This window comes from Vibrio algarum, from assembly GCF_028204155.1.
Classification (GTDB): Bacteria; Pseudomonadota; Gammaproteobacteria; order Enterobacterales; family Vibrionaceae; genus Vibrio; species Vibrio algarum.
Genome location: NZ_JAQLOI010000001.1, coordinates 1,440,811 through 1,671,496, shown reverse-complemented (window position 1 = coordinate 1,671,496; position 230,686 = coordinate 1,440,811). Strand labels below are relative to the sequence as shown.

At 40.9% G+C, this 230,686-nt stretch carries 190 protein-coding genes, 5 tRNA genes, 1 other RNA gene, 8 pseudogenes and 1 riboswitch (1 of these 205 cut by a window edge); of the genes and pseudogenes, 96 read left to right on the top strand and 108 right to left on the bottom strand.

Annotated features, from left to right (window positions below; all coding sequences use genetic code 11):
• A protein-coding gene (gene topA / locus PGX00_RS07995) for a type I DNA topoisomerase (protein ID WP_272137990.1) crosses the window boundary here: on the bottom strand, positions 1 to 794 show its beginning. The gene continues 1,834 nt to the left of window position 1, outside the view; the window shows 794 of its 2,628 coding nt (coding positions 1–794); its start codon is at positions 792 to 794; the stop codon falls past the left edge of the window.
• Positions 795 to 1,126: 332 nt separating this feature from the next.
• Between topA and PGX00_RS07990 the strand changes: the two genes are divergently transcribed.
• The gene (locus PGX00_RS07990; protein ID WP_272137988.1) at positions 1,127 to 1,408 is read left to right on the top strand and encodes a DUF2498 family protein; all 282 of its coding nucleotides are present in this window, start codon (positions 1,127 to 1,129) and stop codon (positions 1,406 to 1,408) included.
• Between the two features lie 139 nt (positions 1,409 to 1,547).
• Here the strand turns inward: PGX00_RS07990 and aroA are convergent, their stop codons facing one another.
• Positions 1,548 to 2,828: a 3-phosphoshikimate 1-carboxyvinyltransferase gene (aroA, locus tag PGX00_RS07985; protein ID WP_272135081.1), complete on the bottom strand. Its 1,281-nt coding sequence runs from the start codon at positions 2,826 to 2,828 to the stop codon at positions 1,548 to 1,550.
• Between the two features lie 148 nt (positions 2,829 to 2,976).
• On the opposite strand from aroA, the gene aat reads away from it, so the two are divergent.
• From aat to infA, 3 genes are all read left to right on the top strand, one after another.
• Positions 2,977 to 3,699 carry a leucyl/phenylalanyl-tRNA--protein transferase gene (aat, locus tag PGX00_RS07980; RefSeq protein WP_272135080.1) on the top strand — a complete coding sequence of 241 codons (723 nt, stop codon included), beginning with the start codon at positions 2,977 to 2,979 and terminating at the stop codon, positions 3,697 to 3,699.
• Between the two features lie 14 nt (positions 3,700 to 3,713).
• Positions 3,714 to 4,412 (top strand): arginyltransferase, encoded by a 699-nt coding sequence (locus PGX00_RS07975; RefSeq protein ID WP_272135078.1) that lies wholly within the window; start codon positions 3,714 to 3,716, stop codon positions 4,410 to 4,412.
• A 78-nt stretch (positions 4,413 to 4,490) separates the two neighbouring features.
• Positions 4,491 to 4,709: a translation initiation factor IF-1 gene (infA, locus tag PGX00_RS07970; RefSeq protein ID WP_001040192.1), complete on the top strand. Its 219-nt coding sequence runs from the start codon at positions 4,491 to 4,493 to the stop codon at positions 4,707 to 4,709.
• Positions 4,710 to 4,778: 69 nt separating this feature from the next.
• Here infA and clpA read toward each other — a convergent pair whose 3' ends face one another.
• A complete protein-coding gene (gene clpA / locus PGX00_RS07965) occupies positions 4,779 to 7,049 on the bottom strand; it encodes an ATP-dependent Clp protease ATP-binding subunit ClpA (RefSeq protein ID WP_272134319.1) in 2,271 nt (756 codons plus the stop codon).
• Positions 7,050 to 7,096: 47 nt separating this feature from the next.
• Positions 7,097 to 7,417: an ATP-dependent Clp protease adapter ClpS gene (gene clpS / locus PGX00_RS07960; protein WP_272134317.1), complete on the bottom strand. Its 321-nt coding sequence runs from the start codon at positions 7,415 to 7,417 to the stop codon at positions 7,097 to 7,099.
• A 400-nt stretch (positions 7,418 to 7,817) separates the two neighbouring features.
• On the opposite strand from clpS, the gene cspD reads away from it, so the two are divergent.
• Positions 7,818 to 8,039 (top strand): cold shock domain-containing protein CspD, encoded by a 222-nt coding sequence (gene cspD, locus PGX00_RS07955; RefSeq protein WP_272134315.1) that lies wholly within the window; start codon positions 7,818 to 7,820, stop codon positions 8,037 to 8,039.
• A 74-nt stretch (positions 8,040 to 8,113) separates the two neighbouring features.
• On the opposite strand, the gene PGX00_RS07950 is transcribed toward cspD, so the two are convergent.
• The gene (locus PGX00_RS07950; protein WP_272134313.1) at positions 8,114 to 10,342 is read right to left on the bottom strand and encodes an NADP-dependent isocitrate dehydrogenase; all 2,229 of its coding nucleotides are present in this window, start codon (positions 10,340 to 10,342) and stop codon (positions 8,114 to 8,116) included.
• A gap of 297 nt (positions 10,343 to 10,639) precedes the next feature.
• Here PGX00_RS07950 and PGX00_RS07945 point away from each other — a divergent pair, with 297 nt between their 5' ends.
• Complete coding sequence (locus PGX00_RS07945; protein ID WP_272134311.1) at positions 10,640 to 11,317, top strand: pseudouridine synthase; 678 nt, start codon at positions 10,640 to 10,642, stop codon at positions 11,315 to 11,317.
• Positions 11,318 to 11,394: 77 nt separating this feature from the next.
• Here PGX00_RS07945 and PGX00_RS07940 read toward each other — a convergent pair whose 3' ends face one another.
• Positions 11,395 to 11,664, bottom strand: coding sequence for a hypothetical protein (locus PGX00_RS07940; RefSeq protein ID WP_272134309.1), 270 nt, complete (start codon positions 11,662 to 11,664; stop codon positions 11,395 to 11,397).
• 189 nt (positions 11,665 to 11,853) lie between these two features.
• Between PGX00_RS07940 and mnmA the strand changes: the two genes are divergently transcribed.
• The 4 genes from mnmA (at position 11,854) to PGX00_RS07920 (ending at position 15,606) form a co-directional block, all read left to right on the top strand.
• Entirely contained in the window at positions 11,854 to 12,963 is a 1,110-nt protein-coding gene (mnmA, locus tag PGX00_RS07935; protein WP_272134308.1) for a tRNA 2-thiouridine(34) synthase MnmA, read from the top strand.
• Between the two features lie 32 nt (positions 12,964 to 12,995).
• Positions 12,996 to 13,613 carry a high frequency lysogenization protein HflD gene (gene hflD / locus PGX00_RS07930; RefSeq protein WP_272134306.1) on the top strand — a complete coding sequence of 206 codons (618 nt, stop codon included), beginning with the start codon at positions 12,996 to 12,998 and terminating at the stop codon, positions 13,611 to 13,613.
• A gap of 36 nt (positions 13,614 to 13,649) precedes the next feature.
• On the top strand, positions 13,650 to 15,020 hold the full coding sequence (purB, locus tag PGX00_RS07925) for an adenylosuccinate lyase (protein WP_272134304.1): 1,371 nt from the start codon (positions 13,650 to 13,652) through the stop codon (positions 15,018 to 15,020).
• An 88-nt stretch (positions 15,021 to 15,108) separates the two neighbouring features.
• Positions 15,109 to 15,606 carry a GNAT family N-acetyltransferase gene (locus tag PGX00_RS07920; protein WP_272137986.1) on the top strand — a complete coding sequence of 166 codons (498 nt, stop codon included), beginning with the start codon at positions 15,109 to 15,111 and terminating at the stop codon, positions 15,604 to 15,606.
• 46 nt (positions 15,607 to 15,652) lie between these two features.
• Here the strand turns inward: PGX00_RS07920 and PGX00_RS07915 are convergent, their stop codons facing one another.
• The gene (locus PGX00_RS07915; RefSeq protein ID WP_272134302.1) at positions 15,653 to 17,770 is read right to left on the bottom strand and encodes a methyl-accepting chemotaxis protein; all 2,118 of its coding nucleotides are present in this window, start codon (positions 17,768 to 17,770) and stop codon (positions 15,653 to 15,655) included.
• A 163-nt stretch (positions 17,771 to 17,933) separates the two neighbouring features.
• On the bottom strand, positions 17,934 to 20,051 hold the full coding sequence (locus PGX00_RS07910) for a methyl-accepting chemotaxis protein (RefSeq protein ID WP_272134300.1): 2,118 nt from the start codon (positions 20,049 to 20,051) through the stop codon (positions 17,934 to 17,936).
• 316 nt (positions 20,052 to 20,367) lie between these two features.
• On the opposite strand from PGX00_RS07910, the gene xthA reads away from it, so the two are divergent.
• Entirely contained in the window at positions 20,368 to 21,174 is an 807-nt protein-coding gene (gene xthA, locus PGX00_RS07905; RefSeq protein WP_272134298.1) for an exodeoxyribonuclease III, read from the top strand.
• A gap of 68 nt (positions 21,175 to 21,242) precedes the next feature.
• Here xthA and PGX00_RS07900 read toward each other — a convergent pair whose 3' ends face one another.
• The 4 genes from PGX00_RS07900 to PGX00_RS07885 form a co-directional block, all read right to left on the bottom strand.
• A complete protein-coding gene (locus PGX00_RS07900) occupies positions 21,243 to 21,920 on the bottom strand; it encodes an ABC transporter permease (RefSeq protein ID WP_272134296.1) in 678 nt (225 codons plus the stop codon).
• Positions 21,921 to 21,925: 5 nt separating this feature from the next.
• Positions 21,926 to 22,666 carry an ABC transporter permease gene (locus tag PGX00_RS07895; RefSeq protein WP_272137985.1) on the bottom strand — a complete coding sequence of 247 codons (741 nt, stop codon included), beginning with the start codon at positions 22,664 to 22,666 and terminating at the stop codon, positions 21,926 to 21,928.
• A 159-nt stretch (positions 22,667 to 22,825) separates the two neighbouring features.
• On the bottom strand, positions 22,826 to 23,593 hold the full coding sequence (locus tag PGX00_RS07890) for an ABC transporter substrate-binding protein (protein ID WP_322107862.1): 768 nt from the start codon (positions 23,591 to 23,593) through the stop codon (positions 22,826 to 22,828).
• Positions 23,594 to 23,757: 164 nt separating this feature from the next.
• The gene (locus PGX00_RS07885; RefSeq protein ID WP_272134294.1) at positions 23,758 to 24,528 is read right to left on the bottom strand and encodes an ABC transporter ATP-binding protein; all 771 of its coding nucleotides are present in this window, start codon (positions 24,526 to 24,528) and stop codon (positions 23,758 to 23,760) included.
• Positions 24,529 to 25,342: 814 nt separating this feature from the next.
• Here PGX00_RS07885 and PGX00_RS07880 point away from each other — a divergent pair.
• From PGX00_RS07880 to PGX00_RS07870, 3 genes are all read left to right on the top strand, one after another.
• A complete protein-coding gene (locus PGX00_RS07880) occupies positions 25,343 to 26,884 on the top strand; it encodes a DUF3360 family protein (protein ID WP_272134292.1) in 1,542 nt (513 codons plus the stop codon).
• Positions 26,885 to 27,121: 237 nt separating this feature from the next.
• On the top strand, positions 27,122 to 29,398 hold the full coding sequence (gene pflB, locus PGX00_RS07875; RefSeq protein WP_272134290.1) for a formate C-acetyltransferase: 2,277 nt from the start codon (positions 27,122 to 27,124) through the stop codon (positions 29,396 to 29,398).
• Positions 29,399 to 29,575: 177 nt separating this feature from the next.
• Positions 29,576 to 30,517 carry a lipid A deacylase LpxR family protein gene (locus PGX00_RS07870; RefSeq protein ID WP_272134288.1) on the top strand — a complete coding sequence of 314 codons (942 nt, stop codon included), beginning with the start codon at positions 29,576 to 29,578 and terminating at the stop codon, positions 30,515 to 30,517.
• 113 nt (positions 30,518 to 30,630) lie between these two features.
• Here the strand turns inward: PGX00_RS07870 and PGX00_RS07865 are convergent, their stop codons facing one another.
• The gene (locus PGX00_RS07865) at positions 30,631 to 32,511 is read right to left on the bottom strand and encodes a methyl-accepting chemotaxis protein (protein ID WP_272134286.1); all 1,881 of its coding nucleotides are present in this window, start codon (positions 32,509 to 32,511) and stop codon (positions 30,631 to 30,633) included.
• Positions 32,512 to 32,752: 241 nt separating this feature from the next.
• Between PGX00_RS07865 and pflA the strand changes: the two genes are divergently transcribed.
• From pflA to PGX00_RS07840, 5 genes are all read left to right on the top strand, one after another.
• Positions 32,753 to 33,493: a pyruvate formate lyase 1-activating protein gene (gene pflA, locus PGX00_RS07860; protein ID WP_272134284.1), complete on the top strand. Its 741-nt coding sequence runs from the start codon at positions 32,753 to 32,755 to the stop codon at positions 33,491 to 33,493.
• 319 nt (positions 33,494 to 33,812) lie between these two features.
• On the top strand, positions 33,813 to 34,313 hold the full coding sequence (locus PGX00_RS07855; protein ID WP_272134282.1) for a YfbU family protein: 501 nt from the start codon (positions 33,813 to 33,815) through the stop codon (positions 34,311 to 34,313).
• 518 nt (positions 34,314 to 34,831) lie between these two features.
• Positions 34,832 to 36,766, top strand: coding sequence for a PrkA family serine protein kinase (locus tag PGX00_RS07850; RefSeq protein WP_272134280.1), 1,935 nt, complete (start codon positions 34,832 to 34,834; stop codon positions 36,764 to 36,766).
• Between the two features lie 127 nt (positions 36,767 to 36,893).
• Positions 36,894 to 38,165, top strand: coding sequence for a YeaH/YhbH family protein (locus PGX00_RS07845; protein ID WP_272134278.1), 1,272 nt, complete (start codon positions 36,894 to 36,896; stop codon positions 38,163 to 38,165).
• An 11-nt stretch (positions 38,166 to 38,176) separates the two neighbouring features.
• Positions 38,177 to 39,691, top strand: a complete 1,515-nt coding sequence (locus PGX00_RS07840) for a SpoVR family protein (RefSeq protein WP_272134276.1) — start codon at positions 38,177 to 38,179, stop codon at positions 39,689 to 39,691.
• Between the two features lie 70 nt (positions 39,692 to 39,761).
• Here PGX00_RS07840 and kdsB read toward each other — a convergent pair whose 3' ends face one another.
• From kdsB to PGX00_RS07810, 6 genes are read right to left on the bottom strand one after another with little or no spacing between them, the layout of a single operon-like run.
• Positions 39,762 to 40,517 carry a 3-deoxy-manno-octulosonate cytidylyltransferase gene (gene kdsB / locus PGX00_RS07835; protein ID WP_272134274.1) on the bottom strand — a complete coding sequence of 252 codons (756 nt, stop codon included), beginning with the start codon at positions 40,515 to 40,517 and terminating at the stop codon, positions 39,762 to 39,764.
• Positions 40,517 to 40,696: a Trm112 family protein gene (locus PGX00_RS07830; protein WP_272134272.1), complete on the bottom strand. Its 180-nt coding sequence runs from the start codon at positions 40,694 to 40,696 to the stop codon at positions 40,517 to 40,519. Before PGX00_RS07830 ends, kdsB begins: the two co-directional genes overlap by 1 nt.
• Entirely contained in the window at positions 40,677 to 41,684 is a 1,008-nt protein-coding gene (gene lpxK, locus PGX00_RS07825) for a tetraacyldisaccharide 4'-kinase (RefSeq protein WP_272134270.1), read from the bottom strand. The genes PGX00_RS07830 and lpxK overlap by 20 nt, the downstream gene beginning before the upstream one ends.
• Before the next feature lie 5 nt (positions 41,685 to 41,689).
• A complete protein-coding gene (gene msbA / locus PGX00_RS07820; RefSeq protein ID WP_272134268.1) occupies positions 41,690 to 43,441 on the bottom strand; it encodes a lipid A ABC transporter ATP-binding protein/permease MsbA in 1,752 nt (583 codons plus the stop codon).
• 32 nt (positions 43,442 to 43,473) lie between these two features.
• Positions 43,474 to 44,436 (bottom strand): DNA internalization-related competence protein ComEC/Rec2, encoded by a 963-nt coding sequence (locus PGX00_RS07815; protein WP_272134266.1) that lies wholly within the window; start codon positions 44,434 to 44,436, stop codon positions 43,474 to 43,476.
• A gap of 7 nt (positions 44,437 to 44,443) precedes the next feature.
• Positions 44,444 to 45,685, bottom strand: a complete 1,242-nt coding sequence (locus tag PGX00_RS07810; protein WP_272134264.1) for a ComEC/Rec2 family competence protein — start codon at positions 45,683 to 45,685, stop codon at positions 44,444 to 44,446.
• Between the two features lie 50 nt (positions 45,686 to 45,735).
• Here PGX00_RS07810 and PGX00_RS07805 point away from each other — a divergent pair, with 50 nt between their 5' ends.
• Positions 45,736 to 46,245: a DUF2062 domain-containing protein gene (locus tag PGX00_RS07805; protein ID WP_272137981.1), complete on the top strand. Its 510-nt coding sequence runs from the start codon at positions 45,736 to 45,738 to the stop codon at positions 46,243 to 46,245.
• Between the two features lie 457 nt (positions 46,246 to 46,702).
• Here PGX00_RS07805 and lolE read toward each other — a convergent pair whose 3' ends face one another.
• Together lolE and lolD are read right to left on the bottom strand one after the other, a co-directional pair.
• Entirely contained in the window at positions 46,703 to 47,950 is a 1,248-nt protein-coding gene (gene lolE, locus PGX00_RS07800) for a lipoprotein-releasing ABC transporter permease subunit LolE (protein WP_272134262.1), read from the bottom strand.
• 1 nt (position 47,951) lies between these two features.
• Positions 47,952 to 48,685, bottom strand: a pseudogene (gene lolD, locus PGX00_RS07795) (lipoprotein-releasing ABC transporter ATP-binding protein LolD).
• A gap of 315 nt (positions 48,686 to 49,000) precedes the next feature.
• On the opposite strand from lolD, the gene PGX00_RS07790 reads away from it, so the two are divergent.
• Both PGX00_RS07790 and PGX00_RS07785 read left to right on the top strand, forming a co-directional pair.
• Positions 49,001 to 49,933 (top strand): TAXI family TRAP transporter solute-binding subunit, encoded by a 933-nt coding sequence (locus tag PGX00_RS07790; RefSeq protein ID WP_272134260.1) that lies wholly within the window; start codon positions 49,001 to 49,003, stop codon positions 49,931 to 49,933.
• Between the two features lie 92 nt (positions 49,934 to 50,025).
• Positions 50,026 to 51,915: a TRAP transporter permease gene (locus PGX00_RS07785; RefSeq protein ID WP_272134258.1), complete on the top strand. Its 1,890-nt coding sequence runs from the start codon at positions 50,026 to 50,028 to the stop codon at positions 51,913 to 51,915.
• Positions 51,916 to 52,050: 135 nt separating this feature from the next.
• Here the strand turns inward: PGX00_RS07785 and lolC are convergent.
• Positions 52,051 to 53,258 (bottom strand): annotated as a pseudogene (gene lolC / locus PGX00_RS07780) (lipoprotein-releasing ABC transporter permease subunit LolC).
• Between the two features lie 178 nt (positions 53,259 to 53,436).
• Between lolC and PGX00_RS07775 the strand changes: the two are divergent.
• The 4 genes from PGX00_RS07775 to PGX00_RS07760 all read left to right on the top strand — a co-directional run bounded on the left by PGX00_RS07775 (position 53,437) and on the right by PGX00_RS07760 (position 58,906).
• Positions 53,437 to 54,006: a PilZ domain-containing protein gene (locus tag PGX00_RS07775; RefSeq protein WP_272134256.1), complete on the top strand. Its 570-nt coding sequence runs from the start codon at positions 53,437 to 53,439 to the stop codon at positions 54,004 to 54,006.
• Positions 54,007 to 54,009: 3 nt separating this feature from the next.
• On the top strand, positions 54,010 to 57,477 hold the full coding sequence (gene mfd / locus PGX00_RS07770; protein ID WP_272134254.1) for a transcription-repair coupling factor: 3,468 nt from the start codon (positions 54,010 to 54,012) through the stop codon (positions 57,475 to 57,477).
• Between the two features lie 66 nt (positions 57,478 to 57,543).
• The gene (locus tag PGX00_RS07765) at positions 57,544 to 58,305 is read left to right on the top strand and encodes a peptidoglycan binding protein CsiV (RefSeq protein ID WP_272134252.1); all 762 of its coding nucleotides are present in this window, start codon (positions 57,544 to 57,546) and stop codon (positions 58,303 to 58,305) included.
• 52 nt (positions 58,306 to 58,357) lie between these two features.
• The gene (locus PGX00_RS07760) at positions 58,358 to 58,906 is read left to right on the top strand and encodes a GNAT family N-acetyltransferase (RefSeq protein ID WP_272134250.1); all 549 of its coding nucleotides are present in this window, start codon (positions 58,358 to 58,360) and stop codon (positions 58,904 to 58,906) included.
• A 276-nt stretch (positions 58,907 to 59,182) separates the two neighbouring features.
• Here PGX00_RS07760 and PGX00_RS07755 read toward each other — a convergent pair whose 3' ends face one another.
• The 7 genes from PGX00_RS07755 to hinT all read right to left on the bottom strand — a co-directional run bounded on the left by PGX00_RS07755 (position 59,183) and on the right by hinT (position 65,154).
• On the bottom strand, positions 59,183 to 60,469 hold the full coding sequence (locus PGX00_RS07755; RefSeq protein ID WP_272134248.1) for an NAD(P)/FAD-dependent oxidoreductase: 1,287 nt from the start codon (positions 60,467 to 60,469) through the stop codon (positions 59,183 to 59,185).
• Between the two features lie 304 nt (positions 60,470 to 60,773).
• Entirely contained in the window at positions 60,774 to 61,313 is a 540-nt protein-coding gene (gene ycfP, locus PGX00_RS07750) for an alpha/beta hydrolase YcfP (protein ID WP_272134246.1), read from the bottom strand.
• Positions 61,314 to 61,501: 188 nt separating this feature from the next.
• Complete coding sequence (locus tag PGX00_RS07745; protein ID WP_272134244.1) at positions 61,502 to 62,347, bottom strand: phosphotransferase; 846 nt, start codon at positions 62,345 to 62,347, stop codon at positions 61,502 to 61,504.
• A 49-nt stretch (positions 62,348 to 62,396) separates the two neighbouring features.
• On the bottom strand, positions 62,397 to 62,987 hold the full coding sequence (gene lpoB, locus PGX00_RS07740; RefSeq protein ID WP_272134242.1) for a penicillin-binding protein activator LpoB: 591 nt from the start codon (positions 62,985 to 62,987) through the stop codon (positions 62,397 to 62,399).
• Positions 62,988 to 62,996: 9 nt separating this feature from the next.
• Complete coding sequence (locus PGX00_RS07735) at positions 62,997 to 63,386, bottom strand: YcfL family protein (protein WP_272134240.1); 390 nt, start codon at positions 63,384 to 63,386, stop codon at positions 62,997 to 62,999.
• Complete coding sequence (locus PGX00_RS07730) at positions 63,386 to 64,777, bottom strand: COG3014 family protein (protein ID WP_272134238.1); 1,392 nt, start codon at positions 64,775 to 64,777, stop codon at positions 63,386 to 63,388. The genes PGX00_RS07735 and PGX00_RS07730 overlap by 1 nt, the downstream gene beginning before the upstream one ends.
• Before the next feature lie 26 nt (positions 64,778 to 64,803).
• Entirely contained in the window at positions 64,804 to 65,154 is a 351-nt protein-coding gene (gene hinT, locus PGX00_RS07725; protein WP_272134236.1) for a purine nucleoside phosphoramidase, read from the bottom strand.
• A 248-nt stretch (positions 65,155 to 65,402) separates the two neighbouring features.
• Here hinT and PGX00_RS07720 point away from each other — a divergent pair, with 248 nt between their 5' ends.
• Positions 65,403 to 67,394, top strand: a complete 1,992-nt coding sequence (locus PGX00_RS07720; RefSeq protein WP_272134234.1) for a methyl-accepting chemotaxis protein — start codon at positions 65,403 to 65,405, stop codon at positions 67,392 to 67,394.
• Between the two features lie 170 nt (positions 67,395 to 67,564).
• The gene (locus PGX00_RS07715; RefSeq protein WP_272134232.1) at positions 67,565 to 68,725 is read left to right on the top strand and encodes a DUF1887 family protein; all 1,161 of its coding nucleotides are present in this window, start codon (positions 67,565 to 67,567) and stop codon (positions 68,723 to 68,725) included.
• Positions 68,726 to 68,833: 108 nt separating this feature from the next.
• Here the strand turns inward: PGX00_RS07715 and udp are convergent, their stop codons facing one another.
• The 8 genes and pseudogenes from udp to PGX00_RS07675 form a co-directional block, all read right to left on the bottom strand.
• Positions 68,834 to 69,592 carry a uridine phosphorylase gene (udp, locus tag PGX00_RS07710; RefSeq protein ID WP_272134230.1) on the bottom strand — a complete coding sequence of 253 codons (759 nt, stop codon included), beginning with the start codon at positions 69,590 to 69,592 and terminating at the stop codon, positions 68,834 to 68,836.
• A gap of 312 nt (positions 69,593 to 69,904) precedes the next feature.
• Complete coding sequence (locus tag PGX00_RS07705) at positions 69,905 to 72,184, bottom strand: zinc/cadmium/mercury/lead-transporting ATPase (RefSeq protein WP_272134228.1); 2,280 nt, start codon at positions 72,182 to 72,184, stop codon at positions 69,905 to 69,907.
• Between the two features lie 96 nt (positions 72,185 to 72,280).
• The gene (locus PGX00_RS07700) at positions 72,281 to 72,754 is read right to left on the bottom strand and encodes a response regulator (protein WP_272134226.1); all 474 of its coding nucleotides are present in this window, start codon (positions 72,752 to 72,754) and stop codon (positions 72,281 to 72,283) included.
• 1 nt (position 72,755) lies between these two features.
• A complete protein-coding gene (locus PGX00_RS07695) occupies positions 72,756 to 74,081 on the bottom strand; it encodes an ATP-binding protein (protein ID WP_272134224.1) in 1,326 nt (441 codons plus the stop codon).
• A 3-nt stretch (positions 74,082 to 74,084) separates the two neighbouring features.
• Positions 74,085 to 75,503 carry an SLC13 family permease gene (locus PGX00_RS07690; protein WP_272134222.1) on the bottom strand — a complete coding sequence of 473 codons (1,419 nt, stop codon included), beginning with the start codon at positions 75,501 to 75,503 and terminating at the stop codon, positions 74,085 to 74,087.
• A gap of 167 nt (positions 75,504 to 75,670) precedes the next feature.
• Positions 75,671 to 77,139, bottom strand: a pseudogene (locus PGX00_RS07685) (MATE family efflux transporter).
• A gap of 119 nt (positions 77,140 to 77,258) precedes the next feature.
• Complete coding sequence (locus PGX00_RS07680) at positions 77,259 to 77,675, bottom strand: CBS domain-containing protein (RefSeq protein ID WP_272134220.1); 417 nt, start codon at positions 77,673 to 77,675, stop codon at positions 77,259 to 77,261.
• Between the two features lie 254 nt (positions 77,676 to 77,929).
• Positions 77,930 to 79,798, bottom strand: coding sequence for a methyl-accepting chemotaxis protein (locus PGX00_RS07675; RefSeq protein ID WP_272134218.1), 1,869 nt, complete (start codon positions 79,796 to 79,798; stop codon positions 77,930 to 77,932).
• Between the two features lie 497 nt (positions 79,799 to 80,295).
• On the opposite strand from PGX00_RS07675, the gene PGX00_RS07670 reads away from it, so the two are divergent.
• Positions 80,296 to 81,312 carry a LacI family DNA-binding transcriptional regulator gene (locus tag PGX00_RS07670; RefSeq protein ID WP_272134216.1) on the top strand — a complete coding sequence of 339 codons (1,017 nt, stop codon included), beginning with the start codon at positions 80,296 to 80,298 and terminating at the stop codon, positions 81,310 to 81,312.
• Between the two features lie 155 nt (positions 81,313 to 81,467).
• On the opposite strand, the gene PGX00_RS07665 is transcribed toward PGX00_RS07670, so the two are convergent.
• The 7 genes from PGX00_RS07665 to PGX00_RS07635 all read right to left on the bottom strand — a co-directional run bounded on the left by PGX00_RS07665 (position 81,468) and on the right by PGX00_RS07635 (position 92,530).
• The gene (locus PGX00_RS07665) at positions 81,468 to 84,563 is read right to left on the bottom strand and encodes a GH116 family glycosyl hydrolase (protein ID WP_272134214.1); all 3,096 of its coding nucleotides are present in this window, start codon (positions 84,561 to 84,563) and stop codon (positions 81,468 to 81,470) included.
• Positions 84,564 to 84,650: 87 nt separating this feature from the next.
• On the bottom strand, positions 84,651 to 87,062 hold the full coding sequence (locus PGX00_RS07660) for a GH36-type glycosyl hydrolase domain-containing protein (protein ID WP_272134212.1): 2,412 nt from the start codon (positions 87,060 to 87,062) through the stop codon (positions 84,651 to 84,653).
• Positions 87,063 to 87,130: 68 nt separating this feature from the next.
• Positions 87,131 to 88,228, bottom strand: a complete 1,098-nt coding sequence (locus tag PGX00_RS07655) for an ABC transporter ATP-binding protein (RefSeq protein ID WP_272134210.1) — start codon at positions 88,226 to 88,228, stop codon at positions 87,131 to 87,133.
• 92 nt (positions 88,229 to 88,320) lie between these two features.
• A complete protein-coding gene (locus tag PGX00_RS07650; protein ID WP_272134208.1) occupies positions 88,321 to 89,187 on the bottom strand; it encodes a carbohydrate ABC transporter permease in 867 nt (288 codons plus the stop codon).
• A 1-nt stretch (position 89,188) separates the two neighbouring features.
• Entirely contained in the window at positions 89,189 to 90,193 is a 1,005-nt protein-coding gene (locus tag PGX00_RS07645) for a carbohydrate ABC transporter permease (protein WP_272134207.1), read from the bottom strand.
• Positions 90,194 to 90,260: 67 nt separating this feature from the next.
• Positions 90,261 to 91,508 carry an ABC transporter substrate-binding protein gene (locus PGX00_RS07640; protein WP_272134206.1) on the bottom strand — a complete coding sequence of 416 codons (1,248 nt, stop codon included), beginning with the start codon at positions 91,506 to 91,508 and terminating at the stop codon, positions 90,261 to 90,263.
• Positions 91,509 to 91,525: 17 nt separating this feature from the next.
• Positions 91,526 to 92,530 carry a LacI family DNA-binding transcriptional regulator gene (locus PGX00_RS07635; RefSeq protein ID WP_272134204.1) on the bottom strand — a complete coding sequence of 335 codons (1,005 nt, stop codon included), beginning with the start codon at positions 92,528 to 92,530 and terminating at the stop codon, positions 91,526 to 91,528.
• Positions 92,531 to 93,848: 1,318 nt separating this feature from the next.
• On the opposite strand from PGX00_RS07635, the gene PGX00_RS07630 reads away from it, so the two are divergent.
• The gene (locus PGX00_RS07630; protein WP_272134202.1) at positions 93,849 to 95,081 is read left to right on the top strand and encodes a carbohydrate porin; all 1,233 of its coding nucleotides are present in this window, start codon (positions 93,849 to 93,851) and stop codon (positions 95,079 to 95,081) included.
• Positions 95,082 to 95,320: 239 nt separating this feature from the next.
• On the opposite strand, the gene PGX00_RS07625 is transcribed toward PGX00_RS07630, so the two are convergent.
• The 6 genes from PGX00_RS07625 to PGX00_RS07600 all read right to left on the bottom strand — a co-directional run bounded on the left by PGX00_RS07625 (position 95,321) and on the right by PGX00_RS07600 (position 102,727).
• Complete coding sequence (locus PGX00_RS07625; protein WP_272134200.1) at positions 95,321 to 96,565, bottom strand: carbohydrate porin; 1,245 nt, start codon at positions 96,563 to 96,565, stop codon at positions 95,321 to 95,323.
• Between the two features lie 540 nt (positions 96,566 to 97,105).
• Positions 97,106 to 98,329 (bottom strand): ABC transporter substrate-binding protein, encoded by a 1,224-nt coding sequence (locus tag PGX00_RS07620; RefSeq protein ID WP_272134198.1) that lies wholly within the window; start codon positions 98,327 to 98,329, stop codon positions 97,106 to 97,108.
• Positions 98,330 to 98,479: 150 nt separating this feature from the next.
• Complete coding sequence (locus PGX00_RS07615; protein ID WP_272134196.1) at positions 98,480 to 99,328, bottom strand: ABC transporter ATP-binding protein; 849 nt, start codon at positions 99,326 to 99,328, stop codon at positions 98,480 to 98,482.
• A gap of 21 nt (positions 99,329 to 99,349) precedes the next feature.
• Positions 99,350 to 100,318 carry an ABC transporter permease gene (locus PGX00_RS07610; protein ID WP_272134194.1) on the bottom strand — a complete coding sequence of 323 codons (969 nt, stop codon included), beginning with the start codon at positions 100,316 to 100,318 and terminating at the stop codon, positions 99,350 to 99,352.
• Between the two features lie 101 nt (positions 100,319 to 100,419).
• The gene (locus PGX00_RS07605) at positions 100,420 to 101,730 is read right to left on the bottom strand and encodes a CmpA/NrtA family ABC transporter substrate-binding protein (RefSeq protein WP_272137980.1); all 1,311 of its coding nucleotides are present in this window, start codon (positions 101,728 to 101,730) and stop codon (positions 100,420 to 100,422) included.
• An 811-nt stretch (positions 101,731 to 102,541) separates the two neighbouring features.
• Positions 102,542 to 102,727, bottom strand: a complete 186-nt coding sequence (locus PGX00_RS07600) for a hypothetical protein (protein WP_272134192.1) — start codon at positions 102,725 to 102,727, stop codon at positions 102,542 to 102,544.
• Between the two features lie 167 nt (positions 102,728 to 102,894).
• Between PGX00_RS07600 and PGX00_RS07595 the strand changes: the two genes are divergently transcribed.
• The 3 genes from PGX00_RS07595 (at position 102,895) to PGX00_RS07585 (ending at position 106,062) form a co-directional block, all read left to right on the top strand.
• Positions 102,895 to 103,899, top strand: coding sequence for an adenosine deaminase (locus PGX00_RS07595; RefSeq protein WP_272137978.1), 1,005 nt, complete (start codon positions 102,895 to 102,897; stop codon positions 103,897 to 103,899).
• A gap of 92 nt (positions 103,900 to 103,991) precedes the next feature.
• Complete coding sequence (locus PGX00_RS07590) at positions 103,992 to 105,467, top strand: coniferyl aldehyde dehydrogenase (protein ID WP_272134190.1); 1,476 nt, start codon at positions 103,992 to 103,994, stop codon at positions 105,465 to 105,467.
• A 7-nt stretch (positions 105,468 to 105,474) separates the two neighbouring features.
• Positions 105,475 to 106,062, top strand: a complete 588-nt coding sequence (locus PGX00_RS07585) for a TetR/AcrR family transcriptional regulator (protein ID WP_272134188.1) — start codon at positions 105,475 to 105,477, stop codon at positions 106,060 to 106,062.
• Between the two features lie 2 nt (positions 106,063 to 106,064).
• Here PGX00_RS07585 and PGX00_RS07580 read toward each other — a convergent pair whose 3' ends face one another.
• The 4 genes from PGX00_RS07580 to PGX00_RS07565 all read right to left on the bottom strand — a co-directional run bounded on the left by PGX00_RS07580 (position 106,065) and on the right by PGX00_RS07565 (position 110,177).
• Positions 106,065 to 107,180 carry a DUF481 domain-containing protein gene (locus PGX00_RS07580; RefSeq protein ID WP_272134186.1) on the bottom strand — a complete coding sequence of 372 codons (1,116 nt, stop codon included), beginning with the start codon at positions 107,178 to 107,180 and terminating at the stop codon, positions 106,065 to 106,067.
• Between the two features lie 162 nt (positions 107,181 to 107,342).
• Complete coding sequence (locus tag PGX00_RS07575; protein WP_272134184.1) at positions 107,343 to 108,185, bottom strand: HD-GYP domain-containing protein; 843 nt, start codon at positions 108,183 to 108,185, stop codon at positions 107,343 to 107,345.
• A gap of 240 nt (positions 108,186 to 108,425) precedes the next feature.
• Positions 108,426 to 109,406 carry a glycosyl transferase family protein gene (locus PGX00_RS07570; protein ID WP_272134182.1) on the bottom strand — a complete coding sequence of 327 codons (981 nt, stop codon included), beginning with the start codon at positions 109,404 to 109,406 and terminating at the stop codon, positions 108,426 to 108,428.
• Positions 109,407 to 109,508: 102 nt separating this feature from the next.
• Positions 109,509 to 110,177: a pyridoxamine 5'-phosphate oxidase family protein gene (locus PGX00_RS07565; RefSeq protein ID WP_272134179.1), complete on the bottom strand. Its 669-nt coding sequence runs from the start codon at positions 110,175 to 110,177 to the stop codon at positions 109,509 to 109,511.
• 101 nt (positions 110,178 to 110,278) lie between these two features.
• Between PGX00_RS07565 and pdxR the strand changes: the two are divergent.
• Positions 110,279 to 111,741: pseudogene (gene pdxR, locus PGX00_RS07560) on the top strand (MocR-like pyridoxine biosynthesis transcription factor PdxR).
• A gap of 27 nt (positions 111,742 to 111,768) precedes the next feature.
• Here the strand turns inward: pdxR and PGX00_RS07555 are convergent.
• Positions 111,769 to 112,200 (bottom strand): c-type cytochrome, encoded by a 432-nt coding sequence (locus PGX00_RS07555; RefSeq protein ID WP_272134177.1) that lies wholly within the window; start codon positions 112,198 to 112,200, stop codon positions 111,769 to 111,771.
• A gap of 152 nt (positions 112,201 to 112,352) precedes the next feature.
• On the opposite strand from PGX00_RS07555, the gene PGX00_RS07550 reads away from it, so the two are divergent.
• Entirely contained in the window at positions 112,353 to 112,976 is a 624-nt protein-coding gene (locus tag PGX00_RS07550; protein WP_272134175.1) for a cytochrome b/b6 domain-containing protein, read from the top strand.
• Positions 112,977 to 113,070: 94 nt separating this feature from the next.
• Here the strand turns inward: PGX00_RS07550 and PGX00_RS07545 are convergent, their stop codons facing one another.
• Positions 113,071 to 114,123 carry an MBL fold metallo-hydrolase gene (locus PGX00_RS07545; protein WP_272134173.1) on the bottom strand — a complete coding sequence of 351 codons (1,053 nt, stop codon included), beginning with the start codon at positions 114,121 to 114,123 and terminating at the stop codon, positions 113,071 to 113,073.
• Positions 114,124 to 114,368: 245 nt separating this feature from the next.
• Between PGX00_RS07545 and PGX00_RS07540 the strand changes: the two genes are divergently transcribed.
• Positions 114,369 to 114,689, top strand: coding sequence for a TetR/AcrR family transcriptional regulator (locus PGX00_RS07540; RefSeq protein ID WP_272134171.1), 321 nt, complete (start codon positions 114,369 to 114,371; stop codon positions 114,687 to 114,689).
• Complete coding sequence (locus tag PGX00_RS07535; protein WP_272134169.1) at positions 114,644 to 114,880, top strand: TetR/AcrR family transcriptional regulator C-terminal domain-containing protein; 237 nt, start codon at positions 114,644 to 114,646, stop codon at positions 114,878 to 114,880. Before PGX00_RS07540 ends, PGX00_RS07535 begins: the two co-directional genes overlap by 46 nt.
• A gap of 47 nt (positions 114,881 to 114,927) precedes the next feature.
• On the opposite strand, the pseudogene yddG reads toward PGX00_RS07535, so the two are convergent.
• A pseudogene (gene yddG / locus PGX00_RS07530) lies at positions 114,928 to 115,808 on the bottom strand (aromatic amino acid DMT transporter YddG).
• Positions 115,809 to 116,109: 301 nt separating this feature from the next.
• Between yddG and PGX00_RS07525 the strand changes: the two are divergent.
• Positions 116,110 to 116,253: a hypothetical protein gene (locus PGX00_RS07525; RefSeq protein WP_272134167.1), complete on the top strand. Its 144-nt coding sequence runs from the start codon at positions 116,110 to 116,112 to the stop codon at positions 116,251 to 116,253.
• Positions 116,254 to 116,424: 171 nt separating this feature from the next.
• On the opposite strand, the gene PGX00_RS07520 is transcribed toward PGX00_RS07525, so the two are convergent.
• The 5 genes and pseudogenes from PGX00_RS07520 to PGX00_RS07500 all read right to left on the bottom strand — a co-directional run bounded on the left by PGX00_RS07520 (position 116,425) and on the right by PGX00_RS07500 (position 123,533).
• The gene (locus PGX00_RS07520; RefSeq protein WP_272134165.1) at positions 116,425 to 117,606 is read right to left on the bottom strand and encodes an NnrS family protein; all 1,182 of its coding nucleotides are present in this window, start codon (positions 117,604 to 117,606) and stop codon (positions 116,425 to 116,427) included.
• Between the two features lie 696 nt (positions 117,607 to 118,302).
• On the bottom strand, positions 118,303 to 120,672 hold the full coding sequence (gene nifJ / locus PGX00_RS07515) for a pyruvate:ferredoxin (flavodoxin) oxidoreductase (RefSeq protein ID WP_272134162.1): 2,370 nt from the start codon (positions 120,670 to 120,672) through the stop codon (positions 118,303 to 118,305).
• Positions 120,673 to 120,701: 29 nt separating this feature from the next.
• Positions 120,702 to 121,067, bottom strand: a complete 366-nt coding sequence (locus PGX00_RS07510) for a hypothetical protein (protein WP_272137976.1) — start codon at positions 121,065 to 121,067, stop codon at positions 120,702 to 120,704.
• 144 nt (positions 121,068 to 121,211) lie between these two features.
• Positions 121,212 to 121,785 (bottom strand): annotated as a pseudogene (locus PGX00_RS07505) (pyruvate:ferredoxin (flavodoxin) oxidoreductase); the annotation flags it as partial.
• A 110-nt stretch (positions 121,786 to 121,895) separates the two neighbouring features.
• Positions 121,896 to 123,533, bottom strand: a complete 1,638-nt coding sequence (locus PGX00_RS07500; protein ID WP_272134160.1) for an NAD(P)-binding protein — start codon at positions 123,531 to 123,533, stop codon at positions 121,896 to 121,898.
• A gap of 605 nt (positions 123,534 to 124,138) precedes the next feature.
• Here PGX00_RS07500 and PGX00_RS07495 point away from each other — a divergent pair.
• Together PGX00_RS07495 and PGX00_RS07490 are read left to right on the top strand one after the other, a co-directional pair.
• Positions 124,139 to 125,851: a sensor domain-containing protein gene (locus PGX00_RS07495; protein WP_272134158.1), complete on the top strand. Its 1,713-nt coding sequence runs from the start codon at positions 124,139 to 124,141 to the stop codon at positions 125,849 to 125,851.
• A 98-nt stretch (positions 125,852 to 125,949) separates the two neighbouring features.
• Positions 125,950 to 126,813: a DMT family transporter gene (locus PGX00_RS07490; protein ID WP_272134156.1), complete on the top strand. Its 864-nt coding sequence runs from the start codon at positions 125,950 to 125,952 to the stop codon at positions 126,811 to 126,813.
• 21 nt (positions 126,814 to 126,834) lie between these two features.
• Here PGX00_RS07490 and PGX00_RS07485 read toward each other — a convergent pair whose 3' ends face one another.
• Positions 126,835 to 127,074, bottom strand: coding sequence for a hypothetical protein (locus PGX00_RS07485; RefSeq protein WP_272134154.1), 240 nt, complete (start codon positions 127,072 to 127,074; stop codon positions 126,835 to 126,837).
• A gap of 110 nt (positions 127,075 to 127,184) precedes the next feature.
• Between PGX00_RS07485 and PGX00_RS07480 the strand changes: the two genes are divergently transcribed.
• The 6 genes from PGX00_RS07480 (at position 127,185) to msrB (ending at position 134,117) form a co-directional block, all read left to right on the top strand.
• Complete coding sequence (locus tag PGX00_RS07480) at positions 127,185 to 128,087, top strand: AraC family transcriptional regulator (RefSeq protein WP_272134152.1); 903 nt, start codon at positions 127,185 to 127,187, stop codon at positions 128,085 to 128,087.
• Between the two features lie 200 nt (positions 128,088 to 128,287).
• On the top strand, positions 128,288 to 128,677 hold the full coding sequence (locus PGX00_RS07475; protein WP_272134150.1) for an MAPEG family protein: 390 nt from the start codon (positions 128,288 to 128,290) through the stop codon (positions 128,675 to 128,677).
• Between the two features lie 343 nt (positions 128,678 to 129,020).
• Positions 129,021 to 130,550 carry a glycerol-3-phosphate dehydrogenase gene (gene glpD / locus PGX00_RS07470; RefSeq protein ID WP_272134148.1) on the top strand — a complete coding sequence of 510 codons (1,530 nt, stop codon included), beginning with the start codon at positions 129,021 to 129,023 and terminating at the stop codon, positions 130,548 to 130,550.
• A 221-nt stretch (positions 130,551 to 130,771) separates the two neighbouring features.
• Positions 130,772 to 131,866 carry a PfkB family carbohydrate kinase gene (locus PGX00_RS07465; protein WP_272134146.1) on the top strand — a complete coding sequence of 365 codons (1,095 nt, stop codon included), beginning with the start codon at positions 130,772 to 130,774 and terminating at the stop codon, positions 131,864 to 131,866.
• Positions 131,860 to 132,777 (top strand): pseudouridine-5'-phosphate glycosidase, encoded by a 918-nt coding sequence (locus tag PGX00_RS07460; RefSeq protein WP_272134143.1) that lies wholly within the window; start codon positions 131,860 to 131,862, stop codon positions 132,775 to 132,777. Before PGX00_RS07465 ends, PGX00_RS07460 begins: the two co-directional genes overlap by 7 nt.
• 260 nt (positions 132,778 to 133,037) lie before the next feature.
• Positions 133,038 to 134,117, top strand: coding sequence for a peptide-methionine (R)-S-oxide reductase MsrB (gene msrB / locus PGX00_RS07455; protein WP_407702386.1), 1,080 nt, complete (start codon positions 133,038 to 133,040; stop codon positions 134,115 to 134,117).
• A 76-nt stretch (positions 134,118 to 134,193) separates the two neighbouring features.
• Here msrB and sseA read toward each other — a convergent pair whose 3' ends face one another.
• On the bottom strand, positions 134,194 to 135,042 hold the full coding sequence (sseA, locus tag PGX00_RS07450) for a 3-mercaptopyruvate sulfurtransferase (protein ID WP_272134139.1): 849 nt from the start codon (positions 135,040 to 135,042) through the stop codon (positions 134,194 to 134,196).
• A 197-nt stretch (positions 135,043 to 135,239) separates the two neighbouring features.
• Here sseA and PGX00_RS07445 point away from each other — a divergent pair, with 197 nt between their 5' ends.
• Positions 135,240 to 135,680, top strand: a complete 441-nt coding sequence (locus PGX00_RS07445) for a hypothetical protein (RefSeq protein WP_272134137.1) — start codon at positions 135,240 to 135,242, stop codon at positions 135,678 to 135,680.
• A gap of 158 nt (positions 135,681 to 135,838) precedes the next feature.
• Here PGX00_RS07445 and PGX00_RS07440 read toward each other — a convergent pair whose 3' ends face one another.
• The 4 genes from PGX00_RS07440 to PGX00_RS07425 all read right to left on the bottom strand — a co-directional run bounded on the left by PGX00_RS07440 (position 135,839) and on the right by PGX00_RS07425 (position 140,827).
• The gene (locus PGX00_RS07440; RefSeq protein ID WP_272134136.1) at positions 135,839 to 137,398 is read right to left on the bottom strand and encodes an AbgT family transporter; all 1,560 of its coding nucleotides are present in this window, start codon (positions 137,396 to 137,398) and stop codon (positions 135,839 to 135,841) included.
• Positions 137,399 to 137,611: 213 nt separating this feature from the next.
• Complete coding sequence (locus tag PGX00_RS07435; RefSeq protein ID WP_272134134.1) at positions 137,612 to 138,586, bottom strand: glutathione S-transferase family protein; 975 nt, start codon at positions 138,584 to 138,586, stop codon at positions 137,612 to 137,614.
• 49 nt (positions 138,587 to 138,635) lie between these two features.
• Positions 138,636 to 139,331: a pirin family protein gene (locus tag PGX00_RS07430; protein WP_272134132.1), complete on the bottom strand. Its 696-nt coding sequence runs from the start codon at positions 139,329 to 139,331 to the stop codon at positions 138,636 to 138,638.
• A 200-nt stretch (positions 139,332 to 139,531) separates the two neighbouring features.
• Positions 139,532 to 140,827 (bottom strand): MipA/OmpV family protein, encoded by a 1,296-nt coding sequence (locus PGX00_RS07425; protein WP_322107871.1) that lies wholly within the window; start codon positions 140,825 to 140,827, stop codon positions 139,532 to 139,534.
• 259 nt (positions 140,828 to 141,086) lie between these two features.
• On the opposite strand from PGX00_RS07425, the gene PGX00_RS07420 reads away from it, so the two are divergent.
• Complete coding sequence (locus PGX00_RS07420; RefSeq protein ID WP_272134129.1) at positions 141,087 to 142,226, top strand: S1 family peptidase; 1,140 nt, start codon at positions 141,087 to 141,089, stop codon at positions 142,224 to 142,226.
• Here PGX00_RS07420 and PGX00_RS07415 read toward each other — a convergent pair.
• Both PGX00_RS07415 and PGX00_RS07410 read right to left on the bottom strand, forming a co-directional pair.
• Positions 142,179 to 143,171 (bottom strand): aldo/keto reductase, encoded by a 993-nt coding sequence (locus PGX00_RS07415; protein WP_272137975.1) that lies wholly within the window; start codon positions 143,169 to 143,171, stop codon positions 142,179 to 142,181. The genes PGX00_RS07420 and PGX00_RS07415 overlap by 48 nt on opposite strands.
• 155 nt (positions 143,172 to 143,326) lie before the next feature.
• On the bottom strand, positions 143,327 to 145,111 hold the full coding sequence (locus PGX00_RS07410) for a choline/carnitine O-acyltransferase (protein ID WP_272134126.1): 1,785 nt from the start codon (positions 145,109 to 145,111) through the stop codon (positions 143,327 to 143,329).
• A 416-nt stretch (positions 145,112 to 145,527) separates the two neighbouring features.
• Here PGX00_RS07410 and betB point away from each other — a divergent pair, with 416 nt between their 5' ends.
• The 4 genes and pseudogenes from betB to PGX00_RS07390 all read left to right on the top strand — a co-directional run bounded on the left by betB (position 145,528) and on the right by PGX00_RS07390 (position 151,482).
• Positions 145,528 to 146,994, top strand: a complete 1,467-nt coding sequence (gene betB, locus PGX00_RS07405) for a betaine-aldehyde dehydrogenase (protein ID WP_272134124.1) — start codon at positions 145,528 to 145,530, stop codon at positions 146,992 to 146,994.
• A gap of 9 nt (positions 146,995 to 147,003) precedes the next feature.
• Positions 147,004 to 148,679 (top strand): annotated as a pseudogene (gene betA, locus PGX00_RS07400) (choline dehydrogenase).
• Positions 148,680 to 148,959: 280 nt separating this feature from the next.
• Positions 148,960 to 150,177, top strand: coding sequence for a hypothetical protein (locus PGX00_RS07395; protein ID WP_272134120.1), 1,218 nt, complete (start codon positions 148,960 to 148,962; stop codon positions 150,175 to 150,177).
• Between the two features lie 279 nt (positions 150,178 to 150,456).
• Positions 150,457 to 151,482, top strand: a complete 1,026-nt coding sequence (locus tag PGX00_RS07390) for a hypothetical protein (protein WP_272134118.1) — start codon at positions 150,457 to 150,459, stop codon at positions 151,480 to 151,482.
• A gap of 148 nt (positions 151,483 to 151,630) precedes the next feature.
• On the opposite strand, the gene PGX00_RS07385 is transcribed toward PGX00_RS07390, so the two are convergent.
• The 3 genes from PGX00_RS07385 to PGX00_RS07375 form a co-directional block, all read right to left on the bottom strand.
• Positions 151,631 to 151,828, bottom strand: a complete 198-nt coding sequence (locus tag PGX00_RS07385) for a CPXCG motif-containing cysteine-rich protein (protein WP_272134115.1) — start codon at positions 151,826 to 151,828, stop codon at positions 151,631 to 151,633.
• Between the two features lie 253 nt (positions 151,829 to 152,081).
• Positions 152,082 to 152,351 (bottom strand): hypothetical protein, encoded by a 270-nt coding sequence (locus tag PGX00_RS07380; protein ID WP_272134113.1) that lies wholly within the window; start codon positions 152,349 to 152,351, stop codon positions 152,082 to 152,084.
• Positions 152,348 to 152,953: a dimethylarginine dimethylaminohydrolase family protein gene (locus PGX00_RS07375; RefSeq protein WP_272134110.1), complete on the bottom strand. Its 606-nt coding sequence runs from the start codon at positions 152,951 to 152,953 to the stop codon at positions 152,348 to 152,350. The genes PGX00_RS07380 and PGX00_RS07375 overlap by 4 nt, the downstream gene beginning before the upstream one ends.
• A gap of 109 nt (positions 152,954 to 153,062) precedes the next feature.
• Between PGX00_RS07375 and PGX00_RS07370 the strand changes: the two genes are divergently transcribed.
• From PGX00_RS07370 to PGX00_RS07340, 7 genes are all read left to right on the top strand, one after another.
• Positions 153,063 to 153,854 carry an ABC transporter ATP-binding protein gene (locus tag PGX00_RS07370; RefSeq protein ID WP_272134108.1) on the top strand — a complete coding sequence of 264 codons (792 nt, stop codon included), beginning with the start codon at positions 153,063 to 153,065 and terminating at the stop codon, positions 153,852 to 153,854.
• Positions 153,855 to 153,896: 42 nt separating this feature from the next.
• Entirely contained in the window at positions 153,897 to 154,145 is a 249-nt protein-coding gene (locus tag PGX00_RS07365) for a transporter substrate-binding domain-containing protein (RefSeq protein ID WP_272134106.1), read from the top strand.
• Entirely contained in the window at positions 154,106 to 154,678 is a 573-nt protein-coding gene (locus PGX00_RS07360) for a transporter substrate-binding domain-containing protein (protein ID WP_322107869.1), read from the top strand. Before PGX00_RS07365 ends, PGX00_RS07360 begins: the two co-directional genes overlap by 40 nt.
• A gap of 30 nt (positions 154,679 to 154,708) precedes the next feature.
• Positions 154,709 to 155,431, top strand: coding sequence for an ABC transporter permease (locus tag PGX00_RS07355; protein WP_272134104.1), 723 nt, complete (start codon positions 154,709 to 154,711; stop codon positions 155,429 to 155,431).
• On the top strand, positions 155,424 to 156,191 hold the full coding sequence (locus PGX00_RS07350; protein WP_272134102.1) for an ABC transporter permease subunit: 768 nt from the start codon (positions 155,424 to 155,426) through the stop codon (positions 156,189 to 156,191). The genes PGX00_RS07355 and PGX00_RS07350 overlap by 8 nt, the downstream gene beginning before the upstream one ends.
• A gap of 108 nt (positions 156,192 to 156,299) precedes the next feature.
• On the top strand, positions 156,300 to 156,947 hold the full coding sequence (locus PGX00_RS07345) for a TetR/AcrR family transcriptional regulator (RefSeq protein WP_272134100.1): 648 nt from the start codon (positions 156,300 to 156,302) through the stop codon (positions 156,945 to 156,947).
• 112 nt (positions 156,948 to 157,059) lie between these two features.
• The gene (locus tag PGX00_RS07340) at positions 157,060 to 158,310 is read left to right on the top strand and encodes a DEAD/DEAH box helicase (RefSeq protein WP_272134098.1); all 1,251 of its coding nucleotides are present in this window, start codon (positions 157,060 to 157,062) and stop codon (positions 158,308 to 158,310) included.
• 154 nt (positions 158,311 to 158,464) lie between these two features.
• Here the strand turns inward: PGX00_RS07340 and PGX00_RS07335 are convergent, their stop codons facing one another.
• Positions 158,465 to 159,922 carry a catalase gene (locus PGX00_RS07335; protein WP_272134096.1) on the bottom strand — a complete coding sequence of 486 codons (1,458 nt, stop codon included), beginning with the start codon at positions 159,920 to 159,922 and terminating at the stop codon, positions 158,465 to 158,467.
• Between the two features lie 326 nt (positions 159,923 to 160,248).
• Positions 160,249 to 161,553: an Lcl C-terminal domain-containing protein gene (locus tag PGX00_RS07330; protein ID WP_272134094.1), complete on the bottom strand. Its 1,305-nt coding sequence runs from the start codon at positions 161,551 to 161,553 to the stop codon at positions 160,249 to 160,251.
• A gap of 112 nt (positions 161,554 to 161,665) precedes the next feature.
• On the opposite strand from PGX00_RS07330, the gene PGX00_RS07325 reads away from it, so the two are divergent.
• From PGX00_RS07325 to PGX00_RS07315, 3 genes are all read left to right on the top strand, one after another.
• Entirely contained in the window at positions 161,666 to 162,910 is a 1,245-nt protein-coding gene (locus PGX00_RS07325; RefSeq protein WP_272134092.1) for a helix-turn-helix domain-containing protein, read from the top strand.
• 106 nt (positions 162,911 to 163,016) lie between these two features.
• On the top strand, positions 163,017 to 163,469 hold the full coding sequence (locus tag PGX00_RS07320; protein WP_272134090.1) for an AraC family transcriptional regulator: 453 nt from the start codon (positions 163,017 to 163,019) through the stop codon (positions 163,467 to 163,469).
• 89 nt (positions 163,470 to 163,558) lie between these two features.
• Entirely contained in the window at positions 163,559 to 164,497 is a 939-nt protein-coding gene (locus PGX00_RS07315) for an FG-GAP repeat domain-containing protein (RefSeq protein ID WP_272134088.1), read from the top strand.
• A 114-nt stretch (positions 164,498 to 164,611) separates the two neighbouring features.
• Here the strand turns inward: PGX00_RS07315 and PGX00_RS07310 are convergent, their stop codons facing one another.
• From PGX00_RS07310 to PGX00_RS07300, 4 genes are all read right to left on the bottom strand, one after another.
• A complete protein-coding gene (locus PGX00_RS07310) occupies positions 164,612 to 166,492 on the bottom strand; it encodes a methyl-accepting chemotaxis protein (RefSeq protein ID WP_272134086.1) in 1,881 nt (626 codons plus the stop codon).
• A 168-nt stretch (positions 166,493 to 166,660) separates the two neighbouring features.
• Positions 166,661 to 166,981 carry a DUF6538 domain-containing protein gene (locus PGX00_RS22765; RefSeq protein ID WP_322107861.1) on the bottom strand — a complete coding sequence of 107 codons (321 nt, stop codon included), beginning with the start codon at positions 166,979 to 166,981 and terminating at the stop codon, positions 166,661 to 166,663.
• An RNA gene (gene ffs, locus PGX00_RS07305) (signal recognition particle sRNA small type) lies at positions 166,967 to 167,063 on the bottom strand. Before ffs ends, PGX00_RS22765 begins: the two co-directional genes overlap by 15 nt.
• Before the next feature lie 153 nt (positions 167,064 to 167,216).
• A complete protein-coding gene (locus PGX00_RS07300) occupies positions 167,217 to 167,810 on the bottom strand; it encodes an HAD family hydrolase (RefSeq protein ID WP_272134083.1) in 594 nt (197 codons plus the stop codon).
• Positions 167,811 to 167,849: 39 nt separating this feature from the next.
• Between PGX00_RS07300 and PGX00_RS07295 the strand changes: the two genes are divergently transcribed.
• Complete coding sequence (locus PGX00_RS07295) at positions 167,850 to 168,152, top strand: DNA base-flipping protein (RefSeq protein ID WP_272134081.1); 303 nt, start codon at positions 167,850 to 167,852, stop codon at positions 168,150 to 168,152.
• Positions 168,153 to 168,184: 32 nt separating this feature from the next.
• Here the strand turns inward: PGX00_RS07295 and PGX00_RS07290 are convergent, their stop codons facing one another.
• A complete protein-coding gene (locus PGX00_RS07290; protein WP_272134079.1) occupies positions 168,185 to 168,616 on the bottom strand; it encodes a YbaY family lipoprotein in 432 nt (143 codons plus the stop codon).
• 101 nt (positions 168,617 to 168,717) lie between these two features.
• Between PGX00_RS07290 and tesB the strand changes: the two genes are divergently transcribed.
• Positions 168,718 to 169,578 carry an acyl-CoA thioesterase II gene (gene tesB, locus PGX00_RS07285; RefSeq protein ID WP_272134077.1) on the top strand — a complete coding sequence of 287 codons (861 nt, stop codon included), beginning with the start codon at positions 168,718 to 168,720 and terminating at the stop codon, positions 169,576 to 169,578.
• A gap of 231 nt (positions 169,579 to 169,809) precedes the next feature.
• Positions 169,810 to 171,114: an L-cysteine desulfidase family protein gene (locus PGX00_RS07280; protein WP_272134075.1), complete on the top strand. Its 1,305-nt coding sequence runs from the start codon at positions 169,810 to 169,812 to the stop codon at positions 171,112 to 171,114.
• Between the two features lie 56 nt (positions 171,115 to 171,170).
• Here PGX00_RS07280 and PGX00_RS07275 read toward each other — a convergent pair whose 3' ends face one another.
• The 3 genes from PGX00_RS07275 to PGX00_RS07265 form a co-directional block, all read right to left on the bottom strand.
• Positions 171,171 to 171,632, bottom strand: a complete 462-nt coding sequence (locus tag PGX00_RS07275) for an Lrp/AsnC family transcriptional regulator (protein WP_272134073.1) — start codon at positions 171,630 to 171,632, stop codon at positions 171,171 to 171,173.
• Between the two features lie 175 nt (positions 171,633 to 171,807).
• Complete coding sequence (gene vexH / locus PGX00_RS07270; RefSeq protein ID WP_272134071.1) at positions 171,808 to 174,921, bottom strand: vibriobactin export RND transporter permease subunit VexH; 3,114 nt, start codon at positions 174,919 to 174,921, stop codon at positions 171,808 to 171,810.
• Entirely contained in the window at positions 174,921 to 176,021 is a 1,101-nt protein-coding gene (locus PGX00_RS07265) for an efflux RND transporter periplasmic adaptor subunit (RefSeq protein WP_272134069.1), read from the bottom strand. Before PGX00_RS07265 ends, vexH begins: the two co-directional genes overlap by 1 nt.
• Before the next feature lie 352 nt (positions 176,022 to 176,373).
• Here PGX00_RS07265 and PGX00_RS07260 point away from each other — a divergent pair.
• From PGX00_RS07260 to PGX00_RS07250, 3 genes are all read left to right on the top strand, one after another.
• Positions 176,374 to 176,458 (top strand) — tRNA-Tyr (locus PGX00_RS07260).
• 101 nt (positions 176,459 to 176,559) lie between these two features.
• Positions 176,560 to 176,644 (top strand) — tRNA-Tyr (locus PGX00_RS07255).
• Positions 176,645 to 176,746: 102 nt separating this feature from the next.
• Positions 176,747 to 176,831: transfer RNA gene (locus tag PGX00_RS07250), tRNA-Tyr, on the top strand.
• 289 nt (positions 176,832 to 177,120) lie between these two features.
• On the opposite strand, the gene oppF is transcribed toward PGX00_RS07250, so the two are convergent.
• From oppF to moaA, 10 genes and pseudogenes are all read right to left on the bottom strand, one after another.
• Positions 177,121 to 178,110 carry a murein tripeptide/oligopeptide ABC transporter ATP binding protein OppF gene (gene oppF, locus PGX00_RS07245; RefSeq protein WP_272134066.1) on the bottom strand — a complete coding sequence of 330 codons (990 nt, stop codon included), beginning with the start codon at positions 178,108 to 178,110 and terminating at the stop codon, positions 177,121 to 177,123.
• Positions 178,111 to 178,118: 8 nt separating this feature from the next.
• The gene (gene oppD, locus PGX00_RS07240; RefSeq protein WP_272134064.1) at positions 178,119 to 179,090 is read right to left on the bottom strand and encodes an ABC transporter ATP-binding protein; all 972 of its coding nucleotides are present in this window, start codon (positions 179,088 to 179,090) and stop codon (positions 178,119 to 178,121) included.
• A gap of 30 nt (positions 179,091 to 179,120) precedes the next feature.
• The gene (gene oppC, locus PGX00_RS07235) at positions 179,121 to 180,023 is read right to left on the bottom strand and encodes an oligopeptide ABC transporter permease OppC (RefSeq protein WP_272134062.1); all 903 of its coding nucleotides are present in this window, start codon (positions 180,021 to 180,023) and stop codon (positions 179,121 to 179,123) included.
• Between the two features lie 15 nt (positions 180,024 to 180,038).
• Positions 180,039 to 180,959, bottom strand: coding sequence for an oligopeptide ABC transporter permease OppB (gene oppB, locus PGX00_RS07230; RefSeq protein WP_272134060.1), 921 nt, complete (start codon positions 180,957 to 180,959; stop codon positions 180,039 to 180,041).
• Between the two features lie 106 nt (positions 180,960 to 181,065).
• Entirely contained in the window at positions 181,066 to 182,694 is a 1,629-nt protein-coding gene (locus PGX00_RS07225; RefSeq protein WP_272134058.1) for an ABC transporter substrate-binding protein, read from the bottom strand.
• Positions 182,695 to 183,242: 548 nt separating this feature from the next.
• Positions 183,243 to 183,695, bottom strand: coding sequence for a molybdopterin synthase catalytic subunit MoaE (gene moaE, locus PGX00_RS07220; RefSeq protein ID WP_272137971.1), 453 nt, complete (start codon positions 183,693 to 183,695; stop codon positions 183,243 to 183,245).
• Positions 183,696 to 183,710: 15 nt separating this feature from the next.
• Positions 183,711 to 183,941, bottom strand: a pseudogene (gene moaD, locus PGX00_RS07215) (molybdopterin synthase sulfur carrier subunit); the annotation flags it as partial.
• Positions 183,941 to 184,417 (bottom strand): cyclic pyranopterin monophosphate synthase MoaC, encoded by a 477-nt coding sequence (gene moaC / locus PGX00_RS07210; protein WP_272134055.1) that lies wholly within the window; start codon positions 184,415 to 184,417, stop codon positions 183,941 to 183,943. The pseudogene moaD and the gene moaC, both read right to left, overlap by 1 nt.
• A gap of 6 nt (positions 184,418 to 184,423) precedes the next feature.
• Entirely contained in the window at positions 184,424 to 184,936 is a 513-nt protein-coding gene (gene moaB / locus PGX00_RS07205; RefSeq protein WP_272134053.1) for a molybdenum cofactor biosynthesis protein B, read from the bottom strand.
• Between the two features lie 23 nt (positions 184,937 to 184,959).
• Positions 184,960 to 185,949 carry a GTP 3',8-cyclase MoaA gene (gene moaA / locus PGX00_RS07200; protein WP_272134051.1) on the bottom strand — a complete coding sequence of 330 codons (990 nt, stop codon included), beginning with the start codon at positions 185,947 to 185,949 and terminating at the stop codon, positions 184,960 to 184,962.
• A riboswitch (molybdenum cofactor riboswitch) is annotated at positions 185,938 to 186,093 on the bottom strand. It overlaps the preceding gene by 12 nt.
• Positions 186,094 to 186,262: 169 nt before the next feature.
• Here moaA and yvcK point away from each other — a divergent pair.
• Positions 186,263 to 187,150 carry a uridine diphosphate-N-acetylglucosamine-binding protein YvcK gene (gene yvcK, locus PGX00_RS07195; RefSeq protein WP_272134049.1) on the top strand — a complete coding sequence of 296 codons (888 nt, stop codon included), beginning with the start codon at positions 186,263 to 186,265 and terminating at the stop codon, positions 187,148 to 187,150.
• Positions 187,151 to 187,168: 18 nt separating this feature from the next.
• Here the strand turns inward: yvcK and PGX00_RS07190 are convergent, their stop codons facing one another.
• From PGX00_RS07190 to uvrB, 3 genes are all read right to left on the bottom strand, one after another.
• Complete coding sequence (locus PGX00_RS07190; RefSeq protein ID WP_272134047.1) at positions 187,169 to 187,507, bottom strand: Hpt domain-containing protein; 339 nt, start codon at positions 187,505 to 187,507, stop codon at positions 187,169 to 187,171.
• Between the two features lie 85 nt (positions 187,508 to 187,592).
• Positions 187,593 to 188,972, bottom strand: a complete 1,380-nt coding sequence (gene luxO / locus PGX00_RS07185) for a quorum-sensing sigma-54 dependent transcriptional regulator LuxO (RefSeq protein WP_456119813.1) — start codon at positions 188,970 to 188,972, stop codon at positions 187,593 to 187,595.
• A gap of 336 nt (positions 188,973 to 189,308) precedes the next feature.
• Entirely contained in the window at positions 189,309 to 191,339 is a 2,031-nt protein-coding gene (gene uvrB, locus PGX00_RS07180; protein ID WP_272134042.1) for an excinuclease ABC subunit UvrB, read from the bottom strand.
• A gap of 636 nt (positions 191,340 to 191,975) precedes the next feature.
• Between uvrB and PGX00_RS07175 the strand changes: the two genes are divergently transcribed.
• From PGX00_RS07175 to gloA, 9 genes are all read left to right on the top strand, one after another.
• A tRNA-Asn gene (locus tag PGX00_RS07175) sits at positions 191,976 to 192,051 on the top strand.
• A gap of 221 nt (positions 192,052 to 192,272) precedes the next feature.
• Entirely contained in the window at positions 192,273 to 192,854 is a 582-nt protein-coding gene (rsxA, locus tag PGX00_RS07170; protein WP_272134040.1) for an electron transport complex subunit RsxA, read from the top strand.
• A complete protein-coding gene (gene rsxB / locus PGX00_RS07165; protein ID WP_272134038.1) occupies positions 192,854 to 193,429 on the top strand; it encodes an electron transport complex subunit RsxB in 576 nt (191 codons plus the stop codon). The genes rsxA and rsxB overlap by 1 nt, the downstream gene beginning before the upstream one ends.
• Positions 193,430 to 193,438: 9 nt before the next feature.
• Positions 193,439 to 195,895, top strand: coding sequence for an electron transport complex subunit RsxC (rsxC, locus tag PGX00_RS07160; RefSeq protein WP_272134035.1), 2,457 nt, complete (start codon positions 193,439 to 193,441; stop codon positions 195,893 to 195,895).
• Positions 195,895 to 196,941 (top strand): electron transport complex subunit RsxD, encoded by a 1,047-nt coding sequence (rsxD, locus tag PGX00_RS07155; RefSeq protein WP_272134033.1) that lies wholly within the window; start codon positions 195,895 to 195,897, stop codon positions 196,939 to 196,941. Before rsxC ends, rsxD begins: the two co-directional genes overlap by 1 nt.
• Before the next feature lie 8 nt (positions 196,942 to 196,949).
• The gene (rsxG, locus tag PGX00_RS07150; protein WP_272134031.1) at positions 196,950 to 197,585 is read left to right on the top strand and encodes an electron transport complex subunit RsxG; all 636 of its coding nucleotides are present in this window, start codon (positions 196,950 to 196,952) and stop codon (positions 197,583 to 197,585) included.
• Positions 197,578 to 198,267: an electron transport complex subunit E gene (locus PGX00_RS07145; RefSeq protein ID WP_272134029.1), complete on the top strand. Its 690-nt coding sequence runs from the start codon at positions 197,578 to 197,580 to the stop codon at positions 198,265 to 198,267. The genes rsxG and PGX00_RS07145 overlap by 8 nt, the downstream gene beginning before the upstream one ends.
• Positions 198,268 to 198,304: 37 nt before the next feature.
• Positions 198,305 to 198,940, top strand: coding sequence for an endonuclease III (gene nth / locus PGX00_RS07140; protein ID WP_272134027.1), 636 nt, complete (start codon positions 198,305 to 198,307; stop codon positions 198,938 to 198,940).
• A gap of 32 nt (positions 198,941 to 198,972) precedes the next feature.
• A complete protein-coding gene (gloA, locus tag PGX00_RS07135) occupies positions 198,973 to 199,389 on the top strand; it encodes a lactoylglutathione lyase (protein WP_272134026.1) in 417 nt (138 codons plus the stop codon).
• Between the two features lie 94 nt (positions 199,390 to 199,483).
• Here the strand turns inward: gloA and PGX00_RS07130 are convergent, their stop codons facing one another.
• The gene (locus PGX00_RS07130) at positions 199,484 to 200,077 is read right to left on the bottom strand and encodes a VOC family protein (protein WP_272134025.1); all 594 of its coding nucleotides are present in this window, start codon (positions 200,075 to 200,077) and stop codon (positions 199,484 to 199,486) included.
• Between the two features lie 217 nt (positions 200,078 to 200,294).
• On the opposite strand from PGX00_RS07130, the gene argS reads away from it, so the two are divergent.
• Positions 200,295 to 202,028: an arginine--tRNA ligase gene (gene argS, locus PGX00_RS07125; RefSeq protein ID WP_272134023.1), complete on the top strand. Its 1,734-nt coding sequence runs from the start codon at positions 200,295 to 200,297 to the stop codon at positions 202,026 to 202,028.
• Positions 202,029 to 202,271: 243 nt separating this feature from the next.
• Positions 202,272 to 202,700 carry an HIT domain-containing protein gene (locus PGX00_RS07120; RefSeq protein ID WP_272134021.1) on the top strand — a complete coding sequence of 143 codons (429 nt, stop codon included), beginning with the start codon at positions 202,272 to 202,274 and terminating at the stop codon, positions 202,698 to 202,700.
• 71 nt (positions 202,701 to 202,771) lie between these two features.
• Here PGX00_RS07120 and PGX00_RS07115 read toward each other — a convergent pair whose 3' ends face one another.
• From PGX00_RS07115 to PGX00_RS07100, 4 genes are all read right to left on the bottom strand, one after another.
• Positions 202,772 to 203,002 carry a FeoC-like transcriptional regulator gene (locus PGX00_RS07115; protein ID WP_272134019.1) on the bottom strand — a complete coding sequence of 77 codons (231 nt, stop codon included), beginning with the start codon at positions 203,000 to 203,002 and terminating at the stop codon, positions 202,772 to 202,774.
• On the bottom strand, positions 202,999 to 205,281 hold the full coding sequence (feoB, locus tag PGX00_RS07110; RefSeq protein WP_272134017.1) for a Fe(2+) transporter permease subunit FeoB: 2,283 nt from the start codon (positions 205,279 to 205,281) through the stop codon (positions 202,999 to 203,001). Before feoB ends, PGX00_RS07115 begins: the two co-directional genes overlap by 4 nt.
• Positions 205,281 to 205,508, bottom strand: a complete 228-nt coding sequence (locus PGX00_RS07105) for a FeoA family protein (protein ID WP_272134015.1) — start codon at positions 205,506 to 205,508, stop codon at positions 205,281 to 205,283. Before PGX00_RS07105 ends, feoB begins: the two co-directional genes overlap by 1 nt.
• 169 nt (positions 205,509 to 205,677) lie before the next feature.
• Positions 205,678 to 206,553: a zinc ABC transporter substrate-binding protein gene (locus PGX00_RS07100; protein ID WP_407702384.1), complete on the bottom strand. Its 876-nt coding sequence runs from the start codon at positions 206,551 to 206,553 to the stop codon at positions 205,678 to 205,680.
• A 91-nt stretch (positions 206,554 to 206,644) separates the two neighbouring features.
• Between PGX00_RS07100 and znuC the strand changes: the two genes are divergently transcribed.
• From znuC to PGX00_RS07080, 4 genes are all read left to right on the top strand, one after another.
• A complete protein-coding gene (gene znuC, locus PGX00_RS07095; RefSeq protein ID WP_272134011.1) occupies positions 206,645 to 207,424 on the top strand; it encodes a zinc ABC transporter ATP-binding protein ZnuC in 780 nt (259 codons plus the stop codon).
• Positions 207,417 to 208,202 carry a zinc ABC transporter permease subunit ZnuB gene (gene znuB / locus PGX00_RS07090; protein WP_272134009.1) on the top strand — a complete coding sequence of 262 codons (786 nt, stop codon included), beginning with the start codon at positions 207,417 to 207,419 and terminating at the stop codon, positions 208,200 to 208,202. The genes znuC and znuB overlap by 8 nt, the downstream gene beginning before the upstream one ends.
• Before the next feature lie 96 nt (positions 208,203 to 208,298).
• Entirely contained in the window at positions 208,299 to 208,814 is a 516-nt protein-coding gene (locus PGX00_RS07085; protein WP_272134006.1) for a VC2046/SO_2500 family protein, read from the top strand.
• Between the two features lie 209 nt (positions 208,815 to 209,023).
• Entirely contained in the window at positions 209,024 to 209,707 is a 684-nt protein-coding gene (locus PGX00_RS07080; protein WP_272134004.1) for an SDR family oxidoreductase, read from the top strand.
• Between the two features lie 191 nt (positions 209,708 to 209,898).
• On the opposite strand, the gene adhE is transcribed toward PGX00_RS07080, so the two are convergent.
• Complete coding sequence (adhE, locus tag PGX00_RS07075) at positions 209,899 to 212,583, bottom strand: bifunctional acetaldehyde-CoA/alcohol dehydrogenase (RefSeq protein WP_272134002.1); 2,685 nt, start codon at positions 212,581 to 212,583, stop codon at positions 209,899 to 209,901.
• A 629-nt stretch (positions 212,584 to 213,212) separates the two neighbouring features.
• On the opposite strand from adhE, the gene PGX00_RS07070 reads away from it, so the two are divergent.
• Positions 213,213 to 214,064 (top strand): ion transporter, encoded by an 852-nt coding sequence (locus PGX00_RS07070; RefSeq protein WP_272134000.1) that lies wholly within the window; start codon positions 213,213 to 213,215, stop codon positions 214,062 to 214,064.
• A 230-nt stretch (positions 214,065 to 214,294) separates the two neighbouring features.
• On the opposite strand, the gene asd is transcribed toward PGX00_RS07070, so the two are convergent.
• Together asd and yejK are read right to left on the bottom strand one after the other, a co-directional pair.
• Positions 214,295 to 215,407 (bottom strand): aspartate-semialdehyde dehydrogenase, encoded by a 1,113-nt coding sequence (gene asd, locus PGX00_RS07065; protein WP_272137969.1) that lies wholly within the window; start codon positions 215,405 to 215,407, stop codon positions 214,295 to 214,297.
• A 319-nt stretch (positions 215,408 to 215,726) separates the two neighbouring features.
• Positions 215,727 to 216,734 carry a nucleoid-associated protein YejK gene (yejK, locus tag PGX00_RS07060; protein WP_272133998.1) on the bottom strand — a complete coding sequence of 336 codons (1,008 nt, stop codon included), beginning with the start codon at positions 216,732 to 216,734 and terminating at the stop codon, positions 215,727 to 215,729.
• Positions 216,735 to 216,818: 84 nt separating this feature from the next.
• On the opposite strand from yejK, the gene PGX00_RS07055 reads away from it, so the two are divergent.
• From PGX00_RS07055 to PGX00_RS07040, 4 genes are all read left to right on the top strand, one after another.
• Positions 216,819 to 217,046, top strand: a complete 228-nt coding sequence (locus tag PGX00_RS07055; protein ID WP_272133996.1) for a YejL family protein — start codon at positions 216,819 to 216,821, stop codon at positions 217,044 to 217,046.
• Positions 217,047 to 217,066: 20 nt separating this feature from the next.
• Positions 217,067 to 218,866 carry a DUF3413 domain-containing protein gene (locus PGX00_RS07050; RefSeq protein ID WP_272133994.1) on the top strand — a complete coding sequence of 600 codons (1,800 nt, stop codon included), beginning with the start codon at positions 217,067 to 217,069 and terminating at the stop codon, positions 218,864 to 218,866.
• Between the two features lie 142 nt (positions 218,867 to 219,008).
• Positions 219,009 to 219,099 (top strand) — tRNA-Ser (locus tag PGX00_RS07045).
• A gap of 85 nt (positions 219,100 to 219,184) precedes the next feature.
• Positions 219,185 to 220,435 (top strand): tyrosine-type recombinase/integrase, encoded by a 1,251-nt coding sequence (locus PGX00_RS07040; protein ID WP_272133992.1) that lies wholly within the window; start codon positions 219,185 to 219,187, stop codon positions 220,433 to 220,435.
• Between the two features lie 87 nt (positions 220,436 to 220,522).
• Here the strand turns inward: PGX00_RS07040 and PGX00_RS07035 are convergent, their stop codons facing one another.
• Complete coding sequence (locus PGX00_RS07035; RefSeq protein ID WP_272133990.1) at positions 220,523 to 221,419, bottom strand: GGDEF domain-containing protein; 897 nt, start codon at positions 221,417 to 221,419, stop codon at positions 220,523 to 220,525.
• Between the two features lie 330 nt (positions 221,420 to 221,749).
• Between PGX00_RS07035 and PGX00_RS07030 the strand changes: the two genes are divergently transcribed.
• Positions 221,750 to 222,076 carry a site-specific integrase gene (locus PGX00_RS07030; protein WP_272133988.1) on the top strand — a complete coding sequence of 109 codons (327 nt, stop codon included), beginning with the start codon at positions 221,750 to 221,752 and terminating at the stop codon, positions 222,074 to 222,076.
• 285 nt (positions 222,077 to 222,361) lie between these two features.
• On the opposite strand, the gene PGX00_RS07025 is transcribed toward PGX00_RS07030, so the two are convergent.
• The gene (locus PGX00_RS07025) at positions 222,362 to 222,823 is read right to left on the bottom strand and encodes a DoxX family protein (RefSeq protein ID WP_272133986.1); all 462 of its coding nucleotides are present in this window, start codon (positions 222,821 to 222,823) and stop codon (positions 222,362 to 222,364) included.
• A 2-nt stretch (positions 222,824 to 222,825) separates the two neighbouring features.
• Positions 222,826 to 223,791 (bottom strand): hypothetical protein, encoded by a 966-nt coding sequence (locus tag PGX00_RS07020; protein ID WP_272133984.1) that lies wholly within the window; start codon positions 223,789 to 223,791, stop codon positions 222,826 to 222,828.
• Positions 223,792 to 224,032: 241 nt separating this feature from the next.
• On the opposite strand from PGX00_RS07020, the gene PGX00_RS07015 reads away from it, so the two are divergent.
• Both PGX00_RS07015 and PGX00_RS07010 read left to right on the top strand, forming a co-directional pair.
• Positions 224,033 to 224,488, top strand: a complete 456-nt coding sequence (locus tag PGX00_RS07015) for a YciI family protein (RefSeq protein WP_272133982.1) — start codon at positions 224,033 to 224,035, stop codon at positions 224,486 to 224,488.
• Between the two features lie 20 nt (positions 224,489 to 224,508).
• Complete coding sequence (locus PGX00_RS07010; protein WP_272133980.1) at positions 224,509 to 224,937, top strand: DoxX family protein; 429 nt, start codon at positions 224,509 to 224,511, stop codon at positions 224,935 to 224,937.
• A 19-nt stretch (positions 224,938 to 224,956) separates the two neighbouring features.
• Here PGX00_RS07010 and PGX00_RS07005 read toward each other — a convergent pair whose 3' ends face one another.
• A complete protein-coding gene (locus PGX00_RS07005; protein ID WP_272133978.1) occupies positions 224,957 to 225,928 on the bottom strand; it encodes a LysR family transcriptional regulator in 972 nt (323 codons plus the stop codon).
• A gap of 195 nt (positions 225,929 to 226,123) precedes the next feature.
• Between PGX00_RS07005 and PGX00_RS07000 the strand changes: the two genes are divergently transcribed.
• From PGX00_RS07000 to PGX00_RS06985, 4 genes are all read left to right on the top strand, one after another.
• On the top strand, positions 226,124 to 227,188 hold the full coding sequence (locus PGX00_RS07000) for an MBL fold metallo-hydrolase (RefSeq protein ID WP_272133976.1): 1,065 nt from the start codon (positions 226,124 to 226,126) through the stop codon (positions 227,186 to 227,188).
• A gap of 88 nt (positions 227,189 to 227,276) precedes the next feature.
• Positions 227,277 to 228,164, top strand: a complete 888-nt coding sequence (locus tag PGX00_RS06995) for an RHS repeat domain-containing protein (protein WP_272133974.1) — start codon at positions 227,277 to 227,279, stop codon at positions 228,162 to 228,164.
• Positions 228,165 to 228,698: 534 nt separating this feature from the next.
• Positions 228,699 to 229,157 carry an SRPBCC family protein gene (locus PGX00_RS06990; protein WP_272133972.1) on the top strand — a complete coding sequence of 153 codons (459 nt, stop codon included), beginning with the start codon at positions 228,699 to 228,701 and terminating at the stop codon, positions 229,155 to 229,157.
• A 761-nt stretch (positions 229,158 to 229,918) separates the two neighbouring features.
• Positions 229,919 to 230,311, top strand: a complete 393-nt coding sequence (locus tag PGX00_RS06985) for a hypothetical protein (protein WP_272133970.1) — start codon at positions 229,919 to 229,921, stop codon at positions 230,309 to 230,311.
• Positions 230,312 to 230,686 lie beyond the last annotated feature (375 nt).

The following is a 230,686-nucleotide window of genomic DNA, read 5'->3' as shown; positions in this document are numbered from 1 at the left end:
TTAACAGCCGACGTTGCCTGTGCTTCAGTCGTTGGCTTAAAGCTTGCACCATCTTTCTGTGCAACAACTAGGCGGAAGTCCGTTTTATCTGCAGTTTTTGTGTCTGCATGAATGTCCCAGAATTCTTCAGGGATAAAAGCGTTGATTTCACGCTCACGCTCTACCAAAAGTTTTACCGCAACAGATTGTACGCGGCCAGCAGAAAGCCCTCTCGCTACCTTTTTCCAAAGTAGTGGAGATACCATAAAGCCAACAACACGGTCCATAAAACGACGCGCTTGCTGAGCGTTAACCCCATCCATGCTTAACTCACCAGGAGTTTCAAACGCTTGCTGGATAGCATTCTTGGTAATTTCGTTAAAGACAACTCGTTTATATCGCTCTTCATCGCCACCGATGATCTCACGAAGGTGCCAAGCGATGGCTTCTCCTTCGCGGTCCAAATCGGTTGCGAGATAAACGGTATCTGCGTCTTTCGCGAGTTTTTGTAATTCAGCAACTACCTTTTCTTTACCAGGTAGTACTTGGTAGTTAGCTTCCCAGCCATTAAATGGGTCAATACCCATTTTCTTAATCAGTGATTTGCGCTCTTTTTCTTTCTTAATACGAGCCTTTTCTTCTGGGCTCATACCTTTCGTCGAAATCGCCGCCGCTTTTTGGCCACTACTTTGGCCTGCCGTAGGAAGGTCTCTTACATGACCAACACTAGACTTAACAATAAAGTCTTTTCCAAGGTATTTGTTGATTGTTTTTGCCTTGGCTGGTGACTCCACTATAACAAGTGATTTACCCATAATTGACTCTGACATCCTCAATCATTGCGATGGCAATTATTCAATTGATAGCGACAACTTTCACTATCAAGACCTTTACCAAAATTTAAGTTTCTTTTTTTACTATTGAGCGAGAGCGCCAGAAGATCAACAAATATTTTTCATTTTAATTCTGTCTGCTCGACTTATAGACAGTTATTCTGCCCTCTCAACTCGGAGACGCACATAGTAATCAGCTCTGAATTTATTACTCTTGCAAAGCTGAAGATTTATGTCTCAGCTCACAGTTTCTTTACGGTTTTAGCCAAACTATAAAAAATTTAAGCGTTGATTTTGAAAAATGAACGCATAAACTGTCGAAAAATCAATTTTTACTTGAGCAAAAATATCATGAGCGAAAAAAAATCATTTCAGAGTTTGACCTATTACTAATTGCCAACCAAATTATTCAAGACCACGACACCTATATAGATGGAATGCATGCTGATTCAGTGACAGAAAAGGACGAAGTTTTAATATTTAAAGGGCCTTATTTTCTCGACGACAACGGATTACCAACAGAAAACACAACAACCGTCTTCAATATGTTCAAGTACCTAGCATTAAGCCTATCTAAAGAGTTCACTCTCAAATAGAGTACATTCGTAAGAGTCGTACCTAACGCTTTACAGAAGGTTAGCTAGATTGCTTTTCTAGATAGAATTAAGAAACAGTAGAGATACAAACTACCTATTATGGAGTCTATTTATATCTACTGTTTCTTTCGTCACTGAACTACTGACTTAATCCTTTTAACTTATCAAAATAGTCTGGAAATGTTTTTGAGGTACAAGCAGGGTCATTAATCGTAACTGGTGTATCGCTTAACGCAACGAGTGAGAAACACATTGCCATTCTGTGATCATCATAGGTATCGATAGCAGCATGGTTAAGCTTCGCTGTAGGGGTGATAATAATATAATCCTCACCCTCTTCAACTTCCGCCCCAACTTTACGCAATTCCGTTGCCATAGCGGCTAAACGATCGGTCTCTTTTACACGCCAGTTATACACGTTTCGAATAGCCGTGGTACCTTTTGCAAAAAGGGCTGTGGTAGCAATAGTCATTGCAGCATCAGGAATATGATTAAAGTCCATATCTACCGCTTTTAGCTCACCCACTCTAGAGATAACATAGTCGTCTCCCCATTCGATTTCTGCACCCATTTTTTCAAGTGCATCAGCAAATTGAATGTCCCCTTGTATGCTGTTTTTACCGATACCAGTAACCTTTATCTCACCACCTTTTATTGCACCAGCAGCGAGAAAATAAGAAGCTGATGATGCATCACCTTCTACTAAAAACTCCCCAGGAGAGGTGTAATTTTGCCCTGCAGGAATAACAAATTGAGCATAATTATTGTTGATCACATCAACGCCAAATTGCTTCATTATGTGCAAAGTAATATCAATATACGGCTTAGAAACTAACTCACCTTCTATGTTGATAGTCACTTCGCCTTTTGCAAGAGGAGCGGACATTAGAAATGCAGTTAAAAACTGACTTGATATTGAGCCATCAATTGAAACACAGCCTTCATTCAATCCAGTGCCATTAATCTTCAATGGTGGATAATTCTCATTTTCTAAATATTCGATCTCAGCACCCGCATTACGAAGTGCTTTTACTAAATGTCCTATTGGTCGCTCTTTCATTCGAGGCTCACCCGTTAGCACATATTCTCCCTCTCCTAAGCATAGCGCCGCAGCTAAAGGTCTCATCGCCGTGCCTGCATTACCAAGAAAGAGTTCTAACGACTGACTGCTTTTAAATGGCCTTCCAAGACCTTTTACTTCACATACTGTTTTATCATCTGAAAGCGTGTACTGAACACCTAATAGCGTCAGAGCATTAAGCATATGACGAATATCGTCACTATCAAGTAAATTAGTAAGGCGCGTTGTCCCGCTAGCAAGAGCCGCTAGTAGTAGAGCTCTATTGGACACACTTTTAGAACCAGGTAGGTTTACTTCACCATTTACTTGATGAATAGGTTGTAGCGTAAGGGATTCCATTGAATTGATAGTCGATAAATTCTTCGTGTTTAGCAGACTAGCGAAATTTGTTTATGTTGGCTAGTGAAAATGAAGATTCATTCACTTATGATAGGTAAATAGGTAAAATCATTAAAACTAATTAGTAGTTGGATAGAAAAAAGACTCGATGACCATTTATTTGCCAGAATTAGACTCAGACTTGCTCTCATTTCCTTCACCGGAGGAAGCACGACAAGAGCCCGACGGATTGCTTGCTTTAGGTGGAGATTTAACCGTCAAACGATTAGTTGAAGCCTATAACCATGGGATCTTTCCTTGGTATGGTCCTGATGAACCGATTCTTTGGTGGAGTCCGGCAACGAGAGCCGTTATTGTCCCTGGTGATTTTACACCTTCCCGAAGCTTGAAAAAGTTTTATCGTCAATCTAACTATACTATCAGCATTAACGTTAACACCAAGAAAGTGATTGAACTATGCGGTTCTTCTAGAAGCGAAGACGAGATGTGGTTAAACCCTGAAATGCAATTCGCTTATTCTAAACTCGCCTCTGCAGGGCACTGTCACTCAGTCGAAGTATGGCAAGATCGAGAGCTGATAGGCGGACTATATGGCATTCAAGTTGGTAAGTTATTTTGCGGTGAATCCATGTTTAGTGTTAAGTCCAACGCATCTAAAATTGCATTATGGGCCTTTTGCGAGCATTTTCATTTATATGGTGGTGAATTAATTGACTGCCAAGTCCTTAACCCCCATACACGCTCGTTGGGTGCAATTGAAATTACCAGAACTGACTTTCTAAACCGACTTGAATCTTTAAAAGTGGCAGAACTCGACAGTAGTTGCTATCAACCGCAGTGGCTTAACATTCCACCTTCGAATAAGTTGTAAATGGAGATGAAGCGATGTCTGCTAATGCGCGTCAGATAAAAATTGGCCTTTCTGGTCAAAATCATTGTAGCTACTTGGAAGATAGAATGGAACGCGTTGCCGTTGCATTAGAAGAAGACCTTCACACTGAAACCGATTATGAAATGCTGTTAGCCAATGGCTTTAGACGCAGTGGCAATACTATTTACACCCCCTATTGTGAGAGCTGTAATGCCTGTCAGGCGATAAGAATTTCCATTCCTGATGTTATCCTAACCAAAAGTCAAAAGAGACTGAAAAACAAAGCTAGGACACTGACTTGGTGTATGAAATCTGAAATGGACGACAATTGGTTTGAAATTTACAGCCGATATATCGCAAAGCGGCACATCAATGGGAGTATGTACCCACCTAAAAAAGACACTTTTGCCCAGTTTGCTCAATGTGATTGGCTAAATACACAGTATCTGCACATATATGATGATAAGAATCTTATCGCTATCGCAGTTACAGATGATATGCATCATAGTTCAAGTGCGTTCTATACTTTTTTTGACCCTGATTACCCCTTATCCCTTGGTACTGTTGGCGTACTCATGCAAATAGAACATTGCATGCAAACCAATAAACAGTGGCTATATTTAGGTTATCAGATAGACGAATGCCCAGCGATGAACTATAAAGTACGATTTCATCGCCATCAAAAGCTAGTAAATCAACGATGGCAAGGGTAGAATACCGCCCAACTTTATATATATCCAATTAATGACCCTAGTGTCGTTAATAATCGCCTGATTTCTAAAGAGGATTAAATGGCTAAAGAAGACGTAATTGAAATGCAAGGCACTGTTCTTGATACTCTGCCTAACACCATGTTCCGTGTGGAGCTTGAAAACGGTCACGTTGTGACAGCTCATATCTCTGGTAAAATGCGTAAAAACTACATCCGCATTCTTACGGGTGATAAAGTAACTGTAGAGATGACTCCATACGACCTTTCAAAGGGACGTATTGTTTTCCGTGCTCGTTAATCACTAAACGATTACGTACCTATAAAAAAACGGAGCTAAATGCTCCGTTTTTTATTATCTCAATGTTGCTTAATGGACTGGTTCTTCCTGAGCATTGAAATAATGGAATTTCAATTCTCCCTCGACCAATTCAACTTTGACCGTACCGCCATTAACTAATGATCCAAACAGCAATTCATTAGCCAGTGGCTTCTTCAATTGGTCCTGAATAACACGTCCCATAGGACGAGCTCCCATCGTCTTGTCGTAACCTTTACTCGCTAACCAATGTCTAGCGTCTTCAGATACCTCTAAAGAGACACCTCGAGAATCCAGTTGCGCCTGTAGTTCTACGATGAACTTATCTACAACTTGATGGATAACATCTTCACTTAAGCTGTTAAACCAGATGATACTATCTAAACGGTTTCTAAACTCAGGCGTAAAGACTTTCTTGATTTCAGCCATTGCGTCGGTGGTGTTATCTTGCTGTATAAGTCCAATCGATTTTTTCTCAGTTTCTGAAACACCTGCATTGGTTGTCATGACTAAAATGACATTTCGGAAATCAGCTTTACGGCCATTATTATCCGTCAATGTGCCATTATCCATAACTTGTAGCAGCAAATTGAAAATATCTGGGTGCGCTTTTTCAATCTCATCAAGTAAAACTACAGCGTGGGGATGCTTAATAACAGCATCTGTTAGCAAGCCGCCTTGATCATAACCAACGTATCCTGGAGGTGCGCCAATCAAACGACTAACCGAATGACGTTCACCATATTCAGACATATCAAACCGAAGCAACTCGATACCAAGCAGTTTCGCTAATTGCAGCGTCACTTCTGTCTTACCAACGCCTGTAGGTCCGGCAAATAAGAACGACCCCACCGGTTTATTGTCGGCGCCTAAACCTGCACGAGTAAGCTTAATTGCTTCACTAAGTACACCAATTGCAGGATCTTGACCAAAAACCAGCATCTTCATTCGCTTCTCAAGTTCCTGAAGAGTATCTTTATCCGAAGATGAAACAGATTTCTCAGGAATTCGAGCCATTTTTGCGACCATCGCTTCAATATCTGCGACACTTACCGTCTTTTTGCGTCGACTTGCTGGAGTAAGTCTACTACGCGCGCCTGCTTCATCTATTACATCAATGGCTTTATCTGGCAAATGACGTTCATTAATATACTTCGCAGACAACTCAACCGCAGCTCTGAGCGCTTTATTGGTATATCGTACTTCGTGGTGTGCTTCATATTTTGGTTTTAAACCAATTAGAATCTTAGTGGTATCGTCTAATGACGGTTCTACCACATCAATCTTTTGAAAACGTCTAGAAAGCGCACGCTCTTTTTCGAAAATGTTACTGTATTCTTGGTAAGTTGTAGACCCGATACAGCGTAATTTGCCACTACTCAATAGCGGTTTAATCAAATTTGCCGCATCAACCTGACCACCAGATGCTGCACCAGCACCAATAATGGTATGTATCTCATCTATAAAGAGAATGGCTTCTTTTTCATTCTCTAACTGCTTCAAAATCGCTTTAAATCGCTTCTCAAAATCACCACGGTATTTTGTACCTGCTAATAATGAGCCGATATCAAGCGAATATATAATGCTGTCTTTGATCACATCCGGAACTTGACCTTCTACGATACGCCATGCAAGACCTTCGGCGATCGCTGTTTTACCTACACCCGCTTCCCCAACCAATAGTGGGTTATTTTTACGTCTACGGCACAATACTTGAACCGTTCGTTCTAATTCTTTTTCTCGGCCTATCAACGGATCAATATTGCCCTGTTTCGCTACATTATTTAGATTGGTCGCAAACGCTTCTAACCTTTCTTCTGCAGGAACCTCTTCTTCTTGCGGGCTACTACCGAAAACCTCAGGTCCAGCTTCATCATCTTGACTAGAGGACTTTGTAATACCATGAGAAATGTAATTGACAATGTCTAATCGGCTAACATCATGTTTCTTTAACAAGTACGCCGCATGAGACTCTTGTTCACTAAATATAGCGACAAGAACATTAGCACCGGATACTTCATTACGGCCGGAAGATTGAACATGAAAGACCGCCCTTTGTAATACACGTTGAAAACTGAGCGTAGGCTGCGTTTCTCTGCTTTCATCGTTTTCGGGGATAAGCGGTGTCGTTTGATCGATGAAGGTATCTAGCTCATTTTTTAACACGTCAATGTCAGCCTGACAGGCTTTGAGTGTGTCTCGCGCAGCGTTATTATCTAGCAGAGCGAGTAATAGGTGTTCAACGGTCATAAACTCGTGCCGTTTATCTCTGGCACGGGCAAAAGCGCCGTTTAGACTGGTTTCTAATTCTTTGTTAAGCATAAGTACCTCCGCAAAGAGCAACCAATGTCAGATAGTTAGCAATTAAACTAAGCTTTTTCCATCGTACATAAAAGCGGATGCTCGTTTTCCCTAGAATACACAGTGACCTGAGCCACTTTTGTCTCGGCAATTTCAGCAGAATAGGTGCCACAAATAGCCTTACCTTCGTAATGCACTTGCAACATTATCTGAGTTGCCTTCTCCAAATCCATGGAAAAGAACTTCGACAATATCTCTATAACAAAATCCATCGGTGTATAGTCATCATTATTTAAAATGACATGATACAGCGATGGCGCCTTGACCTTAGTTTCTTCTTTCTCCAGTAGGTCTGAATCTGGAGTAATCCATTCGTATTGTTTGCTCATTTCTACATCGAGTTGTTGAAAAGCGAAAAAAATAACCTTTCTTTAACTTAGAGACTAATTCACCATCGTTGTACCTGCAAATAAAACTTCATCATCTTTGACCTTTCTACGCCTGATCGAACAAAACCTAATCAACTTAGTGTCTTTATGTTAACTACGTATAAGTTTGCACAAGAGATCACAAAGTTAGAATTTTGTTAATCTCAAAATTGAGTTGTTACTGATTTTTTGGTTTTTTGTGGGGATTTAGTATTGACTGTCAACCATGATTGGCTAAATTGTGTGCTGTGGTGATAATAAATTAGGCAGCGTCGTAATTTTTACTCACTGCAATTTACGCATTCTGTGCGTAATTCACATGAAACAACTTCAGTTACAAAATGCATGAGGGATGTATAGCATGGCTACAGGTACAGTTAAGTGGTTCAACAACGCCAAAGGATTTGGATTTATCTGCCCAGAAGGTGAGCAAGGTGACATATTTGCGCATTATTCGACAATTAAAATGGATGGCTATCGTACATTGAAAGCCGGACAGCAGGTATCTTACGAAGTTGAAGACGGACCTAAAGGTTCCCACGCTAGTTCAGTTGTTCCCGTTGAAGGTCAACAAGCAAAATAATTAAAAGCTGCCTTAGATGTAGTAGAGAAAATAAAAAAACCCGCGTAAGCGGGTTTTTTATTTTCGAGATTTTATTACAAACTATCTATCACTTGGTTCAATGTTGCACTAGGGCGCATCAACGCAGATGCTAAGGTTTCTTCAGGTGCATAATAACCACCTAGTTCACCCTTCACACCTTGAGCTTTATTTAACTCGTCGACAATAAGCTCTTCATTAGATATCAACTGCTCAGCAACTGGACCAAACTCTTTTGCAAGTTCTGCGTCACCAGATTGAGTTGTCAGGGCTTCTGCCCAATATGCTGCTAAATAGTAATGACTACCTCTATTATCAAGCTCACCGACTTTGCGAGAAGGCGATTTGTTCGTATCTAAAAATTTACCTGTCGCAATATCTAACGTATCCGCTAACACTTTCGCTTTAGCATTACCCGTTACTACGCTCAAATGTTCCAATGAAGCAGCAAGTGCTAAGAACTCACCTAACGAGTCCCAGCGTAGATGATTTTCTTTTTCGACTTGTTGGACATGCTTGGGTGCAGAACCACCCGCACCTGTTTCGAATAACCCACCTCCATTCATTAAAGGAACGATAGAGAGCATCTTCGCGGAAGTACCGAGTTCTAAAATTGGGAACAAGTCGGTTAGGTAATCACGAAGAACATTACCTGTTACCGAAATTGTATCCAGCCCATCTTTGATACGAACCAAAGAGAATTCTGTCGCTTCAACTGGTGATAAAATCTTAATCTCTAAGCCAGATGTATCGTAATCAGGCAGATACTGGTTCACTTTCTTAATTAGCTGAGCATCGTGAGCACGAGTTTCGTCTAACCAAAACACAGCGGGAACACCAGTCGCGCGAGCACGAGTTACGGCTAACTTAACCCAGTCTTGGATAGGAGCATCTTTTACTTGGCACATACGGAAGATATCGCCTTCTTCTACCGTTTGAGTCATTAAAACAACGCCAGCAGAATCAACGACATTTACTGTACCAGCCTCTTGAATAACGAATGTCTTATCGTGAGAACCATACTCTTCCGCCTTTTGCGCCATCAAGCCAACATTCGGCACACTGCCCATCGTGGTTGGGTCAAAAGCACCATTTTCTTTACAAAAGTCGATTACTGTTTGATAAACGCCTGCATAACAGCGGTCCGGAATCATGGCTTTGGTATCTTTCAACTTGCCATCTGGACCCCACATTTGACCTGATGAACGAATCATAGCAGGCATTGAAGCATCAACAATTACATCACTTGGTACATGTAAATTAGTGATTCCGCGATCTGAATCTACCATTGCTAAAGCTGGTTGAGTTTGGTAAACGCTTTGTAGCGCTGCTTCGATTTCTTCTTTTTGGTCTTTAGGCAAGTCTTGTATTTTGGCGTAAACATCACCAATACCGTTGTTGACGTCGACACCTAACTCGTCAAACAATTGACCGAATTTTTCAAAAACAGCTTTATAATAAACCTTAACTGCATAACCAAAAATAACTGGGTCAGAGACTTTCATCATCGTCGCTTTCATATGCAACGATAGCAAAACATCTTCTTCTTTTGCTTTTGCTGTTTCTGCTTCAAAAAACGCAATAAGCGCTTTTTTGTTCATGACAGAAGCATCAATAATTTCTTTTTCTTTAAGCGCAACCTTGTCTTTCAGTACAACGGTATCTCCGTTCACCTTAACAAGCTGGATACTCACGTCAGTTGCAGCATCAACAGTAACTGAAGTTTCGCTACCAAAAAAATCACTTTCCGACATGCTAGCAACGTGTGATTTAGAATCAGCAGACCAAGCACCCATTGAGTGTGGGTTTTTCTTTGCGTAATTTTTGACTGAGGTTGGTGCCCTTCTGTCCGAGTTACCTTCACGCAACACTGGGTTTACGGCACTGCCTTTGATTTTATCGTAGATCGCCTTTACTGCTTTTTCTTCGTCTGTCTTGGCTTCTTCCGGATAATTCGGTAATGCATATCCTTTTGCCTGAAGCTCTTTAACTACCGCTTGTAGTTGTGGTACTGAAGCTGAAATATTAGGTAATTTGATGATGTTTGCTTCGGGGGTTGTCGCTAAATCACCTAATTCAGCTAACGCATCACCGATGCGTTGGTCTTCTTGTAAATACTCCGGGAAGTTCGCTATTACACGTCCCGCAAGCGAAATATCACGAGTATCAACGTCAATACCAGAAGATGCGGTAAATGCTCGAATAATTGGCAGCAATGAGTGCGTTGCCAAAGCCGGAGCTTCATCTGTAATGGTATAAATGATGGTCGGTTTTTCTGTAGGCATGAAATTTCCCTATAATTTTGCAGGCAGATTGGATGAGAGGTAAGCCTGAATTTAATTAACACAGTTAACTATAAAAACATCCTGAAGATCTCACTGTGCTTGTTTGCTCTTATCAGTCAAGATTCATTGACTTGACCGTTCCTTAAGCAGTTACATCGTTATAATTAAACAATTAACGTGAGTTAGTTTATCATAACGCGGAACAATCCCTATTTTCGGCGCGAAAATAATAGCGTAATTTTTCTAACATTCAAACTTTTACAAACACTTTGTTTACATAAATGTAAGGTAGTTAACATGTCACTGCGGTTAAAATGCACTAAATCTAAACAACTCAACAAGTCTAATTCTTTGCATTTTAAACACGGACGTTCTGCTTCTAATAGCAAAAACAGAACTAAAAGCCGCATTTCTAAGCCCGCAATATCCGCAGAAGAACGAAAGGTCATAATTTTTAATAAACCTTACGACACATTAAGCCAATTTACTGATGGAGATGGAAGAAAAACCCTAGCTGACTATATCTCAATGAAAGATGTCTACGCAGCGGGTCGACTCGACAGAGATAGCGAAGGATTAATGATTCTCACGAATGACGGTATATTACAAGCTAAGTTGACCCAACCCACTTCAAAGTCACCAAAAACTTATTGGGCGCAGGTTGAAGGTATACCTGAAGAATCGGATTTAGACAAACTACGTAATGGTGTTGAACTAAAAGATGGGAAAACCCTTCCTGCTAAGGTTACGCTGATTGACGAACCACACATCTGGGCGAGAAACCCTCCGGTTCGCTACAGAGAGGCAATTCCGACTGCGTGGTTGGCAATCACCATCATTGAAGGGAAAAACCGTCAGGTTCGTCGAATGACCGCCAATATAGGCTTTCCAACTTTACGACTTATACGTGCTTCAATGGCAGATCAAACCTTACAAGGTCTAAAACCAGGCGAATTTCGAATTATCGACATGTAGATTAACGCCAAAAGCTCAATTTAATAAGATATCGGAGTGTCTCGGAAATTTACCTTAAACACTCCCTTTTCTTAATCTTACTCGCCTTCCATAAAACCTAGATCAGGTAGCATATCGAGGTGTTCAGCGTAGCGTTTTTCATTAAATTTACCCGCATTTCTCATCACATCAAATACTTCAATGGTTAATGCACATGCCATCATCGCTTTAGCATCTTCTTTGGTTGTCCCAGTCATCATCAACCTCATTAGGGTCTCTTTTACCTTTATAGGTTGACCATCTTCTAACTGATTTTCGATCGTTTCGAGTAAATCAGCTTCATCCATAAATTCATTTTTATCTGTCATTTAAATATCTCATAAAAAATTCTGGCTGAACTATGACAGATAAACGTTAAAGTTCGAAATCAATTTCTAAATTTATCGGTTTATCACTGTTTTTATTCATTCTAAAACTGTGAACAGTGTCGCTAAACTGTATCCTTTAATTTCTTTCTGGTAGAATCACCGCCCGTATGATTTTAGTGGTAAAAAACAATGTCTGATAACAGCCAAAAGAAAGTCATTGTCGGTATGTCCGGCGGTGTTGATTCATCCGTATCTGCCTATCTTCTCCAACAACAAGGTTACCAAGTTGAGGGCCTTTTTATGAAGAACTGGGAAGAAGATGACGGTGAAGAGTACTGTACGGCGGCTATCGATTTAGCCGATGCTCAGGCGGTTTGTGACAAGTTAGGCATTTATCTTCATACCATTAATTTTGCAGCTGAATATTGGGACAATGTATTTGAATATTTCTTAGCTGAATATAAAGCTGGACGTACACCTAACCCCGATATTCTTTGCAATAAAGAAATTAAATTCAAAGCATTCCTAGAGTTTGCGGATGAAGTGCTAGATGCGGATTACATTGCGATGGGACACTATGTCCGTCGAACATTCCCTACAAATGGCGAAAAACCTCAAATGTTAAGAGGGATTGACGGCAATAAAGATCAAAGCTACTTCCTCTACACATTAAGCCACGAACAGATAGAACGCAGTCTATTCCCTGTTGGCGAATTAGAGAAACCAGAAGTACGTCGAATTGCTGAAGAACAAAATCTCATCACAGCAGAGAAAAAAGACTCTACTGGCATCTGTTTTATCGGAGAAAGAAAATTTACCGATTTTCTCGGTCGCTACTTACCTGCACAACCTGGCAAAATAGAAACACCAGATGGTAACGTTATCGGCGAACACCAAGGGCTAATGTACCATACGCTTGGTCAACGCAAAGGGTTACATATTGGTGGCCAGAAAGGGGGTGGCGGTAATGAAGAACCGTGGTATGTTGCTGAGAAAGACTTAAAAAGAAACGTACTCATTGCTGTGCAAGGTGCTGACCACCCTCTTCTGAAGTCAAATGGTTTGGTAGCGTCTCAACTTCACTGGGTAGATAGAGGTGTAATTTCAGAACCGACAAGTTGCACTGTAAAAACTCGTTATCGTCAACATGATATTCCATGTACAATAATCCCAATCGATGACGAGAGTATCAAAGTGATTTTTGACGATCCTCAAGTTGCAGTGACACCTGGGCAGTCAGCGGTATTTTATAAAAATGATGTCTGCCTTGGTGGCGGTATCATTGAAGAAAGAATTTAAACCAGCACATAACACATATATAGGAGCTCTACGTGGCAAATACACTTTATGATCGTACCATTGCTTTTGCTGGCATCTGCCAAGCTGTTGCACTAGTTCAACAAGTAGCAAAAGACGGTTATTGTGATTCTGACGCGTTCGAAGCTTCTGTAAAAGCAATTATCAATACCAATCCTTCTAGTACATTGGATGTTTACGGCCGAGAATCTGACCTAAAAATCGGACTAGAATGCATGGTTAAAGGTATTGATAGCACCCCAGCTGGAAGTGAGATCACTCGCTACATCATTAGCTTAATGGCATTAGAACGCAAGCTAAACGAAAAAAATGAAGTAATGGGTCAATTAGGCGATCGTATTCAAATGATTGAACGTCAAGTCAGTCATTTTGACCTTTTCGATGAACAAATGATCAGTAACATAGCGAGTATTTACCTTGATGTTATCAGCCCTATAGGTCCTCGTATTCAGGTAACTGGAACCCCATCCGTATTACAGCAAACCACCAACCAACACAAAGTCCGCGCGCTTTTACTATCTGGTATTCGCAGTACAGTACTTTGGAGACAAGTTGGTGGTAAGCGACGCCATATGGTATTTGGCCGCAAAAAAATGGTCGAACAAGCTCAAATATTGTTGGCTAGACTTTAACACTTAACACCACCCACTTTATTCAGGAGAATCACCATGGAACTGTCAGCATTGACTGCTGTTTCACCCGTAGACGGACGTTACGGAAGTAAAACGATTGCGTTACGCAGTATCTTCAGCGAATACGGTCTACTAAAGTATCGTGCTATCGTTGAAATACGTTGGTTACAGAAGCTCTCTGCCACGGATGCGATTAAAGAAGTGCCTGCATTCAGCGCTGAAGCTAACCAATTTCTTGATGAACTCGCAGCAAACTTCAGTGAAGAAGATGCGCAACGTATCAAGGATATTGAACGAACAACAAACCATGATGTTAAAGCGGTTGAGTATTTTCTAAAAGAAAAAGTGGCAAGTGTACCTGAGCTGCACGCAGTAAATGAATTTATTCATTTCGCATGTACTTCTGAAGATATAAACAACACTTCTCATGCGCTTATGCTTAAAGAAGCGCGTGATACGGTTATCCTTCCTGAGATTCGCAACGTCATCGATGCTATTAAAGCACTCGCTGTAGAATACCGCGATATCCCGCTTCTTTCCCGTACACATGGCCAGCCTGCTTCTCCATCAACGATGGGTAAAGAAATGGCGAATGTGGCGTATCGTATGGAACGTCAATTTAAGCAGATTGAAAATGTCGAGATCCTTGCGAAAATCAATGGTGCCGTGGGTAACTACAACGCTCATTTATCTGCTTATCCAGAGGTTGATTGGCATGAGTTCAGTGAAGCGTTTATTACGCAATCACTAGGGGTTACATGGAATCCGTATACAACTCAAATTGAGCCGCACGACTATATTGCGGAATTGTTTGATGCTATCGCTCGCTTTAACACCATCCTTATCGACTTCGATCGTGATGTATGGGGTTATATCGCCCTTGGTCATTTCAAACAAAAGACGATTGCAGGTGAAATCGGTTCATCAACGATGCCACACAAAGTAAACCCAATCGACTTTGAAAACTCTGAAGGTAACCTTGGTCTTGCAAATGCGGTGTTTAATCACCTTGCCCAAAAGCTACCTATTTCACGCTGGCAGCGTGATCTTACTGACTCAACAGTTCTAAGAAACCTGGGTGTTGGCTGTGGTTATGCTGTAATCGCATACACGTCTACGCTTAAAGGCATCAGCAAGCTAGAAGTTAATCGCGCTGCTCTTCTTGCAGAATTAGACAAAAACTGGGAAGTTTTAGCTGAACCAGTTCAAACCGTCATGCGCCGCTATGGCATCGAAAAACCATATGAAAAACTGAAAGAGTTAACACGTGGCAAGCGAGTGGATGGGGAAGCTATGCGTCTATTTATAGATGGTTTAGAAATCCCTGAAAATGAAAAAGCGCGCTTAAAAGAGATGACACCAGCTAACTATATTGGTCAAGCTATCGACTTAACCGATAAGTTGTAATACAGAAGCGTTAGATTTGAAAAGGTTGCTAAAATTTAGCAGCCTTTTTTGTTTTTTAACCATGATAAATAACTGACTCTATGAACATATATTATATCGCAGACGAAGACGTAACACCGATTATCGACATGCAACTCAGGTACATTTTAAGTACCTGTTTCATAAAAGAAAAAAGATATTCAGCCAGCAACGTTTTTTTAAAGAAAAGCCCAAGCACCGTTTCTATATGATCGATGATGCCGATAATATAGTTGCTCATGTAGCAGTACATGAAAAACAAGTCACTGTAGAAAATAAAGACTATTCTATCGCAGGAATTGCCGAAGTATGTGTGCTTCCCACCCACCGTAAACAAGGTTTAGTCAATAAGATCTTAAGCCGTATACATCAACAACTAACAGATAATAAAACGGATTTTTCTATTCTTTTTGGCGACCACTGCATTTATAACTCAAGCGGCTATCAAGATGTCGCTAACTTGACCATGTATTTTGATGGGCAATGGAAAACCGTGAAAGCGATGGCACGTAGTATAAATACCGAGTGGCCAACAGAAGAGGTTAGATTGACGGGACTTCCTTTTTAGTTATAAGCGTTCTAATTAAAGAACGCTTATAACCTAACTGTTTAAACTACACCTTAAACTGTCCAACAAGTGATTTTTGCTCTGCAGAAAGCTCTGCGATGTGCCGACCAACCGCTTCAGAAGACGCGGTTTGATTTAATATCTTGCCGCTAAGATCTCTGATATTTGCAACACTCTGATTTACTTCAGTGGATACCAATTGTTGCTCTTCCGCTGCTCGCACTATTTGGCTATTCATTTCACTTATCTCTGCTATTGCTTCAAAAACAGAGTTCAGCTTTTCAACCGCATTTTGAACCTCTGTAGAAGTGTTTTTCGCTAGAGCATTGCCTTCTTGGATAGCGTTGACCACATCTTTGGTACCAGATTGAACTTTTTCAACTACTTGCCTTATTTCATCAACAGACGATTGCGTGCTACTCGCTAAGTTTCTAACTTCATCAGCAACAACGGCAAAACCACGACCATATTCACCAGCACGAGCCGCTTCTATCGCAGCATTGAGTGCTAACAAGTTAGTTTGTTGTGAAATTGCTTCTATTACACTCAAAATTTCGGTTATGTTTACATTATTAGAGGCTAGTTCTTCTACTACTGGCACGGCTGAACTCATACGACCAACCAATTTATCCATCTCGGCTGATGAATGGGAGATAACATCCTGACCCAATGTGGCCGCTTCGTTGGCTTTATTTGCCGCCACAACCGCTACCTCAGCATTTTGAAAAACTAGTCCTGCTGTTTGTGTCATTTCTTCCGAAGCGGTTGCTACTAAATCAACCTCTTTAAATAGTGAATCACTGCTATTACGAGTAACAATTGCTGCATCTTGTGCTTCTGTCGAGGTATGAGCAACCTGCTCACTAGTGTCTACTACCTGTTTGATCGTTGCTTGAAGCTTACCTAAAAACTGATTGAATCCTCTTGCTAACTGCCCAATTTCATCTTTATTTTTAACCTCAATTCTCTGGGTTAAATCGCCTTCACCTGAAGCAATATCCTCTAATCTAGCCACAACCTCTTTTATTGGTTTGACTAGAGCATGCGCGCTGATAGCGATGATAGACAAACCAATTACGACGAGTACAATACCCACCGTAACTTCAGAAACAACGCTACTGCTGATGCGTTTTGTGATGGCATTATCTAACTTGTTTGCGTCTGAAAGAACACTATCGGCCGGTATTTCAAGCAACACCCCCCAAGTTTGATTAGCTACTTTTGCCGGTGCAAACACGATTAGCCAGTCGTTATCTTTACTCCAAGTAGTTTGTAAAGTAGCAGAACGAAGAAAACCGCTAAGTTCATCATTGGTTAAACTAGTCGGCGAAAATTCACTGCCTATTCGGCTTTCCATTTCATCGCTGGCGATCAGTGTTCCGTTGCCACTTAATATCGATACTCTACCTTTTGAATCAAACAATGTTTTATCGGTTTCGACTGCAATCCTTTGTAAGCCCCCTAAATTTAGGACAATGCCTAAAACACCAATGACGTCACCGTCTTTCATCAATGGATAGGTGATCGAAGAAGTTAATACATTAGTACCTGAGAAATCGACAAAAGTGGGCGATGAAATACAGCTTTGTTTCGTTTCCATTGGGCAAATAAATTTTTCAGTATTGACCTGATCCGTTAGCTCTTTTTCAGACAAAACTGTCGAAACAGCAGCTTCTCCCGGTGCTGTTTGACGCCATTGTGTAGAAAAGCGACCTATCTCGTTCGAACCTACATACTCAGCTCCGTGATAATTACTATCTTCGCTATCCAGAGCATCTTTTTCAAAAACAAGATAGACACTTTTAATCGAATCAAAACTTTCAACAGTTTGACGCAACATGTCTTGTAGAGAAGTTCTTAAGTCTTCACTGGCGGTAAAGTTATCCTCTGCATTCTGCTGTAAAAATAAGGTGGTTTTACCCAGCATCTCCGCACGATATAGGGCTTCATCAAGGTACTTAACCGCTTCGGTTGCATTTTGTTGTGACTGCGCCTCGAGTAATTTTTCTGATTTAGAGACAACCGACTCGGTACTATAAGTTTTTATGGTCTTTTGGTTTTCGTATCCGTTGTATACAGAAAAACCAATAAGAGAAATGGAAGTCAAAACAAGGCATAACCCTGAAAGCAGGGAAATTTTCCATTGAACAGACATTGACCGCATACTAAATCCTTTTACGTTGCTTTTATGTTTTATCACTAGTATTAATTAGTTATCGACATATAAAGCAATTAGTTTAATTGAATTTGTTCTTATTTCCTCTTTAAAAAGACAAAAAGGCGCGGAAATAAATTCCAACGCCCTCCATGCATAAACCCTGTGAATGCTACACTTTAAACTGATTCACCACAGTTTGTTGGTCCGATGATATATGCGCAATTTCCGTACCTACTTTTTCTGCTGCTTCAGCTTGCCCTAATATTTCGGCACTCAATTCGCGAATGTTGGATACGCTCTGATTTACTTCCGTCGACACGGCTTGTTGTTCTTCCGCAGCCCTAACTATCTGAGTGTTCATATCTGAAATTTCAGTAATTGCATCAAATACTGACCCTAATTCATTAACCGCTTGTGCAACCTGTGTGGACGCATTATTTGCTAACTTATTACCCGTATGAATGGCCTTTACAACGTGCTCAGTACCTGTTTGAATATTATTGATGACATCGCCAATTTCACTTAAGGAATCTTGTGTACGCTTAGCGAGATTCCTTACTTCATCGGCAACTACCGCAAATCCACGCCCTTGCTCACCCGCTCTTGCAGCTTCTATAGCCGCATTCAAGGCGAGTAGATTAGTTTGCTCGGAGATAGCCTCTATAACACCTACAATTTCGGTAACATTAACGTTATGCTTGGCTAGTTCTTCAACGATTGGTACCGCTTTACTCATCTGTTCTACCAAACGGTTCATCTCAATAGTCGAGTTTTCAATAACTTGCTGGCTATGACTTGCAGCATCATTAGCTTTAGATGCTGAACTAACCGCCATGTCTGCATTTTGGAAGACCAAGCCTGCTGTTTGAGTCATCTCTTCAGACGCCGTTGCGACCAAATCTACTTCTTTAAATTGGGCATCACTGCTTTTTTTGATTAGTGTAGCGGCCTGCTCTGCTTTTACTGACGTATCAGCAACCTGATCCGATGTTTCAATGACTTTTTTAATCGTCCCTTGCAGTTTTTCAAGGAACAGGTTGAAGTTATACGCGAGCTGCCCAATTTCATCTTCCGTTTTCACGTCTAATCTCTGGGTCAAATCGCCTTCTCCCGATGCAATATCTTTTAAGCTGGCAACGACAGCTTTAATTGGGGTGACAAGCTTCCGTGAAGCCAAAGCAATAATAATTAGACCTACAGTGATAAACACCACCCCTGCAACAAGTTCAGAGACAATGCCTTTATCAATTTGCTGCTCTATCACGCTATCAAGACGTTCTGCATCAGCTATAACACTAGATTTGGGCATTTCCAATAAAACCCCCCATGTCTTGTCTGCGACAGTGATTGGCGCAAAAGCAATAAGCCACTCGCCGTCTTCTGACCATTGCGTTGCTACGTTCTTGTTGCTGATTAATGCGCGTATTTCAGTATCGGATGTCTGCATACTGTGGAACGTTTCGCCAATCTTAGCGTCAGGATCATCACTCGCGATAAGCATAGCCTGATCCGTTAAAATAGAGACAGAACCCTTTGCATCAAAAAGTGTGTCATCCGTTTCTCTTGCCATTGTTATTAAATTGTCTAACTTTAGGTCTATCCCCATAAAGCCAATCGCTTCTCCCTCGACAAGGATTGGCATAGAAATCGTGGTTGTTAATGTGCTTATATCGCCATAGTCACTAAATCTTGGTGTGCTCAAACAACTTTGCTTCGTTTCTAGGGCGCAAGTAAACCGCTCTCGGTTACTTGGTTCTTGCAAAAGCGATTCATAAAGAATATTGGAAAGCGCCTTTGTCCCTTCAACGTTTATTGCCCAATATGTCGCCAACCGACCAATCTCATTGGACCCGGCATAATCGGCATCCATAAATTCTTCGTCTTTCCCGTCCAGTGCATTCTTATTAAAAACTAAGAACGCACTTTGCAAGGTGTCAAATCTCTCTACTGAGCGTCTTATCTGTTCATCTTGCGCCATTCGGAGTTCTTCGCTTGGTGTCTCGTTAAATTCTGCGTTCTCTTTCATTAATAGTGCCGTTTCTACCATCATTTCTGCACGATAGAATGCTTCGGAAAGGTATTTCTGTATCTCTACAGAATTGAGTTGAGACTCGCTTTCTAGAATCTTTGTGGATTTTTTTATCACCGATTCTGCACTACTTTCTTTGATGGTATTTTGATTTTCTTTGGCGTTATAAACAGAGAAGCTAATAAGTGCAAAGGATGTAAGTATTAAACATATCCCAGAAACGAACGTGATCTTCCACTGAACAGATAACCTTTTCATACCCACACCCTATCAATTTATTGCATTTATTCACTTTAGCCTTTGATATCGGCTAAAATAATAATAACTTAATAACATATAGGTCATTAAATGTTATTAGATGATATTAATCACAAAAGCGCCCTTCTTTGAATGAAAACGTTTCCACTTATTGTAATTCGTCACAATTTTCACTTATGAAATCAATTAATAATTGAATTTTTGAAGCCACAGGTAGACAAATAAAAAAACGACATTTTTATAACAACTTGTCGTTCGACATTTCACGAATAATGTTAATATATTGCTAATCGTTTAACTTAATACTGAGAAAAGAATGAAAGTAATCAGCTTTAATATAAATGGACTCCGTGCCCGTCTGCATCAACTTCAAGCAATTATTGATAAACATCAGCCTGATGTTATCGGCTTACAAGAAATAAAGGTTCACAACGACGCTTTTCCGATTGAAGATGTCGAAGCAATGGGCTACAAAGTTTACTTTCATGGTCAAAAAGCACATTACGGTGTCGCTATGATGTGTAAACAGGAACCAATATCCGTTCAATATGGCTTTCCTACTGATAATGATGACCATCAAAAACGTATGATAATGGCAACATTTAAAAATGCTGAAGGGGAAAAAACTACCGTATTGAATGGCTATTTCCCCCAAGGTGACAACGTAGAACATGAAACAAAATACCCCTATAAGCGCCAATTTTATAAAGATTTAATGTCTTATCTTAACGACCACCATACTAGCGAAGACAATTTAATTGTAATGGGCGACATTAATATTAGCCCAATCGACTTAGATATCGGCATTGGCGAAGCCAATCGTAAACGTTGGTTGAAAACAGGTAAATGTTCATTCCAGCCTGAAGAAAGAGAATGGTTGAAAACATTATTCGACTGGGGTTTCGAAGATACATTCAGGAACTTACACCCTGAAGTTGACGATAAATATTCATGGTTTGACTATCGTTCTCGTGGCTTCGATGATAATCGAGGCTTACGAATTGATGTTGTATTAGCAACACCCGTTCTAGCGGCTAAATGTACCGAAGCGGATATTGATTACGAACTTAGAGGTATTGAAAAGCCTTCTGATCATGCACCTATCTGGTCTGTGTTTAGTTAACCTTTCTTAAGCTATTCGGCACAAAAAAAGCAGCTCTAAATGGCTGCTTTTTAATGCACTGGATAATGTTAACTGAGCGGCCTTAAATAAGCTAAATATTTCTTCTCTGCCCATTTAAAACACCATAAAATACAGAATGTTAAGCACATATAGAATAACCCAGCAGTTAAAAACGATTCAAATGGGGCGTAATAACGAGAGTTAACTAATCTTGCTGCACCCGTTAAATCCAATATTGTCACAATCCCTGCTACTGCAGAGCCATGTAGCATAAATATAGCTTCGTTGCTGTAGGCCGGTAACGAACGACGCAATGCGCTAGGCAAAATAATTCGCTTGTATGTTTTCCAGGTGCTCATCCCGTACGCTTTCGCCGCCTCAATCTCACCTTTCGGCAAACCATTTATTGAACCACGTATTATCTCTGCACTGTATGCCGAGGTGTTTAGCACGAAAGCGACCAACGCACAGAACCACGCATTTTCCCATAGAGTATCTTTTACTGGCATAAACTGGTCCATACCATAATAAATAAGGTAGAGCTGCACTAGCAGCGGTGTTCCACGGAAAAAATAGATATAGCCCCATGATGGGAGACGAATAAACAGATTGTGACTATTTCTTGCAACCGCCAAAGGAATCGCGATACAAAGACCTAGTATTAATGATATTGATACCAGCCAGACCGTTGTCCACAATCCCTCAAAGTAGATAGGTAGGCTTTCTATTATTAATGAAAAATCCATATTATCTACCTCGTGTGGATACTAAATTTACGTTCAGCAAGCTTTAGTAAGCCTGTCGAAACACTAGTAAAAAATAAGAAGATAATGGATATCGTCATGTAAAACGTGAATGGCATTTTTGTTGACCCTGCGGCCATCGAACCAACCCTAACCATATCTTCTAACCCGATGATGGAAACCAACGCCGTCGTTTTTAACAACACTAACCAATTGTTACCAAATCCAGGCAAAGCATGACGAATCATTTGAGGTAATAAAATACGTCTAAAGGCTAATGGACCACTCATACCGTACGCTTTTGCTGCTTCTAATTCACCTTTATCTACCGCCATAATCGCACCACGGAAAGTTTCCGCCATGTAAGCACCAAATATAAAGCCAATAGTAAGCACGCCAGCGATAAATGGGCTCACATCAATATAATCCGGCAAATAAGCCGTCCATTCATGATTGGGGTTAGACGAGGTCATCCACTCATTAATCCACTCGTTGGTGGCATAGAGACTATTATTAAGTAGAATTTGCCCACCAAAAAATATAAGCATCATGAGGACAAGATCTGGGATACCACGGATAATGGTTGTATACAGCGTAGCGATTGATCGTGCTACTCGATATGGCGCCATTTTTGCCAGAGCCCCGGCCATTCCTAACACGACAGCAAGAAGCAGTGACAAAACTGCAACTTCTATCGTTAATAGTGCACCAGATAATATAGAGGCTTCGTAACCTTGTAGGTCGAACATCGTATTTAGTCCATTATTCAGCAAACCAGCTAAGCTGAAGTTATGACCATTAAACATATTACTCCGCGGTTGCTATAACAACGCTAAGCGAAATTAGGTGTTGAATGGACACTCCTTTTTAAACAAGAGGTGGCTAAAGCCACCTCCTCATTTTACTACTTAGTCACCGTAGACATCGTAGTTAAAGTATTTAGCTTGAATTTCTTGGTAAATACCCTTTTCACGAAGAGCTAAAATAGCCTCATCTAGTTTTTTAGTTAGGTCTTTGTCTTGCTTGCGTACTGCAATACCAAAGCCGTCACCAAACCACTTAGGATCCGTTAGCGAAGGACCAGAAAACTCATAAGCCTCTCCACCTTTTTGGTTTAGTACACCTTCTTCTAACGCTGATGCATCACCTAAAACAGCGGCAACACGGCCATTGGCAAGGTCAAGATAGGCTTCGTCGAAAGAACCATAACGGACAACTTCAACATTTTTATAATTATCAGTTAGATATTTGTCGTGCGTCGTTGCGCGCTGAACACCAATTTTCACACCATCAAGATTCGAGAAATCAAGACCAGCGTCTTTTTTTGCAATAAATTTATTAGGAATTAATGCGTACTTACCAGTGAAATCAATTTTTTTCTTACGCTCTTCAGTGATAGACATCGCTGCAATAATTGCATCATATTTACGAGACAATAAAGAAGGAATAATGCCATCCCAATCTTGAGCAACCAGCTTACATTCCACTTTCATTTCTGAACACAACGCATTTGCTATATCTACATCAAAGCCACTTAGTGAACCGTCTGCCTCTGTTTTACTAAAAGGAGGATATGCTCCTTCAATACCAAAGCGTACAACTTTCCAATCCTTTGCTTGAGCTACGCCTGTTACTGCTGTAGCAGCCAATGTTGCTGCTAATAACCACTTTTTCATTTCCATACTCCTGTGTGTTTGCAATGCGGTTTCTAAGTTCTTGGCTTGATAATAAGAAAAACTAGGTCTTACTCTTATTGACTCCACCTTTCCAGAAACCTTTTTTATGTTGTTGATTTCCTAACACAGATAAAATTGGCTTATCTGTGTGTTTAGAAATAGTGTTAATAAATTGAAGAAATAAACTGTTTCAATCTGTCTGACTCGGGGTCGGTAAAGAGCTTTGCCGGATCGCCCTGCTCTTCGACTAAGCCTTGATGAAGAAACATCACATGATTTGAAACATCACGAGCAAATGCCATCTCATGGGTAACCACTAGCATTGTTCGTCCTTCATCGGCTAAATCACGCATTACACCAAGTACCTCACCAACTAGCTCAGGATCGAGTGCTGATGTAGGCTCATCAAAAAGCATCACTTCAGGATCAACCGCTAGCGCTCTCGCAATAGCCGCTCGTTGTTGTTGACCGCCAGATAAATGACCAGGGTAGTAGTCTTTTCGTTCCAAGAGACCAACTTTATTTAATATGGCTTCACCCTTCTCTTTCGCTTCGGCCTTTGGTATGCCAAGAACATGGATAGGTGCCTCGATTACATTTTCCAATACGGTCAAGTGAGACCATAGGTTAAACCCTTGAAAAACCATAGCTAAACGCGAGCGAATACGCTGTACTTGTTTTTCATTAACAGGTACAGATTCACCTTGACGGTTATTTTTCATTTCAATGAGCTCGCCGTTAACCCAAATTTGGCCTGCGGTTGGTGTCTCTAATAGATTGATACAGCGGAGAAAGGTACTTTTACCGGAACCAGATGACCCAATAATCGAAATCACGTCACCTTTATGCGCCTGAAGTGAAATGCCTTTAAGCACTTCATTTTGACCAAATGTCTTATGTAAATTTTTAATGTCCAGCGCTGGTACATCATTCATGCGCCACTACTCCCTGTTCAAAATCGAGAGGTAATCCGACCTCTTTAATGGCTACAAACTAGCATTCATCTTATCAACATGCAACAAATCATTAACTGACAACATGGCAATACACAAGCGATAGTGCTGCATTTTTATTCATATACAGGCTATAAACCTAGCAGCCCACGCATAAAACAGCAGAAAAAGAGAAAAATAAACGAACCGAACATGTAAACACCAAGTTAACATATTCCGCACAGTCGTCATTTAAAGGTGATATATATCACCTTTAAAATAAACAGTAGTCAAAAACACCAAATTTTATAATTTTACAAGAATTATAAGAAAGCAAAACTTCATTAAAATCACGTTAGAGTGAATGTTGTGCCTGCACTAGAACTATTTTTACCTGTTTAAACCTTTAAATTTTTTGATTATCTATATTCAGATCATAAACCTTTAAGATTGAGCAATTTATCTCCTGTATAACTGACGAAGATCATATTAACAATTATGAAAGTAGATAATTCTTATGCGCAATTTGTTGAAAGGTAGTTACAGAAATAGAATGTTAATGCACATTCCCGTCAAACTTTACGTAGTTTTCTTTCACTAATTTTTATAAAATGATCAAGATCAATCACCATAAATAGGTAGCTTGGTAAACTTCGAAATTAATAATTGAGCTAAAACTCACGCTTTATCTCTTTATTTTACGCGATACTAAAGCACGACATCTTTGTGTCACAGAGTGTCCTTAGTGCTAACAAGAAATTAATTGCACGGCAATTAACTTACAATTCGAACAATTAACTTTATATATGAGGAATCTATGTCAGACGTAGTCAACACAGACCACTCAGAAAAAGACGAAAAAAGCTATGCTGAGCTACACCGTCCCGCTTCTGAGTTCTCTAGCCGTTCTGAATATCTAGACCACGAACTTCAAATCATGAAACCACGCCGTTACGGGTTAAACCTCCCTGGACGTGATTTCCGTTTCGAACTTGAAGACCTTGTTCCTGCAGTTGCTGGTACTATTGGTATTATCGCGATGTATTCTGCTGTGATGATGTCTTGGGCTGATGGCCTAACTGAAGCATGGGACCACATCAATTTAGGAAAAGATTTCGCGATTGAAGTTTCACGCGTAGAAATGCTTATTCCTGCTCTTCTTTTCTGTGTCCTAGCCTCTGGTTTCATCAACCCAAGGGCTAACCTTGCAGGTAACCACGGCCCGATGATTCCACTTATCGGTACGATTGCTTTGGCGGGTGCTCACCCTCTAGCGCTTGCTATCTTGCTTGGTGTATTTGGTCTCTTACTCAGTTACTTTAAAGGTGGGTCCAAGTTAGTCAATCTCACCAGTGAAGGGGTTGCTGGCGGTTTGCTTGTTTTCCTCGGCTTCACAGGAACCATGAGCCAGATAGGTCAAATTCAAAGTTGGGCCGTAGGCCTTGAATCTGCTGAAATTGCAAAAGGCAGCATGGGCTATATTGGATTGGTTGTATTGGGCGTAAATATCGTTCTCTATGCTTTCTTAGCAAAAATTAACAAACGTTGGTTGGCTATACCTGCCTGTGCGGTTACTGGTTTAGTTATTGCTTTGCTATTTGGTGCTGGTTTCGACCTAACATTTGAAACAGAGATGGGACTTCCTAACCTTAACCCTGTTTATTGGTGGGGTAGCACAGAAGAAGGTTGGATGTTAGGCTTGCCTAACCTTCAGCATTTTATCGCATCTTTACCGTTTGCTATCCTAGCTGTTGCTATGTGGTCACCTGATTTCCTTGGTCATCGTATTTTCCAAGAACTTAACTACCCTAAGCGTACTGAAAAAGTTCTAATGGATGTTGATGACACAATGACTATGTGTTCTATTCGTCAAATGGTTGGTACAGCGGTTGGTGGTGGTAACATTACATCGTCTTGGGGTACTTATATGATCCCTGCAGCTATCGCTAAGCGTCCTATTCCAGGTGGTGCGATTCTTCTTGGTCTGCTTGTAATGATTATTGCAATCTTAGGTTTCCCTATGGATGTTGCAGTATGGCCTCCTGTAATGCGTATTGCTCTTCTTGTGGGTGTTTTCCTCCCACTATTGGAAGCTGGTATGCAAATGGTTAAAGACACTAAAGATTCTCATTCTGCTGGTATCTGTATTTTCGCATCAGCTGTCGCGAATCCAGTGCTAGCATGGGCGCTTACTATGCTACTTGATAACAATGGTCTTATCGGTAACAAAGAGCGTGCTCAAAAACTTTCATTCATTGATAAAGTAGTTATCCCAGCGAGCGTGCTTATCATCTGTTTAGTAGCGATGCTTGCAGTAGGTATGTTCGAAGGCCAATACGGCATTCAGGGCTTTCTATAAGTGATCAAAAAATGGGCAGCAGAAATGCTGCCCATTTTTTTATGTATTTTTTTAATTTTTGCAATATAATTTGAATGTCGAATTAAATTGGCAATTTTGGTTACAATATCTATGGTTAAATGACGATAAATTGATCATAGATATTGTTATTAAATAAAGAGTGTACTGTGTGCATACGCACTAGCTGAAATCAGCGAATCAGTACGTAATTTTTCTACTAAGAAAGGTAGGTATATCATGGCAGAGCAATTTGCTAAAGCTTGGGAAGGTTTTGCTAAAGGTGATTGGCAAAACGAAGTAAACGTTCGTGACTTTATTCAAAAGAACTACACGCCTTATGAAGGCGATGAATCTTTCCTAGTTTCTGAAGGTACTGAAGCAACTAACACGCTTTGGGATAAAGTAATGGAAGGTATCAAACAGGAAAACAGCACTCACGCGCCTGTGGATTTCGATACTTCTCTTATTTCTACCATCACTGCACACGACGCTGGCTATATCAATAAAGATCTAGAAACAATTGTTGGTCTACAAACTGATGCTCCACTTAAGCGCGCTATCATCCCTAATGGTGGTATCCGCATGGTTGAAGGTTCTGCAAAAGCATACGATCGCGTACTTGATCCTATGGTTAGCAAAATCTATTCAGAATACCGTAAAACACACAATGCTGGTGTTTTCGATATTTACACGCCTGATATCATGGCATGTCGTAAATCTGGTGTTCTAACTGGTCTTCCTGATGCTTACGGACGTGGTCGTATCATTGGTGACTACCGTCGTGTAGCTCTATACGGTATTGACTTCCTAATGAAGGATAAGCTAGCTCAATTTACTTCTCTACAAGAGAAATTTGAGAATGGTGAAGACCTAACAGCAACAATGCAGCTTCGTGAAGAAATTGCTGAGCAACATCGTGCACTTAAGCAAATCAAAGAAATGGCAGCTAAATACGGCTGTGATATCTCTGGGCCTGCTACGACTTCTCAAGAAGCGGTACAGTGGACTTACTTCGGCTACCTAGCGGCTGTTAAATCTCAAAACGGTGCTGCAATGTCTTTGGGTCGTACTTCGACTTTCCTAGATATCTTCATCGAGCGCGATATTGCTGCAGGCACTATCACAGAAGCACAAGCTCAAGAAATGATCGATCACTTCGTAATGAAGCTACGTATGGTTCGTTTCCTTCGTACTCCTGAGTACGATGAATTGTTCTCTGGTGACCCTATCTGGGCAACAGAATCAATGGGTGGTATGGGTCTTGACGGACGTACACTAGTTTCTCGTACTAACTTCCGTTTCCTAAACAGCCTATATACTATGGGTCCAAGCCCTGAGCCGAACATCACTGTTCTATGGTCTGAGCAACTACCTGACGGATTTAAGCGTTTCTGTGCGAAAGTATCTATTGATACTTCTTCAATCCAATATGAAAACGATGATCTGATGCGCCCAGATATGGAATCAGATGATTATGCTATCGCTTGTTGTGTATCACCAATGGTTGTTGGTAAGCAAATGCAGTTCTTTGGTGCACGTGCTAACCTTGCTAAAACTATGCTTTACACTATCAACGGCGGCGTTGATGAGAAATCTAAAGCTCAAGTTGGTCCAACAATGGAGAAAATCACTTCTGAGGTTCTTTCATACGATGAACTTTGGGACAAGATGGACCACTTCATGGACTGGCTTGCTAAGCAATACGTGACTGCACTAAACAGCATTCACTACATGCACGACAAGTACAGCTACGAAGCGTCTCTAATGGCACTACATGACCGCGATGTATATCGTACAATGGCTTGTGGTATTGCTGGTCTTTCCGTTGCTGCTGACTCATTGTCTGCAATTAAATATGCAACTGTTAAACCAGTTCGTGATGAAGACGGCATTGCTATCGATTTCGAAATCGAAGGTGATTATCCTAAGTTTGGTAACAACGACCCTCGCGTAGATGATATCGCATGTGAACTTGTTTCTGTATTTATGGGCAAAATCCGTAAACTGAACACTTACCGTAACGCGGTTCCTACTCAGTCAATTCTTACTATCACTTCAAACGTGGTATACGGTAAGAAAACTGGTAACACTCCAGACGGTCGTCGTGCTGGTGCTCCATTTGCTCCTGGTGCAAACCCAATGCACGGTCGTGATGAGAAAGGTGCTGTAGCATCTCTAACATCTGTAGGTAAACTACCGTTTGCTGATGCTAAAGATGGTATCTCTTATACGTTCTCTATCGTTCCTAATGCACTAGGTAAAGATGATAACTCTCAGAAAGCGAACCTTGCTGGTCTAATGGATGGATACTTCCACCATGAAGCAGGCATTGAAGGTGGTCAACACCTTAACGTGAACGTTCTTAACCGTGAAACTCTTGAAGACGCAGTTAAACACCCTGAGAAATACCCTCAGTTAACTATTCGTGTATCTGGTTATGCTGTACGCTTCAACTCTCTTACTACAGAGCAGCAAGCTGACGTAATCGCACGTACTTTCACTGAATCTCTATAATTCGGTAAAGTAATATAGTCTCTAACTACAGAGACAGAGACTCGATGAAAGCCTCGCATTTATGCGGGGCTTTTTGTTTTTTATAAAATAAGGGCTACAATAAGTACATTGTCATTTTAGGTGAGGAAGGTCATTATTATTCAATTAAAACATATATTTACACCATCAATGCTTTTCTTGGCTTTTACTGTTACAGCCAACGATAAAACAATATCTATTACCGCTGACAATGACGGCCCGTTTGGCACCGATCAAAACTACACTAATGGACTTCAAATTGATTATTCTAATTCCATTTCAGATCTAAACAGCATATTTATTAGATACTCACCTTTTTCGTTATTAGAGCATTTTGAGAATAACCTCCACAAATGGCACATATCAGTTGGTCAAAAAATGTGGACCCCTTCCGATATTCAAAAAGAACATCCAGAGCCAAATGAAAGACCCTATGCTGGCTTTTTATATTCTCAGGGCGAGCTGATTACTATTTCAGATACAAGTACGCATACTCTCGGTTTACTGGTTGGTGTCACAGGGTCCAATTCATTTGCTGAAGAGGCTCAAAAGTTTGTGCATAGCCTTGTGGGTTCCGACACCCCAGAAGGGTGGGATTACCAAATAGAAGACACTTTTATCGCTAATCTTTCCTATGATGGTAATTACCTACAACACACGATTGAAAATAAATCTGGCCTATCTCATGAATTTAGCACCCCTTTAAGAGTATTGGCGGGTAACTATCGAAGCGAATTGGCCACGGGGATAATGTGGCGATGGGGCTTGAATTTGCAAGACAGCCTAGGTAGTGCAAAAACAGAGAACGAAATGAGTTTTAAGCCTCATATGGTACAAGGGAAGGTGACTGGCGCTTTTCTGTTTGCCGGGGCAGAAGCTCGATATCGATTCAATGACATTACCATTGATGGAGACCGCCCGGATGACGTTTACCCTACCGATGTGGAGCATATACAAGCCACAGCGGTATTTGGTGGAGCGAAATATGGTGAATCAATGGGAGGAAGCATTACGCTAGCGTTTAAGTCAAAAGATTTTGAACAAGACTTAAACCGTCATTCTGCCAACATTTCAATGTCTCTTTTTTGGATGTACAAATAACACCTGACATTAACTAAGAGCATGAATGATGATTTTATATGCTTGGTGGCTCAATTAATGTCAGGTGTACATAGCAAAAAGTACAATGATATTACTCTTGGCGAATAATCGTTCTATAGAGTGAATTTCAGGCACTTCTCATGCAAGGTTGTTGAACGCTTATCAACCAGTTGGCTCGTCTTCTTAAGCTCATCATTACTATCCGCTATCGAACTCATCGACGTTGAAATTTGAGACATACTATCTGCCATAGATTGACTCGTGGTTGCTAGTTCTCGTATCGACGAAAATATCATATCGGTTTGTTTGCTCGCTTCTTCCGCTTTTTCTGTAATATCAGATAGAGCTTGCACAGCATCATTGCCTTTTTGTCTACCTACATCCATGGATTTTTCAGAACGGCCAATATATTGAATAACTTCGCCACTTTCCGTTTTTAACGTTTCGATAGTGTCAGATATCTCGGCAACCGCTTCTACCGTGCGAACGGCTAAATTCCTAACTTCATCGGCGACAACGGCAAATCCCCTCCCTTGCTCACCCGCTCTAGCAGCTTCAATTGCTGCATTCAATGCTAACAAATTCGTCTGCTCAGCAATGCCATTAATTATATCCATTACTGAATCTATTTTATTCGATGCTTCTTCTAGCTGCTGTATATGCGTTGCGGCATGGGTCAAAATAGTTCCTACTTCTTCTATCGACTCAATCGCTAGTGTAATAATGTTACCGCCATCTTCAGCAGACTGAGCTGAAGACTTACTTACCGCCAACACGAGCTCTAAACTATTTGACACTTCTTGAGTTGTTACACTCACCTCTTCTGTAGCAGAAGCGAGTATCTGAGTTTGTTCGACAGCCTCTGACTGCCCGTACACCACCCTATCAATACCTTGGTTTAGCTCTTCTGCATTCAACGAAAGAGCATCGCTATTGCTTTGAACCTCTCGAACTAATTCGGCTAAGTTTTCACAAGTTTGGTTTATTGCCAATGAGAGTTGATTAAATTCATCTTTGTGATTATTCGTCACAGGCACTCGAATTTTTAGATTCCCTTTTGAGATTAGGTTTAGAGCGGAATTAGTTTGATTAAGAGTTCGAGTAATCGACAAAGAGAGCGTAATAAATATCACAATGGTAATAAAAGCGAGTATTGTACAGGCGATAAGAATAGACCAAAGAGATACGTCTGCAGTATCCGCTGCAATACGCTGATAACGTTCACTAATAATCGTCAATTCAGAGGTAATCTGCGCCACGACAGCTAACACCGCATCTTGATTTGCATAAAGCTGAGATTCTATGTCACTCAATTGACCAGAAAGCACGGCAACTTTTTCAAAGGTCGTCGAAAATTCTTCTAATTCTTTCTCATAAAGATCAAGCATCGCGTAAGTGTTAGACATATTTGCAAAGCCGGCTTTGGCCCGATTAAAGAGTTTGAGGTTTTGTTCACTCGGCGTAAGTAGGTAATTTTGTTGCGCTTTGATCATCGCTTGGAAATCAGAGTTAAGCGTAACCATCCCTGTTTCTGCTATTTTTTGCTCAATGACCACGGCTATTTCTTTGAGTCTCCCTAGTTTGCCGTCATCGGCATTAAAGCCTAATTCACTCCTTAAGGATAACCAGGGTTCAAGCGCATCTCGGTAGCCGCCAATTAAAGTTACCAGTTCATTAGCGCGGTTTTCCATGCCCACACTTCGCAGGTATTCCTTGTTCTCCTGTCCTTTATCTTGAATCGCATATATCGAAGACTTTACACTTTCCACTTTTTGCGAGTTCATTGCTGATAACCCATTGGCTAGCTTCAACAGGTTTACCTGTGTCTGCTCGATTTCATTAGAACCGTTAGTAACATCAATACTTAAACGATATTCGTAATCCATCTCCTTTAGACTATTGCTTGTGTAAACCGCAAGCCCGATAAAACCAAGGATAAGAACAGCAAGCACAATCCAAATTTTTTCTTTTTGCGATAATAAAAAACGATCCATGTTTTTCCCTCAATCACCTCAGTGATAACGACATAATAAAAACTGAGACGCACGTCAATAAACGTGCCTTATTGATAACTTTAGTATCATAATAGTAATGAAAATGCGAACAGCGTAACCTGTTAAGAAAGTAATTCCATTGATTATTCGGAAAAGATGCGTTTTAGCAGAAACTTAGACTAGGTTATAAACTTCAAATGTAATAAAATGACAACTCAGAAACATTCGCCGAGAAGAACCTATGTCAACAATTGGTCGTATCCACTCTTTCGAATCTTGTGGCACCGTAGATGGGCCTGGAATTAGATTTATTATTTTTCTGCAAGGCTGCTTAATGCGTTGTATGTATTGCCACAACCGCGATACTTGGGATACGCATGGTGGTAAAGAAGTTACCGTTGAAGAGATCATCAATGAAGCTAAGTCTTATAAACACTTCATGAAAGCATCCGGAGGAGGTATCACCTGTTCGGGTGGAGAAGCAATGCTTCAACCAGAATTTGTTCGCGATTTCTTCCGGGCGGCCCAGCAAGAAGGCATGCATACCTGTCTGGATACCAATGGCTATATCCGTAAGCATACTGAAGTGATCGACGAGGTGTTAGAGGCTTCCGACTTAGTTATGCTCGATATAAAGCACATGAAAGATGAAATTCACCATGATTTCATCGGCGTATCAAACAAAAGAACTCTAGATTTTGCACGTTACCTACATAAAATTGGCAAAAAAACTTGGATTCGGTATGTAATCGTACCTGGCTACACTGACGACGAAGAATCCGCGCACCTATTAGGCGAATTTATTAAAGACATGGACAACATTGAAAAAGTTGAACTGTTGCCTTATCACAAATTGGGTGCACATAAATGGGAAGCCCTTGGTTACGACTATCCACTAGACGGAGTCAATCCACCAAGCAAAGAAACTATGGACAAAATGGTTGGCATCCTAGAACAGTATGTCGATAACGTAAAATATTAGTACGTCAATTTCGTTTTTATTCAAAGACAGATAAAATAATCACGTGCCCCCCACCAAAGGTAACTAATTAATTTTTCTGTCTTTGTTAGATTAACCAGACCGTCACATTAATCCTATGGCTGCTGTACACCTGTCTATTTAAATGTCCAAATGACAATAGTCCTGTTAGAAAAAACATTCTATTTACCGTCATTCAAGAAAAGGATTGAATTTAACAGATAAAATTCGACTAAAACGTTGGTAAATTGTTGCTGAGATGACAAATACTGGTAATCTTAATGACAATAAATTAATAAAACTATCCCCCGAGGTCTTCACAATGGAAATGACTAACGCTCAACGCTTGATCCTTTCAAATCAGTACTATCTTATGTCGAAACTTAGGCCAGAAAATGAAGCTAAGTACAGCCGTTTACAGACAATTGTAGAAAGAGGCTACGAGTTACAAATGCGTGAACTGGACAAGCATTTTGGTAAAATTACTGAGGAAGAGTGTCGCGAAGTAATCAACATTATGGAGATGTATCATGCGATGCAAGAATCCAACAAGATGTTGAGTGAAAATGACAGAAATGACGTTGATCAACGTCGCTTACAATTCTTAGGGTTCGACATTGCAAGTGAGCATCAACTTGTTAATTACGTTAGATTTCTTGTCGACTCTGAAGGTCTTTATCCTCAATTTGATAAGAGCGACCACCATTTCAACGCGCAGATGCCTATGCTAACCAAATACCGTCGTATGTTGACAACATGGCGTAACTGTCCACGCCAATACCACTTGTCATCAACAGAGTTTACGCAGATTTTTAACGCGTAATAAGGTCCTCACGTTGGTAATGATCCAAAAGCCAAATATTGACTATAAAAAGTTTGAAGCGGCTCAGGCAAACACTTGACCAGTAAAAAAGGGAACATTTATTGTTTCCTTTTTTTGCTTTCGAGCCTGAAACGAATACGCAATACCTATGTTTTCCATACAAAAGACGAACGATCAGGTATGGCGCTATTCTCAATGTTATTCTAAAAATTCGCATGCTAAAACCATCGCGAACTATTGTATTTTAAGTGAGGGAAACGACCCGCGCAAACCGTCATGAACACTTAACACATCACCTCCCAGCACAACTTCAAACTTGACCAACTTTAAATAAATACCTCGTGACAATGAGAATCATTCAAATCATAAGTAGAAGCTATGGCTTGTGCGCTTTTTCTGAAAAAATTGTAAATAAATACATAATTGTTAAGCAATAACTGAAAACTGCGTCTAGGCTTAGTGAGTGAAGGAATGTTATTTTTACTGTTGTCTGTTTGACGGTTTAGAGGGGTTAGAACATGAGTATTTTTGACCATTATCAGGCGCGTTATGAAGCTGCTAAGGATGAGGAGCTTTCATTACAAGATTTTTTATCACTTTGTCAAAAAGATAAGAGTGCCTACGCTAATGCTGCTGAACGCCTTTTGCTCGCAATTGGTGAACCTGAAGTGATAGATACTGCTCACGATCCACGCTTGAGCCGTATTTTTTCAAACCGGGTCATATCTCGCTACAAAACCTTTGAAGATTTTTACGGGATGGAAGATGCAATAGAACAAATTGTGTCTTACCTAAAACATGCTGCACAAGGTTTAGAAGAGCGTAAACAAATATTATACCTCTTGGGGCCGGTGGGTGGTGGTAAATCCTCACTTGCAGAAAAGCTAAAAGCCTTAATGGAGCAGTGCCCTATCTACATACTTGCAGCCGATGGTGTTCGTAGCCCAGTAAACGATCACCCTTTCTGCTTGTTTAATGCTCAAGAAGATGCTGAACTTCTTAAAAAAGATTATGGGATTGAGAAAAGATATTTACGTTCAATAATGTCACCATGGGCGGCTAAAAGACTACACGAATTTGGTGGAGACATTAGTCGGTTTACGGTTGTTAAGCTAAAACCGTCTATTCTAGACCAAGTCGGTGTAGCGAAAACTGAACCCGGCGACGAAAACAATCAAGATATCTCTTCTCTCGTCGGTAAAGTTGATATCAGGCAATTAGAACACTACTCACAAGATGACCCGGATGCTTACAGCTATTCTGGCGCACTTTGTAAAGCAAACCAAGGTTTGATGGAATTTGTAGAGATGTTCAAAGCACCTATTAAGGTGTTACATCCATTGCTCACTGCAACGCAAGAAGGCAACTATAATGGTACTGAAGGCCTTTCAGCATTGCCTTTCGATGGAATGATACTTGCCCACTCTAACGAATCAGAATGGCAGACTTTCAGAAACAATAAGAATAACGAAGCATTTCTCGACCGTGTTTACATCGTTAAGGTTCCGTATTGCTTAAGGGTTTCTGAAGAAATTAAGATCTACAAAAAGCTACTAGAACATAGTGAACTTTCCAAAGCCCCCTGTTCGCCAAGTACGTTAGAAATGTTGGCTCAGTTCAGTATTCTGTCTCGTGTTAAAGATCCTGAGAACTCGTCAATTTTCTCGAAAATGCGCGTTTACGATGGTGAAACACTTAAAGATACGGATCCAAAAGCCAAGAGTTATCAAGAATATAGAGACTTTGCTGGTGTCGATGAAGGCATGTCTGGTTTATCAACAAGATTTGCCTTTAAGATTTTGTCTCGGGTATTTAACTTCGACCAAACAGAAGTTGCCGCGAATCCAGTTCACCTTTTCTACGTAATCGAACAACAGGTTGAACGAGAGCAGTTTCCTGCCGAAATAGCCGAAAAATATACCGAATTCCTCAAAGGGTATTTAGTACCAAAATATATTGAGTTCATAGGAAAGGAAATACAAACCGCTTATCTAGAATCCTATTCGGAATATGGTCAAAACATATTTGATCGTTACGTAACTTATGCTGATTTCTGGATACAGGACCAAGAATATCGCGACCCTGAAACTGGACAACTATTCGATAGAGCAGCATTGAACAGTGAATTGGAAAAAATAGAGAAACCTGCAGGGATAAGTAACCCTAAAGATTTTCGCAATGAGATAGTCAACTTTGTACTGCGTGCTCGAGCTAGCAATAAGGGCTCAAACCCTGTTTGGACAAGCTACGAGAAACTTAGAACCGTCATAGAGAAGAAAATGTTCTCAAATACAGAAGAGCTACTTCCTGTTATCTCATTTAATGCAAAAACATCCACTGATGACCAGAAAAAACATGACGATTTTGTCGCTCGTATGATGGAGAAAGGTTACACCAAAAAACAAGTTAGATTGCTATCTGAGTGGTATTTACGCGTTCGTAAATCCTCTTAACATCTTGGAAATTATAATGCGCAAACTTAGAGTGCATATGAGTCAAGTGAAAGAAGTATTTGCTTCTAGGCAAAGAGGTTTACTTAGAAGCGAATACCAACTCTATGGCGTTTACAAGGAGTAACTCATGGGGCAATTTATCGATAGAAGGCTCAATGGTAAAAACAAAAGTACCGTCAATCGGCAAAGATTTTTACGTCGCTATAAAAACCAAATTAAAGAGTCGGTTGCCGATGCTGTAAATCGACGCTCGATAATGGATACAGAGAACGGTGAGGATATTTCAATTCCTCACAAAGATATAAAAGAGCCCACATTTCATCAGGGACAAGGAGGTAAAAGAGAACGTATTCATCCTGGTAACGACCAGTTCGTTAAAGGTGACAAGATGGAGCGTCCGAAAGGTGGAGGCTCAGGTGGAGGTTCTGGTGAAGGAGATGCTAGTCCCGATGGCGAAGGCCAAGATGAGTTTGTATTCCAAATATCCAAAGATGAATACTTGGATCTGTTATTTGAAGATCTCGAGCTTCCCAATCTTGAAAAAAACCAAATCAATAAAATTATTGAATGGAAAACAACCCGCGCGGGATACAAAACCGCAGGAATCCCTTCCAATATAGCCATTGTTCGATCACTACAACAATCATTGGCTCGCAGAACAGCAATGACCGCAGGAAAAAAACGTCTATTAAGTGAACTAGAGACAGAACTAGACAGGATTGAGAAGCAAGAACCTGCGCAACCTTTAGAAGAAACAAGAATAAAACAAGAGATAGCCGAACTTAGAAAACGAATATCCAGTGTGCCTTTTATTGATAGTTTTGACTTACGATTTAAAAACTTTGATCGGAGACCCGTCCCTTCTAGTCAGGCCGTAATGTTCTGTTTGATGGATGTGTCGGGCTCTATGGACCAAGCTACAAAAGACATTGCAAAGCGCTTTTACGTTTTATTGTATATGTTCTTAACACGGACCTATGAGAATGTAGAAGTCGTATTTATTCGCCATCATACACAAGCAAAAGAAGTAGACGAGCATGAATTTTTCTATTCGCAAGAAACAGGCGGTACGATCGTTTCTAGTGCTTTGAAGCTTATGGACACAATTGTGAAAGAACGGTTTCCTCAAGGTGAATGGAACATCTATGCTGCACAAGCCTCTGACGGAGATAACTGGGCTGATGATTCCCCAAAATGTAAAGAACTGATGCAAGACAGCTTGCTTCCAGCTTGCCAGTACTTTTCATATATCGAAATCACCAAACGAAGCCATCAAACTCTTTGGCATGAATATGAAAAGCTCATAGAGACTTCCAACAACTTCGCGATGAAAAACATTCGCTCTGTAGATGACATCTTCCCTGTATTTAGGGAGCTGTTTAAAAAAGAAACAGCTTAGGGAGTATTGCAATGACAAAGAACAAAAACGATAAGATGTTGCCAGACGGCCCAGACTGGACGTTCGATTTACTCGAGACATATCACCAAGAAATAAAACGAGTTGCAGAACATTACCGATTGGATACTTATCCAAATCAAATTGAGGTAATTACCTCTGAACAGATGATGGATGCGTACTCCAGTATTGGAATGCCAATTAACTATCATCACTGGTCATTTGGTAAAAAATTCATTCAGACTGAGCAAAATTACAAACACGGTCAGATGGGGTTAGCTTATGAAATAGTCATAAACTCTGACCCATGTATCGCTTATTTAATGGAAGAAAACAGTGTCACTATGCAAGCCTTGGTTATGGCCCATGCTTGCTATGGGCATAACTCGTTTTTTAAAGGCAATTATCTATTTCAAACATGGACAGATGCCAGTTCCATTATTGATTACCTGCTGTTTGCAAGAAACTATATTACGGAATGCGAAGAAAAACATGGCGTGAATGAAGTAGAAAAAACTCTCGACTCTTGCCACGCATTAATGAATTTTGGCGTAGACAGATATAAGCGACCAGAAAAAATATCCATTGCCGAAGAAACCATCCGTCAGCAAGAGCGTGAAGCCTACTTACAATCACAAGTCAATGATTTATGGCGTACTGTCCCGAAAACCAAACAGATTTCAGAAGAAGAAAAGCTACGTTTTCCATCTGAACCACAAGAAAACTTGCTCTATTTCATTGAAAAAAACGCCCCGTTGTTAGAGCCTTGGCAACGAGAAGTCGTTAGAATCGTTAGAAAAGTGAGCCAATACTTTTACCCGCAAAAACAAACACAAGTAATGAACGAAGGTTGGGCTACTTTTTGGCATTATACTATTCTTAACCATCTATACGATGAAGGCTTGGTATCAGACAAATTTATTCTTGAGTTTCTTCACAGCCACACCAACGTAGTTGCACAACCACCTTATAACAGCCCTTATTACAGCGGAATCAATCCATATGCTCTGGGTTTTGCGATGTTTCAAGATATTCGACGAATTTGTGAGTCTCCTACTGAAGAAGATAAAGAATGGTTTCCTGACCTTGCTGGGTCTGATTGGTTGGAATCTTTACACTTTGCAATGCATAATTTTAAAGACGAAAGCTTCATTAGCCAGTACCTTTCCCCAAAAGTAATTCGAGACTTTAAACTTTTTTCTGTACTCGATGACGACCGAAAGAATTTTATAGAGGTTAGTCATATTCATGATGACCTTGGTTATAGGAAGATAAGAGAAAAACTAGCGGCACAGTACAACTTAAGTAACATAGAGCCCAATATTCAAGTATGGAATGTTGACGTGCGAGGTGATCGTTCTATGACGCTTCAATATATTCCGCAAGATAGAGTTCCTCTAGCAGATGGGCACGATGAAGTACTTAAGCACATGTATCGATTATGGGGATTTGATGTTGTTTTAGAGGAACTGACTGAAACGGGTCGACGAAATATTATAAGCTCTTGCCCTCACAAAGGAGAGCCTTAAGACAGATGAAGTCACTATTTAAACTCATCATCTTCACGAAAGTAAAGATGATGAGCTTTACTGTCGGCTGCTAAAAATTCGAAACGATATCCCGAACTTTCTGCAAGTCTTCTGGTGTATCTACACCCGCTGATGGAGATTCAAGAGCAACATCTACATGAATTTTTTCACCATACCAAAGTACTCTAAGTTGTTCTAAACACTCAACTTTTTCTAGCGCACTAGGTTGCCAGTTAATATACGTATTGATAAATCCAGCGCGATAGGCATAAATCCCTATGTGTCGTAGCAGTGCTTGTTCCACCGATTTAGGGCTCGTTGCGAAATTATCGCGATCCCAAGGAATAGAGGCTCGACTGAAATAAAGAGCAAAGCCTTTCTCGTCTCTCACCACTTTTACGGCATTGGGGTTAAACACCTCATCCTCGTCGATAATTTCAACCGCTAACGTAGCCATAGGTGCGTCGCTATTTTTCGCTAAATTATCAGCTACTTGTTTAATAATACTCGGAGGAATTAACGGTTCATCACCTTGAACATTAACAATAATATGATTTTTATCGATGCCCATTTTGTCTATCACTTCGGCTAAACGCTCAGTTCCAGATTCATGGTTCGGTGAAGTCATACAAACTTGAGCACCAAATTCATGCGCTTTGGCTTCTACACGTTTATCATCTGTCGCGATAATGACCTGTTCAGCACCAGATTTTAGTGACTGCTCATAAACCCATTGAATCATAGGTTTACCACCAATATCAGCCAACGGTTTTCCGGGCAAACGACTAGATTGATACCTAGCAGGAATGACAACAGTAAATGACATTATCTACCCTCTTCTACTTCCATTTCACGAGCTTCTAGCTCTAACAAAACAGGAATACCTTCCTTTATTGGGTATGCCAATCGATCAAACTTGCAAATCAACTCCTGATTTGCAGCATCAAAAATAAGCTTGCCTTTACATATTGGGCAAGCAACAATCTCAAGCAGACGGTGATCCATACTCATTCCTAACATTTATTATTTTATCTAGTATTTGTTTTTCTTCTTGCTGACTAAAACAAGCAGTAACCGGGAGGTACCACCAATTCTCTTTGGCGTACGAAGAACACTTAACTGCATCTTTCTCAGTCATAATCATATTGGAGCCAAACTGTTGCAGTTCAAACAATTCTGACTCTTTAAAATCCTGATGGTCTATAAACCCTCGCGTCTTCACTACATCGGCACCAAGAGAGTGTAATGTTTTGAAAAAACGATGAGGATTGCCAATAGCGGCAAAGGCAACCAATTTATCCAGCTCTGTCACCATTCTTTCTTCACCAGTGACTAAATTTTTAGCAAATCCAGGTGATAATGTCATCGCCATTTCGCCTTCATGGACTTGCCCTCCATTGTTTATCACAAAGTCGACATTGTCTAACCGCTCTAAGCCTTCTCTTAACGGACCGAGTGGTATGAAAGATTCATTACCGAATCGACGTTGGCCGTCAACGACAACAAACTCAATATCTCGAGCCAACGCGTAATGTTGCAAACCATCATCCGCAATAACAATGTCAATGCCACTATCGATGAGTTTCTTTACTGCATTTGAACGGACCGGGTCAACGACAACAGGCACACCTGTCCGTCTAAAAATCAGTTTTGGCTCGTCACCACACTCTTTCGTTGATGTTGTGTCGTTAACAATAAGAGGATATTGCTTTGCTTTGCCGCCATACCCTCGAGACACAACCGCTGGTTTAAGCCCTAATTCTTGTAGTTTTTCAACCAACCAAATCACAACAGGTGTTTTGCCATTTCCACCAGCCGTGATATTCCCAACCACTACAATTGGAAAAGGTGACCGGTAACTCTCCGAGTTATTCTGGAGAAAGCTATCTCTACGGGAACTGGCTACCCACTTGAATATCTTACTTAGTGGCCATAATATCGGCCATAGAATCAGGCCGAGAAAATGGTTCTCAAACCATATTTTCTCAATCATGGTAGCTAATCGCCAAACTGAATTCGATGAAGTTGAGCATAAGCACCATCTCTCTTAATTAACTCTTCGTGCGAACCGCGTTCGATTATTTCACCTTCGTCCACGACAAGGATTTGGTCTGCACCTTCGATAGTTGACAACCTATGTGCAATCACTAATACGGTTTTGTCTTTTTGTAGCTCTTCTAAAGCCGCTTGAATGGCTTTTTCAGATTCAGTGTCCAGTGCGGATGTTGCTTCATCTAAGATTAATACCGGAGCATCACGCAACAAAGCTCGTGCGATCGCAATTCGCTGTCTCTGACCACCTGAAAGACTCGCACCATTCTCACCAATCACTGTATCTAAACCGTCTTTCGTCGTATTGATGAACTCCATGGCATGGGCGAGCTTGGCCGCCTTTTCGATTTCTTCGCGACTAAACTCAGATTCCGCTGCGTAGGCGATGTTATTAGCTATCGTATCATTGAACAGATGCACATTTTGAGAAACCAAAGCAAACTGAGTACGTAAGTTTTCTAAGGTATAACCTTGAATGTCATAGCCATCTAGTTTAATAGAGCCCTCATCTACATCATAAAATCGAGTAAATAGGTTTGCGATAGTGCTTTTACCCGATCCAGAACGTCCTACAAGTGCAACGGTTTTACCAACTGGGATTTCAAAGTTGATCTTATTCAGCGCCGGTTTTTCCTTACCTTGATAGGTAAAAGAAACGTCTTCTACAGAAACAAGTCCTTCTGCGCGTGTAACCTCACGCGTACCTTTATCTTCTTCTGGCTCAAGGTCCATTAGAGTAAATAGTGTCTGGCTAGCTGCCATACCACGTTGGAATTCTGATGTTACATTCGTCAGTGCTTTCAATGGTCTCATCATGCCAAACATTGCAGAAAACACGACACCAAAAGTACCTGGTGTTAATTCGCTACGAATCGAATCAATACTAGCTAGGTACAATACAACGACAATAGCAATAGAGGCGATGAGCTGAATCACTGGGTTAGCCATAGCCTGAGCCACAACTAACTTCATAGTTTGTTGGCGCATTGAATTACTGACCTGATCAAAACGCTGTTTTTCTATCTCTTGGCCGCCGTAACTGAGGACAACTTTATGCCCTTTAAGCATCTGCTCTGAAGAAGTAGACACTACGCCCATCGCAGTTTGCATGTTCTTTGAAATTTTACGAAATCGCTTTGATACTATACCGATAGCTATCGCCACAAGAGGGGCGACGAGGAGTAATACAACAGAGAGTTGCCAGCTATTCCAGAACATTAGAGCCAACAGTCCAATAATACTAACACCTTCACGAACAATACTTACCAGCGCCTTACTTGTCGCTGCCGATACTTGTTCTGAGTCATAAGTAATACGGGATAATAACGCACCAGTAGATTCGCGGTCGAAAAAGGAGACAGGCATATGCATGAAATGGTTGAACAACTTTCGACGTATATTCATCACGACGTTACCCGATACCCAACTCAAACAGTAGTCAGAGACAAAACCACTTAATCCACGAATGATCATCACACCCACAATGATCAATGGAAGCACTTTTAAAAAGTCAGATTTTACATCACCAAAACCTTCATCAAGAAGTGGCTTTAATAATGAGATCATATAGGTATCAGAAATCGCATTTATTGCTAACGCAAAAACAGCGACGATAAGACCAGATTTGTAATTTCGAATATACGCCCACAAACGCTTAAAGGTTTGTAGTGTCGTCTCATCATGTATATCAGCAGACATAGGAACACATTGTTTTTAAGATAATTAACCTATTATTCTACTCCCTTACGCAGAATCTTCCTATACCAAGAGAGTGATTGTCTATTCCGGATATTCATTATTTGCCAGCCATTTCGTGAAAAATCGATTGATATTTGTCCATCGCTTCCAGTATCTAGCCATTTAATATTTCTAGTCATGTATTTATTGACGACTATTTCACTAGGTAGATCCCACTGATTACCTTTTGCAACGGAAGCTATTGCCACTTTCGGATCCACTGCATTAAGAAAATAATCCGTTGAAGAGCTTCTACTGCCATGATGAGGGACAAGTAAAATATCCGATCGAATTTCATCACCTTTTTTGGCCAACAATAGTTCACCTATCGCTTCAATATCTCCGGTTAATAAAATGCTAGAAACACCATCGGTCACCCTAATAACGCAAGAATGCGGGTTATACGCTCTCTTAACTAATTTAGGTGGCCAAACAGCCGATAAAGTAAGCCCATTCCAATTCAGCATCGTTTTATCAACACAAGGGGAATAGCCAGAAATTCGCTGGCTACTCAATTTACTAATGGGTGTAAAGTGTTGTTCTATATACTCTCTACCGCCAGCATGGTCTGAATCCGAGTGGCTTAAAATTAGCAAACCTACGTCATCTACTCCTCTATAGCGTAAAACAGGGGCGATGACCATTTCAGCCATACTACCTGTCTCCCACTTTACACCTGTATCGTACAAAATATGCTGGTTACCTTTTCGTATCAGTACAGCTAGTCCATGCCCAACATCTAGAATGGAAACTTGCCATGAGGAGTTAGGATGAATGTCCACTGTTTGAATAATAAATAGAACCGATAATCCAACAATAATTTGCTGTTCTCTTTTAAGTAAAGGCCTAAGAAACATAAAGACAACCAAAGCGAAAACTTGCAATAGGTTAATCCGATCAATATTAATCCAACTATCACTAGAGAACTGAATTGCCCAGTAAATTGGCTCTAACAATTTATCGCTAAGGTTCCAAAAAATGAAGCCATGTTTGGCAAAATAACAGTAGTAAGAAGCGCAATAAATAGAAGGGGGACGATAATAAAACTAAATATTGGAAGAAACACGAAATTATAAAGGCTAGAGGAAAGGCTAAAACCCGAAAAAAATATCCTGTCACTGGTAGCATAATCATACTCAATGTTAGCTGCATGATTGCTGTTTTTTTCAACCAACCTGATTGAGAAAACCTTTTATAACTGGATAAAATATAGAGACAAGACACCGCCAAAAACGTCAGAGAAAAACTCACTGAAAGCAGTGAAAAAGGATCGACTATCAAAATCCCACTAGCGGTTAGTATCAATGTCTGCCACACACTTAAATGTATTCTTACGTGAGAAAACAGACCTAACATGCAACACATAATCAAAGCACGTAACGTAGGAATACTAAAGCCTGCCAACCATGAATAGGTCGCAGCAAATAACAAAGCAAACACGAGAGGAGCACTGTACCAATTGTGGAAAATCAACCTGATTGCGTTACCTACTTTCCACCCAATGAGGTAGGCAATCCCTATATGCAATCCTGAAATAGCAATAAGGTGGATTAATCCACTTTCCTTTAATTGCTGCCATTGCGCATTAGAAATTTCATTGCGATTACCGAAGCTTAATGCCAGTAACATCGCTTTGTTAGACAAAGTATCTAAATGACCATCTACTGTCTGATAAAGTTTGAGTCGAACAGAGTGGGATTTTTCTAATAGTTCAGCAGCGTCAACATTCTTTAATATCGCCTTTGCATGCCAGCCTTGACTGATATAGTATTTTTCTTGATCAAAACCAGCTTCGTTAAGACGGCCAAATACGGGTTTAACTTTCACAAAAAGCTTCCAACGCTCACCTAAACGAAAATTTGTCCCTTCTGGCGCAACTAGTTTTATGTTTGGTCGAATAAAAAACGGGATGTTTTGCTCATTTATTGACTCCAAACTAACCAAGTATTCACTACCTCTAGATATTTTCTTAAAAAAGCTGTCAACTCGTACATTTATGGTAATATCATTGCCGAAATGAAATACCGTTTCTACTTTCATCTGAAACAGATGACTGTGAAAAGAGACTAAACTAAATGCCAATAAAAAGCCTCTTACCCAACCAAGTAACGGTATCCGATAACTGACAACAATGATGATACACATCACGACTAAACTTTGTACGGCTAATGGAAATGGCCAATATGGAAAAGTTAACGTCGTCACAACAAAACAAATTATATTCCAGTGGTAGCAATAGAGAGTCATTAGTCATCATGCCAAGAAAGTTCATACAGCGCTTCATGCCAGATCACCAAGTTATTAAGCGCCAAAAGGCGTTAAAAATATTTGGCAACGTGCTTTATAATCCAAATTTGTGGTGCCTCAATCGACGCTCTGCTTCCGGCGCATTTGCGTTGGGGCTTTTTATGGCTTTTGTTCCATTACCTAGCCAAATGATCATGTCGGCAGGAATGGCTATAATGCTTGGTGTAAATTTGCCACTATCCGTGGCGTTAGTATGGGTGAGCAACCCAATCACAATGCCCATCATGTTTTATTTTTGTTATAAAGTAGGTGCACAGATCATGCATATACCTCCTCAAGGTTTTCACTTCGAACTGTCTTGGGATTACCTACTTAACCAAATGAGCACAATTGGCCCCCCTTTCCTTTTAGGTTGTTTAGTTTGCGGGTTAATCGCGGCTGCTGTTGGTTATTTTGGCATACGCGGTTTATGGCGATATTCCGTTGTTCGAAGCTGGCAACAAAGAAAATCAAGATAATCGTTTCGGCATAAAACACCCTTACTTAAAGTTAGGCCTTCGAGGCAGTTTTGATTAAAATTTGCAAAACACATGTAATTTAAAATCGATTGTTGAAGCTCATTCCAATCTCTCTCTTTTCTTTCTTTTAAATATTCTCCATTCCACTAAATAACTTATCAGATGAATTGTATTCAATGGAGCAGACATCAAAGGTCATTTAGTGCGTTTTCTATGCGAATAAGCACGTATTGAACAGTCTGTATAGTCGAATTGATGTGTGTCACTTAACTAATGGAATCGGTATAAATTGATTTTGCGTTCCTGAAAGTGACGAGATACTGTGAGGTATTTGAATAGCGTGTTTACGGGCGCGATAGACGTGGCGATGAGGTTTACGTTAATGAGAGTTAAGCGTTCTATAATGGCAAAAAAAACAACCACCTACAACGCAGGTGGCTTCAAACATTTCAATCTATTATTTAGCGCTTAAGACTCTGGCAGGGTTCATTTGGCTTGCTTTTTTAGCCGGGTACCAGGTCGCAAGTAAGCTAAGTACAATCGCGGTGCCAGAGACAATCAATACATCCGTACTTTCAACCTGAGAAGGTAAAAAATCCACAAAATAAATATCACCAGATAAGAACTGTTGGCCTAATAGTGTTTCCACTCCTTTTATTAAGTAAGTGAGGTTAAGCGCAACAAGCACCCCTATCACACTCCCAACAAGACTACCCAAAACACCAGATAATACGCCAAGCCAAATAAAGATTCTACGAACTAACCCATCTGACGCGCCCATCGTTCTCAAGATGGCTATTTCTGACGCCCTGTCTTTTACCGCCATCATTAAGGTGGAGACAATATTAAAGCAAGCAACACCGATAACTAGAACCATAACTAAATACATAATCGTTCGAACCAATTGAATATCACGATATAGGAAGCCATATTTCTGCTTCCAGCTCTTAAGATATACATAGGATTCTAATTGGTTTCCGATTTGTCTAACGTACAGCGGTGCATTGAAAACATCTGTCGTTCTAATCGACACTCCCGTTACGGCATCACCAAGTCGCGCATACTCTTGGGCGTCTTTAAGTGGGATAAGAGCTAAAGCGTGATCAATTTGTCCACCTAGAGTCAATAACCCAGCCACCTTTACTCTCACTCGCCTTGGGGCTTGAACCTTGTTAATCGATGAATTTATAACTGGAATCAACAAAGTCAGTGAATCCCCTTGCTTTAAACCGAGGTTATCTGCGATACCTTTCCCCAACACCACCTGGCTCTCTCCAGCTCTAAATTTCGTCCATACGCTGTTAGGAATAAAATCCGTTAGATTTGAGACTTCAGACTCTAGGTCAGGATCAACGCCACGAACTTCGATAGCTTTTATATTCTGCGCCCGCTCGGCCAGCGCAGTAAAACGAACATAAGGTGCCGCGGCACTCACTTTTTCATGCGAGTTAGCTTGCTCTATCACTTTTTGCCACTCTAGTATTTCACCTTTTACCCCTTCAAACTCGCCATGGGCAACAACTGATAGTACGCGGTTTTTCAACTCTCTTTCAAAACCATTCATTGCAGAAAGACCAATAATGATCACCGCCACACCCACAGCAATACCAATCGTCGATGATACTGAAATAAAAGAAACCATTTTATTTCGTTGCTTGCCACCACTAAAGCGGCGACCAATAAAGAAAGAAAGTGAACCAAACAAATTACACCTCCGTTTCTTGTTGAACTATCGTGTTATTGACCACTTTGCTATTTAACAACAAACCATCTTGCATGTGCAGTTGTTTGTCCATTTTGCCGGCTAACTCGCCATCATGAGTGACCACTAAAAACGCCGTCCCAGACTCTTGATTCAATTGACGCATCAAATCATAAATTGCTAATGCCGTTTTATGATCAAGATTACCCGTGGGTTCATCGGCCAAAACCAGATCTGGCTTATTGACCAATGCTCTTGCTATTGCAACACGCTGTCTTTCTCCCCAGAGAGCTCAGAGGGGCGGTGCGCAACCCGATGAGATAACCCGACCTTATCGAGTAATGCGGCCGCTTTTTCTTTGGCAACCTCTGTTTTTTCACCACCAATCAATAGTGGCATTGCGACATTCTCAAGAGCGGAAAAGTCCGCAAGTAGATGGTGAAATTGATACACAAATCCAATGTGTTGATTGCGTATTTTAGCTTGTTTGTTAGCACTCAAGCTCGCCAAGTTTTGACCTAAAAATTCGACAGAACCTTGGGTTGCGTCGTCAAGTGCGCCCAAAATATGTAAAAGTGTGCTTTTTCCAGAACCAGACGTTCCTATTATTGAAATTAGTTCCCCTTTTTGCATTGAGAAACTCACTCCCTTTAAGACTTCGGTTTCCATGGAGCCTTCGCGATAGGTTTTGCTAATTGATTGACATTGTAAAAGATAATTCACATCTGATTTAGGCATAGTTGACCCAGTTAAAACAACATGTTACGAAATATATTAGCACGAGGAGATTATTAATAACTCTAATAGCAAAGGTGCAGATATAGAAGAACGTCTAGTGTAAGCCAATCTTACTCAGTGTGAAAGATGAGAGCAGCATGTAGCGAACATTTTCAGTCACAAAACCTAAAACAGTAGCTACTCGCTTACCCCTTTAAAAACAATATGCACATAAACACACATAGACTAAAGTCCAATAAGGAAAATAGGGGTTGTCGGTATAAGCTGTTTCATGTACGTTTTGCTATAAGTTATTTAAACAAAAGGAAATGTTAAATGATAACAATCAATAAGAAGGTTCTTACCCTTGTCGCGTCAGGCATACTTTCATTTTCTGCATTGGCAGAAAATTATACCATTGGCACAGGAAGCCAAAGCGGCACTTACTATCCATTGGGTGGGACACTAGCAAAAATTTGGGGTGAAACGATTCCAGACTTCAATATGCGCGCTGAAGTTACTGCTGGTTCGGTAGAGAATAGTATTAAAGTTGCAACATCTAAACAATTAGCTGGTATTGCAATGGGTAGCGTGGTGCAAAAAGCACATGAAGGTGTAAAGCCATTCCCTAAACAGATGGACGTTGCCGTTGTTTCAGCTCTTTATCCTAATGTCGTCCACTTTATGGTTCCTGCTGATTCAGATATCACGAACATTGAAGATCTCAAAGGCAAGAAAGTATCTTTAGGTGCACCTGGTTCTGGCACACGTACAAGCGCCATTGGTATTTTGACCGCATTAGGTATTGATGAAAGTGAATTAAAATCTCAAAGCCTAAATTACACAGCAACAACGTCCGCTTTAGCGAATGGACAAATTGATGCTGGCGTTATTGTCGGTAGTCTTGGTGTAGGTGCGGTAACAGAACTCGCCCTAACTCGAGATATTCGCGTACTTTCATTCACTGCAGACCAACTTGCAGCCGTATCGCAAGCCATACCATCTTTCCAACCACTAGACATCCCTGCGAATAGTTACAACAACGTACCTGCTTTTAATACGCCCGCTGTTTGGAACGTACTTGTTGTAAATAAAAATGCCGATGAAAAATTGGTTTATGAAATGACGAAGTCTATGTTTGAGAATATTGATCAAGTTCGCCAAGCTATCAAGGTGACTCAGTACACAACACTAGAAAATATGCATCGCCTAGGTGGCGTACCAATTCACTCTGGTGCGCAAAAATATTTTGATGAGCAAACTAAATAATTTCTTATTGTAACAACGTTTATATACACGGCCCTTGTTAATTAAGCCGTGTATATAGCAGGCTAGTTTTGTATAAAAGAATGGAGTTTTTTATGCGTCAGGCTTTATCCATTCAGCAGTCTCTTATCGAACTTCTTATGAAAATAGCCGCATTCGCGGCTATAGCTTTATCTGTATTTCAGATTTGGCAAGGGATCTCTGCTGATATTTCAGCGCCAGTATTTCGCCCAATACATCTTAGTTGGGTGATGATTTTAGTTTTTCTTACTCACCCAATTATTTCCAATAAACATAACCCTATTCTGTATATAGCGGGACGTGGACTAGATCTAATTTGCTGTGTAATGGCTATTTGGGCTACATGGCGAATCGCTGTATTCGATTATGATGATATTACGTTTTTATTAGAGGGCATAGTCGGCTACGACAAGCTCGCTGGCTGTATCACGATAGTTCTCCTATTAGAAGCCACACGTCGAACTGTTGGGTTTGTGATGGTGGCCATCGCTTTGATTTTCCTAGGTTACGCAATGTATGGCAACTTGTTACCCGACCAGTTCGCCAGTAATGGTTTCCCATTAGAAGATATCATCCGATTTCATATCTATTCGACAAACGGCGTATTTGGTGCTCCTCTTGCTATCGCTGCTGGTGTGGTGTTTATTTTTGTGCTCTTCGGTGCCTTTTTACAAGTTACCGGTGCTGGTAAATTTTTTATCGATAGTGCCTTTGCTGTTGCTGGTAAATACCGAGGTGGGCCAGCAAAGGCAAGTGTCATTGCTTCGGCGGCTTTAGGTTCTATATCAGGATCAGCTATAGCGAATACAGTCACAACTGGTTCCTTGACTATCCCAATGATGAAGAAACTCGGTTATAAACCAGAGCAAGCTGCAGGTATAGAAGCTGCCGCCTCGACAGGTGGGCAGATAATGCCACCAGTAATGGGTGCAGGTGCATTTGTAATGGCACAATTTACCGGTATTCCATATAGTGAAATTTTGCTGGTTTCTATCATGCCAGCCATTCTTTACTTCGCTTGTACCTTGTTATATGTGCACATCATGGCATGTAAACTCGGCCTTAAAGGGATGGATAGCGTAGAGCAGATCAAAGTAGTCATGGAGCGAGGTTGGCACTTTCTGGTTCCGTTGATATTGATCACTGCGTTGTTATTAATGAGCTATTCACCTGTATTGGTTGGTATCGCAGGCTGCGCAGCCATATTGATTGCATCCTTATGTAGAAAACACAGTCGAATCTCATTGGCAACCTTCTTTGAAGGGATGAAACAAGGCGCTTTACTTGCCCTACCAATCTCACTTGCTTGTGGTACGGCTGGTATAGTCGTGGGCGTTGTAGGCCAAACAGGCATTGGTCTTCAATTTACTCAATTCTTGATTGCTCTTTCTGGTGGTCATCTCTTTGCAGCCATGGCATTAATTGCACTGGCGGCGGTTATTCTAGGCATGGGATTACCTGTTACTGCAGCCTATATTGTTTTGTCCATAATGGCCGTTCCTACCCTGTTGGATTTCGGCATCAGCATGTTAGCTGCTCACATGATAGTGTTTTGGCTATCCCAAACCTCTAATGTAACGCCTCCCATCGCGTTAGCCGCCTTTGCTGGCGCTGGTATTGCAAAAGCTTCACCTATGAAGTCTGCGGTTCAAGCATTTAAATTGGCACAAGGTTTCTTCCTTATTCCATTGATGATGGCGTTTTCAGGATTAATCTTTGATAGCAGTCAAGTGATGGCATTTGGGGTTGCAACCATAAGCACTATTGCTTTGGTTGTCGCTTTTGCAGGAAGCATTGAGGGCTTCTTTGTAGATTATCTAACCAAAGTCGAGCGTTTAGTTTGGCTGGCGCTTGCTATCGGCATCGCTTTGGGAGGAAGCATGATTTCTACAGCATGTATCATAGGTTTGGTTTTCGTGGTCTTAGTGAATGTCCGCAAAGCTAAGGTAATGACAACCGCCTAGTTCTGTTATCTAGTAACGCGAATAACTAATACATAAAAAACACGCCACGACTTTTTCTTTCGTGGCGTGTTTTTTTAACAATGGTTGAATTACCGTCTATATTCTAATAATAATGACACTGGCAATTATGAACGATTATTCATAGCGCAGCGCTTCAGCGGGGCTTACAGACGACGCTTTATAAGAAGGGTACAGTGTTGCTAGTAAGCTCAGTAAAATGGCCAATACTATCACCACGGCTATTTGGACAGGCTCAACACTTATCGGTAGTTGGCCGCCTGCGGCAAAAAGGGCGACCCCCATAGAATCGAGAATATTGTTGAGGTTACTGGCAAGCAATATACCTAGCCCTCCACCTACCAAAGAACCAATAATGCCACTGCTTGCACCTTGCACCATAAAGACCGTTAAGATTTGTCCATTCGTCATCCCTTGGGTTTTTAGTATCGCGACTTCCGATTGTTTCTCCATCACAACCATTATAAGCGCTGAAATGATATTGAAGGCTGCGACACCAACAATAAGACCAAGCATTAACCCCATCATGTTCTTTTCCATTCTAACTGCCTGGAAAAGCTCACCTCTTTGTTCGCGCCAATCACTCCACATCCATCCAATGGACAAGGGGGTATTAGCGAGTTCAGAAACCACAAACGGATCGTCGAAGAATAATCGCCAACCCGAAATAGTATCCGCTTTGAATTTCATTAGCTTACCAACATCACCAATGTGCCCAATCATTAACTGACCATCTACATCAGAGCCCGTATTAAATACACCCGCAACCGTGAAGTTGCGCTGACTGGGAATTCTACCTAATGGCGTAAACTGACTCGCGCTGGTTACCATTAAACGTACTTTGTCACCAATCGACACTTTCATGTTTCTGGCTAATGTATGTCCTAATAATAATTGGTATTCCCCTGCCTTTAGATCACTTAACCTTCCCCCATTAGATACTCCCCTATAGGATCATTCTTTAGAGGCGCGATACCAATTAACAAACCAGCGGAAAGTTGAGCAGGGCTTTGGATCACTGCTTCACTTCTAACGATTGGTGCAATCTGCTTCACAAATGGAATGGCATGTAAAAACGCAGGCGGTTGATTACTATTTTCCGTTTTTTCATCTTGTTGGTGAATCACCGCTTGAGGTAACACACCGAGAATACGGTTTTTAAGTTGTGACTCAAAACCATTCATCACTGATAAAACCGTCACTAAAGCCATTACCCCGATAGTAATACCTACTGTTGACATAATAGAGACAAAACGACTAAATCGATCGCCAGAACGCCCTCTCAAATAACGCAGACCAACAAAAGCCGAAACAGGATGAAACATAGACAAAAAGACCAATGATTATCAATGAGGATTAATGTAACGATTAATGACCTCTGTTTATAGCGCTAATTGCGATAAATAAGCAAAAATCGACTATTTCGGCAATGAAAACACCACAACTCTTGCTATGTTGCTATACATGACGATAATCAAAAGGTTAGAGAAAAGGAATCAAGGTATGGATCAACAAGAATTTTTTACTGTCCACCACAAATTGACTGTCAATGTCGAGCCTCTTGAAAGTGGTTTTACCTTGCCTATACAAAGTGCATTCATCTTAGAGATCCCCGCACCGTTTATCGTTGCGAGTGAATTTAGTCAATTAGATAGCCTAACTGAAAGTGCAATGAATGAGCTTAAAAATAGTGATTTCAAGAATGTCATTCAACTTCTTGAACACCAAAATGACAAGCTAAATCTATTACTTACTTTTATGTTGGCGCAACAAGATAAAGAAGAGTCACGCTTTTATACGTCCAGTTTTGGCGCAAGTCAGTTCACGTTTAAAAGCAATCATGAATTCATTATTGGGTCACTTGCTAGAGCAAAGCTATTTCTAGACCATCCTCCTGCAGCTATTTATTGTTACGCTGAAGTAATCGAGTGTAACTCAGTAGAACAAGGTTATGATGTCACTCTAACCTATAAATCGCTTCGAGAAATCGATCAGGATTTGTTGATTAAAGCCGCACTCTATCAACAACAAAAACTATTACGCCAACGTTCAATTGACCGTCAAAACAGATAACTAATGTCGAATAAAAAATCACTTTTTTCTATTGTCACTCCTGTAAAAGCAGGTGACAAAAAACTGGTAGGTAACCTTGTTGGTGCTGCTCTACCTCTCGCTATCGCTGAAGTTGCTGAGCAACACCAAGGCCACACACTATTGGTTGTTCCTGATCCTCAATTAGCGTTGAAGTTGTTGAGTGAAATAGAGCAGTTCTCTGATCAAGAGGTCAGTTTGTTTCCAGATTGGGAAACTCTGCCATATGACAATTTCTCTCCTCATCAAGATATTATTTCAGATCGTATTGCGAAACTTTATCAGTTACCTACGCAGTCGAAAGGTATCACTATTGTTCCAATAAGTACCTTGTTGCAAAGACAATCTCCTAGAGATTTCTTGATGCAGCATACGCTTATGGTAAAAGCGGGTGATCTTTTCTCACTGGATAAACTGAGAATGCAACTTGAAAAGTCAGGCTACAGAAACGTAGATCAAGTGTTTGGCCCTGGTGAGTATGCAAGCCGTGGCTCCATCATTGATCTATTCCCTATGGGCAGCCCAGACCCATTCAGGATAGACTTTTTTGATGATGAAATAGATACCATACGAACATTTGATCCTGAAACTCAACGCACCATTGAGAATATCAATACTATTCGCTTGTTACCTGCTCATGAATTTCCCACGTCAAAAGAAGCAATAGAAGAATTTCGTGGTCGCTGGCGTCAAAAGTTCGAAGCAAGACGTGAGCCCGAGTCGGTTTATATGCAGGTAACCAAAGGCACTTGGCCAGCCGGTATCGAGTACTGGCAACCGCTGTTTTTTGAACAAACAGAAACACTATTTGATTATATCTCTGAAGACACTTTACTGGTTAATGTCGGCGACCTTGAATCTGCCATTGATACCTTTTTAGCCGATGTAGATTACCGTTACGACCAACGCAAGATCGACCCTTTACGTCCTTTACTAGAACCTAAAGAACTTTGGCTAAAGAAAGATGAGCTGTTTGGGTATTTTAAACAAAAACCCATTTCTCAGTTATCCATCGAGAAAGTTCAGGTAAGAGCAGGGAGAACCAATCCAAAGCTTGAGGCTTTGCCAAATCTCCACGCTAAGCAACAAAACAAAGAACCCTTGGCTGAATTACGAAAATTCAGTGAAGGTTACACCGGAAAGATCGTCTTTTCAGTTGAGTCAGAAGGACGCAGAGAAGCACTACTAGAGTTGCTCCGGCACATTAAACTTAAACCAACTGAAACAGGCTCATTAAATGAAGCCATAGAAAGCACACATAAATTCACCATGATACTGGGTGCTGCCGAGCATGGTTTCATCCATTCAGGGCCAGACTTTGCGCTAATATGTGAAAGCGATTTACTGGGTGACCGAGTAATTCAGCGGCGCAAAAAAGACAAAAAAGCCGTAAATAGCGATACGATAATACGTCATCTTGCCGAGCTAAAACCGGGCCAACCAGTCGTTCACTTAGATCACGGAATTGGCCGTTATATTGGATTACAAATACTCGAAGCGGGTGGCTTAACAACAGAGTATGTGACGCTTGAATATCAAAATGAAGCAAAGCTCTATGTTCCAGTAGCTTCTTTAAATCTCATCAGCCGGTATTCTGGTAGTGCTGAAGAAGGAGCGCCAATACACAAGTTGGGCGGTGAGGCTTGGGTTAAAGCCCGTCGACGTGCTGCGGAAAAAGTAAGAGATGTAGCGGCTGAACTTCTCGACGTTTATGCCAAGCGTGAGCTAAAACCTGGGCATAAATTCACACTCGACAGAGGTCAATACGCCACATTTAAATCAGGTTTCCCGTTTGAAGAAACCGATGACCAAGTTACGGCCATTGATGCAGTAATGTCCGACATGTGTCAACCGAAAGCCATGGATAGACTGGTTTGTGGTGATGTTGGTTTTGGTAAGACTGAGGTAGCCATGCGCGCGGCTTTTGTTTGTACCGATAATGATAAGCAAGTGGCGGTTCTCGTTCCCACCACCCTATTAGCACAACAGCATTTTGAAAACTTCCGTGACAGATTTGCTAATCTACCCATTCGCGTCGAGGTACTTTCTCGCTTCAAATCCGCTAAAGAACAGAAACAGATCCTAACAGATACTGCTGAAGGTAAAGTGGACATTCTTATTGGTACCCACAAGCTTTTACAGGATAGTATATCGTTTAGAGATCTCGGGCTGCTCATCGTTGATGAAGAGCATCGATTTGGCGTAAGACAAAAAGAAAAAGTCAAAGCGATGCGAGCCGATGTTGATATTTTAACCTTGACTGCTACCCCTATCCCTCGAACGCTTAATATGGCAATGAGTGGCATGCGCGATCTTTCTATTATTGCAACCCCACCAGCCCGTCGTTTGGCGATAAAAACATTCGTGAGAGAAAGTGAAAACGGCATCATTCGTGAAGCTATTCTTCGCGAAATTATGCGTGGTGGACAAGTTTATTTCTTACACAATCAAGTAGAAACTATTGATAAAGTGGCTGAAGACCTTGCTAAGCTGATCCCTGAAGCTCGGGTCACAACAGCCCATGGTCAAATGCGAGAAAGAGAACTTGAACGCATCATGAACGACTTCTACCATCAACGATTCAACGTATTGGTTTGTACCACTATTATTGAGACAGGAATCGACGTCCCTACAGCCAACACTATCTTGATGGATAGAGCCGACAAACTTGGTTTAGCCCAGCTCCACCAGCTCCGTGGACGCGTTGGCCGCTCACACCACCAAGCATATGCATATCTTTTAACGCCACACCCAAAGGCGCTTTCTAAGGACGCAGTAAAACGACTCGATGCCATTGCCTCTTTAGAAGATTTAGGAGCAGGCTTTACACTCGCGACACACGACTTAGAGATACGTGGTGCCGGAGAATTACTTGGTGATGAACAAAGCGGTCAGATACAATCGGTTGGCTTTACGCTGTATATGGAAATGCTAGAGCAAGCCGTTGAAGCACTTAAAGAAGGTAAAGAGCCATCGTTAGATGACTTGCTTAAAGAACAAACAGAAGTCGAACTTAGGTTACCAGCGCTTCTACCAGATGATTATATTCCAGATATAAATACTCGTTTGTCTATGTACAAGCGAATTGCTAGCGTTAAAAACCGCAATCAGCTTATGGAAATGAAGGTAGAACTCATCGACCGATTTGGCACCTTACCAGATGCGACTAAAAACTTATTATCCGTCAATGAAGTTAAGCTAGACGCAGCCGCTATAAATGTTAAGAAGATAGAAGCTCATGAAAAAGGCGGCTATATTGAGTTTTATCCAAATGCTGACATTAATCCGATGTTTCTAGTTAAACTCTTACAAGGTCACGCCCAAAAATATAAGATGGAAGGGCCAACTAAGCTTAAATTTACGTTGCCTTTAGCTGACAGACGCGAAAGAATTCGCTTTATCTCTGATTTGCTTGAACAATTTCAACAAAATAGAATGCCTAAAGGCGCGTGATAAGCAATAATAGCTGGATAAAAATACTATGCTCAACGATAACAGTCCCCTTTTTGCGGAGTCAAAATGAAAAAACTGGTCTTTCTTCTGCTCTTTATCATTGCTTTGCCGTCGTTCGCGGCCGAGCGTCAATTTGATATTGAACTTATTGTATTTAAACGCACTGTTGATCCTGAAAAGCTAAGTGAATCTTGGCCTAGCGCAATGCCACCAATCGACTTCACTAATGTGGGGACCTTTGAAAACAGTGAATATAGGCAGAGAAAAGGGGTTTCCATTCGCGGCTACGATGAGTATCAACTACTTAACCAAGTAGAACGCCTTAAAAAGCACGCCGGATTTCAAGTTTTAATGCATAAAGTATGGCGTCAAGGTGACAATGGCAAAGCTTCTGCGCCTAAGTTTCGAATTCGAGCTGGTAAAGATTATTCCAAATCTTATAACCCTGACGGCAGCCAAAAAATCACTTTTACAGACAACAGCGCGGGCACTATTCAAGAACAGACCATTGACAACCCACTCTACGAGTTAGATGGAGAGTTGCAAGTATATGTTCAGCACTATTTGTTTTTAGAAACCACCTTAGACCTTAAAGCTCCAGGCGTTCGTGAGGTATTTTTAGAAGACAAGAAACTTGATCTAACTGAAGCCGAAACCGACAACAATGTTCAGTTTGGCGATCTAAAAGAAGTATCGCCCACTATTCAAGAAGAACGTTTTTTAAAGAGCTACAGAATGGAACAAAAACGCCGTATACGAAGCAGTGAAACCCACTACTTAGACCATCCGTTGATGGGCATTATTGTTCAAATTCGACGTGTACCGTAACCTTTATCAATGCTTCCTCAGGGAAGCATTTTACTTTGTTGGACTACCTAATTTGGTCACTAGTTTAGAAATATTCACCAAGCGATTAACGCTTAAAATTATAAACCAAGAACATAGTCATGCATTTGCCAATCGAGTCGCTGATTCATTATCGTTACATCGTTGGATGGATTGGTGTGAGCCTAGTTTCAACGTTGAAGATGCGCAGGAGTTCATTCGGGCAAATCGACTCAACTGGGTAAAAGGAACGTCTTATGGTTTTGGCGTATTCTGTCAGAAAAACCAAGAATTTATTGGTATGGTTGCTATTACTGAAGTTCATCTCATTTCTAACTCTGCAAGCCTTGGCTACTGGATAGCCGATAAGCATCAACAAAAAGGCTACGCTAAAGAGGCTCTAAACTCTATCATCAGTTTCAGTTTCGAAAAGCTACAGTTAACCCGCATTGAGTTAGTCTGTGACCCAGAAAATGTCCTCAGCCATAAAGTCGCGCTAAGTTGCGGCTGTATAAATGAAGGTATTAATAGAAATCGCTTTATTTATAACGGCAAACCAAAAGATGGATTAGTATTTTGTGTCACGCCAGACCTCCATATTTAAACCCAAGTTCTTATTTTGTTTTTCTCTTCTTTGCTTAAAAATGCCGCTTCCATATCTAAATCGGATAAAGTTGGGCTTATTTTAATTGCATTAATGCCGATCGGTTAGCGCTAAATACTTCGTCATTCCCGTGAAAACGGGAATCTTGGCTGTACTAGATCCCCATTTTCATGGGGATGACGTCGGTTTTCGTCGGGATTACAGGTATAAATGACCTTAACCGAACAGCATTAATGCTGTTGCATGGCCTTAAATTATGTAGTCAAATCATTAATTTTAATGCAGTTTTAGGTTTGGTCTCAATACTCGGTTTATACGGCCAACCAACATCATAAGTGTTGTCTTAAACATTCCGTGAAGTGCCATCTGGTGCATACGATACAAAGAGATATAGACGACACGCGCTATACGTCCTTCAATCATCATTGAACCTTTAGTTAGGTTACCCATCAAGCTTCCTACCGTGGAAAACTGGCTCAAAGAAACCAATGAGCCATGGTCTTTGTAAACATAAGGCTTAAGTACCTTACCATTTAGTTTCGCCATGATGTTGTTGTACGCTTGACTAGCCATTTGGTGCGCTGCTTGAGCACGAGGAGGAACAAAAGAGCCATCCGCTTGTGTACACTGAGCTAAGTCACCAATCGCAAAAATAGATTCATCTCGAGTCGTTTGTAACGTGTCGTTTACTACAAGCTGGTTAATACGATTCGTTTCTAAGCCCGCAATATCTTTCATAAAGTCTGGTGCTTTAATTCCTGCTGCCCAAACCATAATATGAGCGTGAATTTTGTCACCGTCTTTTGTGGTTAAACCGTCAGGCTCGGCTTGAGTCACCATAGTTGACGTTCTTACTGTTACGCCAAGTTTGGTTAACTCTTGATGCGCAGACGATGAGATTCTTGCTGGTAGGGCAGGAAGAATTCGTTCACCTGCTTCTACTAGGTTAACATTTAGTTTACTTGAATCTAGATCGCCAAAGCCATAGGTTCTTAATTCTTTAATGGCATTATGAAGTTCGGCAGATAACTCAACACCAGTTGCTCCCGCGCCAACTATTGCAATGTCGACCGTCCCTTCCCCTTTTGCATGCAGCTTAAGGAACTCATTATTCATTTGTGTACGAAAACGATGTGCTTGCTCTGGGCTATCTAAGAATATGCAATTATCTCTAACACCTGGGGTATTGAAGTCATTAGAGGTAGACCCAATCGCCATAACCAATATGTCATATTCCAGTTCGCGCTGCGGAAGCAACAGTTCACCATTGTCATCGGTTAAATCAGCAAGAACAATCACCTTACGTTCACGGTCAATAGTTTCTAAACTACCTAAACGAAAGTTAAAATGATGATTTTTGGCGTGAGCACGATAACTTATGGCATCAACCCCTTCGTCGAGTGAACCTGTGGCTACTTCATGAAGCAAGGGCTTCCACAAGTGGCTGCCTTTCCTATCGACTAACGTGATTTCTGCTATGTTTTTACGTCCTAGTTTATTACCTAGCTTAGTTGCTAGCTCCAAACCACCAGCTCCACCGCCGACAACAATGATTCGAGTCATATAAGCATTCCTTTCAATCTAAAATATAAATAGCCTGAATAATTCAAACTATGGGATTCTGTATTTAACCAAGCCGCTATTCACGTTGTTTTTAGTGCCATAAGGAGAGCTTCTTTGAATGTGCTCACTCTTTTTGTTCAACTTTTTTTGATATATATCAAAAAAAGTTACGTTTGCATTATATATAGCTAATTCTACACCGCAAGAATTTTTTACATTCGTCACATTTTCACACAAATTAGTTAACTATAAAGCAAAAAAAACGACCTCTAAAAAGAGGCCGTTTTTCAAACACATCCAGCTATCAAGCTTCTTTAAATGCCTTGATGGTTTGCAAATGTTGGGATATTTTTTTAAATTTATGAGTTTCTGTCTCATCCCAAATTATTTGATAGTAATCTTTTAAAGCATCAACCGTTACGCTGTGGTCAATATCCTCATCACTCTTAGAAAGAATGACCAAACAACGATCTTTATTCTTGATTCGATACTGTGCAACGCACTTAGTTGCGATATCTTCGTACTCTTCTGGTCTGTCTATCTTTCCAGTCATGTTTAGTTCTGGATATAAATTAGGATTAAAAGCAACCTGTTTAATACCGCATAAAAACCCGATGCGTTCAGACCAATAACCGCCCAGCCCTACGCCACAAATAATTGGATGAAGGTCGTCCGATTGCTCAATCGCCTTGTGTACTTCCTTTAGAAGGTGCGCCATATCATGCTTCGGATGAAGCGTACTGTAGTTAATAAAACGGACGTCATCGTCTATAAACTGAAGCTGAAGTACTTTCTCGTGATTCCCTGGGCTTGTTGAGTCAAAGCCGTGTAAATAAATTATCATGGTACCTCCCGCTATCCTTGTTGGTGCAATTCTAAATTTACCACGAATTATAATAGGTTAACTTAATTGCCTGATATTTTTATGGCTTAACTAATTTATAACATAAAAATATCAGCAACATAAGTTCGTTTGTAGCCTAGAAAGATTTATATCATAGATAATTACTTGCTAGCAATTAGCAAGCTTAGTTACCGAATAAGCAACGCTTCCAACCGTTCTGCTTGCAACAGGTAGTTATTATCACGCCAAAGCTGGTAACCTAGCAAATACCACAGCATTGCCATCATGTGATTACGCGGTTGCCACTGATTAACTCCCACTAACCATCTGTCAATATCTTCGATATTTCTCAACTTACAATACATCGCAACACTTTTTGGCATATTATAGCCACTAAGTTCCAGGGTCATTGCCAGATCCATTCTAGGATCACTGACGCCAGCATATTCCCAATCGATCACCTTTATACCCTGAACGGTTCTAACTATATTGTAGTTTCCCAGATCAAAATGGCACAAGGTTGGTTCAACTTGAGGGATATCAGGTAATTCTCTATAAAGATTATAGATCTGCTCTCGCTGTTTTGATTTTAGTTCTAAGTTTAATTTATGCCAGTACCCGTCAACTTTTGCAGTATAAGCAAACAACGGTACGGGTTTATTGTGAATATTTACAGAATGGATCTTGCTGAGCGTCCCAATCAACTCAATATTACTCAACGGAACATCGCCAACGCTTCCCTCTAACCACTCAACCAATAAACCTTTATCGTTTAGATGTATTGGAGTCGGAGCGAAATGGCATTCTCTTAATGATTCCAGTAATTGATTCTCTCTAATACGAGAGATCCCAAATTGAAATAGCTGTATGGAGCTAGGTCGCCAAACATAAGGTGTACCCGAGTGAGACGTAATTTTCCAACATCGATTAGTTAAGCCTCCAGGGAGAATTTCTGCAATTTGTGGCGGCTCAATAAAAAAAGAGTCCAGTGATAATAACGACTGGTCAAGCGATTTTGCTTCACTCCATGTCATTCTCACTGGACGCCCTCTTGTTGTATAACGTTCTATTTCTAACGCAAAATTATAAACCTAAGAAGCTCTTCGATTCATTTTTTCGGATCTCAGTTTCATCAGCCCATTCGATAATGCCCGTTTCAAGGTCCATTAAACGCATTGTCATTTTATAATAGACGTCTTTTTTGCTACCCGCTTGCTTTACAATACTCGACATGTTGCCATAGAGCATATATTGAGCGCCAACCATCTTGCCGAACTGAATAGCGCTGCTTTGATCCGCTAATTCATCGTTGTTTTGGAAGTTTAGTTGCTTACGTACTGATTCTACTCTATCCATATCTACAAAACGGAATTTCCCAGAGTTCAGCATCTTGGTACTAATGGAATCAGTGATAGACTCCGTATCTATGTGCTCGCTAGTCTTGTTCTTGATAGTTTCGACAAAAGCGACTGGGCGGCTATCTCTAGTAATGGCAGCTACAGATCCTGACATCAGCATACTATCAACCATCTCACTAGCGATTTTTTGTAAGTCGGTTGATCCAAAATCAATCGTTGTGGTTTCTGCTTCTTGTGCATCGCCATAATTAACAGTATTCGAACAGCCGCCTAAAACAACCGCTAGCCCAATTAACGCTATAACACCTTTATTCATCTTTCACCCTTAATTATTTGCTTCACGTATTTGAACACGGAATTGTTTGCCATTTGGATTAATAGACACTTCCGAGATAGAAAGTGTTTCAAACCCTCTCACAATCTGTTGTTTCCAAGCTGCTTGCTTAGAATTCACTTCTAATCCATCGTTATCGTACCAATAGAAGCGATACTGAATATTTTGGTCACCTTTAAACTGACTAGTAAGTGTGACAATACCTCTCGCGTGCCCCTCTAATTCTGTGGTCGCGATATTATCAACCAGTAACCGCCCTCCGAGCACATTGTCACCAAACATCACATTTTGTGACCGGCCATCAACTCGAAGACCTGCTGTATTGTTAGAACAACCGATTAAGGCCAAGGCCATAATTAATGCTATCCCTATTTTTTTCATTACAAACTCCCAAGTTGTTTATGCCAAATTGTTGCACTTGAACCCTGCCTAGAAATCCAGACCAAAACTGTTCTGCCTTCTTCTACTTTGACATCGTAATTCTGGTTTCCGACATCTATTCTGTATTCCCCTGGTTCGACAATATCACTACTACTATAGACCTCCGCAGGCAATGTTTGCCAACTGCGCGTATCGGGTTGTTCTGTAAAAACATTCCATACGTTAACTAACAAGTTCCCGATATCATCCTGTTCCGCCGCTTCTCGACGAATCTGTTCTTTAGCCACAACTCGTAAAGCCTGCCTTAGCAAAATCGTAGGCATTCTTTCCGTTAAATCTTGTTGCGCCATTAAATTTACATCAACAAGTTTCGACTTCGATACTGGTTTGTCGTTTATCTTAAGCGTAGCAAACTGACGAGAAGCCTGCGTAGGATAATATGGAAGTGACATTGTAAAATAAGCCCACTGCCCTTTTGTATAAATAGGGAGTGGTTGCTTCCAACCTTGCTTGGCAAACACAACACCTTGTTCATCAATAACGATTAACCGTGCTTCATTTTTTGCCAAAGGTGTTCTGTCACCATATTGCTTAACTAACTTACTTAGGTCTTCGCGCATGCCTAACTTTTGAGCTACTCGAATAGTACCGTCAATTATCTCTGCATTATTCGGCATTACTGCTAACGCACGTCTATAGTCAACATAAGCGTCATTTAGTTCCCCTGCGGTCTCGTAGAGCAGAGCAGACAAATACAACAAATATCCATTTTGAACCGCTTGTAGCTGCTTGCCCGCATCGGGGTATTTAGACAAAACAGAACCTAAATTTGGGCTTAAACCATCCGATTTCATCTCTTTCTCAGCAGAAGCGAGATCAGATTCACGCGCTTTTTTAGCCCTTTCTTGAACTTGATTGGCTTTACGTACCTCAACTAAAGCGCCTTCTAGCGAATTCTCATTAAGGTAGTTAAGGGCTAAATACAAATGCAAAAAACCTAGTTCATAGTCCGCTGGATAATAACTTGTTAAGTTATCATTAACGGCCAATGCCCCAATACTAGAAGCACTTTCACTAATAGACACAACTGCTTGGTCTTGTTGCACACGCACAGCTGTTTCACTACTTTCAAAAAAAGCTTTGCTCTCTGGGTAGGTTTCATTGAGTAGATTTACTCTTCCCTTTTCCATATTGTCTAATATATCACCCGCAATATAGTCAGGTAACAGGTCTACTGCTTTATCATACTGCCCTGTTTCTACAGCGGTATAAACAGTACGATTTTGAGCGCTGTAGTGGCTAAACAGGTTGCCAGCAGAAAAGGTAGAACAAGCCGTCATTACAGCTGAGACCGCAGTAATGACTAGCAATCGGCACGTTTTATTCAACATAAGCTTACTAAGAAATCAATTCCAAATTAACCCAGCAACAGAGGACCCAGAGGGCGACCTCCAAGAAGGTGCATATGAATATGGTAGACCTCTTGCCCACCGTGCGCGTTACAGTTCATGATCAGACGATAGCCGTCTTCATCAATCCCTTCATCTTTCGCTATCTTTCTGGCGGCAGTAAACATTCGGCCTAACATTAACTCATCTTCTTGTTCTACGTCATTCACCGTAGGGATCAGTTTATTTGGAATAATTAGAATGTGACTTGGGGCTCGTGGGCTTATATCTCTAAATGCGGTCACCAAATCATCTTGGTAGACGATATCAGCTGGAATCTCTTTTCGAATAATTTTGCTAAATATTGTTTCTTCCACCATTGCGGCACTCCATCTTTGACGATAATTTTTGTTGAGTATGCGTTATGGGTCACCAAATCACAATAAAAACAACGCTCAACTCTCGATTTTCGAGACGCTCTGCCGATAACGTGAATTGAGCTTCAAATCTCAGTTTGTGCAATATGAAATACGTATTATTGGTCACCCAATACTGACATTTAAAACAATAATAAGTGTCTGTTATGGTTTCAATATTAATACCTTATTTTTCTAACGGGGGAGAGAAAATGAAAGGATCTGTAATCAGGCGTATGTACGCCGGATTTTCCATTTTAGTGATTATGTTTATCGCTACAGTTGTAATAATGCTAAATGGAATGAGTAATATCCACTCTATGTTTAGTACTGTGACAGAAAAGTCATTGCCATTAGTTTCTTTATCAAACCAGACCAGTGTGAAGTTACTCTCTGCAGACAAAGCGTTTAAGGACTTTTTGACGACACAAAATGTAGAAAGGATGGAACAGAACAAGCGCAGTTTCAAACAAGCACAAGACAGTTTTCAGGTGATATTCAATCAACTTGAGACAGCCAGTTCAAGCTACCCTTCATTACAAAGTAATGTTAATCAGTTAAAAGAACTTGAAACCAGCTATTTTGCGGTCGCACAGGAAGCTATGGGCAATTATCAAGACATGTTCATCGCGCAAGAACAGGTTCGAAAATCAACACGAGACTATCAACGACTTCATTCTGATTTAACGGTTGGAATGAAAGATTTTGTCGACGACCAAAGCAGCATTTCAATCAAGCTTTTAGCGAAAAGCTATTTCTTAAAACTTAAAAAAGCTGAAATGGTTACATCAGATGCCCTAGCCAGTGACGATCTCGAGTTTGTTGCCAAAGCATTTGCAGAAAACAAAAAATCCGTCGCGCAATTAGTATACGCCTACCAAGGTTTGACCACTCAATTACCATCTCTTAAATCTACTTTTGATAAGTCGGTCGAAGGGTTCACAAAAGATATAGGTAAAAAAGGTGGCGTATTGGATCAACACTCTGCGTTTTTACTTGCTCAAGAAAATCTATATCAAAATATAGAGAACCTCGCGTCTGAGATTGACCAAACCATGACGCTGCTTGCCGGATTTAATGACGTCGCAACGGAAGAGCTGAACGATACGCTATCAGAAGCGGAGAGTATTTATACCGATGGACGCTTGCAAGCGAGCATCATTGGTGTCGTCGTCGTCATCTTAGCTATTGTCATCGGGTATCATCTTGCTCATAGCGTTAGAGAACCACTTATTCGCATCTTTGCTACATTAGAAAGCCTAGCCGATGGGGATATGACCAAGCGTATCGATATTCGCTATAACAACGAATTTAGTCGAGTGAGTGGACATATCAATACTCTAGCGGACAACTTGCATAATATCTTACAGCAACTCAGTAGCGCCTCGCGTGATCTGACCAATGCATCAACCACAAACCAAACCACCTCAAATAATGCGCAAAGCCAACTTAATAGCCAACGAGAACAGACGGCTAATGTTGCGACGGCAATGACAGAGATGGCGCATTCCGTAGCAGAAGTATCTCAAAGTGCTCTCAACTCATTAGAGAAGGTACATCAGGTCGAAAGTGCTTCTGACAGCGGTCGAGAGGTAATGAACCAAAACATCACTACGATTAATCAACTGGAATCTCGATTAACTGAATCCGTAGAAGCGGTATCTGAACTACAACAAATGAGTAGTGAAATTGGCTCTATTCTTGACGTCATTCAAGGGATAGCTGAGCAAACTAACTTGCTGGCGCTTAACGCAGCAATCGAGGCTGCTCGTGCAGGGGAACAAGGTAGAGGATTTGCTGTTGTTGCCGATGAAGTCCGCGTATTAGCACAAAAAACCACGGAATCTACGACTGAAATAGAAAGTATGATAGGTAATCTTCAATCTAGCTCTAAATCCGCCAGTCATATGATTGAAAGCTGCATGGGGGATATGGAAAACTCTATTGCTCAAGCATCTAATGCAAATAGTTCTATGGAAGAAATTCAGGCATTAATTTTAGAAATAAGCCAGATGAGTACCCACATATCTGAAGCTGCTGCAGAACAGAGCACAACCACTGGTGAGATTGCTCAAAGTTTAGAAGGCATTAATCATATTGCTGATGATAGCTATCAAGCCATGTCACAAATAGCGTCCGTAAGTGACAACTTAAGCACTATCGCACAAGAACAGGAGAGCTTGGTGAGTAGGTTCAGGCTATAAATCAAGATTCTAGGTCATTTTTGAGTCATTTTTTACTTTAACAAGTGTGAATTATTATCTATTTACACTTGTTTTTTATATAGTTAATACAATATAAAATATAAGGCCTGCGAATCCTTTCAATAAAACTTTAACGCCGGCCAATACTTAAAATTAGTTAAGGACGTTAAATGGCTATTCATGTTGGTATTATTGACCAAGATCCCATCCGCTTAATCACACCTCTTTTTGATAACAGAGCAATTTGTGAACATATTATTTTTATTGGCGACAAAAGCCAGGAAAGCATGTTCCAACGACTCAAATACGTTTTAGATAAACGGAATATCGAAGCTGAATTCTTTGAAATCACTTCCGTTGTGGATACTCCGCTGATACGACATGCCATTCATCAATTGGAAAGCAATCTTCGCCAACGTGGCAAAGAATTAAAACTAAACGCTAGTTGTGGATTACGCCACCGCCTTCTCACTGTTTATGAGATGTTCCGCCGCAATGCTTGGGAAATATTCGTAGTTGAGCCAAATAGCGATAAAGTTTGTTGGGTTTACCCAGAAGAAAACAAAGATGCACAGCTAGAAGATCATATTACCATTTCAGATTACTTGACTATTTTTGGTGCTCGCGCTGAATTTAATGAGCACGACCTGCCAGATCAACTCGATCAGCAGTTATACGAACTTGGTCAAAGATGGGCAGGTAATGCTTTAGAACTTGGTCCAGGACTAGCAACACTCAACTACTTAGCAACAACCTGTCGCAAAGAACAGAAACTAGAAGTGAGCTTAACCGAAAAGCAACAAGGTTATCGTGAAGTGAATATGCTTTTGTCCGATCTCGTCGATACCAAACTTGCGACCTATAAGAACGGTGTTCTTACTTTTGCAAGCGAAGACGCACGACGATTTTCTAACGGTGAATGGTTAGAAACTCTAGTTCACAGTACTGTTAAACAGATTCAAGATGAGCTCCCAACTATTCAAGACCATTCTCTTAATGTTCAAGTCTATCGACAATTAGGCGAACGTGAAGTTAGAAATGAGCTTGATGTGGCCACTGTTGTAAACAATAAACTGCATATAATCGAATGCAAAACCAAAGGTATGCGAGACGACGGTGATGATACTCTTTACAAGTTAGAATCGCTAAGAGACCTACTCGGTGGCTTACAGGCCCGTGCGATGTTGGTTAGCTTCCGCCCACTTCGACATAATGACATAACTCGCGCAGAAGATTTAGGATTAGCTCTCATTGGCCCCGATGAACTTAAGGACCTTAAAAATCACTTAACAAATTGGTTTGCTGATGCCGGTGGCCATGAAGAATTGTAATAATATTGGTTCTCTCAATGAATAAAAAAATCCCAGAACTCTATAGTATCTGGGATTTTTTTAGTTTACTGATTGGTTTCAATTGAATTGAAACCAATCAAGCTGTGATTACAGCATTTTACGTGCTGCGGCAATAACAACTTGGATAGAGCGAGTTTCCGTTTCTTTTAGTGTCGCGTGGTCTGGAATCTCTTTTTGTGTACGGTTAATAATAACGCCAGCAACACAACCTGCTTTAAGACCAGAACTTGCACACATGGTAAATAGTGTCGCAGATTCCATTTCAAAGTTAAGAACACCCATGTCTTGCCACTCTTGCATAGACCCTTGGAAACGCTTAACAACACGACCCGAGAACGTATCGTAACGCTCTTGTCCAGGATAGAACGTATCACTAGAAGCGGTAACACCCATATGCACTTTGGCTCCAGATTCTTCGACCGCTTCTTTCATTGCCGTTGCCACTTCAAAATTAGCAACCGCTGGAAACTCTAATGGTGCAAAATGCAAACTAGCGCCATCAAGACGAACAGAACCAGTTGAAACAATCATATCACCAACATTAACATCAGACTGGATAGCACCTGTTGTACCTACACGTAAAAATGTTCGTACACCACACTGCGCTAACTCTTCTACAGCGATAGAAGTAGAAGGACCACCAATACCAGTAGAGCAAACAACAACAGGTGTGCCATCGAGCTCTGCTAGGTAAACATTGTATTCACGATGGCTTGCAAGTTGTACTGCATTTTCCATTTCAGCGGCAATTTTTGGCACGCGGTCCGGATCGCCAGGAATAATAGCAACAGTTGCGCCTTTAAGATCTGCAGCAGTAATACCGAGGTGAAAAACAGGTTGAGACATGGATGGCTCCTTAGTGTGGAATATGCATTTTGCTATTCCAGAATATGGTTTAAGTTTACAAACAAACTGTAGCGAACAAATGCCCTAGATAGAGTGACATTCATCACAATATACAGCTGTATTGCATAACCTATTGCATGGAAAAACGGTTGGCATCACACTTTTAAATACTTAAGTTACGTATCTGTTCAAATTAAAGAATAGCAAGTATCACAAATATGTCCTGCTCAAATCCCGATTTTTCAGCTTTTTTAAGGCCCACATACACTAATTACCTCAAACACAGGGGTAATATAAAAACTGTTTAGGACTTTATTTTAAACGGAGTAACCTCAATGCATTTGCTGTCACCAACAACGTTGCACCACTATCCGCCAATACTGCTAGCCACAAGCCGGTAATACCTAATAGACTCGTTACTAGAAATACCGCTTTTAGCCCCAATGCTAATGCAATGTTTTGTTTAATATTGGCTAACGTAGCTTTTGAAAGAACAATAATATCAGCAACATCGGTCAATCTATTATGTGTTAATGCGGCGTCTGCTGCTTCTAAGGCTACGTCGGTGCCACTGCCCATCGCGACCCCTATTGACGCGGCTTTCATCGCTGGAGCATCGTTTATTCCATCCCCAACCATTGCTACATGCTGAGTTATCGCAAGCTGATGTATAAATCCGACTTTATCTTCGGGAAGGAGGCTCGCTTTATACTCAACACCAATTTGCTCAGCGATACCTTTTGCACTTCGTACATTATCTCCCGTGAGCATCAGTGTACTAATTCCTAGTTTGTGTAACTTATCTACTGCTTCTTTTGCATCCGATCTCAATGTATCTTGCCACGCAACAATACCGATGATTTTTTCTTCCTGAAGAACAAGTACCGTTGTTTTTCCTTGGTTTTCTAAACGATCTAAATTCTGCTCGATTTCCGAAGGAAGCACTATTTTCACCTTGCTTGGTGACGTAATACGGTAATTAACTCCATCTATATTTCCAGACACTCCTATACCCGCAACAGTTGTTCTATCTGTCGCTTCTAATAAGGTGATATCCCTATTCGTGACGTACCTAACAAGGGACTTTGCCAGGGGATGTGAGGAGCCAACCTCGATTGAAGCTGCAATTGCTAGCACTTGCTCTAAGCGATAATTCACTAACGGCATTACATCAGTTACTTTTGGTTTACCTTGTGTAAGCGTTCCGGTTTTATCAAACGCAACGGTTTCGACACGCCCCAATTGCTCAAGAGCCGCTCCACCTTTAATTAGGGCCCCTCGTTTAGCAGCTACTGCCAGACCAGAGGTAATGGCAGCTGGTGTTGAAATAACAAGTGCACACGGGCAAGCGATTAGCAATAGTGCTAAGCCTCGATAAATCCATGTTTCCCATGGTTGCTGAAACAAAAGAGGCGGAGCGACAATAACTAAAAAGGCCAAGATCATCATCGCCGGTGTATACCATCGGCTAAATTTATCCAAGAAACGTTCTAGAGGTGCCTTGTGTGACTCGGCTTCTTCAATCAGATGTAGGATTCGATCGATGGCATTCTCACCTTGCTTAGAAGTAATATCTAATCGAACCACCTTATCTACAACAACAGAACCGGCCAAAACTTGATCCCCAGCGAGATGCTCTACCGGAAGCGACTCGCCGGTTAACGCGCTCTCATCAAAATTAGCAGAAGATTGAATAACGCCATCTGCGGGTAATCGGGAACCTGGAGATACTTCAATAATATCTCCGGGAATCAAATCACTGACGGATACTTGAATTCGCTCACATCCAACAATTTTAACGGCTTCTTCCGGTACTAGCGCCATCAATGACTGGACACCGCTTCTAGCCCGTGATGAAGCATATGCTTCCAGTTTTTCACCAAGTAAGAACAAAAGAAGAACCATTGCAGCTTCAACGGTTTCACCCAAATATAATGCTCCAATTGCCGCGACACTCATTAAAGTTTCAATGGAAAATGGTGTGCCTGATTTTGCGAGCGCTATTGCTTTTCTACCAATTGGTATTAACCCCAATAGGCAGATAGCAACAAATGAACCTGCACTAAACTGAGGAAAAAATGGCTGGACAGTCAACGAGATAAACATGGCAATCGCAAGCGATATCACCCGGACATTCTGCTTTAGTAACCCAAAATAACTGAAATCGTCGCGCGTTATAGCGTGATTGGTATTTACATTGAGAGGAAAGCCATTCTCTAATGCAACGGATTCGATAGTCTTAGTGAGTGAAACATCATCATATTTAACCACCAGTTTCTCAGTTGCGAATAGCACCTTAGCATGGCTAACACCGCTAATATTATTTACAGCAGTTTCTATCTTTCTAGCGCAGGATGGGCAATCCATCCCTTCAACTTTCCAACTTTGAGTAAAGAGAGATTTTAAGCCTGGAGGATCGCTTTCTTCTATGGGTTCCGACTCAGTGCAACAAGCGCTAGAGTCATGGCTACAACAACCATCGGTTTCTACGCCCATCTCTTTTATCTGAGTAAACTTTGGTGAAGAGCAACTAGTGTTGCGAGAATTTTGTATTGATGCTTTTGATTGGCAACCTTTGTGTTTGGTACACATGGTATCTCCTTTTCACCATCAGGTGTAAACGATGTTTTCAAGATACCTTAAGCATAAACCTTGGAGTAGACTCCAAGGTCAAGCTAAATTTTCACTCTAGCGTAGACGTGCTAATACAACGTTTTGATCCAGATTTCCTTGATAATCAGTGTAATCTAACCCTTTATCAAATATAAATTCCGTCACTAGCGTTCTTGCACGTTCACGCAACACTTCTGCGTTCCAAGGTTTTTCAAAATAACTTTCTATACGAGCAAGGTTAATGGCTGTGATCGTATCTTGATGTGTCGCTTGACCGGTCAACAGTATTTTCTTGGTTGTAGCAAAACGACCATCCTGAGAAACTTCCGTCAATAACTCCACACCTGTTTTACCTGGCATAACGTGGTCAGAAATGATCAAAGCGACAAACTCACCTTCTGCGTCAAAATCATCCATCAACTCAAGTGCTTCATCTGCTGATTCGCAATCTTCTATGTTCAACCATGTACTAAGTGGTTCTAAATCTTGTAGTACCGCGCTTAATACTTCGCGTTGGTCATCTACACAAATCAGGTTTAACTTCTCCATATTATTCCTCGACTGGCAATTTAATTCTAAAAATGGTTTTTTCGGGGCTGCTTTTAACAGCTATTGTCCCGCCATAACCACTTACTATTCTTTTCACGATTGAAAGCCCAAGCCCTAAGCCAAATGAGAGGCCACCTTTTTTGGTGGTGAAATTTGGCTGAAAAATCTGACGTCGTGTTAACTCATCAATTTCAGGACCATTATTGGAAATCGTGATAAGAATTCGTTTGTTTGTATACCTCGTGGCGATATCAATAGATGGTTCAGCTGTATCCTCCATCGCATCACAAGCGTTTTTCATGATGTTCGCCCATATCTGAACGAGCTCAGTTGACGACCCTCTAAATGTTGGAAGATTAGCCGGACTAAGGTGAACGGATACTCTACGCAAATCACTCTGTATCAACGCAATAGCTTTATTGATGGATTCATTAACATCAAGCCATTCATCGGTATCAATATCAGTTCTACCAAGCTGTTTTACCGACTTAACTATGCCCACGGAATGCCTTGCTGCTAATCTCATATCATGCAAATCTCGCCCTACTTCCCAATAGCGAATAGCTTCTATTGGATTTTCTAACCAATACGGCGATATCGCACCTTTTGGAACGGCTCTAGCTAACGATTTGGCTAAATCACGAGATAAGCCTAAGTCTTTTTCTAGATCTCTAGCTCGCTTTCGAACTTCCGAAGAGCTACCAACTTGCCCTTGCGATAAGCCCTGCTCCAAAAATACACTCGCTTCTGGATGAAGTTCTTCCATTAGTTGAGAAATCACCAACTGCATGCGTTCTGTTTTACTACTCAAAACACCAACAGCGTTATTTAGCTCATGTGCGATACCCGCGGCAAGCTGACCTAAAGTGGTCATCTGTTCAGCGGTATAGAGTTTCTGTAGCGCCTCTTCTTTGGCGATAGATTCACGGATTGCTCTCATCTGTCGGCGGGACAACTCACTCACAATAACCGGTGTAAATTGTGCCGCTAATGGACCGTAATACTCGGGTTCTACTGGGCTTGTCTGATCATCTATCCAACCCAGTTCTACATCAGTTTTTGCCATCACCGTTGATGAAGCAACAAGTGTCTCAGAAAAGAAACTATGGACACCCAAAAAAGCACCTTCTGTTCCGTTAAATATCTTAGTTTCTCGCTCACTCTCTTCGTCTACGATGAAACCTTCTATTTCACCCTTCCACACGTAGTACAACCGTTCATTGTGCGCACCTTGCAATATGATGGGTTCACCCGCTGCTACCGTTAGCTTTCGTTCTGGTTGGCTAAAGTAACATCTTACAAGACGGGTGAGTTTTTCATGTTCCATGAGTTATCCGATAAAACCAACAATATTAAGTATCCAGACCAGAACAAAGCTACCCAGAACACCAACAACTCCCATTATCACACCCACTTTTGCCATTTGGCTACTTTCGACGTTACCCGTCGCATGAGCCAATGCATTCGGTGGCGTACTAATAGGCAAAGACATGCCTAAAGAAGCAGCAAACGTAACCACTAGAATCAATGTCATCTGTCCACCTAACGGTGCTAAAGAGGTCATTGAAGCACCAAGAGCCGCCATAATTGGCATCAATAAGTTAGCGGTAGCCGTATGTGACATGAAGTTCGCCATGACTAGGCATAGGAACGCTGCACCAAATAGAACGATATAAGGCGAATAAGCATCAAATGGAATGCTGTTTACCATCAACTTGGCAAGACCAGTCTTATCTAGAGCAAGGCCTAAAGCAATACCACCAGACACAAGCCATAGAACATCCCAAGAAATTTTCTTGAGGTCTTCTTTGTTGATAATGCCGGTGATAGAGAAAATGGCAACAGGAATCAACGCAACAGTGTAAGAGTTCATACCGTGAGCAGAGCCCATCAACCAAAGCAATATGGTAAGACCGAAGGTAATATAAACTGTGATTGCTTTTGGCGTCTTAAGAAATTTACCTTTAATATTTAAGTCGATTGATTTGGTATCTGCCCCGTAAAGCTTATTGATTAGAAACCAAGCTAACGCCATCATAATAACCACAAAAGGAACACCAAATGCCATCCACTCCCCAAAGGTTATTAGGTTGTCACCAACCAAATACTTAAGTGCAATAGCGTTAGGCGGGGTACCGATTGGCGTACCGATGCCACCGATGTTTGCTGCAACAGGTATACACAGTGCGAATGCAATACGTCCAGGGTCATTGCGGCTAAATACGGCAATAACTGGTGTCAAAATAGAGAGCATCATCGCTGTCGTTGCTGTATTAGACATAAACATTGAGAAGATACCCGTAATCAGCATCAAACCGAGCATGACAAATTTAGGATCAGAGCCAAACGGCTTCAACAAAACACGCGCTAAGTTCACATCTAAACGGTATTTAGTGGCTGCCATCGCAAGAAAAAAACCACCTAAGAAAAGCATGATAATCGGGCTAGCAAAGGTAGCCATAATATCTTTATAGCTGAGCAATGCGCCGAATTCTGGTGTTCCTTCCCCAAGTCGGAAAAAAATGATGCCTTTGTTCGAGAGCAAAAGCAATTCCAGAACGATAATAACAACAGAAGTTGCATAGATTGGGATAGGCTCAAAAACCCAGCATAAAGCAGCAAGTAAAAATATAGCGATAACCCGCTGTTGTATTATGGTGATACCGTCAAAAGGAAAAGCTGACAATGGTAGAATTAAAATAAATAGCGGGATGACCAAAGGGATAAGATACTTCAAATACTGTCGCATAACGTGGTTAAATTTCCATCTTACTGATTCCAAAATTAAGACCGGTCAAAGCCGATCAATCTGGATACATTATGTGACAAATCTCCTACTCATTTTGTGGTAGTAGATCAAAGTTCCTACAAATCATCAATAAAAACCATTAAAAAACAGGTATATCATGACACACATCAGTTTACATTTTTGCTTATCGAAGGCATATCTACCTGTTGAAGTTGAATTTCCTCTGCAGCAACAGCATCAGTTGAACTAAATGGCGTCATGGTTACGCATTTCATTGCAGGGTCAGCCGTATCTATATCAACAACTATTTCTGTCATTAAATCACGAATATGTTTACGTAGAACAATAATACCTATTATCCCAAATAATATACTACCGGCCGCTTGCCCATATATAACACCAAGTGCACCAAACCATTCGGCACCAAAATAAACAAATGGTAATGTGCCTAAGGTTGCCTTACCCAGATTTAAACTGGTTGAATAAAAAGGTTTTCCCAAGTTATTAAAGGAAGCATTAGCGACAAACAACGCTCCATTAAACACAAACGTCACTGCCACAAAAGTACAAAATGCTGATACCAATGTCGCTGCGTCTCCAGTTAAAGAAAAGCTCGATATAATCAAGTCTTGTGCTAGGTAAAGGACAATCGAAATAGATAAGCAGTAAATAGAGACAAAAATAAGCGAGTTGGACAGGGTCTCTTTTACCCTATCTAAGCGCTCTGCACCGTAATTTTGTCCAATTATTGGCCCTACTGCGCCTGAAAGCGCAAAAATCACAGCAAATGCAACGGGCATAATACGCCCAATAACAGCGAATCCAGCCACAAAATCCTCACCAAATTGGGCAATATTTGTGGTAACAATAGCATTGCCTATTGGTGTCGCTGTATTTGTGATTATAGCGGGCAGAGCAATCGCTAATATGGCAGGAAGATGCTCTCTAATCTTTTTTAACTGGGGAATTGCTACAAGGTCATGTATACGAATAAGAGGCAAAATTGAGAACAAAAGCACCGTAAAACGGGCTGCTACTGAAGCGATTGCCGCACCTTCTACGTTCCAACCAAAACCAAATATAAATATTGGGTCTAAAATTGCGTTAACAAAGCCCCCTGCTAAGGTTGCCCACATTGACCGTTTTGCGTCACCTACGGCCCGCAATCCAGCCCCTGCGACCATACCTAAAGCAATAAATGGACTACTCGGTAACAAGATGCGTAAGTAGGCTTCTGCGCGTTCAGCAGCAAAGCCTTTTGCCCCGATGGCGGCTAAAAATTCTGGGATATAAGTAAACATGACGCTGGTTACAACAACACTAATAACAAAAGCTACAATCAGTGAACTCGCTGCTAGTTGCCTAGCGTATTGCCTTTTTTAGCACCCAATGCTTTGGATACAAGCGCCCCCATGGCTATAGATGAACCGATAGAAACAGAAGTTGAGAAAAAGGTTAAAGTCCCTGCAAAGCCAACAGCAGCAGCCAACTCAACCTGACCTAACATACTAATAAAAAGCATGTCCATTAGGTCAACCACAAACAGTGCCATTAAGCCTATCGAAGCCGTTCCGGACATCACCAAAATGTGTCTCATTGTCGAGCCTTCAACAAATTTAGCCGTTTGTGTACTCATCGTTTTTCCTACATATGTGAAGGCCAAGGCTCGAAGATAATATAGTTTAATTAGTTGATTGCCACCTATCTACTTTAAAGAAAAAGAAGGCGCAAAATGCGCCTTCTTTTGTGCTCTTTTTAAAGCTGATTTTTAAAACTGGCCTCTAGCGCTTTACCGATCGCCGTTAACACATCGCGTCTAGTGATAATGCCAAGCAGTTTACCATTGTCCACTACTGGGTAAACCTTTGGCTTACCAACTTTCATCATTGCTGCAAGCTCAAATATACCGAGATCAGGCGACACAGAAAGTACTTCTTTGTACATACAATCACTGACAATATGTGTTTCTTGGCTAGTGTATGCCACCTTCATTAAATTGGTAAGCAGATCTTGTTCAGAGATAAAACCAATAACTTTGCCATCAGCATCAACTACGGGGCCCCCGAGGTGTTTTGATTTCATTACTTTATCTAGAGCGGCAGAAAGAGACATTTCAGGGCTAAATTTAACCGCCTGGTGATCCATGTAGTCTTTTACTTTTAGAGTTTCCATTACTTCTCTCCTCACACCATTTTGGTGTGTCATACATCCGCAAATCGATATTGGTTAATCCATGCTAACCAATATTTTCGTTTAATCTATAAACTATATTGTTACCTAATTTACTGATTTTACAAATAGATAACACCAATTTCTTCAATTAGAAATAACTATTAAGGGGTAATATTATTTTATAATCCGCTTGAAAGCCTTTAGAATCGAGCACTTGAACGAATTATTAAGATTAATAAAAACACCAAACTTTGTTATAAACGGAACGCTTTAGTTAACTCCGCCTGCTGATCTGCCATCTGTTCTAATTTTTCACTTAACAAAACTAAACTGTGCGCACTTTTGGTCGTTTCTTGTGCCAGTCCATGGATATGCCCAACATTTGTGGTTACTTCCGTTGCAGCCTGTTTGTGCTGGTTTGTGGCAGCGGCGATCTGATGGCTACTTTCTTCTATCTTACCAAGAAATTGGTGAACTTCTGAGAGTGCAGAGTTCACCCCAGTCGCATGATTGCTGTATTCGGACATATAATCACTGCATGCCGCAATTTGATAAACGGTCGTCTCGGCACTTCGTTTCAGTGAATCTATCTTATCTTTAATCTCAACTGTCGAGCTTGTTGTTTTCGATGCTAGTACACGGACTTCATCCGCGACAACGGCAAAGCCCCTTCCGTATTCTCCTGCTCTTGCGGCTTCTATTGCTGCGTTCAACGCTAACAAATTCGTCTGTTCTGAAATATTGGAAATCACATCCAAAATTGAACCAATGCTCGAACTTTCCATTTCCAGTTGTTTAATGCTTTGTGTTGATTTCGCCAACTGTTCTGACAACTGTCCGATCAAGAGTTCGTTCTCATCCATAAGTATCTGCCCTTCCATCGATCGTGCAACAGCGTTTGTCACCAAAGAAAAAGAGTCATTAGAGGCGTTGGCAATCTCGACCACAGAATGTTCAATCTCTTCCATTGCTGAAGCAACCTGCAATATTTGGGCAGTCTGCTCCTCAATTGAAGCACTAAGGTTATCACTTGTTGCCTGATTTTCTATCGATGCTCCATTAAGGTTTTGAGAAGAAAGACTGAGCTGATTTATCACTTCAGAAAGCTGTGCGATCATTAAATTGACCTTGCCTGCAACTTGCCCGAGTTCATCATGAGCCTGGTAGCTGACCTTTACTGTTAGGTTCTTATTAGATACATCATCTAACACACCATTTATCTGACCACTCGGGACTCTAATTGACCGTGCAATAGCCCAACCAACTGCACTTGCAAGACAAATAGCCACTAAAACTGCTGTAACGATTGAGATGTATGACTGATTTAACGCACTATTTGCTTGATCAAATAAGTCCTTTGCATCACTAGTTGCGAGTACGGTCATTGCTTCAATAGCTTGTAATTGGTTATCAAGTCCAGTTTCCAACTCGCGTCGCAAAGTGTGCGTTTTATCATTTAGAGCCATAGATTGAAGGTATAGCGATACTGCACCGGCATTCGAAAAAACCGACATTTGAATCGCATTTAATTCACCCTTCAATTTCGAATAAATCTCTGGATTATTATCTTTAACGTGATTCACTAACTCGTTGTATGTTTGCTCTCTAAGAGTAAAACTTCTCGCAGCTGGTTTTAGCTCAATTGGGTCTGTGAGTGAAAAGATTTCTTTTGACTGCGATTCAATCAAGCCAACTTGGCTCTGCAACTGTTCTATCACTGTTTTGTCTGTTCCCGAGCGAGATGACTGCGCTTGTAATTTATTATTCACCTGTTCGAACAGCATCATTGCATCAGATTGTGCGTAAAAGCTTCTTTCATTGATATCTAGATATTTTGCGTGAAAGTCCATTACTTCTGCGAGTTTATCCACTATCCATTTACTGCTTGAATTTATGGCTTCTACAGACTGGTGGAGTTCAACGTCCCTGTGTTGTAAAAACCAATCAAGCTCACGGTAGTAATTGTTTAACGACGCGTCAATGGCCACCGTTGCTTGATCTAACTCGTCAATATACGATGTAAATAAATAAGGCGTTAAACTTCTATTAATATTTAGCAGAGAAATTGCTAATTGATTAGAATGTACCACTAACGGTGTAGATTCATTATTAATTCGGTCCATTCTTATTGCTGAACTCTTGATTGATTCCAAACTAAACCAGGATACCAACACCATCATTGATATTAATATTACAAACCCAACATATACTTTTGACGTAATAGATAATTGTTTCAATTGCATAACTCAGTAATAAATAATGGCATTATTAACCCATAGAACAGTAACCATATTCCATATTACTGCTCACAGAGTTACCAATAAAAAACGTCATGAAACAAAATATCACTAACAACATTTACAAGCATAGAAAAATACCAATAAACATTTAAAATACAGAGAGTTAAAATGCTAGTATCAAACCAAAATACCCATCAACATGTTTGTTTCATACTTTTACAACGAAAAGAAGGTTCGGGTCACCTTTGGCATGTTTTTTCGTTAAACAACAATCATAATAATAACCGCATGTTTTATATATTATACTGTCCAAGTTTTAATTCTTTATGATAAAATAATTGAATAAATTTTCAGTTTTATTTTTATTCAGGCTATTTAGTATGAGAAAGAAAAAAGAAACAGCTACTGTTTATGACGTGGCTAAACTCGCGGGTGTTTCCCCAGCAACCGTTTCTCGTTTTTTAAATAGAACAACGTTTGTTTCAGACGAGAAAAGTCATAAAATTGAAGATGCTATTAATGCACTAGATTACAAACCTGTCTATCAACCTGCAAGTTCAAACAATCGTCGTTCAATGATTATTGGTGCTTTGGTACAACATCCAGATAGTCCTTTTACTAGTCAAATTTTGAATGATATGGAAAAGGTCCTTATTTCACAGGGTTACCAACTTACTATCGCCTCAGGTCATTGGGATAAAAAACTTGAAACCTATGCGCTTACAAGTTTAGAACAACAAAATGTGGATGGGGTAATTGTAGTAACAGGAAACCTAACCAACAACCAACTTATTGATTTTTCAAATAAAATACCAGTAGTTGCGTTTGGCTATGATATTAATGCGAAGCAAATTCAATGTATTAACATAGACAACGAGCTCGCTGGATACATGGCCACATTGCATCTGCTCCAACTTGGTCACTCCAATATTGGGCATATTAAAGGACTGGCTTCTCAGCCCGATTCATTACACCGATTCGAAGGCTATAAAAGAGCCTTGAAAGAGGCTGGATTAAGGCCTAATCAAAGATTAATAAAGCAGGGTGATTTTAGTTCGGCTGTCGCTTATCAGCAAACGGTTGAAATGCTTAATGACGAAAAAGCAAAAGTAACGGCAATTTTTGCGGCTAATGACCTTAGTGCGTATGGTGTTATCAAGGCCATACATGATCATGATCTTAAAGTACCCGATGATATTTCTGTCATTGGCTTCGATGATCTCCCTACTTCAAAATATTTCACGCCTGGATTAACCACTTTGAGACAACCAATAGAAGAGATTGGTACAGTGTCAGCCAACTCTATTTTAAATTTCTTAAGTGGAGATAGACATGAAGATAGATTACCCCCAATAGACTTGATCGTAAGACAATCGACCAAACCCCTTAAAGGCTAAATTCGGTGCGATGAGCTGATTACAGATCATCGATTTCAATAAGATTAACCCCACTTTCGTGGGGATAACGCGGTTATTCCTGGGGCCAAAACAGAATTTATGGCCCCTCATTTTTAAGTCAACAATATTCTACTTAATTAAGCAAAGACATCCAATTAATGCAAAACTTCGGGTAAATAAGCAAATATCATCCCCGGTCTGAAATAACGACCCGCTGTATATTTTAATCCGGTATTTTGCAACCAAACATGCAGTTTCGCCACGTATTCATCTGCAATAATCGGACTGATCAATTGGCCAAACGTCTTGATATCTTGAGTTATAAATGGATTCACACGTTGGTCTTCAAACAAACACCCTGTTTGAGTTAAAAGTGCATGCCATTGATATGCTAACGTTTCAGAAATCGAAAACTCAGCCATTAAGTCAGCCAGCGATACAGTCACAGAGCAGTTAAAACCTTCTGGTGCTGCAAATGGTATTTTAGACTGATGGTACAGTGCATCGTAGACCGTATCCATTAACTCTATAGCCTGTTCGTTTTTGCCACTAAGTCGCAATGCGGAAGCGACACTAAACTGCACCCCAATCCACACATCTTGCGCCTGGAAAGCATCATGCGGCATGCCGTTTTCCAATGTCATATTGGCTATACCAAGTTTAGGACTGTTGATTTTGTAGTTGGTTTCAAAAACATAATCTAAGGCTCGCTCTACTTTGTCTTTACTAAACAAGCCGTTTAACCCTAATAGCTTAAGATAACTATCGGCAAGTAGTGCATCACCAAAGCTATTGTCTGAGTCCATCTCAATGATCGAATTATACTCAGCAGTAAAGGCCAGTGGAGCGATGTCTACAAGACGTTGCTTCGCTTGGTATCTTGATTGGATTTTGCTTTCATTTGAACTTTCATGTGTACAATCTAGATACTCATTTAAGATATCTTTATCTACGACACAGTTACCTGTTAGGTTTAACCCTAACGTCGCCAACTCTTGAAAACTCTCTCCCGTTAAGTGTTTAGCTTGAATTGGTGTCACGTAGAAATGAAAATACCCTTTTTGCTCGTCCCATAAACCTCGCTCCAACACTGACAAAGCGTTGCTAGCACGATCACTGTAATCTATTGCAAGCTCATGTTCGTTCATTAACTTGGCTAATTCTGAACCCGCATACAGGCCCGCAACCCAAAGGCTCGCGCAATATACCGATATACCGTGTGATGCTAGGTTATCAAAAGTATCGTCTGTACCTCTTGTGAGAGGTAACGCATCACCTTCTTCAATAAGGTTAACAAGGTACTGAATACTCTCTTTCACTGCTTGCCAACATGATTCAACAATGGAAAAGTCGTTAGTTTGCTTGAAATGACGTAAAACCATTAACACATACTTAGGTGCTAAATCTTTCCATTCTTTCACATTATGCCAAGTGTAAGCGTCCGGTTGAATATCAAACGGGCTACCAAGATCATGTATTACAGCGCCGCGAATAGCTCGCACACCTTCATACTTTGCATCGATAAGTTCTGCGCTTGGCTTATCTTCATACTCCCAGAATCGGCGTTTTGTGGCGTCTTCGGCAAGTATAGCGTTTGAAAACTCTTTCATTACGCAGCCATCTAGCTCTGGCAACAAATAAAGAAGTGAAAATGAACCATAGAAATAAACATCAAGAGAGTTAAAGAATGGATAATCAACACATTCTTTTACTAAGAACTTATCCTTGCTATCCCATACTGTGGATTCAGCAAGAAATGAAAGCGTATTCATAGCCATAGTCGCAAAACTAATTGCAGACGAATTCTCACCCATCGCTTGTTTTGCTTGTTTTAAATAGCTTTCCTGCTCGGAAATAATCCGCTGCTCTATCATATCGATACTTGGCAACACATCTTCCATAATTTTAGCCGAGCGATGTTCTTTTTCGTAAAACTGGGTGTAAGCCTTCTCACTCTGCCAGTCTTGCAGCATTATTTTGCTGTGATCCATTACTTGTACAAACCGAACGCTTATTGCTTGGTGGGGCTCTAAGTCAATTTGCACAGTAACTAACGCGGCAAGAGCCTCGCGGCCACTGTAAATTCCGCTATCAAAATGCGCGTTAACACGACCCGTATTAAGTGCATCAACAATCGCGCCTTGCTCGTTGGCACAATAAACCGAAGGTTTGGTCGATACCGTTACCGACTGATTTTCTAATAACGATTGCTCAACATGTGCACCAAAGAGTATCTCACCATCAACATCAGACTGATAAGGCGACTGACTTTCTAGTGTCACGCCGGAAAAACGATGGCTTGACCCGTTATTAATTTCATAACCACTATGAGATTGTTTTACTGGGTTCTGCGTCAACGTACAGGAAGAGTCCTGTACACCCGGACGCTGCTTCACATAGTTTGATCCTATAAGGTTTTTAAGGGACTGGACTAAAGTGACTGACTTGGGTTTGTCTGTTCGGTTCGTAACTTCAAACTCATTCCAGTGCATTGGTAATGAGCATAGTTTTTTATCCCCTCGAACAATAGGGGAAACCACTTTTCGTTGGATACTGATTTCACTGAACGCTGAGTATTGATACTGCGCCATTGGATATAACACTTGATACTCAATATCGCTTTCTGAGACCGCATCAATTCCTTCATGAACAGACTGAGCAGTAAGAGAAACCGTCTGAGAACTGCTATTGATCAGTAGACCGTTGAAAAAGTCCAAAGCAACCATCAACTGAGTATCAACAGATTGGCTATCCAATTTAATTGATGCTGCTGTTTTTTCGGTGAACTCAATCTTCCATTTCGTGAAATTTTTCTCGTTTTCTAAGTAAAAATCACCAGATTTCAACGACTGTTTTATTAAAGTAAGAGCACTCTCAGGTGTCGAAACATTCAGTGGCTTACCTAGGAAATTCGCGGGATAAAAATGAAGAAATTGCTCGAGCTTATCCAAATCAGTTATCGCTAGGTTATCTAGGCTGAGTTTATCCGAGACTGAAGCAAAAAAGTTGTTAAGGTTAAACTGGTTGTCGTTGTTATCAATATAAATACCGGGGATAAACGCAAAGCTTGGGGTATTACCTAAAGGTGTTAACGTAAAGGTGCTCCCTATTCCGCCTACCGCCATACCCGTATTGTTTGGTGTCGTTGAAATAGGCGAATACCACGGTTGAATAAATTCTACCGCATTACCTTGCGCGCAAATCTGTTCTGAAACACCAGTAAAACTTGTGTATGGAATCGTATTTCTCATCATCTAAACCTAATTATGATTTGAAAGACGCGCAATGTTTCTGCTGTCAGCTTATCTTCACACTAACAAATCGCGCGTCTATTTTATTTAGCCGAGTATCACGTCAATCTTGTGCTCGCCGGAGGTAAATACTGGGGCTTTATTGCCTTCAATCAATTCACCATCTACTCGCATTTCTTGTACGCCTTTACAGACTGAATTAGGATTAGATACATGAATAATATAGGTTGCTCCGCGGAACTTACGTTTAACCGTAAATTCAGGCCAACTGGCAGGAATACATGGGTCAACAAGTAGTCCGTCGACCTCAGGTCTAACACCGAGGATCCACTGAGTACCTGCCACATATGTCCAAGCTGAAGTACCTGAAAGCCAAGCATTTCGACCTAAACCAAACTGTTTATGCTCATCCCCTAAAATATTTTGAGGGTAGCAGTATGGTTCTGATTCAAACGTGTCCAAATCCTCATTCTTTGATGCTGGGTTAATCTGGCGATAATACTCATAAGCGCGCTCGCCGTTACCCATCTTCGCTTCGGCAATCATTACCCAAGGGTTAGAATGTAAGAAAATACCGCCATTCTCTTTTGCGCCTGGAGGATAAGTAGAAACACCACCTAACCTAGGCTCAAAACCGTTATAACCAGGTGTTGATAGTTTGATACCATTGGCCGTGTTTAGCTTATTATTTACTGAATCAAGTGCCTGATTTGCTCTCTCTTCTGTAGCAAACCCAGAGATGACTGGCCAGCTCTGACCATTAGTATATATTTGACCTTGCTCGTTGCTATGTGAGCCAATAGGTGCACCATTTTCGTCATAGTAGCGCACATACCACTCGCCATCCCAACCGTGTTCATTCACCACTTTCTGCATATGTTTATATTGGGCAGAAAACTCTTCACTAAGTTGCACTTCGTTACGCACTTTACAAAGGTCAAGCATATCCAATAATGCTTTTCCGTACATATTTGCCACCATCAGTGACTCAGCACCGGTTGGCAGGTTTACCGTATCGTTCCAATCAGCAAAGCCAAGCAAAGGTAGGCCATGTGAACCCGTGTTTGTGCGAGTAAACTCGATTGAACGACAGAGGTGATTCCAAACTGTCCCTTTTTCTAGCGGCGCGTTATCGCTGTCTTTTTCATAGTAAGGGATAACCTTATTCAGAAAATCGCTATTGCCCGTCTCTTTTACATATTGAGTAACGGCATAGATAATCCATAGGTGGTCATCACCATAGTAATTTGGACGGTCTTCCTCTTCCCTAGAATCCCCTTCATTCGCTTCCATAGTGGAAGGGAAAAACTGGTGCATCGCTGAACCATTGCGTTTTTGAACCGACAACAAACGCTCTATAAATTCACGGGCTTCTTCAGGCATATGTGCAATAACGCCTAGAGTATCTTGAGATGAGTCACGGAAACCGATACCACGAGCACCATAACCAAGTTGATACAAAGAAAGGTAACGAGACCAATTTTTTGTCGTATGGCACTGGCGAGGATTATGAATATTTAACATTGAGTTCATAGAGTCGTCTGGGGTCGTTACCTGAAGTGTGTCTAAGTAGACATCCCAATCAGAAGACAACTCAGCAAACGCGTTATCTACATTGCTATGATCACGATATTTCGCCATTAGAGCAGTAGCGTCATCTACGCTAGCTTGTTGAGTAAGCTGAACAACGGTTCTTTCCGTATCACCTTTTGAAATCCAACCTAATCTGAGGTTTAGTGCACCAATGTTGTCACCACGTAAACACTCTGTATTGCCTAGCTCGTCACCTTGCAGTGCCATCGGCGCAGCCCAACTGCCGTAACCAAAATCACCAAGGAATTGCTGACGGTCACCATCAAAAGAGGTCGCAACTCTATCTGCTGTCATTAGGTTAACTGCAATATCACGCTTCATGAATGCGTACTGCTCTAGTACCACGTGTCCGGAGTCTTGCGTATGCGCATTTAACGTCATAGTTTGAGGAACCCAGTCCGCATTAAGCAACTGCTTGAGAGCATCAAAGTGCGTAAATTCGAACACTGGTACAACGTCGACATGCAACTCTTCATCAGAGATGTTAGTTATCTTGATATCTTGCAGAAGCACTTCTTCATTCTTGGGAACAAAAAAAGTTACTTCACTACGCACACCAAATGCTTCAGAGATGATTGTTGTGTAAGAAAGACCAGTGTGGTTTTCAAATTTTTCTAGTGGCTTCAACGTAGGAGTGAAAAATGGAGAAAAAATCTCTACATCACCCGCTTTGTTACGTACTTTCAAATATAAAGTAGAGCCTTTAAAGTCTGAGTTAGGCATCTGCGCGACGTATTTAGTAATACGATTTAAAGCGGGATCACCCTTACAAATAAGTACGCCACCGTTGCTATCAACGATACCGCCAAAATTTAATGTACCAACGTAGTTACTCCATTTAATAGGCGTTACAGGTGTTGTTGTTACATATTCTTTTTTCTTGTCGTCAAAAAAACCAAATTTCATTACAAATCCTTATGCGCTGTCCTAAACAACAGCGCGATTAAACTTAAACTCTCGGTATCTTTTTATAGTTATAGTTTTGAAGCTAGCGATTTTCCACTTAGCGCATCGAATAGATGAATAGCATCTAGGTCGATGTAGAGTGTAGCGCTAGTTACGTCCACTTCTGCCGCTTGTGATTCAACCATCATCTGCTGATCCGCGACCGTAGTTTTAAGTAAGATACTTGCGCCAAGCAGTTCTTTATCTTGAATAGACACAGGAACAGGTAATACTCTGTCATGCTCAACTTGCTCACTGCGTAAATGAACATCTGTCGGGCGAAGTCCCATATGCAATGCAAGATTTTTAGTCGCATGGGCTTTAAAACGCTCTGGTAATGGAATTGAAATATCTCCAATTTGAATAAACCATTCACCATCGGTATCGACAAGCTTTGCATCTAGCATATTCATTGACGGGTTACCGATAAACTGAGCAACGAACTTATTCGCAGGGCGCTTAAATACGTCCGTTGGTGTTCCGACTTGCTCAACATACCCATCTTTTAAGATAACAATGCGGTCAGCGAGCGTCATTGCTTCTATCTGATCGTGTGTTACATAAATCGTGGTCGTTTTTAACTCACGATGTAGCTGTTTTATCTCTTCACGCATAACACCACGAAGTTTCGCATCCAGATTTGATAAAGGCTCATCAAACAAGAATACTTTCGGAGTACGAACCATTGCGCGCCCCATAGCCACACGTTGACGTTGCCCGCCCGAAAGTTCTTTTGGCTTACGATCGAGAAGTGGATCAAGTTCTAGCATTTTTGTCGCCTTGCGCACTTCAACATCAATTTCAGCTTTCGGCATCCCTTTTAACTTAAGAGCAAACGCGATGTTTTCATAGACTGTCATATGTGGATATAGCGCATAGCTTTGGAATACCATAGCTAAATCGCGGTCTTTGGCATCCACCTTGTTCATCAGTTTTCCGCCAACATAAACTTCACCTGATGTGATGCTCTCTAAACCTGCAAGCATGCGTAAAGTGGTTGATTTACCGCAACCTGATGGGCCTAAAAAAACAACGAATTCACCATCTGCAACTTCAAAATCGAACTGTTTTACTACTTCAACATCGCCGAAGGATTTTTTAATATCTTTAAATACTACATTTGCCATAATTTTTTCTCCGCCTGCGAGCGCTGATCTAAAAGAAGTATTGCACTCGCATCGCATTAATTAGTCTTTAGCTAGTTTCAATTCTTTAAGAATCAACCCTTCACCGCACCAGAAGTTAACCCACTTATCATCTGTTTAGATGCGAATAAGTAAGCAGTTACAAGCGGAAGTATCGAAATAGTCGTACCAAGCATTACTGCTCCCCATGGGGTATTTGGTATACCTTGAACACTTCTTAGAGCCTGAGTAATCACGTAGTTTTCTGGTGACGTTAGTACCACTAACGGTTGCATAAACGAGTTCCAGAAGAAGACGAACTGCACAATAGCAAGGGTCGCTAATGCGGGTTTCATCAATGGAAGAACTACGCTCCAATAGGTTCTAAGCTCACCTGCTCCGTCTAGCTTAGAGGCTTCCAATAACTCTTTGGGAATAGAAGCAATCACGTGTTGACGCATTAGGAAAATACCAAATGGTGTGGTAGTAAACGGAAGCCAAACCGCCATATGGTTATCCATTAAGCCTAAGAACTTAACAATCATGAAATAAGGAATAAGGCTCAGTACAGGTGGGATCATCATCGACCCTACCAACATTCCAAATAGGATGTTCTTACCTTTAAACTTAAATACGGCAAACGCATACCCACCCATGCTACAAAACAGAAGCGAGATTGTCGTACCTAGAAAAGCGACGTAGATACTATTAAACATCGCCTGCCAAAAAGGCATGATTTCCAGTAACTTTTCATAATTAATCGTTAAGCTGTCACCCATCATTAGACTGATGCCAGAACCAAAAATCTCAGAACGATCGCGAGTGGATAACAACGCTGACCATAGAAATGGGAACACGGTTATCAATGCAGATACAATGAGAACGGCAGCTAACGCAGCCAATAAAATTTTAGTGATCAGCTCTGAAACATCATAGCTTGGCTTTAGTGCATTTAAACTCATCTTACTGCTCCCCTAAGCCTTTTTTACCAAAGAATATAAATTGAAGTGTTGTAAAGAATGCAATCAGTGCAAACAATAACCATGAGATAGCAGACGCCGTACCCATTTCTAACCATTCCCAACCTACTTTATACAAGTACATAGAAATCGTTAGACCAGCTTGTCCCGTACCACCCAGGCCTTTAGTCAATACGAACGGTTCTTCAAACAACTGTAAATTACCAATGATCGTCATTGTCACTGCGAAGAAAACAAAGGGTCTGATCATAGGAAGTGAAACGTGCCAGAATCGGTGTAGTGCATTCGCACCATCCATTCTTGCCGCTTCTAAAATATCTTTCGGTATCGTCATCAATCCGGTTGTATAAAGCACAATGTTGAAACCGGTATATTTCCAGAACACAACTATTGCAATGGATGGTTTGATGAAAGAGGCGTCATCCAACCAACGGATAGGCTGATAGTCATTCACCCACGCGAATGCCCAACCCAATAACGTACTGTCCGCTAAGCCCATTAACGCTTGGTTAATAACACCAGAATTTGGAGAATACATATTGAAGAAAATCAAAGACGCAGCTACCGTCGAAGTAATGTATGGCAGGAAATATGCTGATGTCAGCCAGTGACGTAACCTATCACCTAGCGAAACAAGGATATAAGCGACCGGTATCGCTACTAAATGCTGAGCAACACCAGATGTAATAGCAAGCCAAAACGTATTCTTAAGAGAACGCCATAGCCATGGGTCTGTTAACGCTATACTGTAGTTTTCTAACCCAACAAAATTCATCGCGGCAAGACCTTCTACAGGGTTCCATGCATGAAACGACAAGTAGACAGAAAATAGTAGCGGAAAAACGCCAAAAACAGAAAAAATAATCAAAAATGGTAGAAGGAAACCATACGGTGTAAGCGCTTTCATATTTAACCATGAAAGAAACCCTTTCTTCTCAGAAAGTTCCTCCTGATTCGACAATACAGTGTCCTTCATTGCCTGACTCATAATAACGACCTCACTAGGTAGAGGCGTGGCCACTAACGGGCAGCACGCCTCTAAAATTTACTTATAATTACTTAAGGTTACGTGTACGACGTAGGATTAAACGTTCTGCTTCACTAAGTGCTGTTTTGATATCTTTACCTTCATCAAGTACTTCCATCAACGCATTTTCCAAGATGATTGAACGTGCAACATGGTCACCACGGCCTGGATCGACTGGCTTGATGTTTTTCGCTACTTCAGCAAACAATTGACGTGCTTGCTGACCACCTAAGAACTCAACTTTTTCATCAAACAATTTGTCATCGTAAGTGGTTGTATTTGCAGGGAACGCGGCAATTGTTTCAAAATGCTTAAGCTGAACATCACGGTTGGTTGTCATATATTCAATCAATTTCCAAGCATCATCTTGCTTTTCAGATTGCTTAGGAATAGAAAGGAATGAACCACCCCAACTACCGTAAATTCCATCAGGAAGGTTTGACACACCCCACTTACCGCTTGTTTCTGGTGCAATCCAGTTTTGTAGGTGACCTAGTAACCATGCGCCAGAAAGCTGAGTAGCGAACGTGCCATTACGGAAACCTTCATACCATTCGTTTGACCATGCAGTAATGCGTGCATCTAAGCCATTTTCTCGGATCTGTTTAGCAACTTCAAAAGCGTGAACAAAACGTTCTGAAGTAACAACTGGCTTACCGTCTGCATCGAAGTACAGTCCTTCACCTTCAGGAACCGTTGTGAAGATAATCGCTTGTGCTACATCCGCAGCAGAAGCAATAAGATAGATATCATCTTGTTTTAGTTTCTTGCCATACTCGATATAAGAATCCCAATCCTTGATAACTGTTTCTTGTTTAACGCCTTCTTTATCAAGAATGTCGGTACGGTAATACATAACACCAGGACCTAAGTCTACAGGGATACCATATACAGCACCGTCACCACCTTTGCCTTGAGCCCATGCATAAGGAGCAAAACTCTCTTCATATTTGTCTGCACCATACTGCTCAGATAAGTTAACAAGGCCACCTGAAGCAACGAAAGGTCCAATTTTTTCCACATCAACAACGATAACATCACCTGCTCCTGAACCTGTCGCCAAGTTAGTCGTCAGCTTAGTATGATGGTCACCGTGGTTATTCATTAGGTAATCTACTTTGATACCTGACTGTTTTTCAAAGTCAGGAAGGATAACTTTCAAGCTACTATCGAAGTCTGGAAATCCATCAAAACGGATATTCGTGTCGGCAGCATTGGCTGTCGCTGCTAGTCCTAAAGCAACAGCACTGGATAGCGTAAGAGTCTTAAGGTTCATCTTATAATCCTTCATTGTTATATATTAGTTATGTGTTTTCTCACCGACTCTCTAACCACTAAAGAGGGTGAAAGTTTAAAATCTACTTCTGTTTTCTTTTTAATAAGTTTCTGAAGAATCAACTGCACTGCTTCAGTACTCATTCGTTCTATTGGAAAATCTACGGTTGTTAACCCTGGAGTGAGATATCGAGCAAATAAAATGTTGTCGAAACCAACGAGGGAAACATCTTTAGGAACCAATAAATTGGCTTTTTTCATCTCTTCAAACGCGCCAAAGGCCATATGGTCATTTGCCGCAAAAACCGCACTAAAACTGCAATCGCGATTTAGAAGTTTGTTCATGGCGCTAGCGCCTGTTTCTTCAGTAAATCCAGCTTCAACCACGCGAGACTCACAATACTCAATATCAGCCTCTTCTAAGGCATCACGGTAGCCTTGTAACCGCCCTCGAGCATCTGACTTTGATAGAGGGCCAGTGATACATGCAATTTCACGGTGCCCCATATCTATCAGATATTTAGTAGCGATGTTTGCACCCAGTTCATTATCTAGTTCTATACAGCTATTGCTTAGTTCTGGGATAAAACGGTTCACTAAGGCGAGCTGAATACCCTGTGCTTCCAATCCAATTAGATAGTCGTCAGAAACGTGCTGAGTATGTAATATCAATGCATCTACACGTCGACTTAACAAAAAGTCAATCGCTTGCTTTTGACCACATTCATCGTTAGAACCGGCGGTCACTATGAGGTGATAACCAAACCGGCGAAGTTGATCTTCTATTGCTTGTAGCATCCCAGAATAAAAACCTGCGAGTTCGGGCACTACTACACCTATGCTTCCTGTACGGCTAGAAGCGAGTGCTTGAGCGATAGAATTTGGTCTATAACCTAATTTTTTTATCGCTTTTTCTACCAACAATTTTTTATCGTGGCTTACTCTCGTAGAGCCGTTTACTACACGTGAAACCGTTGCTTGAGAGACACCAGCATATTCAGATACATCTTTAATTGTTGCCATCATCATGCCTCCCTCTAATCTGTTGCCTTCACATTGGAAACCGCTTTCATGCCGAAGATAATAGAGTAATTGCAATGGTAATTCGTGAACTGGGTCACGTTGAAATTAAGGTGACGAATTAGAACTACAAAAGCTTGAAAACACCGACAGGAAAACATCTCCCCATGAAACTGTTTCATGAAATATTTTCCGCGATGACTCACTAATATCATTAACTAGCCCTTTAAAAACAAGGCCTTCAGAAGAAGGCAACCTATAACATCACCTAATAATTATTTAGTTTCATGAATTAAAATGAATAGTTTCACATTGAAACTCATAAAAATCCGGGCACCGAAGTGCCCGTAAATTATGGAGTTAACAAAGCGTATGCAAAGGGTTCTGCCTCCCTGAAATACGCTAATTCATCACTAAAAGGACAGCGTTATACAAGGTATTACATTCCAATAAGGTTCTTTCAATTTGGCACAAGTTAAAGATCGCTAAAATGGATACTGCTAAAATTTTTCTTAGCGCCGTTCATTCATAGCCTAAATAAACTTAAACACAGATTGGAAAAGTAATACTAATAATAGACACAAGTTAAAAATCAGCACCAAGTCACATTTACTCGATATTAAAAGACCCATGAAACAATCAACAGTATAATTTAAAATCAAAGAATAGACACCACCACATAAATAAAGGCCTCAAACAAAACACATTCACCAAGCCAATGAATGCTAGTTTTATTTGTTTCATGAAATATAAAACCCAGATCAAATAAAATATAATAAAACGTCAGCATTACCTATCCACTTCCATTTCATAATCTATTATTTTTTAAACTCCCTTTATATTCAACCCGGACAAATCCAAAACTTACGCCTCCCCACCCTGACCAATAACAAATCATCAACATTTAACCTTGCTGCCAACTAAACACCCCTATTTACAGTACTTTGTATTGAATGCTTTCAAATAGAAGATTTTAACATCGACACAATTACAACGAACATAGTGAAAGTTTTCATATATATGAAAACTTTCACTCAAAACACAATCAAATTGAGAATGCATCAATAAAAAATCGTGACAGAGACATATATAAATCATGAAATGAAAGCGATTGCAAAAATAAACACGGGCAATATAAAATCCATCGCAACCATTGAAACTTATTATCTCAAGGCAATAAAACCGAATAATTAAATATATGATTTTGTTTCACACAATTTATTTCTCGCAAAACATGTGAAGTAAAAGAGGCTTTTCAAACGTTTCATTTCTTAATATTACTTTCGAAACTACAAGACCTACAATAATTTAAGGAACGAACATGAAAAACTTTAAGGTTTTATCTCTCGCTCTCGCAGTGGCATCCTCTCTCACAGCATTTAGCGCTTCAGCAGCCGACGAAAATATAAATATGCAAACTCAAATCGATGATTTGCAAAAACTGATGGCAGACAAAGCAAATGACCTCAGATTTTTTGGCTACGCTCGCTATGGTGCACAGTTTCAAAGTGGTGATGCTCGCTATGTAAACGGAATCGGCAGCACAGGACAGACAGTTGGTCGTTTGGGTAATGAAGCCAACGGTGGTGAGTACGGTATTGCTAAGAAATACACCGCAGACAATGGTGCGGTGTGGGATCTTGCTGTCATGGTAGAACACTGGTCAAATGACCAATGGGGATCTACTGGCGGTGTAAACATGAAAAGATTCTACGCTGGCGCTTCAAATATCTTCGAATCACAGCCTGATATGTACGTCTGGGCTGGTAGAGATTTCCATGCTCGATTGCAACAAGGCTTAAACGATTACTACGTCACAATAGAAGATGGTCAAGGTGGTGGTTTCAAAAACCTTGATGTAGGTGGAGCAAAATTTGATTTTGGTGTTGTTGGCGGGGTCGATGATAACGATGGTTCTTTAGGAAATGATAACGGTAAATATGCAATTACTGCTAAGTTTAAAGACATCGATGCTGGAATGGCTAAATTGGACGCATACGCACACTTTGGTTTTACTTCGGAAGATGACGATATTCAAGCGGATGGCCTAGATAACGAAACAGCATGGTTAGTAGGTACCCACATCAAATTTAATTCTGATAGCTTACATCTTCGATATGGTGATGGTGCAAACAACTCCGTCATGGGTCTTAAAGGTGATTTTCAAAGCTTATTTGTCAGTTATGAAGGTGGATTTGACGCTAGTGAAAACTGGAACATCAACTACCTAGCCGCTTACTATAATCAATCTGGTGATGACGCTACCGATCAAAATGAATACAGCTTAATCGTTCGTCCTCAATATCGTTGGAATGACATTCACTCTACATGGATTGAAGCTGGCTATGCTTTAGTTGACGAAGACAGCGGTGACGAAACGGATGGTTGGAAAGTAACGCTTTCTCAAAACGTCTCAATTGGTGGCCTACCTTGGAGCCGTCCAATGCTTCGTTTCTACGCCACAGTGGGTGAAAAAGATGTATCACCACAAGGGGCTTCTAGCACCACAACCGATACCGTTAGCTTAGGCGCAATGTTTGAAGCATGGTGGTAAGAATAACTTTATTTAGTTGCACCTAATCATACAATTAAAAAGCGTTATTTAACCTATAGGTTAAAAGAAAGTTAACATAAAGGGCACATCTAGTGCCCTTTAATTGTCTGAGCCAAACGGTTATCCATTCTTCCCTATTAAGAACTCTTATTGCAATCAGTATACAAATCTAAATTTGCCCCTTTATACTCATTGAAAACACGTCACTCAAAGACAATAACTTACTTCTACTCGCTCACTTACCACCAAGCTTCCCACATTGCACCAATCGTAAATGTGTCATATTTGCTATCATCATGTTTATTGTCTGCCTCACCAACTGTGGCATAAAAACGAAGCATTGGACGATCCCATGTTTCAGAACCAATTGAAATATTTTGCGATAGTGTCACTTTCCAAGCAGAGTTATTTTCACTACTGTCTTCATAATCTACAACGCTATAGCCAGCTTCAAGCCATGTTGAATGAACATCATCCCAAGCATAAGTAGGTCGAACAATCGCATTATAGTTTATTCGGTTTTCTTCAAACTTATCATCTTCTTCTAATTTTTGATAAGACGCTAAATATTCAATGGCGGCTTTATCAGTGATGGCTTGGCTACCATCAAAGTTAACAAGTAAAGCTGTACGCCCTTCTGCTAAATCATAAACACTATCTAAAGCATTTTCTGAATAACGAACAATCAATCGTTGACCACTAAAGTTTAATTCACCCGCTATCTGATACGCGGTTGTATCATAGTAATCTTCGCCTTTGGCTTGCTCCGAGGCAAACCCGTAGTTAGCATAAATGGACAGGTTTGCCGTTTCTGAAAATTCAATGCCATGAAGCTTTGATGTAAGGGCATACTTACCATTATCATTGACTAATGACCCACCAGCACCGTCTACCGCACCAACAACACTTAAATCTAGGTTAACGCCACCAAGGTCCATATTATAGAAACCACCACCTTGACCATCATGGGTCATCCAGAAGTAATCATTTAGCCCTAGTTGGGGACGTTGATGAAAATCTCGCCCTGCCCAAAAGTACATATTCGGTTGGGATTCGAAGACATTTGTCACGCCTGCATAAGCTTTTTTCAGATCAAGACCCGCACTATTATCAGACCACGCTGAGTTGAACCAATGTTCCGCCATTACAACAACATCCCAAATAGTGCCGTTAGCGCCATTGAATGCTTTTGCTATTTGGAACTCACCGCCATTGTCTTCATTTCCTAAACGACCCGCAGAAACACCATTTAAGTTACCAGCAGGCGATACTAATTTTGAATCACCCGCCTGATAAGCAGCGCCATAACGAGCATAGCCAGAAAACACAACACCTTCGGTAACGTCAGTTTCTGAGTTAATAATGAGAGGCTGTTGATCATCTATTGCTTGAACTTCAAAGGCCTCTTCATTAGCCAATACAACGCCAGAAGATAAAGCCGAAGCGATCGCCACTGAAAGAGGTAAAATGGTATATTTCTTCATATTAACACCTATATTTTTTAAGATTATTTTTATTTTTTCGATGCAAAGAATCTTATTCACTGAAGAAAAATTAAAACTTGAAGTCCATCACGACAAATATACTTGAAAGCACCATGAAACATAAATAGATAAAAAATAAAAGAAATAAAATATAAAAACACCTTTAAAACAACAACATAAAAGAAGTTACTCACGAAGGCATTACTCTAAACCCCCATTTATTTCATGGATGTAATAGAAAAATCAGTATAACGACCTAGTTAATAAGCTCACATTTAAAATATAACTACAATTTCAGAATAAATATAAAAATCATAATTAACCAATCATATTAATCGTCAATGTATTTATATGTATTTAGCTAATAAAAATAACTGCAAACTATGTGGTGGGGATAAAAATTTACGCCAGCTATGTTTGTGATGTCATTTTCCTTGAGTGTTTTTACAAACCGAACACTCAATTTAAAATGACTATCGAGATAGTTTTGAGACTGACGCTTTAAAAATAACTTTGTTGTCAAGGGGTATAGAAATACCCCTATTTGAAACTCTCTTGTGCCAATTCATCGAACTGTTTGAGAATTGAATTTAGCTCTTTTGGATTTTTGGCGAATTGCCCCATTAGCTTTATGCCTCGAGTAGCAATAGGTTGAGGATTATCTCTATCATAAAACTGCGACAAACCAGCTGCACTATCTAACACCTCTTTCCCTGTTTGTAGAAAGTGATTTTCACCGACTTCAGAATAGCGATTAGGCGCTAACATACCGATTGCTTGATTGATTTTTTCTTGAACATCTTGTCTAGCCATAAATGTTAAAAACCGCACGGCACCTTCATGATTCTGGCGATTTTTAGGTATAAACCAGACATTAGTTGGAGCTTCTTCATAAAAAGGCATCTCAGGTTTAATCATCGGAAACCGAATTAATTCAAATTCTTCAACCAGGTTGTCAGGGATCTGTGATGTCCAGAAATTGCCCATCAACATCATGCCTGCTTTTTCTCGATATAGGTAAGGCAACACTTCTTTCCATGTGTACTTCTCATGACCTTTAATGAAAAATTCATTTTCAATCAAATATTGCCAATATCTGAACACTTGCCTTACTTCATCGCTTTGATAATCAGCTTCACCGCTCATTAACTGCTTGTGAAAATCAATACCATTAATACGTAAATTTAGATAATCAAACCAAGCCGCAAATGGCCAGTTATTTACACTACCCACCGCAATCGGAGCAATCCGGTTCTGTTTGAGCAATTCTCCTGCTTGTAGAAAAGTAGTCCAATCAGTTGGCACAGGAATATCATATTTTTTAAATAACGATTTTTTGTAGTAGATAGCCCAAGGGTAATAATGCATTGGCAATGCGTATAAATGGTTATTGATCAATACCGTACTTTTAGAGCCAACTGAAAGCATTTTGTCCCAATTGCTACTCTCCCAAACGTCATCGATAGGTTGTATCCAATTTTGTTTAACAAACCAATTCAACCTTTCACCACTAAACCAGTACATCACATCACTGTGTGAATCTCGAGCTAACCATTCAGGTATCGCTGCCTTATACTTTTCTGCTTCGTAGTCTTGTATAACTAGCCTGAGGTCTGGATTTTCATTTTGAAATTGAGCGAACTGACTATGATAAACCTCTCTCTGTTTCCCATTGAATAGTAAGAGAGATACCTTTACTTGGGTCTGTGCAAATGCGTTTAGAGACCAAGCCAACGCAACTACGGTCAATATTAATGTTGGCATTTTTCGCATCTTATCCACTTTTAGTTATTATTTACTCAACTATACGCTGCATACAACGTTTTCAAAATACTCAATATGTCTAATGACTCCGCAGGTAAAAAAACCCTCTTTCGAGGGCAAAGTCATTACAGGAATCGAGATGTTATTAGATTACGCAATTTTGGCGGACTTTTGTTGTTTCGATTTGTCTGACGACTCGTTGGACGCTAGAACTTCCACTTTAACCTGTTTTTCGTACAAGAATCGAAGTACGGATTGCCTGTATTTTTGATACTTTACATTATCTGCTAACGCTACACGGTCACGCGGTCTTTCTAATTCAATATCTAGAACTTCACCGATGGTTGCCGCTGGCCCATTAGTCATCATGACAATTTTATCTGATAATAAAACCGCCTCATCCACATCATGCGTTATCATAATCACGGTATTATTTAGGTCAGCTTGTATCTTCATCAAAGAATCCTGAAGATGAGCACGAGTTAGAGCATCTAGCGCACCAAAAGGCTCATCCATCAGCAATACTTTTGGCTTAAGTGCCAAAGCTCTAGCTATCCCGACACGCTGTTTCATACCACCCGAAATCTCATCTGGCTTTTTATCTGATGCATGCTGCATTTGAATAAGTTCTAAATAGTGCTCTACTTGCTCTTTGACCCACGCTTTGGTTTTTCCTTTAGCTATCTGTTTTACCGCAAGCTCCACGTTTTGATATACCGTCAGCCACGGTAACAATGAGTGGTTTTGAAAAACGACAGCTCGCTCTGGGCCGGGACCAACAACTTCTTTTCCATCTAAGATTACACCACCATCCGTCGCTTCAAGAAGCCCAGCGACAAGGTTAAGAACGGTAGATTTACCACACCCAGAGTGGCCTATTAATGACACAAACTCTCCTTGCTTAATGTTAAGATTTACATCTCTAAGCGCAACAAATTCACCTTTAGGCGTTGGAAAACGCATACCTAACTGGGTTAAATCCAATAATACTTTTGACATAACTTTATTCCTTTTTCCCAGTTATCTAAGTTCTTGTGTTTTATTCCAAGAAAGCTTTTTCTGTATTGTTAGCATGCCCCTATCTAGAAGCAGACCAATAAACCCAATAGTGATCACAGCAACCATAATACGACCAAGTGATGCAGAGCTTCCATTTTGGAACTCATCCCAAACAAACTTTCCTAACCCTGGGTTTTGAGCCAACATTTCTGCAGCAATCAGTACCATCCAAGCAATACCTAACGAAAGGCGCAAACCTGTAAATATCATCGGAATAGCGGAAGGAAGCACAATGGTACGGATATGTTGCCACCACGATAGTCGAAGTACTTTACTAACATTGATAAGGTCTTTGTCAACGCTTGTAACACCAACTGCCGTGTTAATAAGTGTGGGCCACAGACTACAAAGTGCGACGGTAATTAACGAGGTTACGAATGACTTCGGCACTAACGGGTCACTACTGACATAAGAAGCACTAACCACCATAGTAACAATGGGTAACCAAGCCAAAGGTGAAACCGGTTTTAGTAATTGGATGATTGGGTTAAACGCCTGATATAAACCTTGATTAAGTCCGAGAATAATTCCTGCTGGGATAGCTATAACGGAAGCCAAAATGAAACCAGAAGCGACCGTAATTAAACTGGTACCTATTTGATCAAAAAATGTAGGCTTACCTGTATATGGTCTAATTTTTACTTTCGCATCTGGATTTTTAGCCAATTTGGCCGCATTACGTTTCTCTTGTCTTTCAATAAAAGCGACGCCTTTTTCCCGCTCCGAAAAGTGTTCATCAATCAGATTAACGAACTGTGTATATGTTTGAACGGGACCTGGAAGCGCTCCAAGTGAAGTTTGAACCTGTTTAGCTGACATATGCCAAATCAGTAAAAATAAAACAAAGCCCAAAACTGGATACACAAACAGTTTCGATTGACTAACCACTAATTTAGTAGATGGCAAAATAGAAATAACATTGCTAGACATAACGACTCCTTAGCCTTTTACTTAACGCAAATATGGGGTGGATGGGAAAGAGCAATCTCACATACCCCATATTCGCGGTACCTATCTAATGTTCGATAACGTTAGACTTTATCGGCACCTTTTAGACCAATAGAAAATTTCTGCAAATAATCATTTGGTTGACGTCCGTCATACACAACATCATCAATGAAATGCGTTTGTGGTGCTCTAAAGCCATCTTCTGATTCAAATACTGGGAAATCGCTAGCTTTTAAAGCCCCTTCTTCTATTAGCGCCTCAGCCGCTTGTTGATAAACGTCTGGACGATATACTTTTTTCGCGATATCCATATACCAGTCATCTGCTTTTTCTTCAGGTATTTGTCCCCAACGACGCATCTGTGTCAGGTACCAAATAGCGTCACTGTAATAAGGGAACGTTGCGTTATAGCGGAAAAAAACATTGAAGTCCGGCACTTGTCGCTTATCACCTTTTTCATACTCAAATGTACCCGTCATACTGTTAGCTATAACTTCGGCATCAGCGCCTACATAATCACTTTTAGCCAGCATTTTTACCGCTTCGCCACGGTTAGCATTATCGTTTTCATCCAACCATGCGGCTGCACGAATCAACGCTTTTACCACTCTAATATGGGTGTTTGGATATTTATCAGCCCAACCTTTTGATACACCGAATACTTTTTCTGGATTGTTTTTCCATATTTCATAATCTGTTACAACAGGCACTCCGATATTTTTAAACACGGCTTGTTGGTTCCATGGTTCACCTACGCAATAGCCTTTAATCGTACCCGCTTCCATTGTTGCTGGCATTTGTGGTGGCGGTGTTACCGACAAAAGAACGTCTGCACTAATTTGTCCGCTGTTATCACCCGCTTTAGGGGCATAAAACCCTGGGTGTATACCACCAGCAGCTAACCAGTAACGCAGCTCGTAGTTATGCGTCGAAACTGGAAAAACCATACCCATATTGAAAGGTTTCCCTTGGTCTTGATAGCTCGTAACAACTGGTTTTAAGGCGTCAGCTTTTATTGGATGAACAGGTTTGCCATCTGCCTGCATTTCTAAATGTGGTTTCATCTGTTCCCACGTATCATTCGAAACCGTAATGGCATTACCATTAAGATCCATACTAAACGCAGTAATAATTTCGGCTTGTGTACCTATACCTATCGTTGCGCCTAACGGCTGTCCAGCTAACATATGCGCACCGTCTAACTCACCGTCTATAACTCTGTCTAAAAGCACTTTCCAGTTTGCTTGCGCTTCAAGCGTTACATATAAACCCTCGTCTTCAAAAAAACCTTTCTCATACGCAACAGCCAAAGGAGCCATATCAGTTAACTTAATAAAACCAAATTTCAATTCATCTATTTCGGGCTCTCCTATTTCTGCCCACGCATTGCTCATTAAACATGAAGCAGATAAAGCGATTCCAGTCGCCAATTTCACTGCCTTTTTTATCCCTGATTTCTGTCGCATCCGAACTCTCCATTTCATCGCTGCTTAAAGTTAATTCTTTAGGTATTAATAATTCAAAATTGAAATATAGATGCACTTCATTTTTTCAGACTGTTGCTTTGTCAATCGCATCATTCTGGTTACCGATTATTGAAGTAAAAACTGCATCAATTTGTAGCGTTACCTATTTATAGATATCAAGTTGTATGCCAATACGATTTTTACTTTAAATATCAATAGATAAGGTGATATTAACTCGCAAGGTAAATATTTAAGCGCATTCTGATAGTGCATGGCGCACCAATGTTATCAAAATGTTATAACCCTAAAGAGGTAGTTTATCGACTTACTGATCAAGCGCATCAAATACGGTTTTTAACCTTATTAATCCCTAACGTTACCTTCAGTTATTTGATGGTTTTCTTTTAAGGTATACCCATAAGAAATACATGCGTTCTTTACTACTTTTGGATTACGTCAATTTGCTGTCAAATCGAAAAATGAAGGCGGTAACGTGATATCTATCACTTTACAAATGTAATCTTGTTGTTAATATCTTATGAAACGTGACTTGACGTTCCTTCAAATAGGCTACATCTAAAATAATATAAGAAGAGGAAAGTTATGATTAGAAGAACAAGACGAGCGCAGCTAAAACGCTGTCGTGGTCGTTTTTGGAAAGAAGCATCAAAGAAGATGACTTTCCTAAGATAATCAGAACTAAAGGCTAACTAAGTTAGCCTTTTTTAATGTCTGTAATTTACTTCTCTTTCGCAGCATTAGTTACTATTTCTATATCTTCATCACTCAACGATAGCTCACTTTCCAAAGCAAGATTGTCTGCACGCCTGTGCATCGCTTCTATAAGTTCTTTATCGTGCTTCGCAAAATAGATATCTTCTTCGGCTTTGCCTTTTAAGCGAAGTTTTTCTACAAAATCAACCATACTTCACCTCTCAAACCCTTCTACTATTGATATAAGTATAGTCAAGTATTCAATTAATATTTGCGCTTCTTATTTGCAGCTAAACCATAACTCATATACCTTTAAGAAAAGACAACACTAGAGGTAGCCCTATGAGCAATAAAGATTTTATTGATAATAACGCAGATATAGAAGTATTTATCCAACAGCTACCTAAGATAGAACTACACCTCCATATTGAAGGCTCACTAGAACCAGAGCTCATGTTTGAGTTAGCCAAAAGAAATCAAATTGAACTCCCCTATAAATCGACGAACGAAATTCGCGCAGCCTACCAATTTGATAACCTTCAATCTTTTTTAGATATCTATTACCAAGGTGCTAACGTTTTATTACACGAACAAGATTTTTACGATCTAACATGGGCTTACCTGCTTAAATGCAAAATAGATAATGTGGTACACACCGAAATATTTTTTGACCCGCAGACGCACACAGAGCGTGATATATCGTTCGATATAGTCGTTGGCGGCATTCATAAAGCACTCAAAAGAGCTGAACATGAATTAGGCATCACTAGTAACCTGATTATGTGCTTTCTGCGCCACCTCAGTGAAGACGACGCTTTTTCAACACTAGAACTCGCGCTCAAGCACAAAGACAAAATTATTGCTGTCGGTCTAGATTCATCAGAGCAAGGACACCCACCTAAAAAGTTTGAACGTGTCTTTAAACAAGCTCAAGAGCATGGTTTTTTAGCTGTCGCCCACGCAGGTGAAGAAGGCCCCGCCCAAAATATTATTGACGCTATCGAGGACTTAAAGGTAGATAGAGTTGACCATGGTGTTCGATGCATCGACAGCGAAAGCCTTATGGTTTCACTAGCGGAATCCAAGATGCCATTAACCATCTGTCCACTGTCAAACACTAAACTCAAGGTTTTCGAATCGATGTCTCAACACAATATCCTTCAATTGCTAAGAAGAGGACTACAAGTAACAATCAATTCGGATGATCCCGCTTATTTTGGTGGCTACATGACTGATAATTTTCTTGCTGTTGCCTCTGCATTGCCTTTTTCCAAGCGAGAATTAGCGCAATTATCACTCAATGCTATCGACGCTTCATTTATAGAGAAACAGCATAAAATTCAATTAAAACAAAAAGTAAATGATTATTTGGCGCAGGTTTAGAAGATAAATCAACCCCATTGCTATCCCTGTTTTTTTCAATTACTATTCAACCGACTGATTAGTCGGTTTACTTTAATGTAAGGATAGTACTAATGACAACATATTCACCTACACAACATTTAGATGATGGCCTCCAGCCATTGTTTGATATTTTTGCACAGCAAAAACAGCAATACTCACACTATCCATCACCGACTTATCAAGTACGAGTCAGTCAATTAAAAGCGCTAAAAACCGCAGTTCTACACTATAAAGAAGATCTTGTTTCAGCAATGAGTGCGGATTTTGGTTACCGTTCAGAGCACGACAGTCTTATCGGAGACATTCTTCCCGTTGTTAGCCATATAAACTACACACTCAAAAAACTAAAAAAGTGGATGAAACCAAGCAAAAGGCACGCTGGTTTGTTACTTGCACCTGCATCCGTGCGGGTTGAGTACCAACCAAAAGGGGTTGTAGGTATAATCGCTCCGTGGAACTTTCCTATTATGCTTTCACTAAGCCCACTTGTGACTTCTATTGCGGCCGGAAATCGCACCATGATAAAAGTATCTGAGTTCACACCTGAAACCAATAAAGTACTAACGAGTCTGGTTAATTCGATATTCTCAGAGCAAGAGGTTGCTATCATTGAAGGTGAGGCAGAAACGGCAAGAGCCTTTACCACATTACCGTTCGACCATATTTTATTCACAGGGTCTACACCGGTAGGCAAACACGTAATGCGTGCTGCTGCAGATAACCTCACACCAGTGACGTTGGAACTCGGAGGCAAATCACCTGTGATAATTGGTGAGGACATGCCGATAGAAACAGCAGTAGAACGCCTAATTTATGGTAAATGTTTAAACGCAGGACAAATCTGTGTTTCACCGGATTACACACTGTGCCCCAAAAATAAGGTAGACGAGTTTATCGCAGCATACCGAGCGAAGTTTCAGCAACTCTATCCAGATTTCGAAAACAATAAAGATTACAGTCAAATAATTAATACTCGCCAAGCAGAAAGAATAGAATCCGTTTTGGAGGATGCTTTAGCAAAGGGTGCAATTATCCATTCCGCCAACACTCATGAGATAACCAAAACCCCTTTAAATGGACAGAACCCAAAATTACTCGATACTGGATCAAAAAAATGGCCGACTCAAATAATCTCGAATGTAAATAGTGATATGAGAGTCATGCAGGAAGAAATTTTCGGACCACTTTTTCCTATTGTCCCATATGAGTCTCTATCTGAAGCGATTAACTTTGTTAAGAGCAACCCAAGGCCACTAGCTCTTTATTTGATGAGTTATAACAAATCCGTTCAGCGCCAAGTACTTGAACAGACCCACTCTGGGGGAGTTTGTATTAACGAAACTGTCTTTCACGTTGCGGCAGAGGATGCGCCTTTTGGTGGTATTGGCCCATCAGGGATTGGGCACTATCACGGAATAGAAGGCTTCAAAACACTAAGCCATGCTAAAACCGTTTTACAACGAGGAACTTTCAACAGTGGCAAATTGATTCATCCTCCTTATGGTGGTCTCGTTCAAAAGCTAATTCTAAAAATATTTCTAAGGTAAATAAGAGATGAAACTAGATAAGCGACAAAAAATACTCGATACAGCGTTGTCGCTCTTTGTTGAACATGGGTTTTATTCTGCCTCAACAGCCAATATTGCAAAACATGCTGGCGTTGCTACTGGCACGCTATTCCATCACTTCCCAACCAAGAATGCATTGTTAGAAGAACTTCTCACCACTGTAAAACAAGAATTTTCTGACTACGTTTTACATGATAGCAATGTCATTATTGCGAGCGCAGATGAAGATGTAAAGACTCGGGCAGAAACAATCTGGTTTGCGGGGCTAGAGTGGGCCGTCAACCACCCTCAAAAATTACAATTATTTTTTGAATTTTCTCAGCTTCAACAAATTCAAGGTCTGCTTGGCAACACTAAATCAAGAAACTTGCTAAGTTTTCTGTATCTACTTATTGAAACAGGTATGCAGCAGGAAATATTCAAACCGTATTCACAGGAACTACTTGCCGAGTGGTGCCACAGTCAATTTTTATCGAGTGCTCGATATCTGGTTACTCAACCAGAACCTAACATTGATGAAGTTAAGCAAATTACCTTTACCCTTTTTTGGGACGGCATTGTGAAACATCATTAAGTTTAGAAGTTATATTCGATTTCGATTACCATTAATACATCTGTGCTTTCTGGTTTAACCCCATCTTCATTGGCAATGGGATTAGCGGTATTGTCTACAATAGCGGCGATCTCTAGATCAATGTCATCAATTAACTCGATTTCAATACCCGTTTCTAAATGTTGTATAAACCTCCCTGACTCTCGGTTAACCACTTTACCGTCATAAGTTAAAAAGTATTCTAAGTCTTTGGTGATATCGAGCACATAATCCATCCCGAAAGCGAACACTGGTGAAAAATTATTTTTTTCTTCGCCCACTTCAACACTACTATAAGTGGTGCGCAGCACACTTAACCCAGAATAGACATCTAGCTCCACATCGGGCATATCAAAAACCTCATAACCCACTGATGCACCGAGCGTTGTTTGGTTATCGATGTTCTTAAATTCATCTATATAAAGTTCATAAGTTGGTAAGCGAAAATACGTTTTTTCAGAGTAGTAGATATCGTAGGAGCCACTGAGTCTGTGGTTATCTTCGGTTTTCACACGACTTCCAGAATCTGTCTTTGCACTTTCTGATACAACACCACGATAACTGAAAAGAAAACGCCCGTGTGCAGAAAGATACCTCGCTTTAGCACTAAAGCTATAGTCCAAACTTTCTGTGTTACCGGTTTTAAATTTAAACCCAGCCCCAATTTCACCGTCCCATAAGCTTTGTTCACTTTTTTCTGAAGGCGAGATTGAAAGAATCATCTCTCTTGGATACGCTTTATCAGGAATGTCTATAAAGGTTAAACTGCTTTCTGTAAGCCACAGCTGACCGTCCCTGATAATGCCGTCTTTGAAACGTACGCGCATTTGTTGCTTAGTTCTGAGCTCTTTAATATCTTTCATATCGATATCAACCAGCCCAACTTCATCGCTATCGAATTCTATCTCTTCTTGATACATAGCAATTAAATCGCCAGCGAACAATTCTCCTTTTTTAAGAAGAACCCAATCGAATTTAATAGGTACTGTAGGTATGTCAGCCTTCCAAGGAGATGGCTCTCTTTCGTCAGAACTAATGGCAACTTGTGGGAACATTGCCACAACAACAAGCATCAATAATACTTTGATTTTTTTATGCATCCTTAACCTTTACCGATAGTTCGACTTCCCGTAACACTTACCCTGCTAGCATAATTGATTTAACGTTAGAAACTAACAATTTAAATAAAAATTAAGGGGTTTATCATCAAATGCATCTTTATGTTCTTATCAACATGAACAATGTCATCGGTTTTAAAAAGGTCAGGCTGCTGACAAATTACCATTTAAAATGGCAATCTGGTTTTCTTCAATAGTGGCATTTCTTACACTAATCACCGTAGAAAAATTGTTTATTACAAGGTCAACTAATTGAGGCTCAAAATGTTTTCCAGATTGATCCTTTAATAGCGTTTTAACACTAGATTCTGACCAAGGTTCCTTATAAGGACGTTGACTCAACAATGCGTCAATAACATCAACGATTGCTGTAATGCGACCATATATGTGTATTTCCAGAGCTGCCTTTCCATTGGGGTACCCTGTTCCATCCCATTTTTCATGATGTTCGTGGGCAACAATAGCCGCCATTTTCATAAAGTGGCTATTGCTTGATGAGAGAAGTTTATAGCCATCAATGGTATGACGTTTCATTATCTCGAACTCTGCTTCATCAAGCTTACTGGGTTTGTTTAAAATAGAATCACTAACTGCTATTTTCCCGATATCATGCATTGGGCTAATGACCTTTAATAATTCACATTCAGAATCGGTTAAACCATATAGTTTAGCTACATAAAAAGACATATTAGCGACTCGTTTTACATGGCCTCCCGTTTCTCCAGAACGACACTCAATCATCTTCCCCAGCATACTTATCGTCTTTTCTGGCAACGTTAAAGCCTCTTGTTTTACCTCTTTTAAGGATTTGTCACCTTGTGTAACAAAACGGGCTTTGTTTATGTGGACGTATATTCCATAGATGAATAAAACCATCAAGGGTAATGACGCTAACAATAGTAGTACGTCACTTTCTAATAAGATAACGTATGGACCGACTACCGTGTCATCTTGCGATTCAATCCGTTCATTTATAGTTTTCAACATGATAATGAATTCTTAATATTAATTTTTTCACAATGTGTGTAAGTACTTTCTATGGAAAAAATAATATCATTCAAAATATGCACTAAAGTGTGTTGCGGAATAGTCCTACATTAAAGTAAGTACATATAACATCATAAGTTTAACATGGAGGTAATCCCGCAGACCGGTCAAGACTTTCCTGTGCGATTAACAATAAAAACAAGTAAAATGGAATTAGATGATTAAAATCATGAATTAAAGCTAAGTAAGATCATTGCAAATTGGGTTGTTTACTAGCCAATCAAGCCACATTTTGTAGGCAAGTTCGTAGGCTTTATCTCTATCGTTTAGCTTGGTAAATAATACTGCACACAACGTCGCGACTACAGTATTTGCCATCATATTATTATCAGATTTAGGTGTGCCGAGCAGCGAAACATTTACCTCAGGAATATCCGACAACATAGTTTCCGGCCAGTAGTGAGAAGTCACACCGCTACTATCACTTCTCCAAACCGTTTGACTTACTTTTGGGTTGTATTCTGATTCCCCAGACTGACCTTTGAAGGAAATAACCGCGTGTTTACTTAAACCAACCGATTGTTCAACTTCTGCATGTAGCTGTTGAAAACCAGGATGAAAACTGCCTCTAAGACCATATTTAGCGTTGCCAGGGTTAAGCGCTCTCACGACAGTATTTATTGGTGTTCTCAAGCCGTAACGATTTTTCCAATCCAGCATCACTACCGCTTGAGAAGAAAAATGAGCAAGGGGTAAATACGCAATATTATTCTGCTCAAGCATGTCATGAGCTTGCTCACTATCACGAGCAAGCGGGATCTCAAGTTCATCTAGATAGCTGCGTACGTGCTCACGAACAGAAGTCGCTTCTAAGTGTCCGTGCAATAAAACTCTATAACCATTATCCGCCAATATTTTAGCCGCAATAATGTGCCATGGCTTACCTGCGCTGGCTCTTTTACCTGCATAACAAGGCCAATCTATATCCGCTCCTATCTTTGGCATCCTAGATTGGAAGGCCTTTACAAAACCGGCAATTTCATCATGCGTTTCATTTTGAACACGAATAAGCATCATCAACATGGCCATCTGATCGTCACCGATTTCACCGTCGAGATATTCGTTCATCACTTGGTAAGCTTGCTCAAAACTAAGAGGTTTACGTCCCCTTTCGCCTCTACCTACAGTACGTATACAGTCGAGAATTGTGCTCATTATCATCCTTGAAGTTGATCTATTTCCAGCCAGTATGCTTCGGCCCAATACAAATTATTGTGGTTAAATGTATCGTATTAAACCTAGATAGCAACACTTCTTGGCCATTCAATTACTACTTTTATCGCACCAACGATCACCATATGCCGAAGAATAGTCGGGAGTATCAATATGTTCACCTATTTCTGGAACCGGTTCTAATGGACCGATTACTGTTTTGTACGGCATCACTCCAGCCCATACCGCTCTATCCAAATCAGCTTCATCATCATTTACTCCGTTATTGCCAATTTTTACCGATGCTTCTGTTAACGGCATTTTTAGCAATAATGTAGCTGACAACTCTTTTTGATTCCCTAAACGAACATCATTGGTACGGTTCGGTGCAATCTGCTCGATAAAATGGTTAAGTATGCGGTCTTTTTCTTCATTCTCGTTAATTTGCTCAAATCGACCAAACACCATCGCACTTCGATAGTGGGCGCTGTGATGCATCGCCGAACGCGCCAGAACCCACCCGTCAAACAGCGTAAACGTTAAACTGGTCTCGACACCCTTTTTTAACGCTCTTAGCATTCGGCTATTATTTGCACCATGGATATAGATATGATCGTCAACTCTCCAAGCCAGCATTGGAATAACAATAGGCACGCCTAATTCTATGATCCCAACATGGGCCAGCAAGCTTTCGTCGATGATTTGATGCAATTTATTTTCATCGTGACACGCTTTATGCGCACCTTTTTTTACTATTGTACGTTCTGTTTTTGAAAGCATTATCTGCTCCTATGGCTTCATTTACATTTCTATTTTTTGCAATATAAAGCCAAAGTGGTATCTTATTTAGATCCAATTTTAAATAAAGTAAAGATCCAGTTATGAGCATAATCGATGTAGGAGACCTATTATTACTTAAAAAATCAACCTCTCTACAACAAGCTCTTTTTGATGCAATACAACAAAAGATAATTAACGGCAACTGGATTAAAGAACAGAAATTGCCTTCGACCCGCAAGATGGCTGAAGAACTTAACTTAAGTCGTAATACTATAACCGGTGCTTACGAACAGCTTGTTGCAGAAGGATATTTACAAAGTCGTAAAGGGTCAGGTTTTTTTGTCGCGGTATCTATCCCTGAGCAATTTTTAAAAACGGATTTAAAGCATTCTGACAACGGTGGTTCACCCCTTTCCTTCGTTAGTGCGAATAATCCACAAGACTTAAATCGACCTTTTTCTCCTGGTGTACCCGATTTGGCTGAATTTCCATATACTAAATGGCAACGACTTCTTCAACGACATACCCATCGACAGGTACTGTCGGGATTAAATGATATTCAAGGTTACTATCCATTAAGAGAGGCTCTCAGCTATTATTTACAATCTAGTCGTTCTGTTTCTTGCGATGCAAACCGAATAATTATCACGTCTGGCGCACAGCAGGCACTCTCTATTGCAGCCTTAGCAGTTGTATGCCCAAGCCAAAAACTGCTAATGGAAGAACCTGGCTATTCACAAATGGAAAAGGTGCTCGAACTCTATGGTATTCAATCAGAAAAGGTGTCTGTAGCACCATATCTTGGACTTAATATCCCCTCTCTTATAAAGAAAAAGCAGCGGCAATTTACGTGACACCGAGTAACCAGTATCCAATGGGAACTAGCCTTAATTCAGAACAGAGATTAGAAATATTAAATTGGGCAGAAAGCAATCGAGTGTGGATTATCGAAGACGATTACGACAGTGAGTTTCAATTTGCTCATAGACCTTATACGTCACTTCAAGGGCTTAGTTCACAGTCCAACTTTTCAGATCGCTGCATCTACGTTGGTTCATTGAGTAAAACCATGTTCAATGGCTTGAGAATTGGTTATATGGTTGTTCCTGAAAGCTTGGTTTCCAGTTGCTTAAAAATCAAAGACGCTATGACGGGCACCACCGCAATACATAGCCAAGCCGCATTAGCCGACTTTATCTCGGAGGGTCACTTTTTGCGTCACCTAAGAAGGATGAGGAAAATTTACCAACAGAAATCGTCTTCCTTAAAAGATGCAATCAAACTGCATTTTGGTGATGAATGGCAGATCATTAGTCAAGACGCTGGTTTACATACTACGGTCCGCTGGAAAGGTATGCCTACAGAAAAAGAAATGGTAGAAGCAGCAAATAAAAAAGGGATCACCATTAGACCCCTTTCTTATTACGAAAAGCAGACAACTACGCGTGGTTGGAATGCTTTAGTTCTCGGCTACGGTAATGTGCATAATTCTAAAATTGAACCACTTATCTCACAACTTAAGCAAGTTTACCTGCACGCTCAACAAGTATCATCTACTGGATGATTGGCCACTAAACCCTTTGTCAAAGCGCTATTTCTTATTACGGAATTTACGGTGACAACCTTTACAGGTACCTGTCGCATCTTTAAATCCAGCAACGAGTGCGGCTTGATCTTGTGCTTTTGCAGCCGCATAAAAATCTTGAAAACCTTGATCTAGCTTGTCTAAGCCCATTGAGAACTGATCAAAGCTTTTCCAAACCGCTTTTTTAGCATTGCTGCCTTCTTGGCTTCCTTCAGGAAACAGTGATTTTAGGCTTGATGAATGCTTCGTCAATTTCTCTCCTAGCATCTCAAACTTAGCGTAATCGAATTCGCCGCTTTTTAGCATGTCGCCAACCACTTCTACATTATCCTTAATACCTGAATAGGCGTCCTGCCGAGCCTCAATTTCTGCTTCAAACGTTGCCGCACTAGCTGAGACTGAAATGAGCATAAATAGGCTTATCAAATGCTTTTTCATATTACTTCCTCCGTGTCACTCATATTAGAGCTGTTTAATATTCAAACATAGTTACACAAATATTATGGTTATGTAAATATATGTTGTATAAGTTTATGATAAAGTTAATCGAATTGTATAATTTCCGAAGTAGATGACTTAAAGGAAGAATTATGAAAGTTTGGGATTTTCCGACACGCTTATACCATTGGATTCAGGCATTGTTATTCGCTGGTTTAGCTTTCAGTGGGCTAACAGAGCAAGGCCCACATGTATACTTAGGATTAACACTTTTTACACTTTTAACTTGGCGTCTTTTATGGGGATTTATCGGAAGTGAGACAAGTCGATTCTCTCAGTTCGTCCATTCTCCAAAAACCGTATTGCTTTACTTTAAAGGCGAGTACAAAGAATCCCCCGGACATAATCCTGCTGGTGGGTATATGGTGGTCACATTAGTTACAGCGTTGTCGATTCAATGTTTATCTGGCCTAGCTCTGTCTGGGATGTTAGACCCTCTACCCGGTTCAGAATATTGGCTCAACGACCAAATCTTTGATGTCTGCGTATTTATCCACGAAAATCTAATCGACGGATTATTTATCCTCGTTAGCCTGCACCTACTAGCAATAATCATCTATAAATTGCAAAGAAAACCATTGGTAAAAGCAATGTTTACTGGCGTTCAAGAGCATATCTCGACCAAGGTTTCTCTTGCTTCAAACCGACGAGCAATAGCGGTATTTGCTGTCTCTTTATCGATAACAACCGTTATCTATGTACTTTCGATCGAATAGACACACTTATTCGAAAAGGTCATTTGGCGGGGAGAGCTACTTTACATCGACAGCAAACCCCTGCCAAGTAAATCGTTATCCCGCTTTTACACTGTTACTGTTGTAATGCTAACTTAGATTCTTCTGTTTCTTGCGCTTCATGCCACCATGCATAATGGCTAATTGGATCCGCTAGATTGACTTCTTCTCCAAACACTGGCGTTAACAAGTTCACGTTATTATTCTTAGCCAATTCCGTAATTTTTTCGAACGGTTCAAACCAATCATGCATTGATAGATCAAAAGTACCATTGTGTATTGGTAGCATGGCTTTCCCTTTGAGGTCCAAATGCGCCTGCATGCTGTGTTCCGGTAACATATGAATATCCGCCCACAAATCATTATAAGCGCCAGTTTCTATCATAGTGACATCAAATGGACCGTATTTATCTCCAATCTCTTTAAAGCCATTAAAATAGCCTCCGTCTCCACTAAAATACAGATTTCGTTTGTCGCTTTGGATCACCCAACTCGCCCAAAGTGTTTGATCTCGGTCGAACAGACTACGACCAGAAAAATGCTGGGCTGGTGTCGCTACAAGTTTGATACCATTTAGTTCTACCTCATCCCACCAATCTAACTGTGTCACTTTCGATGATTCAACACCCCAATCTATCAGGTAATCACCCACTTTTAAGGGCGTAACAAAATGTTGTACTTTGCTCGCCAACTTCTTAATCGCTGACTTATCTAAATGGTCATAATGATCATGACTAATAATGACTATCTTAATTTCTGGCAATTCTTCTATCGATATTGGTGTTGGATGAAAACGTTTTGGACCTGCCCATTGGACAGGAGATGCTCTCTCGCTAAATACCGGATCCGTCATCACGTATTCGCCATTTAACCTCATTAATATTGTTGAGTGGCCTAGTCGGTAGATAGCATCTTCATCGCTACTTTCTAAACCAGATTTCGACATTGATTTTAGAGGAACTTCTCCTGCCGGCTCTGCTGCCGAGCGCTTGGAATTAAATTTCTCGGCTATGATGTCCCAAAGGTTCCCCATAGAAGGGTTGTATTTGACTTCTGTGTTTACGAACTTCCCTTTATCTTTCTTCGCACCAGAGTCGGTTGAACATGCACCAATCACTACAGCTGCCATAAACAAAGCTCCTAAACTAAAAATTGTTAACTTTCTCATTCGAGTACTCTACTCTATAAACTACACTGTATAGTGTACATTTAAATATTGAAAAGTAAACTACTCAGTGTAAAATCTATTTCAGGGCCAATGAGAGTCGATTAACTAATGCTTGAAATAAAAAAACCAGAAGTGAATTAAAGCGCGAAGCGATTATTAATGCGGCAAAAAAAGCCTTTATAAAAGATGGTGTCAAGAGCACCAGTATGGACAAAATCTCAGAATTGGCCCAAGTGTCTAAGAGAACGGTATATAACCACTTTGAAACCAAAGAAGCCTTGGTAATGCACATCATGTCTGAGATGTGGCGAAAATCAACGATTCAACCTGATTTCAAATATATACCCAACACACCATTGCATGACCAACTTAGTTCTATTCTACTTGCAGAAGCTAAGATGTTTTCATCCAAAGAAAACCTAGAACTATCACGAGTCGCATTTGGCCATTTTTTTACAACCCTGAAGCGCTACAAAAAGAGATGGGTAAGTTTTCAGCAAGAGAAACCACCCTGTTTCAATGGTTAGAGGCCGCCGTAGAAGACAATAAACTAAAACCAATGGACTTTGAGTTTGCTAATGGCCAGCTTCATAACATGATTAAAGGACATTGTTTCTGGCCATTATTGCTAAACATTGGTCATATAATAGAGCATGAAAAACTAGAAAATATCGCTGACGAAACCGCCGCAATGTTTTTAAGCCACTACACATTATAAAGAATTTCTGCCCAATCACTTTGAGCGAACATTGAATGTGATTGAAGTTAGTCTCTCGTTACCCACCAACATAAAATAGAACCCAATGTCACTAGAAGAACACCTTGCCAGAAAGTCGCAGAGATAGAAATTCCTAATATCAACACTGAAAACAGCGTTGATAAGATAGGAGTAAAATACGAGAGCGTCGCCAAAAACAGCATATTCCCACCTATAATAGCAATGTTCCAGAGCGCGTAACCACTCCCCATGACAGCTGCCGTTATGAGTAGACTAATCGAAGATTCAAAGGTAAATACGACGGCTGGTTGGTCCGACGAGAAATAATGTAGCCAAAGTGCGATGGCAGTAAAAACAAAAAAAGCGTGATAGCATTTTTTCCGTTTGATAAGCGTTTCGTTACCACACAGTAGATTGCCCAAATAAATGCACCAGAAAAAGCGAGAAAGTACGCTATTGGGTTGGTACTGATATTACTAAGTAATTTGGATAGTGATATACCCTCATCTCCTAGCAAACTCCAAACAACACCAAAAAATGATACTAAGATGCAAGGATAGATTAAACGACTCACCTTTTTACTCGTAACAAACACCGCTAACAACACTGTTAACGAAGGCCAAAGATAATTGATTAATGCCATCTCAATTGTTTGGTGTCTATCATTTGCTAATCCCAACGCCAACGAAAAAAACACCTCATAAGCTGCAAATAAGCCTCCACCAATAATAATGTACTTCCAGCCTAGTCCTTTCAGCTTTGGCACACCAAAGGTGAAATAGAGCAATACTGACGCGACTGTATAAATTAACGCTGCACCGCCAACTGCACCAAACTGCTCGGCAACGCTGCGAGTGAGTCCAACCAAACAGCCCCACAGTAAAATGGCCACAACCCCAAGTAGAGTGTACTTATGTTTAACTAACAAAATTGAACCCTTGAAAAGAAGATTTCAACAAGAATCGCATAAAGCTATTGAATTCACTAGTTTTATTCAAAATTCACAAGCGGAAATATATAAAGAACTGCTATATTCATGCTGTAACAACATTAATGGCAATCAATTAATATATAATATTATTTGTAACCAGTTGTAAAAAATGATCAATACCATTTGTTTTGACAATAAGAAAATACCCAATCCCTATAACGGCCTAATGTCTCAAAATAATAAATACAACTCATCTAAAATAAGACAAAAGTAATTAACCAAAGTAATCGAGGTATATATGAATAATATGATAAACACATTAGGCCTAGCTATAATTGCAAGCAAATACGCAGTAGTGTTACTTCTCGCAGGGCTGTCCATCAGCACTGGCACCATCGCATCTGAAGGACTCATGTTAATGAATGTCGGTTCGAATGAATAACACTCTATAAACCTATTTTTCATCATTCATATTCGTTAAAAAGTAACAGTACGAAACCCCATTAAAATAACAACAAGGGAAAATAAACTTTAATTATTAGACCAAGAAGTGATCACCTAAGACGCCTGCATTAAATATAATGCAGATATCTTAAATAAAAGCCGATACTATTTAACCTGGATGACCGTCTACTCTCGCGGTCATCAACATGTTAGCAAAATAGTATAAAAATAGTCCAAACGCTAACGCCCATAACACAGCGGCACTATTAATTAACGAAAACATATATTCAGGGAAGACGGCAACCGCAAAACTTCTTATCAACGCAGCAATAAACAGCGCCATAAACGCTGGCCACATCCTTGGTCCTTCGTAGATTGCGCGTCCTGTATGCCCCATCGTTACCCGAGAAATCATCGCAAGAATCAACCCACCCAACGCACCTACTGCAAATAAATGGATCATAGAATGTTTAAAGAACCCTTCACTAAATCCACTAACCAGCAGGCCAAGCGGTATACAGAGATAAGCCGTATGCAAAGACCAAACAAGCGGCTCGCTTAACGTCAACCATGGCTTCCATCTTGCAAAACGAATGAACTGGAACAGAGCCCCCACCAATAGAAATGCTGGTGAAAGCTGTTGACTAGTGAGCGGGAAAAAACTCAATACAAACAGCATAACTAAAGGAAGATTTGCACCGATGTCTAACCAGAGCAACGGCTGAGCTTTTTCAAAGTTGAATTTTCGAGCAGTAAAAAACGGGATGACTCGTCCACCCATTACAGACAACAACAAAATAAACCACCATAGCATTGCTTGCCACACAGCAAGTGATGGGAAAGGAGGGAGACCTTTGATTGTTGCGTAACTAGCAAAGTTAGCGATTAAAGCAAGAATAAAAAGAGGAACGAAGAATAGGTTTTTCCACCCTTTAGATTTAACCACTCGAAATCCAATTTCATACGCCACGAAAGCTAAAAAAAGTGCCTCAACAATAGAAATCAACCAAAGAGGCGATTGCGTCCAAAACAGTACCCTAGGAAGTGCCCATAACAAGACAATAAATCCCAACCGGTAACTTTTAGTCCCATTAACGCCAGTCCATGTTTGAACAGCTGTTAATACAAAACCAGCAACAATAGCCATCGCAAAGCCGAAAAACATCTCATGTACATGCCACCAAAGAGCAGGAACGTTTAACGCTTCAGGCTGGCCATGTTGAAATGAATACACCCAAACTAGAATAGAAATAATCGCATACAGCGAACCAAAAAGAAAAAATGGGCGAAAACCGAGCCTAAGAAGCGGGGTGATTTTTTCTTCTTTGCTTTTATCAGTAATATTCAACAATTGTTAACCTTAATAAATTTATGCAAATTTGTTTTATACATCATTGATGTTTAATTGCAGATAGTGTGCCAATTATTGAAAAGGGCTAAAATTGCCTCCGAGCCTTATAAAACAGTTTGTTAATGAATCTTTCCTAATGCAAAATCAACCATATATAGTCATATAGACAACACAGAAGTGTCCATATGACACCGCGATTGTCATATGGACTGCGACTTCGATTGGCAAGCAAGTTTAGTCTTTCTATATCAACCAGTTAAATATTGGCACGCATGCTGCTATATCAAAATATAAACTCAGCAGAGTAAGCACAATATGAATCCGAATTTATCCGCACTATTAAAGTCTAGCATCATACTCTTCACACTATATTGGGTTGCCGTATACGCAGCAATATTGCCAGAGCTAATCTACATTTTTGCTCTCAAAATCGGATTGTTTTAGGTATTGGTTTGAATTGTACCAACCAAGTTTGGTACTGAATTGACCATATAAATGAATCAATCATATTTGCAAATAAGTAATATTATGAAATTAACAGTAGGGCTGTAACTTAGCAGGCATCAATGGGCACGGATGCCCATTGTAAAGCCTAAAGGGACGTTTTGAGCTGTCTGTAGAACTTCTCCCATGTTCCTTATAAACTCGCTCAGTCAGGGCGCAACGCCCTGATTTTTATTTACATTATAAGAAAACCTATTCCTTACCGGCAGTCAGTTCAACATGAGGAGCGATAGAACCAGTTGCTCGCGTCGCTAGTTCTTCATATAACTGCCACTTTCTTTCCGACACTCGTTGAGCATCTGAGGTGATTTTATCTGCCATTTCCGGATCACTTCTTTGCAAACTTCGGTATCGCTCCTCATTCATTCTATACTGTTTAAGCGGTATATTAGGTCTCAGTGAGTCTAGTGAGAATGGGTTTATACCCACTTCTCTCAGTGATGGGTTGTAACGAAACAGTGGCCAATGCCCAGATTGCACTGCAAGTTGCTGCTGACGTAAACCATCTTCCATATTAATACCATGGGCAATACAGTGGCTATAAGCGATGACAATAGAAGGTCCACGGTACATTTCCGCTTCCCGCATCGCTAATAGTGTTTGTTGTGGATCGCCACCTAACGCAATACGAGCAACGTACACATTGTTATAAGCAATTGCCTGCATGGCGAGATCTTTCTTAGTTGCCTGTTTACCAGCAGCAGCAAACTTCGCCACCGCACCTAATGGTGTAGATTTCGACATCTGTCCACCCGTATTTGAATACACCTCAGTATCCATAACCAATACATTGACATCTGCGCCACTAGCCAAAACATGGTCCAAGCCGCCAGAGTCAATATCGTAGGCCCAACCATCCCCACCCACTATCCAGATTGAACGACGAATTAACTGCTCAGCAACAGAAATCAAATTGCGAGCGGATTCTGTATCCGTCTGACTAAGTCGATGTTTGAGAGTATTCACTCGCTTAATCTGCGCTTGAATTTCCGACTCCGTTATTTGTTCTGCATTAAGCAGTTGGTCAACCAATAACGGGTCTAGGTGCTCACGATTTTCTAATAACAGTTGTTCGGCTAACTCATGTTGCTTAACCGCTGCCAATCTAAAACCAAAGCCAAACTCCGCATTGTCTTCAAACAGAGAGTTTGACCATGAAGGCCCACGACCATCACTATTTACAGACCAAGGTGTCGTAGGCAGATTACCACCATAAATAGACGAACAACCCGTTGCATTAGCAACCATTAACCTATCACCAAATAACTGCGACATTAATTTTAGATACGGTGTTTCACCACAACCAGAACAAGCACCTGAAAACTCAAACAAAGGCTGAAGGAATTGAACGCCGCGTACATGTGAGAAATCTATCCTAGCTCTATCGTTGTAGTCTATCTGTTCAAAGAAAGTTAAACTCGATATCTCTTGCTCAAGGTAGGGCTCTTTTAGCTCCATATTGATCGCTTTACGCGGTTTATCTATATCGGAGTTATCACTTACTATCGCTGGACAAGCATCTACACATAAACCACAACCGGTACAATCTTCTGCATATACCTGTAATGTGTATCGGATTTCAGGGAATCCTCTCGCTGAGATATGAGCCGATTTATATCCAGTGGGAGCATCTTCTAGTATCGACTTATCATAAAATTTCGCTCGGATAGCCGCGTGTGGGCAAACGAGACTGCAATTACCACACTGAATACACTCGTCAGACTCCCAGATAGGTATACGCTGTGCGATATTACGTTTTTCCCACTGGGTAGTGCCCGATGGATAAGTGCCATCTACCGGTAATTGAGATACAGGAATTAAATCCCCCTTACCTGCCATCATTTGCGCTGTCACTTCTTTTACAAAATCGGGTGCTCTATCCGAAACATATTTTATCGGTTTCACGTTGGCACTGACCTGCTTAGGAATCGTTACCTGATGAAGGTTGGCTAAGGCCTGATCCACGGCTAAAAAGTTCTTTGTCACCAATTCTGGGCCTTTTTTAGAATAGGTTTTTTCGATGGCTTTTTTAATTTTCCTTATCGCTTCTTCTTTCTCTAGGACACCAGACAGCGCAAAAAAACAGGTCTGCATAATGGTGTTAGTTCGGTTACCCATACCGGTTTCACGGGCTACTTTATAGCCGTCAATAACATACATCTTCATCTTGTTATCAATTAACTGCTTTTGCATGCAAGCAGGTAAAGAATCCCATACTTGGTCTTTATCGATCGATGAATTCAGAAGGAACGTAGAATTCATCGCTGCTTTAGCCAACATGTCTGTCTTTTCAACAAAGGTTTGTTGATGGCATGCAATAAAATTTGCAGACTGAATCAGGTAAGGGCTATTTATCTCATGATGACCGAACCTAAGGTGCGATTCCGTTTGCGAGCCTGATTTTTTAGAATCATACACAAAATAGCCCTGTGCAAAGTAATCAGGGTCATCGCCTATAATCTTTATGGTATTTTTGTTTGCACCAACCGTACCGTCCGCGCCTAACCCATAAAACATAGCTCGAACCACTTCACTTGGTTCAATATCAAAGCTCTCATCCACTTCAAGATGCGATAAGCCGACATCATCAATTATGCCAACTGTAAAGTGCCTTTTTTCTTACCACTACCATTGTCAAACACCGCTTTAGCCATCGCTGGAGTAAACTCTTTACTCGACAGTCCATAACGTCCAGCCAGAACCTGAGGCATAGCGTTATATTTGCTATCATCTTCCATCAACGCGGTAATTATATCTTGATAGAGCGGATCAGCCGTTGCACTTGGTTCTTTGGTTCGGTCCAAAACCGTAATGGTTGTTACACTGTCTGGTAATTCATCTAAAAGGTGTTTCGTAGACAGAGGGCGGTATAGACGTACTTTTAACACCCCTACTTTCTCGCCATTTTTAACTAGGTGTTCAACGGTTTCAATCAACGTTTCAACACCTGATCCCATAGCAATCACAACATGCTCTGCATCTTGAGCGCCATAAAACTCTATCAGTTTATAATGACGTCCCGTTAACTCAGCAAACTTATCCATGTATGTTTGTACAATATTTGGAGTCGCTGCATAGTACGGGTTTACTGTTTCTCTGGCTTGAAAGTAGACATCTGGATTTTGCGCTGTTCCTCTAATAAAAGGAGTATCTGGGCTAAGCCCTCTTTGCCTATGCTCACGTACAAGTTGATCTGAAACCATTTCTCTGACTACTTCATCGGAGATCAGATTGATCTTGTTCACTTCATGAGATGTACGAAAACCGTCAAAGAAATGAATAAAGGGAATACGAGCAGATAATGTAGCCGTATGGGCGATAAGCGCCATATCGTGAGCTTCTTGTACAGACGATGCGGCCAAAAGCGCAAAGCCAGTACCACGGGCAGCCATAATATCTTGATGGTCACCGAATATAGATAATCCTTGCGCAGCAAGTGAGCGTGCGGCCACATGGAAGACTGCTGGTGTTAGTTCACCAGCAATTTTATACATGTTGGGTAACATTAATAGCAACCCTTGAGACGCTGTAAACGTGGTCGTTAAAGCCCCACTTTGCAACGAACCATGAACGGTGCCAGCTGCCCCCCTCACTCTGCATTTCAGCGATTAATGGGATATTACCCCAAAGATTACGTCTATCTTCAGACGCCCATTGGTCGGCAAATTCAGCCATAGTAGAAGAAGGTGTAATAGGATAAATAGCACAGACCTCACTGACACGGTATGCGACATGGGCTGTGGCTTCATTACCATCACAGGTATGCATTACATGATTAAAACCATTCATTTGACGCCTCCTACTTCAGCTGCAACCATTTCAATAGCATGACAAGGACATTGGTTGTAGCATGCCTCGCAACCTGTGCATTTATCGTAATTTACTGAATAACCTTTATCTTTCCCATTTGAGGTTATCGCGCCATACGGACAAGCCCCTAAGCAACCATCACATTCAAAGCAGTTACCGCAAGAATAGCAGCGCTGCGCTTCAAAAAGAGCTTGTTCAGGTGTTAACCCGCCAACCACTTCTTCAAAAGTAGTCGTGCGCACTTCTGGTGCCATTGCCGTTTGTTCACGTTTATCTGCGTCGGTTTTGTACCAGAGGTGCAACTGGTCATACTTAATCAGCGGCTGTTTTGATGCTTTAGAAAATGCTCGTCCGCAAAGGAAGCCATTTATATGGGCCGCAGCCTTCTTTCCATGCCCAACCGCTATCGTTACGGTTCGGTCACTTGGTACCATATCGCCACCAGCAAAGAGCCCTGGGTAGCCTGTCATCATCTGTTCATTAACAATAACAGTGCCGTCTTCCTTGTGCTGTACTCCGGGTACATTTCGCGTTAATTTAGTATCGATGTTTTGCCCAAGGGCAAGAATAAGCGAGTCAGCTTCAATATTTTCGTATTCCCCTGTTGGCTTAGGTCGTCCATCAACAATACTCATTTTTTCTAGCGTAAAAGTGGAACCCTCAATACTGTTAATTGTTCGCAACCAATGAAACTTAATACCTTCTTCCATGGCTTCGACACATTCAAAATCATGAGCGGGCATCAAATCACGGTTACGACGATAAATAATCATTACTTCGGCTCCCATGCGCTTAGCAGTGCGAGCAGCATCCATTGCTGTATTGCCTCCACCATAAACCGCAACTCGTTTACCGAGTTTAGGAGCATCACCCATTTCAATATTTCGCAGATAAGTAACGGCGTCTATCGCTACTCCTGGGTCATCACTCGGAATATCTATCCCACGACCGACATGCGCACCAATGGCTAAGAATACCGCGTCAAATTGGCCCTGAACTTTTGCCGCTAACAGGTCATCCACCTTACTATTTAGAACAATATCAATACCCATGCCTTGAATTCTAGCAATCTCTTGATTCAACACTTCGCGAGGTAACCGATAAGCAGGTATACCAAAATGCATCATGCCACCGGCCATAGGACCAGCTTCGTGAATTTCGACATCATGACCGAACCGTTTTAAGTGATATGCCGTTGCCAATCCACTTGGTCCTGCACCCACGACCAAAACCCTTTTTCCAGTAGATTTAGCCTCAAAACGAACTGGCCATTTTTGCTCGATAGCTAAATCACCTAAGTAGCGTTCCACTGCGTGGATGCTTACCGGTTGATCAACATCGGTTCGATTACACGCCGTCTCACAGGGGTGATAACAGACACGACCATGAATAGCAGGGAGAGGGTTATTCAGTACCAACTCTTGAAAAGCCTCTTCGAATCGTTTCTCTTGCGCTAAGGATAGCCATTTTTGAATATTGCTGCCGGTAGGACATGCATGGTTACAAGGTGGTAAAGAATTAGAGTAGATGGGAAACTGGGTACGTACGGGGCCAGACCCTTTTTTAATGGTCAGGTCAGGTGGCAGGGTCATATCCTTTAACGAGTTGCTCATGTGGTTCTACCTTATTGTTGGGTAAAAACGAAAGCGGCATCACAGTTGTATCAATCAAATATGTCTAACGTGCGGTCCATTGTGAAACCTACGAATTTGCTTCTCACTAGTTAAATTTCTACTTATTAGGACTTTTACTATAGACCTGCTTGCAATTTAAATTTGTGGTCATGGTCAATTACTGAGTGTATTTATCCGCTTAAATTAGAAAAAAGAGATATACGCTAAATAATATTTATTTTCTGTAAATTAATTATCTTTATCTGTTACTTGATAGGTAGCGAGTATTGTTCTTATTACTCGTTATATGAGAAGCCTATTAAAGATAGATCACAGTTTCGTTTTTTTAAGGATAACTTTTACCTTCATCTCTCATCCTTTGGTAGTACCCCTATCAGCGCTAGAATTAAAACTATCATTATATCTAGCTAATTTTATGAGATAAATTTAGCTAACCTTTCATTGAGCGAAAACATAATTTTAAAAAAAACACTTTGAAAATTTTTGAGCACTTGCATTTAACTCATAATTTCATAAAGTTAAAGATGATATCCGGGCATCTAGATAGTATTTTAAAATGATCGTTTACAAAGTGGAGATTAATTTTGAGTAACCAGTCTACGGGTACATATGAACCAAATGAATCTCGTTTTTTACAACTTATTGAGTCAATGCCTAAAGTGGCCGTGCAGGGTTATGATAAAAATAGAAAGGTTATTTACTGGAATGAGGCTAGTTGTAAAATATACGGTTACACTAAAAAAGAAGCCTTCGGACAAACGCTAGAAAACCTCATCATCCCCTCTGAAATGAAACAAACGGTAATAGATTTGCATCATGCTTGGATAGAGCAAGGTATCCCGATTCCCGCAGGTGAATTACAACTCAAACGTAAAGATGGTAATCACGTCATCGTATACTCTACTCACGTAATGCTGAAACAAGGATCAGAAAACCCAGAAATGTTCTGTGTTGATGTTGATCTTACAGAGCAACATCAAGCGAAACTCGAACTACAGCGAATTGCTACAACAGACAGTTTAACTGGCCTACCCAACCGACGATACTTTGAAAAAGAATTATCTCACCGACTAAACGAAGCAAGACGATTCAACCAAAAACTGGCTGTACTATTTATCGATATTGACCTATTTAAAGAGATAAACGACACCATGGGCCACAACGCCGGTGATCGACTATTGATAGAAATTGCACATAGACTAAAACCAAAATTAAGAAAATACGATACACTCTCTCGGTTTGGTAGCGACGAATTTCTAATAATACTTCCCAATATCCGAGACAGCAGCGATGTGGAATACGTTGTTCAGAAGGTTATGTCTGAGTTCGAACAAACCTATACCGTTTTTGAGCAAGAAATTTATGTCACTGCGAGTATTGGTATCAGCCTATTTCCTAAAGATGGTGATCATACTGACCAACTACTTAAGTATTCTGATGCTGCCATGTACAAAGCGAAGAAAGATGGTCGAAATCGACATCATTTTTTTGACCAATCCATCCATGATCTTCTCCAGTTCCAAAGAGAAATCGCTTCTAACTTGAGACATTCTCTCGAACTAGACGAGTTTCATCTGGTCTATCAACCTCAGGTTGATCTTAGCAATAATAAAATTGTTTCTTGCGAGGCACTCCTTAGGTGGGATCCCAAACCACCCTCAATCGGAACAACCCCAGATATTTTCATTCCTATCGCTGAGCGGTCGGACCTAATTGTAAGGATTGGCGAATGGGTGCTTAGAAGTGCGTGTAAACAGATAGCACAATGGAAAAATCAAGGCATTGAAGGCATTCGAATAGATATCAATGTTTCAGGCAAACAGTTAGAGCATAACCGTTTTTTCTCAATACTATATGACACGCTCAACGAGTTTGGTTTGCAACCAAAGAACCTTGGTATTGAGTTAACGGAACACGCATTAATCGAAGCGAACTCTGAATTAATGGTGAAACTCGAACGACTTAAAAAAGCAGGGGTTGAAATATCCATTGACGACTTTGGAACAGGCTACTCTTCACTCAGTTACTTACGTCAATTTCCTATTAATAATCTAAAAATTGATAGAGCATTTGTTACCGAAGCTCCAAACGATCCTAGAGATGAAGCGGTATTAAAAGCGATCATCGATGTGGGCCATCATCTCGACCTTGTGATTGTGGCTGAAGGCATAGAAACAGAACAACAAGCCAAATTTTGTCATCGTCTTGGTAGTGACTTAGCGCAAGGGTTTTGGTATCACAAGCCAATAAAAGCAAAACATATATTGCCCTTATTGCTGAATCAAGTTGAAACGTAATTCATATAATCAAACAGTATATATAGGAACCCCTTCAACTAGATTAGGCAATAAAAACACGCCACAATAGCTCAACTATTTATCTAAATGTGGTTAACGTGAAAACCTTTTTACTTACTTTCATTGCAATGCTCGCTTTCGCCGCCAATTCTATTTTATGTCGGGTCGCCTTACTGGAAGGTTACATAGATGCTGGTTCTTTCACTCTTATTCGAATTTTGTCAGGTGCGACAACGCTTCTTATCATCACGATTATATATAATCGCTCCAATCTGGTAACCGCATCCTTCAACAGGAAATCGGTTCTCGTTTTGTCTATTTCTCTGCTCTTCTATGCACTCTTTTTCTCGTTAGCTTATATTGAACTGGGGACAGGGACTGGTGCTCTCATTTTATTTGGCGTCGTACAATTGAGTATGCTGGCAACGTACGCGTACAAAGGAAACCGAATTATCGGATTTGAATGGTTAGGTATTGGTGTGGCTGTAAGTGGATTTCTAATTTTACTTTTACCATCTGCCACTAGACCAGATCCTCTATCTGCTCTACTTATGGCACTTTCTGGAGTTTGTTGGGCCATCTTTACCTTACAAGGGAAGGTTTCTGGTAAACCCTTACAATCAACCACTCAGGGGTTTGTTGGTAGCGCGCTTTTGGCTCTACTCATGTTGCCATGGCTATTGAGTATAGAAACTATCTCGCGAACAGGGTTAATGTTAGCTGTCTGTTCTGGCATTTTTACCTCAGCACTCGGCTATGTCATTTGGTATATGGCATTGAGGCAACTGACTGTGCTTACCGCTTCAATAGTTCAACTCTCTGTTCCTGGCATTGCCTTGCTTGGTGGAGTTATCTTAGTAGGAGAGCCACTCTCCTTTAATATTGCTCTGTCGACCATGTGCATATTGGGGGGCATTGCTCTTGTATTTATCGCACAACAAAAAAAGAGGATGCTAAACTAGCATCCTAAACGGGGACCAACCCTATAAAAACAGTGCCACTAACATGAGCGGTACGATGAGAAGATAGAGCTCAATTCCGCGATCACGAAATGACCCATAAATCGACTTAGCTAACATGGCAGATGTTATTCCCATGTGGACAGCATCAACTCCTAAACTCTTATTCCCATTCATATTGATATGCTTATTGGATAAATTGATATGCTTATTGGCACAAGGGGCACTTGAATTGCATGGGTTTTGTTTTGTTAGTTGGTTCATAGTCAACTCTCCTCAATCAGTTGTTGATAGCTATTATATAAGCCTCCTCACAAAACAAAATGTCATCTTTGGTATAATAGATACGTTAAATGGCAACGACATAACTTCTTATGGATGATATCAATGGTAGAAAAAACTCACATAAGTTTCACTCGAAAGAAATGCTATTTGAAAGTGAACTTTTGGCAAAAGAGTGCGCTAATATCAATTCCCCACTTAACTACTCACGTACTTTAGGGGCGTCTCAAAATTGGATTGGTTGCGGATACATTCATAAACCGGGTGTCGAAACAGAGCACATCAATGTTAAATTTCCATTTTTTTCTTTGGTTTATGTCATCAGAGGAACGGGAAGCTATACAGACGAAAACGGTAAACGTCACTTGTTATCTCCAGGCTCCATTTTTCAGCGCCGGCCAAAGGTTATGCATACAACCGTCGTTACACCAAACAGTGACTGGCAAGAATATTATTTAGACTGTAACGAGGAACTATATGAACACCTAAGCAGTATGTCTTTAATTAACAAAGATATTGCTGTTTACGACAATGCAGTCTGTCCTGGTATCAAATCAGATATTGAATCTCTGATGGCTCAGCTACAAAACGCCAACGAAGAAGAGGTTTTTGACGCCTATTTACGCTTTCTTAGCATCATACGAACCTTATTGACCTCTCAAGACGAAGTAAACATTCCAAACGATATGATAACCGAGAGTCTCACCGATTTTGAGGTTCGTTACGCCACTCGATTTGACCTAAAAGAGTACTGCAGTAACAAAGGCTGGGGATACGAAAAATTTCGCAAAACATTTAAAAAACATATGGGCGTCTCACCTAGAGAGTATTTGATCAGAAAACGAATGGACGAAGCCTGCCGGCTGTTAAGAGCGTCCAAAAAGCGCATTTCAGTGATCGCTTCAGAACTAGGATACGCATCTCAATATGAGTTCTCGAACCAATTTAGTAAATACTTTAAGGTTGCACCGAAGCATTATCGAGAAGGTGTTTAAAGGTGTAAATGCTGTGTGGTACTACTTAAGCACCTAGCCACTCCAGTGCTTTCATCGTCATTACCGCTCTCTCTGCGGAGGTTTAGATAACCTTAACCGAATGGCATTGCCTATTTCCCACAGCTTTTAAAAAAAGAGAAATGAGAATCAAAGTACTTTATTCTAGCTTCACATAACAAACCAACATAATGGAAACAATAATGATCACTGCTCTCTATGCATCTTTACTTATGCTGTTACTCATGTGGTTGACTGTACAGGTAATCAAGCAACGTCGAACCGGAAAAATAGCTTACGCTGATGGCGGAGTTAAAGAACTACAAATAGCGCGTTCTGCGCACGGAAACGCTACAGAAACAATTCCTATCTCACTCATTTTAATGATTTTGTTGGAACTGAATGGCGGAAATATCTATTTACTACATGTGTGTGGATTAGTCTTATTAATTGGTCGCATTCTGCACGGCACGGGCATCCTCAATGAGAATTTTGATAACAGAAAAAGAGGTATGGTGCTTACCTTTGTCAGCCAAGTCCTACTCATAGCCGGCAACTTAATTTATTTACCATTCGACAAAATCTTTGGCTAGAGTATAAAGCTCACGTCGATAACTGAAATACAGGTGCCGTAATCACACCCGGCGCCTAATACTAATAATGTTCTCCCTGCCATTTTCTATTACGCTATCAATGCTCTTAATCAAACGCGACAAAAGCTCGTTCGAACAAAGCGCCCTCTCCTGCAACAAAAAAGCAACAATAAACGTATAAAAAACAAGTGTTCACGTTATTATCACACCCAAATCACGCTATTTAATCCAATCTTGTAAAAATAAATTAACATTACAACGGCCAATAATGTTCGATTTATTGCCAGTAATGTGCTTTTATATACATACAAATGCTCGTACGAACAATAAAAGAGTTAGCGCAATGGAAAAAGTAGAAAACGTATATGACTTAATTGTCATTGGTGGTGGTATCAATGGAGTTGCAGTAGCCAGTGATGCCGCAGGTCGAGGGTTAGATGTCGCCTTATTTGAAATGAACGATCTCGCATCAGCGACCTCATCCGCTAGCAGTAAACTGATTCATGGAGGACTCCGCTATCTAGAGCATTACGAGTTCCGTTTAGTCAGCGAAGCACTAGCTGAACGAGAAGTGTTATTGAATAACGCCCCACACCTTGTTGCACCTTTGCGTTTTCAGCTTCCACACCGCCCACATTTACGTCCTGCTTGGATGATTCGTATTGGCTTATTTCTTTATGACAATATCGGAAAACGCGTGTCTTTGCCTGCTAGCCATGGATTGAAATTTGCTTCCAACGGTCCTTTACTTCCACAAATGAAGAAAGGCTTCGAGTATTCAGACTGCGCTGTTGATGATGCTCGACTAGTGGTAATTAATGCCAAATTAGCTCAACAAAAAGGGGCTAAAATACATACTAGATCCAAATGCATTGGAGCTACGCGCAGCGAAGAAGGATGGAGAGTAAAGATAAAAGATACCATTACTGGGAAAATCACAGAGGCCAAAGCCAAAGCGCTAGTCAATGCCGCAGGTCCATGGGTTGATAAGTTCTTCGACTCTCAATTAAAGATGACCTCACCTCGCGGAATTAGACTGGTGAAAGGTAGCCATATCATCGTGCCGAAAATGTACCAAGAAGAGCACGCGTTCATTTTACAAAACGAAGACAACCGAATTGTATTTGTTCTGCCTTACCTCGATGACTATTCCGTTATTGGCACTACCGATGTTGAATATACCGGAGACCCCTCGAAAGTCGCTATAGACCAAGACGAAATCAACTACCTATGCGATATAGTGAATCAACATTTTGTTAAACCCGTTTCCCCTAAAGATGTTATTTCAACATGGTCAGGGGTTCGTCCACTGTGTGAAGATGAATCATCAGACGCCCAAGCAGTGACGCGAGATTACACAATTGAGTTAGATGAGCAATTACCCAGTGCACCGTTGCTCTCTATATTTGGTGGAAAACTCACGACTTACCGAAAACTTGGTCAAGCAGCTGTTGATCAAATTGCCCCTTTCTTCCCTGAAATGAGTGAAGCATGGACCAAAACAGCCATATTACCCGGAGGCGATTTCACCGATAGAGATGCCTTGCAACGAATACTATTCACCCAGTATCCATGGTTAGACGTCAGTATTGCTAAACGCTTTGTTAAAGCTTATGGCACACTTTCTGTGGCAATACTGAAACAAAAAACAAGTATTGAAGAGCTTGGGGTACATTTCGGACATGGTTTGTATCAGGCTGAAGTTGATTACTTAGTGTCTGAAGAGTGGGCTGTAAGCGTTGAAGACATTCTGTGGCGCAGAAGCAAGCTAGGGCTTAAATTCACTCAAGTAGAGATCGATACTCTAAACAAATATCTTAATTCGTCAGAGGCACAAATGTCTAACTTAGAGGACGAAGCTTTGTCTGCATAATCATAACTTATCATTGGTCACCCTCTCCTATCTGAGGGTAACCAATTTATTCCCCCTGTCTATCCACTGATTTTAATAAATCAATCGCTCCATTTAGCTATTACCCTTTCTCTTTTAAACGTTAATTTGTGATCCAACGCAAACGGTTGGCTTTTCCATTTTTATTTATGTGCATTCCACTTTATTGTGCAAACATAAGTTTGGTTAGCGGACATTTGTTTATGACTGAAAGAGAACAACAGATTCTAAATATATTGCGAAAAGAACCCATGATCGCACAGCAAGTCTTAGCGGATAAACTCACTTTAAGCCGAAGTGCAGTCGCTGGGCATATAATGAACTTAACCAAAAAAGGCTTTATACAAGGTAAAGGTTACATCATTGCACCCAACCGTTACGCGACGGTTATCGGGGGTGCAAATATGGATCTTTGCGGTCGCTCGACTGCGGCTCTAATTCACGGTGATTCTAACCCCGGTCAACTGACTAGTAGCGCCGGTGGTGTAGCTCGAAACATCGCTGATAATCTCAGCCGTTTAGGGAGTGCCGTGCAGTTTATTGGCGCAATGGGCGATGATAACTGGGGAGAACAGCTAAAGTCCGCCTGCCGTGAAGCAGGGGTAGGTGTTGAGCACTGTTTAACCGTAACAGGCGCAACGTCGAGCAGTTACCTGTCGATTCACGGGCCTGATGGCGAAATGCAACTCGCACTTAACGATATGAAGCTCATCGATAGACTTAACGCAGAGCAACTGGCGCAACGAGAAGGTGCAATAGCAAGATCAACCGCTATTGTTCTTGATGCTAATTTAAGCCACGGTGCACTTGAGTATCTATTTCATGTACACAGCGATATCGATATTTTTGTCGACCCTGTCTCGTCCGTCAAAGCACCTAAGTTACTTCCATTTTTAGACAAAATTCACACTCTAAAACCGAATCTCATGGAAGCGGAATTACTGTCGGGTATCGCATTCAAGCAACAAAGTGATTTAGAGAAAATCGCACAAGCCTTACACAACAAAGGCGTGGATCAACTACTGATAAGCTTAGGCAGTAAAGGAGCTTATTCGAGTTCCAATGAAGGTGCGATATTTATTCCGCCTTCACAAACACAGGTTAATAATGTAACCGGTGCTGGTGATGCACTAATGGCAGGCCTAGCACATGGATACCTAAATCAATGGCAGTGGAATGACACTGTCAAATTTGCACTTGGTGCAGCTCGATTAGCACTGATTGCCGATAATACTATTAATTCAACGATGTCTGAAAAAGCGGTCCAACGTTTATTAGAGGAAAACACCACATGTTAGAGAAATACCTTGATATCCAACCAGAAGTTGCACAAGCGCTAGCCAACAATCAACCTGTTGTTGCCCTAGAATCAACGATCATATCTCATGGCATGCCATTTCCTCGTAACGTTGAAACGGCACTACTGGTTGAGAACACTATTCGTGAACAAGGTGCTGTTCCTGCAACTATCGCTATTATTGAAGGTCGCCTAAAGGTAGGTCTTACCGAAGAGCAGATAACATATTTAGGCAAAGCGGGACCAGCCGTCACTAAAGTGAGTCGCCGTGATATCCCATTTGTCGTCGCTGGGAAAAAAGATGGCGCAACAACGGTTGCCGCAACTATGATTCTGGCAAATATGGCTGGTATTAAAATTTTTGCAACTGGTGGTATTGGTGGTGTTCACCGCGGCGCTCAGCAAACCATGGATATCTCTGCGGATTTACAAGAATTAGCAAACACCGACGTTGCTGTTATTTGTGCTGGTGCAAAATCAATTCTTGACCTTGCCCTTACACGTGAATACCTTGAGACTCAAGGTGTGCCAGTTATCGGTTATCAAACTGACAGCCTTCCGGCATTTTACACTCGTGAGAGTGAGCATAGTATTGATTACCGACTCGATACTCCCGATCAAATTGCATTAGCGTTGAAAGCGAAATGGGAGATGAACTTAAATGGTGGGGCTGTTATCGCCAACCCAATACCGGTTGAATATGCAATGCCAACTAAAGCTATCACCAACGCTGTTGACACAGCACTTGCCGAAGCTGATGAACAAGGTATTTTTGGTAAAGAATCTACACCATTCTTGCTTGCTCGCGTATGCGAACTGACCGGAGGAAACAGCTTAGATTCAAATATCCAACTGGTACTGAACAACGCTCGTTTAGGTGCTCAAATCGCTATTAAATATAGCCAGCTTTAATCCATAATTTGAATGGCTTTATCTAGGTAACCCTATGATTAAGCCATTCTTCTTTACTTGCTACCAAGCTCTATTGGATTTGCCGCTCCGACACTATTCCTACTCTCAACAATAAAATCCATTTTCTTTGAAAGAAATTCTCCCTTTACCCTTTCTATATCTCTACATAAACTCAATGAAAACCTAAAGGGAAAGACATGAAGCGATTATCAAAGTGGTTGCTATCTTTCGCAATGATACTGCCAGCTCTTGTGCTGATTATGATGCCGGAAAATTCGGCCAATGCGGAAAGCAATAAACCAATGGCCAAGAACAGCCAAATAGCCACACTTGCCGGTGGTTGTTTTTGGTGTACAGAATCTGATTTTGAAAAGCTTGACGGGGTAACGGACGTTGTTTCAGGCTACGCAGGTGGGCATCAGGAAAATCCTACCTATAAACAAGTTTCTTCAGGTAAATCCGGTCATATCGAGGTTATTCAAGTTACTTACGATGCCGATATCTTGAGTTATGAACAAATCATCGACCACCTATTTAGACATATGGACCCAACCGATAACCAAGGGTCGTTTGTCGATCGTGGACCTCAATATCGACCCGCTATTTTTTACCATACGCCAGAGCAAAAAGCGGTGGCAGAGCAGTTTATTAACGAAGTAGACAAAGCTGAAATATATTCAAAACCTATCGCTACCGAACTAATTGAATACACTGTGTTTTTCCCCGCAGAAGAGTACCACCAAGATTATTACAAAAAGAGTAAGGTTCGTTACAACTACTATCGCTATGCTTCTGGTCGAGATCAGTACCTAGATAAGCAATTTGGCGAAGATAGACAAGAGAACCCAGTGACTTTACGTCAGCTTATTGATGGAAAAAAACAGGCCGCGAATGTAAAACAATACAGCAAACCTTCAGACGCCGAAATACGTAAAAACTTAACTTCACTTCAGTATGACGTGACCCAAAACGACGCCACTGAACGCCCATTTGATAACCCTTATTGGGACAACAAACAAGAAGGCATATATGTAGATATCGTGACAGGTGAACCGCTATTTTCTTCGACAGATAAATATAAATCCGGTACTGGTTGGCCAAGCTTCACCAAACCACTATCTGATAGTTACGTTGTCACTACCACTGATTTCAAATTGATTTATCCAAGAACCGAAGTAAGAAGTCGATTTGGTGATTCTCATCTAGGTCACGTATTTAAAGATGGCCCAGCACCTACAGGGCTTAGGTACTGCATGAATTCTGCATCAATGAGATTTGTACCAGTAGAGGCGATGGCCGAGCAAGGTTACGAAGAATATCTATATCTATTTGATGTATAAACCAACCTCACCCTCTCTATTCTCTGACTCAATCTAGAAAAAAATAGAGAGGGTAACAAATCTAAATTCAAGGTTATTATTCGATTGGGAAATCGTGGCGAGATCCCCATTCAGTCCAAGAACCATCATACACAGACAAATTATCTTTAGCGCAATGATTTGCCGCTAAAGCGAGGACACACGCCGTAACCCCAGAACCACAACTAAAAATAAGAGACTGGGAATCATCACAGATTTCTGCAAACATCCTTTTAAGATCTTCAACTGGTTTTAAATGACCATTTTCTATCAAGCTAGGGAACGGAAGATTTTTTGAACTTGGAATATGCCCACTTCTCACGTTTTCCCTTGGTTCGGCTTGTTGTCCATGGAATCGTTCTGCCGGTCGAGCGTCAATGATCGCCACCTCTGGAAGATGTGTCTTAGTATGAAGCGTATCAATATCTATCAACCACTCTGGACACTCTTTCGCTTGATAATGACAAACAGGTAGAGGCAATGGTTCACTATTTTCTATCGGTGCATTTGCCGCTTTCCAGGCGGGTAGCCCGCCATTTAAAACCGCCACATCTTTGTGTCCCATCGCTTTAAACATCCACCAAACTCGTGGCGCAGAGAACAGCCCGTGGCTGTCATAAACAACGATTTTTCTATCGTTTGCAATACCAAGTAATCCTACCTGCTTTGAAAAGTAGTCTGCGGTTGGCATCATGTGGGGCAAATCCGATTCCATATCACAAATCAAAGTGTCAAAATCGAAATATACAGCTCCGGGTATGCGTTCTAGCTGCCATTCCGATTGTCCATTCCTCTCTATACCTGGCATGAACCAACTCGCATCTAGCACGAGTAAATCGGGTTGGTTGAAGTTTCTTTGCAGCCAATCAACATCAACGACACTAGTAGGCATCTCTAATGATTTCATTTATTTGAATCTCCATATACATAAATTGAATACAGTGCCCACCAAGCATTAGATATTCACATTAGGATTTACGTTTCGCTATCTTAGCTATACCATAACAAAAAATGTAGATAAATGAAGTCAACTTATCTGAGATAACGTACTAGTATTAACACTTTAGAGTTCAAAAAACTTAAGTGTTTATTTCAAGGAGAACAATGAAAAACATATTAACGACTGCGGCAATAATTGCCCTTGCTGGTTGCCAGAATATGAACGCTGAAAGTGTTTCAGACGCTCCTACCACCCAAAAAACTGAAGAGTGCTCTATCTACGACACAAGAGATTGGCAAGCGAGTATTGCTTCACTAGAAGGTACTGACGAAAAATACAAGTTAAGCGTAAGTGGCGAAGTTGACCTACCCTCACCGGCTTATCAAGTAATGTGGAAACAAGGTCCAATGGACCGAGCTAATCCTCCAAGCCTACGTTTAAAATTAACAACGGAAAACAACAGTGAAGGCGCTTCAATACAGGTTATTTCACCAACTAAAATCGAGTATACATTAGAGACATTAGTACCTGCTATGAAACAAGTCATTATCTCATGCGGTGACAATGTTATCGCTACGGTACCAGTTGCTTCTACTCGCACCTAGCGAGACACTTAAACCGAATACTGACATTATGTAATATGATCACATAATGTCAGTATTCGGTTTTTCGAACAAAAAAACCAGTAGAACAAGCATCTACTGGTTTTTTATTATCTACTTTCCCGAAATCAGAGATCCCGTATGACCATAGAAACAGCTTCTTACATGGAATAAGTATAAGGAGCCTGAATACCCAGTGGGATACCTAAGGCCCAATAAGCCAGTAAGAAAATTGTCCAACCAATCAACATGGCTATTGAATATGGCATCATCAAAGACGCTAAGGTTCCGATACCTGTCGATTTAACATAGCGCTGGCAATACACAACAACTAACGGGAAGAAAACCATAAGTGGAGAGATAATATTCGACACTGAATCACCTACACGATAAGCCGCTTGGGATAACTCTGGTGCAATACCTACCGCCATCAACATAGGGACAAGCACTGGACCAATTAATGCCCATTTAGCTGAAGCAGAACCGACTAGGAGGTTAACTAACGCGGTAAGTAATATCATACCGACAATCGTAGCCTGTCCAGGCAAGTTCAACGCTTTTAGCCCTTCTGCGCCATATAGTGCCAGCATGGTGCCGATATTTGATTGACCAAATGCAGCTAAAAACTGGGCACAGAAAAATGACATTACAATGTATGCACCCATAGTACCCATGGTGTCTGACATAGCCTTAATTACATCATTGCTACTTTTAAATGTTCCTGCAACTCGCCCGTATACAATCCCTGGTATGACAAATAAAATGAAAATCAGTGGCACAATCGATTTCATTAGTGGTGCAGAAAAAGACGTAATCTCACCGTCAGGTGATCTTAATGCTGAATTTTCTGGAAGAATAGCAAAAACAAGCAAGGCGATTCCTGCAACCATCGCCCATCCAGCCCATTTAAATGCACGAGATTCTGTCACAGAAAATGACGCAAGATCAGGAGCCTCTTCTGCATCTTCATCTACTTTCGTAGACGTCAATCTTGGTTCAATGATTTTTTCCGTAACGTACCAACCAATACCAACAATCAGAACGGAAGATAAACCCGTAAAGAAGATATTCGCTAATGGGTTAACTAGGTAACTTGCATCAAGTACTTGCGCTGAAGTTTGAGTAAAACCTGCCAACAATGGGTCAATACCAGAAGGTATAAAGTTAGCGGAGAAACCGCCTGACACACCCGCAAATGCAGCAGCAATACCAGCTAACGGATGTCGGCCAGCGGCATGGAAGATTATGCCCCCTAACGGGATAACCAATACATAACCCGCGTCTGCTGCAGTGTGTGACACTATGGCCACCAAAATCAACATAGGTGTCAGTAGTTTGGCTGGAGTGAAGTTCAACATCTTCTTCAAGCCAGTAGTAATAAAGCCGGAAGAGTCTGCAACGCCTACACCTAACATCGCCACCAATACAATACCCAGCGGGGCGAAACTGGTAAACGTCGTCACCATATTAGCCAAAAAATGCGCTAATGATTCCCCAGTAAGTAGGTTGGTCACCTGAAGTGCTTCACCTGTTCTCGGGTTAACCAAATCAAAAGAAACGTTAGCAAGGATGGCAGAACAAACCCAAACTGTAATTAATGCCCAAAAAAACAAGATGGCCGGATCTGGTATTTTGTTACCAGTACGCTCAATAAAATTGAGAAATCGATCCATACCTGTCGGCTGCGCTTCCTTTGCGACTTTTACAGCCTGGTTATTCATAGATACTCCAATTCGAAAATTTAGCCAGTAAGGCCTTTGAATCGGATCATTGTATGAAACTAATCGCGATGATCGTGCTAAAACAACGTCAAAAAATCTAAATGCTCACTATTTTCTTTATTATTCAAATAGTAACCTGTAGGCCGACATCCTTGTTAAAAATTGCTATTTTTATAATCATTTATAAAAATAGTGTGCGCTTGATTCCGCTATCTATTGAGCTCGCGAATGCGGAAGCATGTAATTCAATTCAGGCCCTTGCGGTACTACTTGAGTCGGATTGATCATTGTGTGGCTATAATAATAATGACGTTTGATATGATAAAAATCGACGGTATGCGCAACACCTTTGTATTGGTATAAGTCTCTTACGTAATGAGATAGATTCGGATACTGTTCTATTTGCTGTCTATTGCACTTGAAATGACCAAAATAGACACAGTCAAAACGTATTAGGGTAGTAAACAAACGCCAATCTGCCTCAGTAATTTCATTCCCTACCAAGTAACGCTGCTGGCCCAAAAGGTTTTCTATTTCATCTAGTGCGCCAAAAAGCGCTTCATAAGCCTCTTGGTATGCCTCCTGAGTTGTTGCAAAGCCCGCTTTATAAACACCATTATTGATCGAATGATAAACTCGCTCATTTATTTCATCGATTTGATTCTGTTTCTCTAAGGGATAGAAATCGATATAATTACCTGTCAACGTATTAAAAGCAGAATTTAACATTCGAACAATCTCAGATGATTCATTACTAACGATGCGATTCAACTTTTTATCCCATAGGATAGGAACGGTAACTCGACCGGTATAGTTTGGATTATTTCGAGTATAAACTTGATATAAATAATCCGAATTAAACAGCTCATCACCTGTGCTGTGATTTTCCAGATCAAAAGTCCAACCTTTACTTAGCATATCAGGACTAACAACCGAAACAGATACATGTGGCTTCAACCCCTTAATTTCTCTTAAAATAAGGGTACGATGGGCCCAAGGACAAGCAAGCGAGACATATAGATGATATCGACCAGACTCTGCCTTAAAACCGCCTTCGCCTGTAGGACCGGGAGAACCGCTTTCAGTAATCCAGTTACGTAGTTGCGCTTCTTCTCTTTTAAATTTTCCGCTATTTTGTTTGGTTTCATACCATTGGTCATGCCAAACACCATCAACAAGTAATCCCATACCTTACTCCTCACCTACACTTTGTATATTCATCAATACACTAAACCAATTATGGCAGATCAAACACGAGTGCTATCACGTTAGTAGTGCTGTTATTTGAAAACATTACCTTGTCGGTCAACTCTATCTTGGCACCATCTCCTGGACTAAGAGCATAGCTATCAACTGACAATTCTCCTGCAATATGATGTACATACATTTTTCTGCCCATCCCAATTTCAACGTTCATTTCAGAGCCTGGTTCAAGTACCAGTTGATACAGGGAAGCATCTTGTTTTATAGAAAACGAGCCTTCTTGCCCTGTTGGTGAAGCAATAGCTGTTAGCCCAGCATTCGTGCCGAAAGATTTTTGTTGATACTCAGGTTCGTTGCCAAAGGTATTGGGTTCAATCCAAATTTGTAGTAACTGTAACTCCTCTGTTTGAGAGGCATTAAATTCACTGTGGTATATACCGCTACCAGCCGACATTAATTGGAACTCTCCAGCGGTGAGAACCTTAACATTGCCTTCACTATCCTTGTGTTGAATAGAACCACTGAGCACAAATGTAATAATTTCCATATCTCGGTGACCATGAGTATCAAAACCTGAGTTAGGTTTTATTCGGTCATCATTAATAACTCTGAGCGCTGAAAACCCCATATGTTGGGGGTCGTAATAGTTCGCAAAAGAGAAGGAATGCTTAGTGTCGAGCCAACCATGATTAGCGTTACCTCTGTCTTGTGACTGTCTGAGTGTGATCATCGAATACCTCGTCAAGATGTAGCAAGGCTGCCTTTTCGCATCGCTAGCTATAAAACCTATAGAAGCAGTATAGTTTTGTTATACAAGATTGAATAACGCAATATATTGACGTTCCACTTCAATATATTTGAATTCACACAGACAGGTTTACCGCTACCTTACAATCGGGTGGTCACGACAAACCAATAAAAGGTTTAAGATTAGAAATCGACTTGTAAATAAACCGTATTGTAGTTGCTGCCACCCTTGATTCGACCAAACTGAGAAGAAGATTCAAATATTGCTGAGCGATGATGCAGCGAATACCCTAACCACAGATTATTCCAATCTCTTTTGCTGAAAAGATCTCCAAGGTTCACATCAAACGAAACATCCAAATAATTAAGAAGCTGGCTTGGTTCATAGCCTTTATATGTCATGCTTTTTCCTTCCACATAAGTAATTCTATCGATGTATGAAAGTCCTTCCGCAACACCAATACGCCATTTTGTTGGCCAATCTAACGTGTAATATGCTTTGATTGCCACTACATATTCTGTACTCGCACCTTGAGCATCCGTTGTCCAGTGATGCACTAGGCCGGGTGTTAGGTAGATATCAAAATCGAGCCCAAACAATTCATCGGTTAACGGATAACCGTAAAAAATAGAACTCAACGTCCCTTCATTTTCATCTTTTTCACTCTCGAAGCCGAAGAGAATGTCTCCCATGTTAGACGGCGTCGCCCATCCATACGCAAGTCTGAGATAAGGAGAGATGGAAAGTGACTCACGCTTTGGTGTGTTTTTATCATTAAAAAAGGCAATACCCGCATATACTTCGCCTTGCCATCGTTCATCGATAACAGCCGCATCGTATGCGCTACTATCTAGATACGTTGCACCTACGCTACCCAATAAATAGAGATTAGAAACAACATGGTACTTCCCCCTTACTGTTGCTGTTACGTCTAAACCACCATTAATCGACTCTCCGGTTACTGACTCAAAAGCATAGTATTGAGAATTGAATTCCTGGCTTTTTAATCTAAACGTAATTTGAGGCTCTAATTGCCAATCACCAAATGTATAATCACCTGAAAACACTAGGTTCGAATGAAGGTAATAATCACTATCACTCATTAATTCCACTTCAATATCCCAGTGGTCATTCGTTGGCACCTGTACTTGAAAGCCAAAGTCCGCACTGTCTCCTCCGGCTTCATTTTGTAAAAATCGAGGTATGTCGACAAATCGAGATCGCAATAAGGCAAAAACATTGTAATCTAATTCAGGGTGCGTATAGAGTTTTGCTCCACCTTCTAATCCATCTAGATAAAAGGTTTCCCCTTGGAAAAAAAGCATAGGGACAAAAGAGTTAACATAGTCATCACCATGTTCGTTAATGAAGGGAACCGTCGCTGAACGGATCACACCTGCTATCCCCCACTCTTGCTCTGAATTAGCAGCAAATACCGAGGTTGAAAAGAGTAAACAAACCAACAAAACTAGAGGCATTACAAACCCTGTAATAAGATCAATATTATTTCTAGCTAGATTGTATAAGAACATGACGCAGACCGCATCGTTAAGAAGGTATAAGAGCTGAAAAAAACCGATAGTTAGCCTCCTTAGAGAGATGCCCATCTTTAAAACTAAAGCGTGGATACGTTGTGTCGATACAAAAAATAGACATTTTCTCGTCCTCCAAATTTGCATCACATTTACTATTCATAATTTTGATTGATATGTTCAATTCAAGGCCACCTTTATAAGCATGAGTAAATTAGTCTTCAAAACCATTCTGGTATGTACCTTGGTTTTTCTTAATACACCACCTTCTGTTTCTGCGGATATTTCCACTTATATTTATAATGGCGACACAGCAACAACGGGCACTGATGGAGATTGGCCTTCTATCGCCAGCCTTTACTACGACGCCATCGATTACACTGGCCTATATGGGCTTTATTGTGGCGCATCAATTCTTGATAGTGAGCATGTACTTACCGCAGCGCACTGTTTGTATGACGGAGAGGGATCATTAAACGAAGAATACTTGGTCTATACATCGGTTGTCCCCCAAATGGAAAATGAAGATCAATTTACCGATGGGACGGTTGAAATAATTAGAGCATCTGAGTTCTACGTACACAGTGGCTATGACGATTCGTCCTACACCGACGCTACATCATGGCCAAATGATATTGCGATTATCAAACTGGCTGAAGCCATGAATATCAGTGACGATGACTATGTCTCGCGCGCAACGGCAACGAATTCAGATAACTATCGTTATAGTGACACAACCGAAACATTTTACGCCGTTGGCCATGGTTTAACCGAAACCGGAGACGGTGAAGAGCTGCTTCAAACCACACTGACTTATAGTTCTGCCGCTGATTGTAGTTTTAGCAATGTCAGTAGTTCGCAACTTTGTATGTCAGGAGAAACTGACACAACCACAGGCGTAAACAATTCCACCTGTTCCGGTGATTCTGGTGGGCCTTTATATTGGTACGATGACAACAACTCTAAATACGTCCAAGCTGGTATTACAAGTTATGGGTGGACGAATTGCTACAACGCATCAACTAACGATACTTCCGTTTTTACCGAAGTATCAGATTATGATGATTGGATAACAGAGGTTCTCGCCGGTGAAATAACCCCCGACTACACAGTGACAGAAGATCAACGAGATACCTATAGCTCCGATAGCAGTGACGAGTCTGATTCGGAGGAAACAGACTCTGACGTGTCGACATCTTCATCAAGTGGTGGAAGCATCCCTATCAGCGCACTTTTCTTATTGGTGTTTATAGCACTTAGGCAAAAAATCACAGTTAATCGCCCATTTAAATATCACTTAATAAGGTGCTGGATAGGTTTTCAACACCTCATTTATGCTTGCTAATGCATCTGCATTTAACGGCCTAGAAAATGCGATGATGTTCTCTTTTAGCTGATCAAGTGTGGTCGCACCAATAATGGTTGAGGTTACACCATCCACTTGGTCACACCAAGCAAGAGCGAGCTGACTGGCTGTAAAACCGTGGTTATCAGCAATGTCCATATACGCTCTAATCGCGCTATTAGCCATAGGTGTATCGCGAAAAATGCCATTACGTTGCATAAATGTCCAACGGCTGCCTTCTGGGCGCTTTCCATCTAAATATTTTCCACTTAGCATACCTCCCGATAATGGAGACCAAGGCAAATACGCTACCTCTTCATGAACGCAATTTTCAATCAAGTAAGGCCAATCTTTTGTGTGAAGAAGATTAAACTCATTTTGTATTGAGACCATACGAGGTAGATCGTATTTTTCACTAAGTTTCAAGTAAGTGTTGATACCCCACGGTGTATCGTCTGAAAGGCCGCAATGACGAATTTTCCCCGCCTTGATGCACTTCGCTAATCCGTGCAGTATATCGAGCATATTTGTTTCTTGCTCTCTGGCATTAAACTCACTGAAACTAATTTTATTTGGGTGGTGTTTACCAAAATGAGGAGAAGTACGGTTAGGCCAATGCAACTGATATAGGTCGATATAGTCCGTTTGCAAGCGCTTTAAAGACGCATCAACAGCCGCTACAACAGCGTCTCCCGTAATAGGAGCACCTTCACGTACCCAAGGCAAACCAGCACCAGCTATCTTGGTTGCAATAATAAGATCTTTTCGACGATGTGGGTTTTCTGCAAGCCAATTACCTATAATCGTCTCTGTTTTACCATAGGTATCTGGAGACGGGGGAACCGCGTACATTTCAGCTGTGTCGATAAAATTGATGCCTTGGCTTATTGCATATTCTATTTGCTGGTTGGCTTCTTGCTGATTGTTTTGCAGCCCCCAAGTCATGCTGCCTAGACATACCCGTGACACCATAACGTCACTGTTACCTAGTTTAGTCAATTCCATTTCGGTGGTTCCTTTGCGTTTGATTAGGCGAATCTTACAGACAATATTTCATATAAATGCTTTCTTGTCTGTAAAACGACTAAAAACTTTTTAAGCTAGGAATTTGCAAGCATCAACTCCGCCATCTCAACCAACGATTGCTCAATGTAGATTTTCATCTTATCTAGATTGCTGTGCATTTCAGTTCGGCTTGTCATATTAAAGCAGATAGCGTCGTTTCTGGTGAAATAGCGGATCCCATAACCATCATCGACAATGGGGCCATAACCTGCCAGTTCCACACCATATTCAGACGTCGTGCTTGTGCAAACAACACTATGGGTTAATGCTTCATACCCTTTACTAGTAAATAGCTCTGGAAGAGCATTAAGACCAATGGACGTGCCTGCTAATTTATATCGATATTTAAGTGCTAATAAATGCGTGTATACACCCTGCCCAGTCCGGCATTCGTTGGCTCTTTCAATATGCTTTTTAACCGCGTTTCGTAGAAACTCTTGCTTATCCGAAACGGAGTAATCTGGAGAGTTGATACTCTCGATAAACGCCATCGAGTCTGGGGTCACGGTATAAAGAACATCGATGCGTCCATCAAGAAATGTTCGAGTCATCACAGCTTCGTAGGCACTATAACATTTACCGTATAACTTATATTCGGCAAGTTGCAGGGCCAACTGCACAAATGCATCTGGGCTGACACCAAATTCCTTAATCTGATTTTTGCCAAACTGCGTGAAACTCAATACTCGGGTCTGCGTATTGGCCGTGTGCTGAATAAATAATTCAGCCGCATCCCTGATGGTTTTCTCTACCCTACTATTGAGTTCGAAAATAAGCTCTTTAGTATCGGCAACGGTTCGGCTTATTGCCTTTGTTGACCTGCTACTTTCGTTAAAAATCACTTTATCGATTGAATTATAGATATGAGCAATCAGTCGAAGCATAACCGAACCATCTACCCCAGTATGTTCAAAGTTTATGCCTGTTTTTCCATTAGCAAAGACAACAAACTGTAATGATTTATCAAAAAAACGATCATTGCCTGAACCATGTAACAACTGTGTTGATATTTCAGTTATGTCTTCTGGCTTACTTTCGTCCAGACACAAAGCAAAAACGGCCTGTTCAATACAGGTCATGGCCTCTTTGTTACTAGCCGATATATCAAGTAGCTTAGCCCTGCAGTGTGCCCATTCATCTCTTTGTATTGAGGTTAGTAACCCCAAATTTTGCCCTGATTCAGAAACAGCAAGAATACATTCAAGGTCAAACTCTATCTCTGAAGCCGTTCGGATAGCACCTTTAGCATCTAAAACATCGATTTTGTAAATATGATTGCGGTGTAGAACGACAATATGCTGCCTAGAGGACGAGACTTTAAATTCATCTGTTCCTGTTCGCGGTATTCTGATGGATGAAAAGATATTGTTATATTGGTTCATGCACAACGGTTGTTTTTTTTGCATGTCGATTTCGAGCACTTCTTCGTCAACAAGTGACATAAAACCATACACACTGACAACCAGTGCTGCAGCGATATTCGTTTGAGTACATACCTTTTCATCCAGCTTACTTTTTAGGTAATAAAACACATTGCTATTAATTGGCAATGGCGCTCGCGATTCCAAATAAAGGTCTTTCCATGCAGGCGCTGACCAATTAGATATAGCGCCGCATTTACTCCACTCAACTAATTCGTTTTGTAATGTTTCGCCACCTCCACCCGAAACCAAAAAATGATCGACAACATGCTTGGTCTTAAGAAGCTCTCTCTCGGTTATTAACGGCTCAACCCACTCTAAAAGCTTGCTGCACGTATCATTTAAATCAGGAACCGACATTGTCGGCAATTTATTTTGGCCACTAAATGTGCTCACCACGTTCTTTTCACTCCTACAACAAGACAAGTTTTGTACTTTTTCACCAAGCATATCTATCCATTCGATGAATATGGTAACTATCTGAAATATCAGGCACTAAAACGCCATACTGATAAAATAGTTACAACTCAAACGAATTAAATGCCATGACGTAAAATTTTTTGCCTTAAGAAAAGAGCCAAATATAACAAAAATAATCATAATAAATAATGACTTATGTCAAATCGAGCAAATATACAATATAGTTAATAGTCCCTAGGCACTTGATCATTAGAACTCTAATCATTAGGATTCTAACTAACTTAGTGTTCAGTTGATGTCTTTCCCTCTCAAAAATGACGTCTTTTCCTATAGAACCAATGAATAAATGCCACTACGGTTTTTGCCATTGTGGCTTCGAATCTCGGAGAAAATTAATGCCACCGTTAGTCGTTTATCAAAACTATGTGCATGGTCAATATGTATCAAATAGTACGGGCGAAACATTCGAAGTGATTAACCCTGCTACAGGCCAAGTAAGCTACTTAGTAGAAACGGCAGACGCTGATATTCAGCAATCCGCCATGGCGAGTGCAAAATCGGGATTCGCAATCTGGTCAAAATTAACACCAATCGAAAGAAGCCGTATTTTATTAAAAGCGGTTGAGCTGCTGCGAGAACAAAATGACGAACTCGCTGAAGTCGAAGTGCTTGATACTGGTAAGCCATGGCAAGAAGCATCCGTCGTCGATGTTGTTACCGGAGCCGACTCAATCGAGTTTTTTGCTGGCTTAGCACCAAGCATTGAAGGTAATCAGCAACCGATTGGTGACGATTTTTATTATACGCGACGTGAACCACTGGGTATTTGTGCAGGTATCGGTGCATGGAATTACCCACTACAAATTGCTTGTTGGAAGGCCGCCCCGGCGTTAGCTTGTGGAAACGTAATGATTTTCAAACCTTCAGAAGAGACACCGCGAGGTGCAATGCGTTTAGCTGAAGTATTCACGCAAGCGGGCGTACCCGATGGCGTGTTTAATGTCCTTCAAGGTGACGGTCGAGTAGGCGCTTGGTTGACCGAGCACGAAGATATAGCGAAAGTTTCTTTTACTGGTGAAGTAGGAACAGGTAAAAAAGTGATGGCGGCAGCGGCAGGCTCGCTCAAAGATGTCACTATGGAATTAGGTGGGAAATCACCACTCATCATCTTTAATGATGCGGATATTGAAAATGCAATTTCAGCAGCAATGCTAGGCAACTTTTATACACAAGGTGAAATCTGTACCAATGGTACCCGTGTATTCGTTCAGAAAGATATTTACCCTCGTTTTATTGAACGACTCGTCGAACGCACTGAACAAAATATTATCTGTGGCAACCCGATGAACCCAGAGACCAATTTCGGTGCTCTCATTTCAAAAAGCCACCAACAAAAAGTACTCGATTACATCGAAATCGGCAAATCAGAAGGCGCAACACTTCTAACTGGTGGAACCGCACTACAACCAGAGAATTGTCCCAACGGATATTTTATTGCTCCAACTATTTTCACCGATTGCAACGACGAAATGACTATCGCAAAAGAAGAAATCTTTGGTCCAGTAATGACGGTACTGACATTTGAAAGCGAAGAGGAAGTGGTACGCCGTGCCAATAATACACAACTAGGACTAGCAGCCGGTGTATTTACTCAAGATATAAGCCGTGCTCATCGCATTATTCATCAAATGCAAGCTGGTATTTGCTGGATAAACGCTTATGGAGCTTCACCTGCAGAAATGCCGGTCGGTGGCTACAAAATGTCTGGCATCGGACGCGAAAATGGCAGTGAGACGTTAAAAGCCTATACCCAAATTAAAGCGGTATATGTAGGCATGCAACCACTAGACAGCCCATTTTAAGGAATCACAATGTCCAATAAAACCTATGATTACATCATTGTCGGTGCTGGTAGCGCTGGATGTGTGCTTGCCAACCGCCTGTCCGCCGATTCTACCAACACAGTATTGCTGTTAGAGACGGGGGCAGTGACAGAAGCATTTTTATCCAAATGCCAACCGCACTTTCGATCCCAATGAATACCAAAAAATACGCTTGGCAGTTTGAAACTGAGCCAGAGCCATTTTTGGATAATCGTCGCATGCACTGCCCACGTGGGAAGGTACTGGGTGGTTCGTCTTCTATTAATGGTATGGTGTATGTTCGTGGCCATGCTCGAGACTTCGATGAATGGCAACAACATGGCGCTGAAAATTGGGATTACTCCCACTGCCTACCTTATTTTAAAAAAGCAGAAACATGGTCTTTTGGTGGCAATGATTATCGAGGAGACACTGGTCCCCTCGCCGTTAACAACGGTAACAATATGCGCAACCCGTTATACCAAGCTTTTGTGGATGCAGGTACAGACGCTGGATATTTAGCGACCGCCGATTACAATGCCGAGCAGCAAGAAGGCTTTGGTCCCATGCACATGACAGTAAAAGACGGTGTGCGTTGGTCTACTGCAAACGCGTATTTAAAACCTGCACTCAAGCGCAGCAACTTGACTGTTGTCACCCATGCTTTAGTTCACAAAGTCCTTTTAGAAGACAAAACAGTGGTTGGTGTTCGCTATGAACGCAAAGGCCAAGTCATCGATGTACGTTGTGGTAAAGAGGTTATACTTTCGGCAGGTTCCGTCGGCTCGCCTCATATTTTGCAGTTATCAGGGATTGGCGCTTCAACGACATTAAAAGAAGCAGGAATAGAACCCGTTCATGAGCTGCCGGGGGTTGGTGAAAATCTTCAGGACCATTTGGAATTTTACTTTCAGTTCAAATGTTTAAAGCCAATATCGTTAAACGGAAAGCTAGACCCACTCAATAAATTGTGGATTGGCACCCGCTGGATACTGAATAAATCCGGTCTAGGCGCAACCAATCATTTTGAGTCTTGCGGGTTTATTCGCTCTAAAGAAAACCTAGAATGGCCTGATCTTCAATACCACTTCTTACCTGCAGCAATGCGCTACGATGGTAAAGAGGCCTTTTCTGGTCACGGTTTTCAGGTTCATATCGGCCATAACAAACCCAAAAGTCGTGGGTTCGTTAAAGTGTCGTCTAACGACCCTCATACTGCACCAAAAATTCAATTCAACTACCTATCTCACCAAGAAGACATCGAAGGGTTTAGGGCATGTGTTCGTCTTACTAGAGAGATCATAAATCAACCGGGATTGGACGAATATCGCGGTGACGAAATTCAGCCAGGATTAGCCATACAAACCGACGAAGAAATAGACCAGTTTGTTCGAAGCTCGGTTGAAAGCGCCTATCACCCCTCTTGTTCATGCAAGATGGGTGAAGACAACATGTCTGTCGTGAATTCGGAAACAAAAGTCCATGGTATTGAAGGATTGAGAGTGGTCGATTCTTCAATATTCCCTACGATTCCTAACGGCAACCTGAATTCGCCGACCATTATGGTCGCGGAACGGGCCTCCGATATAATTTTAGCTAAAGAACTTTTAAAGCCAAGCACAGCGAAAGTGGTAACAGCCTCGGACTGGCAGACAAGCCAACGATGGCAAAGCCCTAAACGCTAAAACGGTTCGAAATCGAGAGGAGTAAATAAACATAAAACAACTGAATTACCTGTGATTTAAGAAATATCAGTTCATGGAAAGTCTGATTATGACGACCAACTTAAGCGATGTTCGCAAATGGTCGATTTAGCTACGTTGAATTTATCAGGTTTTAACTATCGTCAAAACGATACTTAAGTCCTGATGGCACAAGCCGTTTTTAGAAATTTTGACGTAGCAACAAAACATATATTAAGGAATCAATTATGTTTGCAAGCTACAACCCCATGGAGGCCAAATAATGACAACTTGGCTTTCGATTGGCATATTATTTACCTTTGCCGCTATTATTTTTGTCCTTTACCGTTGGGGTAATATGAAGTGTATTGGTGTGACACCTGTACGCACGTTCACCTTTATCGCCATCCTCTTTACTTCTGGTCTAGATGTGGGACTGATCATGTTCCCACTAACTGAGTTTGCCGGTTATGCCGATTTGGCTACCAGCCCTGAATATTCTTTTACCAACCCACTTGCCATTGAATTTGGATTTTGGGCTTTCTTCATATGGGCATTCTATTTCTTAACCTGCTTTTATTTTTGCGTTATTGAGCCAAGAGTTAAGTTTTTTGAGATTCCGTTAATTAAATTTATTAACAACCTCGTTATTATTGGTACCTGTGCCTTCACCGCTTACTTATTGTTGGTCAACTTACCTTGGTACCTACCAGAGATCGGTGACGGTGAAACAGTAGTGGGTAGTTTCTATCTGGTTGTTTTTGCGGTTATAGCTATTGCTGTTTACTCAAGCACCAGCATCCGATACGTTAGAATTTTAAGTCTCGGGAGTAGCTGGTTATTTATGGCTTTGATCGCTCTTATGTGGTCTAGCGCCTTCTTGTCGGATAGCTCCAATGTTGGTGAGTTTTTTACCACTTTTGCCTTGTTAGGTGACTATTTCGCGAATCTCCATAGCTTTGTGTTACCACTTAACGATTACCACGAGTTTTACCTATATTGGTGGTTCGCATGGAGCATCATGATCGGCCAATTTACCTCCCGATTCGTTAGCGGCCTACGAACATACCAGGTATTGGTGTCTATGATGGTATTCCCATCGATTCCAATCGCTATCTGGTTTACGGTTCTTTATTATTACAGTTCTAACGGGATACCAGTCACTGGCTTCTACAACCTTGCGATGGTTTTTGTTGGTATGACGTTTGTAATCAATTCGCTTGATTCCTTAGTCCGTCTGTACACCGACAACTTAAACCTGACGGTACAACGATTTGGTAAGCTAAAATATGTGCTGGGTAATATTGTTTTACTCGGTGGGTTAACCATGCTGTTCAAGCTGGATTTCTTACAAATTCAATGGGTAGGCGCATTAGCGATTGGACTGATTTTAGGCTGCTTTGGCTATATTCTATTGGCCCATTATCGTAAGGTGAGTGACATTAAGCGTTCACCAAAAGCAAACATTGTCGACTTCAATAAGATTGAATTGATGAACTAACGATAAGCAATAGGTGCCTGAGAAACGGCGCCTATTGCTATAATTTTAAACTGATTAACAACTGGATTTTTAAACTGATTAACAACTAGCTATCAAATCCATACCACCTCTAGCCCAATCTAACATTAGACCCTATATCGACATTAGCACTTCCGCTTTAAAACTGTTTATTATCAGCTATTTCCTACATCTCATATCTCTTATATACATTACTCTCCTTTTCATCGCGCCCCTGCAACAAAACATGAATTTAAATTTGAATTTTGAGAGCAATTTTATATGAGTAAACAAAAATTCTTGCCACACCTAAGCTCTATCGTTGCTGTGTTGATTTTTACTGGATGCAACTCTGATTCTCACACTACTATCGGTAGTGAAACAGACCTACCCTCCACAGGTATTGTCGTTGATTCTTCACTCTATGAGATTGTTATTACACCGAACTCCCTTACCTATATTCCTATGATAGATCTCCCAAACCAAACCAACTATCAAGCTATTGGGAAGTATTCTGACGGGACAGAAGTTGATATAACGACTGAGGTAAATTGGTCAATGGTTTCTTCTGATATTGCTGATATTGAGTCGGGTCATATATTAGCCAAAAGTGAAGGTTCTGCTCGAGTTGTTGTCAATTTAGATGGTATTTCCAGCGATGAGGCCGGCCTAATTATCACTTCATCAGCCGTATGCGGCCATAATATGAACTTGCCACTAGGCGATGCCTCAATCACACCCGAGAGCGGCATTAATGATGTGAATACCAACGCCGCTAGCCGTTGCATAAAAATCGCTTCAGCAACCATAAAAGGAAAAACATTATTGTTCACCTCTTCACCTAGCCTTGAAGTATTACAAAGTCTCGAATATAAGCAAACTACGGGGATAGATAGCAGCAATAACGGGCGAACTTACGCGGGAACGGTACAAGATGGCGCATATGGTGAAGCATTCGGGCTATTTGACCAAAGGAGCATAACTGGTGGCCACGGTAATGATGGGCAATATGACCGCTGGTGTACAGATTTAGGCCAAATGAACTTCGCCGGAAAAAACGATTGGAGAACGGCTACCATTGCTGAAATGGGCAGTAACGATGCCTCTCGGAATCCCACGTTAGAAGGGTTGTTTCAAGACAAAAGCGATATGGCAACATTAGGTTGGCCGACTGACAAGCTATATTGGACAAACACAGAAAGTGGCACTGATTCCTATTATGACACGCTACTGCTATCAGACGGTGCGACTTTTTCAGGCGGCCCTAATTATGCTAGTTACGTTTCATGTGTTTCTGAGCAGTTCTAGTTTGTAGTCAGTTCCAGAAGAAATTTATGCCGTTTTATACTAAAGCAGTGCTGCCCCTATAATTACCACAAATCTTAATCGACATCTTGTTGCGAATAGACTTCGAGAAAGCAAGCAACAAGGTAACATTGACAATTAACATCTAGAATTAAAACGCCTCATCTTCACTGTAGACATTGACAATTTGAGCCCCATCTCCGTCTTCCGTGACTAAAAAAACAATTGGTTTACAGCAAACTTGGCAATCCTCAATATACTGCTGATTCAGATCGGTGAAATCAATAAGTACCTCAATCGTTTCACCACAATATGGACACGCTACCGATTCCTCAACGAGTTCATTCATTTTTGAAAATATCCTATTTAGCGCTTTACTCTGCACTTTCTGTGCACAGCCATCTTAATATTGTTTAGACCTCCTACCATCAGTGACGACCACGGTAGCGATTTACCACCCTCTAAGCATAGGCGTTTATTAAGCTAAAGTATCAGCCTAAAAGCGTTATCCATTCACTGTGTAGTAAATGATTTGCTGTTTAGGGTGATACCTTTCGTTTGAGCACTTCAAAAAAAGGCACAATACCCTGCAATGCGGAATATTACCCTCGAAGAATAGGATTTGTTAAGCATGTTGGACCACCTTCACACGCCATACATAGAGCATCACCTTTAAACACTTGGACAGATACTCCACTCTCTTCCATAACCTTTTTCGTTTTCGGAAAGCCATCGATCATAATGCAGTTATTTGGTGAGGTTGGAAGCACATTTAAGTTAAGGCCAAATGAGGCTTCAAATTCATCAGCTGGCGCAACGATCAACTCGATACCAGACTCTTTTAAAAGTGTCCATAACGTTGCAGGAATCAATGGTGGATGAACGAGGTACTTTTTTCAGTCAGTGGCGATATTACTGACATAAGATGCAGACACGCTTCTTCTCCAGTCCAGTAAGGCATATCAAAACTGATTACCGTTATATCATGTAGATTGAGGAGTGCATTAAGCTGTCTAACACCTTCTTGATTTGAGCGGAAACCTAAGCCAACAATCAGTGTATTTTCGTTTAACCAAATGGTGTCACCACCTTCAATCATCGCCTCTCCAGTCAGCTCACCTAAAATCGGGATACCTGCTTGCTCGTAAGCGGCTTTATGAACTTGAGGTTCAGCCGAGCGTAGAGCTTTACCCATTTTCAGTGGAACAGCGCCCGCTTTTGTAATCAGGGATGCATCACGGGTAAACATGGCATCAGACAAGCCATCACCTTCATCTTCAATCCATACAATCTCAGCACCCGTTTGTGTAATTAGCGTCGCAAACTCATCGTATTCCCTGATCGCTTTTTCAGCATCAAAAAAGTGGTTGTAATGCCAAAGCGTAGGATCCGCCTCTAACAAACTTATTCCAGGACGACGCATCAGAACACGTGTCATTTCTTCAGCCATTAGCTGACAACCATAATTAGCCATTTATCTTTCCTTAACATGACGATTAATAAAAACAGATTGACATTTAGTCTATACGGATGCATAAAGTTATACAAGCGTATAGTTTTATGCAATATTACAGGTGATATGGATGTCAATTAGTGGATACAGGCGAAAAGGTCCTGTTATTGAAGTAAAGGATCTACATAAATCGTTTAATCAAATCGAAGTACTAAAAGGCATTGATTTACATGCAAATAAAGGAGAGGTCATTGCCCTTATTGGAGGGAGTGGCTCTGGAAAATCCACCACTTTACGTTGTCTAAATCTACTGGAAACACCCCAGTCAGTAGGGTCAATGAGATTACTTGGAGAAGACGTGCTATTCAAACCGTCCAAAGGAGAATCTCTAGACGTGTTGGATAAAAAACAACTTCGTTGGATAAGAACGAAGTTAGCCATGGTTTTCCAAAACTTTAACCTCTGGCCTCATATGACGCTGGAACAAAATATTATGGAAGCGCCTGTTCATGTGCTTGGACAATCTAAGATTCAAGCAAGAGATAAAGCGCATGATTTACTAGATAGAGTTGGCCTATTAGAAAAACGAAACAGTTACCCTTCATTTCTTTCAGGCGGGCAACAACAACGCGCCGCGATTGCTCGAGCACTGGCTGTTGACCCCGAAGTCTTACTGTTTGACGAGCCGACATCCGCATTAGATCCAGAATTGGTGGGAGAAGTATTGTCAGTAATGACAGGGCTTGCCGACGAAGGTCGAACAATGATCATCGTCACCCATGAAATGCAGTTTGCCGCCGAAGTTGCCGACCGAATTATATTTCTCGACCAAGGGAAAATTGAAGAGCAAGGTACACCGGACCAAATCTTCAAATCTCCTCAATCACCCCGTTTACAACAATTTATTAAGAATATTTATTAACACACCACCCTAAAACCACAACATTTCAAGGAAAGAAATAGTATGAGTTTAAAAAAAGTAATGATCTTATCGTGCGTATCTCTTGGGTTACTCGTCTCTCAAGCTAACGCGTCATCAATTAAAGTCGGTATTGCAACAGAGGCCTACCCACCGTTCTCTGTGCCAAATGCAGAAGGGAATTACACCGGTTGGGAAATCGATATTGCAAACGCAATTTGTGAGCAAGCAAAGCTAGATTGTGAGATTGTGAGATTGTCGCCACATCTTGGGACGGTATTATCCCTTCTCTAGTTGCTGAAAAGATTGACGTTGTTGCCGCTTCACTATCAATAACTGAAGAGAGAAGTAAGATTATTGATTTCTCAGACAAGTATTATCAAACAGGCGCAAGTTTAGCAGTTGCCGCAGGAAGTAGCATTATATCAACGCCAAAGAGTTTAGCTGGGCATAAAATTGGTGTGCAATCAGGATCGGTACATCAATCTTATGCGTTAAAGCACTTCAAAGCATCTTCCATTAAAGAATATCAAACACAAGATGAAGCCAATCAAGATCTATTCTCCGGCAGGATCGATGCCACGTTAGCCGATGCTTTGGTACTGGAAGATTTCTTGAAATCAAGTGAAGGAGCATTGTGCTGTTCTTCGGCAGGTCTTGTTGCACATGATGAAGCCTTACTCGGTAAGGGTATCGGTTTTGGACTTAGAAAAGGTAATGATGACCTAAAATCGACGCTAAATACCGCTATTGACGCGATTAGAACAAATGGCACATACGATAGTATCACCAAAAAATACTTCGAATTTAATATCTATGGTGAATAGGCTGCAAGTCTATTTTGTTTGGAGATGTAGATGGTAAATTATAAGAGTATGAGTTGGTACGAACTACTCGCAATCCCCCTCCCGGATGGGGGGTATTTATTAGATGGGCTATTTGTCTCGTTACAGGTTGCAAGCCTTGGCTACGTATTAGGGTTAATTATTGGCATGTTTGCCGCCAACGCCAAACGACGTGGTAGTTTATTTGTGGCGGATTTGGTGACTATTTACACTACCTTGATACGTTCTGTTCCAGAACTTGTACTCATTCTTTTAGTCTATTTTGCGCTACCAGAACTCATCAACCAATTACTCTCCTTTTTTGGGGCAGAAAGGATAGAAATTGACAAGTTTGCAGCAGGTGTTCTAGTCATAACCATCGTACAAGGCGCATATGCAACCGAAGTAATTAGAGGTGCTATGAACGCGATTCCGAAAGGGCATATAGAAGCGGCGGAAAGCTTTGGTATGCACCCTTTTGTTACCTTTTATAGAATCACCATTCCAGAAATGCTGCCTAATGCACTGCCGGGCTTATCCAATTTATGGTTGATAGCAACCAAAGACACAGCGTTGTTAGCCGTAGTCGGATTTACCGAATTAACACTGGCTGCTCGTCAAGCTGCAGGAGCAACTAAAAGCTATTTTTTATTTCTGTTTGCTGCAGGGTTGTTATATCTCATCGTTACGCTTGTCTCTAATATTGTATTTGGTTATTTGGAAAAGCGACTTAATAGAGGAGTAAAACATGCGTAACATATTAATTCCTCACCGAATCATTCTTATTTTAATGGGTTTGATGCTCGTTCTAGCAGCAACCTTTGGCATGAACTGGCAATGGTTGAATCACTATAGCGCAGATATATTAAGTGGGTTGTGGAAAACCATTTTCCTATTGGTTAGCACGATTATTTTTGGTTTTATCTTTGCCGTACTACTTGGTCTAGCTCAAGTATCCGGTCCTAAGCCCCTCGCCTGGTTTGCCCGAGGATTTTGTACCGTTATTCGTGGAACACCTTTACTGCTTCAACTATGGCTTTTGTATTATGGCTTAGGATCTATATTTCCTTATATCCCAGGAGTAAGACAAAGCTGGATATGGCCATATTTAACCGAGGTATGGCCATACGCTTTTATCGTGTTAACGATTTCTTTTGCTGGCTATGAAGGCGAAGTGATGAGGGGCGCACTTAAAGAAGTACCAAAGGGGGAACTGGAAGCAGCTTATGCCATGGGAATGCACCCATGGATGGTATTTCGACGAATCTGGCTACCACGCGCGATTCAAAGAGTTCTACCAACGTTAAACGGAGAGGTCATTTTACAACTTAAAGCGACGCCGTTAGTAGCGACCATTTCGTTTGTCGATATCTATGCTGTTTTTTCTCGGATAAGACAAGAGACATTCATTATCTACGAGCCGCTTATTTTGTTAGCTTTGCTGTATCTACTGATTGCCGGAGTCATCACTGTAGGTTTTTGGTATTTAGATCGTCGTTACCCTAGTTATTCATAATGGTTTTTATTCTTTACTTGCTAAAGATATAGAAAATATAAATAATTAAGCGCACCTAGTATGAGCATTGTTTATACTAGACCGCGACATATTAAATGAGTTAATCCAATGACTGATAATCGCCGAATACCAAGAAAAGAGATGTCTATTAACCGTAAAAGCGAGCTAGTAGATGCGACCCTTAGGGTAATAGCCTCCGATGGCGTAAAGGCGGCGACAGTGCGTTCAATCGCAGAAGAAGCGAATGTGACGCAAGGATTGATTCGCTACCATTTTAGTAGCAAAGATGAACTTATCATCGCAGCCTATGAAAAACATATGACCAACCTAATTGACGTGGCCGCACGGGGATCGGATGGTCATTACTCCTCGGCGAAAAAACGCTTAGCCATGTTTGTTCAAGCTTCGGTTAAGCCCCCTATTATTGACGCGCAAGTTATCGCAATATGGGCGGGGTTTTTCCAGCTTTTATTCCACAACCAACCTATGCGGGAAAGCCACAAAAAAACCTACCATTTACTACGCAACCACATACAACAATTAATATCAGATGTGTTTGTCGAAGAGTCTAGAGAGACAACAGAGAAAGAACTGCGTCAGCTGAGTATCGCTTGTAACGCAGTACTAGATGGTTTGTGGATAGAGGGTGGTATAATTCCGGATGAATTCTTGGCCGATGAGTTAGTCGAAACGGCCATTCGAGGCTTCAGCGCACTAACTGGCGTTGAGCTAAAACGGTATTTGACCGCGGATTAAGCCAAGAATGTAGAACCTTTTCTCTAAACCTCGCTTCATCATTACACTACTTAACCGTGCATAAATAGGCTAAAATAGCAGGCTATTACTTTAGCTTTGAGCCTTTATATTAATGACCACTGTTACAACACCAGCCAAATTTACTGAACTTGGCCTTATCCCACCCCTGTTAGCTCGAATAACGGAACTGGGCTATCAGCAGCCAACGCCCATTCAAGCCCAAGTCATTCCAAGTGTATTAGCGGGGCGTGATTTAATTGCAGGCGCAAATACGGGTTCAGGTAAAACGGCTTCGTTTGCTCTGCCAATGTTGCAACACATACATGCTGAAAAACCGATGAGCAGTAAAGGCGGTAAAGGTAACTATGCTACTGGGTTGATTTTGGTACCAACTCGCGAACTTGCCAAACAGGTCGCTGATAATATCAAATCTTACGCTGTACATTTTAACGGTGCGATAAAAACAGTGGCTGTTTTTGGTGGTGTCTCAGCAAACACTCAAATGCTGGCATTGCGTGGCGGCACAGATATATTGGTGGCAACGCCAGGTCGATTACTTGATTTGATTTCAAGCAACGCGATAAAGCTCGATAGAGTAAAAACGGTAGTGTTGGATGAAGCAGATCGCATGTTAAGCCTCGGATTCACTGAAGAGCTATCTGAGTTATTGGCTTTACTACCAAACAAAAAGCAAACATTATTATTTTCCGCTACCTTTCCTGAACAAGTTGAAGCATTAACCCAAGATTTACTGACCGACCCTTTAGAGTTACAGCTGCAAAGTGCGGACGCCAGTACACTGGTTCAGCGTGTTTTTACTGTAAATAAAGGGGAAAAAACGGCCGTTCTTGCCCATTTGATCCATCAACATCAATGGAGACAAGCGCTTATTTTCGTCAATGCTAAAAACAGCTGTAATCATTTGGCTGATAAACTCTCTAAGCGTGGTATTACAGCAGAAGTGTTTCATGGCGACAAAGGTCAAGGCGCTCGTAGCCGTGTACTTGAGGCATTTAAAGCGGGCGAAATAGACGTGTTAATTGCCACTGATATTGCAGCGCGTGGTCTAGACATTGAAAAGCTACCCGTTGTGATCAACTTTGACTTACCAAGAAGCCCTTTAGACTACATGCACCGCATTGGTCGAAGTGGCCGCGCCGGTGAAGTTGGTTTGGCATTATCACTGATCGATTACGATGATTTTCATCATTTCAAAATCATTGAAAAGAAGAACAAGATCCGTCTTGAGCGTGAGCAAGTCGCTGGTTTTGAATTTGATGATACTGTTTCAGAAGAATTATTAGCCGCAATTAAGCCGACAGCAAAACCTGAAGGCAGCGGCAAGAAAAAGTGGAATAGATAATAGAATCGTTTCTGCAAGAATCTGAATTTTTGCTACCTATCAATAGCGATAACCAACACTAATACACTTAGTATTCACGTTAAAAAAGGGCGAATGATTAGATTCATTCGCCCTTTTTACATTTAGCTCAATAGATCTCCATTAAAAATTTTAGCTACTGAATATCCTTCATATCGATGCCTAAAGCTGCCGCAACCCCCTCACCGTAGGCAGGGTCGGCCTTGTAGCAGTTAGAAATATGGCGATGTTGGATTTCAATAGATGCCCCACCAACACTTCGTGCCGTGTTTTCAAACAGAACGTTCTGTTGCTCTGGTGTCATCAAATTGAACAGATCTCTCGGTTGAGTAAAGTAATCACTGTCATTTTCACGGAAATCCCAGCTATAAGCATCGCCATTTAATTGCAACGCAGGCTCTTTAGTTTCTGGTTGTTCTTGCCATAGACCTAGACTATTTGGCTCATATGCTTTGGTGCTTCCATAGTTACCGTCTACGCGCATAGCGCCATCTCGATGGTAAGAATTAACAGGACAGCGAGCCTGGTTTACTGGGATGTGTGAATGATTCACACCCAAACGATAACGTTGTGTATCCCCATATGAGAATAAGCGCCCTTGCAACATCTTATCGGGAGAGAATCCAATTCCAGGTACTATACTAGCCGGGTTAAATGCCGCTTGCTCTACCTCAGCAAAATAGTTATCTGGATTGCGATTCAGCTCCATAACACCAACATCAATCAGTGGGTAATCTTCGTGTGGCCAAACTTTACTTAGATCAAACGGATGGAACCGATAATCCGCCGCGTCTTTTTCAGGCATGATTTGAACTTTTAAATCCCAGCGAGGAAAATCACCATTTTCAATGGTTTCGTACAGATCTTGCTGGTGGCTTTCACGATTCTTACCAACCAGTTCTTCTGCTTCTTGATCGGTAAGGTTCTCTATCCCTTGCTGCGTTTCTAAATGGAACTTAACCCAAAATCGCTCGTTATCAGCGTTGATAAAGCTAAACGTGTGGCTACCAAACCCATGCATATGGCGATAAGTACGGGGAATACCACGTTCACTCATCAAAATCGTTATTTGGTGTAGCGCTTCAGGCAGCAATGTCCAGAAATCCCAATTCGCATTTGCGCAACGCATGTTCGTGCGAGGGTCTCGTTTAACCGCGTGATTAAGATCTGGAAATTTCAAAGGATCGCGAAGGAAGAAGACGGGCGTATTATTGCCGACAAGATCCCAGTTACCTTCCTCGGTGTAAAATTTGATAGCAAACCCACGAATATCACGTTCAGCATCTGCAGCACCACGCTCACCGGCAACGGTAGAAAATCGGACAAAAAGGTCGGTTTTCTTGCCTATTTCAGAGAATATGTTGGCTTTTGTATACTTAGATATATCGTGCGTAACGGTGAAAGTACCATAAGCACCAGAACCTTTGGCATGCATACGTCTTTCTGGGATAACTTCTCTATCGAAGTGGGCGAGTTTTTCAAGAAACCATGCGTCCTGTAAAAGCATTGGCCCACGAGGACCAGCGGTTTGAACATTTTGATTGTCAGCTACAGGGCAACCATTGGACGTGGTTAGTTTAGTTTGCTTTGTCATGTGCCATTCCTTTTTGAGGCTATTTTTTACATGTCTGCTTAATCACTAACATAACCACTTGGTATATTGATGCAGTACGCGTTTGACCATCCCATTGCGTACAACTCAAATCCATAAATTGGGATGACGTCCCCTACCATATCTGTGGCTAAGTCAGTTAAGCCTAGATATAGTCAGACTAAATGGAATTAAAATCGTCCAAATGGCGCAGTTCGCACTAATGGTGTCTATGAAATTTGCTTTGGATCAAACATTTGGGTTAACTTCGGCCTTTTAGATAAACTCCGCCTATTTTGAATTAGGCAGAGTTTATACCAAGCTTCCCGTTATTTAACTGAGCGGACTAATAAAGTGTAGTTCTTCGTCATGACCAAATCGGTAGCGTTCTCTGAAGCCATGTCATAGTCGGATGGAGACCCAGATTTAGGATCACTTCTTTGGGCTCCTGCGCCATGCCAGTCAAAGTACTCCGTTGCAGAAGATGTCTTCTTACTGAACGCCTTACTAAAAGAAATATATGTTGCAGTATACTTGAAGTCACCTTGGGTCGTGCTACTCCAAACCCAGCTAGGGTTGTCAATCGTATTGTCTCCAGACAGTGTAAAGAATTGAGTCTCGATCGCAGGCCATGAGCCGACATCCCCACCGTATTTCACGATGCTCTGTAGCTCTTTAATGTTTGGCATACGCCAATCAGAATAACCCGCTATTTCAGCATTTTCAGCATATGCTAAACTGTCTTGCCAATTCCTTCTCACACCATCGTCTGCGCTTTGCCACATAAGGTTAGTACTTTTGTCTGTTACTGTACCGTCGCCATTTGCAACGAAATCATTGACACCATATACATTTTCTTCGCCACGTACACACCTTACAAAGTTACCCGGTGCATGTATGCTTTCATCTTTTGTCCCAAATGAATAACCTGTTTCATATCCTTTGATATGGCCATCCGCAAAGTTAAATCCAAAAGCAGCTTCTACATTTTCGGTGTTATGTACAGGCCCTAAGGTGTATTTTGTAATTGACCAGTATTGACCAATATAAGCCATTCTTTGGTCATACTGAAAATCAAAGTAAGCAGTATCGATATAAGGCGTATTTGCACTTTCATCACGCGGATTAACAATCTCACCTCTGAAATCAGCTAATGAATAAAGCTCTTTAATCGTAGGAAGTCGCCAGTTATTATAATTTGCTACCGTTAAGTCTTCACAATAGCTAATAGCATCATCATACGAGTAATGTTTGTAATCAGGCGTTTTTTGCCAAACCATACCAGTATTATTATCAGTCACCGTTTTATTACCATTGTCGGTAAACGAAGGTTGGACACCATTATATTGTGCATCTTGACCGTATAATTCTTCTCCTGAAGATGGGCATGTAATTTCAATACCATCGTTACCAAAGCATGAGTCCTGTTTAGTATCAACGACGATAAAACTCACCTTTGGCGTCTCAGAGCTTGCGGTGTTTTCAGAACTTTCTGGGCTATTCTGCGACATACTATCGCTACATCCAGATAGAGCCACCAAAACAACAGGTAAAGCAAGTTGTACAAGTTTTCGATTGGCATTAAATTTTGGACTTAATCCGATTTCACAAGCTTCAAGTTTATTGGCGCTCATTTTCGTGAACCTCTTAGGTTGTTTGGATAGGTATAGCCGTATAATCTATGAATAAATATAATATAAATCGTCCAATTGGCGCTATTTAGACTTTTTACTTAAGGTTTGGAGCGTGAAAATTGAAATGGAGCTCGGTATTTTGTCATTAGCACAAGGTTTTACATGGGAAGTAAGTATAGTAGGGATATCTCTTACCACTTTTATTTTGACGAACATCCTAACAAAACCCTATAAACATCGAACGGATTGGCTATTGTGTCTCTGGCTTTTCTTGCTGAATGTACCGCTTCTACATTCAGCATTAAACCACCTAAATTTAGCGACTCCAACACTGTTCCACTATACCAACCCAACTCTAAATTTACTGAATGGACCCATTCTATATCTATATGTTCGATTGTTAATAAGCAGGGAAAAATCGACGATTAAACGCTCCGATCTTTTGCATTTCATTCCATTTGGATTGTTCTATGTCCTATTCTTAACCATGTCTCACCCTGATCAGATGATTCCTCAACCAGATAAATTGAATTCAAGTGTTGGCCCAGTGGCAGGGCAAGGAATCCCGTCACTTTTAGACCCACTATTGGTTCACTTTGGACTCATTAATGTGCTTTTCTTTTTTGGGTATTCGATAGTGACTATCTACATATTGAACAAGCACCAGAAAAATATCACTGGAATATTCTCTCAAAAAGATAATCAGATAACTTTAAAATGGATATACGCGCTACCGAGTACAGTAGCCATGCTTGTCATACTTAATGTGGCATTTGAAAGCTTTCTAAAGTCAGACATAGTCATTGAGCCAATAACGCTACACATGCTCTCTTTTCTCACTTTTATCGTTCTACTCTGTTTTTTTGGCATAAAACAGAAGCCAGTATTTCAAACAAAATGCCTTGATTCAGACAAAAAGGAGAACGTTACTGAAGACATCAGTATTGCTTCAAATAGTACTAATGAAAACAATAAGCCAACGAGCAACAATAATCTCAGTAATGAGTTCATCAAGCAGATAATAGAAGAGATGCAATTTTATATGCAGAGTGAGAAGCCTTATACTGATCCTGATTTTTCAGTTTATATGTTGTCTAACGCATTAAACATTCCGAGGCGATCTCTATCTTTGGTTCTTAATACTGGTCTTTCTAAAAACTTCTACCAATATGTGAACGAATTTCGCATTGAAGAAGTAAAAGTTCAACTTGAACATCAGGACAATAAATCTACCATTATTGATATCGCTTTTCAGGCTGGGTTCAAATCCAAATCAAGCTTTAACAGCTTGTTTAAGCAATACTGTCACGTTACACCTTCACAGTATCGAAAGATGATAAAACAACAAACGAGCTAGCGTACCTTAAATGTACAACTGCATTAAAAATATGTGTAAACGATAAAGCCTAAAAACTAACCTATACTTTTAACCTCGACCACCGATAAATATAGGAAGTGATAATATGGAAACTCAACATTTTGAACCATCTGCAATCGCTTACAAGCGAGTAACTGGCCCCTATGGTGAAAATTATGAAATACCTTGTGAGCAGTTGTATCAATGGTCCGAGGAAAAGGGAGTAGCGGATAGCCAATGGATTTTTGTCTACAGAGATGACCCTCAAGTAACACCCCCGCAAGATTGCAGAACCGATATATGTTTGTTAGTTCCAGATGACACTGAATTTACCGATGCAGTCAGTAAAGCGTATTTTGATGGAGGACGGTATGCATTTATTCGGAAAGTAATTAATGATAAATCTGAGTATCCATTAATGTGGCAACAATTACTCAAAGAAGCTGGAGAGCAGTTCGAGTGGGATGATGATCGAACTTGTGTCTGTTTTGAGCTTTATCATAGCTACGATATGGAAACACACATAGCAGATGTAAGTTTTTGTATTGCGGTTAAATAAGTAGGGTGCCAGATAGTTGTTTATCTGTTTATCTGTTTATCTGTTTATCTGTTTATAATCCTAGTTGATTTTTCAGAAGGAAAGCACGGATGCGACTTCTAAAACAATTCTCTTACTTTCGAAATATCAATATGAGTGACCATTGCAGATATTGGCTCCTTTACGGACTAATGCTACTGTGCATGTTTTTTGTTTCTAACACCGCCCAAGCGACTGCCCTTCAGAAGTCTATTACTTCGCCAGATCATCCTTTAGTCGTTGAAAGCGAAATAATAAAATTTTTAACTGACAACTTCGTTCAACTTCCAGAGAAGCTGATTACCATTAATAACAATGCTACCGTTTATGCTCAATACGCTCAGCCAACTACGAGATATAGACACGGTATATTAGGCGATTCTATAGAGGCCGAACAACTAGTGGTTGTTCGGGATAGAATCGCCTATACACATACTGTGAGTGATAAGTATGTGTTTGAGGACATCAAGCCTCGTTTATTTGATGTCGACAACGATGGAGAACTAGAAATTATTACTGTTAGAACTCACGTGACAAAAGGCGCAGGCATTATGATTTATAAAATAATAGATAATGTGCTGGCTGAATTCGCATGGGTTGAGGAGATTGGACTAGCAAACCGTTGGCTTAACATTGTGGCAAGCTATGATTTAGATAGTGATGGAACGGTAGAATTAGCCTGGATCCAGACCCCTCATATAGGCGGGGTACTAAAAGTGGCGAACATTAAAGCTGGCAAGCTGGAAGTGCTTTCTGAATTATCAGGCTATAGCAATCACTCTATTGGCGAGAGAAACCTCTGTTTATCTATGGTAACTAAGACGAAAAATACCATCGTATTCTATGTACCAACACAAGACCGTCGCCAGATTGCAGGTTTTTCGTTCTCTGATAACACAATCCAGAAGATAGAAAACATCAATCAACCAACGAATTTTTCATACCCTCTCGCATCTCAATATGATTTCACCGATGTTGTTCTAGAGGGCGGTTTTTGTACAGGATTATAAATATTATTAGGATTTCATAATACTTATTAACGCACGACTTACCTGCCCCTCAAATCTTAAACAAAAGGATTGAAAGTTCTCTCCGATCGCTACATCTAAATCAATTTCCCCTATTTATACCTTAAAGAAGTCCAGTTCGCTCTTCTGTGTCTCTGCCAGTTTAGCTAACTCAGCCGATGCTTGGAGAGTTTCATCAATCCCTGAAACATTTTGTTGTACCAGATCAAATGCCAAGGTAGTGTTTCTCGAAATATCTTCCGTCACATTGAACTGCTCCTGAGCGGCTGTGGCCACCAATGTGTTTATCTCGGAGATGGTTTCTACTGATGTGGATATATCTTCAAATGACGCTTTTACGTTGTCAGCAAGTTGAACTGATTGCTCAATTAAATCAACGTTTTGCACCATGTTATTTTGCGCACGCTCTGACTGTTTTTGCAGCTTTTCTATTATATCTTGAATACTGACTGTTGATTCCTGTGTTTTAGATGCAAGGCTTCTAACTTCATCCGCAACCACGGCAAATCCACGCCCGTGCTCACCTGCGCGTGCTGCTTCAATGGCTGCATTTAAAGCGAGTAAGTTAGTTTGTTCTGAAATAGAGTTAATAACCTCTGTCACCGAACCAATTTCAATAGCAAACTGTCTCAACTCATCGACAATACCAGCGGTCTCATTGACTGAAGAGTCAATTGAACCCGTCAAGGTGATGTTTTTCTCTAAAGTTTGCTTGCCAGTTTCAACATTATCTCTTGCTTTTTTAGCTTCTTCTTCTGCCGCTACCGCTTGTTGGCTAACCTCTTGAGATGTCGATGAAAGCTCATTGATGGCAGTCGAAACCTGCTCCATCTGAGAAAGCTCTTCCTGCGCGTTTGACTTCGTATCGTTCATTATTACATTAAGCTCTTCTGAAGCCGACGATACATTCTCCGAGATACCATGAGTATTTTTTATCAGCCCTGAAAGTTGAGTAGACAGTTTAATCAGTGATAGGTAAATCCCCGTTTCTTTTCCTGTCTGGTTAATGCGCTGAGTAAAGTCACCTCCAGCCATTTTCTCCATCAAGCCAGCAATCTCATTTGGCGCACCACCAACAGGTTTTAATACCAGCCTATCGACAGTAATTAATAATATTATCATTGAAATCAACAAACTACCCACACCTACAATTGCAGAGGTAACAAGCTGACCATCAGCTCCCTTCTCGATTTCAGAGTCTTTGATGAAACTAACAAATTTCCAACCAGTAATATTTAGGTTCGTCCAAAATGCCGTGAACGCTACATCATCACCACTCACTTCGGCGCTGTAGTGCAATTCTGGGTTACTAACACTGAAGTCTTTATATAGCGGACGCTCTTGGTAAATATTTTTGCCCCGCAGTTCTGCATATGGCGCAACTAAAATTGTTCCATCCTCAGAATACAAAAAGATATCTTTACGGTCTGCTACCGACTCTAGTAATGAATCCAGATACACCGAGGTAATAACCGCGACGTCGCTATTTATTTTGTATGCCATTACAACAATTTCTTTATTTGTAACGGCAGAGACAAAAGGTGCAGAAAAGAAGAATGTCTTACCTTCGCTAAAAATAGCCTTATAATAGGAGCGGCCTAAATCTCTAACATTAAAGTCGAGCTTTTCTCCTTTTACATTATAAATACCGCCGTCAACATCAATGATGTAAGAACCTTCTATAAACTGAGATTGTGTCCTATAAAGCATCTCTAGTTGAGTAATTGCTTTGTCAGAAAGTCCGTTGGCAGTTATATCGCCTTTGCTGGCTTTAACACCTGAAAGTACACTTTTATACCCATTTACTTTTTGCGATAAATTGGCTTCAATAGATGCGTTCTTCTCTATTAATACTTGTTTGTTTAGCGCAACGCTTTCCCCTCTAAAAGAGAAAAAGTTTATAGTTATCAGCATGACAACTATAATCGCAATGATTGCACCAATCGTTCCTGAGATTTTCACTTTAAATTCGTTCATAGACACCACTCACACAACTAGCTTTTAATATAATTAACTTTTACCCAATTCAACTAACTAACAAGGTTAGCGCTTAAAATTTGAGACATAGTAAACCTTCTGTTCACTATATCGGCCAGTTAGTGGATTTATTTACCCAAAAATAGGCGATATTTATCTAAATTTCCTTCAATAAATCATGGCATGGACATACCGTAAGCGGATCGAACTACTTTGGGGGATATAGAAAAGGTTGTGGTTGTCTTGAACCTCCACAGCGGATAATCTCTTCCAATGTACTTCCAGAAATTTAGGCGCTTCTAATCTAGTAGTATTGAGTGAACGAGTGGATAGCGATTTCTTTATTTCACGCCCATTTGGGAAAAAAGAACGAAATCGAGCGGGAATTTGATAGCGAAAGTACCAAATACCTGGAAAGAACGTTGGATTAGATAGCAAAACGCCGCTAATAAAAGCGGCGTTTTTAAAGGGTGGAAGCCCCAGCCACATCCCGGCACACAAGTCGCTCGCCCTGGCTGCTTCCTTCCGGACCTGACCAATTAAACAAGGTATTGTTGCGGGAGGACCAGAGCCTCCATAGATTTTGTTTCGATAGTACAGTGACTAGCGAGTGCGGAGGATTATCGGCTATCTATAAATGCATTGCAAGTTATCTGTATCTGAATTCTCGCCTTTGTTGATTAAGTGGTCATTTATTGCACTCTTACACACTTGCGTTACTAAGTTACAATACACCTTTGTCTTTAAGCGTTTGAATCACCTGCTCTTCACCACAAACTTGTACGCTGTTTATTCCCAAAGACAATGCTGCTTCGATGTTCTGTTGGTTATCATCTAAAAAAAGTACCTTTTCTGGCATGACTTTTAGAACCTCAAGCACATGCTCAAAAGCTGCCAGCTCTGGTTTTGCTTTATGCATATGATGGGAGACAAAAATCGTATCAAAATATTCTGCAATGCCAAATTCTTCAATTAACCTAGGAAAGTGCAACTCGTTGGTATTACTCAACACGGCCAAATGATATTGACTCCGCAACGTATTAAGCACTTCAGGCAAATTAGGAAAAACACCTGTAGGCCACGCTGTAAAAGCATCAATAATCTCTGCTGTGCTCTGTTTTAAGCCTAGTTGATCTTTAAACTGTGTCGCAAATTCCAAAGCAGAAATATCTCCTTTCTCAAAGTTTTGACCGGTTTCAGAACTAAAGCATGCCTCTATCGACATAGAATTTTCAGTGTTAACCCAGCATTTAGGTATTGGTGAGTCACCTAATTCAACGACAACTCTTCCTAAATCAAATAGAATAACTTCAAACATAGGGCACCTTTTCACCGTATAAGATAAAACTGTATCAGTATGGATCAATTTTTAGCACAAATCTTTGTTGTTATTCACCAAATCCCATTGGGGAAGGTTTCAACCTATGGTGAAATTGCAAAAATGGCTGGTTACCCTGGTTACGCACGGCATGTTGGAAAGGCGCTATCAAACTTACCCGAAGGTTCAAAGCTTCCGTGGTATAGGGTAATCAACAGTGCAGGAAAGATATCACTAAAAGGTGACAGTTTTGCGAGGCAAAAAAAACATCTCGAAAAAGAGGGTGTTGAGGTGAACGAAACGGGAAGAATAAGCCTTAAAAAATACAAGTGGCAGCTCTAAGCTACCACATCTACCGTTTATATTTATCGCACTCAACGTACCGCAATTAAATTGAGGTTCACCTGTTTGGTTTTAGCCGCATCAGTAATCACTTGATTCGCCGTATCCGTAGTGAATCGTAAACTACCATTTACGCGTATCGTCGCCCTAACACTGTATCTGTGTTTTGCTTCGATCTGGTTCGCGTCATAGCTTAATTCAAAATCAAACGGTACCTGTGTACCATCGGTCGTAAATGTTTGCTCTGCCATTTTTTTAGCGGCTACGTCCATTAAAGAAACGTCTTCTAATGTGACTGTTACAACCGCATTGGGAGGGAGTGCGACTCTCTCTCGATAGCTAATGTTCCCTTTAATAGAATCCATCATCACTTCTTTTTGATCTGGTACTTTTTCGGTTGTCCCACAACCTACAAGCCCAAAACCTATTACTGACGATAGTGCAAAAATCAGTGCCTTTTTCATAAAGCCTCTCTATAGTTACTTAGTTGCTAGTAAGTATAAGAATAACTTAAAATAAATTCCTGTTAATCGCAAAGTATTAACAAAACATTGACGGAGATGATATGAGCAAACCTCTTAACGAGCTATTAGAGCTTTTAAAGTTAGAACAATTAGAACAAGAACTCTTTAGAGGTCAAAGTGAAAACCTAGGACTACCACAAGTCTATGGAGGGCAGGTAATTGGTCAAGCTCTGTCCGCTGCTAGATATACTGTACCCAATGATCGTAAAGTGCACTCATTTCATAGCTATTTTCTATTACCAGGTAATCCTGAAAAGCCCATAATCTATGATGTTGAAAACTTACGGGATGGCAAAAGCTTAAGCACAAGGCGTGTAAAAGCCATTCAAAATGGCCGCCCTATTTTCTATTTAACTGCTTCTTATCATGGTGAAGCTGAAGGGTTTGAGCATCAAAACAACATGCCCGATATTCCCGGCCCAGAAAATTTTGCTTCAGAGTCTGAGTTAGCGAATCAGATTGCTGATTTTCTACCCGAAAAAATCAAACAGATATTCTGTGGTGAAAAACCCATAGAAGTGCGTCCAGTGACAGTGATCAATCCACTAAAACCGGTTAAAGCCGAGCCTAAACAGTATTTATGGATAAAAACCAACGGCAGCGTGCCCGATGACCAACTTATTCATCAGTACCTTCTAGCCTACGCTTCAGACTGGGGATTTCTTGTAACCGCCATGCACCCGCATAAAACCACATTAATGACGCCTAACTTTCAAGTGGCGACCATTGATCATTCAATGTGGTTTCACCGACCATTTAAGATGGATGAGTGGTTGCTTTACTCTATTGAAAGTCCAACTGCTAGCAACGCTCGTGGGCTTGTTCGTGGCGAAATATACAACCAGCAAGGTCACTTAGTCGCATCCGCTGTACAAGAAGGCGTGATGAGATTTACAAAATAACCTTAGCTAAATGACTCGTTATTTATTGAGTACTAGCATTCGCTTATAGAGAAGCGAATGCTTTCCCCTAAAGACAGCCAAAACCTCCGCCTATCATTCTACAAAAACCGATATACGGGGAAAAATATTCTCTTAACGCCTGCAATTAAAAGCAACAAAGCAAAATAATTCCCCAAGAAAAAGCCTATTCTTACTCTATAAAAGCAAAAGCAGAATGAGTGAGAGCAGAAAATGAAAAAGCACCTTTGGAATCAATTTATAGAAACCATTCAAAAAGAAGTGGTCCCTGCTTTAGGTTGTACTGAACCTGTTGCCATTGCGCTTGCTGCCTCTATCGCAATGGAGAAACTATCAGGTCAACCTCAACAAATCTCAGCGTTTGTTTCTCCTAACCTCATGAAAAATGGCATGGGTGTTGGTGTACCGGGAACAGGTATGGTTGGCTTACCTATTGCTGCCGCTGTTGGCGCTATTGCAGGCGACCCAAATGCGGGACTTGAAGTCCTTAAAAATATCACTTCAGATGATGTCGACAAAGCCAAGCTTCTCATAGAAAGGAATTGTGTACACGTGGGTGTTGCCGATGTAACGAATATTCTTTATTCAAAAGTCACTGTATTCGATGGCGAAAAATCCGTCACCGTTACCATTGCAGACGGACACACTAACGTGGTTTCTATCGAAGAAAACGGTATTGCTATCTATGTTCCTGCTTTAGATATTGACCAAAACCCCTCAAAACAAAGCGCGAGTAATAACCCCTTCCAAGATGCCAATGCTGAAGACATCGTCGAATTTGCTCTTAACGCGCCACTAAAAGATATAGAGTTCATCGAAGCCGCAGGACAACTCAATGATAAGCTTTCTGTTGAAGGTCTCACTAACGATTATGGGCTACAGATAGGCGCAACCTTTCAGCGTAATGTCGATAGAGGCTTATTGTCTGGTGGATTATTAACCGAAGTACTCACTCGCACCTCCGCTGCAGCAGACGCAAGAATGGATGGCGCTATGTTAGCCGCGATGAGTAACTCGGGTTCAGGTAACCAAGGGATAGCCGTAACAATGCCTGTATTGGTAACTGCTCAGTTTGTTAACGCGAGTAGAGAAAAAACAATAAGGGCATTAATGCTGGCAAGCCTCATGGCCATCTATATTAAAAGCCGTCAAGATAAGCTTTCTGCACTATGCTCAACAACCACTGCAGGGATGGGTTCTGTTTCTGGAATGACATGGTTATTGGGCGGTGATTTCAAACAAATTTGCTATGCGATATCAAACATGATCGGTGATATATCTGGAATGATTTGTGATGGGGCAAAACCGGGTTGTGCCATGAAGGTTTCCTCTTCCGCTGGTGCAGCGGTTAAAGCCGCACTAATGGCCATTGATGGCGTGCGTGTATCTGGTTATGAGGGTATTGTCGCCAACGATGTTGATGACACAATACGTAACCTATCTACTCTTGTGAATGGCTCGATGAAACAAACTGATGTAGAAATTCTGGGTATTATGGTCAATAAACAACTCGCCTAATCTACCTCAATAAGTGGGTGTTCTGATTTAACGGGTTTTCAGTACGCTCACTATTTTTACGACAGCGGTAACGCAGTTGTGTACTTTAAAGGCTCCATGGCAAAAGTAGAGGTCACATTAGAAATACCCTCAACGCTGTTGACCATTTTTTTATAAAAGAGGTCAAAACACTTCATATCTTCGACCTGAACCTTCATCATGTAGTCGTACTCTCCAGCCATACGATAAAACTCCATTACTTCCGGAAAAGGTGTCACCGTTTCAACAAAATGGCTGTACCACTCATGGGAGTGGTTACTAGTCTTAATCAGCACAAATGCGGTAAACATAAGACCCAGTTTTTCAGGGTTTAACAGCGCGACTCGTTTGCTAATAATCCCGTTCTCTTCCAGTCGTTTTAACCTTTTCCAACAAGGTGTCGTCGTCAAGTTCACCGCTTCAGCCAACTCATTTAACGATACCGTGCTATCCACTTGTAAAATCGACAGTAGCTTCTTATCTGTTTTGTCTAATTTCATGAAAGCCTCTATTTGTGGAAAATATTTTCATATTGAGCTCCTAATTGGGAATTAATATAGCCCTATTTGTCATTTTTACAAAATACTCAGGAAATTGTCGTTGAAGAGAAGAGGTTTAGATCAAAAAAACTCCCAACAAGACTTCTTGCTGGGAGCTTAATGACACTGACTAATTTTATCCGTGATTCTTGCGGCTTGTTATTTCTCGTGAAAGTTGTTTGTTAAGTACATCCTCTACATGCCCCGGAGACTGTGTCGCGCCAGAGATCAAACGATACATCGCCGGAATAACGAACAGAGTAACCAATGTAGCAAACGCCATCCCAAAGAAGATAACCGTACCTACTGCAATGCGGCTTTCATAGCCAGCACCCGTAGAGCTTATCAAAGGTATCGCCCCTGCTAATGTAGTAAACGCTGTCATCAATATTGGTCGTAAACGACGCGCAGAAGCATCGATTATGGCTTTTTCAAACTCTATACCTTTATCTCTCAGTTGGTTAGCAAACTCAACGATCAAGATACCGTTCTTAGTCACCATACCTATCAGCATTATCATACCAATTTGGCTATATATATTGAGGCCTTGCTGCATGATAAATAAACCTAAGAAGCCCCCAAATACGCCCATAGGTACTGTAAACATAACCACCAGTGGGTTGATAAAGCTTTCGAACTGAGCGGCGAGTACCAAGTAAGCAACAAGCAGGGCCAAAGCAAAGACGATCAACACACTCGCTTGGTTCTCTTTGTACTCTTTTGATTCACCGGAATAATCAATCGAGATATCACCCGGAAGTAACTCAATTGCTTTTTGGTCCAAGAAATCGAGTGCATCACCAAGCGTATAGCCTTCACTTAAGTTAGCGGTAACCGTAATGGCTTTCTTTTTGTTGTAATGAGATAACCTTATCGCTGATGCTATCTCTTCAATCTTCGTCACTGCGTCTAAAGTTACAAGCTCTCCTGATGCTGTTCGCATGTATATTTGACTTAAGTCAGTGGCGTTATTGAAGTTGTTTTCATCACCACGAAGGTAAACGTCGTACTCTTCACCTCGGTCTACGAACGTCGTTTCACTTTTACCCCCGAGCATGATCTCTAAAGTATCTGAAATATCCGACACTTTTATACCTAACTCAGCCGCGCGAGGCTTATCTACCGTAATTACCAATTCAGGTGTTTTTTCTGAATAGTTAATCTCTGCGCCTTCCATTATTGGGCTATCTTCAGCGGTATTTTTAAGTATTTCAGCCCACTCTTGAAGCTCGACATAATCAGAGCCCCCTAATACGTACTGCACTGGCTCGCTTGAGCCTCCTCGGAAACCAGGAGTGAAGGGAAATACCCTTGCATCTGGAATTCCGGTTAACGCTTTTCGAATAACACCTAGCGCTTCACTGGCTGATACAGACCTGTCGTTCCAATCCTCTAGAATCATAATGACGAAGCCCGTTTGGTCACCAGCATTGCCGCCAAATGCAGGGGTTTGAATACTGAATGACTTCAATAATCCCTCACCCAACAAAGGAATTAGCTTTTCTTCGACCAGATCCATATTGGCTGACATTCGGTTATAACTTGTCGCGTCCGCACCACGCACAAAAGCAAATATTACTCCGCGATCTTCTTGAGGTGCCAGTTGCTGCGGTACGCTATTCATTAGGTAATAGCTACCACCCATACAGCTTAATATTATGACTGGCGCAATAAGCCGAACTCGCATGGCTTTACTCAGCAGAAACTTATAGCCACGTTCCAACTTAGAAAACAGTGTTTCTACTGCGCGATTAAAGGCGTTTGGTTTAACATTTGCTTTAAGTATTTTACTGCCTAGTACTGGCGTAAGGGTTAACGCAATCAATGAGGATGAGATTACCGACATAGCAAGCAATACCGAAAACTCGGTAAATAGTAACCCTACCATTCCATCCATAAAGGAGATCGGTAGGAATACCATCACAAGGACTAAAGTGGTTGCGATAACCGCGAAACCAACCTCTCTTGTCCCTTTATAGGCGGCTACCAGCGGCGTTTCACCTTGTTCAATATGGTGGAAGATATTTTCTACCACCACAATGGCATCATCCACAACCAACCCTATCGACAAAATAAGTGCCATCAGGGTAATCAGGTTGATTGAAAATCCGAAAAAATAAGCGGATATAAACGCAGAGATTAAAGAAACCGGTACCGTTATCGCAGGTATTAGGGTTGCACGCGCTTGTCCGATAAAAATGTATAAAACCAGAATAACCAAACCACCGGTTATAAATAACGTGTTGTATACCTCAGATATAGAGCGGTCGATAAACACCGTAGAGTCGTAATCTATCGCTAAACGGGTACCATCTGGCAAGAATTTTTGTATAGCTTCTACTTCAGAGTGAACCAACTGAGCAACTTCCAACGGGTTAGCATCAGATTGTGGAACTATCCCCATGCTCACATTAACGACACCATCACTCTTGAACGTTGAGTTTTCGTTCTCTGCTCCAATAAAGACATCAGCAACATCTTTAAGGTATATCGGTGTTCCGTCACTCGCGCGTTTAACAACTAAGTACTCAAAGTCGCTAGCTTGGTTGTAGCTTCTTGCAGTTCTAACCGACATGACAATATCGTCGTTTCTTACTTCACCACCGGGGCTTTCTAAGTTTTCCTCTCGTAGTGAAGAGGTGATATCCGATGCCGTGACGCCTCGACCAGCCATCAGTTCTGGTTTTAGCTTGACATACATAACCTTATAAAGACCACCCGATACATCAACTGAGCTCACTCCGGTGATTAAGCTGAATCTATCAATGAGTACTCTTTCTATATAGTCAGTCAACTGAGTTCTATCCATCTCAGATGAGCTTAAATTAATATAGAGTGAAGCTTCTCCGCTACCATTGTTTTTATAGACCAGTGGTTCATCTGCTTCATCTGGAAGTCGTCGCTGAGCTCTAGCTACCGCGTCTCGAACATCACTAACGCCAGTGTTGAGATCGTAACCAAGATCAAAAGTAATGGATATTCTAGAAGAGCTATTTCTTGTGGTTGACGTTATCTCATCAATACCACTTATCCCTGTTAGCTGATCTTCTATTATCGAGGTAATTTGACTTTCAATAATAGTCGCTGAAGCGCCATCATAGCGTGTACTTACTGACACTACTGGACTCTCGATGTCTGGCATTTCTCGTACGGCAAGCCTTTCAAAGGACACCAAACCAAACACAACAAGCAACAAACTTAATACAACAGCAGCAACGGGCCGTTTAACCGACACATCTGATAACCACATTATTTTGCTTCCTTATCAGTGTTTTTGTCTGCTGGCGGTGACTTTTTTTGTTTTTGTTGCTCAGCGCCCTGTTCTTGGATCGTCACGCCATCTCTCATATTAACGATACCCTGAACGACGATTTTTTGACCGATGTCTAATCCCTTTTCGATAACGACTTGGTTCTCTACACGAGCTCCCAAAAACACCTCGGTTTTTGTTGCTTTATTGTCTTCATCAATAACATATACGTAGCGCTTAGTACCTGAATATTGCAGAGCCTGTACAGGAATAATTGGGGCTTCAATCGCTGGGAAATTCACTTTAGTAGCCATTAGCATTCCTGGCTTAAGTTTATTTTCGGCGTTATCAAACTGAATACGAGCCCTTAAGTTTAAGGTTTCACTATTTATTCGTGTATCAATCCCGACCACTTCCCCTTCAAATACTGTCGACGCCCATGCATTACTTGTTGCCTCTACTTTCATCCCTTTAGAAAGCATCGATAAAAAGCGTTCAGGGATCTGCAAATCCAATCTCATACTAGAAAGGTTGTCCAAAGTGAGTAGCTCAGCCCCTGTATTCACCATTTTTCCTCGGCTAAAATCAATAAAGCCAACGGTTCCGTCAAAAGGTGCACTGATATAAAGATCTTTTAGCTGTGCATTTGCTGCATCTAGGCGAGCATCAGCAATATCGACATTCGCTTTTTGTGCGTCAATTTCTGTCTGAGTAATCGCTCCCTTTTTTGCTAGTCGTTCGAACTCGCCAAGTTTTCTTTTTTCGTTTTGTAAATACGCTTTGGCTTCTGCAATCGCTGCTTTTGCTTTATCGTCATTAAGTTGAACAAGCAACTGTCCTTTCTTAACCTTTTGGTTTGCTGCTACTTGTATAGCATCGATTTTTCCAGAAACCTCAGGTGAAATAATAACTGATTGCTCAGCCTCTAGCTTACCGACCAAAGTCAAACTTTGAGATATGTCGTGGGTTGCGACTGTTTCGGTTACCACTAATACGCTTCGCGCTTTAGCAGGCCCACCACCTGGCCCAGCGGCGTAGCTGATCGGACTCAGTAAAAAAAGCGTGGATACAAATAGAATAGCTAACTGATTATTTTTCATGTTTATGGCTCTAAAAAGTCGTAGAAATTTAGTTTACCAAGTTCTAGACAAAAACTGCGTAAACTTATGTAAAGATGGACAAAGAAACTGTAACCACATTTTATGAATACGTTTAGACATAGAAAAATGTTCACTTTCTAACATCTTTGTTGAAAAAGGCATCAATCGAACTAAAAACTTAATAAAATACTTTACAGCTTAAGCGAGTTTGCTATTATGCAGCTCCTCGGTTAGAGGCGCTAATTGCACTCTAATGCGGTTGACATAATAGTCAGAGATAAGAGTTAATTAATGGGTTAGAATTGGGACTAACCAAGGCACTAAGAAAATTTACTTAGTACCTAAATACCCTGGAGGGGTTCCCGAGTGGCCAAAGGGAGCAGACTGTAAATCTGCCGGCTCCGCCTTCGATGGTTCGAATCCGTCCCCCTCCACCATATTCTGATTGTTTATATAGCAATATAAACAATAGTAAAAGGTTACATTTGGGAGTAACCGTAGATTTCTAGATAGAAATATCATGAAACTTAAATACCCTGGAGGGGTTCCCGAGTGGCCAAAGGGAGCAGACTGTAAATCTGCCGGCTCCGCCTTCGATGGTTCGAATCCGTCCCCCTCCACCATATTCTGATTGTTTATATAGCAATATAAACAATAGTAAAAGGTTACATTTGGGAGTAACCGTAGATTTCTAGATAGAAATATCATGAAACTTAAATACCCTTGGAGGGGTTCCCGAGTGGCCAAAGGGAGCAGACTGTAAATCTGCCGGCTCCGCCTTCGATGGTTCGAATCCGTCCCCCTCCACCATATTTAAAAAGACCAGCTCTCGTAGCTGGTCTTTTTATTTCTACTCGCCTATAAATCCATGCATGACGTCTCGTTTGCATTCAAAAACATAGACACAAGATAAAAAAGCTTCGGGAATTAACCCTCATTTTGACCACGCATTAATATAGTCAGAATAATAAAAACCATGGAACGAGCCGCCTTTCTCTTTGCTCTTTGTTCTTTGTTCTTTAGTCTACACATATAAAAAAAGCGCAGTTCGTGAAGACACTGCGCTTGAGCCCGTCACAGGCTAAATACTCATTAACAATTAGTCGACATGGATACACGACACTGCATGCTTGTCTGTGCCTTTGAGATGAGGTCTTTGCTTCGCACATGCTTCTGTTGCTATAGGGCATCGCGTACGGAACACGCAACCTGAAGGAGGATTAATAGGCGATGGAAGATCACCCTCTAACATCTGAATAACTTTTGTACGTTCTATCTCAGGATCAGGGATAGGAACAGCAGACATAAGTGCTTTAGTATATGGATGTTTAGGTGACGCAAATAGCTCTTTGGCTTCTGCAAGTTCTACTTCATTACCTAGGTACATAACCAAAACGCGGTCTGAGATGTGCTTAACCACCGATAGATCGTGCGCGATAAAAACTAAACTTAATCCAAACTCATTTTGTAGCTCTTTTAGAAGGTTTACAACTTGAGCTTGAATAGAGACATCTAGCGCCGAAACTGGTTCATCACAGATGATCATCTTAGGTTTAAGGATAAGTGCGCGAGCAATACCAATACGCTGACACTGACCACCAGAGAACTCGTGCGGGTAACGGTTAACCAAGTTAGGTAGCAAACCTACTTTATCCATCATCTCTTTAACCCTAAGCTTAACTTCTTTCTTAGTCAGCTTGGGATAGAATGTCTGAAGCGGCTCGGCAATTATGTCACCGATATTCATACGCGGATTCAATGATGCAAGTGGGTCTTGGAAAATCATTTGTATGTCTTTACGTGTTTCACGACGCTGGACTTCTTGCATCTTAGTGAGATCTTGCCCTAACCACAATACTTCGCCTTCAGTAGCTTGTACTAGGCCGATAATCGCACGTGCAAATGTTGACTTACCGCAACCTGACTCGCCTACCACACCTAACGTTTCACCTTCGTAAAGACGAACGTTCACACCATCTACTGCTTTAAGGTTGGATGGTTTTGACCACGGCCATGCAGATTTAGATGCAATGCTGAAGTGAACTTTAAGGTCTTTAACCTCTAAAAGTAAGTTTTTCTCAGTATTCATTTGATCACTCATTTTGTCCATGTCTCCCAATCAGAAAAACAAGCACGCTGGCGATCGTTGCCAAATGGCGTCAATATTGGTGCTTCTTGCTTACAGCGCTCCATCACTCGATGACAGCGATCTTGATATGGGCAGCCAGTCGGTAGACGGAGTAAGTTAGGCGGGTTACCAGGGATGGTTGGAAGCACATCACCTTCCGAATCCAATCGTGGTATCGCTTTTATCAGTCCTTCCGAATACGGGTGGCTTGGCTTATAAAAGATTTCATCCACTGATCCGTATTCCATTGTACGCCCTGCGTACATAACCAATACTTTTTCACAAGAACCAGCAACAACACCCAAGTCATGAGTAATCATGATGATAGCCGTATTGAACTCTTTTTTGAGTTCATTAAGCAGATCCATGATTTGTGCTTGAACGGTTACGTCTAGAGCCGTTGTAGGCTCATCCGCAATAAGAAGCTTAGGGCGGCAAAGAAGCGCCATCGCTATCATTACACGTTGACGCATACCACCAGAAAACTCATGGGGATACATAGTAATACGTTTGCGAGCTTCCGGGATTTTCACCGCTTCTAGCATACGTACTGATTCTTCAAATGCCTCTGCTTTGCCCATGCCCTTATGAAGCATCAAAACTTCCATTAGCTGATCGCTAACTTTCATGTACGGGTTAAGTGACGTCATCGGATCTTGGAAAATCATTGCAATCTGCTCAGCACGAACTTTATTTAGTTCGACCTCAGGCAAATTCAAAATTTCTCGGCCCTCAAACTTAGCACTACCTTTGATAATGCCGTTTTTAGCAAGAAGCCCCATAATTGCGAATACAGTTTGAGATTTACCCGAACCAGACTCACCCACAATACCGAGTGTTTCACCTTGTTCCAGTGAAAAATTTAAATCGTTAACTGCGGTTACATTACCATCTTGAGTAGTAAATTCGACACGCAGGTCTTTGACATCTAATAAACTCATTTCTCTTTCCAGTATATTTAAGCCTAGGGCTTATCTGTCTTTAGGATCCAACGCGTCACGAAGACCGTCACCAACATAGTTAAAGCAAAACAGTGTTACCACCATAAATGCCGCAGGGAATATCAACTGCCATATCGCCACTTCCATTGTTTGCGACCCTTCTTGCAGTAATGCACCCCAACTAGTCATTGGCTCTTGAACACCAAGTCCTAGGAAAGATAGAAATGATTCCGTTAAGATCATGCTTGGAATAAGAAGTGTAGAGTACACCGCCACAATTCCTAATACATTTGGAACGATATGACGAGTAATGATCTTCCAGTTACTCACACCACTAACATGCGCCGCCTCGATAAACTCTTTGCTACGCAAACTCAATGTCTGGCCACGGACAATACGTGCCATATCGAGCCATGCAATTGCACCGATAGCAACAAATATAAGAACTATATTTCGGCCAAAAAAGGTAACAAGTACAATAACAAGAAACATGAATGGAACTGCGTACAAGATTTCCAGAATACGCATCATGACGCGGTCAGTTCTTCCACCAATGTAGCCAGAAGTTGCTCCGTAAAGCGTACCAATCAAAACCGCTACAAACGCACCCAATACTCCCACCATTAAGGAGATACGTCCACCAACAAGAGTACGAACATATAAGTCGCGACCTAAACTGTCGGTACCAAATATGTGCTCCGCAGATGGTGCTGCATGTAGTGAATACCAATCTGTATCGTCATAAGCAAATTCTGCAATCATTGGCAAAAATATCACTGCCAAAATCATAACGGATAATATTGCAAGGCTCACCATCGCTGCTTTGTTACGCATAAAGCGAATTCGAGCATCTTGCCATAAGCTGCGACCTTCTATTTCTAAGTTCTCGGAGAACTTTTCGATCGCCTCGAGGTTTTCTTTTTTCGTTAACATAATATTCGCACCCAATTAATAACGAATTTTTGGATCAATCGCTGCTAGTAAAATATCAACAATAGTGTTGAACAAGATAAATAGGAAACCAATCAGAATAGTGATCCCCATTACTAGCGAGTAATCTCGGTTAAATGCCGCGTTGACGAACAACTTACCGATACCTGGTAGTCCAAATATGGTTTCAATAACAACAGAGCCGGTGATAATACCTACGAAAGCAGGCCCCATATACGAAACGACTGGAAGCATAGCAGGCTTAAGTGCGTGCTTTATAACAATATAAGGGTAGCTAAGGCCTTTCGCTCGTGCAGTACGAATAAAGTTACTGTTCAGTGTTTCGATCATACTACCACGGGTAATACGAGCAAATGTTGCTACGTACAACAGTGACATACCAATGACGGGTAAGAACATATACTGAAAGGAACCATCCAACCAACCACCAGCTGGGAACCAGCCTAAGTTAATTGAAAATAAATAAATTAATGCAGGTGCCAACACAAAGGATGGCATCACCACCCCGAGCATCGCTGTGGACATAATGACGTAATCGACCCAAGTGTTTTGCCGTAGTGCGGCTATGGTGCCAACCCCTACCCCCATAAATAGAGTAAAGATAAAAGCAGCAAACCCGACTTTGGCTGATACAGGTAATGCACCGGCTACCAGTTCATTAACTGTAAAGTCTTTATACTTGAATGATGGTCCAAAATCGCCCTGTAATACATTAGTTAAGTACGTGATATATTGTACTGACACTGGTTTATCTAGGCCATATTTTGCATTAATGTTTGCCATTACTTCCGGTGGTAACGGACGTTCGGTAGAAAACGGGTTACCTGGAGCAAAGCGCATTAGGAAAAAAGAGATTGTAATCAATACCAGTAATGTCGGAATGGCTTCAAATACTCTTTTCGCGATGAATTTAAACATAAACTCACTCTTTTCAGTCTGTGACAGTTTTTAAAATGATAAACACAAAGACGCTGCATGTGACATCACATGCAGTGTCCATAATTATTATTTTTATTTAAGAAACTTACTCTTTGATATATAGATCTTTTGAGTAAATCTTATCTTCTGCGTTGTTAACTGGGAAGCCACCAACGTTAGGGTTTACTAGGCGAGCTTTAACATATTGATAGATAGGCGCAATAGGCATATCTTTCGCTAGTAGGACTTCTGCCTCAGCATAAAGTGCATTACGCTCTGCATCGCTTGTTGAAATCAATGCTTTATGCATTGTTTCATCATATTCTTCGCTGTGATATTTAGGATCATTTGAGCTATTGTTACTTTGCATTAAAGAAAGGAACGAAGAAGCTTCATTATAATCGCCACACCAGCCAGCACGAGTGACATCAAAGTTACCTTGACGACGCGTATCTAGATACGTTTTCCACTCTTGGTTTTCTAGTTGAACTTCAACACCTAGAGATTTCTTCCACATAGATTGAATTGCGGCTGCAATTTTCTTATGGTTTTCTGATGTGTTGTAAAGAAGAGTGAATTCAAGCGGATTTGAATCTGTAAAGCCTGCTTCTGCTAGAAGACTTTTTGCTTCTTCAACACGTTCTGCTTGAGTCATTTTTCCATAGGCAGGTACTTCAGGGTTAAATCCAGCAACGATTTCAGGTGTTAGGAAGAAAGCAGGCTTTTGACCTTGACCAAGAAGGAACTTAGTGATTACGTCACGATCGATAGCAAAAGAAAGTGCTTTACGAACACGTACATCATCAAATGGTGCTTTTTTGTTGTTGAATCCGTAGTAGTAAGAACACAAGTTACCTTGGATGGAAACTGATTCTGGATGGTCTTTTTCTAGGCGCTTAAAGTGCTCATTTGGCAGTTCATTAGTGAAGTTAATTTCACCAGAAAGGAAACGGTTCATTTCAGCAACTTGGTTTTCAATAGGAAGATAAGTTACTTTCGTTAGAACCGTCTTTGCGTTGTCCCAGTAACTTTTGTTTGGAACCAATTCAATACGCTCATTGACTACCCAGTTGTCCATAACAAACGCGCCGTTACCAACAAAGTTTTCTGGTTTAGTCCATTGATCGCCAAATTTTTCAACCGTTGCTTTATGTACTGGCTTAACCGTTGTGTGGCCCATCATCATGACAAAATATGGAACTGCTGTGGTCAGTTTAACTTCTAACGTATTTGCATCTAGAGCAGTAACACCTAACGTTTCTTTGTCCGCGGTTCCTGCAATGATCTCTGCAGCATTAACCATATTGGTCATTTCTAGGTACCAAGAATATGGTGACGCTGTTGCTGGATCGACTGCACGCTTGAAGCTATAGACGAAATCTTCAGCAGTTACTGGATCTCCGTTAGACCACTTAGCGTCTTTGCGTAAGTGGAAAACAAATGTTTTGTTATCCGTTGTTTCCCAAGACTCTGCCACACCAGGAATAGTGTTACCATCTGCATCTTGGTTTACAAGACCTTCTAGAAGATCACGAATTACGTGAGATTCTGGCACGCCTTCCGTTTTATGTGGGTCGATAGACGCCACTTCTGTACCGTTACCTCGAACTAATTCTTGCATCTTAGCAAGTTTAGTTCCTGCAGGAACATCTGCAGCAAGAGTAGAAAAAGAAGTAGCAGCTACGGATAAGCTTGCACCCAATAAAAGGGCTTGTGTAATTTTATTTTTGAACATGCAATTAACTCCAAATATTTTTGTTTGCATCCATGACGTCTTAATTAGGTACCTGAACGGTCGGTATTTTAGAAACATTATTATTGTAAAAATTTCTAAAACCTAAAAAGATTGCGTCACACCGTACCAATATTTGAAGCAATTTTCCATAAAACACGCCATCTAGCGTTTTATTATTTCGACTACATCAATCTTTTAGATGGAATGATTAAAATATGTTCTTTTTACAGAACATTCACCAATTATAATTATATATTCAGTGTAAGTTTGATAGATATTCAGTATGAATACCTACAAGCATCGAATAAACATGAATTTAAAATTATTAGATATAAAGGATACTGACTAATTATTCATTTAGAAAATAAGCAAACGGTTCGTTATACGCAACAAAATATACCTCTATCGCATTGCTCAGGATTTAATCTACATTATTATCATCAACGTTAATACGTAAATATAAATGTACAGAATTATACTTAGCTGTAAAAAAACCAAGCATATCACTTGGCTTAAATATTAATTTATTGTGTAAATATTTTTTTAGATTAAGTCCATCGAGATGCCGCTTTATGATCCGATGCTCTAGAATCAATCCATCGGCTTTCTTTTTCTGTGCGTTCTTTCTTCCAAAAGGGTGCTTTGGTTTTTAAGAAATCCATCACGAACTCACAGGCTTCGAATGATGCGCCTCGATGCGCACTAGTAATACCAACAAAAACAATTTGGTCACCGATGTCGAGATCACCAATTCGATGAATCACTCGAATTTTTTGAAGGGGCCAGCGTTCTAAAGCTTGTTGGCAAATCTCCGATAGTGCTTTTTCAGTCATTCCTGGGTAATGTTCAAGCGTTAAACCAGTCACATTACTGCCGAGGTTCATATCTCGTACTTTACCTGAAAACATTGCGACAGCCCCGGCTGATGTGCCTTCTGCCAATTGAGAATATTCCTCACCAACAGAGAAATCTTCGCGAATAACCGATACAGAGTAAGTCATATCACCCCCTGTAACTGGTGGGAAAAAGGCGACTTCATCACCATCTTCTATTTTGCTCTCAAGTGGTGAGATCGTCTGATTAATCGCGACCAGCAATTTTCCAGAGGCCAAAGCTAAAGACCACTTATCTCCTTTTTCGCATAAGTATACACGCAGCTCTTCAGCTGTCTTGTAGCTCGATTCAACCTCTAAATTGTCAATATCTAGAAGTTCTCTGGTTTGAGCAAAAAATAGTACTTTAATCATTATTCCGCCTTAAAATGACCTGATTTACCACCACGTTTCTCTAGTAGACGAACCTGACTTATCACCATATCTTTCTGCACCGCCTTACACATATCATAGATAGTCAGTGCGGCAACAGATGCAGCAGTAAGCGCTTCCATCTCCACTCCCGTTTTACCTGCGAGTTTACATAGTGATTCAATACGAACCACACTGTCTTCCTCTATAGCTTCTAGTTGAACTTCAACTTTAGATAGCAACAACGGGTGGCAAAGTGGTATTAAATCCCATGTACGTTTAGCCGCTTGTATGCCAGCAATACGAGCCGTCGTAAATACATCACCCTTATGGTGACTACCCGAGATAATCAGTTTCAGTGTTTCTGGAGCCATATGTACAAAAGCTTCTGCTCTTGCTTCTCGTACTGTTTCAGCCTTTGCAGAAACATCAACCATGTTAGCTTCGCCAGAGGCGTTTATATGAGTAAACTGTTCCATATCAAATTACACCGACAAATGAGGCATGAAGTTACAAGGACGATGACTTGCATCTAACTGTTGCTTAATAATCTTTGTCCATGCGGTTTTACAAGCACCCGTTGAACCAGGAGTCGCAAATACAACCGTATGATTAGCAAAACCGGCAATAGCACGCGATTGAATTGTTGATGTACCAATCTCTTCATAAGAGACCTGACGAAATAACTCACCAAAACCTTCAACTTGCTTGTCAAACAACGGAACAAGAGCTTCAGGCGTACTGTCTCTTGAAGTAAACCCTGTACCGCCCGTTATCATAACCACTTGAACGCCTTCGTCGGCTATCCATTGTGAAACAATAGCGCGGATTTTATATTTATCATCTATAACAATTTTTTTGTCTGCTAAATTATGGCCAGCCTCTTTGAGTTGATCGACAAAGTACTGACCAGAAGTATCATTTTCTTCTGTTCGGGTATCAGAAACGGTTAGTACTGCAATATTTGCAGGCTTAAAGTCACTTACAGCGTGTCCCATTATTTCACCTATATTTTATATTTTTAGCCGCCTATAGAGGCGAGGTGTGGAGTCATACCAGTATTGCCATCTTGTAAGAAGTGGCTTACCGATTTAGTTTGAAGTTGTGTTTGAATGCGTTCGATAAGCGCATCTGACTGCGTGTCTTCTTGGAGTAAATCTCTAAGCTCGACCCCTTGTTCACCGAACAAGCAAAGATGCAACTTACCCATAGCTGAAACCCTTAATCGATTGCAGCTTTCACAAAAGTGTTTTTCATAAGGCATAATCAAACCGATCTCACCCTTGTAGTCTGGGTGGATAAACACTTGGGCGGGGCCATCATTGGCTTCTCTGACCTTAGGTATCCATCCATTAGCAATCAGCTCATTTAGAATACTCACGCCAGATTTATGATATTTATCGAAGAATGAATCCATCTCTCCGGTCTGCATCAACTCTATAAATCGAAGCTGTATAGGACGGTCTTTTATCCAATGGAGAAAAGCAGGCAATTCGCCGCTATTGAGATCTTTCATTAAGACAACGTTCACTTTGACCTGCTCGTATCCAACTTCGAAAGCTCTATCTATACCTGACATCACGTTAGAAAATTTGTTTTCTCCGGTGATTTGATAGAACATTCTTGGGTCTAAGCTATCCAAACTAACGTTAATATGGGTTAGTCCTGCCTGGCGCCATTGGGCAACCTGTGATTCCATTCGATATCCATTGGTTGTCATAGCCACCTTATTAATACCCTTGGTGGAAGCAACTGCTTGTACTATATCGTTGAAATCTTTACGTAAACTAGGCTCGCCACCCGTTATTCGCACTTTAGAAGTACCACAACTAGCGAAAGCACTGACCACTCGTTTTACTTCTGGAACAGATAAAAAAGACGAGTTTTTACGCCCTGAAGGTTTATAGCCATCAGGTAGACAGTATGTACATTTGAAGTTACAGACATCTGTAACAGAAAGACGCAAGTAATAAAACTTGCGTTTAAATTTATCTTCGAATTGTATAGCCACGGAACACCTTTCCAAACACGGGAGGCTTACTCATTTCTAAGCAAACCCTTGTGGCATTATGCCACTGGCCTTCATAGCTTATAGAACTTCAAAACTTGTATGAAATTCGAACTTAGCGATAAAGGCTCGGAGTTATGGCTGCTAATCACTAATATCAGATTAGCTGCTTAGGTTAAAATACTTAATTACAGGTTATAATTCCATAGCTAATCGTTAAAAATCCATCCATCAACACACTTTAGTTGTTATGGAACGATTATTATTACTAACTGTAATGAGTTCTTTCAAATTATTAATAGAAATAAAACAAAAAATGAAGATATACAAAAATAAAAAAGTCGTCGCGATTGGTGGCGGTCATGGCTTAGGACGAGTGCTTGCCGCGCTTAATAAATTTGGTAATAACGCAACCGGTATCGTGACAACCACCGACAATGGTGGTTCGACCGGTCGTATTCGCTTTTGTCAGGGCGGCATTGCCTGGGGAGATACTAGGAACTGTATTAATCAGTTAATTACGGAGCCATCCGTTGAATCTATGATGTTTGAATATCGGTTTAAGGGAACCGGTGAATTGGGTGGGCATAATTTAGGCAATTTAATGTTAGCATCGTTAGATAACTTATCGGTCAGGCCTTTAGAAGCAATACAACTAATACGAAGCATGTTGAGAGTGAACGTAAATATTATTCCTATGTCTGAACATCCATCAGACCTAAAAGCACTTTCCGTCGACGGAAGTTGGGTTCATGGTGAAACCAGTGTAGACGAAATGGAAACCGACCTCTTAAGGTTAGATTTGGAGCCAGAGGTACCTCCCACAAGTGAAGGAATTACGGCAATCGAAAACGCCGATTGCATTATTCTAGGGCCAGGAAGTTTTCTCACCAGCATTATGCCTCCACTTCTGCTTTCAGAAGTTGGTCATGCCATATTAAAAAACACCCACGCAAAGCTAATTTATATCGAAAACTTATCACCTGAATATGGTCCAGCAGGAAGAATGACGTTGCGCGAAAAGCTTGAATGGTGCGAAAGAGCATGCCGAGGAAGGAAAATAGACATTGTACTTGGTGAAGTGCCTCACCCAGAACTAGAAGATGAATGGCACTGTGTTACCGTGGACCTCGCCTCACCAAATAGAGCATGGCGACACGATAGAGATAAACTGTCCAAAGCAATAGTTGGACAGTTAAAATAGGCTATCTTAATTAGTACTTTATTTTATTAGCAAGTCGTAGGCTTCAATTGTTGCTCTAATACTGAGCAACATTGATTCACGATTTTCAACCGTGGATATATTTTCCCCTGCCTTGGCGGAGGCATCAATACACTGTGCTTTCTTGCATAAATCATCGGCCCCAAAACTCGCAGCGCTACTTTTCAATGCATGACTTATATCACTTAAAAGACGTTCAAGATCTTCGTTATTTTCCATTAATGTTACTTGATAGTCGTTTAACTCACCCAAAAATATGTCTAATAAAATAGGTAAGTTCTCTTGACCAATTTCATTACACAAATCATCAATTTTGGCTGTGTTTAGATAAATCGTCACCGTTTTCGGATCTCCTAGCATTGTGGCCTATTGCTCGAATTAACTTATAGAATAGGCAAATTCGATTTCTTGTATTTGTTTTCGTCTATGTCCATGACTGCTTTTTTCTATAGATAGTCGAAGGACTCACTTCTAATGCATTTGCCGCTTTGGGTATATTACCTCCGCAAGCTTGAATCGCTTGTTCTATCGTTTCTTTTTCTACCTGCCACAAAGGGGTTATTTCATCAGCAGAGAGCAACGTCCTAGTTATTCTTTCTTCACTCAAAAACTCTTGCTCTTTGTTTCCCAAAGCAATTTCTGTGCTAACTTGGTTAATTGGAGGAGGAAGCATGTTTAATGTGATCTCCTTTCCATGATTTAGTACAACAGCGTTGCGGATTACATTTTGAAGTTGCCGTACATTTCCTGGCCATTCATAGGCTATAAATCTATCCACTACGTCTTGTGCGAATCGAGTGAATGACTTCTGCTCTTCTAAAGTCATATAACCTAAAAGAGAATAAGCTATCTCGATTACGTCCTCGCCTCTGTCTCGAAGAGGAGGAAGGTGCAATGGAATCACATACAATCGATAGTAAAGATCTTCTCGAAAACGCCCTCCCAATACTTCTTGCCACGGGTCTTTATTCGTTGCACAAACAAAACGAACATCGACACTCTTCATTTTAGATGAACCTACTTTTTGGAAAGTACCTGTCTGAATAAAACGTAAAAGTTTCGTCTGTAAATCCAAATCCATCTCACAGAGCTCATCTAGAAACAATGTCCCGCCATCCGCCATTTCTGCGGCACCCTGCCTCTCTGTAGCGGCTCCCGTAAACGCGCCTTTTACGTGTCCAAACAACTCACTTTCGATCAGATCTTTGGGGATTGCTGCGCAGTTGATAGCAATAAAAGGTTTTTCCCTTCGGTGGCTTGCGGCGTGTATAGCTTCAGCGCAAACCTCTTTACCCGTCCCACTTTCACCGGTGATAAAAATACTGGCTTTACTTGTCGCTGCAGAATCAATGGTTTTATAAACCGAAAGCATATTCTGACTACTTCCAATAAATCCTTGGTAGTTATTTACGCTACTGACACTCGCGGCGCTTTCGCTTTCACCATCTTTAATCTTTCCTGCTCGTCGAATAGCATTATTAACCGTGACTCGTAACCTATCTGCTTCACAAGGTTTAATTAAGAAATCCTGCGCACCATATCGCATAGCGTCTACTGCTGTATCGATAGAGCCATGCGCTGTCATAAAAATTATCGGCACATCTGGGTAAAGCGCTTTAACCGAATGGAGTACATCCATCCCAGTCATATCCGGTAAACGTAAATCTAATAAGATAAGATCTGGTATTCGATTAGTTAAAGTTTCTAAAGCTTTTTTACCTGTACCAACTATCTGTACATCAATACCAAGTGGAGTTAGGAAGGACTTATATAAAGCAGCAACGGATGCGGTATCTTCGACCATCAGCAAGTATTTTGCTTTTGGAGCAAGTTCTAATGTTTTCATAACCGAGCCTTAGACATTATTTTTTAGTTCGTTGAACCAACTGATTGTTGATTGCATTTTAAAAAATAATCGCATTTTGCTTTGCATAATGCAAATGTAGGTAGTCATTTTATAGCCAACTCACAAAAAAAGTACGTCAATAACCTCTTTTTATAATTGGCACAGTAAATGCTTTATGATTAATGACCCCTAGCGGGTCACCTAGCCAACTGACGTTGTTAGTGGAGATGTTTTCCACAAAATGAAGCCAACCGGACATATTCCAGTTGGCTATTTTTTTATCTACCGCACCAATTAACTGTTTGCAATAAACTGTTTTCTTAAGTTATCTATTCTATCCCTTTTCTCAGCCGCTAACTCAAATTCCAAGTTTTGAGCGTGTTGATACATTTCCGATTCCAATTTGAGAATCTCTTTTTCCAATTGTTGTGGTGTAAACGATTGATAACTCTTGGATGGCTCTGCAACTTTTGACAGCGGTACTTGTTTTGATGCTCTCTGATTACGAGTCTTAGCGATATCTCCAATTTCCATAATGTCCTTGATGTTCTTCTTCAAGGCTTGAGGCACTATTCCATTTTTTTGATTGTGCTCTTGCTGTTTTTTCCTACGACGATCAGTTTCATCCATGGCTTTTTTCATAGACTTGGTAATCGAATTACCATACAGAATCGCTCTTCCTTCTAGGTTTCTTGCCGCTCGACCTATAGTCTGAATCAGCGATCTTTCAGACCTTAAGAATCCTTCTTTGTCCGCATCTAAAATAGCAACTAGAGATACTTCTGGCATATCAAGCCCTTCTCTCAAAAGGTTTATCCCTACCAATACGTCAAATTCACCTAATCTTAGATCACGAATTATCTCTACACGTTCTACGGTATCAATATCAGAATGTAAGTAGCGAACCTTTACACCATGTTCATGAAGGTACTCAGTAAGATCTTCCGCCATCCGCTTAGTCAAGGTCGTCACTAAGACTCTCTCATCCTTAACTGACCTAATACGAATTTCAGAAAGTAAATCATCGACTTGAGTAGCCACTGGACGGACTTCAAGTTCTGGATCTAAAAGGCCCGTAGGACGCACAACTTGATCCGCGATATCCGTACCTGACTTTTCCAACTCATAATTACCCGGCGTTGCCGATACAAATATGGTCTGTGGGGCTAACGCTTCAAACTCGTCAAATTTAAGGGGCCGATTATCAAGTGCAGAAGGGAGGCGAAATCCAAATTCAACCAGAGTCTCCTTCCTTGAACGGTCTCCCTTAAACATTGCACCGATCTGAGGTACCGTCACATGCGACTCGTCAATAACTAACAATCCATCTTTGGGAAGATAATCGAAAAGCGTCGGTGGTGGCTCTCCCTCTTCTCGACCACTTAAATACCTTGAGTAGTTTTCAATACCAGAACAGAACCCTAATTCGTTCATCATTTCTAAATCAAACTGAGTTCTTTGTGAAATTCGTTGCTCTTCTAATAGTTTATTGTTTTCTAGCAAATAGGCTTGTCGGCTTTTAAGTTCAACCTTTATATGCTCTATAGCCTCAAGTATTTTTTCTCTTGGGGTAACATAGTGGGTTTTTGGGTAGACGGTAAATCGCGGCAAGTCTCTTTGATTAATCGCACCCGTTAGTGGATCAAAAAGACTAATACACTCGATTTCATCATCGAACATCTCTATGCGAACCGCTTCCTGATCTGATTCAGCAGGGAACACATCAATAACTTCACCGCGAACCCTAAATTGTCCGCGTTCAAATGACACATCGTTTCTTGTATACTGCAGTTCAGCCAATCGCCGAATGATATCTCTTTGATTAAGGTAATCTCCTCGCCTTACGTGCAACATCATTTTTAGATACGAATCTGGATCACCTAAACCGTAGATAGCCGAAACAGAAGCAACAATAATTGCGTCTTTCCTCTCTAAAAGCGCTTTTGTTGCTGAGAGTCTCATCTGTTCAATATGCGCATTTACTGAAGAGTCTTTTTCTATAAATGTATCGGTAGTTGGGACATAAGCTTCCGGTTGATAGTAATCGTAATAAGAAACAAAATATTCAACAGCATTATTAGGGAAGAACGCCTTCATCTCTCCATAAAGTTGGGCAGCTAACGTCTTATTTGGCGCGAGAAGAATGGTTGGCCTCTTTGATTGCGCAATAACATTTGCCAGAGTAAAGGTTTTACCAGAACCCGTTACACCCAACAATGTTTGGTGTGCGAGCCCATTATCCAACCCATCTAACAATTTGGTTATTGCCGTAGGTTGATCACCAGAGGGTTTATAGTCAGAGATTAAGTTATATTCTTTGCTCATAATTATGTTCTTATTTTTTATGATTAATGGTGTTGAGCGATACATAGTGCTTGCCCTGATTATGATAACGAATTATTAAAAATATTGTTTAATAAGATAACTAAGCTGCAACAAAAAGTGCCACTTTTGTTGCGCAAAAAACGGCTAAGCAACCGACCAATCAAACAAAATAATAATTAGAAAAATAATGTGAACAAGATCTGTTCAAACAGTAGATCCTTTTTGTAAATTTTGATAAAGTCTTCTCCCTCCAAGCAACATACCTCTAACATTCCTAATTTTTCATCCACTTGTTTTCCCCAATTTAGTGCGTTTTAACGCTATTATCTGTAAATAATCAAGTTATTCACAATACCTGAAATTTCCCATCAATATTATAGATCCAAATAATTCAATTTATTTCAATGTGTTAAGGGTAAAATTAATAGAGTCAGTGCTCTAGGAAAATTCACTTAAACTTTATTCAAGTTTAATCAACACACTTATCCACAATTTTAGTGGATAAGTAAGATGAGCCTTTTATTGATAGGAACTCCGAAAAAATCAAGTGAATTTATGGGATTTTTTTATAAAAAGTTGCGAATTCCTTGTTGACACATTTAGTGTGTATAGCTAACATTCGCAACTCAAATCGATTCCCCCTTAGTTCAGTTGGTAGAACGGCGGACTGTTAATCCGTATGTCGCAAGTTCAAGTCTTGCAGGGGGAGCCACATTTTAAGGCCACGTCAAAGACGTGGCCTTTTTCGTTTATTTTTTCATCCCCAAGTAAAAAGCCCCTGCGTCTTCAACTGGATTACAATACTAAGATCAAAAAAACGCGGATTACGCTAAAAAACAGCACTATTACTTAAAAACCCTAAGGATTCTCGGTTGTTATTAGTTAACCAAAGCGGGATAATACTCCCTTCAGTATTTCCTAATATGTATCATCATGACTGACTACCTACTGCTACTGGTCGGCACTGTACTAGTGAACAACTTTGTGCTGGTTAAATTTCTGGGGTTGTGTCCCTTTATGGGTGTTTCCAAAAAACTGGAGACGGCTATAGGCATGGGATTGGCCACAACATTCGTACTGACGCTTGCGTCCGTTTGTGCGTACTTGGTTGAAACCTATATATTAGCGCCATTGGGGATAGAGTATCTGCGAACAATGAGTTTTATATTAGTTATTGCTTTCGTTGTTCAATTTACAGAAATGGTTGTCCATAAAACGAGTCCGACACTATATCGATTACTCGGTATATTTTTACCTTTAATTACGACAAATTGCGCGGTCTTAGGTGTTGCACTACTCAACATCAACGAAAATCATAACTTTATAGAGTCTATTATTTATGGCTTTGGTGCCGCCGTTGGATTCTCCTTAGTTCTGATTCTATTCGCTTCAATGCGAGAACGAATAGCAGCCGCAGATGTACCATCACCATTTCAAGGTGCATCTATCGCAATGATAACCGCCGGGCTAATGTCACTAGCATTTATGGGTTTTACTGGGTTGGTGAAGCTGTAATGGTTACAATTATCATCGCGATACTCTCTATCGCTATCCTCGCTGGGATCTTTGGTGCTTTTTTAGGTTTTGCCTCTATCCGATTCAAGGTTGAAGCAGACCCAATAGTCGAACAAATTGACGCTATATTACCGCAAACACAATGTGGACAATGTGGTTATCCAGGGTGCCGACCGTATGCAGAAGCTGTCGCCAACGGCGACAGTATCAGTAAATGTACGCCAGGTGGACAAGCTGCTATTGAAAAAATAGCCGAACTAATGGGTGTAGAACCAGAAACAAGCAACCAAAGTGAAGAAGAGCCCGTTAAAACCGTCGCATTTATTCATGAAGATATGTGTATTGGTTGCACTAAGTGCATACAAGCTTGCCCCGTAGACGCTATTGTAGGCGGAACAAAAGCTTTGCATACAGTAATTAAAAATGAATGTACTGGTTGTGATCTTTGTGTTGCTCCATGCCCTACAGACTGCATAGAAATGATACCAATTGAAACCACCATAGCTAACTGGAAATGGAAACTAGATTCCATTCCAGCCATCGATATATCAGACAAACCAGAAAGTACGAGTTAAAGGAAAGATATGGTGTCGTTAGTTAAAAAAATACGTCATGGTGAAATCTGGGATTTTCCCGGTGGAATTCATCCACCTGAAAACAAAATCCAATCTACTCGGTTGCCTGTTGTAAAAGCGAATTTGGCAGAAGAATTTATACTTCCAATTAAACAGCATATTGGCCGTTCTGGGGATCTCGCGGTTAAAGTAGGTGATAAAGTATTAAAAGGCCAGCAACTCACTAAATTTACAGCCAGTTTTATGTTGCCCGTCCATGCTCCGACATCCGGTGAAATAGTTTCAATAGAGCCAAGACAAACTGCCCATCCTTCCGGTCTAACGGAAACTTGCTTTGTTTTAAAACCGGATGGAAAAGATCAATGGGCACAAAAAAATCCATTGCCTGATTTTAAATCAGAGACACCTGAACAACTTATCAATGTTATTCGACATTCGGGTATTGCAGGGCTTGGGGGCGCAGGGTTCCCGACGGGTCGGAAAATACAATCGGGCATAGCTAAAACAGAAATTCTTATCATTAATGCCGCTGAATGCGAACCATATATCACTGCTGATGATATGCTGATGAGAGAAAACGCCTTTGAAATTATCGAAGGTATACAGGTATTAGAGTACATCTTAAAGCCAGATTTAGTCATTATCGCCGTTGAAGACAATAAACCCGAAGCGATAAAAGCACTAGAAGACGCAGCCCTAAATAAAAACCTAGTAATACGCGCTATTCCAACTAAATACCCTTCTGGTGGTGAAAAACAATTAATAAAAATTCTGACCAACAAAGAGGTGCCTCAAAAGGGAATTCCTGCTGATATCGGTGTACTTGTGCAAAACGTCGGTACCGTACACGCTATTAAAAAAGCGGTCATAGACGGAGAACCACTAATTGAACGAATTGTTACCTTAACCGGAAAAACATTCGCCCAACCGATCAATAGCTGGGTTCGATTAGGCACACCGGTTCAAGCCTTATTAGATGAATATGGTTACAAAGAAGATAAAAAATCACCCCGCATAATAATGGGTGGCCCTATGATGGGATTCACTTTACCTTCTACATCAGTACCTATTACGAAAACGACTAACTGTTTACTAGCACCTACTAGAAAAGAAATTGCACCTAAACATCCCGAAGTCGCTTGTATTCGTTGCGGGCAATGCGCTGAAGTTTGTCCTGCGTCTCTGTTACCACAACAATTATTCTGGTACTCAAAAGATAAAGATTTTGATAAGTGCGAAGAACTTAATCTATCAGATTGTATAGAATGCGGAGCTTGCGCCTATGTCTGCCCAAGTGAGATACCACTAGTCCATTATTATCGTCAAGCTAAGGCTGAAATTCGCATCAACAAAGAAGAGTCAGAATCGGCAGAAAGAGCAAAATTACGCTTTGAAGAGCGTAAAGCACGTTTAGAAAGAGATAAAGAAGAACGTGAAAGTCGCTTTAAAGCCGCTGCTGAAAGTCGCCGTAAAGAGATGAATAAAACCGATGACGATGCAGTAGCCGCGGCTATCGCTCGGGTTAAGGCTCTAAAATCAGACCCACAAGCGGCACCAGCGGTGAAACCGGCTGTAGCAGCAGCGATCGCCCGAGCGAAAGCGAAGCAAGCGGATGCATTAAAAGCAAATAGCGAAACACCTGACAATTCTGAAATGGCTAAAATAAGGGAAGAACGTAAACGTCTAGCCCGAGAAAGAAAAGCGGAAAAAGAGCAGAGCTTATCTAGTCAAACCAACGCTGACAACACCTCGGAAAAGGCTGATAAGAAAACTGCAGTAGCTGCTGCCATCGCTCGCGCTAAAGCAAAGAAAGCCGCACAAGCTAAAGCTGCAACAGACAATGAAGCAACAGAAGTATCCAAAACGGATACTCCGTCGCCTGAATTAGAATCAGAGAACAAACCAACAGCGGATAAAAAGAAAGCCGCTGTAGCTGCTGCCATCGCTCGCGCTAAAGCAAAGAAAACCGCACAAGCTAAAGCTGCAACAGACAATGAAATAACAGAAGTATCCAAAACGGACACTCCGTCGTCTGAATTAGAATCAGAGAACAAACCAACGGTGGATAAAAAGAAAGCCGCTGTCGCTGCTGCCATCGCTCGCGCTAAAGCAAAGAAAACCGCACAAGCTAAAGCTGCAACAGACAATGAAACGACAGTAGTATCCAAAACGGACACTCTGTCGTCTGAATTGGAATCAGAGAACAAACCAACGGTGGATAATAAGAAAGCCGCTGTCGCTGCTGCCATCGCTCGCGCTAAAGCAAAGAAAACCGCACAAGCTAAAGCTGCAACAGACAATGAAACGACAGTAGTATCCAAAACGGACACTCTGTCGTCTGAATTGGAATCAGAGAACAAACCAACGGTGGATAAAAAGAAAGCCGCTGTCGCTGCTGCCATCGCTCGCGCTAAAGCAAAAAAAGCCGCACAAGCTGCAGACAAAAAAGCTAAGGAGAAAGAATAGTGGCCTTTTTTATTGCCAGCTCCCCACATGCCCATAACCGAAAGAGCACAAAAGATCTGATGAAATGGGTGGCAATAGCTGCCATTCCAGGTCTGTTAACCCAAACCTACTTCTTTGGGTGGGGCACATTGATCCAAATGTTATTAGCACTGGTCGTGGCAGTTTTACTGGAAAGTGCAGTCATGCTATTTCGCAAGCGCTCACCCCTTAGTGCACTTCGTGATTATAGCGTGATCGTTACGGCCTGGTTATTAGCAGTGGCAATTCCTCCTCTTTCACCATGGTGGATGATGGTCATAGGGTTATGTTTCGCCGTTGTCATCGCTAAACAGTTGTATGGCGGACTTGGACAAAACCCATTTAATCCTGCAATGATTGCTTACGTTGTCTTATTGATTTCGTTTCCATTGCAAATGACGAGTTGGATAGCGCCCCATAGTTTAAACCCTTCAGACATTAGCTTGTACGATTCATGGAAGCTAATATTTACCGGATTTGATGACGATGGTTTTTCTTTACAACAGATCCGTGTGGGTATTGATGGCATCACAATGGCGACGCCACTTGATGCATTTAAAACCGCTGTAAAATCATCTATTCCAACTCAAGAGTTTATGTCTTTACCTCCATTTTCTTTTATCGCTGGAACAGGCTGGGAATGGGTAAACATCGCTTATTTATTAGGTGGAATTGCACTTGTTAAACAACGCGTTATTCAATGGTACATCCCTGCTGGTTTTTTATTAGCCCTACTTTCTTTTAGTTGTGTTGGCTACTTCATGTCCCCAGAAACGATTGGCAGCCCTCTCTTGCACCTTTTTTCAGGTGCAACAATGCTAGGTGCATTTTTTATTGCGACGGACCCCGTTACTGCATCCACAACCATTAAAGGGCGACTACTGTTTGGATTCATTATTGGCTCATTGATATTTATCATTAGAACGTGGGGCGGATTTCCCGACGGCGTCGCTTTCGCTGTCCTTATTGCTAATATGATGGTCCCTTTTATCGACCGCTATACAAAACCAAGAACCTATGGACACTGAGGGGAAATATGTTAACCGCGATTAAAAACAATGGCGCGACATTAGCTATTTTTGCTTGTGCCTGCACCGGCCTAGTGTCCATTACTCATTTATTAACCGAAGACACTATTTTGTCGCAAGAGCGAGAACAACTGAAGTCTATACTCAATCAAGTTATTCCCCATAAATTGCACGACAATGAACTTTACGCTGCTTGTACGTTAATCCAGTCAGAAAGTTTAGGCAGTGAAGAGCCATTACCGGCCTATGTCGCAACAAAAGGTGGCATCCCAAGCGCAATAGCCATTGAGGCGATCGCCCCAGATGGCTACAACGGTAGAATTAAGCTTATCGTTGGCATAGACTACCAAGGAGTTGTAACCGGTACTCGTGTACTTGCCCACAATGAAACACCGGGCTTAGGTGACAAGATAGATACAAGAATTACCTATTGGATTGATGGTTTCAAAGGCAAAAAAGTCACCTCGAAAAACCTAGAAGACTGGAAGGTAAAGAAAGATGGTGGTCAATTTGATCAATTTACTGGCGCAACCATCACACCACGAGCGGTCGTTAACGCCGTCAAGAAAAGTGTCATTTTCTATAATGAAAATCGTGATGCCTTATATTCTCAACCGTTGAATTGTGGAGATAGTAATGACTGAACATAGACTACTGCTAAAGAATGGATTGTGGACAAACAACCCAGTATTAGTCCAGTTACTGGGACTTTGTCCGTTACTCGCCGTCTCATCAACTGTGACCAATGCACTAGGCTTAGGCATTGCGACCACGCTTGTTCTTATTGGCTCGAATCTAATCGTCTCTTTGGTAAGAGATTACGTACCTAAAGAAATTCGACTTCCAGTTTTTGTCATGATTATTGCCGCACTCGTAACGTGTGTACAGCTACTTATGAACGCATACGCCTATGGTCTCTATCTGTCACTAGGTATTTTTATTCCACTTATCGTAACCAACTGCATTATTATTGGTCGTGCTGAAGCTTATGCCGCTAAAAACGAACCATTGCCCGCGGCTTTAGATGGATTATGGATGGGTATTGGAATGACCTCTGTTCTTGTATTGCTCGGTTCAATACGAGAAGTATTAGGCAATGGAACCTTATTTGACGGCGCAGACCTTTTACTAGGGAGTTGGGCTGCATCATTAAGAATTGAACTGTTTAACGTGGAAAGTAATTTCTTACTTGCGATGTTACCTCCGGGGGCATTTATTGGTGTTGGTTTCATTATTGCCTTTAAAAATGTTATCGATTCACAAATTTCTGTACGAAAACCAAAAGCAGAGAAGCCGGTAATTGAACGTGTTAGAGTAACTAACTAACCAGTTTGCAGATGATAACAATTAAGAAAAGTCAGCAATGAATAATACAAAACGAGTAGAAATTCTTAAGCGGTTGAGAGAGAACAACCCTAACCCTCAGACAGAGTTAAATTGGAACTCGCCATTTGAGCTACTGATTGCAGTTTTGCTTTCTGCTCAAGCAACAGATGTGAGCGTTAACAAAGCAACTGCCAAATTATACCCTGTGGCCAACACACCAAAATCTATCTTAGATTTAGGGGTAGATGGTGTAAAAGAGTACATCAAGACCATAGGATTATTTAATTCTAAGGCTGAAAATGTCATTAAAACTTGCCGAATCTTAGTTGAACAACACAATAGTGAAGTACCAGAAAATAGAGAAGCCTTAGAAGCACTTCCTGGTGTGGGTCGAAAAACCGCAAATGTTGTTTTGAATACTGCGTTCGGTTGGCCGACGATCGCTGTCGACACCCATATTTATCGGGTATCCAATAGGACTAAGTTAGCAATGGGTAAAACCGTTGATAATGTGGAACAAAAACTATTAAAAGTGATTCCAAAAGAGTTCAAACTCGATGTTCATCATTGGTTGATTCTACATGGGCGCTACACCTGTGTAGCCAGAAAGCCACGCTGTGGTAGCTGTATCATCGAAGACTTATGTGAATATGCTACAAAAACAGAATTGTAATAACAAACATATTAAAATACTGGAGAAATACAATGTCAAATGGTCGCATGTTACACACAATGATACGAGTCGGAGATCTAGACCGTTCTATTGAGTTTTATACCAAGGTTATGGGTATGGAGTTACTCAGAAAAAACGAAAATACTGAGTATAAATATACGCTAGCATTTGTTGGCTTCGGAGATGAATCGCAAGGCGCAGTTATCGAACTTACATATAACTGGGGCACATCTGGATACGACATGGGTAATGCCTTCGGCCATATCGCTATCGGTGTTGATGACATTTATAGCACTTGCGATGCAATTAAAGCGGTTGGGGGTAACGTTACAAGAGAACCCGGCCCGGTAAAAGGAGGAACAACTCAAATTGCCTTCGTTAAAGACCCTGACGGTTACATGATTGAGCTAATTCAAAACAAACAAGCAAGTGAAGGTTTAGAAGGGTAATTCCTACTTCACACAACAGACTCTAGAAACACCCTTAATTTCTAGAGTCTGTTTTCATATATTCATTAAACCCAACCGTTATTTCATGTGAAGGTTATTGCTCAGATAGAACAACTTGTTTTAGTGCGTGCGGGTGCAACTTAATACAGACTCCATCTCTTTTAAATGCGACCGTGGGATTTGCTAAACGCTCCCCCTCTCCTTTCGGACTCGAAAGCTTGATATTTATTCCCATCGATTCCATTCGATCCCATGCATCGAGTAACCTTGGCATACGTGACTTGAGCTCTTTTAAGTATTCTTTTGCCGTCTTTGCGTCAGAAGGTATGACAAACTCTACATGTTCCCAACCCTGATTCGGATACTGCTTACCTTTTGCTGGATAAGGGAGTTCTAAGCATTCGATTGCCCAATTTTGAATTGAAATCGGCTTTGTAAACTCTAAAACAATTATCGGTCGACCATTGATGTAAGCAGAAGAAATCACGGTGCCAAATTTGAGCCATGCCTGGTGAGCTTGGTCAGTCAATTGGTTATCGTTAATTCGCATAGCAATGTGATCGGCTTGATACTCTGTCAGTTCAAGGCCTATGTCTCGTGCCAAAGAATTCAGTTTTTCAAAAAACGCTGGTAAATTATCAAGCATTTGTTCGGGTGTTAATTCGCATTCAAACAAAGGGTTAGTCATCTATCTATACTCGGAATGTCTATTTGTAACCGATATTATCAATAACTACGGAAAAAAGTATGCAAATTTGTTTTTCTTTGGCTGTTAGCCAAAGGGTTAACTTGCTATTATTACCCCCATTTTTATAAACAAATATGCCATATGCGCTCTAATTCGAGCTGATGTAAATACTCGAAAACGCATAGCAGTACAATTCTAAGAATTGAAGGAAACTCGTGTGAATATCCAAGCACTTATAAATGACAAAGTATCTCTGGCTCTAGTAGCCGCTGGCGCACCAGAAGGCAGCCCAGCAGCTGTACGCCAATCAGCTAAATCACAGTTCGGTGATTACCAAGCAAATGGTGTAATGGGTGTAGCAAAAAAATTAGGCACTAATCCTAGAGAGTTTGCTCAAAAAGTATTGGACGTACTCGACCTTGACGGTATTGCAAGCAAAACAGAAATTGCAGGGCCTGGCTTCATCAATATTTTTCTTAGTGAATCTTTTCTTGCAAGCCAAGCGGAATTAGCATTAGCAGATGAGCGTTTAGGCGTATCTGTTGAAGAACAAAAAAATATTGTTGCCGATTATTCAGCGCCTAACGTAGCAAAAGAGATGCATGTTGGTCACTTACGTTCCACTATCATCGGGGATGCCGTTGTTCGTACCCTCGAGTTTCTTGGTCATAACGTAATTAGAGCCAATCACATAGGAGACTGGGGTACACAGTTCGGTATGCTTATTGCGAACCTTGAGCGTATCCAAAAAGAGTCTGGCGAAGTTTCAATGGAACTTGCGGACCTTGAAACATTCTACCGAGAATCAAAAAAACTCTACGATGAAGACGAAGAATTTGCTAAGCGTGCTCGTGCCTATGTCGTTAAGCTTCAAAGTGGCGATGAATATTGTGCCGAGATGTGGAAGAAACTTGTCGACATCACTATGATCCAAAATCAGCGCAACTATGACCGCTTAAATGTGTCACTAACTCGTGACAACGTGATGGGCGAGAGTATGTACAACGATATGCTACCTGGTATTGTGTCCGATCTTAAAGAAAAAGGTCTAGCAGTAGAAGACGATGGCGCTCAGGTTGTTTTTCTAGATGAGTATAAGAATAAAGATGGCGAACCGATGGGCGTTATCATCCAGAAACGTGACGGTGGTTTCCTTTACACAACCACCGATATTGCGTGCGCAAAATACCGCTATGAAACACTGAAAGCAGACCGAGTACTGTACTTTATCGATTCACGCCAACATCAGCACTTAATGCAAGCTTGGACGATCGTTCGGAAAGCCGGATACGTTCCAGAAAACGTGACCCTTGAGCATCATGCATTTGGAATGATGCTAGGTAAAGATGGTCGCCCATTTAAGACTCGTGCTGGCGGTACGGTTCGTCTTGCCGATTTACTTGACGAAGCGCAAGTAAGAGCTCAAAAACTAATCGAAAGTAAAAACCCAGAGTTAAGTGAATCAGAAAAAGAAGCCATTGCAAAAACAGTCGCAATGGCTGCAGTGAAATACGCTGACCTTTCAAAACATCGTACTACCGATTATATTTTTGACTGGGACAACATGTTAGCCTTCGAAGGGAATACCGCACCTTATATGCAATATGCATACACTCGTGTTGCATCTATCTTCGCTAAAGCCGAAATTTCGATGGATAGCATCGAAGGTGATATCACGATTACTGAGGAAAAGGAAAAGGCGTTAATTGCTAAGCTACTTCAATTTGAAGAGGCCGTTCAATCTGTCGCTCGCGAAGGCCAACCTCACATCATGTGTAGCTATTTATTTGAGCTAGCAGGCCAATTCTCAAGCTTCTATGAAGCTTGTCCTATCTTGGTTGCAGAAAGCACATCAATAAAACAGAGTCGACTTAAACTTGCGGCCCTTACTGCTAAAACCATCAAACAGGGTTTGTCGCTTCTTGGTATAGAAACGCTGGAACGTATGTAAGATTGTCATCGTGAAAACGGGAATCTTGGCTGCACTAGATCCCCATTTTCACGGGGATGACGTCGGTTTTCGTCGGGAATACAGGTTTAAAAGACCTTAACCGAACAGCATTACACAATAATGAATGCCCTGTTAAAGACAGGGCATTTTTGTAAATCTTACTTCAAAATAAGAGCTTGCGTGTTACCAGAGCCCCAATTAAATGTTATAAATGATCATCATTGCATAATAGAGAGCGTAGCGATGGCTTTTGCATTACATCCCCAATTAGAACAAGACACATCCAAACTTGGTGAGTTCCCACTTTGTACCGTTCTTTTAAATAAAGACGCTAGCGTACCGTGGATTATCCTTGTCCCAAAGGTCGATGGTATTAAAGAATTGCATCAATTATCGATGGATCAACAACAACAATTCTTGATTGAGAGCCAAATTATTTCCAAGATGCTAGAAGCCTTATTTTTGCCAGACAAACTAAACCTCGGAGCATTGGGGAATATGGTTCCACAGCTTCATATACATCATGTAGCTCGATTTATTTCAGATATCGCGTGGCCGGGGCCGATTTGGGGAAATGCTGCTGGTCAGCACAGAAATGAAAATGAACAAAATAAACTGGTCAATACGATAGCCATTGAGCTGAAAAAGAACCCTATGTTCCAAAAACATTAAGATCTCTATCAATAGAAAAAAATGCCAGTCAGCTTAACTGACTGGCATTACTGATTATATCAGCGCTTTTTTTATGAGATAACAGTCATCTGGATTGCATTACTGGTAACGGCTTTATAACGTATTTGTCTTACGTTCTCTTTTTTATCGAGATCAACTAACCTTGATAACTTACCTTTTTTAACCCAGACCTCTAGCATCGCGTCCACGCCATCTTCACTCAATGCGAATTTTTTGGCTAGTTCCGTTCGAGTAGCACTGCCTTGCTCAAAAATAAATGCTTTAAGCTCTGAGAGTATCACGCGATAGCCTCAGACAAGCTCATCTGTTTCTGACCTTCTTTCTTAAGTAAGAAATAAGTAGCAAACCAGATAAAGAACACCGCTACAATCCAAGAAATGCTTGTGGTTGGCTGTTGGTTAAACAGCATAACGTTATGATAAAGAGCCGCACCAGTATAGGCGAGTAACATTGTCCAACTGGCAATAAATACGGCATATTTTCGGCCAAACTCTTTCATGTATGCACCCATAGCGGCAACACAAGGCGTATAAAGTAAAATGAAAATCAGGTAAGCAAATGCTGCATGTCCAGTGACGAAATTCGATTTAAGGTTACCAAAAATAGACGAATCAACATCTTGTTCCTCAGCGACTGCCGTAGAATCACTAAGATCACCCACTTCAATACCCATTGGATCACTGAAGCTTATGCCCATCAAGTTTTCAGGAATGGTCATTACTGCCTCTTCGATACTTGCAGCCAAATTGTAGTCAGCCCCATCTTCATCAGACGATGATGATGAATACAGACTATTCAGCGTACCGACCACTGCCTCTTTGGCAAATATCCCAGTGATAATACCAACTGTTGCTGGCCAGTTATCTTCTCTAACTCCAATAGATGAGAAAACGGGTGTGATGACTTGGGCTGCCTTAGAAAGCACCGATTTATCACTGTCTTCATTTCCAAATGTACCGTCAGTACCCAACGAATTGAAAAAACTCAATATCGTAACCACTACAACAATCGTCTTACCTGCACCGAGCACAAATCGTTTTAGTTTCTGCCATGTTTTAATACACACATTTTGCATGGTAGGAATTTCATAATCCGGCATTTCCATGATCAACGCGTCACTTGAACCTGGATAGAGTGTTTTCTTTAATAGTAACCCAGTTGCAACTGCAGCAAGTATGCCCAAAATATAGAGCGCAAATACAACATTTTGACCGCTATCAGGGAAGAATGCTGCAGCGAAAAGTGCGTACACTGGAAGTCTAGCTCCACATGACATAAATGGTGCCATTGATGCTGCTAGTTTACGTTCACGCTCTTGATCAAGTGTTCGAGTTGCCATTATTGACGGTACGTTACAACCAAAACCTAAAACTAATGGGACAAACGCCTTGCCTGGTAACCCTATTTTTTGCATCACCTTATCTAATACAAAAGCAGCTCGTGCCATATAGCCAGAACTTTCAAGTACCGCTAAAAACAGATATAAGGCCGCGATTACAGGTATAAACGTAGCGACAGTTTGCACACCACCACCGACACCGTCTGCAATCAACGTAGACAACCAGATAGGGAGGTGGTCATCTAATAGGTAATGTCCGCCATCCACTAATAATGCACCAGCACTGATATCAAAAAAGTCGATAAATGCGCTACCGATGTTGATAGAAAACATAAACATCAAGTACATAACAACAAAGAAAAACGGAACGCCTATCCACTTGTTCAGAATAAACAGATCCGCTTTTTCGGTAAAACTACGGCTTAATTTCCCTTCACATTTGCGAATATGTTTTAACTCGTTGTGTATAAATGAATATTTTGTATCTGCAACTTCGAGGTCGATATCAATATCTACACGATTGATAGTCTGATGTACCGTTGCCCTATCTTCTTCAGTTAAGCTGTTTAAAATTAGGGCATCATTTTCTAATGCACGTATTGCTAGAGCACGATTAGAAACCGTTTCATCTTTCCAAATTGGTTGTAAAGAAGCGATCGCCTCTTCTAGTACATCGCCATAATTAAGGTTATGAACCGAAAGAGCCACACCCTGTAGCAATATTTTGTGGAGTCGTTCTTTAAATTTTTTTACTTGCTGCTGATCAGTAGCAGAAAGAGTCAATACTGGGCAACCAAGCGTTTTTTCAAGCGCTTTAACATCAAGGACCTGCCGCTCTCTTGCGAGTGCGTCCATTTTATTCAGCACAACAATCATTGGCCGGCCAAGTTCTCTTAGCTGAAGCGTTGTATATAAGCTTCTTTCTAAGCAACTAGCATCAACAACGTTGACGATAAGATCTGCAGGATGAGTCAATACCGCCCGTGAAGCGATAGACTCATCTATGCTATTCGCATCATTACCACTGTCCAAGGCGTAGATACCCGGTAAGTCAGTTAAACTAAGTTTATTCCCTGAATGATATAACGAGCCTGTTTTCTTCTCGACAGTAACTCCAGGCCAATTTCCAACCTGTTGTTTAGCACCTGTCAAAGCATTAAATAGCGTCGTTTTACCACTGTTTGGATTGCCTACCGTAAGGATTTCATATTCAGCTTGCATTAGTTAACCTCTACATCGATTTCTGAAGCAATATTTTTACGTACTGCTAGAGACATGCCTCTAACGCGAACCTGAATTGGGTCTCCCATTGGCGCACGACGAATCACCTTTACTTCAGTGTTCGGCAATACACCCATAACCATCAGTTTCTTTCTAAGTTCCATAGTCAGGTTCGAAAACGACTTGATATTTGCGCTTTCACCATCTTTCAATTCTGATAGTTTCATGGACAGCCCTTATGCATGCTTCAAATGATAATAATTTCTATTCCGGTATAGTAGCAAGTTAAATACTTTTGTTAATTGTTCTATATCAATTTCCGTATTAAAAACCATTATCATTTAGATAATCAATTGAATTCATGCAATACATCGGTTGTTAATTAAGCAGACTTAGTTATTTATTATATGACAAACACTCTTTATAGCTGCTTGCAAGCCCTGTCATAAAGCGAAAATAAGCGCCCGAGCTAGCTTCAATGTCGGTTGCCAAAGGGTCTAGGACGCCAACAAACACGTCGCTACCCCGTGTTACTGATTCTACCGTAGTAGGTTTAAATTGAGGCTCTGAAAAGACACAATGTGCTGAGCCTGCTTTTAAGGCGCTGCGTATTTGAATTAAGGTTTTCGCCCCCGGCTTTCTATCCGGAGACAAAGTAAAATGACCGAGTTTATTGAGGTGAAAATACGTTTCAAAATAACCATACGCATCATGGAAAACGTAGTAACCACTATTGGAATAAGGCGCTAGCTCGGCTTTTATTTCATTGACACTTTTCTCTAGATTAGAAATAAACACCGCCAAATTATCGTTATAACGAGCTGCATTTATTTGATCAATTTCAGATAGTTTGTTCGCAATTTCCGTCGCAATTTGTTCTGCTAAATCAGGCCCTAGCCAAATATGTGGGTCTACACTGCCATGATCATGTCCATGATGGTCATCGTGCCCATCTTCTTCGTATTCAATAAAAGCAACGTCACTTTTAGATAGTTGAAGCGAGTTATTGCCATCCGCTAATACTTTCTCCAAAAATGGCTCTAACTCTGGTCCAAACCAGATAACCAAATCGGCACGTTTTAATGTCTTCAAGTCGGAAGGCTTCATCGCATAGTCGTGAGGTGAAGCCGTCGAACTCAATAACGATTCAGGCTCTGTAACACCTTGGGTTATCTCTAGTGCTATCAATTGGAACGGTTTAATACTCGTCACTATTGTGGTTGCTTGACTTAATGGAGCTACCACTACCATCAAAAATAGAGCTGTCTTTATCAAATTTTTCATTTTTACATCACGTAATCTAGTTTAATTAATCGAGCGAATGTTATATTATAACAAGTCGAATTGTAAATGAGATTTATTCATGACCTCGCTTGTCAGAATGAAAAATATTAGTGTCCGGTTCGATGACCGTGATGTATTAGATAAAATTAGTTTAGACATAAAAACTAACGAAATAACCACGATTATTGGGCCTAATGGCGCGGGAAAGTCTACTCTAATTAAAGCACTTCTTGGGTTAGTAAAGCCTTACAAAGGTCAAATTGAAAAGAAAGCGAAGTTAACTATTGGCTACGTCCCACAAAAACTGAAACTAAATGATACCTTGCCTCTGCACGTTGATCGATTTCTTAAATTAGCCGGACGATACAGCAAACAAGAAAGAACCGAAGCACTAAGGCTTGTTGGGGCGGAACATCTCGCTCGAAATGACATGCACCGATTGTCCGGGGGCGAAAACCAACGAGTTCTTCTGGCAAGAGCCCTGTTACGAAGACCCGAATTATTGGTTTTAGATGAGCCTGCTCAAGGAGTCGATGTTCAAGGTCAAATTGAACTATACAATCTAATTGAAATTATTCGTCATCGCTTTCAATGCGCTGTATTAATGATATCCCATGATTTGCATTTAGTGATGGCCAAGACAGATAAAGTCATTTGCATAAATCATCATGTTTGTTGTTCAGGAGAACCTGAAGCGATAAGTAATCACCCATCCTACGTTGAGTTATTTGGTCGACCGAATGATGGCCCACTCGCTTTCTACCATCATTCGCACAATGGACAACACGACTTGTCTGGCTATCCAAAAGAAAAAGACGATTGTTGCTCTCATAACCACGGGGCTACTCATCATGATTGAATTTTTACTGCCTGCTATTTTTGCCGGACTAGGTATCGCTATCATTGCAGGGCCATTGGGTTCATTTGTTGTTTGGCGCCGTATGGCTTATTTTGGTGATACATTAGCCCACGCGTCACTGCTAGGATTAGCTTTAGGTGTGCTTTTAGATATTAACATCTACTTAGCGCTTGTTGTTTGCTGTTTAGCCATAGCGGTCTTATTAGTCATATTACAAAAAAGACAGTTAGTAGGGACAGACACCTTACTTGGGATCTTAGCCCATAGTGCGCTGTCTCTCGGGCTTGTCGCTGTTAGTTTTCTCGACGACGTTAGAATAGACTTAATGAGTTATCTTTTTGGTGATTTATTATCTGTCTCGCCATCTGATATTTATTTCATTTACCTTGGAGTTATTGTTATTTCGTTTATTCTTTACTGTTTTTGGCAGCCGCTGCTCTCTTCCACCGTTAGCGAAGAACTAGCCGCAGTAGAGGGAACGAATATCGATCTGATGCGGCTTATATTAATGCTTCTGGTCGGAACCGTTATCGCGGTTGGTATGAAGTTTGTTGGAGCATTGATTATTACGTCACTGCTTATTATACCTTCAGCTACCGCGAGAAAATTTTCTAACACGCCAGAAAGAATGGTCCTATTGTCATCATTAATCGGCTGTATATCTGTACTGCTCGGTATTACTCTCTCATGGCAGTATGATACGCCAGCAGGCCCTTCCGTGGTTGTTTCTGCTGCCGCATTATTTATGCTTTCCCAATTAAAAAAAACCGTTGAATAAGTGAAACATTTCTTAAAAATAACTAAAAATCAGTTGGTTTAAGATTAAAGCTTCTCGCTCGAGTGCCGATACATAGGCATCGAGCTAGGAGCAAGTATGCAACTTCCAAAAACAGATATATCAGAACAGGTCACTCCAGCAGTTATTAATGAACTGCAATTGGGTGATCACATCTGTGCAGCTGTAGAGCAGCATCGCCGAGCTGATTTTTCTCTGTTGATTGCAATGTTCTCAGAAGATGTACGCGAAACGGTATCTATCCAACATCTCAACCTAGAATCCAAAACAGAATCAAAGTTACGCGAAGAATTACAAGTACCCAAACCAGTCGAACTACGCTCTAATGAGCACAGCTACAGCAAAGGTGCACGCATCTCAGAACAGTTTCACCAAGGTGGCATCCAGAGTGCTCGGCTTCAGAATGGATTAAATCCAGATTCATTAGCCTACATGACCGAGCACACGCATAATCTAGGTGAAGACGTATTTCGTAACCTATCGTTCCACAGCAAAAGAACCCTTAAAAGAGCTCCTGAGCCGACGATCAGCGACCACCTTTATAAAAAACTTGTTATTAATCAAATAGAAAGCCAGATAAGACAAGTTGCATAACCCCACCATCAGTCAGTGGCGGTTCTACTTCTCATAAAAAGCAACAAATTGCGTTAACCATGTACTACATTGTGAGGCATCCCCAAGCCTGAACAATTAGTAGTATCAAAATATGCATTTCATGATGGTATTCACAACTAACTTGCCAATTATTACCCATATTGAATTTATAACACCCTGAATTTACAGCGCCTAAGTAGAGGGAAAATATGGATATTAGAGATTCGGTGATTCTGATTACATCTGCTGGTACCAACCTTGGCAGCACACTAGCCGTCCACTTTTCATCATTAGGTGCAAAAGTTATCGCTATTGATACCAATGAAGTGCAACTAGATGAGATAAAATTACGTTGCAAAGAAGGCACTTTTGGCGTTATCACCTACCCTATAAAAGATTATTCTCAAAACAACATTCAGCAGCTTTTTTCCTTTGTCCGAGACGAATTAAAGCTTTCTATCGATGTATTAATTAACTACTGGCCGAGTTTGCCTTTACCGACCCTGACTAACTGTGACAACGCGGAAAACTTCTCAAAACAATTAACATCGTTGGCCTCTCCAATATTTAGCTTCGGTCAAGCTGGCGCAGAGCATATGAAAAATAATGAAAAAAAGAGCCTCATTATTAACATGATTACTTTCCCATTTGACAATCATAGCCTTGGGTTAGAAAGTGCGACTTCGATGATTTCTGGTTTTACGAAAAGTTGGTCCAAAGAGTTATACCCTTTTAATATTCGAGTTGGATGCGTTGTCCCTGGTATTTCTCACACAGTAGACAACGATGAAGTAGAGCATTGGGCCATTATTCAAGACGAGTTAATCCGAAGCGCTGAATATATTGTTTCTAATGAATATTTTAATGGCCGGGTAATGGCAGCAGAAGCTTGATATCAGATCCCATAATCAACTTATCAGTTCGGATGTATTTTGATCATATAGTGAATGAAATGGAATAGTAATACCGAGTCCAGCCTCCTTTCATGCCAAACATAAAAAAACCCACTGATTACTCAGTGGGTTTTTAAGTATTCGTTACAAGAGAGTAACGTGCTAGCGAAAACTCTCTAACTTAACAATACTTACTTTTTCTTCGCTGATTTAGCAGCAGGCTTTTGGTCGTCTTTCTTCTTGATAACAGTTGTACCTTCGAAAGTTTCACCTTCAACGTACGGTTGACCGTGGAAAGAAGTCAATAGTACTTCTTTAAGCTCAGAGATTAATGGGTAACGTGGGTTCGCACCAGTACATTGGTCATCGAACGCGTCAACAGAAATCGCATCAACTTGCGCAACAAAATCAGCTTCAGAAACACCCGCTTCTTTAATAGATAGAGGGATATCAAGAGCAACTTTAAGCTCGTCTAACCAAGTTAGTAGACGCTCAATCTTCTGAGCAGTACGGTCACCAGCTTGAGATAGACCTAAGTGGTCAGCTACTTCTGCATAACGACGACGTGCTTGTGGGCGGTCGTATTGTGAGAATGCTGTTTGCTTAGTTGGGTTGTCATTTGCGTTATAACGAACTGTGTTCGAGATAAGTAGTGCGTTAGCAAGACCGTGTGGTAGGTGGAAAGCATTACCAATCTTGTGCGCCATTGAGTGACAAACACCTAGGAATGCGTTAGCAAACGCGATACCAGCGATAGTTGCAGCATTGTGTACTTTCTCGCGAGCGATTGGGTCACTTGCACCATTCGCATAGCTTGAAGGTAGGTATTCTTTAAGCATCTTAAGTGCTTGAAGAGCTTGACCATCTGAGTATTCGTTCGCAAGAACAGAAACATATGCTTCTAGTGCGTGAGTTACGGCATCGTAACCACCAAATGCTGTTAGAGACTTAGGCATGTTCATTACTAAGTTAGCATCAACGATAGCCATTTGAGGAGTTAACTCATAATCAGCTAGAGGATACTTAGCACCAGTTTTGTCGTCTGTAACAACCGCAAATGGTGTAACTTCTGAACCAGTACCTGAAGTAGTAGTGATACAAACAAGCTCAGCTTTTTGGCCCATTTTAGGGAACTTGTAGATACGTTTACGGATATCCATAAAGCGCATTGCTAGTTCTTCGAAATGAGTTTCTGGGTGCTCGTACATTACCCACATGATCTTAGCAGCATCCATAGGAGAACCACCACCAAGTGCTAGGATAACGTCAGGCTGGTAGCTTTGCATTTGAGCAGCACCTTTTTCAACAACAGATAGCGTTGGATCAGCTTCTACGTCGAAGAAAGTTTGAACTTCCATGCCTTGAGCTTTAAGTAGGCTTACGATTTCGTCAGCATAACCGTTGTTGAATAGGAAACGGTCAGTAACTAGGAATGCGCGTTTCTTACCTTCTAGGTCACCAAGTGCGATTGGAAGGCTACCACGACGGAAGTAAATTGACTTAGGAAGTTTATGCCACAACATGTTTTCAGCTCTCTTAGCAACAGTTTTCTTGTTGATTAGGTGTTTAGGACCTACGTTTTCAGAGATAGAGTTACCACCCCATGAACCACAACCAAGCGTTAGAGAAGGTGCAACGTTGAAGTTGTAAAGGTCACCGATACCACCATGAGTCGTAGGGATGTTTACAAGAATACGTGCTGTTTTAAGTTTGTCACCGAAGTAACGGATACGATCTGCGTTAACGTCTTGGTCAGTATATAGACCAGATGTGTGACCGATGCCGCCGATTTCTACCATAGTAACGGCTTGAGCTACTGCGTTTTCAAATGAAGACGCGCGGAACATACCAAGAGTAGGAGATAGTTTTTCATGAGCGAATTCGTCGTCATAAGAAACTTCACCAAGGCCCTCACCAACAAGAATCTTAGTATCAGCAGGAACTTTAACACCCGCCATTTCTGCGATTGCTGTAGCAGGCTGACCTACGATTTTAGCGTTAAGTGCGCCATCGATAAGAAGTACTTTACGTACTTTATCAGCGTCTGCTTTGCTTAATACGTGACCTTTATGAGAAGCGAAACGTTCTTTAACTTCGTCGTATACTTCATCCATAACGATTACAGCTTGCTCAGAAGCACAAACTACACCGTTATCGAATGTTTTAGACATAAGAATAGAAGCAACTGCACGTTTAACGTCAGCAGTGTCATCGATAACAACTGGAACGTTACCTGCACCAACACCGATAGCTGGCTTACCAGAAGAGTATGCTGCTTTAACCATGCCTGGACCACCAGTAGCAAGGATAAGAGCGATACCGTCGTGCTTCATAAGAGCATTAGAAAGCTCTACAGATGGTTGGTCAATCCAGCCAATGATATCTTGAGGAGCACCCGCTGCTACTGCTGCATCTAGAACAACTTTAGCTGCATCGTTAGTAGAATTTTTAGCACGTGGGTGTGGCGAGAAGATGATACCGTTACGCGTTTTCAGAGAGATTAGAGATTTGAAAATCGCTGTTGAAGTTGGGTTAGTCGTTGGAACGATACCACAGATAATACCTACAGGTTCTGCGATAGTCATCGTACCCATGCTTTCATCTTCATCTAAGATGCCACAAGTTTTTTCATCTTTATACTTGTTATAGATGAACTCTGATGCGAAGTGGTTTTTGATAACCTTATCTTCGATGATACCCATTCCCGATTCTGCTACCGCTTGTTGCGCTAGAGGAATACGTGCTTGGTTAGCTGCTAGTGAAGCCGCACGGAAAATTTTGTCTACTTTCTCTTGAGAGAATGTAGAAAACTCTTCTTGTGCTGCTTTAACTCGTGCAACTAGGGCATCTAGTTCAGCCAAATTTGATACAGGCATAGTTAATCTCCATAAATTAAAAAATATTAAAAACTCTTTATTAAGGCTGTTGCTGTTGAGTTCTCTTTTGAGCTCTCTGCGATTCTGATTTTCTCTCAAATCGCTTTTCACAATAATGAAACAAAGTGAAAGAACACTACAAACTTAGTAAATTGCTTTCAGCACTGAGTATAATATTTCGCGGCCCGAAAAAAATTGACCCAGATCAGTTCTGAAAATTTAATTACCCACTAATGGGTACCAAAGTTGAGCGTGCGATTCTAACACCATGTTTTTAAATGTAAAATTAAATAAATTTAATATCAAAAAAAGTAAGTAATTCAGCGCATAAATAATACAAAATAACGACTTTTGTATAAAACTTTCACTATACGTACAAATACCAAACTTAACCACAAAATTGACGTGCTACTAAGGAGTATATCGTTACTTTTTTGTAACACCACCCAAGTCACTCATATTTGTCTAAAATGTGCGCCTTTTAACAATAATTATTATCAATCAAACAAATTTTCTTAACCATGTTTTTTTGCGGTTACGCTACATACTTCTTTCTAGTAGGTAACCCCCTTATAATAAGGGTCAACATTGCTCAAACGGTGTACAACACTAAACATTGAGAATTAATAATGAATAAAGAAAAAGAAACACTAAAACATAAAACATATGTGGTGATTTTTGGAACACATACAAACGCAGGAAAGATCTTCGACATATGTCTAATTATTGCGATTTTCATCTCTTTATTAGTACTGCTACTAGACTCTGTTTCATCTATTAACAATCAGTGGTCAACGACATTTCAATTACTTGAGTATGGCTTCACTTGCATTTTTACTATTGAATATCTCATTCGACTCTGGTGCTCTCCAAAACCGACATCCTATGCCAAAAGTTTTTATGGTGTTGTAGACCTGCTCGCGATATTACCCACCTACTTGGCGATTGTCTTTCCGTCGGCTTCTTTTATGGGGGTAATTAGACTAATCCGAGTGCTACGAATTTTCAGGATATTGAAGTTGGTCAGGTACTTACAAGATTCAAACATCTTGCTCCGGTCTCTGCTTATGTCTCGCCGAAAGGTTTTTATCTTTTTTAGCGCTGTCGCCATATTAGTCACCATCTTTGGTGCTTTGCTTTTTGTTATAGAAGGACCAGAGCACGGCTTTACGAGTATCCCTCAAAGTATCTATTGGGCAATCGTGACTATCACTACCGTAGGCTATGGTGATTTAGTTCCCCAAACCGGGCTTGGTAAAGCCGTTGCCTCAGTCACTATGTTATTAGGCTACTCGATTCTCGCAGTACCTACCGGCATTATTACCGCAGAGCTTCATCAAGAGATGAATTCGCACAAGAGTTTAGTCAAGTGCCCTAACTGCATGAAAAATGGACATGAATCCGATGCTATGTTTTGTAAACACTGCGGCAGCGAGCTCGCCGATCCAGATAATCGAGTTGTACCTGTAGAAAATAAATAGATAGAAAAAAGGCGCACTTTTAAAAAAGTGCGCCTTTTTTCTATCTATTGAGGTAATGCTGTTCGATTAAGGTCATTTAAACCTGTAATCCCGACGAAAACCGACGTCATCCCCATGAAAATGGGGATCTCGTACAGCCAAGATTCCCGTTTTCACGGGAATGACGAAGTATTTAGCACTAACCGAACGGCATTACATCTATTGAGAGGTCTTCTACAACAAATTATTTGTTATTTTGACTCAAGAATAATTCTCAACGTTCTACGGAGCGGTTCGGCCGCGCCCCATAATAGTTGGTCACCCACCGTAAATGCATTCAAGAAATCATTACCCATTGTCATTTTACGTAAACGACCAACAGGAACAGATAGCGTGCCAGTTACTTTCGCCGGGCTAAGTTCTTGCGATGTAATATCACGATCGTTAGGAATCACTTTCACCCATTCATTGTGAGACGCGATAATATCTTCGATCTCGTCCATAGGGACATCTTGCTTGAGTTTAATCGTCAGCGCTTGCGAGTGGCATCGCATTGCACCAATTCGCACGCAGGTCCCATCGATAGGAACGGGGCTATCTTGTAAACCAAGAATTTTGTTGGTCTCTACTGTGGCTTTCCACTCTTCTTTACTCTGACCATTGTCACGTTTCACATCAATCCATGGGATTAATGAACCTGCTAGAGGCACACCAAACTGATCGGTTGGGAAAGAAGAACATCGGATTGTTTCTGCTACTTTTCTATCAATATCTAAAATTGAGCTTGATGGGTCTGCAAGTTCGGAACTTACTGATTCGTTGATAGTCCCCATTTGAGAGATAAGTTCACGCATATTTTTCGCACCGGCGCCAGAGGCTGCTTGATACGTCATCGCACTCATCCACTCGATCATACCTTTTTCATACAGGCCGCCTAACCCCATTAACATCAAGCTAACGGTGCAGTTACCGCCTACAAAAGTATTTGTTCCACCAGCAATACCTTGTTGAATCTGTGCAAGGTTAACGGGGTCTAAAGTAATAATGGCGTCGTCTTTCATTCGAAGTGTAGACGCTGCATCTATCCAGTAACCTTTCCAGCCTGCTTGGCGTAATGCCGGGTACACTTTTTCAGTATAGCCGCCGCCCTGGCAAGTTATGATGGCATCAAGCTGCTTCAAGCTATCAATGTCGAAAGCATCTTGTAACATTCCAGCTTCTTTTCCTAATGCAGGAGCAGGAATACCGATCTGAGATGTACTATAAAAAACGGGTTCGATATGATCGAAATCTTTCTCTTCTACCATACGCTGCATTAATACAGAGCCGACCATACCACGCCAGCCAACTAAACCTACTCTCATCATTTTTACACTCCGTGTGAATTCGTTATTAACCCCTCCATCATTAATGATTTTCTGACAAGAAAACAAGTTTTTTTATGCGGAATCTAAAAAAACTAATCAATCCGCCATTATCAGTAGTTTATGTAAAATAGCATTTGATAATTACTCTCGTTGCGCTTGTAATTACTAGGACACAAGGTAACGGTGTTCTTTAAAACAAACATTAAACACTATTGATAAAACATCCTTTTTACTTCGTTTTTCATCACTAATTGCTTGCGCTCACCTACAAAAAAGGGGCTTTCGCCCCTTTTTTCGCTCAATAACCAATCCTTGATTAGCTATTGTTTTTACGAGTAAGTTGATCTTTTAAGTTAGGCGGAGTGCCTTTAATTGTTAAAGTATCAGTTTCAGGATCGTAAAAAACCCTTTCACCCAATAACATGCTATCGAAATTGATACTCAAGCCACCACCCGCACCAACGTACTTGGTTAACTTTCTTACTGCCGCTCTATCAGCAGGAAACTTTTCTTCCAGCTCATAACCACGCTCTTGGGTGTAATCTAAAAAACTCGCTCCGTCAGTACTCGTTGGCAACTCACCGGATAATTCTTTAACTTCTAACTCTTCATTTGCTTTAATTTGTTCGCTACAGTAATCGAATACTTGTTTCTTATAGTTTGTTGTCTCTTCTTTATCGAGCTGTGCGTCAGAGCAATAGTCGTCAACCGCTTGCATTAAAACCAAGTTTTGTTGCTTAGAATCTAAGCCCACTTCAGCCTGAAGGAAATCTAAGAAAAAGTCGGCCACTTTTCGACCTACTCTGCCTTTTATATAGGATAAATATCGATTTGATTCTGAGTCAGTCTCATAAGTAGACAAGTCGATTCTTGCTGCGATATCCATTTTACTAATATCAAGGTAGTCCGTCGCACCAATATCCAGTCCTTCAGTAACCTTCAAGCTTTGGTGTGAAGGCAATAACGCAATAAACAGATAATCTGTCGCAAGTGACTGATATTCTGCCAAAACTAGAATACCCTCATCTGCAAATGGATACTTCGACAGTTCGTCTTTTAGTCTCTGTGCACAATTTTGAGAAAATTCGTAAAAATTTGTCTCTCCTTGGCGAAGTTCTTGCAACCAGTTTCTAAAATTGCTGTCAGATTGAAATGCGCCAAATCCTTTTCCTGCTTTTGCGTTAAAAACGCGATGAAGTTCAGATACAAGATCTTCAGAAAAGCGATTATTTTCAAGGGATTCAGTGCGGTAATTTACGGTTAGTTCATCCTGATCATTTTTAGCTAGTTGATGTAAGATGACATTAGATAGATTTAGGCTCATAGCGAATAAATTATTGTTTCGATTTCAGTTGTGATGAAGAGTAGGTTATCATAAGCCGCTTTCACTATCATTATTAGAGTTACTATGCCGATTACATCAAAATATAGCGATGACCAGATTGAAGTCATTCTTACTGAAATAGCCGCCGTTCTAGATAAAAATGGCGCCAGTTCAGAGCTTTCACTCATGATTGCTGGCAATATTGCTACAAACGTTTTGAATACAAATGTACCTGCGACACAACGCAAGGCTATAGCAGAGAAATTTGCACAAGCACTGCTTTCTTCAATAGAAGAAAGCAAAACACACTAATATAGAAGAACGAATACTAAATGGTAGATAGCGGAAATACATATGGTGATCGAGTTTCTCGACTGGTTAGTTGGGGGCACTGGTTTACCTTTTTCAACATAGTTGCGGCAATGTTGATAGGTACGCGTTACATTAGCCAAACCCCTTGGCCTGAAACGCTACTAGGCCAGTTGTATTTGGTTGGTTCATGGATTGGGCACTTTAGCTTTCTCGTTTTTGCGCTCTATCTACTGATTTTATTCCCGCTATCCTTTGCTATCCCTTCTCGGAAACTCTACCGCTTCGTTTCCGTCTGCTTTGCAACGGTAGGCTTAACATTATTATTGTTAGATACCCAAGCCTACCAACAGATTCATCTGCACTTAAACCCAGTTGTCTGGGAATTATTACTTGAAAAAGATAAAAGTAATATTGCTACCGAGCTTCAGCAGTTATTTATAGTTTTACCTGTAATCTTTTTATTGCAGCTTGCTCAATCAGAGTGGATCTGGCGAAAACAAAGAAAATTAACGAATAAACGCGTAGGTCGATCAATTACAGCACTGTTTTTTATTTGCTTTATATCAAGCCATTTAGTGTATATCTGGGCTGATATTTCGTTCTATAAGCCTATTACTAATCAGAAAGCCAACTTCCCGCTATCTTATCCAATGACAGCCAGAACCTTTATGCAAAAGCATGGGCTTATAGATACAGAAGAATACAATAAACGTCTGCAAGAAGATGAAAAACTAGCTCCTTTAGTTAGGTACCCGCTAGAGCCATTAAAATACAACAGCAAGGCCAAAAATCACAACGTTGTTCTAGTAATGATCGAAAGCTTAAGAGCTGACTTTGTTACTGATGAAACGATGCCGAATCTAGAACGATACGCAAACGAGAACCTTCGCTTTTCCGATCATTACAGCTCCGATAATGACCCCGGTAGCCTTTTTGGTCTATTTTACGGTATTCCAAGTAACTACAATAAAAGCTTAAAGGCTCAGCAACTCCCGCCACTAGTCATCGAAGAAATGACTAAACGTAAATATAAATTTGGGTTGTTCAGTAGTGACCATTCCGACACTGACGGCTCTAGAGACTCTGTTTTCCAAGCAGCGAATTCGTCTTATCAATTATCAGTAGATGGTAAAGATGAAACAACTATTTCAAACTGGGCGACTTGGCTCGAAGAGAATGAAAAATCGCCATGGTTTAGCTATATCGAACTCTCTACAATAAGTAACTACGAATCCTTCGAAAGCAACATCGAGACAGGAACACCAGAGCAAAAGCTAAAAGCATCATATTCTCAAGCTAGCCGGCAAGTTGATACCCTACTGGAAAAGGTATTTACTACATTAACTCAACAAAATTTAACTGATAATACAATTGTGATTATCACTTCAAATCACGGTATTGAGTTTAATGAAACAAAATCTAACAGTTGGGGATCCGACACAAATTACAGCCGCTACCAATTAAATGTGCCCCTAATTATGCACTGGCCTAGCAAAACGGCCCAAAAGTTTGAGCATAAAACCAGTCATTTTGATCTATCAGCCACGCTCCTTCAGGACTTATTTGGCGTATCTTCAAACCCACAAGATTACAGCAGTGGCCGAAGCTTACTTAATAAGTCGTCTCGAAGATGGATTTTAGCGGGGGATGGAATTAACATCGCGCTCATTACCGATGATTACACAACGGTAGTAGACAAGTACGGCAACTACAAAGTTTATGATGCCAATTATAAACGCGATAAAGATTCAAAAACGAAGCTGTCCATTTTGATGCTAGGTTTAGCAGAAATGAAACGGTTCTACGAATCAGAACAGTAGATTTTATTCGAGAACATGTGTAGAAAAAGAGTGCAACTCTTGAATCAAAGCTTAATTAGGTCATTGATTGCTTAAAAATACATCAAACAGTGATTTCAGGGGTTTACAAGCAATTCCAACCCCTATATTATGCGTCCCACACGGAGAGATGGCTGAGTGGTTGAAAGCACCGGTCTTGAAAACCGGCATACGTTTGTAGCGTATCTAGGGTTCAAATCCCTATCTCTCCGCCACTTTTAAAGAATAAACCGCTGTTTTTACAGCGGTTTTTCTGTATCTAGAGCCTCGAAAATCATCTTGCACAGAAAGGTGGCACAGATGTACTTATTGAGACTTCCGAATAGCGTTTACTACACTCGTATCGCTACCCCTCTTCCACTGCGTGAAAGAGGCTACGCAAAAGAGTTAAAATTCTCCCTTCTTACCCGTGAGCGAAAAGTTGCTTACCTGAGAAATATCGAACAGGTTCAACTACTTCACACTCTTTTCGACAAAGCCAAAGCTACGGCATTAAGTTTTGCCGAGTTCAAAGCCGAACTTGCTGATGCCATTAATAAGTTACGTCAAAATTATCGAACCCAGCCAGAAACCACGACAAGAGCCCCATTGCTTAGTGCTACAACAGCAAAAGCGTCACCACCCCGTCCTAGTGTCGGTAAAGAAGAACTTGCTCAGTTCATTGAATCCAAGCAGCTTGAGAATGTCACCCAATTAACCATTAAACAGCTCCAGCAACGTTGTAATGATTTTTTAAACTATCTATCTAACCAAGGTGCTGAAAAACCAAGTAACAGCCTAGCCATGGCTTACAGAGATGAGCTGATACAGCGTGAGCTTAGCCATAAAAGCTTAAAGGACTATTTGGCAGCCAATCGGCAGTTCTTTAACTGGTGTGTGGCAAAAGAATTGATGGTAAGTAATCCGTTTATGGTGGTAAAACTACCGAAAAATGGAAATACACCAACCCAACGAAGGCGTTGGAAAGCGGTAGAGCTGAAAAAGCTATTCTCCAGTCGAGCCTATCAAGTGCAAGGCGAGCAATTTGACTGGACAACCAAGGTACAGATGCATCAAGGCTGCCGCCCTTCTGAAGCTTGTCAGCTTCGCATCAAGGACATCAAGTTAGGTAATACACCATGTATCCACTTTTCCGAAGATGCGGAAAACCAACACTTGAAAAATGCCGCTTCCAACAGAATAGTGCCAATACACAAGACGTTGCTCAAGTCAGGTTTTCTTGATTATGTCGAGCAACGAAAGCAACATGGTGCGATTCAACTTTTTGACCTCGTTCCCCGTGGAGACGACCTAGATTGGTCAAAAGATTATCGTGACGTTTTTGGCGATGTATTGGATGCCTGTCGCTTCAAAGCGGGACAGCGACCAACCGCTTATTCTTTCCGACATACCGTTGTCGATGAACTACAAAAGGCTGGCATTGAAGAGCATGTAGTCGCTCAGATTGTCGGTCATAAACACAACACGATGACCTATGGGCACTACGCTAAACCACTCTCACCAGAAGAGTTGGTTGATGCGGTGAATAGCTTTCTGTTAGACGTATCTTAGTAAAATAAGCTTGGCGGTAAACCGCCAAAAACCGTGTCACTAAAAAGTGAAACGGTATGACAAGACGCTTCGCTTTTACCGCATTAGTTAATTTTCTTTTTTGAAGGTAGTGACCCGATTTCGTCCAGCCCTTTTTGACGTATAAAGGGCATCGTCAGCTCTCTGGAAAACACTTTTATAATCTCTATCTGATGTATCAATTTGACTTACACCAATACTAACCGTCAAATGTGCACTTTCGCCTTCATGTTTGAATGTATGTGACTCAACTGCCTGTCTAATTCGCTCAGCAAATTCCATAGCTTGTTCTGCCTCAGTAACTTTGAGGATGATGGCAAACTCCTCTCCTCCGAGTCTCCCTATACTGTCTGTATTTCTGGTGTGCTTGCTTAACAATTTGGCGACACCTATTAAAACCTCATCACCGAATAGATGGCCATTTGTATCATTGATGTTCTTAAAATGATCAATATCAATCATCAGTACTGAAGACATTGCGCCATATCGTTTTAAGCATGCAAAACATTGCTGAGCTTTAAAGAAAAAAGCACGGCGATTGAGTAAGGACGTCAAATCATCATGCTCAGATAGTTGCACTAATCTTTCTTTGAGCTCATGACTGTTTGTGATATTTCTTGATATCCACACTACTGCGCGCTCTCCTTCGTATAGTTCTTCTAGAGGATGAATACGACCTTCATACCATTGTTTTTTTGTGTTTATTATCAATTGATTTGGATAAGGAAATTCAACGGGGGCAGAGTTATATATATGTTGCTGGGTCTTAGAGGAGGATACTGCTTTACTTATAACCTCAAGAAACTTCTTTGTCTGTGATTCATTTTGGACATCACTTAACGATAAACCGACTAGTTTATATATATCATATGGAGAGTTAGTGTCGATGCCACCAAACACGTCTAAGAAGACTCCTGATTCAGAGATTACAAAAACCCTATCTGGAAGTGTATTAAATAAGCTCATTAGCTTGTCATAACTGCAATGATTACTGTTCATAACCCAAGTTTGATAGATGTATCAATTACGAATAATAACGCTGGATTATAATTGATGAGCTACTCATTAATAGATGATTTAAGTCAACGAAATAGATGCGTGTAGACATTTATTTCAGCTAAATGTTAATGCGCAGAGAGCAATGTAAAGACACCGTGACTGAGCTGTTACTTATTTTTTAAAAAGATGGACATATTACTGATCCGATGATGCGGAAAACCAACACCTAAAAAATGTCGCTACCAACAGAGTTGTACCAATACATAAAAACTGATTATCTCTTGTCTTCTTGACTATGTGGATCAACGAAAGCAACAAGGCGCCATTCAGCTTTTTGACCTTGTCCCTCGTGTAGACGATATAGATTGGTCAAAGGACTATAGAGGCCATTTTGGTGATGTTCTGGATGCCTGTCACTTCAAGGCGGGACAACGACCAACCGCTTACTCATTTCGTCATACCGTTGTCGACGAACTGCAAAAGGCTGGCATTGAAGAGCATGTGGTCACTCAAATAATTGGCCATAAACACAATACGATGACCTACGGGCACTATGCGAAACCACTGTCACCAGAAGAGTTGGTTGATGCCGTGAATAGCTTTAAATTGGAGTTATCCGATTAGAATAAGCTTGGCAGTAAACCGCCAAAAACCGTGTCACTAAAAAGTGAAACGGTATAGCAACAACCCGTTGCGCTCCCGTCACACTTTTGCTTCGCAAAAGATGAACGTGAGCTGCGGGCAAGAGAAGTCTCTCTTGACTCCCTGCCATGCAAACCACTTGGGTTTGCATGAATAGCTAGTATTTTTGGCTTTGTAGGTTAGCAAGACCACTGGCTCATTTCTGCCCCATAGTGAGTCACACAAGCCACTTATATCCTAGCCTTATCGGCTCTAATCGAACAAACGTTAAGACGTGGGGATAGCACACTCTCCGAGCTTTGTGATACCAAGCTCTTTTACTCTAGCGCGAAAATGGTAATAGGTGACCAAAAACATCAAAGGGGTCATAATCCAGGCCATGCCACCGATTTTGAACTCATCACCGTTCATGATATGAATGCTAGATGCGGCAATCAATATGGTGCTCATTCCAATAGAACCAAGTAGGGCCCAACGTTTAAGATAAAGTGAAATTGCACCAGCAATTTCTGCCATACCTAAAAAAGCCATAAACCAGACCGGAAGCCCATAGCCATCAAACCCCATAATCATCATCCAAAACATAGTGGCTTTGTTATAACCGGAAAAAGTAATCCGCAAGACAGAAGCAATGTTAGCAGGAACAACAGGTGGTTTCTTGCAAAGCGTTCCAAGCAGGTATAGTTGAGTAAGTTTTTCATTGTTAGTGATCCTTTTATATACGTGCAACGTTATTCTTGAAAACCTGCGGTAACAGATATGATATCGTCACCGATGTAATAATGGACATGTCGCTTACCTTCGATTGGCTCAGGAACATCGATGAACTCTTCCATCATCGCTCCAACGCTTATAACATCGCCAGCCTTAAGTTCTTGTCCACGACGTTTCATGTGTTCTACTGCTTCAACGGCTGTGATCATCCAGTGAACGGGTTCTTCGTTAGTGTGATAGATACTGCGTTGAGTACCATCTGGATTAGAACTAACCACAGTCATATTACGTAGCGTCTCCAGTAAATTAGGGTCATCGTGATCTAATGAGTAGTATTCACCAATGACTCCGGTACGGGCACCAAGGTTCAACGCCTGCATTAAAAATGAGTAGGTAAAGCCATCTTGAACCTCGTCTGGGTCACCTAGTAGCACTGGCAGTTCAATAAAGGCATAGATACCATCAATATATTGGACTACTTGTTCTAACGTTGTTGCGCTCATGATTTCTGAACTGGATACCTTCATCAGTAGGTCAGGTTCATAATTAAATTCCTGACCATTCAACTTGACTACATCACCATTTGAGTAGAAGGGGTCATTACCGTAAAAAACGCCAAACATGGAATCAGGCAGACCAATCATCTCCTGAATCTCCGGATCATGTAAGCCAATTTTATAGCCAGCAACTGGATATTTTCGAGCCATCTCTGCCTCAAACTTCTCTGCATACTCTTGGCTCATTGCAAGGTCAGATGCATTGCGAAATGCCATTTGGTAGCATTGTGTGTTTTTGAGTTTTTCGCCATTTTCCCATGCATTAAATGCGGCGCCGGGATAGTCCTCCAGTGAACATTCTCCAGGTTGGGCCCACAAATACCCTCTCAGAACGGCTACCACAACAAGAATTAGGATAAAAGAGACACCAGGAATAAGGTTGCGCTTGTCAAACTCGGCTCTAAGTACTGTTGAAATCTCTGACATAAGTTATTGCCTCAGAAGGATTAATGAAAAAAGTTACAAACATTCTAATCGGAGGTGCTATTACCTAACTAGACTAGTTGTTCTGAATTCATTGTTTAGTTAAACGATGTAATCAATGGGGAAGTATGGTTTGCTTAGTATTATTGCGTTTTTATGAACAATGAATTCAATATGACCTATATAGTCAAGGTATTGATAGGAAGTTAGTATTTTTTACATTCATTCTCAAAAGGAACATCTTATGAAAAATGCTAAATTGACTAATTGGTTACTCCTTACACTGTCTATCCTATTTACCGGAAATGTCATGGCCGTTGACTTTTTAACGCCTGAGCAGGAAGCCCGTGGTAACGGTTTTTTAAACAAAGAGTTATATATCTACGAAACCAGACTGGTAGGTACACCAGAACAATTTAAGAAACATGCTGGCGCTCACTTGGATTACCAAGTAAAGCTGGAAAATGAAGGAATTATGTTTGGTGCTGGTCCTTTGTTTGAAGAAAATCACACTGGTATGCCCAAAGCGGGATTAATTATTATCCGAGCGAGTTCGTTCAAAGAAGCAAAAGCCATTGCTGACGCAGACCCATTCCACTCTTCAGGTACTCGTGAATATACGTTACGTAAATGGACCTTAAACGAAGGCTCTTTTAGTTTCACGGTTAAACTGTCTGACCAGTCAGTTGTAGTCAAATAATAAGGCTTTGGATCTTATCGATGAAAGAATTACTTCAGCTAATAACCAAACCTAGCGAACTCATGTATCACGACCTTCTTTTAAGATTTTTTGCAGGTATCACCATGATATATCATGGGCAAGGCAAACTGTTTAATCTAGATGGTACTGCTATGTTTTTCAGTAAGATAGGTATAGAGCCAGCGTATTTAATGGCAGTTATTGCATCTCTAGGAGAAGTACTGGGGGGTATCGCAGTAGCAATAGGGCTGTTTACACGTATTGGTGCTCTGGCCAATATTGTGTCATTAACCGTTGCCGTTGTTCTATTAGGATGGCCGAACGGGTTTGATGTTCGCAATGGTGGTTACGAATATCAAGCATGCCTGCTTGTAGTGTTCGTTTTTATATTAATAAACGGTGCCGGCAAACTTTCTGCAGACAAGCTGATCTATAGTAAATTACGTTAATTCAGCAAATATATGTAGATTACTCACCTTGTTGATAGGTATCAGCAAGGTGTTTGCTTTTTGGTAGGTGACGTCTGGTTAACTCATCTTGTTCACCGTATTCAATTAAGTCTTGAACAAGGAAATCAACTAATATCCGCGCGGGGGACCACTTTCCCGCATTCGCAGGCCAAATGGCTAGAATTTCTTTTGCTTGTAGACGCCATTCAGGTAACAGTTCTATTAATTCTCCATCTTTGATATGCCTTTCTGCCAGTAAATCTGGAATGATTGCCAGCCCAACTCCACTAAGCGCAAACTTGTAGGCAAAGTGAACAGACTCTACAGAGAATTGGGATTTAATAGAGACTTTTTGATAACTCTTTTTTTCTGGTTTTTTGGATATAAATACAGGATTTAGTTGCATCGCGGCAAAAGAGACAAACCTGTGCTTTTCCAAATTATCAGGCGTCATCAAAGGCGGTTTTCCTTTAAGGTAACTTGGACTTGCTACCAGTAACTCTTGGATAGACAAAAGGTGTCGGCACTTTAAAGCAGAATCTGCTACTGGGCCGACTCGTAAAGCTAAATCAATACCTTCGCCAATGAGATCCGCGTTAGAGTCTGAAAACGTCAGATCTATTTCTGTCTCGGGATAAATTGTAGAGAATCTGGCAATATCATCCACAAACCTTCCATTTTGAAGCCAACTGGGAACCGAGACTCTAAGCTTACCCTTTGGAGTTCGGTTATGCTCCTCGACAATGTCTATTGCTGCTAGCTCGGCATCAAGAATAGCCTGCCCTTCGCTGGCTACTTTTCGCCCAAGATCGGTTAACCATAACTTGCGGGTACTTCTGTAAATCAGTGCAACATTCAGACTTTCCTCTAACTGGGTGACATGTCCACTTACTGCAGCAGGTGAGATTCCCAGCCTTTTAGCTGCGCCTCTAAATGATCCTACTTCAGCAACAACAGCGAAAACCGCAAGGTGACGAGTATGTTCCAGCATGATTTATTAACCTATTATAACGTTTTACTGAACAATGAATTTAACATGAATGGTCTAGTTATACTATTACCTCAGCGTTTAAAATACCTACCACTTCAGAACTATGCAGTAGTTAAACCGAATTAACATAACTATTCGACCAGCTAACAGAATAATTATTTAAGTAGTGGTACTTATGAATTTTAGGAGAAACCAGTGAGAGTGTTTAAGCATCTATTACCATCCAGAATTTTAACGACATGTTTTACCGCAGCAATTATTTCATTTGGTGCAAGCGCAGCGGCTCAAGACGCTTCGAATACAACTGAAAAAGGCGCTTTTGATCTAGAAGCAATGAAAGAGAAGTACAGTGTCAGAGATTACGTATACCAACCTCTGCCAGAGCGTGGGTACAACTACTACCAAATTGCTGAAAACACCTATTTTGTGCATGATGCTTTTGAACACCAAGTCTTCTTTGTAACCGAAGATGGCGTTATTGTGTATGACGCAATACCAGGCCTAGCACCACATACACTTAAGGCAATTGCTGAGGTTACAGATAAACCTATTACGCATGTCATTTACTCACACCACCATGGCGATCATGCGCGGGGCATGCACTTGTATCCAGAAACTGCCATTAAGATTGGCAACAGTGAAACGGCTGAATTACTAAAAGAAGCTAATGACCCAATGCGTCCTGTGCCTGATGTTGTTTGGCAGGATGACTATGTTTTGGACACAGGTGGCCTACGCTTGGAGTTTAAAGATTTAGGCAGAAACTGGCACTCGCATTCAGATAGTCTTGTATATGCCCCAGAGCAGAAAATCCTATTAGCAATCGATACATTCCATGCGGATGCGGCCCCGTGGATTCACTTTGGTGAAGCCGTTGATCCGATCATGACTTGGAGACTGCCTAAAATCATCCTTGATACCTATGATTTTGATTTAATCATTACAGGACATGAGCGAATGGTTCCCACCCATGAGCATTTTGAGACTTACAAAGAGATGGTCGAAGATATGAAGCGTTTCACCTATGAAGCGGCTTCATCTCTGGAGTTTCAAAAGAAAGCGAAGGAGACGATGATTCGTTATTCAGATGGTCAGGAGCACTGGATCTATAAAAAAGCGCTAGAGGCTGGTGCCGATATATGTGCGGCTAAGTGGGAAGAAAAGTGGGCAGGTAGAGTACGCAACGTCCGACTGAACTCTAAAGAAAACTGTCAAACAATGTGGATTCAGCTGCTGGTCATCAATCCAGAAAGCCACTAAAGCTCAGTACAAAGCGTTTACACATACTGTAGCAGCCACCTTTATTGAAAGGATGGCTGTTATTCTTTTTTGATTCAGGGGCAAAGGTTTGAACGATATAAATCTTAAGCAACTAAGAACGAAGACTAACCTAGCTTTATTTTTAGTCATGTTCGTTCATGCAATAAGTGGATTGGCTCTTGCGGAAGTTATCACATTAGATACAAAACCAAATTCCGTTGTTACGCGTAAAATTCATCACTATGAAAAGCGGGAACGCTCGGATGTGAGAGAACAACATTTTTTGTACAGTAAAAACGGGCTGTTAGCACAGAAAAAATCGATTTATGGCTTTGGAAAACAAACACTAGAATTGTATCAGTATGATAAGTCCGAAATGCTTGTAACCCGCTCAATGGTTAAAAATGGTGTAAACACCAGTGTCGTCAGTTATGAATACAACTCAAATGGCGATATCAGCAAGGAAACAGAAGTATATCCAAATGGTAGTAGAGACGAGCGATTATACACATATTCAGAAGGTGGATTATTATTGGCGCTTTCCCTTTATGTAAGGGGTCATCAGATAGAAAAAACCACCTATGAGTATGATTCAGATGGCAATAGGATTTTCAGCAAAAAGTATTCTAAAGTGGCGATCGTAGGGACTAATGTCGATACCACTCACTACGAATACAATAGATTAAACCAAGTGGCAAAAGCAGTAATGATTGGAAAAACCTTTGTTGATGATGTTGTACAAAGCCGCCAAAGAAATGAGCGTGTTTACGTTTATGATGCTAACCATCGTCTAATCAAAGAAGAAAACTGTTACCAAAGCTGGTTAGAAAATAGCACAGAAGCTTCTGATAAGTCCGTATCCATAAAGTTCCTATCTCGTGATTCCATGGGGCAAATAATGAAAGAACAGTATATGGAGTTAGATCAGGATGATAGTCTGAATTTAGTTTCAACTATTGAATACCAATGGCAGTAAAACCACTCTACTCAAACGCAACCTCCATATCTTTAAAGATATTTACATCATCGAATATATCAGTCGTCAGGTTTACTCATTGATTGTCTAAGTATTCCTCGTTCCCACGCTGCGTGGGAATGCATATTGAGCCCAAAATCACCATGATCGGCAGATATTAATTAGTCCTGTTTCACCGTCATAATTACGGGCACTGGAATAACGCTAGTGGGTCCCCTCTAAACTCCATTCGTTTATTGAGGATTATGCACTGGATGATTAGTGTGGATGAGACAAAGTACGAACTTTGCATGGCACTTCTAAGTCAGGTATGCATTACCACGCAGAGCGTGGGAACGAGAGTTGCGAGGATTATGCACTGGATGATTAGTGGAGATGGGACAAAGCACGAACTTTGCGTGGCACTTCTAAGTCAGGTATGCTTTACCACACAGAGCGTGGGAACGAGAGATTAGGCTTGCCTTGCTAGGGATTAACTTTGCATTCGTTACCTGTATTAACGAAGATAGATCATATCGAATGAGGAGATAAATCATGTCAAGACGAAGCTATTCAACTGAGATTCTGATCTCCGCAAACCCTGAATCAGTATATAAAGCCATTACAAAGGATATTGATAAATGGTGGACGGAATTATCAAACCAAGCTCTGCAAGTTGGCGACCAATTGATAGTTCGATTTGAGAAAACAACATCTTGGGAGATGACGGTATCTGAGGCCTTCCCAGGTCAATCTCTTGTATGGGAAGTTACTGAGGCAAATCACGACCTTGGAGACATAAAAGCTAGAGATGAATGGAAAGGAACTACTATAAAATGGAAGATCGTTGAAAATGAAACTGGGAGTAAAGTAGCTTTCTCTCACGAAGGCTTAATGCCAGTACTCGAATGCTATGAAATCTGCGAAGAAGGTTGGGGCTATTTCTTAGGAAGCTTGAAGGACTATCTTGAGACGGGAAAAGGATATCCATATAAACATGAAATCACTGAATAAAGATTAATATTATAGCTAACAAGGCACTGGTTTTTCTGCGGAGCAATGCGTTAGTCTTCCAATACATCAGCTAGTCAGAGAATTAATAGACTCGCAAACTCGCTAGCTCGTAAATGTCCAGAGACGTTTCAGCGAGTGTTGTAACTCTCTGTGATCACCAAGCGATTCTGTCGTATCCTAATTACCAAGCAATATTGACGCTATAAGAGATGGCCCAAGAAACAAACCTCTGCATTCAGCCCTTATAAATAAAGAGCTGGCGACTCATATTAGACTTTTCGCTGAAATGGGTACAAAACCCCTTTTTAGTTTGTCAGTCTCATCTCTGCATATCATCAAGCCGATTTTTTCTACGATTTCTACTTAATTCTCGGTCCGAAGTACCACTAGTCGGTGTTCTATATGATACAGAGCCCTCGCGCACTTTTTTTATCCTAGGCTTAAAGCAACCCGTTCCGTTCAACATAACATCGCATATTGCACGATTTCGGCTATTTGTTCTCTACCAGCACTGTCATTTATTACAACGTCTAATCTGTTCATTTTACGCGGCTCTGATATTTCTCTTGATTTACGGAAGCAATATCCCAAAAAATGACTCTTAACGTATTGGTTATATTGATTTAATTAATTGAACGTTAACTTATGATTGACTAACAAGTGACATATTTAGTTACAAAATTGCTTAATATTCTTCCTGTTCGAACGCTTTTAAATAATCGGCAGGGCTTATATCGCTGTCATCAAATGGAGAAACAAAGATGAAAACTAAACTGTTATTGGCAATACCCATGGTTCTATTATTCTCGGCTCATACTTTGGCGGCAACATCCGATGATACTGTTGCTACAGTATTCAAAAACTACATGGATATTGAGAAGGCCGAGTTTTTTAAACAAGGTTGGTTACCAAATTACCTACCAAAATCTGCAGTAAATATTGAAGTTCTACACAATACAGAGTCTAAAGTCATTACGGCTACATTTGAATTTGATGCGGATGATATAAACAGTATTAAGGATAACTGCAGTCTCGTTGCGGAAACTGAAAATTCTGCTTTGTATTCATGTGCAGATTTAAACAATGATATCTCTTTTGATCTTAGTAAAGATGGTCATGGTGTCTATGCAAGTAAGCCTCTTAATAATGGTTAAGAGCATTTAACCGTATTTACCAAGCCTGAACATTCGAGCTTGGTAAATACTCTTCACTGATGTTACTTGGGTTATGCCAGCACTAAGGAGCACTAAGGGGACATACACCTTAAAAACAGTGAACGCAATTTACGTGACGTAGTCATTATTTTTCAATTAGCTACGCGCTTTACGAGATCCTCACTTGCGTGAGGATGACGGCATTCTGGGGGATGTTAAACAATGGGGACTGGATTGCCTTTGTCCAGCAATGATTTAACGTAATCACTCTAAGCAATTTATGCCCCTTAGTTTGTCAGCAAAAATTTAGGCCGATAAATTCCGTCCTCTGCTAATCGGGCTTGCAGGAATGACAGAGAGTTAAAGTGCGGTGCT

What these genes read in the sequence shown, in the direction of transcription:
- aroA (WP_272135081.1), bottom strand. Translation starts at nt 2,828, where the DNA reads ATGGAATCCCTTACGCTACAACCTATTCATCAAGTAAATGGTGAAGTA.
- aat (WP_272135080.1), top strand. Translation starts at nt 2,977, where the DNA reads ATGACCATTTATTTGCCAGAATTAGACTCAGACTTGCTCTCATTTCCT.
- PGX00_RS07975 (WP_272135078.1), top strand. Translation starts at nt 3,714, where the DNA reads ATGTCTGCTAATGCGCGTCAGATAAAAATTGGCCTTTCTGGTCAAAAT.
- infA (WP_001040192.1), top strand. Translation starts at nt 4,491, where the DNA reads ATGGCTAAAGAAGACGTAATTGAAATGCAAGGCACTGTTCTTGATACT.
- clpA (WP_272134319.1), bottom strand. Translation starts at nt 7,049, where the DNA reads ATGCTTAACAAAGAATTAGAAACCAGTCTAAACGGCGCTTTTGCCCGT.
- clpS (WP_272134317.1), bottom strand. Translation starts at nt 7,417, where the DNA reads ATGAGCAAACAATACGAATGGATTACTCCAGATTCAGACCTACTGGAG.
- cspD (WP_272134315.1), top strand. Translation starts at nt 7,818, where the DNA reads ATGGCTACAGGTACAGTTAAGTGGTTCAACAACGCCAAAGGATTTGGA.
- PGX00_RS07950 (WP_272134313.1), bottom strand. Translation starts at nt 10,342, where the DNA reads ATGCCTACAGAAAAACCGACCATCATTTATACCATTACAGATGAAGCT.
- PGX00_RS07945 (WP_272134311.1), top strand. Translation starts at nt 10,640, where the DNA reads ATGTCACTGCGGTTAAAATGCACTAAATCTAAACAACTCAACAAGTCT.
- PGX00_RS07940 (WP_272134309.1), bottom strand. Translation starts at nt 11,664, where the DNA reads ATGACAGATAAAAATGAATTTATGGATGAAGCTGATTTACTCGAAACG.
- mnmA (WP_272134308.1), top strand. Translation starts at nt 11,854, where the DNA reads ATGTCTGATAACAGCCAAAAGAAAGTCATTGTCGGTATGTCCGGCGGT.
- purB (WP_272134304.1), top strand. Translation starts at nt 13,650, where the DNA reads ATGGAACTGTCAGCATTGACTGCTGTTTCACCCGTAGACGGACGTTAC.
- PGX00_RS07915 (WP_272134302.1), bottom strand. Translation starts at nt 17,770, where the DNA reads ATGCGGTCAATGTCTGTTCAATGGAAAATTTCCCTGCTTTCAGGGTTA.
- PGX00_RS07910 (WP_272134300.1), bottom strand. Translation starts at nt 20,051, where the DNA reads ATGAAAAGGTTATCTGTTCAGTGGAAGATCACGTTCGTTTCTGGGATA.
- xthA (WP_272134298.1), top strand. Translation starts at nt 20,368, where the DNA reads ATGAAAGTAATCAGCTTTAATATAAATGGACTCCGTGCCCGTCTGCAT.
- PGX00_RS07900 (WP_272134296.1), bottom strand. Translation starts at nt 21,920, where the DNA reads ATGGATTTTTCATTAATAATAGAAAGCCTACCTATCTACTTTGAGGGA.
- PGX00_RS07895 (WP_272137985.1), bottom strand. Translation starts at nt 22,666, where the DNA reads ATGTTCGACCTACAAGGTTACGAAGCCTCTATATTATCTGGTGCACTA.
- PGX00_RS07890 (WP_322107862.1), bottom strand. Translation starts at nt 23,593, where the DNA reads ATGAAAAAGTGGTTATTAGCAGCAACATTGGCTGCTACAGCAGTAACA.
- PGX00_RS07885 (WP_272134294.1), bottom strand. Translation starts at nt 24,528, where the DNA reads ATGAATGATGTACCAGCGCTGGACATTAAAAATTTACATAAGACATTT.
- PGX00_RS07880 (WP_272134292.1), top strand. Translation starts at nt 25,343, where the DNA reads ATGTCAGACGTAGTCAACACAGACCACTCAGAAAAAGACGAAAAAAGC.
- pflB (WP_272134290.1), top strand. Translation starts at nt 27,122, where the DNA reads ATGGCAGAGCAATTTGCTAAAGCTTGGGAAGGTTTTGCTAAAGGTGAT.
- PGX00_RS07865 (WP_272134286.1), bottom strand. Translation starts at nt 32,511, where the DNA reads ATGGATCGTTTTTTATTATCGCAAAAAGAAAAAATTTGGATTGTGCTT.
- pflA (WP_272134284.1), top strand. Translation starts at nt 32,753, where the DNA reads ATGTCAACAATTGGTCGTATCCACTCTTTCGAATCTTGTGGCACCGTA.
- PGX00_RS07855 (WP_272134282.1), top strand. Translation starts at nt 33,813, where the DNA reads ATGGAAATGACTAACGCTCAACGCTTGATCCTTTCAAATCAGTACTAT.
- PGX00_RS07850 (WP_272134280.1), top strand. Translation starts at nt 34,832, where the DNA reads ATGAGTATTTTTGACCATTATCAGGCGCGTTATGAAGCTGCTAAGGAT.
- PGX00_RS07845 (WP_272134278.1), top strand. Translation starts at nt 36,894, where the DNA reads ATGGGGCAATTTATCGATAGAAGGCTCAATGGTAAAAACAAAAGTACC.
- PGX00_RS07840 (WP_272134276.1), top strand. Translation starts at nt 38,177, where the DNA reads ATGACAAAGAACAAAAACGATAAGATGTTGCCAGACGGCCCAGACTGG.
- kdsB (WP_272134274.1), bottom strand. Translation starts at nt 40,517, where the DNA reads ATGTCATTTACTGTTGTCATTCCTGCTAGGTATCAATCTAGTCGTTTG.
- PGX00_RS07830 (WP_272134272.1), bottom strand. Translation starts at nt 40,696, where the DNA reads ATGGATCACCGTCTGCTTGAGATTGTTGCTTGCCCAATATGTAAAGGC.
- lpxK (WP_272134270.1), bottom strand. Translation starts at nt 41,684, where the DNA reads ATGATTGAGAAAATATGGTTTGAGAACCATTTTCTCGGCCTGATTCTA.
- msbA (WP_272134268.1), bottom strand. Translation starts at nt 43,441, where the DNA reads ATGTCTGCTGATATACATGATGAGACGACACTACAAACCTTTAAGCGT.
- PGX00_RS07805 (WP_272137981.1), top strand. Translation starts at nt 45,736, where the DNA reads ATGCCAAGAAAGTTCATACAGCGCTTCATGCCAGATCACCAAGTTATT.
- PGX00_RS07790 (WP_272134260.1), top strand. Translation starts at nt 49,001, where the DNA reads ATGATAACAATCAATAAGAAGGTTCTTACCCTTGTCGCGTCAGGCATA.
- PGX00_RS07785 (WP_272134258.1), top strand. Translation starts at nt 50,026, where the DNA reads ATGCGTCAGGCTTTATCCATTCAGCAGTCTCTTATCGAACTTCTTATG.
- PGX00_RS07775 (WP_272134256.1), top strand. Translation starts at nt 53,437, where the DNA reads ATGGATCAACAAGAATTTTTTACTGTCCACCACAAATTGACTGTCAAT.
- mfd (WP_272134254.1), top strand. Translation starts at nt 54,010, where the DNA reads ATGTCGAATAAAAAATCACTTTTTTCTATTGTCACTCCTGTAAAAGCA.
- PGX00_RS07765 (WP_272134252.1), top strand. Translation starts at nt 57,544, where the DNA reads ATGAAAAAACTGGTCTTTCTTCTGCTCTTTATCATTGCTTTGCCGTCG.
- PGX00_RS07755 (WP_272134248.1), bottom strand. Translation starts at nt 60,469, where the DNA reads ATGACTCGAATCATTGTTGTCGGCGGTGGAGCTGGTGGTTTGGAGCTA.
- ycfP (WP_272134246.1), bottom strand. Translation starts at nt 61,313, where the DNA reads ATGATAATTTATTTACACGGCTTTGACTCAACAAGCCCAGGGAATCAC.
- PGX00_RS07745 (WP_272134244.1), bottom strand. Translation starts at nt 62,347, where the DNA reads ATGACATGGAGTGAAGCAAAATCGCTTGACCAGTCGTTATTATCACTG.
- lpoB (WP_272134242.1), bottom strand. Translation starts at nt 62,987, where the DNA reads ATGAATAAAGGTGTTATAGCGTTAATTGGGCTAGCGGTTGTTTTAGGC.
- PGX00_RS07735 (WP_272134240.1), bottom strand. Translation starts at nt 63,386, where the DNA reads ATGAAAAAAATAGGGATAGCATTAATTATGGCCTTGGCCTTAATCGGT.
- PGX00_RS07730 (WP_272134238.1), bottom strand. Translation starts at nt 64,777, where the DNA reads ATGTTGAATAAAACGTGCCGATTGCTAGTCATTACTGCGGTCTCAGCT.
- hinT (WP_272134236.1), bottom strand. Translation starts at nt 65,154, where the DNA reads ATGGTGGAAGAAACAATATTTAGCAAAATTATTCGAAAAGAGATTCCA.
- PGX00_RS07720 (WP_272134234.1), top strand. Translation starts at nt 65,403, where the DNA reads ATGAAAGGATCTGTAATCAGGCGTATGTACGCCGGATTTTCCATTTTA.
- PGX00_RS07715 (WP_272134232.1), top strand. Translation starts at nt 67,565, where the DNA reads ATGGCTATTCATGTTGGTATTATTGACCAAGATCCCATCCGCTTAATC.
- udp (WP_272134230.1), bottom strand. Translation starts at nt 69,592, where the DNA reads ATGTCTCAACCTGTTTTTCACCTCGGTATTACTGCTGCAGATCTTAAA.
- PGX00_RS07705 (WP_272134228.1), bottom strand. Translation starts at nt 72,184, where the DNA reads ATGTGTACCAAACACAAAGGTTGCCAATCAAAAGCATCAATACAAAAT.
- PGX00_RS07700 (WP_272134226.1), bottom strand. Translation starts at nt 72,754, where the DNA reads ATGGAGAAGTTAAACCTGATTTGTGTAGATGACCAACGCGAAGTATTA.
- PGX00_RS07695 (WP_272134224.1), bottom strand. Translation starts at nt 74,081, where the DNA reads ATGGAACATGAAAAACTCACCCGTCTTGTAAGATGTTACTTTAGCCAA.
- PGX00_RS07690 (WP_272134222.1), bottom strand. Translation starts at nt 75,503, where the DNA reads ATGCGACAGTATTTGAAGTATCTTATCCCTTTGGTCATCCCGCTATTT.
- PGX00_RS07680 (WP_272134220.1), bottom strand. Translation starts at nt 77,675, where the DNA reads ATGGAAACTCTAAAAGTAAAAGACTACATGGATCACCAGGCGGTTAAA.
- PGX00_RS07675 (WP_272134218.1), bottom strand. Translation starts at nt 79,798, where the DNA reads ATGGACCGAATTAATAATGAATCTACACCGTTAGTGGTACATTCTAAT.
- PGX00_RS07670 (WP_272134216.1), top strand. Translation starts at nt 80,296, where the DNA reads ATGAGAAAGAAAAAAGAAACAGCTACTGTTTATGACGTGGCTAAACTC.
- PGX00_RS07665 (WP_272134214.1), bottom strand. Translation starts at nt 84,563, where the DNA reads ATGAGAAATACGATTCCATACACAAGTTTTACTGGTGTTTCAGAACAG.
- PGX00_RS07660 (WP_272134212.1), bottom strand. Translation starts at nt 87,062, where the DNA reads ATGAAATTTGGTTTTTTTGACGACAAGAAAAAAGAATATGTAACAACA.
- PGX00_RS07655 (WP_272134210.1), bottom strand. Translation starts at nt 88,228, where the DNA reads ATGGCAAATGTAGTATTTAAAGATATTAAAAAATCCTTCGGCGATGTT.
- PGX00_RS07650 (WP_272134208.1), bottom strand. Translation starts at nt 89,187, where the DNA reads ATGAGTTTAAATGCACTAAAGCCAAGCTATGATGTTTCAGAGCTGATC.
- PGX00_RS07645 (WP_272134207.1), bottom strand. Translation starts at nt 90,193, where the DNA reads ATGAGTCAGGCAATGAAGGACACTGTATTGTCGAATCAGGAGGAACTT.
- PGX00_RS07640 (WP_272134206.1), bottom strand. Translation starts at nt 91,508, where the DNA reads ATGAACCTTAAGACTCTTACGCTATCCAGTGCTGTTGCTTTAGGACTA.
- PGX00_RS07635 (WP_272134204.1), bottom strand. Translation starts at nt 92,530, where the DNA reads ATGGCAACAATTAAAGATGTATCTGAATATGCTGGTGTCTCTCAAGCA.
- PGX00_RS07630 (WP_272134202.1), top strand. Translation starts at nt 93,849, where the DNA reads ATGAAAAACTTTAAGGTTTTATCTCTCGCTCTCGCAGTGGCATCCTCT.
- PGX00_RS07625 (WP_272134200.1), bottom strand. Translation starts at nt 96,565, where the DNA reads ATGAAGAAATATACCATTTTACCTCTTTCAGTGGCGATCGCTTCGGCT.
- PGX00_RS07620 (WP_272134198.1), bottom strand. Translation starts at nt 98,329, where the DNA reads ATGCCAACATTAATATTGACCGTAGTTGCGTTGGCTTGGTCTCTAAAC.
- PGX00_RS07615 (WP_272134196.1), bottom strand. Translation starts at nt 99,328, where the DNA reads ATGTCAAAAGTATTATTGGATTTAACCCAGTTAGGTATGCGTTTTCCA.
- PGX00_RS07610 (WP_272134194.1), bottom strand. Translation starts at nt 100,318, where the DNA reads ATGTCTAGCAATGTTATTTCTATTTTGCCATCTACTAAATTAGTGGTT.
- PGX00_RS07605 (WP_272137980.1), bottom strand. Translation starts at nt 101,730, where the DNA reads ATGAGCAATGCGTGGGCAGAAATAGGAGAGCCCGAAATAGATGAATTG.
- PGX00_RS07600 (WP_272134192.1), bottom strand. Translation starts at nt 102,727, where the DNA reads ATGGTTGATTTTGTAGAAAAACTTCGCTTAAAAGGCAAAGCCGAAGAA.
- PGX00_RS07590 (WP_272134190.1), top strand. Translation starts at nt 103,992, where the DNA reads ATGACAACATATTCACCTACACAACATTTAGATGATGGCCTCCAGCCA.
- PGX00_RS07585 (WP_272134188.1), top strand. Translation starts at nt 105,475, where the DNA reads ATGAAACTAGATAAGCGACAAAAAATACTCGATACAGCGTTGTCGCTC.
- PGX00_RS07580 (WP_272134186.1), bottom strand. Translation starts at nt 107,180, where the DNA reads ATGCATAAAAAAATCAAAGTATTATTGATGCTTGTTGTTGTGGCAATG.
- PGX00_RS07575 (WP_272134184.1), bottom strand. Translation starts at nt 108,185, where the DNA reads ATGTTGAAAACTATAAATGAACGGATTGAATCGCAAGATGACACGGTA.
- PGX00_RS07570 (WP_272134182.1), bottom strand. Translation starts at nt 109,406, where the DNA reads ATGATAATGAGCACAATTCTCGACTGTATACGTACTGTAGGTAGAGGC.
- PGX00_RS07565 (WP_272134179.1), bottom strand. Translation starts at nt 110,177, where the DNA reads ATGCTTTCAAAAACAGAACGTACAATAGTAAAAAAAGGTGCGCATAAA.
- PGX00_RS07555 (WP_272134177.1), bottom strand. Translation starts at nt 112,200, where the DNA reads ATGAAAAAGCATTTGATAAGCCTATTTATGCTCATTTCAGTCTCAGCT.
- PGX00_RS07550 (WP_272134175.1), top strand. Translation starts at nt 112,353, where the DNA reads ATGAAAGTTTGGGATTTTCCGACACGCTTATACCATTGGATTCAGGCA.
- PGX00_RS07545 (WP_272134173.1), bottom strand. Translation starts at nt 114,123, where the DNA reads ATGGCAGCTGTAGTGATTGGTGCATGTTCAACCGACTCTGGTGCGAAG.
- PGX00_RS07540 (WP_272134171.1), top strand. Translation starts at nt 114,369, where the DNA reads ATGGACAAAATCTCAGAATTGGCCCAAGTGTCTAAGAGAACGGTATAT.
- PGX00_RS07535 (WP_272134169.1), top strand. Translation starts at nt 114,644, where the DNA reads ATGGGTAAGTTTTCAGCAAGAGAAACCACCCTGTTTCAATGGTTAGAG.
- PGX00_RS07525 (WP_272134167.1), top strand. Translation starts at nt 116,110, where the DNA reads ATGAATAATATGATAAACACATTAGGCCTAGCTATAATTGCAAGCAAA.
- PGX00_RS07510 (WP_272137976.1), bottom strand. Translation starts at nt 121,067, where the DNA reads ATGGGATCAGGTGTTGAAACGTTGATTGAAACCGTTGAACACCTAGTT.
- PGX00_RS07500 (WP_272134160.1), bottom strand. Translation starts at nt 123,533, where the DNA reads ATGAGCAACTCGTTAAAGGATATGACCCTGCCACCTGACCTGACCATT.
- PGX00_RS07485 (WP_272134154.1), bottom strand. Translation starts at nt 127,074, where the DNA reads ATGAACCAACTAACAAAACAAAACCCATGCAATTCAAGTGCCCCTTGT.
- PGX00_RS07480 (WP_272134152.1), top strand. Translation starts at nt 127,185, where the DNA reads ATGGATGATATCAATGGTAGAAAAAACTCACATAAGTTTCACTCGAAA.
- PGX00_RS07475 (WP_272134150.1), top strand. Translation starts at nt 128,288, where the DNA reads ATGATCACTGCTCTCTATGCATCTTTACTTATGCTGTTACTCATGTGG.
- glpD (WP_272134148.1), top strand. Translation starts at nt 129,021, where the DNA reads ATGGAAAAAGTAGAAAACGTATATGACTTAATTGTCATTGGTGGTGGT.
- PGX00_RS07465 (WP_272134146.1), top strand. Translation starts at nt 130,772, where the DNA reads ATGACTGAAAGAGAACAACAGATTCTAAATATATTGCGAAAAGAACCC.
- PGX00_RS07460 (WP_272134143.1), top strand. Translation starts at nt 131,860, where the DNA reads ATGTTAGAGAAATACCTTGATATCCAACCAGAAGTTGCACAAGCGCTA.
- msrB (WP_407702386.1), top strand. Translation starts at nt 133,038, where the DNA reads ATGATGCCGGAAAATTCGGCCAATGCGGAAAGCAATAAACCAATGGCC.
- sseA (WP_272134139.1), bottom strand. Translation starts at nt 135,042, where the DNA reads ATGAAATCATTAGAGATGCCTACTAGTGTCGTTGATGTTGATTGGCTG.
- PGX00_RS07445 (WP_272134137.1), top strand. Translation starts at nt 135,240, where the DNA reads ATGAAAAACATATTAACGACTGCGGCAATAATTGCCCTTGCTGGTTGC.
- PGX00_RS07440 (WP_272134136.1), bottom strand. Translation starts at nt 137,398, where the DNA reads ATGAATAACCAGGCTGTAAAAGTCGCAAAGGAAGCGCAGCCGACAGGT.
- PGX00_RS07435 (WP_272134134.1), bottom strand. Translation starts at nt 138,586, where the DNA reads ATGGGATTACTTGTTGATGGTGTTTGGCATGACCAATGGTATGAAACC.
- PGX00_RS07430 (WP_272134132.1), bottom strand. Translation starts at nt 139,331, where the DNA reads ATGATCACACTCAGACAGTCACAAGACAGAGGTAACGCTAATCATGGT.
- PGX00_RS07425 (WP_322107871.1), bottom strand. Translation starts at nt 140,827, where the DNA reads ATGCCTCTAGTTTTGTTGGTTTGTTTACTCTTTTCAACCTCGGTATTT.
- PGX00_RS07420 (WP_272134129.1), top strand. Translation starts at nt 141,087, where the DNA reads ATGAGTAAATTAGTCTTCAAAACCATTCTGGTATGTACCTTGGTTTTT.
- PGX00_RS07415 (WP_272137975.1), bottom strand. Translation starts at nt 143,171, where the DNA reads ATGACTTGGGGGCTGCAAAACAATCAGCAAGAAGCCAACCAGCAAATA.
- betB (WP_272134124.1), top strand. Translation starts at nt 145,528, where the DNA reads ATGCCACCGTTAGTCGTTTATCAAAACTATGTGCATGGTCAATATGTA.
- PGX00_RS07395 (WP_272134120.1), top strand. Translation starts at nt 148,960, where the DNA reads ATGACAACTTGGCTTTCGATTGGCATATTATTTACCTTTGCCGCTATT.
- PGX00_RS07390 (WP_272134118.1), top strand. Translation starts at nt 150,457, where the DNA reads ATGAGTAAACAAAAATTCTTGCCACACCTAAGCTCTATCGTTGCTGTG.
- PGX00_RS07385 (WP_272134115.1), bottom strand. Translation starts at nt 151,828, where the DNA reads ATGAATGAACTCGTTGAGGAATCGGTAGCGTGTCCATATTGTGGTGAA.
- PGX00_RS07375 (WP_272134110.1), bottom strand. Translation starts at nt 152,953, where the DNA reads ATGGCTAATTATGGTTGTCAGCTAATGGCTGAAGAAATGACACGTGTT.
- PGX00_RS07370 (WP_272134108.1), top strand. Translation starts at nt 153,063, where the DNA reads ATGTCAATTAGTGGATACAGGCGAAAAGGTCCTGTTATTGAAGTAAAG.
- PGX00_RS07365 (WP_272134106.1), top strand. Translation starts at nt 153,897, where the DNA reads ATGAGTTTAAAAAAAGTAATGATCTTATCGTGCGTATCTCTTGGGTTA.
- PGX00_RS07355 (WP_272134104.1), top strand. Translation starts at nt 154,709, where the DNA reads ATGGTAAATTATAAGAGTATGAGTTGGTACGAACTACTCGCAATCCCC.
- PGX00_RS07350 (WP_272134102.1), top strand. Translation starts at nt 155,424, where the DNA reads ATGCGTAACATATTAATTCCTCACCGAATCATTCTTATTTTAATGGGT.
- PGX00_RS07345 (WP_272134100.1), top strand. Translation starts at nt 156,300, where the DNA reads ATGACTGATAATCGCCGAATACCAAGAAAAGAGATGTCTATTAACCGT.
- PGX00_RS07340 (WP_272134098.1), top strand. Translation starts at nt 157,060, where the DNA reads ATGACCACTGTTACAACACCAGCCAAATTTACTGAACTTGGCCTTATC.
- PGX00_RS07335 (WP_272134096.1), bottom strand. Translation starts at nt 159,922, where the DNA reads ATGACAAAGCAAACTAAACTAACCACGTCCAATGGTTGCCCTGTAGCT.
- PGX00_RS07330 (WP_272134094.1), bottom strand. Translation starts at nt 161,553, where the DNA reads ATGAGCGCCAATAAACTTGAAGCTTGTGAAATCGGATTAAGTCCAAAA.
- PGX00_RS07320 (WP_272134090.1), top strand. Translation starts at nt 163,017, where the DNA reads ATGGAAACTCAACATTTTGAACCATCTGCAATCGCTTACAAGCGAGTA.
- PGX00_RS07315 (WP_272134088.1), top strand. Translation starts at nt 163,559, where the DNA reads ATGCGACTTCTAAAACAATTCTCTTACTTTCGAAATATCAATATGAGT.
- PGX00_RS07310 (WP_272134086.1), bottom strand. Translation starts at nt 166,492, where the DNA reads ATGAACGAATTTAAAGTGAAAATCTCAGGAACGATTGGTGCAATCATT.
- PGX00_RS22765 (WP_322107861.1), bottom strand. Translation starts at nt 166,981, where the DNA reads ATGTGGCTGGGGCTTCCACCCTTTAAAAACGCCGCTTTTATTAGCGGC.
- PGX00_RS07300 (WP_272134083.1), bottom strand. Translation starts at nt 167,810, where the DNA reads ATGTTTGAAGTTATTCTATTTGATTTAGGAAGAGTTGTCGTTGAATTA.
- PGX00_RS07295 (WP_272134081.1), top strand. Translation starts at nt 167,850, where the DNA reads ATGGATCAATTTTTAGCACAAATCTTTGTTGTTATTCACCAAATCCCA.
- PGX00_RS07290 (WP_272134079.1), bottom strand. Translation starts at nt 168,616, where the DNA reads ATGAAAAAGGCACTGATTTTTGCACTATCGTCAGTAATAGGTTTTGGG.
- tesB (WP_272134077.1), top strand. Translation starts at nt 168,718, where the DNA reads ATGAGCAAACCTCTTAACGAGCTATTAGAGCTTTTAAAGTTAGAACAA.
- PGX00_RS07280 (WP_272134075.1), top strand. Translation starts at nt 169,810, where the DNA reads ATGAAAAAGCACCTTTGGAATCAATTTATAGAAACCATTCAAAAAGAA.
- PGX00_RS07275 (WP_272134073.1), bottom strand. Translation starts at nt 171,632, where the DNA reads ATGAAATTAGACAAAACAGATAAGAAGCTACTGTCGATTTTACAAGTG.
- vexH (WP_272134071.1), bottom strand. Translation starts at nt 174,921, where the DNA reads ATGTGGTTATCAGATGTGTCGGTTAAACGGCCCGTTGCTGCTGTTGTA.
- PGX00_RS07265 (WP_272134069.1), bottom strand. Translation starts at nt 176,021, where the DNA reads ATGAAAAATAATCAGTTAGCTATTCTATTTGTATCCACGCTTTTTTTA.
- oppF (WP_272134066.1), bottom strand. Translation starts at nt 178,110, where the DNA reads ATGAATACTGAGAAAAACTTACTTTTAGAGGTTAAAGACCTTAAAGTT.
- oppD (WP_272134064.1), bottom strand. Translation starts at nt 179,090, where the DNA reads ATGAGTTTATTAGATGTCAAAGACCTGCGTGTCGAATTTACTACTCAA.
- oppC (WP_272134062.1), bottom strand. Translation starts at nt 180,023, where the DNA reads ATGTTAACGAAAAAAGAAAACCTCGAGGCGATCGAAAAGTTCTCCGAG.
- oppB (WP_272134060.1), bottom strand. Translation starts at nt 180,959, where the DNA reads ATGTTTAAATTCATCGCGAAAAGAGTATTTGAAGCCATTCCGACATTA.
- PGX00_RS07225 (WP_272134058.1), bottom strand. Translation starts at nt 182,694, where the DNA reads ATGTTCAAAAATAAAATTACACAAGCCCTTTTATTGGGTGCAAGCTTA.
- moaE (WP_272137971.1), bottom strand. Translation starts at nt 183,695, where the DNA reads ATGACTTACTCTGTATCGGTTATTCGCGAAGATTTCTCTGTTGGTGAG.
- moaC (WP_272134055.1), bottom strand. Translation starts at nt 184,417, where the DNA reads ATGGAACAGTTTACTCATATAAACGCCTCTGGCGAAGCTAACATGGTT.
- moaB (WP_272134053.1), bottom strand. Translation starts at nt 184,936, where the DNA reads ATGGGACACGCTGTAAGTGACTTTAAGCCTGCAAATATTGCAGTACTA.
- yvcK (WP_272134049.1), top strand. Translation starts at nt 186,263, where the DNA reads ATGAAGATATACAAAAATAAAAAAGTCGTCGCGATTGGTGGCGGTCAT.
- luxO (WP_456119813.1), bottom strand. Translation starts at nt 188,972, where the DNA reads ATGGTCGAAGATACCGCATCCGTTGCTGCTTTATATAAGTCCTTCCTA.
- uvrB (WP_272134042.1), bottom strand. Translation starts at nt 191,339, where the DNA reads ATGAGCAAAGAATATAACTTAATCTCTGACTATAAACCCTCTGGTGAT.
- rsxA (WP_272134040.1), top strand. Translation starts at nt 192,273, where the DNA reads ATGACTGACTACCTACTGCTACTGGTCGGCACTGTACTAGTGAACAAC.
- rsxB (WP_272134038.1), top strand. Translation starts at nt 192,854, where the DNA reads ATGGTTACAATTATCATCGCGATACTCTCTATCGCTATCCTCGCTGGG.
- rsxC (WP_272134035.1), top strand. Translation starts at nt 193,439, where the DNA reads ATGGTGTCGTTAGTTAAAAAAATACGTCATGGTGAAATCTGGGATTTT.
- rsxG (WP_272134031.1), top strand. Translation starts at nt 196,950, where the DNA reads ATGTTAACCGCGATTAAAAACAATGGCGCGACATTAGCTATTTTTGCT.
- PGX00_RS07145 (WP_272134029.1), top strand. Translation starts at nt 197,578, where the DNA reads ATGACTGAACATAGACTACTGCTAAAGAATGGATTGTGGACAAACAAC.
- nth (WP_272134027.1), top strand. Translation starts at nt 198,305, where the DNA reads ATGAATAATACAAAACGAGTAGAAATTCTTAAGCGGTTGAGAGAGAAC.
- gloA (WP_272134026.1), top strand. Translation starts at nt 198,973, where the DNA reads ATGTCAAATGGTCGCATGTTACACACAATGATACGAGTCGGAGATCTA.
- PGX00_RS07130 (WP_272134025.1), bottom strand. Translation starts at nt 200,077, where the DNA reads ATGACTAACCCTTTGTTTGAATGCGAATTAACACCCGAACAAATGCTT.
- PGX00_RS07120 (WP_272134021.1), top strand. Translation starts at nt 202,272, where the DNA reads ATGGCTTTTGCATTACATCCCCAATTAGAACAAGACACATCCAAACTT.
- feoB (WP_272134017.1), bottom strand. Translation starts at nt 205,281, where the DNA reads ATGCAAGCTGAATATGAAATCCTTACGGTAGGCAATCCAAACAGTGGT.
- PGX00_RS07105 (WP_272134015.1), bottom strand. Translation starts at nt 205,508, where the DNA reads ATGAAACTATCAGAATTGAAAGATGGTGAAAGCGCAAATATCAAGTCG.
- znuC (WP_272134011.1), top strand. Translation starts at nt 206,645, where the DNA reads ATGACCTCGCTTGTCAGAATGAAAAATATTAGTGTCCGGTTCGATGAC.
- znuB (WP_272134009.1), top strand. Translation starts at nt 207,417, where the DNA reads ATGATTGAATTTTTACTGCCTGCTATTTTTGCCGGACTAGGTATCGCT.
- PGX00_RS07085 (WP_272134006.1), top strand. Translation starts at nt 208,299, where the DNA reads ATGCAACTTCCAAAAACAGATATATCAGAACAGGTCACTCCAGCAGTT.
- PGX00_RS07080 (WP_272134004.1), top strand. Translation starts at nt 209,024, where the DNA reads ATGGATATTAGAGATTCGGTGATTCTGATTACATCTGCTGGTACCAAC.
- adhE (WP_272134002.1), bottom strand. Translation starts at nt 212,583, where the DNA reads ATGCCTGTATCAAATTTGGCTGAACTAGATGCCCTAGTTGCACGAGTT.
- PGX00_RS07070 (WP_272134000.1), top strand. Translation starts at nt 213,213, where the DNA reads ATGAATAAAGAAAAAGAAACACTAAAACATAAAACATATGTGGTGATT.
- asd (WP_272137969.1), bottom strand. Translation starts at nt 215,407, where the DNA reads ATGAGAGTAGGTTTAGTTGGCTGGCGTGGTATGGTCGGCTCTGTATTA.
- yejK (WP_272133998.1), bottom strand. Translation starts at nt 216,734, where the DNA reads ATGAGCCTAAATCTATCTAATGTCATCTTACATCAACTAGCTAAAAAT.
- PGX00_RS07055 (WP_272133996.1), top strand. Translation starts at nt 216,819, where the DNA reads ATGCCGATTACATCAAAATATAGCGATGACCAGATTGAAGTCATTCTT.
- PGX00_RS07050 (WP_272133994.1), top strand. Translation starts at nt 217,067, where the DNA reads ATGGTAGATAGCGGAAATACATATGGTGATCGAGTTTCTCGACTGGTT.
- PGX00_RS07040 (WP_272133992.1), top strand. Translation starts at nt 219,185, where the DNA reads ATGTACTTATTGAGACTTCCGAATAGCGTTTACTACACTCGTATCGCT.
- PGX00_RS07035 (WP_272133990.1), bottom strand. Translation starts at nt 221,419, where the DNA reads ATGAGCTTATTTAATACACTTCCAGATAGGGTTTTTGTAATCTCTGAA.
- PGX00_RS07020 (WP_272133984.1), bottom strand. Translation starts at nt 223,791, where the DNA reads ATGTCAGAGATTTCAACAGTACTTAGAGCCGAGTTTGACAAGCGCAAC.
- PGX00_RS07015 (WP_272133982.1), top strand. Translation starts at nt 224,033, where the DNA reads ATGAAAAATGCTAAATTGACTAATTGGTTACTCCTTACACTGTCTATC.
- PGX00_RS07010 (WP_272133980.1), top strand. Translation starts at nt 224,509, where the DNA reads ATGAAAGAATTACTTCAGCTAATAACCAAACCTAGCGAACTCATGTAT.
- PGX00_RS07005 (WP_272133978.1), bottom strand. Translation starts at nt 225,928, where the DNA reads ATGCTGGAACATACTCGTCACCTTGCGGTTTTCGCTGTTGTTGCTGAA.
- PGX00_RS06990 (WP_272133972.1), top strand. Translation starts at nt 228,699, where the DNA reads ATGTCAAGACGAAGCTATTCAACTGAGATTCTGATCTCCGCAAACCCT.
- PGX00_RS06985 (WP_272133970.1), top strand. Translation starts at nt 229,919, where the DNA reads ATGAAAACTAAACTGTTATTGGCAATACCCATGGTTCTATTATTCTCG.